The organism is Oceanococcus atlanticus (assembly GCF_002088235.1).
Classification (GTDB): domain Bacteria; phylum Pseudomonadota; class Gammaproteobacteria; order Nevskiales; family Oceanococcaceae; genus Oceanococcus; species Oceanococcus atlanticus.
Window position 1 is genome coordinate 344,852 of record NZ_AQQV01000001.1, and the last position, 228,399, is coordinate 573,250.

213 protein-coding genes (2 of these 213 only partly in view) are annotated in these 228,399 nt (G+C 61.4%); 60 read left to right on the forward strand and 153 right to left on the reverse strand.

Features of this window, described 5'->3' with window-relative positions:
• From ATO7_RS01605 to ATO7_RS01645, 9 genes are all read right to left on the reverse strand, one after another.
• Positions 1-746: the 5' portion of a thiolase C-terminal domain-containing protein gene (locus ATO7_RS01605; RefSeq protein ID WP_083559161.1), read on the reverse strand. It extends 427 nt beyond the left edge of the window; the window shows 746 of its 1,173 coding nt (coding positions 1-746); the start codon lies at positions 744-746; its stop codon lies beyond the left edge, outside the window.
• Positions 743-1,123, reverse strand: a complete 381-nt coding sequence (locus ATO7_RS01610) for a Zn-ribbon domain-containing OB-fold protein (RefSeq protein ID WP_206044754.1) — start codon at positions 1,121-1,123, stop codon at positions 743-745. Before ATO7_RS01610 ends, ATO7_RS01605 begins: the two co-directional genes overlap by 4 nt.
• Positions 1,124-1,447: 324 nt before the next feature.
• Complete coding sequence (locus ATO7_RS01615; RefSeq protein WP_083559163.1) at positions 1,448-3,877, reverse strand: CaiB/BaiF CoA transferase family protein; 2,430 nt, start codon at positions 3,875-3,877, stop codon at positions 1,448-1,450.
• A 121-nt stretch (positions 3,878-3,998) separates the two neighbouring features.
• Positions 3,999-4,553, reverse strand: a complete 555-nt coding sequence (locus ATO7_RS01620) for a diguanylate cyclase domain-containing protein (RefSeq protein ID WP_083559164.1) — start codon at positions 4,551-4,553, stop codon at positions 3,999-4,001.
• A gap of 73 nt (positions 4,554-4,626) precedes the next feature.
• Entirely contained in the window at positions 4,627-5,421 is a 795-nt protein-coding gene (locus ATO7_RS01625) for an SAM-dependent methyltransferase (RefSeq protein ID WP_083559165.1), read from the reverse strand.
• Positions 5,418-6,692 (reverse strand): FAD-dependent oxidoreductase, encoded by a 1,275-nt coding sequence (locus ATO7_RS01630; protein WP_083559166.1) that lies wholly within the window; start codon positions 6,690-6,692, stop codon positions 5,418-5,420. Before ATO7_RS01630 ends, ATO7_RS01625 begins: the two co-directional genes overlap by 4 nt.
• Positions 6,693-6,719: 27 nt before the next feature.
• Complete coding sequence (locus ATO7_RS01635; RefSeq protein ID WP_083559167.1) at positions 6,720-7,967, reverse strand: EAL domain-containing response regulator; 1,248 nt, start codon at positions 7,965-7,967, stop codon at positions 6,720-6,722.
• Positions 7,968-8,032: 65 nt separating this feature from the next.
• Positions 8,033-9,688, reverse strand: a complete 1,656-nt coding sequence (locus ATO7_RS01640; RefSeq protein ID WP_158522989.1) for a hypothetical protein — start codon at positions 9,686-9,688, stop codon at positions 8,033-8,035.
• Positions 9,685-12,774 carry a hypothetical protein gene (locus tag ATO7_RS01645; RefSeq protein WP_083559169.1) on the reverse strand — a complete coding sequence of 1,030 codons (3,090 nt, stop codon included), beginning with the start codon at positions 12,772-12,774 and terminating at the stop codon, positions 9,685-9,687. Before ATO7_RS01645 ends, ATO7_RS01640 begins: the two co-directional genes overlap by 4 nt.
• 300 nt (positions 12,775-13,074) lie before the next feature.
• Here ATO7_RS01645 and ATO7_RS01650 point away from each other — a divergent pair, with 300 nt between their 5' ends.
• From ATO7_RS01650 to mepA, 3 genes are all read left to right on the forward strand, one after another.
• On the forward strand, positions 13,075-14,856 hold the full coding sequence (locus tag ATO7_RS01650) for a hypothetical protein (RefSeq protein WP_146680102.1): 1,782 nt from the start codon (positions 13,075-13,077) through the stop codon (positions 14,854-14,856).
• A 6-nt stretch (positions 14,857-14,862) separates the two neighbouring features.
• Complete coding sequence (locus tag ATO7_RS01655; protein ID WP_146680103.1) at positions 14,863-17,151, forward strand: GH92 family glycosyl hydrolase; 2,289 nt, start codon at positions 14,863-14,865, stop codon at positions 17,149-17,151.
• 68 nt (positions 17,152-17,219) lie between these two features.
• Positions 17,220-18,098, forward strand: a complete 879-nt coding sequence (gene mepA / locus ATO7_RS01660; protein ID WP_083559172.1) for a penicillin-insensitive murein endopeptidase — start codon at positions 17,220-17,222, stop codon at positions 18,096-18,098.
• A 30-nt stretch (positions 18,099-18,128) separates the two neighbouring features.
• Here the strand turns inward: mepA and ATO7_RS01665 are convergent, their stop codons facing one another.
• From ATO7_RS01665 to ATO7_RS01685, 5 genes are all read right to left on the reverse strand, one after another.
• Positions 18,129-20,489, reverse strand: a complete 2,361-nt coding sequence (locus tag ATO7_RS01665; protein ID WP_083559173.1) for an efflux RND transporter permease subunit — start codon at positions 20,487-20,489, stop codon at positions 18,129-18,131.
• A gap of 12 nt (positions 20,490-20,501) precedes the next feature.
• Positions 20,502-21,641, reverse strand: coding sequence for a WD40/YVTN/BNR-like repeat-containing protein (locus tag ATO7_RS01670; RefSeq protein ID WP_083559174.1), 1,140 nt, complete (start codon positions 21,639-21,641; stop codon positions 20,502-20,504).
• 128 nt (positions 21,642-21,769) lie between these two features.
• Positions 21,770-22,978, reverse strand: a complete 1,209-nt coding sequence (locus ATO7_RS01675; RefSeq protein WP_083559175.1) for an acetyl-CoA C-acyltransferase — start codon at positions 22,976-22,978, stop codon at positions 21,770-21,772.
• A gap of 12 nt (positions 22,979-22,990) precedes the next feature.
• Positions 22,991-23,446: a MaoC family dehydratase gene (locus ATO7_RS01680; protein ID WP_083559176.1), complete on the reverse strand. Its 456-nt coding sequence runs from the start codon at positions 23,444-23,446 to the stop codon at positions 22,991-22,993.
• A gap of 77 nt (positions 23,447-23,523) precedes the next feature.
• Positions 23,524-23,973 carry an META domain-containing protein gene (locus ATO7_RS01685; protein WP_158522990.1) on the reverse strand — a complete coding sequence of 150 codons (450 nt, stop codon included), beginning with the start codon at positions 23,971-23,973 and terminating at the stop codon, positions 23,524-23,526.
• A 116-nt stretch (positions 23,974-24,089) separates the two neighbouring features.
• Here ATO7_RS01685 and ATO7_RS01690 point away from each other — a divergent pair, with 116 nt between their 5' ends.
• Positions 24,090-24,758, forward strand: a complete 669-nt coding sequence (locus ATO7_RS01690) for a glutathione S-transferase (RefSeq protein ID WP_083559178.1) — start codon at positions 24,090-24,092, stop codon at positions 24,756-24,758.
• 22 nt (positions 24,759-24,780) lie between these two features.
• On the opposite strand, the gene ATO7_RS01695 is transcribed toward ATO7_RS01690, so the two are convergent.
• A complete protein-coding gene (locus tag ATO7_RS01695; protein ID WP_083559179.1) occupies positions 24,781-25,710 on the reverse strand; it encodes a sterol desaturase family protein in 930 nt (309 codons plus the stop codon).
• A gap of 97 nt (positions 25,711-25,807) precedes the next feature.
• On the opposite strand from ATO7_RS01695, the gene ATO7_RS01700 reads away from it, so the two are divergent.
• On the forward strand, positions 25,808-26,824 hold the full coding sequence (locus tag ATO7_RS01700; RefSeq protein WP_083559180.1) for an AraC family transcriptional regulator: 1,017 nt from the start codon (positions 25,808-25,810) through the stop codon (positions 26,822-26,824).
• A 51-nt stretch (positions 26,825-26,875) separates the two neighbouring features.
• Here ATO7_RS01700 and ATO7_RS01705 read toward each other — a convergent pair whose 3' ends face one another.
• Entirely contained in the window at positions 26,876-27,514 is a 639-nt protein-coding gene (locus tag ATO7_RS01705; protein WP_083559181.1) for a TorF family putative porin, read from the reverse strand.
• A gap of 268 nt (positions 27,515-27,782) precedes the next feature.
• Positions 27,783-28,613 (reverse strand): SDR family oxidoreductase, encoded by an 831-nt coding sequence (locus ATO7_RS01710; RefSeq protein WP_083559182.1) that lies wholly within the window; start codon positions 28,611-28,613, stop codon positions 27,783-27,785.
• A gap of 67 nt (positions 28,614-28,680) precedes the next feature.
• Between ATO7_RS01710 and ATO7_RS01715 the strand changes: the two genes are divergently transcribed.
• Positions 28,681-30,405 (forward strand): potassium/proton antiporter, encoded by a 1,725-nt coding sequence (locus ATO7_RS01715; protein WP_083559183.1) that lies wholly within the window; start codon positions 28,681-28,683, stop codon positions 30,403-30,405.
• Positions 30,406-30,408: 3 nt separating this feature from the next.
• Here ATO7_RS01715 and ATO7_RS01720 read toward each other — a convergent pair whose 3' ends face one another.
• The 8 genes from ATO7_RS01720 to ATO7_RS01755 all read right to left on the reverse strand — a co-directional run bounded on the left by ATO7_RS01720 (position 30,409) and on the right by ATO7_RS01755 (position 39,134).
• The gene (locus ATO7_RS01720) at positions 30,409-31,197 is read right to left on the reverse strand and encodes an SDR family oxidoreductase (RefSeq protein WP_083559184.1); all 789 of its coding nucleotides are present in this window, start codon (positions 31,195-31,197) and stop codon (positions 30,409-30,411) included.
• A gap of 250 nt (positions 31,198-31,447) precedes the next feature.
• A complete protein-coding gene (locus ATO7_RS01725) occupies positions 31,448-32,632 on the reverse strand; it encodes an acyl-CoA dehydrogenase family protein (protein ID WP_083559185.1) in 1,185 nt (394 codons plus the stop codon).
• 4 nt (positions 32,633-32,636) lie between these two features.
• A complete protein-coding gene (locus ATO7_RS01730; protein ID WP_083559186.1) occupies positions 32,637-33,737 on the reverse strand; it encodes an acyl-CoA dehydrogenase family protein in 1,101 nt (366 codons plus the stop codon).
• Positions 33,738-33,881: 144 nt separating this feature from the next.
• A complete protein-coding gene (locus ATO7_RS01735) occupies positions 33,882-34,760 on the reverse strand; it encodes an SDR family oxidoreductase (RefSeq protein ID WP_083559187.1) in 879 nt (292 codons plus the stop codon).
• Between the two features lie 169 nt (positions 34,761-34,929).
• Positions 34,930-36,078 carry an acetyl-CoA C-acetyltransferase gene (locus ATO7_RS01740; protein ID WP_083559188.1) on the reverse strand — a complete coding sequence of 383 codons (1,149 nt, stop codon included), beginning with the start codon at positions 36,076-36,078 and terminating at the stop codon, positions 34,930-34,932.
• A 71-nt stretch (positions 36,079-36,149) separates the two neighbouring features.
• Positions 36,150-37,202, reverse strand: coding sequence for an acyl-CoA dehydrogenase family protein (locus ATO7_RS01745; RefSeq protein ID WP_083559189.1), 1,053 nt, complete (start codon positions 37,200-37,202; stop codon positions 36,150-36,152).
• Between the two features lie 10 nt (positions 37,203-37,212).
• The gene (locus tag ATO7_RS01750) at positions 37,213-38,379 is read right to left on the reverse strand and encodes an acyl-CoA dehydrogenase family protein (RefSeq protein WP_083559190.1); all 1,167 of its coding nucleotides are present in this window, start codon (positions 38,377-38,379) and stop codon (positions 37,213-37,215) included.
• On the reverse strand, positions 38,379-39,134 hold the full coding sequence (locus tag ATO7_RS01755) for an enoyl-CoA hydratase family protein (protein WP_083559191.1): 756 nt from the start codon (positions 39,132-39,134) through the stop codon (positions 38,379-38,381). Before ATO7_RS01755 ends, ATO7_RS01750 begins: the two co-directional genes overlap by 1 nt.
• 201 nt (positions 39,135-39,335) lie before the next feature.
• Here ATO7_RS01755 and ATO7_RS01760 point away from each other — a divergent pair, with 201 nt between their 5' ends.
• A complete protein-coding gene (locus ATO7_RS01760; RefSeq protein ID WP_083559192.1) occupies positions 39,336-39,953 on the forward strand; it encodes an OmpW/AlkL family protein in 618 nt (205 codons plus the stop codon).
• Positions 39,954-40,059: 106 nt separating this feature from the next.
• Here ATO7_RS01760 and ATO7_RS01765 read toward each other — a convergent pair whose 3' ends face one another.
• The 11 genes from ATO7_RS01765 to ATO7_RS01810 all read right to left on the reverse strand — a co-directional run bounded on the left by ATO7_RS01765 (position 40,060) and on the right by ATO7_RS01810 (position 50,056).
• Positions 40,060-40,284: a CsbD family protein gene (locus ATO7_RS01765; protein ID WP_083559193.1), complete on the reverse strand. Its 225-nt coding sequence runs from the start codon at positions 40,282-40,284 to the stop codon at positions 40,060-40,062.
• A gap of 33 nt (positions 40,285-40,317) precedes the next feature.
• Entirely contained in the window at positions 40,318-40,482 is a 165-nt protein-coding gene (locus ATO7_RS16890) for a hypothetical protein (protein WP_158522991.1), read from the reverse strand.
• A gap of 49 nt (positions 40,483-40,531) precedes the next feature.
• Entirely contained in the window at positions 40,532-40,708 is a 177-nt protein-coding gene (locus tag ATO7_RS01770; RefSeq protein ID WP_083559194.1) for a DUF1328 domain-containing protein, read from the reverse strand.
• 283 nt (positions 40,709-40,991) lie between these two features.
• The gene (gene cls, locus ATO7_RS01775) at positions 40,992-42,479 is read right to left on the reverse strand and encodes a cardiolipin synthase (RefSeq protein ID WP_083559195.1); all 1,488 of its coding nucleotides are present in this window, start codon (positions 42,477-42,479) and stop codon (positions 40,992-40,994) included.
• A 156-nt stretch (positions 42,480-42,635) separates the two neighbouring features.
• On the reverse strand, positions 42,636-44,414 hold the full coding sequence (locus ATO7_RS01780) for a S8/S53 family peptidase (RefSeq protein ID WP_158522992.1): 1,779 nt from the start codon (positions 44,412-44,414) through the stop codon (positions 42,636-42,638).
• Positions 44,415-44,542: 128 nt separating this feature from the next.
• A complete protein-coding gene (locus tag ATO7_RS01785) occupies positions 44,543-45,604 on the reverse strand; it encodes an NAD(P)H-dependent flavin oxidoreductase (protein WP_083559197.1) in 1,062 nt (353 codons plus the stop codon).
• On the reverse strand, positions 45,601-46,785 hold the full coding sequence (locus tag ATO7_RS01790) for a lipid-transfer protein (protein WP_083559198.1): 1,185 nt from the start codon (positions 46,783-46,785) through the stop codon (positions 45,601-45,603). The genes ATO7_RS01785 and ATO7_RS01790 overlap by 4 nt, the downstream gene beginning before the upstream one ends.
• Positions 46,785-47,210, reverse strand: a complete 426-nt coding sequence (locus ATO7_RS01795; RefSeq protein WP_083559199.1) for a Zn-ribbon domain-containing OB-fold protein — start codon at positions 47,208-47,210, stop codon at positions 46,785-46,787. Before ATO7_RS01795 ends, ATO7_RS01790 begins: the two co-directional genes overlap by 1 nt.
• Entirely contained in the window at positions 47,207-47,992 is a 786-nt protein-coding gene (locus tag ATO7_RS01800) for a CoA-transferase subunit beta (protein WP_083559200.1), read from the reverse strand. Before ATO7_RS01800 ends, ATO7_RS01795 begins: the two co-directional genes overlap by 4 nt.
• Positions 47,992-48,873, reverse strand: a complete 882-nt coding sequence (locus ATO7_RS01805; protein ID WP_206044755.1) for a CoA transferase subunit A — start codon at positions 48,871-48,873, stop codon at positions 47,992-47,994. The genes ATO7_RS01800 and ATO7_RS01805 overlap by 1 nt, the downstream gene beginning before the upstream one ends.
• Before the next feature lie 289 nt (positions 48,874-49,162).
• Positions 49,163-50,056: a VOC family protein gene (locus ATO7_RS01810; protein ID WP_083559201.1), complete on the reverse strand. Its 894-nt coding sequence runs from the start codon at positions 50,054-50,056 to the stop codon at positions 49,163-49,165.
• Positions 50,057-50,247: 191 nt separating this feature from the next.
• On the opposite strand from ATO7_RS01810, the gene ATO7_RS01815 reads away from it, so the two are divergent.
• From ATO7_RS01815 to ATO7_RS01825, 3 genes are read left to right on the forward strand one after another with little or no spacing between them, the layout of a single operon-like run.
• Complete coding sequence (locus ATO7_RS01815; protein WP_083560966.1) at positions 50,248-50,919, forward strand: lipase family alpha/beta hydrolase; 672 nt, start codon at positions 50,248-50,250, stop codon at positions 50,917-50,919.
• 56 nt (positions 50,920-50,975) lie between these two features.
• On the forward strand, positions 50,976-52,355 hold the full coding sequence (locus ATO7_RS01820; protein WP_083560967.1) for a leucyl aminopeptidase family protein: 1,380 nt from the start codon (positions 50,976-50,978) through the stop codon (positions 52,353-52,355).
• Positions 52,352-52,774: an acyl-CoA thioesterase gene (locus tag ATO7_RS01825; protein ID WP_206044756.1), complete on the forward strand. Its 423-nt coding sequence runs from the start codon at positions 52,352-52,354 to the stop codon at positions 52,772-52,774. Before ATO7_RS01820 ends, ATO7_RS01825 begins: the two co-directional genes overlap by 4 nt.
• Before the next feature lie 6 nt (positions 52,775-52,780).
• On the opposite strand, the gene ATO7_RS01830 is transcribed toward ATO7_RS01825, so the two are convergent.
• The 3 genes from ATO7_RS01830 to ATO7_RS01840 are packed head-to-tail and all read right to left on the reverse strand — an operon-like array spanning position 52,781 to position 55,210.
• The gene (locus ATO7_RS01830) at positions 52,781-53,344 is read right to left on the reverse strand and encodes a lipocalin family protein (protein WP_240499407.1); all 564 of its coding nucleotides are present in this window, start codon (positions 53,342-53,344) and stop codon (positions 52,781-52,783) included.
• A 51-nt stretch (positions 53,345-53,395) separates the two neighbouring features.
• Positions 53,396-53,797, reverse strand: coding sequence for a hypothetical protein (locus tag ATO7_RS01835; protein WP_083559203.1), 402 nt, complete (start codon positions 53,795-53,797; stop codon positions 53,396-53,398).
• A 54-nt stretch (positions 53,798-53,851) separates the two neighbouring features.
• The gene (locus ATO7_RS01840; protein ID WP_083559204.1) at positions 53,852-55,210 is read right to left on the reverse strand and encodes an alkaline phosphatase PhoX; all 1,359 of its coding nucleotides are present in this window, start codon (positions 55,208-55,210) and stop codon (positions 53,852-53,854) included.
• A gap of 169 nt (positions 55,211-55,379) precedes the next feature.
• Between ATO7_RS01840 and ATO7_RS01845 the strand changes: the two genes are divergently transcribed.
• From ATO7_RS01845 to ATO7_RS01855, 3 genes are all read left to right on the forward strand, one after another.
• Positions 55,380-56,384: a ferredoxin--NADP reductase gene (locus tag ATO7_RS01845; RefSeq protein WP_206044757.1), complete on the forward strand. Its 1,005-nt coding sequence runs from the start codon at positions 55,380-55,382 to the stop codon at positions 56,382-56,384.
• An 18-nt stretch (positions 56,385-56,402) separates the two neighbouring features.
• The gene (locus ATO7_RS01850; protein WP_083559206.1) at positions 56,403-57,965 is read left to right on the forward strand and encodes a FadD3 family acyl-CoA ligase; all 1,563 of its coding nucleotides are present in this window, start codon (positions 56,403-56,405) and stop codon (positions 57,963-57,965) included.
• A 239-nt stretch (positions 57,966-58,204) separates the two neighbouring features.
• The gene (locus ATO7_RS01855) at positions 58,205-59,071 is read left to right on the forward strand and encodes an SDR family NAD(P)-dependent oxidoreductase (RefSeq protein WP_083559207.1); all 867 of its coding nucleotides are present in this window, start codon (positions 58,205-58,207) and stop codon (positions 59,069-59,071) included.
• On the opposite strand, the gene ATO7_RS01860 is transcribed toward ATO7_RS01855, so the two are convergent.
• The gene (locus ATO7_RS01860; RefSeq protein WP_158522993.1) at positions 59,013-60,704 is read right to left on the reverse strand and encodes an ArnT family glycosyltransferase; all 1,692 of its coding nucleotides are present in this window, start codon (positions 60,702-60,704) and stop codon (positions 59,013-59,015) included. The genes ATO7_RS01855 and ATO7_RS01860 overlap by 59 nt on opposite strands.
• A 79-nt stretch (positions 60,705-60,783) precedes the next feature.
• Here ATO7_RS01860 and ATO7_RS01865 point away from each other — a divergent pair, with 79 nt between their 5' ends.
• Positions 60,784-61,125, forward strand: a complete 342-nt coding sequence (locus ATO7_RS01865) for a histidine triad nucleotide-binding protein (RefSeq protein ID WP_083560969.1) — start codon at positions 60,784-60,786, stop codon at positions 61,123-61,125.
• Positions 61,126-61,182: 57 nt separating this feature from the next.
• A complete protein-coding gene (locus ATO7_RS01870; RefSeq protein ID WP_083559209.1) occupies positions 61,183-62,115 on the forward strand; it encodes an FAD:protein FMN transferase in 933 nt (310 codons plus the stop codon).
• Positions 62,116-62,254: 139 nt separating this feature from the next.
• Here ATO7_RS01870 and ATO7_RS01875 read toward each other — a convergent pair whose 3' ends face one another.
• The 3 genes from ATO7_RS01875 to ATO7_RS01885 are packed head-to-tail and all read right to left on the reverse strand — an operon-like array spanning position 62,255 to position 65,536.
• A complete protein-coding gene (locus ATO7_RS01875) occupies positions 62,255-63,094 on the reverse strand; it encodes a M23 family metallopeptidase (RefSeq protein WP_083559210.1) in 840 nt (279 codons plus the stop codon).
• Entirely contained in the window at positions 63,091-64,497 is a 1,407-nt protein-coding gene (gene gltX, locus ATO7_RS01880; RefSeq protein ID WP_083559211.1) for a glutamate--tRNA ligase, read from the reverse strand. Before gltX ends, ATO7_RS01875 begins: the two co-directional genes overlap by 4 nt.
• A 31-nt stretch (positions 64,498-64,528) precedes the next feature.
• Entirely contained in the window at positions 64,529-65,536 is a 1,008-nt protein-coding gene (locus ATO7_RS01885; protein WP_083559212.1) for an AraC family transcriptional regulator, read from the reverse strand.
• 109 nt (positions 65,537-65,645) lie between these two features.
• On the opposite strand from ATO7_RS01885, the gene ATO7_RS01890 reads away from it, so the two are divergent.
• Positions 65,646-66,752 (forward strand): fatty acid desaturase, encoded by a 1,107-nt coding sequence (locus tag ATO7_RS01890; RefSeq protein ID WP_083559213.1) that lies wholly within the window; start codon positions 65,646-65,648, stop codon positions 66,750-66,752.
• Between the two features lie 49 nt (positions 66,753-66,801).
• Here the strand turns inward: ATO7_RS01890 and ATO7_RS01895 are convergent, their stop codons facing one another.
• Positions 66,802-67,029 carry a DUF2798 domain-containing protein gene (locus tag ATO7_RS01895; RefSeq protein ID WP_083560970.1) on the reverse strand — a complete coding sequence of 76 codons (228 nt, stop codon included), beginning with the start codon at positions 67,027-67,029 and terminating at the stop codon, positions 66,802-66,804.
• A complete protein-coding gene (locus tag ATO7_RS01900) occupies positions 67,026-68,141 on the reverse strand; it encodes an alpha/beta fold hydrolase (protein ID WP_158522994.1) in 1,116 nt (371 codons plus the stop codon). The genes ATO7_RS01895 and ATO7_RS01900 overlap by 4 nt, the downstream gene beginning before the upstream one ends.
• A 151-nt stretch (positions 68,142-68,292) precedes the next feature.
• Between ATO7_RS01900 and ATO7_RS01905 the strand changes: the two genes are divergently transcribed.
• From ATO7_RS01905 to ATO7_RS01915, 3 genes are all read left to right on the forward strand, one after another.
• A complete protein-coding gene (locus tag ATO7_RS01905) occupies positions 68,293-69,150 on the forward strand; it encodes a 6-pyruvoyl trahydropterin synthase family protein (RefSeq protein ID WP_158522995.1) in 858 nt (285 codons plus the stop codon).
• 10 nt (positions 69,151-69,160) lie between these two features.
• Positions 69,161-70,300 (forward strand): hypothetical protein, encoded by a 1,140-nt coding sequence (locus ATO7_RS01910; protein ID WP_083559216.1) that lies wholly within the window; start codon positions 69,161-69,163, stop codon positions 70,298-70,300.
• A 66-nt stretch (positions 70,301-70,366) separates the two neighbouring features.
• Positions 70,367-70,846 (forward strand): FKBP-type peptidyl-prolyl cis-trans isomerase, encoded by a 480-nt coding sequence (locus ATO7_RS01915; RefSeq protein ID WP_083559217.1) that lies wholly within the window; start codon positions 70,367-70,369, stop codon positions 70,844-70,846.
• A gap of 44 nt (positions 70,847-70,890) precedes the next feature.
• Here the strand turns inward: ATO7_RS01915 and ileS are convergent, their stop codons facing one another.
• Complete coding sequence (gene ileS / locus ATO7_RS01920) at positions 70,891-74,055, reverse strand: isoleucine--tRNA ligase (RefSeq protein WP_083559218.1); 3,165 nt, start codon at positions 74,053-74,055, stop codon at positions 70,891-70,893.
• 201 nt (positions 74,056-74,256) lie between these two features.
• Here ileS and ATO7_RS01925 point away from each other — a divergent pair, with 201 nt between their 5' ends.
• Positions 74,257-74,946 carry a murein L,D-transpeptidase catalytic domain family protein gene (locus ATO7_RS01925; RefSeq protein ID WP_206044758.1) on the forward strand — a complete coding sequence of 230 codons (690 nt, stop codon included), beginning with the start codon at positions 74,257-74,259 and terminating at the stop codon, positions 74,944-74,946.
• A 69-nt stretch (positions 74,947-75,015) separates the two neighbouring features.
• Positions 75,016-76,203: a sulfate adenylyltransferase gene (sat, locus tag ATO7_RS01930; protein ID WP_083559220.1), complete on the forward strand. Its 1,188-nt coding sequence runs from the start codon at positions 75,016-75,018 to the stop codon at positions 76,201-76,203.
• A 49-nt stretch (positions 76,204-76,252) separates the two neighbouring features.
• Here sat and ATO7_RS01935 read toward each other — a convergent pair whose 3' ends face one another.
• Positions 76,253-77,794: an AbgT family transporter gene (locus ATO7_RS01935; protein WP_083559221.1), complete on the reverse strand. Its 1,542-nt coding sequence runs from the start codon at positions 77,792-77,794 to the stop codon at positions 76,253-76,255.
• A 173-nt stretch (positions 77,795-77,967) separates the two neighbouring features.
• Between ATO7_RS01935 and ATO7_RS01940 the strand changes: the two genes are divergently transcribed.
• From ATO7_RS01940 to ATO7_RS01960, 5 genes are all read left to right on the forward strand, one after another.
• The gene (locus ATO7_RS01940) at positions 77,968-78,522 is read left to right on the forward strand and encodes an Mpo1 family 2-hydroxy fatty acid dioxygenase (protein ID WP_083559222.1); all 555 of its coding nucleotides are present in this window, start codon (positions 77,968-77,970) and stop codon (positions 78,520-78,522) included.
• 136 nt (positions 78,523-78,658) lie between these two features.
• Entirely contained in the window at positions 78,659-79,771 is a 1,113-nt protein-coding gene (locus ATO7_RS01945) for a gluconate 2-dehydrogenase subunit 3 family protein (protein ID WP_083559223.1), read from the forward strand.
• Positions 79,764-81,470, forward strand: coding sequence for a GMC family oxidoreductase (locus tag ATO7_RS01950; protein WP_083559224.1), 1,707 nt, complete (start codon positions 79,764-79,766; stop codon positions 81,468-81,470). Before ATO7_RS01945 ends, ATO7_RS01950 begins: the two co-directional genes overlap by 8 nt.
• 11 nt (positions 81,471-81,481) lie before the next feature.
• Positions 81,482-82,417: a ThuA domain-containing protein gene (locus ATO7_RS01955; RefSeq protein WP_083559225.1), complete on the forward strand. Its 936-nt coding sequence runs from the start codon at positions 81,482-81,484 to the stop codon at positions 82,415-82,417.
• Positions 82,418-82,449: 32 nt separating this feature from the next.
• Positions 82,450-82,878: an acyl-CoA thioesterase gene (locus ATO7_RS01960; protein WP_083559226.1), complete on the forward strand. Its 429-nt coding sequence runs from the start codon at positions 82,450-82,452 to the stop codon at positions 82,876-82,878.
• Here the strand turns inward: ATO7_RS01960 and ATO7_RS01965 are convergent.
• The 11 genes from ATO7_RS01965 to efp all read right to left on the reverse strand — a co-directional run bounded on the left by ATO7_RS01965 (position 82,865) and on the right by efp (position 93,314).
• Positions 82,865-83,686, reverse strand: coding sequence for a helical backbone metal receptor (locus tag ATO7_RS01965; RefSeq protein WP_083559227.1), 822 nt, complete (start codon positions 83,684-83,686; stop codon positions 82,865-82,867). The two genes, ATO7_RS01960 and ATO7_RS01965, sit on opposite strands and share 14 nt — an antisense overlap.
• 26 nt (positions 83,687-83,712) lie before the next feature.
• Complete coding sequence (locus ATO7_RS01970; RefSeq protein WP_083559228.1) at positions 83,713-84,741, reverse strand: hypothetical protein; 1,029 nt, start codon at positions 84,739-84,741, stop codon at positions 83,713-83,715.
• A gap of 2 nt (positions 84,742-84,743) precedes the next feature.
• Positions 84,744-85,763, reverse strand: coding sequence for a vWA domain-containing protein (locus ATO7_RS01975; protein WP_083559230.1), 1,020 nt, complete (start codon positions 85,761-85,763; stop codon positions 84,744-84,746).
• A complete protein-coding gene (locus tag ATO7_RS01980; protein ID WP_158522996.1) occupies positions 85,760-86,566 on the reverse strand; it encodes a MotA/TolQ/ExbB proton channel family protein in 807 nt (268 codons plus the stop codon). The genes ATO7_RS01975 and ATO7_RS01980 overlap by 4 nt, the downstream gene beginning before the upstream one ends.
• Before the next feature lie 30 nt (positions 86,567-86,596).
• Positions 86,597-87,940, reverse strand: coding sequence for a hypothetical protein (locus ATO7_RS01985; protein WP_083559232.1), 1,344 nt, complete (start codon positions 87,938-87,940; stop codon positions 86,597-86,599).
• Positions 87,930-88,481 (reverse strand): hypothetical protein, encoded by a 552-nt coding sequence (locus ATO7_RS01990; RefSeq protein WP_083559234.1) that lies wholly within the window; start codon positions 88,479-88,481, stop codon positions 87,930-87,932. The genes ATO7_RS01985 and ATO7_RS01990 overlap by 11 nt, the downstream gene beginning before the upstream one ends.
• A gap of 1 nt (position 88,482) precedes the next feature.
• Complete coding sequence (locus ATO7_RS01995) at positions 88,483-89,268, reverse strand: hypothetical protein (RefSeq protein ID WP_083559235.1); 786 nt, start codon at positions 89,266-89,268, stop codon at positions 88,483-88,485.
• Positions 89,265-89,909, reverse strand: coding sequence for a hypothetical protein (locus tag ATO7_RS02000; protein ID WP_083559236.1), 645 nt, complete (start codon positions 89,907-89,909; stop codon positions 89,265-89,267). Before ATO7_RS02000 ends, ATO7_RS01995 begins: the two co-directional genes overlap by 4 nt.
• 88 nt (positions 89,910-89,997) lie before the next feature.
• Complete coding sequence (locus tag ATO7_RS02005; RefSeq protein ID WP_206044759.1) at positions 89,998-91,722, reverse strand: permease; 1,725 nt, start codon at positions 91,720-91,722, stop codon at positions 89,998-90,000.
• 57 nt (positions 91,723-91,779) lie between these two features.
• A complete protein-coding gene (epmA, locus tag ATO7_RS02010) occupies positions 91,780-92,754 on the reverse strand; it encodes an EF-P lysine aminoacylase EpmA (RefSeq protein ID WP_083559238.1) in 975 nt (324 codons plus the stop codon).
• On the reverse strand, positions 92,751-93,314 hold the full coding sequence (gene efp / locus ATO7_RS02015; RefSeq protein WP_083559239.1) for an elongation factor P: 564 nt from the start codon (positions 93,312-93,314) through the stop codon (positions 92,751-92,753). Before efp ends, epmA begins: the two co-directional genes overlap by 4 nt.
• Positions 93,315-93,351: 37 nt before the next feature.
• Between efp and epmB the strand changes: the two genes are divergently transcribed.
• Positions 93,352-94,395, forward strand: a complete 1,044-nt coding sequence (epmB, locus tag ATO7_RS02020; protein ID WP_083559240.1) for an EF-P beta-lysylation protein EpmB — start codon at positions 93,352-93,354, stop codon at positions 94,393-94,395.
• Positions 94,396-94,432: 37 nt separating this feature from the next.
• Complete coding sequence (locus ATO7_RS02025) at positions 94,433-96,490, forward strand: EAL domain-containing response regulator (protein WP_083559241.1); 2,058 nt, start codon at positions 94,433-94,435, stop codon at positions 96,488-96,490.
• 58 nt (positions 96,491-96,548) lie between these two features.
• On the opposite strand, the gene ATO7_RS02030 is transcribed toward ATO7_RS02025, so the two are convergent.
• The 14 genes from ATO7_RS02030 to ATO7_RS02095 all read right to left on the reverse strand — a co-directional run bounded on the left by ATO7_RS02030 (position 96,549) and on the right by ATO7_RS02095 (position 108,303).
• Positions 96,549-98,273: an FAD-dependent oxidoreductase gene (locus tag ATO7_RS02030; RefSeq protein ID WP_083560971.1), complete on the reverse strand. Its 1,725-nt coding sequence runs from the start codon at positions 98,271-98,273 to the stop codon at positions 96,549-96,551.
• Positions 98,274-98,339: 66 nt separating this feature from the next.
• Positions 98,340-99,596 carry an acyl-CoA dehydrogenase family protein gene (locus tag ATO7_RS02035; RefSeq protein WP_206044760.1) on the reverse strand — a complete coding sequence of 419 codons (1,257 nt, stop codon included), beginning with the start codon at positions 99,594-99,596 and terminating at the stop codon, positions 98,340-98,342.
• A gap of 129 nt (positions 99,597-99,725) precedes the next feature.
• Positions 99,726-100,400: a DUF6901 family protein gene (locus ATO7_RS02040; protein WP_146680107.1), complete on the reverse strand. Its 675-nt coding sequence runs from the start codon at positions 100,398-100,400 to the stop codon at positions 99,726-99,728.
• A 44-nt stretch (positions 100,401-100,444) separates the two neighbouring features.
• Positions 100,445-101,575: a flagellar biosynthesis protein FlhB gene (gene flhB / locus ATO7_RS02045; protein ID WP_083559243.1), complete on the reverse strand. Its 1,131-nt coding sequence runs from the start codon at positions 101,573-101,575 to the stop codon at positions 100,445-100,447.
• Positions 101,568-102,335, reverse strand: a complete 768-nt coding sequence (gene fliR / locus ATO7_RS02050; RefSeq protein ID WP_158522997.1) for a flagellar biosynthetic protein FliR — start codon at positions 102,333-102,335, stop codon at positions 101,568-101,570. The genes flhB and fliR overlap by 8 nt, the downstream gene beginning before the upstream one ends.
• The gene (fliQ, locus tag ATO7_RS02055) at positions 102,335-102,604 is read right to left on the reverse strand and encodes a flagellar biosynthesis protein FliQ (RefSeq protein WP_083559245.1); all 270 of its coding nucleotides are present in this window, start codon (positions 102,602-102,604) and stop codon (positions 102,335-102,337) included. The genes fliR and fliQ overlap by 1 nt, the downstream gene beginning before the upstream one ends.
• Positions 102,601-103,335: a flagellar type III secretion system pore protein FliP gene (fliP, locus tag ATO7_RS02060; RefSeq protein WP_083559246.1), complete on the reverse strand. Its 735-nt coding sequence runs from the start codon at positions 103,333-103,335 to the stop codon at positions 102,601-102,603. Before fliP ends, fliQ begins: the two co-directional genes overlap by 4 nt.
• Positions 103,332-103,631, reverse strand: a complete 300-nt coding sequence (gene fliO, locus ATO7_RS02065; RefSeq protein WP_083559247.1) for a flagellar biosynthetic protein FliO — start codon at positions 103,629-103,631, stop codon at positions 103,332-103,334. The genes fliP and fliO overlap by 4 nt, the downstream gene beginning before the upstream one ends.
• Positions 103,631-104,047, reverse strand: coding sequence for a flagellar motor switch protein FliN (gene fliN, locus ATO7_RS02070; protein WP_083559248.1), 417 nt, complete (start codon positions 104,045-104,047; stop codon positions 103,631-103,633). Before fliN ends, fliO begins: the two co-directional genes overlap by 1 nt.
• A 15-nt stretch (positions 104,048-104,062) precedes the next feature.
• Positions 104,063-105,052, reverse strand: a complete 990-nt coding sequence (fliM, locus tag ATO7_RS02075) for a flagellar motor switch protein FliM (RefSeq protein WP_206044821.1) — start codon at positions 105,050-105,052, stop codon at positions 104,063-104,065.
• Positions 105,049-105,531, reverse strand: a complete 483-nt coding sequence (locus ATO7_RS02080) for a flagellar basal body-associated FliL family protein (RefSeq protein WP_083559250.1) — start codon at positions 105,529-105,531, stop codon at positions 105,049-105,051. Before ATO7_RS02080 ends, fliM begins: the two co-directional genes overlap by 4 nt.
• Before the next feature lie 86 nt (positions 105,532-105,617).
• Positions 105,618-106,760 carry a flagellar hook-length control protein FliK gene (locus ATO7_RS02085; protein WP_158522998.1) on the reverse strand — a complete coding sequence of 381 codons (1,143 nt, stop codon included), beginning with the start codon at positions 106,758-106,760 and terminating at the stop codon, positions 105,618-105,620.
• On the reverse strand, positions 106,753-107,193 hold the full coding sequence (fliJ, locus tag ATO7_RS02090) for a flagellar export protein FliJ (protein WP_158522999.1): 441 nt from the start codon (positions 107,191-107,193) through the stop codon (positions 106,753-106,755). Before fliJ ends, ATO7_RS02085 begins: the two co-directional genes overlap by 8 nt.
• Before the next feature lie 51 nt (positions 107,194-107,244).
• Positions 107,245-108,303 (reverse strand): MBL fold metallo-hydrolase, encoded by a 1,059-nt coding sequence (locus ATO7_RS02095; protein ID WP_083559253.1) that lies wholly within the window; start codon positions 108,301-108,303, stop codon positions 107,245-107,247.
• 134 nt (positions 108,304-108,437) lie between these two features.
• On the opposite strand from ATO7_RS02095, the gene ATO7_RS02100 reads away from it, so the two are divergent.
• Both ATO7_RS02100 and ATO7_RS02105 read left to right on the forward strand, forming a co-directional pair.
• Positions 108,438-109,268: a metal-dependent hydrolase gene (locus tag ATO7_RS02100; RefSeq protein WP_083559254.1), complete on the forward strand. Its 831-nt coding sequence runs from the start codon at positions 108,438-108,440 to the stop codon at positions 109,266-109,268.
• 97 nt (positions 109,269-109,365) lie between these two features.
• Positions 109,366-110,229: a hypothetical protein gene (locus ATO7_RS02105; protein ID WP_083559255.1), complete on the forward strand. Its 864-nt coding sequence runs from the start codon at positions 109,366-109,368 to the stop codon at positions 110,227-110,229.
• On the opposite strand, the gene ATO7_RS02110 is transcribed toward ATO7_RS02105, so the two are convergent.
• From ATO7_RS02110 to ATO7_RS02120, 3 genes are all read right to left on the reverse strand, one after another.
• A complete protein-coding gene (locus tag ATO7_RS02110) occupies positions 110,230-110,616 on the reverse strand; it encodes an MAPEG family protein (protein ID WP_158523000.1) in 387 nt (128 codons plus the stop codon).
• A 46-nt stretch (positions 110,617-110,662) separates the two neighbouring features.
• Positions 110,663-111,646, reverse strand: coding sequence for a glutathione S-transferase family protein (locus ATO7_RS02115; RefSeq protein ID WP_083559257.1), 984 nt, complete (start codon positions 111,644-111,646; stop codon positions 110,663-110,665).
• Positions 111,647-111,707: 61 nt separating this feature from the next.
• Positions 111,708-112,118 carry a DoxX family protein gene (locus ATO7_RS02120; RefSeq protein WP_083559258.1) on the reverse strand — a complete coding sequence of 137 codons (411 nt, stop codon included), beginning with the start codon at positions 112,116-112,118 and terminating at the stop codon, positions 111,708-111,710.
• A gap of 103 nt (positions 112,119-112,221) precedes the next feature.
• On the opposite strand from ATO7_RS02120, the gene ATO7_RS02125 reads away from it, so the two are divergent.
• On the forward strand, positions 112,222-113,148 hold the full coding sequence (locus ATO7_RS02125) for a LysR family transcriptional regulator (RefSeq protein ID WP_083559259.1): 927 nt from the start codon (positions 112,222-112,224) through the stop codon (positions 113,146-113,148).
• Between the two features lie 33 nt (positions 113,149-113,181).
• Entirely contained in the window at positions 113,182-113,583 is a 402-nt protein-coding gene (locus ATO7_RS02130) for a nuclear transport factor 2 family protein (protein WP_083559260.1), read from the forward strand.
• Between the two features lie 3 nt (positions 113,584-113,586).
• Here ATO7_RS02130 and fliI read toward each other — a convergent pair whose 3' ends face one another.
• The 18 genes from fliI to ATO7_RS02220 all read right to left on the reverse strand — a co-directional run bounded on the left by fliI (position 113,587) and on the right by ATO7_RS02220 (position 131,849).
• Positions 113,587-114,963: a flagellar protein export ATPase FliI gene (gene fliI / locus ATO7_RS02135; protein ID WP_083559261.1), complete on the reverse strand. Its 1,377-nt coding sequence runs from the start codon at positions 114,961-114,963 to the stop codon at positions 113,587-113,589.
• Complete coding sequence (locus ATO7_RS02140) at positions 114,956-115,588, reverse strand: FliH/SctL family protein (protein WP_083559262.1); 633 nt, start codon at positions 115,586-115,588, stop codon at positions 114,956-114,958. The genes fliI and ATO7_RS02140 overlap by 8 nt, the downstream gene beginning before the upstream one ends.
• Positions 115,585-116,592, reverse strand: a complete 1,008-nt coding sequence (fliG, locus tag ATO7_RS02145) for a flagellar motor switch protein FliG (RefSeq protein WP_083559263.1) — start codon at positions 116,590-116,592, stop codon at positions 115,585-115,587. The genes ATO7_RS02140 and fliG overlap by 4 nt, the downstream gene beginning before the upstream one ends.
• Entirely contained in the window at positions 116,585-118,204 is a 1,620-nt protein-coding gene (fliF, locus tag ATO7_RS02150; protein WP_083559264.1) for a flagellar basal-body MS-ring/collar protein FliF, read from the reverse strand. The genes fliG and fliF overlap by 8 nt, the downstream gene beginning before the upstream one ends.
• 21 nt (positions 118,205-118,225) lie before the next feature.
• Positions 118,226-118,549, reverse strand: a complete 324-nt coding sequence (gene fliE / locus ATO7_RS02155) for a flagellar hook-basal body complex protein FliE (RefSeq protein ID WP_083559265.1) — start codon at positions 118,547-118,549, stop codon at positions 118,226-118,228.
• 78 nt (positions 118,550-118,627) lie between these two features.
• Entirely contained in the window at positions 118,628-120,022 is a 1,395-nt protein-coding gene (locus ATO7_RS02160; RefSeq protein ID WP_083559266.1) for a sigma-54 dependent transcriptional regulator, read from the reverse strand.
• Positions 119,994-120,395: a response regulator gene (locus ATO7_RS02165; RefSeq protein WP_083559267.1), complete on the reverse strand. Its 402-nt coding sequence runs from the start codon at positions 120,393-120,395 to the stop codon at positions 119,994-119,996. The genes ATO7_RS02160 and ATO7_RS02165 overlap by 29 nt, the downstream gene beginning before the upstream one ends.
• A 16-nt stretch (positions 120,396-120,411) precedes the next feature.
• The gene (gene rpoN, locus ATO7_RS02170) at positions 120,412-121,860 is read right to left on the reverse strand and encodes an RNA polymerase factor sigma-54 (protein ID WP_083559268.1); all 1,449 of its coding nucleotides are present in this window, start codon (positions 121,858-121,860) and stop codon (positions 120,412-120,414) included.
• 144 nt (positions 121,861-122,004) lie between these two features.
• Complete coding sequence (fliS, locus tag ATO7_RS02175; RefSeq protein WP_083559269.1) at positions 122,005-122,391, reverse strand: flagellar export chaperone FliS; 387 nt, start codon at positions 122,389-122,391, stop codon at positions 122,005-122,007.
• Between the two features lie 79 nt (positions 122,392-122,470).
• Complete coding sequence (fliD, locus tag ATO7_RS02180; protein WP_083559270.1) at positions 122,471-123,832, reverse strand: flagellar filament capping protein FliD; 1,362 nt, start codon at positions 123,830-123,832, stop codon at positions 122,471-122,473.
• A 30-nt stretch (positions 123,833-123,862) separates the two neighbouring features.
• A complete protein-coding gene (locus ATO7_RS02185) occupies positions 123,863-124,192 on the reverse strand; it encodes a flagellar protein FlaG (protein WP_083559271.1) in 330 nt (109 codons plus the stop codon).
• A gap of 62 nt (positions 124,193-124,254) precedes the next feature.
• Positions 124,255-125,400 (reverse strand): flagellin, encoded by a 1,146-nt coding sequence (locus ATO7_RS02190; protein WP_083559272.1) that lies wholly within the window; start codon positions 125,398-125,400, stop codon positions 124,255-124,257.
• A 190-nt stretch (positions 125,401-125,590) separates the two neighbouring features.
• Complete coding sequence (locus tag ATO7_RS02195) at positions 125,591-126,499, reverse strand: metal-dependent hydrolase (protein ID WP_083559273.1); 909 nt, start codon at positions 126,497-126,499, stop codon at positions 125,591-125,593.
• Positions 126,500-126,588: 89 nt separating this feature from the next.
• Positions 126,589-127,395 carry an SDR family oxidoreductase gene (locus tag ATO7_RS02200; RefSeq protein ID WP_083559274.1) on the reverse strand — a complete coding sequence of 269 codons (807 nt, stop codon included), beginning with the start codon at positions 127,393-127,395 and terminating at the stop codon, positions 126,589-126,591.
• Positions 127,392-128,300 carry an enoyl-CoA hydratase-related protein gene (locus ATO7_RS02205; RefSeq protein ID WP_158523001.1) on the reverse strand — a complete coding sequence of 303 codons (909 nt, stop codon included), beginning with the start codon at positions 128,298-128,300 and terminating at the stop codon, positions 127,392-127,394. Before ATO7_RS02205 ends, ATO7_RS02200 begins: the two co-directional genes overlap by 4 nt.
• On the reverse strand, positions 128,290-129,861 hold the full coding sequence (locus ATO7_RS02210; protein ID WP_083559276.1) for a class I adenylate-forming enzyme family protein: 1,572 nt from the start codon (positions 129,859-129,861) through the stop codon (positions 128,290-128,292). Before ATO7_RS02210 ends, ATO7_RS02205 begins: the two co-directional genes overlap by 11 nt.
• Positions 129,862-129,864: 3 nt before the next feature.
• Positions 129,865-131,316, reverse strand: a complete 1,452-nt coding sequence (locus ATO7_RS02215; RefSeq protein ID WP_206044761.1) for a coniferyl aldehyde dehydrogenase — start codon at positions 131,314-131,316, stop codon at positions 129,865-129,867.
• A gap of 59 nt (positions 131,317-131,375) precedes the next feature.
• The gene (locus ATO7_RS02220) at positions 131,376-131,849 is read right to left on the reverse strand and encodes a hypothetical protein (protein ID WP_083559277.1); all 474 of its coding nucleotides are present in this window, start codon (positions 131,847-131,849) and stop codon (positions 131,376-131,378) included.
• Between the two features lie 195 nt (positions 131,850-132,044).
• Here ATO7_RS02220 and ATO7_RS02225 point away from each other — a divergent pair, with 195 nt between their 5' ends.
• A complete protein-coding gene (locus ATO7_RS02225) occupies positions 132,045-134,828 on the forward strand; it encodes a LuxR C-terminal-related transcriptional regulator (protein WP_158523002.1) in 2,784 nt (927 codons plus the stop codon).
• A gap of 20 nt (positions 134,829-134,848) precedes the next feature.
• Here the strand turns inward: ATO7_RS02225 and ATO7_RS02230 are convergent, their stop codons facing one another.
• On the reverse strand, positions 134,849-136,123 hold the full coding sequence (locus tag ATO7_RS02230; RefSeq protein ID WP_083559279.1) for an alpha/beta fold hydrolase: 1,275 nt from the start codon (positions 136,121-136,123) through the stop codon (positions 134,849-134,851).
• Between the two features lie 154 nt (positions 136,124-136,277).
• Here ATO7_RS02230 and ATO7_RS02235 point away from each other — a divergent pair, with 154 nt between their 5' ends.
• The 3 genes from ATO7_RS02235 (at position 136,278) to ATO7_RS02245 (ending at position 138,616) form a co-directional block, all read left to right on the forward strand.
• Positions 136,278-136,898, forward strand: a complete 621-nt coding sequence (locus ATO7_RS02235) for a TetR/AcrR family transcriptional regulator (RefSeq protein WP_083559280.1) — start codon at positions 136,278-136,280, stop codon at positions 136,896-136,898.
• The gene (locus ATO7_RS02240) at positions 136,891-137,769 is read left to right on the forward strand and encodes a haloalkane dehalogenase (protein WP_083559281.1); all 879 of its coding nucleotides are present in this window, start codon (positions 136,891-136,893) and stop codon (positions 137,767-137,769) included. The genes ATO7_RS02235 and ATO7_RS02240 overlap by 8 nt, the downstream gene beginning before the upstream one ends.
• 67 nt (positions 137,770-137,836) lie before the next feature.
• Positions 137,837-138,616 (forward strand): thioesterase family protein, encoded by a 780-nt coding sequence (locus ATO7_RS02245; RefSeq protein ID WP_083559282.1) that lies wholly within the window; start codon positions 137,837-137,839, stop codon positions 138,614-138,616.
• Between the two features lie 37 nt (positions 138,617-138,653).
• On the opposite strand, the gene ATO7_RS02250 is transcribed toward ATO7_RS02245, so the two are convergent.
• Both ATO7_RS02250 and ATO7_RS02255 read right to left on the reverse strand, forming a co-directional pair.
• The gene (locus tag ATO7_RS02250; protein WP_083559283.1) at positions 138,654-140,063 is read right to left on the reverse strand and encodes a cytochrome P450; all 1,410 of its coding nucleotides are present in this window, start codon (positions 140,061-140,063) and stop codon (positions 138,654-138,656) included.
• A gap of 17 nt (positions 140,064-140,080) precedes the next feature.
• Entirely contained in the window at positions 140,081-140,401 is a 321-nt protein-coding gene (locus ATO7_RS02255) for a 2Fe-2S iron-sulfur cluster-binding protein (protein WP_083559284.1), read from the reverse strand.
• 114 nt (positions 140,402-140,515) lie between these two features.
• Between ATO7_RS02255 and ATO7_RS02260 the strand changes: the two genes are divergently transcribed.
• On the forward strand, positions 140,516-141,556 hold the full coding sequence (locus ATO7_RS02260; RefSeq protein WP_083559285.1) for an AraC family transcriptional regulator: 1,041 nt from the start codon (positions 140,516-140,518) through the stop codon (positions 141,554-141,556).
• Between the two features lie 71 nt (positions 141,557-141,627).
• Here the strand turns inward: ATO7_RS02260 and ATO7_RS02265 are convergent, their stop codons facing one another.
• Positions 141,628-142,236: a TetR/AcrR family transcriptional regulator gene (locus ATO7_RS02265; RefSeq protein WP_083559286.1), complete on the reverse strand. Its 609-nt coding sequence runs from the start codon at positions 142,234-142,236 to the stop codon at positions 141,628-141,630.
• A gap of 192 nt (positions 142,237-142,428) precedes the next feature.
• Here ATO7_RS02265 and ATO7_RS02270 point away from each other — a divergent pair, with 192 nt between their 5' ends.
• The gene (locus ATO7_RS02270) at positions 142,429-143,841 is read left to right on the forward strand and encodes a cytochrome P450 (RefSeq protein WP_158523003.1); all 1,413 of its coding nucleotides are present in this window, start codon (positions 142,429-142,431) and stop codon (positions 143,839-143,841) included.
• Positions 143,842-143,864: 23 nt separating this feature from the next.
• Here ATO7_RS02270 and ATO7_RS02275 read toward each other — a convergent pair whose 3' ends face one another.
• From ATO7_RS02275 to ATO7_RS02345, 15 genes are all read right to left on the reverse strand, one after another.
• Positions 143,865-144,098: an ACT domain-containing protein gene (locus ATO7_RS02275; RefSeq protein ID WP_083559288.1), complete on the reverse strand. Its 234-nt coding sequence runs from the start codon at positions 144,096-144,098 to the stop codon at positions 143,865-143,867.
• Positions 144,098-145,795, reverse strand: coding sequence for an acetolactate synthase 2 catalytic subunit (gene ilvG, locus ATO7_RS02280; RefSeq protein ID WP_083559289.1), 1,698 nt, complete (start codon positions 145,793-145,795; stop codon positions 144,098-144,100). The genes ATO7_RS02275 and ilvG overlap by 1 nt, the downstream gene beginning before the upstream one ends.
• 245 nt (positions 145,796-146,040) lie before the next feature.
• The gene (locus ATO7_RS02285) at positions 146,041-146,547 is read right to left on the reverse strand and encodes a SpoIIAA family protein (RefSeq protein WP_083559290.1); all 507 of its coding nucleotides are present in this window, start codon (positions 146,545-146,547) and stop codon (positions 146,041-146,043) included.
• 119 nt (positions 146,548-146,666) lie between these two features.
• Positions 146,667-147,581, reverse strand: coding sequence for a flagellar hook-associated protein FlgL (flgL, locus tag ATO7_RS02290; protein ID WP_083559291.1), 915 nt, complete (start codon positions 147,579-147,581; stop codon positions 146,667-146,669).
• Positions 147,582-147,590: 9 nt separating this feature from the next.
• Positions 147,591-148,949, reverse strand: coding sequence for a flagellar hook-associated protein FlgK (gene flgK / locus ATO7_RS02295; RefSeq protein WP_083559292.1), 1,359 nt, complete (start codon positions 148,947-148,949; stop codon positions 147,591-147,593).
• Positions 148,946-149,821, reverse strand: coding sequence for a flagellar assembly peptidoglycan hydrolase FlgJ (flgJ, locus tag ATO7_RS02300; protein ID WP_083559293.1), 876 nt, complete (start codon positions 149,819-149,821; stop codon positions 148,946-148,948). The genes flgK and flgJ overlap by 4 nt, the downstream gene beginning before the upstream one ends.
• A gap of 3 nt (positions 149,822-149,824) precedes the next feature.
• Positions 149,825-150,922: a flagellar basal body P-ring protein FlgI gene (locus tag ATO7_RS02305; protein ID WP_083559294.1), complete on the reverse strand. Its 1,098-nt coding sequence runs from the start codon at positions 150,920-150,922 to the stop codon at positions 149,825-149,827.
• 9 nt (positions 150,923-150,931) lie between these two features.
• A complete protein-coding gene (locus ATO7_RS02310) occupies positions 150,932-151,597 on the reverse strand; it encodes a flagellar basal body L-ring protein FlgH (RefSeq protein ID WP_083559295.1) in 666 nt (221 codons plus the stop codon).
• 13 nt (positions 151,598-151,610) lie between these two features.
• A complete protein-coding gene (flgG, locus tag ATO7_RS02315; protein WP_083559296.1) occupies positions 151,611-152,396 on the reverse strand; it encodes a flagellar basal-body rod protein FlgG in 786 nt (261 codons plus the stop codon).
• 21 nt (positions 152,397-152,417) lie between these two features.
• The gene (locus ATO7_RS02320) at positions 152,418-153,158 is read right to left on the reverse strand and encodes a flagellar basal body rod protein FlgF (protein ID WP_083559297.1); all 741 of its coding nucleotides are present in this window, start codon (positions 153,156-153,158) and stop codon (positions 152,418-152,420) included.
• A gap of 15 nt (positions 153,159-153,173) precedes the next feature.
• Complete coding sequence (gene flgE / locus ATO7_RS02325; protein WP_083559298.1) at positions 153,174-154,391, reverse strand: flagellar hook protein FlgE; 1,218 nt, start codon at positions 154,389-154,391, stop codon at positions 153,174-153,176.
• 22 nt (positions 154,392-154,413) lie between these two features.
• On the reverse strand, positions 154,414-155,055 hold the full coding sequence (locus ATO7_RS02330; protein ID WP_083559299.1) for a flagellar hook assembly protein FlgD: 642 nt from the start codon (positions 155,053-155,055) through the stop codon (positions 154,414-154,416).
• Position 155,056: 1 nt separating this feature from the next.
• A complete protein-coding gene (flgC, locus tag ATO7_RS02335) occupies positions 155,057-155,449 on the reverse strand; it encodes a flagellar basal body rod protein FlgC (RefSeq protein ID WP_083559300.1) in 393 nt (130 codons plus the stop codon).
• An 8-nt stretch (positions 155,450-155,457) separates the two neighbouring features.
• Positions 155,458-155,862 carry a flagellar basal body rod protein FlgB gene (gene flgB, locus ATO7_RS02340; RefSeq protein ID WP_083559301.1) on the reverse strand — a complete coding sequence of 135 codons (405 nt, stop codon included), beginning with the start codon at positions 155,860-155,862 and terminating at the stop codon, positions 155,458-155,460.
• Positions 155,863-155,987: 125 nt separating this feature from the next.
• Positions 155,988-156,926, reverse strand: coding sequence for a chemotaxis protein CheV (locus ATO7_RS02345; protein ID WP_083559302.1), 939 nt, complete (start codon positions 156,924-156,926; stop codon positions 155,988-155,990).
• 99 nt (positions 156,927-157,025) lie between these two features.
• Between ATO7_RS02345 and ATO7_RS02350 the strand changes: the two genes are divergently transcribed.
• The 6 genes from ATO7_RS02350 (at position 157,026) to ATO7_RS02375 (ending at position 165,537) form a co-directional block, all read left to right on the forward strand.
• Positions 157,026-158,741, forward strand: a complete 1,716-nt coding sequence (locus ATO7_RS02350; protein WP_083559303.1) for a tetratricopeptide repeat protein — start codon at positions 157,026-157,028, stop codon at positions 158,739-158,741.
• Positions 158,742-158,868: 127 nt separating this feature from the next.
• Positions 158,869-159,738: a pirin family protein gene (locus ATO7_RS02355; RefSeq protein WP_083559304.1), complete on the forward strand. Its 870-nt coding sequence runs from the start codon at positions 158,869-158,871 to the stop codon at positions 159,736-159,738.
• Between the two features lie 42 nt (positions 159,739-159,780).
• Positions 159,781-160,701 (forward strand): pirin family protein, encoded by a 921-nt coding sequence (locus ATO7_RS02360; RefSeq protein ID WP_083559305.1) that lies wholly within the window; start codon positions 159,781-159,783, stop codon positions 160,699-160,701.
• A 25-nt stretch (positions 160,702-160,726) separates the two neighbouring features.
• A complete protein-coding gene (locus tag ATO7_RS02365) occupies positions 160,727-161,308 on the forward strand; it encodes an NADPH-dependent FMN reductase (RefSeq protein WP_146680108.1) in 582 nt (193 codons plus the stop codon).
• 124 nt (positions 161,309-161,432) lie between these two features.
• Positions 161,433-163,556, forward strand: coding sequence for a PQQ-dependent dehydrogenase, methanol/ethanol family (locus tag ATO7_RS02370; protein WP_083559307.1), 2,124 nt, complete (start codon positions 161,433-161,435; stop codon positions 163,554-163,556).
• Entirely contained in the window at positions 163,540-165,537 is a 1,998-nt protein-coding gene (locus ATO7_RS02375; RefSeq protein ID WP_146680109.1) for a TonB-dependent receptor family protein, read from the forward strand. The genes ATO7_RS02370 and ATO7_RS02375 overlap by 17 nt, the downstream gene beginning before the upstream one ends.
• An 18-nt stretch (positions 165,538-165,555) precedes the next feature.
• Here ATO7_RS02375 and ATO7_RS02380 read toward each other — a convergent pair whose 3' ends face one another.
• Positions 165,556-165,933 carry a hypothetical protein gene (locus ATO7_RS02380; protein ID WP_083559309.1) on the reverse strand — a complete coding sequence of 126 codons (378 nt, stop codon included), beginning with the start codon at positions 165,931-165,933 and terminating at the stop codon, positions 165,556-165,558.
• 152 nt (positions 165,934-166,085) lie between these two features.
• Here ATO7_RS02380 and flgA point away from each other — a divergent pair, with 152 nt between their 5' ends.
• The 3 genes from flgA to ATO7_RS02395 all read left to right on the forward strand — a co-directional run bounded on the left by flgA (position 166,086) and on the right by ATO7_RS02395 (position 167,609).
• The gene (gene flgA, locus ATO7_RS02385) at positions 166,086-166,799 is read left to right on the forward strand and encodes a flagellar basal body P-ring formation chaperone FlgA (RefSeq protein WP_158523004.1); all 714 of its coding nucleotides are present in this window, start codon (positions 166,086-166,088) and stop codon (positions 166,797-166,799) included.
• A 79-nt stretch (positions 166,800-166,878) separates the two neighbouring features.
• Positions 166,879-167,184 (forward strand): flagellar biosynthesis anti-sigma factor FlgM, encoded by a 306-nt coding sequence (gene flgM, locus ATO7_RS02390; protein ID WP_083559311.1) that lies wholly within the window; start codon positions 166,879-166,881, stop codon positions 167,182-167,184.
• Positions 167,185-167,186: 2 nt separating this feature from the next.
• Entirely contained in the window at positions 167,187-167,609 is a 423-nt protein-coding gene (locus ATO7_RS02395) for a flagella synthesis protein FlgN (protein WP_083559312.1), read from the forward strand.
• Position 167,610: 1 nt separating this feature from the next.
• On the opposite strand, the gene ATO7_RS02400 is transcribed toward ATO7_RS02395, so the two are convergent.
• From ATO7_RS02400 to ATO7_RS02455, 12 genes are all read right to left on the reverse strand, one after another.
• Positions 167,611-167,844, reverse strand: coding sequence for a DUF2970 domain-containing protein (locus ATO7_RS02400; RefSeq protein WP_083559313.1), 234 nt, complete (start codon positions 167,842-167,844; stop codon positions 167,611-167,613).
• 2 nt (positions 167,845-167,846) lie between these two features.
• Positions 167,847-168,335 (reverse strand): DUF2505 domain-containing protein, encoded by a 489-nt coding sequence (locus ATO7_RS02405; protein WP_083559314.1) that lies wholly within the window; start codon positions 168,333-168,335, stop codon positions 167,847-167,849.
• A 25-nt stretch (positions 168,336-168,360) separates the two neighbouring features.
• On the reverse strand, positions 168,361-169,725 hold the full coding sequence (locus ATO7_RS02410; protein WP_206044763.1) for a DUF1329 domain-containing protein: 1,365 nt from the start codon (positions 169,723-169,725) through the stop codon (positions 168,361-168,363).
• Positions 169,726-169,838: 113 nt separating this feature from the next.
• The gene (locus tag ATO7_RS02415; RefSeq protein ID WP_083559315.1) at positions 169,839-172,391 is read right to left on the reverse strand and encodes a DUF1329 domain-containing protein; all 2,553 of its coding nucleotides are present in this window, start codon (positions 172,389-172,391) and stop codon (positions 169,839-169,841) included.
• 5 nt (positions 172,392-172,396) lie between these two features.
• Positions 172,397-173,056, reverse strand: a complete 660-nt coding sequence (locus ATO7_RS02420) for an energy transducer TonB (RefSeq protein ID WP_083559316.1) — start codon at positions 173,054-173,056, stop codon at positions 172,397-172,399.
• 8 nt (positions 173,057-173,064) lie between these two features.
• Positions 173,065-173,469 carry an ExbD/TolR family protein gene (locus tag ATO7_RS02425; protein ID WP_083559317.1) on the reverse strand — a complete coding sequence of 135 codons (405 nt, stop codon included), beginning with the start codon at positions 173,467-173,469 and terminating at the stop codon, positions 173,065-173,067.
• Entirely contained in the window at positions 173,469-173,984 is a 516-nt protein-coding gene (locus ATO7_RS02430; RefSeq protein ID WP_083559318.1) for a MotA/TolQ/ExbB proton channel family protein, read from the reverse strand. The genes ATO7_RS02425 and ATO7_RS02430 overlap by 1 nt, the downstream gene beginning before the upstream one ends.
• Positions 173,977-175,329, reverse strand: a complete 1,353-nt coding sequence (locus tag ATO7_RS17065; RefSeq protein ID WP_083559319.1) for a MotA/TolQ/ExbB proton channel family protein — start codon at positions 175,327-175,329, stop codon at positions 173,977-173,979. The genes ATO7_RS02430 and ATO7_RS17065 overlap by 8 nt, the downstream gene beginning before the upstream one ends.
• Positions 175,329-176,084, reverse strand: a complete 756-nt coding sequence (locus tag ATO7_RS02440) for a DUF3450 domain-containing protein (protein ID WP_083559320.1) — start codon at positions 176,082-176,084, stop codon at positions 175,329-175,331. Before ATO7_RS02440 ends, ATO7_RS17065 begins: the two co-directional genes overlap by 1 nt.
• A complete protein-coding gene (locus ATO7_RS02445) occupies positions 176,081-178,807 on the reverse strand; it encodes an MMPL family transporter (protein WP_083559321.1) in 2,727 nt (908 codons plus the stop codon). Before ATO7_RS02445 ends, ATO7_RS02440 begins: the two co-directional genes overlap by 4 nt.
• A gap of 18 nt (positions 178,808-178,825) precedes the next feature.
• Positions 178,826-179,611 (reverse strand): outer membrane lipoprotein-sorting protein, encoded by a 786-nt coding sequence (locus ATO7_RS02450; RefSeq protein ID WP_146680110.1) that lies wholly within the window; start codon positions 179,609-179,611, stop codon positions 178,826-178,828.
• Between the two features lie 46 nt (positions 179,612-179,657).
• A complete protein-coding gene (locus ATO7_RS02455) occupies positions 179,658-182,786 on the reverse strand; it encodes an ATP-binding protein (protein ID WP_158523005.1) in 3,129 nt (1,042 codons plus the stop codon).
• A gap of 358 nt (positions 182,787-183,144) precedes the next feature.
• Here ATO7_RS02455 and ATO7_RS02460 point away from each other — a divergent pair, with 358 nt between their 5' ends.
• From ATO7_RS02460 to nhaD, 3 genes are all read left to right on the forward strand, one after another.
• On the forward strand, positions 183,145-183,534 hold the full coding sequence (locus ATO7_RS02460) for a DUF3307 domain-containing protein (protein ID WP_083559324.1): 390 nt from the start codon (positions 183,145-183,147) through the stop codon (positions 183,532-183,534).
• Between the two features lie 22 nt (positions 183,535-183,556).
• Positions 183,557-184,549, forward strand: a complete 993-nt coding sequence (locus ATO7_RS02465; protein ID WP_083559325.1) for a ketopantoate reductase family protein — start codon at positions 183,557-183,559, stop codon at positions 184,547-184,549.
• Positions 184,550-184,628: 79 nt separating this feature from the next.
• Positions 184,629-186,026 (forward strand): sodium:proton antiporter NhaD, encoded by a 1,398-nt coding sequence (nhaD, locus tag ATO7_RS02470; RefSeq protein WP_083559326.1) that lies wholly within the window; start codon positions 184,629-184,631, stop codon positions 186,024-186,026.
• On the opposite strand, the gene ATO7_RS02475 is transcribed toward nhaD, so the two are convergent.
• From ATO7_RS02475 to ATO7_RS02485, 3 genes are all read right to left on the reverse strand, one after another.
• Positions 186,016-186,924, reverse strand: a complete 909-nt coding sequence (locus ATO7_RS02475; protein WP_083559327.1) for a DMT family transporter — start codon at positions 186,922-186,924, stop codon at positions 186,016-186,018. The genes nhaD and ATO7_RS02475 overlap by 11 nt on opposite strands.
• A gap of 288 nt (positions 186,925-187,212) precedes the next feature.
• On the reverse strand, positions 187,213-188,688 hold the full coding sequence (locus tag ATO7_RS17170; protein ID WP_083559328.1) for an OmpA family protein: 1,476 nt from the start codon (positions 188,686-188,688) through the stop codon (positions 187,213-187,215).
• 48 nt (positions 188,689-188,736) lie between these two features.
• Complete coding sequence (locus ATO7_RS02485; RefSeq protein WP_083559329.1) at positions 188,737-190,716, reverse strand: hypothetical protein; 1,980 nt, start codon at positions 190,714-190,716, stop codon at positions 188,737-188,739.
• Between the two features lie 188 nt (positions 190,717-190,904).
• Between ATO7_RS02485 and ATO7_RS02490 the strand changes: the two genes are divergently transcribed.
• Positions 190,905-192,182 carry an MBL fold metallo-hydrolase gene (locus tag ATO7_RS02490; RefSeq protein ID WP_083559330.1) on the forward strand — a complete coding sequence of 426 codons (1,278 nt, stop codon included), beginning with the start codon at positions 190,905-190,907 and terminating at the stop codon, positions 192,180-192,182.
• A 252-nt stretch (positions 192,183-192,434) separates the two neighbouring features.
• The gene (locus ATO7_RS02495; protein WP_083559331.1) at positions 192,435-193,457 is read left to right on the forward strand and encodes a porin; all 1,023 of its coding nucleotides are present in this window, start codon (positions 192,435-192,437) and stop codon (positions 193,455-193,457) included.
• A gap of 72 nt (positions 193,458-193,529) precedes the next feature.
• On the opposite strand, the gene ATO7_RS02500 is transcribed toward ATO7_RS02495, so the two are convergent.
• Positions 193,530-194,084: a hypothetical protein gene (locus ATO7_RS02500; RefSeq protein WP_158523007.1), complete on the reverse strand. Its 555-nt coding sequence runs from the start codon at positions 194,082-194,084 to the stop codon at positions 193,530-193,532.
• 142 nt (positions 194,085-194,226) lie between these two features.
• Entirely contained in the window at positions 194,227-194,664 is a 438-nt protein-coding gene (locus tag ATO7_RS02505; RefSeq protein WP_083559333.1) for an Hsp20/alpha crystallin family protein, read from the reverse strand.
• 420 nt (positions 194,665-195,084) lie between these two features.
• On the opposite strand from ATO7_RS02505, the gene ATO7_RS02510 reads away from it, so the two are divergent.
• Entirely contained in the window at positions 195,085-195,318 is a 234-nt protein-coding gene (locus tag ATO7_RS02510; RefSeq protein ID WP_083559334.1) for a hypothetical protein, read from the forward strand.
• Between the two features lie 26 nt (positions 195,319-195,344).
• Here ATO7_RS02510 and ATO7_RS02515 read toward each other — a convergent pair whose 3' ends face one another.
• Positions 195,345-196,067, reverse strand: coding sequence for a DsbC family protein (locus tag ATO7_RS02515; RefSeq protein ID WP_083559335.1), 723 nt, complete (start codon positions 196,065-196,067; stop codon positions 195,345-195,347).
• A 56-nt stretch (positions 196,068-196,123) separates the two neighbouring features.
• Positions 196,124-197,035: a site-specific tyrosine recombinase XerD gene (gene xerD, locus ATO7_RS02520; protein ID WP_083559336.1), complete on the reverse strand. Its 912-nt coding sequence runs from the start codon at positions 197,033-197,035 to the stop codon at positions 196,124-196,126.
• Positions 197,036-197,089: 54 nt separating this feature from the next.
• Here xerD and ATO7_RS02525 point away from each other — a divergent pair, with 54 nt between their 5' ends.
• The 4 genes from ATO7_RS02525 to ATO7_RS02540 are packed head-to-tail and all read left to right on the forward strand — an operon-like array spanning position 197,090 to position 201,181.
• Positions 197,090-197,986 carry a hypothetical protein gene (locus ATO7_RS02525; RefSeq protein WP_083559337.1) on the forward strand — a complete coding sequence of 299 codons (897 nt, stop codon included), beginning with the start codon at positions 197,090-197,092 and terminating at the stop codon, positions 197,984-197,986.
• Positions 197,974-199,761, forward strand: coding sequence for a M14 family metallopeptidase (locus ATO7_RS02530; RefSeq protein ID WP_083559338.1), 1,788 nt, complete (start codon positions 197,974-197,976; stop codon positions 199,759-199,761). Before ATO7_RS02525 ends, ATO7_RS02530 begins: the two co-directional genes overlap by 13 nt.
• On the forward strand, positions 199,758-200,852 hold the full coding sequence (gene zapE / locus ATO7_RS02535; RefSeq protein ID WP_083559339.1) for a cell division protein ZapE: 1,095 nt from the start codon (positions 199,758-199,760) through the stop codon (positions 200,850-200,852). The genes ATO7_RS02530 and zapE overlap by 4 nt, the downstream gene beginning before the upstream one ends.
• Positions 200,849-201,181, forward strand: a complete 333-nt coding sequence (locus ATO7_RS02540; protein WP_083559340.1) for an Hpt domain-containing protein — start codon at positions 200,849-200,851, stop codon at positions 201,179-201,181. Before zapE ends, ATO7_RS02540 begins: the two co-directional genes overlap by 4 nt.
• Before the next feature lie 6 nt (positions 201,182-201,187).
• On the opposite strand, the gene ATO7_RS02545 is transcribed toward ATO7_RS02540, so the two are convergent.
• On the reverse strand, positions 201,188-202,087 hold the full coding sequence (locus tag ATO7_RS02545) for a helix-turn-helix transcriptional regulator (protein ID WP_206044764.1): 900 nt from the start codon (positions 202,085-202,087) through the stop codon (positions 201,188-201,190).
• A gap of 255 nt (positions 202,088-202,342) precedes the next feature.
• Here ATO7_RS02545 and ATO7_RS17175 point away from each other — a divergent pair, with 255 nt between their 5' ends.
• Positions 202,343-203,242 carry a DnaJ C-terminal domain-containing protein gene (locus tag ATO7_RS17175; RefSeq protein ID WP_083559342.1) on the forward strand — a complete coding sequence of 300 codons (900 nt, stop codon included), beginning with the start codon at positions 202,343-202,345 and terminating at the stop codon, positions 203,240-203,242.
• Between the two features lie 117 nt (positions 203,243-203,359).
• Positions 203,360-204,448 carry a rod shape-determining protein gene (mreB, locus tag ATO7_RS02555; protein WP_083559343.1) on the forward strand — a complete coding sequence of 363 codons (1,089 nt, stop codon included), beginning with the start codon at positions 203,360-203,362 and terminating at the stop codon, positions 204,446-204,448.
• Here the strand turns inward: mreB and ATO7_RS02560 are convergent.
• Positions 204,440-206,164, reverse strand: coding sequence for a potassium channel family protein (locus tag ATO7_RS02560; protein ID WP_083559344.1), 1,725 nt, complete (start codon positions 206,162-206,164; stop codon positions 204,440-204,442). The genes mreB and ATO7_RS02560 overlap by 9 nt on opposite strands.
• Before the next feature lie 27 nt (positions 206,165-206,191).
• On the reverse strand, positions 206,192-206,575 hold the full coding sequence (locus ATO7_RS02565) for a DUF6394 family protein (RefSeq protein ID WP_083559345.1): 384 nt from the start codon (positions 206,573-206,575) through the stop codon (positions 206,192-206,194).
• Between the two features lie 114 nt (positions 206,576-206,689).
• On the opposite strand from ATO7_RS02565, the gene ATO7_RS02570 reads away from it, so the two are divergent.
• Complete coding sequence (locus tag ATO7_RS02570; RefSeq protein ID WP_083559346.1) at positions 206,690-207,427, forward strand: hypothetical protein; 738 nt, start codon at positions 206,690-206,692, stop codon at positions 207,425-207,427.
• Here the strand turns inward: ATO7_RS02570 and ATO7_RS02575 are convergent.
• The 18 genes from ATO7_RS02575 to flhA form a co-directional block, all read right to left on the reverse strand.
• Positions 207,399-207,815, reverse strand: a complete 417-nt coding sequence (locus tag ATO7_RS02575; RefSeq protein WP_083559347.1) for a DUF4149 domain-containing protein — start codon at positions 207,813-207,815, stop codon at positions 207,399-207,401. The genes ATO7_RS02570 and ATO7_RS02575 overlap by 29 nt on opposite strands.
• On the reverse strand, positions 207,815-208,846 hold the full coding sequence (locus tag ATO7_RS02580; RefSeq protein ID WP_146680112.1) for a bifunctional nicotinamide-nucleotide adenylyltransferase/Nudix hydroxylase: 1,032 nt from the start codon (positions 208,844-208,846) through the stop codon (positions 207,815-207,817). Before ATO7_RS02580 ends, ATO7_RS02575 begins: the two co-directional genes overlap by 1 nt.
• Positions 208,843-212,676 (reverse strand): phosphoribosylformylglycinamidine synthase, encoded by a 3,834-nt coding sequence (purL, locus tag ATO7_RS02585; protein WP_206044823.1) that lies wholly within the window; start codon positions 212,674-212,676, stop codon positions 208,843-208,845. Before purL ends, ATO7_RS02580 begins: the two co-directional genes overlap by 4 nt.
• A gap of 8 nt (positions 212,677-212,684) precedes the next feature.
• Positions 212,685-213,449, reverse strand: a complete 765-nt coding sequence (locus tag ATO7_RS02590; protein ID WP_083559349.1) for an MBL fold metallo-hydrolase — start codon at positions 213,447-213,449, stop codon at positions 212,685-212,687.
• A 9-nt stretch (positions 213,450-213,458) separates the two neighbouring features.
• Positions 213,459-213,782 (reverse strand): DUF1820 family protein, encoded by a 324-nt coding sequence (locus ATO7_RS02595; protein WP_083559350.1) that lies wholly within the window; start codon positions 213,780-213,782, stop codon positions 213,459-213,461.
• 45 nt (positions 213,783-213,827) lie between these two features.
• A complete protein-coding gene (locus tag ATO7_RS02600) occupies positions 213,828-215,168 on the reverse strand; it encodes an adenosylmethionine--8-amino-7-oxononanoate transaminase (RefSeq protein ID WP_083559351.1) in 1,341 nt (446 codons plus the stop codon).
• A gap of 6 nt (positions 215,169-215,174) precedes the next feature.
• Positions 215,175-216,602 (reverse strand): sodium/proline symporter, encoded by a 1,428-nt coding sequence (locus ATO7_RS02605; RefSeq protein ID WP_083559352.1) that lies wholly within the window; start codon positions 216,600-216,602, stop codon positions 215,175-215,177.
• Positions 216,603-216,635: 33 nt separating this feature from the next.
• Positions 216,636-218,084 carry an aspartate kinase gene (locus ATO7_RS02610; RefSeq protein WP_240499408.1) on the reverse strand — a complete coding sequence of 483 codons (1,449 nt, stop codon included), beginning with the start codon at positions 218,082-218,084 and terminating at the stop codon, positions 216,636-216,638.
• 32 nt (positions 218,085-218,116) lie between these two features.
• Positions 218,117-218,518, reverse strand: a complete 402-nt coding sequence (locus ATO7_RS02615; RefSeq protein ID WP_083559353.1) for an ectoine synthase — start codon at positions 218,516-218,518, stop codon at positions 218,117-218,119.
• A 14-nt stretch (positions 218,519-218,532) separates the two neighbouring features.
• The gene (gene ectB / locus ATO7_RS02620; RefSeq protein WP_083559354.1) at positions 218,533-219,831 is read right to left on the reverse strand and encodes a diaminobutyrate--2-oxoglutarate transaminase; all 1,299 of its coding nucleotides are present in this window, start codon (positions 219,829-219,831) and stop codon (positions 218,533-218,535) included.
• Between the two features lie 2 nt (positions 219,832-219,833).
• Positions 219,834-220,382: a diaminobutyrate acetyltransferase gene (gene ectA / locus ATO7_RS02625; RefSeq protein ID WP_240499409.1), complete on the reverse strand. Its 549-nt coding sequence runs from the start codon at positions 220,380-220,382 to the stop codon at positions 219,834-219,836.
• 396 nt (positions 220,383-220,778) lie between these two features.
• A complete protein-coding gene (locus ATO7_RS02630) occupies positions 220,779-222,560 on the reverse strand; it encodes a chemotaxis protein CheA (protein WP_240499410.1) in 1,782 nt (593 codons plus the stop codon).
• Between the two features lie 2 nt (positions 222,561-222,562).
• On the reverse strand, positions 222,563-223,207 hold the full coding sequence (locus ATO7_RS02635; RefSeq protein WP_083559356.1) for a protein phosphatase CheZ: 645 nt from the start codon (positions 223,205-223,207) through the stop codon (positions 222,563-222,565).
• 2 nt (positions 223,208-223,209) lie between these two features.
• On the reverse strand, positions 223,210-223,602 hold the full coding sequence (locus tag ATO7_RS02640; RefSeq protein ID WP_083560978.1) for a chemotaxis response regulator CheY: 393 nt from the start codon (positions 223,600-223,602) through the stop codon (positions 223,210-223,212).
• A 2-nt stretch (positions 223,603-223,604) separates the two neighbouring features.
• Entirely contained in the window at positions 223,605-224,348 is a 744-nt protein-coding gene (locus tag ATO7_RS02645) for an RNA polymerase sigma factor FliA (protein WP_083559357.1), read from the reverse strand.
• Positions 224,345-225,217 carry a MinD/ParA family protein gene (locus ATO7_RS02650; protein ID WP_276206663.1) on the reverse strand — a complete coding sequence of 291 codons (873 nt, stop codon included), beginning with the start codon at positions 225,215-225,217 and terminating at the stop codon, positions 224,345-224,347. The genes ATO7_RS02645 and ATO7_RS02650 overlap by 4 nt, the downstream gene beginning before the upstream one ends.
• Positions 225,204-226,358 carry a flagellar biosynthesis protein FlhF gene (gene flhF / locus ATO7_RS02655; protein WP_083559358.1) on the reverse strand — a complete coding sequence of 385 codons (1,155 nt, stop codon included), beginning with the start codon at positions 226,356-226,358 and terminating at the stop codon, positions 225,204-225,206. The genes ATO7_RS02650 and flhF overlap by 14 nt, the downstream gene beginning before the upstream one ends.
• Positions 226,359-226,398: 40 nt before the next feature.
• Positions 226,399-228,399, reverse strand: partial view of a flagellar biosynthesis protein FlhA gene (gene flhA / locus ATO7_RS02660; protein ID WP_083559359.1) — the 3' portion only. Its footprint extends 66 nt past the window's final position; only the last 2,001 of its 2,067 coding nucleotides appear in the window; its start codon lies off the right edge, out of view — the gene reads right to left on this strand; the stop codon is at positions 226,399-226,401.

The window sequence follows — 228,399 nt, forward strand, 5'->3', positions numbered from 1 at the left end:
TGCACCGCATTGGGCAGACGCACCGCGGGTTTCTTGCCGTCACGAGCCCGATCCAGGCTGGTCACAACAATGGCCACACCGCCGTCGGACTCCTGACAGCAATCAAGCAGACGCAACACCGGCTCGACCACCCACTTTGAATTCTGGTGATCTTCCAGCGTGATCGGCCGTTGGTAGAACCAGGCATTGGGGTTATTGGCCGCGTGCTTGCGCTGCAGCACCGAAACCATGCCGAAGTCTTCATTGGTCACGCCGTACTGCTGCATGTAGCGTTGTGAGTTCAATGACTCCCAGGTGGCCGGGGTCTGCGCCCCGTAGGGCATGCACCACAGCAGCGACCCGGTACCGTTGCCCGGCTGAAACGCAGCCTGCTGGGTGTGCGGCTGTCCGAAGCGGTATTGCGAACGCTCATTCATGGCACGCCAGATCAGTACGGTTTTGCACAAACCGGCGTTGATCATGGCCATGGCCTGATACAGGGTCGCCACAGCCGCGGCGCCACCGCCCGGAATACGGGTGGTGTAGTTCAGTTCTTTCACGCCCAGACAACGCGCCAGATGAATTTCATCTGAACCGTCCAGGGTGAAGGTGATCATACCGTCCACTTCAGACGGATGAATCCCGGCATCATCCAGGGCGGATTTGGAGCACTCCGCGGCCAGTTGCAGCTCACTACGACCGGATTCCTTGGAAAACTCGGTCTGCCCGATCCCGGCAATGGCGGCCTGTGTGAACGCGCGGCTCATGCGCCACCTCCAAGCGGACGGAACACCGGGACCTTGGCTTTGCCCATGGTCTCGACAAAAGCCACTTCGACCTCAAGCCCCGCCGTGACATCTTCAAATGCGATGCCTTCCAGGTTGCTGACAAAACGGAAACCTTCTTCCAGCTCGACCACAACAACGGTCGGCAAGGCCTTGAATCCGAAAGGCATGGGGTGACGAGGGCGAATCCAGCTGACCACCTTGGCCTTGCCCGAAAGTTCCACCTCTTCGGTGTTCAGACTGTGGCATTTGGGGCACATCGGGCGCAGCGGGAAGCGGTAGTGTCCGCAATCACCACAGCGCTGGCCGACAAACCGGTCCTCTTTCGCGGCATCCCAGAAAAACTTGTTGTCGGGCATGACTATAGGGGCCAGCCGTGTCGGTTTTGGGGTCTGTTGTTCGGAATCTGTCATTTTGATTTCCAGTATCTGATGGTTCTGGTCGTGCGCTTTGCACAGCGCTCTCGCGCCAGCAAAAAACCAGTCAATGCGCTTTCACAAGCTCGAGCAAAGAGCAGATCAACGCAAAACTCCTCAGCGTCGATGGAGTGTTGTTCTTGATTGTTCAGGACTGTCAGAGGCCTGGATGGCCGATGACAAGCGATACATGGATGTACTGGAGCGTGTCCTGAACAATCAAGAACAACGCTCCGTACTCCACTCGCTTAATCCTGTTCCAGGCAATTACCCACCAAAGCCTGGCGGCATCCGCGGCATGCCTTCAAAGCCGACCGCGAATTGCTCTTCCATGGTGTTGATCTCCTCTTCGGAGTAACCCATGCCACTGAGGATCTCCTTGGTGTGTTCGCCAACCAGCAAGGGCCGCTCACCCGGTGCACCAGGGGTCTCCGACAAGTCCACGTTGAGGCCAATCTGGTCAAGCTTGCCAACATGCGGATGGTCGTAGCTCACACTCCAGCCACGCTGCTTGATCCAGTCCTGATCATGCAGCGTGGTGCCGAAGTCATCGGCTTCAACTTCGACCGGCACGCCTGCGCTGTCCAGGGCTTCAAACCAGTCCGCCGCTGACTTCTGCTTGAATTTGTCGCTGAGCTGCGCAGCCAGAGCATCATCGTCAGGCTGATCATCCACACCCACTACGGACAACAGGGCCGAGCGGTGCGCGTCACTGGCGCAGACCACACAAATCCAACCCTCAGCAGTTTCATACAAACGGTGTGTGGCGGAATAGCCGAACTGCTGCCCATCAATGTGCGGCCGTTCGAAGCCCGTGCCATCCGGTCGCGCCACCGCGTACGAGGTATTCAGCAAGCCGGCGTTGACGATGGAGGTATCAACAAACTGGCCCTCGCCGGTGCGATCACGGTGGTACAGCGCCTGAATGACCGCAATGGCAGACAAGAAGCCGTTGCCGGTGTCGCCCATCGAGGTCAGGCTCCACAACGGCTTGCCGCCGCGGTACATACCGCCATCCTCGTACTGCACACCGGTCAGGCAGGCGCCAGTCTGATCGTTACCGGGCAACGTCGAACGCTCACCGGTTTCAAAACCACGGGTGTGGCAGTAAATCAGCTTGGGATTGATCTGCTTGAGGCTTTCGTAATCGATCTTGAGCCGCTCAGCCGCGTCGTAACGCATGTTGTGATGAACTACATCGGCGTCCTTGACCAGGTCGAGAAAGACCTTCATCGAGCGCGGATCCTTGAGGTTCAGGGTGAGTGACTTCTTGCCTCGGTTGGACATGTAGGCAATGTGCACGCGATGCCAGAACATGTCGTACAGACCATTGATCTTGATCACCTCCGCGCCCAGATCGGAGAGCAGCTGGCACCCGAACGGGCCGGCAATAGCCAAACCCAGATCCAGCACCTTGATGCCTTCCAGCGGTTTTTTCATCTGCCCGGTGCCAGCTTGCGGCGCAGGTGCCGATTTGGCCGCCTCGGCCTCTGCCTTAACCTCATCAGTGTTGGCCCCCGGACTCACCGGAGCCGCGCCGACCTGGGTCGGGTTGGCACTCATTTTGTAGGTCAGACCAAGCTGACGCAGCGGCCCCAGTTCGGGGTCATTGACTTCGGCCACACAGCCGTCCTTGAGGAACAGCGGGTCAGCCAGCGACTCTTCTGTGGAGCGCACGGCCTGCATGGTCATCTGGGCGCGTGCAGCCGCATCCACCCACTGATCAGCCGGGAACTTCTTAACCCGCTCCATCAACTGCGGCTGGTATTCACACAGCACGAAGATCTCTTCCGGGCCGGTGCCGAAACGATCCGGATCATCCTTGGCCTTCAGATCCGGGTTGGCATTGAGCTCTTCGTTTTCCGAAGCCTGGATGATGAAACGCGGGTTCGGCACCCAGTTGTGAATCCACTTGCCGTCGGAGGCTTCATAGTGGCCCTTGGGCGACTTGCTGTTGAGAATCCAGGAATCAAAGCCGGGGAAATCAATGTTTTCCGCGCGCATCCAGACCCAACCGCCGCCTTGCATGGCGCCCTGCAGCAGCGAGGTTTCCACCCACTGCCCGCGACCTGTGGTTTCACGCGCGCGCAAGGCTGCATTGATACCCACTGAAGCCGAGTAAAACGCCCCCAGGCTGGGCCAGTACGAGGCTGGGAACAACGGCCCCTCGCGCTCGGCGCCTTGACGCCATTCGGCGGGCACATCGAAATCTTCGTAAGGATCCGGCCGCCCGGCCATGCGATTGAGGGCGCCTTCAGGACAACCGCGCTGCTCCCAGTGCAGGCCGGTGCGCGCCGCCACCAGAGCATCATAGGCGGGCCGTTGCTCCAGCGGCGTGCCACGCCCATAGCCGGTGATCGAACAGTACACCAGACGCGGATTGATCGCCTTGCAGCTTGCGTAATCGATGCCCAGACGCTCTGTCACGCCGGGGGTGTAGGACTCGACCAGCACATCGGCGGTCTTGACCAGAGCCAAAAAGGCATCCTTGTCGGCCGCATCCTTGAGATCCAGGATGGCGCTGCGTTTGCCGCGCTGCCACACCTTGTAGCCAAGCTGATTGCGGAACGGGTCACCGCCTGGCGGCTCGATCTTGGTCACCTCAGCGCCATGATCCGCCATCTGCATCGTGGTCATCGGACCAGCAACACCCCAGGACAAATCCAGAACCTTGAGGCCGGCGAGTACTCCTGCCATATCTTCACCTTGTGTCGAAATTTATGATTTCGGCCAATGTAGACGGCAGGTCAGCGTGTCTCCTGACACATTTGGATGAGTCCACAACGCGCGCCGCGCCGGGTGGACATAAGCGTGTGGCTTAATTGAGCCCGGACAGGACCACGATACGGCTCGAGGTGTCTTCAGCAGCTTGCTCAACCGCCTCGTTGGCGCGCATCCACAAAGCATTGGCGAAGTAAGACGGATTGGGCATCACCGACACGCCGCCAATCAGCAAACGTAAGTGCGACGGGATACCCTCATGAGCCTGCAGCGCGGTGTGAATACGCTCGGCCACCACCCGCGTGCCCTCTTCGTTGGCATCGGACAAAACCGCAGCAATCTCACCCACACGAACACGCGCCGCGAAATCCGCTCGGCGTTGACAGGACTGACTGACCGCGCTACCCAAGGTGCCCAGAAAGCTGCGCCAGTCCTGTTTGGAACATTCGCGGCGCAAGCTGGCCGCGTCATCAATCACCAGCAGCAAAAAACCGAGCGGCCGATGATTACGGCAGGACTGCTCCCACTGTTCTTCAAGGCGGAAACGGAAAAAGGGCCGCGAGGCCAGTCCCGTGAGCGGGTCGAACTCTTTCAGCTCGGTGGTTGGATCGACGGCGCGTCTGCCGCCTCTGACCTGACGCAAATTCTGCATGCCAGCGCCCCGTAAATATGATGCGTCCAGATTAGACCTGCGCGGGCGCAAGTCAACCGCTCACTGACCAGGTTCAGGGCCGCCGTGCCACAAACAGACCGTAGCGGAACAGATCGTCCATGGCTGCGCTTTCGACCACTTGGGCGGTCAGGTCGTATTTGAGGCGATGCCGGCGCGACAAGCGGTGCTGTACCTCACTGCAGCGCCACCACAAAGCGAACGGTGCCAATACCGCATCGCTGAGATCGTCCTGCTCGACCAGTTCAAGCCCGGCACGCTCCAGCATGGCGCTGTAGTCATCCAGGGTGACCAGGTTCTCACGCGGAATCTTGGCCGTGGCGCAGATCGCCGTCAGCTTGGCGCGTCGCCCCATGGTCAGCTCGCGTGGCGGCAGATACAGGTCGGTCCAGCCAATCAGGCCGCCGCTTGGAAGGCGCTGGGCGACCTCGGCAAAGACCTGCTCACGCTGAGGAAAATGATAGGCGCAATCCAGCGCCAGGGCCTTGCTCAGGGGCGGCGATATCTCAACCTGCGCCAGCGCTTCAGCCCCTAGGCAATGCAGCTTATAGTCCGCCGCAGGCAGGCGCGACTGGGCGAACTCGACCTGGCTGCGCGACGGGTTGAGCCCGGTCAGACGCGTCAGCGCATACTCGCGATGCCACAGGCGCAATTGCTCACCCATGCCAAAGCCAAGATCAAGCAGATGGTCGTCGGCGCCCAGCTCAATCGCATCGGCCACGATACGCGCCAGATCCGCGCCGGCATCGGCAAATTCTTCGGCCTCATTCCAGTAGCCGAAGTTGCCCCAGGCGGTGTCCTGCGGGGCATTAAGGGCAAGCTCCGCAGTATCGAAAAAATCCTTGCTCACGCCTGATGTATCCGTCGGCTGATACCCAGCGCCGAACGCGCAGCACTTTCCAGCAACGGCACGCCGGCGGCGGCATAAGAGCCACAGAACCACACGCGGCGGCCGTGCTCGCCATGCAGCGTGTCCAGCTCGATCAGTCCCTGCTCACTGTTGTGATCAACGCAGGGGCGTTCGAAACGCGCACGTGCCAGCACGCTCTCGGGGTCCGGTTGCATCAACGGATTCCAGGTCTGAAACGCATCCGCTGTGCCCTTGGCAACCGGCAAGACCCGGTTCAGCCAGATTGACGCCATGGGCCGCGACGCCCCGGTCTCGGTGAAGAAATTGACCGGCGACCAGTCCGCCCGACGTCTCGGCATCAGGCGCGTGTCGGTGTGCACGATCACTTCGCTGGGCTCATAGGAGAATCGCGCCAGGGCCTGCGCCTCATCGGCGCTGGCATCCTGCAGCAAACGCAGGGCCTGATTGCCTTGGGTGGCCAGCACCACATGATCAAACCGGTGCTGCTCGCCATGCTCGTCAATGATCACAACACCATCGTTATCCCGGCGCAGTTCGGCGATCCCGGTTCCGGTCAGCACCCGTTGGCAGCGCCGGCTTAACTGCCGAACCACGAAATCGGCGCCGCGCACGGTGCGCGAAACCCCCTCTAGCAGCACACCGCGGCGCAGATAATCAATGACCACCAGGGCCGGATAACGGCGCACCGCATCGATACTGCAGGTACCAATGGCGGCAAATGTGGGCAACAGAAAATCGTCCGCAAAACCTGCCGAATACCTCCCCTCATCAAGGTAGGCCTGCAAGGTGGTTTCGCTGTTTTTAAGTTTGCGCGCATCACAGGCCGCCCGCCGGTAAAGGCGAATCAGATCACGCACGATCGCGCGGCTGCGTGCGCCCCACGGCTGACCACCGGCGAGCATCGGAACAGACCAGCGCTGCAAGGGACGCCAGTTGCGGTAGCGAAAATACGCATCGCCACCAAGATCACTGAAGGAGGCGGAATAATCGGCCGAGGTCGTGGCGATATCGGCCTCGTCGTAAAGCGCGCTGAGAGTCGGGTAATAGCCCCGATAGAGCACCCGCAATGGCATGTCGACGCGTGCCCCGCCCCATTCGATACCGTGCGCGGCCATACCGATGTCAGGCTGCTTTTCGAACAGCGTTACCGTGTGGGTTTTACCGAGATACCAGCTGGCCGCAAGACCGGCGATGCCGGAGCCGACAACGGCAACACGCCCGGCGCGCGTGTGTTGTGTGGAGGTCACCATGCGCGCAGTTTAATCGCACTGGCGTGGCTAGTGGGACTCCTGTCCGGCCCTGCTCATGATGCTTTCGGCGTTCAAGCGCTTCCAGCTGTTGGCCCAGGCCGGCACATCGCCAGGCGGCAGAGGCGGACTGATCAGGTAGCCCTGCGCAATGTCGCAGCCGACCGCCCCAAGCACGTCCCATTCTTCCGGGCTTTGCACCCCTTCGGCCACGATCAGCATGCCCAGCTGATGACCGAGCTCGATACTGCTGTTGACGATCGACTGCTGTTCCTGCGAACGGGTACAACCACGCACGAATTCCTGATCAATCTTGAGCTCGGTAAACGGCATGCTGCGCAGGCGCGTCAAGCTGGAGTCGCCGGTGCCGAAATCATCAATCGACAGTCCAAAACCGCGCATCCGAAAACGCGTCATGACATCGTACAGTTCGGCCCCGACCTGAACCTGGGTCTCGGTCAATTCGATGTTGATGCGATCCGCACTCAGGCCATAGCTCTGGGCGATGGCCTCAATGTGCTCGGGCAGGTCAAGCTGGGTCATGCTCGCCGCGGACAGATTGACCGAGAGGGCGAAATCACGGCCCTGACGGCTCCACAGACTGAGCTGCTTCAGGCTGCGCTCGATGATCTGATGAGTCAGGCGATGGATATCGCCGTTGGATTCGGACATGGCGATGAACGCATCCGGCGAAACCAGTTCGCCGTCACGATCGCGCAGGCGCACCAGCGCCTCGAAGCCGACCAACTCGGCATCGATCATGCGCACCTGCGGCTGATAGTGAATCTCGATGCGGTTGGCATCCAGGGCATCGGCCAGATCATCAGCGCTGAACGCCGTGGCCGTGGTCGTACGCACTGCAGGCGCCTGCCCGAAATCGGCCAGCGCTCGCAGCAGATCCTCTTCCTTGAAAGGTTTGGCCAGCACACCCAGCACGTGCAGGCCGAGCTCACCCGCCATGCGCGACACGGCAAAACGCAGGCGTGCATCCAGTGAGGAAATCGGCAAAACGGCGATGCCCGGTGATGCACTGGCCAGTGTGCGCAGCAGTTCTACCCCATCCATGCCGGGCATGTTGAGGTCGCACAACACGATATCGGCGGCCCGCTGCTGCATCAGAGCCATGGCCGACAGGCCATTCTCCGCTTCGCGGATGTGCGCGATACCCAGACGCTGCAGCAACGCGACCAGCACGCTGCGAATCGCGGCGGAATCATCCACAACCAGCACGTCGCTGCCCTGCAGGCGTTTAAGTTGCGGTGCTGACAATATTTCCATGGCAGCCGTTGTTTTGAGACGACCAGCCCAGGCTAGCGAGTGCAGCGCAAAGGAAATGAGAACACTCAGTCCAGGGTCTTGCACCAGCTTTGCGGCGCGCCACGGGCCTCGCACTGCTCTTGGGTGATAGCCGGGTTTGCTGAAGACGCGGTTGATTCGGCTGGTGGAGCCAGCCCATCCAGTGCGGTCAGCGCAGCACAACGCGCGTCCGCCTCGGCCACATCAAAGCCCAGCTCAAGCGCAGCGCTGTGCAGCGTGCACACGATATGCTGACCAATGGTCGGCGACACCATCAGGCTCCAGTGGTCGGTGCAGGCCCCATCGTAGTCGAGGCCCAGCGGGTCATAGACCAGATCTTGCTCGGGGCAACCCAGCAGCCAGGTCGCACCGGTGGAAAAGGTCTGCCAGTAGGTCTCGTCACGAAAGGTCATGTAGCCGAAGAAATCATTCGCCGCACCGAGCAGAAAATGCGCCTGAGGGTCACGCACCCGCTCACGCAGCGCGGCTTCCAGTTCACCGAAGGGCTCGCCGGGAAAGGTCGAGAAAAACAGCTCACCAATCCGCACCGCCGTGACATAAGTGCCGAACAGGGCGCCCTGCAGAAATGGCGGCGTCAGCGCCCGGTCGATGCGGATGTCGTAGTGCTGCAGAGCTGATCCATCCTGATTGCTCGGCAGTCGCGGCTTGTAGTTGAGCAGCAAAACCGGCTGGGTGATCAACTCGCGGATGAACACCGACTCCAGCTGAATCCCCTGCCCGCGCACCGCTTGAAGCTGGTCTTGCGCCGCGCTCATGAGCAAACGCAACCGGGCGCGCGCCTCGGCTTCACGCTCGGCTGCGTCACCGCCGCTCTTGTTCCAGTCGGTGGCGCCGACGCTGCCCACCGCTGCAAGGCCAAACCCGCCAAACAGAGCTTGTGCCTCCTGGGGCGCCCAGGCCGCCCAGTCGCCACTAAGTTTGTCGGTGGCCACACCGTTGATCACCGTGGCATGTGGTGCGTAGTTGACCAAGGTCAGCAAACGCTCACCGCTGTCGGCATGGTCGGCCACCAGCATGCGGAATTGATTGCTCGGATTGCCCTGATCGGGGTCCAGACCCGGCGCACTGTTGTACGACGATTCCAGTCGCGGCACGCCATCCAGCGGGCTGTCGTTACTGTTGATCGCGGCCACGCGCAGAACCGCGGGCTGACGCGATTGCCAGGCCTGAATGCCGGCCGCAACCACGGCATCGGCGGTGATCGCCTTGTAATCCGGACTGACCCCGCCCCAGATGCCAACCGTATCCGGGCCATTGTGCGAATGGTCGCTGACCACCACGATGTGGCGCGAATCCATGCCGGTGGCCTCGGCGATGCGCAAGCGCATGTCATAAATGCCGTGCCCCGCACCCTCGCCCGCCTTGTAGGCCAGGAAATAACCGATATTGGTGGTGCTGATCAGCATGAAGTGGCGGTCCTGCGTATCGCTCACCACCATGGCTCGGGCCAGCAGCTCGTCGGCCACCGCGCCGGGCACCTCGGGATCGACCATTCGCCCGCAGAACGATGCCCCGCCGCCCACGCACACCGGACTTTGCGGATCATGGTTGGCGCTGCCCGTGCCAACCCACCATTGCACGCTGGCCGGCTCGCTGCGCTCGCCCAGGGTCTGCGCAGGTCCGCGCCCGCCATTGCAGGCCGCGACACAGGCCACGACCAGCACCAGCAGGCCGCGCATCACGGCGCTTGCAGGCTCAATGCGAAGCGCTCGGCATTGCCCTGACCCAGCGCATCACTCAGATCACCCGGCAACACGGCCACCTCATCCGCTGCATCCAGCGCAGTCTTGAACATGACCCGCCAGGTTGCAGCGCCCAGATTGCTGGCTTCGCAACTGCGCTCCAGCACCGCTCCATCGGCCAACAGGCTGGCGCACACCTGGGCAGGTTCGCCCACGTTCAGCCAGGGCCGGAAGGTGCAATGGTGGCAATACACCTGTTCGCTGTCCGGATAGCGATGCAGATTGCGCTCTTCGCGTATCCACGGGAACGCGGTCTCGTAGCTGTCGGGGTAGTCAATCGGCCCGAATTCATGCGGTGCTGCGGATTCGACTTGCGGCCGATCATGCCCGGCGCCGTCGGTAAAGCTGTTGTAAACGTTGACCGGGCCCAACTCGAACTCCAGCGCGCCACCGGCCACCCGCAGATTCTCCGCACGAATAGGTGCCGCATTGTCGATCACGAAATTCTCGCTGATCAGTTCGTAGTCGCCGTGGCCACGATGATGCCCTCGGATCACAAAACGGTAGGTGCCCGCGGGGGTGACATAGGGCGCCTGCGGGCGCTGGCTGTCACCCGGCTCGGGCAAAGGCAGTTCGGAGGCAAAGGCTTCGTAGTTGGCGGTCCATTGCCACTCGAAATTGCCCGCCGCCCAACTCAGAAGGTCCGGAATCTGCGGAATGTTGAAACCGCCCTCAGCCGGGATGATCTGGGTCGCACCGGGGAAACGCGCATGCAGCTGGATCTCGCCATCCAGCGTGCCCGCCAGCGCCCAGCCGTCGCCATCCTGACGTTCGACTACAACCTCGGGAAACCCTTCATAGGTTGAGCCACCGATCCAGCTCACCGCCGCCGCATCAAAGCGGTGCATACGGGCCTCAGGTTGAGCGGTGATCTGCGGCTCACCGCCATCATTGGGCAAGGCCGCTTCGTAGATCGGCGTGACCGTGGAAGCCAGCACGCCGAGCGCCTGGGCAATGATTTCGACCCGCGTGGATTCCAGCGCAAACACCGTGTCCAGCACATTCAGTGGCTGACCCGGATGACCATTGAGCGAGGCCGCCAGGCGGCTCAAGCGGGTGGCCAGAAAATCCGCACCGTGCGGCCCCAGGCCAGCCAGCGCTTTGCGGTAGTGGTCGTGCGCGCGGTACTCACGATACGCCGGCATGTAACCCCAGTAGTCATTCGCCATGCCCACGGGAATAACCAGGCCATAGCCGAATTCGGTCAGTTCCTCGTGCGTGAAGTTACCCTTGATCTCGGCCGGATCGGTGGGTTCGGACTCGGCCTGCAAGACGTAATCCAGGGCATCCCAGCCCGCCGCATCATTGTGAATCTGGGCTTTCATGCGCGCATACACTGCGCCCGACATGGTCAGCACCTCGTCGTTGTACTGATGCGGATGCGGGCAGCTCCATTCGTCCTCACCCGACTGCCAGCAACCATGATCCTGGCGGTTGTCCAGATCACCATTGAGCGCCGGATTGCGCAGGTCATCCGGGTAGCCCAGATCCCAGTCCCAGCCGGTATGAAAATCTTCCGCCACCCGGTTAAGCCGGCTGATGATGTTCAGCGCGGTGTCGGTGAACTGCTCGCAAGGGCAGAAGGTGATGGCCACATCGCCCAGTTTGAAAGACTGGATCGGCACCACATCCTGCTCTTCCAGGATCATCAGCGAAGGCCCGCTGAGCGAGGTCGGTAACGGCACGCCCAGTTCAAGCAGATTGTCGGTCAGCGCACCAACCAGATTCTGCGGTGCCAAGGGCCCCAGGGCCATGAATGGCTCAACCAGTTCTTCCAGCGGGAACTGACAATCCGGGAAGCCGATGATGGGAATGCCCGGGTTCAGGTTGTAATACAGCTGGTCCATGTTGCAGTTGGACACCCCGGGATAGGGGCGCGACGCTGGCGGCGCAAACCGCTGGTGGGCGTAATCGACCTCGAAATCAGCCTGCAGCGGGGCGAACTGGCTGGCATCCCACGGTGCCTCACCAACGATACCGGCCAACGCAGCGTGCACGTTGTCAGCGAACAGACGTGCAGCGCGGTCGGTACCGGCCAGGTTGGATTCCTGAAATTCGTGACGCTTGGCACCTTTGTGCGCACGTTCATCCTTGTGCGGCCCCGAGGTGCCGGTTTCGGATTGCGACATCACGGTGATCGCGCCGGTCTCGCGGTCGAGCAGACGCATCACCGCGTGACTGAGATCGCCGTTCATGATCTCCTCGCCCCAGACCCACTCCGGATGCACACCCAGCACCACCCAGTTGGCAAAGTTCTGGCCTGTGGTCGGATCATCGAACCGCAGCACATAGGCCTGACGCGTGGTGTAGTCGTGCGGCTGGCCAGCAGGGCTGCCGTCCGGAGAAATCTTGGGCCCGTAGGTGTGGGCACGCACGTCGTTGGCGTAGAACGCCGCGCCCCCCATCACCGCCGGACGCATGTTGGCGTGAGCCTGAATAATCGCCTCAGCCATGCGCTCGGCCATGTACTCGTAGAAGCGGATGTCCATGACATCCTGGAAAATCCACGGACCAATGGCGGGCGTCGAGTAAAACGGTGAGGTGTGGCTGTGTGACACCGTCATCGCCAGGTTTTCAATACCGATGCCGGTCGAACCCTCAGCGGCCAGTTTCTGCGCCACGCGGCGTCGCAGGATGTCGTTCGGCAGATACAGATCATTAGCCACGATGGCGATCAGTTTGTCGTTGGCACCCTCCACCACCAGCGCACGGGTGGTGATGCGAGAGGCCAAAATGTCCGACCCGACTTTGCGCACGGCGTGGGTGTAGGGATCGAAACCGCGGCCCTCGGCAATCCCCACACCTGTCGCCGAGAACTGCCCGGCGGAAGCTCCGAAATGCCAGCTGGCATCGACCACGGCCACGCCGGCGCGCGCAGCGCTTTCGTTACGTGGCTGTGACGGTGTAGGACTGGGGGTTGATGGCGCATCAGCACCGGAAGAGGTGGCATCACGGCCGCCCTGGCAGCCCATCATCAACAGCGCAGCCAGCAATACGCTGCCCGCGCGCAAGCGTGTCGCGTTCATCCTGAAAGTGTCTCCTGTCGCCCGTTTGCCGGGACTTTTATGTCTGAACGATGACACGCACGGCGCGACGCAAAGCATTGATTGCGTTCGGCGGGTCTCGCTCATGGGTAGTAAATTGTGACGAGAACACTACCGGATCAGTGAATTCGGTGATAGTAGTAAATATCCGCACAGGCTCCGAAGAGACCGGCGGACACAGGAGACAACACCATGATGATTCACCTGCCCGCTCGGCGGTTATGCCGTACCGTCGTGCTGGCTTTTGCTGTTTTGACCTTACCCGCCTGTAACGGCGGCCGCGTGACACACACATCAGGCCCCGGGCTCGACGAACCCACGACGCCACCCGGTGCGGTGCAAACGCCGTTTCGTGTCGGCGCCGCCAAAGTTCGGATTACGCCCACCGAGTCGCAGGTCGCGGGCGAAGAGGAAAACCGCCTGCTGGGGCAGACCACCCTGCAGCATTTCCATCTGGGCGGATACGGTTTCGGGCCTCTGCAAAGCTTCCCTGATCCGATCAATATGGATCTCACCGACCCGGCCGGCGCGACCCACTACACCACTGCCGAGGGTGTGGAAGAGCACACCTGGTTGCGCCTGATGTTGATCACTGACGAACGCGACAACACGCAGGTGGCCTTTGTCACAGTCGACGCCATTGGCGCTGGCAACGTCATCCAGGACGGCATCCGTCAGGCCGTTTCACAAGCCAGCGGGGTCCCGCCGGAGAATGTGTACTTTGGTCAGACCCACACCCACTCAGGCGCCGATTTGCAAGGTCTGTGGGGTGGCGTGCCGAAGAGCTGGATTGCCGACCTCTACACCGCCGCCGAACAAGCGGCCGAACAAGCTGCGGCTGAACTCACACCGGCCACGCTGAGCTTCAAGCAATTTGAGACCGACGCGTTCAATAACTACCGCCGCCCGCGCCTTTACCCTGACATCGATGCGGATACCACAGCCTCGCTATTGCGGGCCTACGCCGCAGACGGTGGTGAACTGGTCGCAACCCTGGCCCAGTACAATGCCCACCCGACCTCGGTGGGCAGCAGCAACGATCCGCGCCTGCCCCACCCTGACTATGTGCTCGGACTGACTGACACCTTGGAGGCCGAGGGCGGCACGGCGTTGTATTTCAATGGCCCGATCGCCGACGCTTCAGGCTCCGGCGGTAACTGCGAAGGCGATGATTACGTCCGCGTGCGCTGCCGTGGCCATGATCTGGCCCGCGCCATGCTCGACAGCGAGGCCGAAACCATCGCCATCACCGGCGCCCTGAGCGCGCGCAACACGCAGGTGCAAATCCCGGTCACCAACCCGGTGTTCCTGGCCGCGGCCCTGATCGGTGCCTTCAACGGCTATCTGGACTATTCCCTGGTGCCGCTGGATTCAATTCCGTTCCTGAGTGAGCAAATTGCCTTTCTGCCGCAGGCCATCCCGCTGGCCACCGTGGCCGTCAGTCGTATCAGCTTTTCCGAGCAGCTGGAGATCGTCACGATCCCCGGCGAAGCGACCAACACCGTGGGCGAGTACATCCAATCACTGGCGCCGGACACCCCCATGATGCTGTTCGGATTGACCCAGGATTCCATGGGTTATCTGTTGCCCGAAGAGGAATTCAATTACATCAGTCTGGCTGGCGAGACTGGCTTTCTGGTGCCGTTCACCAACTACGAAGAATGGATCTCCATGGGGCCACTGAGTGTGCCGCTGTTGCGCGTACTCGGCTACAACCGCCTGTTTGATCAGGATGCTCAAGCCAATATCCCACCCTCGGTTGCAGCCTGCTATGGCGCCGATACCCATGAGCGTTGCTTCATCGAGGATGTAGTGGCCCAACTCAACTACGCCATGGCGGCTTACGCCGACGCCTGCCGCGAACAACTTGGCGAAGACAATCCGATCTGCGGGCTACTGGCCATGGGCAGTCTGTTTCAGGCCGGCGGCGCTCTGGATCTGAGTGCCTTGTCCAGTGCGCTGCCAATCGATCTGAGCCAAGCCTTGGCCACGCCGGACGGCCAGACACTGCAGCAACGTTTGGCTGCTCTGCTGGCTCCTTTGCGCGCCACCTCAACACACTGATTGCGCATGCGCGCCGTACCCCTACTCCTGCTGGCGGCCGCCGTGGCCGCCTGTCAGGGCGGACGGGGTCAAACCGACGCCACGCCCCATGCGGAGGAGATCTCTCACACGGATTTGGCCACGTATGTCGATCCGCGTATCGGCAGCTTTCCGCCGGGCTTTACCAGCCCGGGCGCGGCCTTACCCCATGGCCTGGTCGCAGCAGGCCCAGACACTGAGGGCCCATTCAACTATGGCGGCTACTCGGTCAACAATCTGTTCATCACCGGCTTCTCCCAGACCCACATGTCGGCTGGGGTCTACCAGGGTGGCCAGATCCCGCTGATGCCGATCAGTGGCCAGCCCAGCGAAGCCGATCTGAGCGACTGGGGCTGGCCGTCGGCACTGCCGTTTTATGCCTCGAACTTCAACAAGCTGAGCGAACAGGCCGAGCCCGGTTACTACCGGGTTGATCTGCTGCGCTATGCCGCCCGCGCCGAAATCACAGCAACGCAGCGCGCCGCGCTGCACCGTTACACCTGGCAGCCGGCTGGGCAGCCCGGCGTGGTGCTGGAACCCAGCCGTGATCTCAAAGGTCATCATCCGGCCACTCTCCACTACCGCAGCGACGGGGTGATCAGCGGGCGGGTCGACACGCGCAGCCCCGACCACAGCGTCTACTTCGCCCTGCGCAGTGACACGCCCTACACCCTGCACACACCTGCGGGCGAAGCACTGGCAGCGGGCGCCCAGCTTGAAGGCGAGAATCTGATGGTCGTGCTGCGCCCACAGGCGTCGACGCTGCAGCTCAAGATCGGCCTCTCATACGTTGACGAGGCGGGCGCGCTGAACAATCTTGATCAAGAGATGCCGCACTGGGACTTTCAGCGCATCCGCGATCAGGCCCGCGCCACCTGGAATCAGGAACTCGCCCGCATCCAGGTCACAGGCGCGCCGAACGCGCGCTTGCGTAGCTTCTACACAGCTTTGTATCGCAGTCTGAAATTCCCCAATCTGCTCAGCGACGTGGATGGCCGCTACCGCCTGGAGGACGTCGTTCGCCAGGATCAGGACCACCCACGCTACACCCAGTTTTCGTTGTGGGACAGCTACCGCGGGCACAGTGCCCTGCTTGCCGAGATCGTGCCGCAGCGCTTCCGCGACATGGTCATGTCGATGGTCGAATACGCCGAGGTGGCCGGCCAGCTGCCACGCTGGCAACTGGCCAACCGCAACCCCGGCTACATGTCGGGTGATCCGGCGGTGATGTTCGTCGGCGAAGCCTGGTGCCGGGGGCTGCTGGATGCGGCACAGCGCGAAAAGGCTTGGGCTGCGCTGCTGGCGACCGTAACGCCGCGTGATGAGGCGCTGGCGCGCGGCTATCTACCCAGCGCGCAACCGAACAATCTGTTCGAGGCGATCTCTGGAAATGGCCGCGAGGCCGGCACCACGCTGGAATATGGGCTGGCCGATTTCGCCCTGGCCGCCATGGCCCGCGCCCGCGGCGACGACGCGGTGTATCAACAGCGCCTGGCCCAATCGCTCAACTATCGCAATCTGCTGGATCCGCAAAGCGGCTGGATACGCCCGCGCGACGACAACGGCGCCTGGGCCACACCGTTTCAGCCCGAATATGCCCATGGTTTTCAGGAAGGCACCTCCTGGCAATACTCGTGGCTGGCCCAGCACGACTACGCGGGGCTGTTCGCCGGCATGAATGCAGTGGGCAATGTGGAGCAACGCCTGGACACCTTCTTCGGCGCGCCACTCAATCAGTTGCCGCTGCTGTGGCCTGCGGTGCAGAACCAGATCACCCTGTTCGGCATCGTTTATCTGGGCAATCAATATGCACCCGGTAACGAGCACGACCTACAGGCCCCGTATGCCTACAACTATCTCGGTGCGCCTCACAAAACCCAAATCGCCGCGCGCGCCGCCGCTTCGCTCTACACCGACACCGCGTTGGGCATGCCCGGCAACGATGATTTGGGCGCCCTGTCCGGCTGGCTGGTGTGGACCATGCTCGGTGTATACCCAATCAACCCAGGGCTGCCACATTTCGTGATCGGCTCGCCCGAGTTCGCCAGCGCCGTGCTCAAAAGGCCGACTGGCGATTTTCTCATCGCGCGCGAACACGACGGCTACATCAGTGCTGCGCAGCTGGACGATGCAAGCCTTGTATCGGCATCGTTTGTGCTGCCACGCGGCGCCAGCACACTCAGCCTGCAGACGTCGCAGCAGGTTACACACGCATTCGATGCGCTCCCGCCCTCCATCAGCACACACCCGATCGAGGCGTTTGGCTGCATTCAGTAGAGCCTGGTGGCGACCACTTCATCGGCACCCTACACTGCGTCTAACAGTTCACTCAGCACGGGGTACCGATGAGCCGATTCGCCACACTCGGACTGCGCACATCACCGTGGTGGCTGGGCGCCTTGCTGCTCAGTCCCTGCTTGGCCAGCGCATCAACACCATGGGAATCATTTGAGCGCCCAACCGCCGGCAATGCCGAATCCATCGGCGAGTACAGCAATGGCTGTCTGCTCGGCGGTAGCGCCCTGCCGCACGCTGGACCTGGTTATCAGGTTGTACGGCTGGAGCGGCGACGCAATTTTGGCCATCCGGAATTGGTCGATTACCTCAAACGTCTGGGCGAACGTGTTGCCAACCGCAATATCGGAACCATGCTGGTCGCTGACATGGCGATGCCGCGTGGCGGTCGCTTCAGTCGCGGCCATCGCAGCCACCAATCCGGCCTGGACGCCGATATCTGGCTACGGCTAGATGTCCCACAGCTGCCGCCCGACCAACGCTGGGGCTACAGCGATGTCCCCGCCGAACTCTATGTCGACCGCAAGACCTGGGTGGCCACCGACAATTTTCGCTGGGCCCAGGCCGAGCTGATCCGCCTGGCCGCGATTGATGACCGGGTGGCGCGCATCTTCGTCAACCCGGCACTGAAGAAGAACCTGTGCCAGCGACGCTGGAGCGAAGACCGCAGCTGGCTGCGCAAAGTACGCCCCTGGTGGGGTCATGACGCCCACTTTCATGTGCGGCTACGCTGCCCGGACGGCGATGATTGCAAGGATCAACGCGAACCACCTGAGGGCGAAGGTTGTGATGCCGAAGTGGACGAGTGGTTGGCCGATTTCCGGCGCCCTCGCGAGCCTGCGCCACCACGTCAGACGCCGGCCACGCCAGCGCCCACACCCCCACCACCGCAACGTTGTCAGATCATCCTGGATATCGACAAAGGCTGAAGCCAAGGCTTCAGCCTTTGTCGGCCCTGATCAAGCGTTGCGCACACCGCGATTGCGGAAGAACCACGATCCCAGTGCCGGCAGCAGGCAGATTGCACCGAACATGTTGACCAGGAACAAAAAGCCCAGCAGCAGCCCCATATCCGCCTGATATTTCAGCGCGGACATCATCCAGGTCAACACGCCCACCGACATGGTCAGCGCGGTGAACACGATGGCGCTGCCGCGGTCACGCATGGAACGGGCGAAGGCTTCGCGGAAGCTCATCTCCGGATCATGCATGTAGTGCTGGATGCGCTCGAACAGATAGATGCCATAGTCCACACCAACCCCCACACCCAGCGCAATCACCGGCAAGGTTGCAACCTTGAGGCCGATGTCGAGCATGGCCATGAGAGCGTTGCCCATCACGGTCACACCAACCAGCGGCACCAGCACACAAATCAACGCCGTCCATGAGCGGAAGCTGATCAGACAGAACAGAATCAGTGCCGAGAACAAGGACAGCAGCATCTTGACCTCGGCGCGCTTGACCTCTTCGTTGGTCGCCGCCATGACCCCGACATTGCCGCTGGCCAGACGCATGGTCACACCGTCCACCGGGTTGTCGGCGATAAAGGTTTTGATGTCCTCGATGATGTGCGCGATGGTCGGACCTTCATGATCCTCGGTGAAAATCAGCACCTGAATGGCACGGCAGCCTTCGCTGTTCAGGCCCAGACGCGGGTCAAACGCTTTGGACCCGGTGGACAGCCCCGCCGAGGTGCGCGGCAGGGCCTGCCAGCGCGGGTTACCTTCATTGAACGCGGTAATCACCAGCTTGCCCACACTGGCCACACTGGTCACCGACTGCACACCGTCAACCCCGCGCATGTACAGCTCGAACTTATCGATCAGGCTGATCACCGGGTACTGCAGGCAGGAATCGGTTTCGAAGTCCGGTGCCTCAACAATCACCGTGAGCAAATCCACGCCGATATCATAGGACTCAGCAATCTTGCGGTTGTCGGTGTTGTAACGCGAATCCTCGTGCAGCTCGGGCACCCCGACACCGGAATCACCGATCACCAGATGACGTGACTGCCAGGTGGCCAGCGCCATCAGGGCCAGCGCGACGGCAAAGACCCAGACCGCGTTGCGCGGCTCGGCACAGGCCGCCACCTTGTCCCACATGGCTCCGCCGAAGCCCTGCTCAGCCTTGGCCGAGTGCTCGATGCTGGACTGCTCCAGGGTCAGATACGACAGGATGATCGGCTGCACCAGCTTGTTGGTAATGATCATCAGCAGCACGCCCAGGCATGCGGTGATGCCCAATTCGGTCACGATCGGGATGGCGATGAACATGATCACGCCGAAACCCAGCGCCTCGGTCAGCAAGGCGATCGCGCCAGGTATGAACAACTTGACGAACGACAGCTTGGCCGCCTCGACCGAATCCGCACCGTTGCCCACCTCCATACGCCAGGCACTGGTCATCTGCACCGCATGCGAAACCCCGATGGAGAAAATCAGGAACGGCACCAGAATCGACATTGGGTCGATACCCAGGCCGATGAGAGGCAAAAGGCCAATCAGCCACAGCACCGGCAGCATCGCCACCACTAAAGCAGTGATAGTGATCTTGATCGAGCGGGTGTACAGATACAACAGCAATACGGTGATGGCGAAAGCCAGACCGAAGAAGGCAAACACGCCAAGCAAGCCGTAGATCACATCACCCAGCAGCTTGGCGAAGCCAATGATGTTGATCTCGATGTTTTCGTTTTCGTACTTGTCGCGGATGTCCTCAAGCATTTGCTGGACTTTCCAGTAGTCCACCGCCTGCTCTTCGTCCGGATCCTTGTCGCGGTCGTACTCCTGCAGGCTGGCCCGGATCAGCGCGCCTTTCAGGTCGTTGGCGACCAGCAGACCGATCTGCCCACCGTTCTCAACATTGTTGCGAATCTGCTCCAGTTGCTCGGTCGATCCGCTGTACTCGGCCGGCACCACCGGGCGCCCCTGGAAGCCTTCCTCGGTGACTTCGATGTAATAGGTGTCCGGCGTGAACAGCGAGGACACCTTGGTTCTGTCGATCCCTGGAATGAAGAAAACATCGTTGGTGACCTTCTCCAGAACCTCGAAGAATTCCGGGTTGTACATGTCACCTTCGCCGGTCCAGCGGACATTGACCAGAAGCATGTTGGCGCCGGAAAACTCATCCATGTAATCCATCATCGTGACCATGTATTCATGCTCGATGGGGATGAGTTTGAGAAAGCCCGGATCAAGGCGAACATTGCTCGCACTCCAGGCAAAGAACAGCGTGGTCAACGCGAAAAACACCGCAAAGAACTTGCGATGGGCCAGCAGCTTGTCAGCGAAACCGGCAACGATACGATCAGTCGTCGTCATGATCCTTGCTCCTTATTTCGCCGCAACGGCATTGGGGCCCTGCAGCAGCACACCGGCTTCGCCGGCGGTCAGCCACTGGCCGGGCGCGATGACCAGCACAGCGGTCAGCGCTTTGGCTTTCTTGGGGGTTACGCGGGTAAAGGTCTTGCCCGCATCGCTGGACTTGATCACGCTGTTGCTGCCGCCGGCGAGCAGGATCTCACCATTGGCTTTGCGCACGCCGCCATACAGCGATTCACGCGTGTTGCTCTGACTGCGCGTCCAGTTTTCGCCCTGATCATCGCTGTAGAACACATTGCCACGCATACCGTGAACAATCATGCGGCCTTCGGCGGTTTCCAGCAGACCGTAAAATGAGCCGTTGTAGTCAATTTCGAACTGGGTCCAGCTTGCCCCCAGATTGTTCGAGCGTGCGACCAAACCGCGCTCGCCAGCCAGCCACAGCGCACCGTCCTCGGACTGGATAATGGCGTTGAGATGGCGCGTACTGAAATCATCAAAGCCACCGCCGCCATCGCCAAAGGCAGCAAACGGATCGTAGTTGTCGCTGAACGGATCCGAACTCGCGGCATTGTCTTGCTCTGCACTGTCCTCGCTCTGCTCCTTGACCAGTTCACTGCGTGTCCAGGTCTCACCAGCGTCGTGCGAAACCTGGATCTGGCCGAACGCACCGTAAGCTAGGAGCTCGCCATCAAAGGGCCCAGCAATGCCCAACAGCGGCTCGGCACGCTCCGGGTTGAACAGCACTTCGCGCCAGCTTTCACCGCGATCAGTGCTGCGCAAAATCCAGGAATCATGCCCCACTGCCACCACTGTGTTGTCATCGACAAACAGCACTCGGGTCAGATTGGAGCCACGATCCTGATCAACATCGGCCTGCGACCAGGGCCCCGTGGCCTCATCGGCATACAAAATGGTGCCCTGCTCGCCCACCGCCACGATGCGCGAACCCCGTTGCGCCAGATCGGTGACCAGCAGATCCTGTACATGCACTTCCGTTTTCGGGTAGTCCGGCTTGGGTCGTGGCGAGAACGAATAAATCGCCGCGCCGACAATCGCCACCGAAAGCAACATGGCCGGCCAGCCGCTCAACCATGAACCTTCTGCTTCATGCGTCTTGGTCTCGACATCCACATCGTTTTTGTCGGACATCGTCTCCCCCTCGTTGTTTATATCGTGTCGCGGCTGGTGACGAGGTGCCATCCCAGCCGCGCTTTCAACTGCTTATCGTGTAATCCGCATCACCGAAGCCAGGCCCCGGCGCGCGGATTATCCAAGTCTCAATTGGGTACTTCGAACAAGGCCGCGGCTCCCATGCCGCCACCAATGCACATGGTGACCACAGCGTATTTTTCGCTGCGACGTTTGGCCTCGAGCAAGGCATGACCCACCATGCGCGCCCCCGACATACCAAACGGATGACCGATCGAAATGGCTCCACCGTTGATGTTCAAACGCGCATTGGGGATGCCCAGCTTGTCGCGGCAGTACAGCACCTGCACAGCGAAGGCTTCGTTGAGTTCCCAAACGCCGATGTCGGCCACCGACAGACCGGCGTGATCAAGCAATTTGGGAATGGCAAACACCGGCCCAATGCCCATTTCATCCGGGGCACAGCCAGCCACTGCGGTGCCGCGGTAGATCCCGAGTATGGGCAGCCCGCGCTTTTCCGCTTCGGCGCGGCTCATGACCGTTACCACGGCGGCGCCGTCAGACAGCTGCGATGCATTGCCGGCGGTGATGTGCTGCCCCTGCTGGACCCAGCGCCCGTCCTTGAACACCGGCTTGAGTGCGCTGAGCGACTCTAAGGTGGTGTCTGCGCGGTTGCCTTCATCCTGGCTCAGGGTCACGCGCTCATGTCCGGACGGCTGCTTGGTCTCGCGATCGAACAGCTGCTTGTCCACGCTCAGCGGAACGATCTCGTCCTCGAATAGCCCGGCCTGTTGCGCAGCCGCCACGCGCTGCTGGCTTTGCAGGGCATATTCGTCCTGGGCCTGGCGTGAAATACCGTAACGCTCGGCCACGATTTCAGCCGTTTCGATCATCGGTATGTAGGCGGTCGGCTCGCTGGCGATGACCGCCTTGGACACGGCCTTGTAGGTGTTCTTGTGCTTGTTCTGGACCAGCGAGATCGACTCCAGACCGCCGGCCACGACAATCTTTTTCTCACCCACCATGATGTCCTTGGCACCGATGGCAATGCTCATCAGGCCGGAGGAACACTGGCGATCCAGGGTCATGCCCGCCACCGAGTGCGGCAGGCCTGCGGTGTACGCACACAGCCGGCCGAGGTTGTAAGCCTGGGTACCCTGCTGGGCGGCGGCGCCGAGAATGACGTCATCAACCTCTGCGGGCGCGACGCCGGCGCGCTCAAGCGCAGCCTTGATCACATGGCCACCGAGCACCGGTGCTTCGGTGTCGTTGAAAGCGCCGCGAAAAGCTTTGCCGATGGCGGTGCGTGCCACCGCCACAATCACTGCTTCATTCATAGTCAATCCCGCCTAGAAGTAGTAGCGCGAGATCGCATCGGCCACACAGGCCGGCTTGTCTTCGCCTTCGATTTCCACGGTTACGCGGATGGTTGCCTGGACACCGCCTTTGACCTCCTGCGCATCGATCATTTCGCCGTGCCCACGCACACGCGAGCCGACTTTGACCGCATTGGGGAAACGCACTTTGTCGGTGCCGTAGTTGACACCCATCTTGAGGTTGCGCAACTCGGCCAGCTCAGGCAGAAAACGGCTGACCAGAGACAGGGTCAGATAGCCGTGCGCGATGGTCGCGCCGAACGGACCCTGCGCGGCCTTGTCGGGGTCAACATGAATCCACTGGTGGTCATCTGTTGCATCCGCAAACTGATTGACCCGCTCTTGCGTGATTTCAACCCATTCACTCACGCCCAGGGTCTTGCCCTTGGCCGCCAGAACCGAGTCCACCGACTCAAACACGACTGACATCGCGCCTCCTCAAGATATCGAACTGTCCAGGAGTCTGGCAGATCGATCGCGGCGCGGGCTCGTCCGGGCAGATTAGGTCAGGGCGTCTGCGCCCGAGCCACGATGCGATGGCCTTGCGGGCCAAGCAGTATCAGAGCGCCGCTGGCATCGCGGCGGATTTCATCCACCTGCGACAACACCGCCGTGAAGCGTTGTTCCTGTTCCATCAGGGCTTTGGGGCACATTTTCTTGGTCGTGATCAGCTGGGAAAACGTCCACGCATCGCCGGCCTGCTTGTACTGACCGGAATAGCCATTGCAGGAGGCATTGCCATACACCCGGCCACTGGCGTCAAAGTTCAGGGTCACCCGGGAAGCGTCGATCATGCCCTGATCGGCAATGTCTTCCACCACCCATTGCGGGCCGACCAGCTCATCCGGGGAAAACCCACGCGCCATCTCATCCTCCCGTGCATTGCCGGTCAGAAACTGACATGCACTCAAGGGCAGTAGCACAGCAAGCAGGCACAGGGCATTGAGCAGTCGCATGAGCGGTCTCCGCAGCAGAATCATGGTAGCCCGATGATGCCAGCCCCCGCCGGGGTGCGCCAGCACCGCCGTCCGGGGCACTACAATGCAGGCTCACTTGCCCGCGGCGACTGCACATGCTCACTGTCCATCACCTGGAAAATTCGCGCTCACACCGGCTGCTCTGGCTGCTTGAAGAACTCGAGGTGCCCTACCAGGTCAAGCTCTACAAGCGGGATGCCAAAACCAGCCTGGCCCCGGCCGAACTCAAGAACATCCACCCGCTGGGCAAAGCGCCGGTGATCACCGATGGTGATCGGGTGATCGCCGAATCCGGCGCGATCATCGAATATCTGGTCGACACCTACGGCCAGGGTCGCCTGGTGCCGGCGGCCGGCAGCGAGGAATTTCTGCGTTACCGCTACTGGATGCACTACGCCGAAGGGACCCTGATGCCGCTGCTGGTCATGACCCTGCTGTTCAATCGTGTCGAGCGCGCACCCTTGATTGTGCGCCCCATCGCCAAGGCGATTTCAGCCCAGGTGCGCAAGGCCTATCTGGGTCCCAATCTGGAGGCCAACATCGGCTTTCTCGAAAGCGAACTGGCGCACAGCACCTGGCTGGCCGGCGACGAACTCAGCGCCGCCGACATCCAGATGAGCTTCCCGGTGGAGGCGCTGATGGTGAGGGCGAGCCAGAATGGTGCCGCACTGCCCAATCTGACGGCCTACATGGCGCGTATCCAGGCCCGCCCGGCCTATGCGCGCGCGGTCGAAAAAGGCGGCCCGCTGACCCTTCTGTCCTAGCCAGGGCCTTGCTCACACCGCGCTAGCTACCGCTCGACTGATCCGGTCGCTGCCATTCCGGCGGCCGGATCAAATGCTGTAGGCGCTGCCACCACGGTCCGGGCCTGAACACATCGCGCCACATGTCGGCGAACTCATGGAAGTTCAGGGTCAGAATGTTGTGACTGCGAACCTGGCGGGTGATGCCGTACTCCACCGGGTTGTCATCACGCTCTTCGGCATAAGTGCCGAACCAGCGATCGAAAATGATCAGCACACCACCATAGTTGTGGTCGATGTACTCCTCATTGCGACCGTGATGGACGCGATGGTTGGATGGCGTGTTGAACACGTATTCCACCCAGCGCGGCAGCTTGACCACCGCCTCGGTGTGCACGAAGTACTGGTAGGTCAGATCCACCGCGTAGAGGAAGAACACCGCCGCCGGATTAACCCCCAGCAACACCAGCGGCATGAAGAACAGCCACCAGCCGGTGATCGAATACAGCAGACTCTGGCGCATGGCCGTGGTCATGTTCATTTTTTCGCTGGAGTGATGCACCACATGGGCACTCCAGAACCAGCGCACCCGATGGCTGGTGCGATGAAACCAGTAGTAACAGAACTCCACGCCGACGAAAATCGGGATGACCGTCCAGGCATTGACCGGAATATCAAACAGGCGGAACTGATAAATCCACAGCACCGCGGCACCGGTCACCAGTGCATGCGCGATGCCTTCAAAGATCTGATAACTGCCCCCCAGGCCAAGGTTGGCCAGAATGTCGCGCCACTCGAACTGCGACCACATGCGGTCATCTGCACCGCGGCTCTTGCGCACTTGCCATTCAATGACAAATGCGAGCAAAAACACCGGGGTCATGACCGTCAGCAGGACCTGCTTCCAATCTATATGGGCACCAAAAACCGGCACCAGTAGCGCCTCGGTTTGAGTTATCAGGCTGTCCAGCATCGTTGTCTCCTCGCAGCGATGAGTCTACCTCAGCAGTGTGCCGCAGCGGGACACCGAAGGATTGACTCCACGCGTCTATTTTTTGACAATTCACGCCATGCGCGGTCACATTTCCACCCATTGGCTGGGCTTGCTGTTCGACTATCTGGCAAAGCGCGGCTGTGATGCCGCCGCTGTGACCGGGTTAAAACGCCCTCAACCCGGCGAACTCAGCCGTATGCCATCGCAGCGCTGGCGCGATGCGCTGGAGGCTGCCTCACAGGCCTTGAACGACCCGGCGCTGGGTCTGCACCTGGGAGCATCCGTGCAGCTACGTCAGCTGGGTGTTCTGGGCTATGCCATCAGCGTGGCCCCAACCATGGCCGCTGCACTCAATCGACTGCAGCAATTTGATCGTCTGGTTTATCAAATCGATCCGGTTCACGTGCATCTGGAAGGCCAAATGGCTGTTCTGGATTGGTACACCACTGTGGATGACCCCGGGCAGATCGTCGACGAAGCCGCCATTGCGGCGCTTGTTGCCTGCGCCCGGGAGGTCGTGGGGCCGGCAGCACAAGAGCTGCCCGTCCAGGTCAGCTTTGTGAATACGGCGCCCGCCAACACCGCGCCGTATGAGGAGTATTTTGGATGTGAGGTGCTATTCAACGCACCCACAACACGGGTGTCTTTTCCGGCCCGACTGCTGCCCCAAGCTCTGGCCACACCCGACCCTGCGCTGCTTGCCATTCTCGACCAGCAAGCCAGTCTGCTGCTCGATCAGATCCCCGGCCAGGATCCCTTTGAATCCGCCCTGCGGCGTGCCTTGGCAGAAGCTATCGCAGCGGGCGACCCGAGCCTGGTCCGCATATCCGAGCACATGCGCTGTGCCCCTCGCACACTCCAGCGTCGCCTCGATGAACGCGGCTTGAAGTTTCAGAAGTTGCTGGACGACAGTCGGCGCCAATTGGCCGAACAATATCTGCAGGACACCTCGATCCCGCTGAGCGAAGTGGCGCTGCTGCTGGGCTACTCCGAGCAAAGCGCGTTTACCCGCTCGTTCAAACGCTGGTGTGGCCTGACGCCGCGCTCGTGGCGTAGCCGCCTGCCCTCACAAAAAAGCCCCAACCACGCATGATGGTCGGGGCTTTTCGGCAGGCCTGAGATGGACCTGCGGGGGAGTTAAAACTTAGAGGATGTCGTCGAACGACCAGCCGTAGCCGACGGTGAAAGTCGGTTCCTGATCATCGATATCGGTATCCGAAACCATCACGTAGAGATCGCCGAAGCCAAAGGTGATGGCGTAGTCAACGTAGCTGGCATCATCAAACGCATCGTCCATGAATTCGGTCATACCGGCATGCAGGGTCATGCTGGCTTTGTCGCTCAGCGCGAAATCCAGACCCACGTTGGCGTACACGTAATCGTCGTCATCTACATTGCTGAAACCAGACGGCGCGTAGGCCACACCGAGACTGACAGGGCCAAAGGCAGCGCTGGCGTAAACCTCAGCGGCGTCCTGTGTACCCAGCGCATCCGGGAAGTAGTAGTACAGGTAGCCGATGTCGAAGGTGTCATTGGCCCAACCTGCATAGAAATCGACTTCCTGCTCGCCAGCGGCGCTGGAAATCCAGGTTCCGGCGTACAGACCACCCGCGCCTGACCAGTCAACACCACCGGAGACCTGCGGGTCGCCGAAAACAAGACCACGGAAGACGTACTGCGATGCAACGCCGATGTTGCCCGTCACTTCAGCAGCAGCCGGAGCACTAAACATGGCGCCGGAGCTCAAAGCCAGACCTGCAGCAAGACTCAAATACTTCTTCATTCGTAAAGTTCCCTGTTGGTTGTCAAATCTGCATGCACCCAACCCAAACCCGGGGGCATGCGACCTGTCAGGGCTTAAAGCAATAGCCTTGCCAACTTTACAATTATTTTATATTCAAATGCTTACATCATTTCCAGGCAGCAGCCGGGACGCCGAGCACCAATTGAGTGCAACGCACCACCACGGAACGCCCCGTTGCGCAGCACAGCACCACCCGGCAGCCTGAACTTCGCACCGCCCCGCGCTGTTCAATACACAGCGCGTGTTTTTACTTTGTCAGCTTGTCGAGGCCGAACTTCCCAGACAGCACACGGTCCAGACGCGCGCCGGGCAACCAGCGCTTGAGTGCCGGCAAGGTCCGGCTGCCATGCCCGATGCGGGTCTCCCGCGGTGCCCGTCCTGCACTGAGCTGGCGCACCAGCTCGTCAGCAAAGTCCTCGGCCGGCGTGGCATTGACTTGCGATGCGCCCGCGCGCGCCAGAATGCCATCGCGGATCGCGGCGTACAGGGAGTTATCAGCCAGCCAGGCAGTGACGTTGGCGGTCGCCGCTGCACCAAAATTGGACTGAATCGCACCCGGCTGAACGGTAGTCACCTGAAAACCAAATGGCGCCAGTTCCATGCGCATGGCATCGCTGATCGCATGCAGCGCCGCCTTGCTCGCGCAGTAGGCCCCGGCAAACGGGGTGGCCAGTATCCCGGATACGCTGCCGATGTTCACAATCAACGGCGCGCTGCTGCCGCGCATCAACGGGAACAGCGCACGGGTCAGCAGCACCGGCGCAATCACATTGGTTTCAAACTGTCCGCGCAGTTTGTCTTCCGGCAGTTCCAGCAGCGGGCCCATGGCTGAGATCCCGGCGTTGTGCACCAGAATGTCGATGGTCTGACCGGACAGCTGATCCGCCAGTTGCTGACGACTCTGCGCATCGTTCACATCCAGGGCCAGCGTTCGGCATCCCAGCGCGGCCAGATTGGCCATGGATTCGGGCTTGCGCGCCGTCGCGATCACGGCATCGCCCTGGTTGGCGAAGCCTTGCGCCAAAGCCTGGCCAATGCCGCTGGAACAGCCGGTAATCAATACATTTCGCTTGCTCATGGTGCCTGGTTACTCATAGATCGACCGTCATCGGGGATAATCGACGCACGGATAGAAAAAACAGCGTATGGATTTCAGCCACACAATTATCCTGGTAACCGCCGGGCTTGTCCTTATCTCGATCCTCAGCAGCGTGCTGTCGTACCGCCTTGGTGCACCGCTGTTGCTGGTGTTTCTGTTTGTGGGGCTGCTCGCCGGCGAGGATGGCATTGGTGGGATTGATTTCGATCATGCCGGTCTGGCCTATCTGATCGGTTCGCTGGCCCTGGCGGTGATTCTGTTCGACAGCGGCTTTGCCACGCCGATCAGCAGCTTCCGCCTGGCCGCAGCGCCGGCCATCACTCTGGCCACGTTGGGCGTGATCATGACCTCGGGCCTGGTCGGTGTCTTCGCCCACATCTTGTTGCCACTGAGCTGGCCGGAAAGCCTGCTGCTCGGTGCAGCGATAGGTTCCACCGATGCGGCGGCGGTGTTCTTTTTGCTGCGCACCGGCGGCATTCGTATCCGCGAGCGCGTGCGCGCCATCCTGGAGATTGAATCCGGTAGCAACGATCCGGCCGCCATCTTCCTGACCCTGACCTGCCTGCAGGTCGCCACCCTGGTGCGCAGCCCCGAAGACCTCGGCGGCGCCCTGCTGCTTGATGTGCTGCGCCAGTTTGGCCTCGGCGCCCTGATCGGCTTGAGTGGTGGCTGGCTGACCAAGCGCCTGATCAACGCCTTCACCATCGACACGGCGCTGTACGCGCTGGTCGCGCTGTCGGCTGCATTGTGCATTTTCGAAGGCACTAATCTGCTTGGTGGCAGCGGCTTTCTCGCGGTCTATCTGGCTGGTCTGTATGCCGGCAACCAGCCGCTCAAATCCAAGTACTCGCTGCGCCGCTTCCAGGCCGCCTCAACCTGGCTGGCCCAGATCCTGATGTTTCTGACCCTGGGTCTGTTCGCCACGCCATCGCAATTCCCGGCCGTGCTGCTGCCTGCGTTGATCCTGGCCGTGGTGCTGACCCTGTTCGCCCGCCCCCTGTCAGTGCTGATTTGCCTTGCGCCCTTCCGTTTGCCGTGGCGCGAGCAAGTGTTCGTGTCGTGGGTTGGATTGCGCGGAGCGGTGGCCATCCTGCTGGCACTCCTGCCGGTGATGGCAGAACTGGCCAATGCCCACATCATCTTCAACACCGTGTTTCTGATCGTGCTGTTTTCGCTGCTGTTCCAAGGCTGGACCATTGGCCCGGTGGCGAAGAAGCTGAAACTGATCGAAACCGAAAGCCAGGGTCTGATCGACCGCATTGAGCTGGAACTGCCCGGCCGGGCCCAGCATGATCTGGTCGCTTACCGCTTGAGCAAAGCCTCGCCGGTGCTCAGGGGTACGCGCATTCCGCGCTGGGCCACCCCGTCACTGGTGGTGCGCGGCGGCGAATCCCTGCGCCCCCATCAGGCCGGCGAGTTGCATGCCGGCGATCTGGTGTATCTGTTCTGTGCCGAGCGCAACCTGAAGCTGCTCGACAACATCTATGCCGGCAAGGACGTCCTCAACGACCGTGAGCTGCGCGGTGACTTCTCCCTGATGCCCGGCGCAACCATCAATTCCGTGGCTGACCGTTATGGCATCGCGGTACCGGCGGATCTGCACAACTGCACCCTGGAGCAAGCATTCCAGCGACGTCTGCGCGGTCGCGTAGAACTGGGCGACCGCCTGCCGCTGGGACCTTACGAGCTGATCGTGCGTGACATCAGCCGTGACGGCGACATCGTCGAAGTCGGCTTGCTGATCGACGACCCGGACGCCGCCTGGCGCTAATCCTCAAGCCCGCTGGCTGGATACCGAGACGACCTCACCGACCATGTAGGAGCTGTAGTCCGAGGCCAGGAACATCATCACGTTGGCCACTTCCCAGACCTCCGCAGCGCGCCCGAAGGCTTCACGGCTGGCCAGCTTTTCGAGCAACTCAGCCGGTGCGGTTTTCTTGAGAAAATCATGCAGTGCAATCGATGGCGAGACCGCGTTGATGCGCACCCCGTACTCGGCCGCCTCCAAAGCGGCGCAACGGGTCAGCGCCATCACCCCGGCCTTGGCCGCAGCGTAGTGCGCTTGTTCTTTCTGCGCCCGCCAGCCCAGCACCGACGCGTTATTGATGATCACCCCGGCCCCGCGCGGCTGCATCTTTTTGAGCATCGCCCGGATCATGCGGAAGGTGCCGGTCAGGGACACATCCAGCACCGAGTTCCACTCCTGATCGCTCATCTCCACAACCGTCTTACTACCGCCCAGCCCGGCATTGTTGATCAGGATATCGACCCCGCCAGTGAAGGCTTCCGCCTCGTCCACCAGACGCTGCACATCGGCCTCATCGGTGACATTGGCCAGCACGCCCGAAACCTTGGCCTGCGGCGCGGCTTGCTGCAGCTTGTCCACCGCTTCGGCCAGACGACGCTCGTGAATGTCCGAGATCACCAATGCAGAGGCACCTTCCTCCAACGCACGCAAAGCCGCGGAAAAGCCAATGCCACCACCTGCAGCTGCGGTGATCAAAACCGATTTTCCGGTCAGCAAATTGTGCCCGGGAACGTAATCTGGAACTTGTTTAGACATAGCTTTCTCTCAAAGTCATTTAATGCGACGCGTTCTACGGCTGTGTAATTGGCACAGGACTCATCAAGGAGGAGCGCTGGAGCCGGGCGTTGCGACTGAGGTCAATCCGCCAAGGATGGCGGATTGAGGTGTGCCACGACAGGACGTCGTGTCGCACCGACCTCACAAAGCAGCGCACGGCGGAAGGGACCGCGTAGCGGCGCGGGGGACAGAGCCCTGTGCCAATTTCACAGCCTTCATCCCAGCGTGCTCACCCGCGAGCCTCACGCGGCATCCCTAACCCCCGCTCGGCAATCAAATTCAGTTGAATCTCGTTGGTCCCGCCGTAAATCGTGTCTGCCCGCGAGAACAGATAGACCTGCTGCAGGCGCAGGACATCGATGTCATCCGATGGCACATCACCCAGCGGCCCCAACACATCCATCGCCAGTTCACCCAGATCGCGATGCCAGTTCGACCAGTAATATTTGTAGATCAGCGCCTCGCGCCCCAGGCTCATGCCGTGACTGTCACCAGCCAGCATGCGCAGCGCGTTGTAGCGCATCACCCGCAAACCTGACCAGGCCCGGGCAATGCGATCGCGGATCAACGCATCCCCGGCCAGCCCTGAAGCCTTGGCCGCCTTGATCACCAGCTCCAGCTCGTGGGCAAAGTGCATCTGCTGCCCCAGCGTCGAAACACCGCGCTCGACCGCCAGCAGGCCCATCGCCACCTTCCAACCGTCGCCCGGCGCGCCGACTACATCATCGGCTTTGGCCACCGCGGCATCGAAGAACACCTCGTTGAATTCACAACTGCCCGACAGCTGCCGGATCGGACGGATCTCAATACCGGGCTGATCCAGCGGCATCAGCAGAAAGGTCAGCCCGTGGCGCCCTACACTGCCCGGCTCGCTGCGTGCCAGCACGAAAATCCAGTCAGACTCATGGGCCAGCGAGGTCCACACCTTTTGCCCCTTGACCCGCCAGCTGCCATCCGCTTCCTGCCAGCATTTGGTCTGAACATTGGCCAGATCCGAGCCTGCGGACGGCTCCGAATAACCCTGCGCCCAATACGTGGTACCGGCCACAATGCCGGGCAGAAAACGCGCGCGCTGATCTGGCGTGCCGTAGGCGATCAGGGTTGGCCCAAGCAGCCCCTCACCGATGTGGCCCATACGACCAGGACCGCCGGCACGTGCGTACTCTTCATGGAAGATCACCTGCTGCTCAATGGACAGGCCGCGCCCACCATGCGCTTGCGGCCAACCCACACAGGTCCAGCCACCACGCGCCAGTTCCTGCTCCCAAGCTTTGCGCAGCTCCGGCCAGGCCTCTTCGTCGCCCGGTCCGCCACGGTATTTCAACGGCGCGAATTCGCCGCTCAGATGCCTGTGCATCCAGTCAGCGATTTCCGCGCGAAACGCTTCGTCTTGCGCTGTCGGTTTCAGGTCCATGGCATCAATCCAGCAAGGCCGAAGCAATCGCAGCGCGCTGCGCCTGCGGATTGCCCAACCAGTGCGCGGACGCCTGCCCACGCTTGAAAAACAACTGCGGGTCGTATTCCCAGGTGAAACCCACACCACCGTGCAGCTGGATCGCCTCACCGGCGCAGTACTGCAAAGCCTCGGTGGCCAGCGCGCGCGCAGCCGCCACGTCCAGCTTCAGCCCTGCCTCCTGACCGGCCGCCACCGCCGCCGCGCCGTACACGGCCGAACGCGCCGCTTCAATCTGAATCATCATCTGCGCGGCGCGATGCTTGACCGCCTGAAACGACCCCACCGGCCGCCCGAACTGCTTGCGCTCGGCCACATAGGCCACCGTCAGATCAAGGCAGCGCTGCGCACCGCCCAGCTGTTCAGCGGCGATGTACAGGCTGACCAGTGCATTGCAATGCGCCAGCTGAGCCGCCAGGTCTGCACCGTCACAACGGCGCGCCGGCACTGCAGACAAGCAGGCCTGCGAGAAACGCCGGCTGCTGTCCCAGGTGGTGTGCATCTCGAAACTCAGCGCCGTCGCCTCGACCACAAACAGACCCAGCTCATCACCCGCACGGGCCACGACCAGCAGCTGATCCACATCCTGGGCATCCGGCACACGCGCCAACGTGCCGCTGAGCAACCAACACTCACCATCGCTTTGCGCGCTGACCTCGCTGGCCAGAAAACCTTCAGCCACGCTCGGCAAAGCCATGCTCATGCGGCACTGTCCGGCAGCCAGCTGCGGCAACAGATCCTCGCGCACAGCATCGTCACCGCACTGTGCAAGCACCGTTGTGGCGACACACACCGACGAAAAGAACGGCGCACACAGCAAGCGGTAACCGGCCTGTTCCTGGACCAGCATCACCTCCACAGCACCCAGCCCAAGACCACCCCAGACTTCTGGCACCGCCAGACCGCACCAGCCCAGCTCCTCGGCCAGCGACTGCCAGACTTGCGCGTCATAGCCCTGCGCGCTGTCCATCGCAGCACGCACCGCTTCCGAGGTACAGGCATCGGCCAGAAACGTTTCGGCCGCCTCGCGGATCATGGCCTGCTCTTCCGTCAGCGCAAAATTCATTTCAACTCACCTCTTACCAGGCGCCGGAGTGCGCTGCGATGCTCTTGCTTCGGAACGTGAAAACAGGATGTTTTTCCCGTAGCCCCCATGGATGGGTTCACGGCGGTCCTAGGCAAGAGCATTGCAGCGCTCAACATCCAGCGCTTAGGTCCCGTAAACCTTCTGAGCCTGCGGCGACGTTTCAATCAACTCGCGCACCACATCGGTCAGCTCGGCCGGCTCCCAGCGCGCCTTCTTGTCTTTGATCGGCCCGGTCTTCCAACCACTGGCAATCGACAGCTGACCACCCTGGCTCTCGAACACCTTGCCGGTGCACTCCGCCGACAGCTCCGAACACAGCCACACCACAATCGGGGCCACATTGGCCGGGTCGAAGAAATCGAAGGATTCACCGTCCGGCTTCTTCATCATGTCGGCAAAGACTTCCTCGGTCATGCCGGTGCGCGCCGCCGGGGCCAACGCATTCGCGGTGATCCCGTAGCGTCGCAACTCCGCCGCCTGCACCAGCGTCATCGTCGCCACACCACCCTTGGCCGCCGCATAGTTGGTCTGCCCGACCGAACCCTGCAGCCCCGCACCGGATGAGGTGTTGATGATGCGACCACCCACGGTGACGCCATCCTTGTGCAGATCGCGCCAGCGATTGGCCAGGATGTTGGCCAGGCAGAAATGGCCGCGCAGATGCACACGGATCACATCATCCCAATCCTGCGCCGACATCTTCAGGAACATGCGATCACGCACGATGCCGGCGTTGTTGACCACCGCATGCACCTCACCAAAGGCCGCCAGCGCCGCATCAACAATGCTCTGCGCCCCCGCCATGTCGGTGATGTCGCCACTGTTGGCCAGCGCCTTGCCACCTTGCGCCGTGATCGCATCGACCACCGCCTGCGCGGCGTCCAGCCGAATATCGTTGACCACCACATTGGCGCCCTCAGAGGCCAGTGCCTCGGCATACGCCTTGCCCAAACCACCACCAGCGCCGGTGATGATCACCGTGCGGTTATTACAAATTCCCATAATTCCAAACCCCTGATATGTCGAGCGTCCCAACGCCGCGTCCCGAGCGAGGAAGTGCCTGGAGCTCCTGTTTCAGGACTGTCAGAGGCCTGGATGGCCGATGACAAGCGATACAAGGACGTACTTGAGCGAGTCCTGAAACAGGAGTTCCAGGCGCTCACTTCGGAAACTACAAACGTTCGATGATTGTCACGTTGGCCACGCCACCGCCTTCACACATGGTCTGCAGCCCATAACGGCCACCCGTGCGCTCCAGCTCATGCAGCAGTGTCGTCATCAACTTGGTGCCGGTCGCACCCAGCGGATGGCCCAGAGCAATCGCCCCGCCATTCACATTGGTTTTCTCATGCGGATAACCGGTTTCCTTGAGCCACGACAACGGCACCGGCGCGAAGGCCTCATTGATCTCGACCAGATCAATCTGATCCAGCGACATACCGCTGCGCTGCATCGCCCGCTCGGTCGCCGGGATCGGCGCCGTCAGCATGTAGATCGGATCGTCGCCCATCACTTCCATGTGCACGATGCGCGCACGCGGTGTCAGGTTGTAACGCTTGAGCGCGGCTTCGGACACCACCAGCACCGCCGATGCACCGTCACAGGTCTGGCTGGCCACCGCCGCCGTAAGCGTGCCGCCTTCGGCCAGCACATCCAGCTCAGCCATCTTCTCCAGCGAGGTTTCACGCGTGGTCTCGTCCATGGCGAAATCGCCAACCGGCACGATCTCACGATCAAAACGCCCCTCCTTGATCGCCTGGATGCCGCGACGATGCGACTCCAGCGCAAACTCCTCCATCTCGCGACGGTTCAGATTCCACTTCTTGACCATCTTCTCGGCGCCGTAGAACTGCGACACCGGCTCATCCCCGAAACGCTCGGTCCAGCCCGTGCTGCCCGAGAACGGATCAGAAAAGCCCAGCGGCTTGGCCGCCAGCATGGCCGAGCCGATCGGAATCTGGGTCATGGTCTGCACGCCACCGGCGATGACCACATCATTGACCCCGGCCATGATCGCCTGAGCGGCGAAATGCACCGCCTGCTGGGACGACCCGCATTGCCGATCCACCGTCACGCCGGGCACCGACAACGGGCCACCGGCGGTCAACCAGCAAGTCCGCCCGATGTTGCCGGCCAGCGGACCAATCGCATCGACGCAGCCGAACATCACGTCGTCGTAGTCGTCGGCCGGAATCGCATTGCGCTCAAGCAGCGCCTTGATCACATGCGCGCCGAGATCGGCGCCGTGCATGTGTGCCAGCGAACCTTTGCGACGTCCGGTCGGGGTCCGCACTGCGTCTACGATATAGGCATGTGCCATGGTTTTGATCCTGTGTTGCGAGGCGCGCAGCCGCCAGCCATGCGCCGGGTGAGTCGTGGTCGCGCCGCGACCTAGAACGTGGTGCCGGGGCCGATCTGTGCGTCAGCCGCAAACAAGGCCTGGGCCACACGCTGCTTGTGAAACAGGCGATCCCCCCAGAACGATTCCAGCGCCCAGGCGCGTTTCATGAACATCTGCAGATCGGCTTCCCAGGTGTAGCCCATGGCACCATGCGCCTGCATGGCATTGCGGGCGGCCAGCAGCGCCGCCTCTGCACAGGCCAAGCGGGCATGAGAGACCTTGGCTTCGAGCGTCGCATCGCCATGCTGCAAAGCATAGGCAGCCCGATGCAGCACCGGTCGCGCGAACTCGATCTTGACCGCGATATCGGCCATCTGATGCTTGATCGCCTGGAATGACCCGATCGGCTTGCCGAACTGCTTGCGCTGGGCCGAATAATCCACCCCCAGATCGAGCATGCGCTGGGCCAGCCCGACCATCTGCGCCCCGACCGCCACCGCCGCACGGTTGACCGCCTGGGCCCAGATCGCTTTGCCGCTGGCGGCATCGCACACCCGGGTGGCGTCACTGGGCGTCCAGTCGAGCTTGTACAGGCGACGCGACGCATCAATGCTGGGGTTCAATTCCAGTCCCACCTGATCCGGCGTGGCCGCATGCACTTCATCGTTGTGCCAGAGCAGAATCAGATCTGCGATCTGGGCGTCGTGCACCAGCGGGTTGAGCGGGTGCGAAATGGCCAGGCGCGCCTTGCCTTCACACATCCGCCCCAGCCATTCGCTCTTGAACGCCTCATCCTCCAGGGCCGCCACTATCCCGACCCCGACATAAGCGGCATCGGACAGCGAATCAGGAATGCCGTGATAACCCACTTCCTGCAGCAGCAGCACCCAGTCGAGGTCGCCCTGCTGAAGCCCGCCGTAGGCTTCGGGCACCGACAGTGCGGTCAGGCCCTGCTCGGTGATCTTCTGGCGCATCTCCGGCGAACGGCCCGAATCGGTGGTTTCCCAGTGCTCGCGCAGCACTTCGGGCGCGGCTTGCACAACGAGAAAACTGCGCACCGCATCGCGGAATTGAACCTGTTGATCATCAAAAGAAAAATTCATGGCCAGCTCCTTACGCGCGAGGCATGCCGAGCATGCGTTCGGCGATGATGTTGCGTTGAATTTCGTTGGTACCGGCGTAGATCGGCCCGGCCAGCGAGAACAGGAAGCCGTCCAGCCACTGAGCTATACCTTCGGCCTGCGGTGCATGCGGCATCAGCTCGGCGCGCGCGCCGAGTATGCTCATGGCCGTCTCGTGCATCTTGACGTCCAGCTCCGACCAGAAAATCTTGTTGGTGCTGGCCTCAGCACCGATCTTGGCGCCCTTGGCCAGACGCGACGCGGTGGCATAAGTGGCCAGGGTGTATGCCTCGGCATCCATCCAGCATTTCATCACCGCATCACGAATCGCGGGGTCGGCGTCGCAGCGTTCACGGTTGGCCTGATACAGGGCAACAAGATCAGCCGCGGTTTTCTGAAAACGCGCCGGCGAGCGCAGCATCAGGCCGCGCTCGAATCCGGCCGTGGCCATGGCAATGCGCCAACCTTCGCCCTCACCCCCAAGCAGATTGTTGGCCGGTACACGCACATTGTCGAAAAAGATTTCGGCAAAGCCCGGCAGGCCATTGAGCTGACGAATCGGACGCACCGTGATGCCCGGCAGATCCAGCGGCATGAGGATGAAGCTCAACCCATGATGGCGTGAGGAACCCGATTCGCTGCGGAACAGGCCGAACAACCAGTCGGCATACACCGCACGGGTTGACCAGATCTTCTGGCCATTGATGACAAACTCATCGCCCTCGCGCCGCGCCGTACTGCGAATGGCCGCCATGTCCGAACCGGCGCCCGGCTCAGACCAACCCTGCGCCCAGGTGTCTTCGCTGGTCGCCATGCGCGGCAGAAAACGGGCCTTCTGTTCGGCTGTGCCGTATTCCATCAGGGTCGGCGCAAGCAGGAAGATTCCGTTTTGGTTGACCCGCCCTGGCGCACCGGCGCGCCAGTATTCTTCCTCGAAGATCAGCCACTCGATCAGATCGGCGCCCAGACCGCCCAGGTCCTTGGGCCAGGTCACTGCGCTGTAACCCTGGCTGGCCAGCTTGGCCTCCCACTGACGGTGTGCGGCGAAGCCTTCTTCAGTGTCGAAGCTGGGCAACGGCGCGCTCGGCACATGGGTTTCAAGCCAGCAACGCACGGTGGCGCGAAACTGCTGTTGCTCTTGGGTGTAATTCAGATCCATCAGTCGAAACTCGCTTCCCGTTTTTCCACGAAGGCCTTGCGTGTCTCCGCTGAATCCTTGCTGGTGTAAGCCTGCAGCGTGAAACCCTGCTCCCAGCGGTACTTGTCTTCCAGGTTGCCGTCCTCAATGCCGTTGAGGGATTCCTTGGCCAGGCGAATCATGGTGGTGCTCTTGGCCGCGATCTGTCGGCCAATCTCTAGCGCGGTCTCACGCAGCGCCTCCGGCGCCACTACCTTTTCAACCGCACCCAGACGGTAGGCTTCGGCCGCATCAATCGGCTGGCCGGTGAAATACATCATGCGCACCTTCTGCACACCGAACAGGCGCTGCAAATGCGCCCCGCCGCCCATCGCGCCGCGGTCCACTTCCGGCACGCCGAAGCTGGCGTTGTCAGCCGCCACCACGATGTCAGCCGCGCCGGTGATGCCGATGCCACCACCGAGCACGAATCCGTGCACCGCAACGATCACCGGCACCGGATTGCGGTGCACCGCTTCAAAGCTGCGGTAATTGCCGGCGTTGACATCAACGATGCGCTCCGGATGCGCGTTGAGCTCCTTGATGTCGACACCGGCACAGAAGCCGCGCCCTTCGGCGCGGATCACGATCACGCGCACCCCATCGGTGGAACCCAGCCGCTCGATCTCGTCGGCCAGTGCATGCCAGCCCGCGCTGTCCAGCGCATTCACCGGCGGTTGATGGATGACCAGTTCGGCGATGCCCTGGTCTATGGAAGTCTGAAACGTTGAGCTCATCCGCTGCCTGTGTTGTCGGGCGCGGAACAGACCCGCACCGTTTGTTTTTGATCGGCAAGCAGTATCAAAGATCAGGGCCCAGGCAGCTTCATCCTTTAGGGTGAGTGGTGGCACTTGATGTAGATCAATCCCGGGCTGGCAACCAAGCCTTAACTTGGCAATGCAGTTTTAACAACAAGGACGCAAGTCAAGGGATAAATCATGAGCAGCAAAGCAAAACAACTGGCCTGTGCGGTTGGGCTGTCGTTAGCGATCGCTCCGGCATTTGCCGGTGAGGCCGGCGATATGATCATTCGTGCTGGTCTGGCCAGCGTAAACCCGGCCAGCGACAACGGGCCAACGGTGACGGTCGACAATGCCACCGGTCTGGGCATTTCGCTGACCTACATGGTCAGCCCATCGGTTGGCGTGGAACTGTTGGGCGCATCGCCTTTCGAGCACGACATCAAGCTGGCCAGTAACGACACCCGCATCGGCAAGACCAGCCACCTGCCTCCGACCCTGCTGCTGAACTACCACTTTCCGGTCAGCGGCCCCATTTCCGCCTACCTGGGTGCCGGCATCAATCACACCGTGTTCTTTGAGGAAGAGATCAACCCGGCTGTGGCCCAGAATATCGAACTGGATGCTTCTACCGGCTTGGCCCTGCAGTTCGGCACCAACTTCCAGCTCACCCAAGCATGGGGGGTCAGTCTGGCCTGGTGGCACATCGACATCGACACCGACGCCACACTTACAGCAGCCGATGGCAATCGTTCGAAAATCCCGGTCGAAATCGACCCTTGGGTCGTGATGGTGGGCGGCTCCTACCGCTTTTGAGCGCGCACGTGCGGCGCGCTAGCGGCGCTGCATGAGGCCCGCTGTTGTTTAAGCATAAAAAAGGGGCACCGCGTTGGTGCCCCTCGGCGTATTTAGCCGCAAGTGATCAAGCTGTGCTGTTGAGCTTGTCTTTGGCCTTGCGCATGAAGTTTGAAGCCTGTTCTTCGGCTTTGTCGCGGGCAATGCCGTACTTTTCCTGAATCTTGCCGACCAGGTTCTGCCAGTCGCCTTTCACACCTTCGACATCATCTTCGGTGAGTTCGGCCCAGTGGCTGCGGATATTGCCTTTCAACTGTTTCCAGTTGCCTTTCAAAGTGTCCGAGTTACTCATGCTTGCTCTCCTTGATTGAATGTGGATGGGGAATTACTGCGTGGTCGCGTCGTCAAACTCGTCCTGCACTTCCTCCACGCCCTCGTCAAACGAGTCGCCAATCTGCTCGCCGGTGGACGGTTCATCCATCAGGGCATAGAGGCCGGCGCCACCCAGTGCGATCAGGGCGCCAATGATCAGAGCCTTGGTTGTACTCATGAGATTTCTCCTTGCTTATGGTGAGAATTTCGAATTGATCGTGTGTGCGCTAAACCGGCGGCTTGCGCCCGCTCAAGGCATTGGTAATTGCGAACACAACAAACAGCGCAAGAAATACAAAGAACAGCAGTTGCGCAATGTCAGTCGCTGCCGTGGCAATTCCACCAAAGCCGAAAATGGCGGCAATGATGGCGATCACGAAAAACATGATTGCGAGTCGTAACATGCGATGTCCTTGGCTTGAACTCGACAGGATTGGCGCAATCGGCGTGCCAGAACATCCAGAGGTTTATATTTTTATATTTAAATCAATTGCTTAAAGGTCTGTTTTTCAAACAAGCTTCAGTTTTTGAAGACCAACAAAGCAAAAACGGATCGGGGAACAGCGAAACTGTTGGTGATCGCAGACAGTGCCGGTTTAGCCAACCAGGCAACCCAAACCAATTCAGAAAAACATCGTATTTTCAGCCACTTGAACCCTGTCGCAAATCACCGACACGGCAGCAGGACTAGAGATAGGGCTGAGCGAGACCGGCGATTGCGTTTCTGAGTCGCAGCGCCAGCGGCTGCGCCCGAAGCTGCTCAAGCGTGATCCGCTCAGCCTTGGCGAATTGCTCATCGGCATGCTGCTGAAGGCGTTTCACAACATCCGCATCGTAAATTTCAACCATGAGTTCGAAGTTCAGATGCAGACTTCTTGGGTCGATGTTGGTCGAACCGACCATCGCGTAATACTCATCGACCAGAAACAACTTGCTGTGCAGAAATGGCTCGCCGATGGCGTAGATCTCCAGCCCCGCCTGCACAAGGTCTGGCAGGTAATGGCGGCAGGCCCAGTCCACCACGCCATAGTTGCTGCGACTGGGAATTAACACACGCACCCGGACACCCCGCAGAGCGGCCACGCGCAAGGCGCCGATGAGCGGCTCGGTGGGTAGAAAATACGGACTGAACAGGGTCAGCGACGTTCTCGCCTGACTCGCGGCAGCGGTCATGAGTAGCAGTATCTGATCATCCGCGTGATCAGGCCCATCCGGAATGACACGGCACGCGGTCTGCCCATCCTGGCGCGGGGTCTCCATCAAGGTGATGTCATTTTTCTTCTGTGCCGTGAACGCCCAGTCCTCGGCAAACACGGCCAGAAGCTGATTCACCACCGCGCCGGTGAAGCGAAAATGATCATCGTTGGAGGGCTGATGATCAGTGCTGCGGCAGTTCTTCTGCGTGATGTTGATACCGCCCGCAAAACCCTGCGTTTTGTCGACGATCAGAATTTTTCTGTGATTGCGAAGATTGAGGTGAACAATGGGTGGCCACAGCGTTGGCGGCAGAAAGTGCAGCGCAGGTACGCCCTGCTGCTGCAAGGCCGTGATCACGCTCGACTGGCTGATGACCCGGTCGCCGATGCAATCGACCAGCACACGGACATCCACGCCACGCTCTTTTGCGGCGACCAACAAGGCCACGAACTCTTTGCCGATACCGCCAAGATCAAAGGTGTAGGAGGCGATGTAGATACTCTGCCTGGCGTTACGCAGCGCTTCCATCATCACCGGAAACAGCTGCTCTCCGGTGTGGAAATGCTCGACCGTGTTGCCCCCGGTCAGAGGCAGCCCACTCAGTTTTTTCCCCGCGCGGGCCATGCTTTGCCAGGCCTGTGGCAACGCCTGCACCAGCGCTTCATCATCCTGCTGGGTGAGGGCGTTGTGTTGCCTGGCATGACCGCGATTGAAGCGCTGGGCGCGACGGTGAATACGGTTCACACCGAAAATGCCGTACACAATGATGCCTAGCAACGGCACACCGGCGATCACCAGCAACCAGCCGAAGCTGGCCTGCGGCAAGCGCTTGGTCAGCAACACGTGCGCCATGGCAAGCGGCGCCAGCCCGAGGTGGATTAGCCACACCAGCGACCACGAAAAACGCAGCGCCGAGAGCGTGTCGATCAGCTCAGCCACCGTCGACACCATGCAACGGAAGCCGTTGCTTTGGCGCATCAAGGCGGCAGCAGATGGGCATCAGGCGGATGTTCACGATGGCTACTATAGCGCGTCGGATCGCCCGACACGGGGGCAAAAAAAAGCCGAAGGTGTTGCCACCTTCGGCCCGGGCTCCCACCCTCCCCCTTTAATTTTTCAGCGCTGCTCCCGTGCCTAGAACGGCAGCATCGACTCGCAGTAGATGAACGGGTCTTCATCCAGCGCCGGCGGCGGCGCATCGCCACCCAGCACGTCGGGCAGGGTTGCAGCGATGTTGTCCCAATAGAGTTTGCGCACCGCGATAACTTCCGTCTGGAACTCGCAGAAGCCGAGTGCTTTCTCACGCGCATCGCCGGGGTAACCCAGATGCGCCAGCGCGGCACTCACCACACCTTTTTCGGGATCGGCGGTCAAGTCGCCCCAACCCACCTGCAGCCACGGCGCCAACGGGTTGATCGGAATCCCAACGATGTCGGTCACCCCGGACACCGGGTCGTAGGCGAGTGAATCAGGTACGAATGCAGCCTGCTCCAACGCTCGGCGCAACAGCCAGTTGCTGATACTCAGGCCTTCACTTGCAACCATCACGGCCTGGCCTTGATGCTCGCGAATCCCACCTTTGTGGGCACTCAGGCGACGGGCATCAAGGAGCACACGCGAGGCCACACCGGCCGCACGCGGGGTGGAGAAACTGGTGCCACCGACGTTGCTGTAGCAGTCTTCGGCATCATGACAATACGGCAGGTCCTGGGTGAAATCCGACAGGAAATCCGGGAACAGCCCGGACAGGGCGGCGCGCCCCTCTGAGGTGCCTTCTTCAACCCCTGAGACACCGATACTCCACCACGGTCCGGCACCGGCACGCAGCGGCGTCAGGCCCGGGCCGTTACCACCTGAACTGAAATGCAGCTTGCCCATCTCAACCACAGCCGGATAGCTGTTGTGGAAGGTGCGCCATTCCGGCAACGGGAAACCGGTGTTGGGAATGGAAACGCCGTAGCTGGTCGTCAGGATGTCGACCGCCGGATGCAAGAAAGCGAAATCATGGGCCACATCGCTACCCAGCGCACCTTCGGTTTCGACGAACAGAATCACCGCCTCCGGGTTGGCCAACAACACGGCGGCCGAAGTTCCAACACCGTGCGCGGACTTGTCGGTCGAGGGCGCCAGCGGTGCCAGTTCGCCGCCGGCATAGGAGATGAACACCACATTGGTGCCCTTGACCCAGTAGGTCTCGCCCCGCTTGACCGAAGCCCAGATGGCCGCATCCGCTTCAACATCGGCCTGCAGGTTGCCACTGCGGGTCAGCTCCAGAATGTTCTCGTCACGCACACCGAGTTCCTGCAGCACCGCAGGGGTCACCGCGCTGGGGGCGGCATCTGCGTAAATCGCGCTGCCGGCATAGTAGAACTCGTGATACGGGTTGATGGCTGAATCGATCACGCTGACGATGACGCGGGTATCCGGCGCCAGCGCTGGACCGGGCACATCGTCATCGTTAGCCACGTTATCGCCGGCCAGACAGCCACCCGGTGTGGTGCACTCAAGCGTGGCCTTGCCTGTGAACGGGGTCTGCACGCCGGCAAAGTTGTTGACCCGGGCAATGTACTCGCCGCTCACCGGTGAGGCGATCACCGCGGTTTCGGAGGCATCGCCACTTTGCAGATTGAACGCACCCGAGGAGCCTTCCACCGCACCATCCGGATTGACGATTTCCAGATCCAGATCTTCAGCTGCAACATCCCACTCAACCCGGACGGTCAGCGTATCGAACTGACACCCCGGCGGCACCGCCACCGGCTGATCCGCAGCATCGCCCGGCAGGCCGGCAGAGCCTTCCCACTCGGCCAGCAGCATGCTTTCGCCTTCGCCAAGGCAGACATCACCAGCGCGGACAACAAAACCGGACGTCGCGTCAGGACCAACACGACCACCTTGCTGACATGCTGACAATACGACAGCGCTCGTCAGCACAACGAGAGGTAAACGGGGCATGGATTCTTCCAATCAGATAACAGCGTCTGGCTGCTATAACGATCAGACGGCGAAAAAGTTTCCCTGCCCGCGAATCTCGCGCTGAGTTACTCGCCGGTTAATGCCGCAAGTTGACGCTGGGCATCACGCACGATGCCATCGATCACGGCCTGCACGGGCGGCAGTTCGTCAATCACAGCGGCCACCTGCCCCGAAGGCAACACGCCCTCATCCGGTTTGCCCTGAACCATGGCGCGCTGGATGATCACCGGCGCGTTGGCAGCCATCATGGTCTGGATCGCCGAATCACCCTCGCGCAGTGCGCTGATGGCGGTCTTGAGCATGTGCGCGGTGCTCATGCCGGTGTAGGCCTTCCATTGCCAGGCCGACGACAGCGCAACGAACAGACGCCGCAGGAAACCGCCGCGCTCCAGACTGAGCAGAAACGGATTGTCGATCATGCGTTGCGGCATGCCATCCAGCGCCTTTGATGCGCGGATACGCGCCGGATCCTTGACCTCGACGTAGCGCTGCAGCGTGGACGCCGGCACGGGCGACTCAGCGGTCATCAGGAAACGCGTGCCCATGGCGATACCGGCAGCGCCGTAGGCCAACGCACCGGCCAGACCACGCCCGTTGGAGAAACCACCGGCCGCGACCACCGGCACATCGACCGCATCCAGCACCTGCGGCAACAGCAAGGTGGTGGGCACCGAGCCGGTGTGACCGCCGCCCTCGCCGCCCTGAATGGTGATGATGTCAGCACCCAGCTCAACGGCCTTGATCGCATGTTTGAGCGCACCCACGGTGGGCATGCACAGCACGCCGGCATCCTTGAAACTCTGGATGGTCGCGGCATCCGGGCCTCGCCCGTAACTCACCGCACGAACCCGGTCGCGGTTCTTCAGCACCACCTCAATGACCTCACGGGCATTGGGCTGAAACATGTGAAAGTTGACGCCGAACTGGCGTTCCGTACCGGCACGCACCTCGGCAATCGCCGCTTCCAGTTCCGGTGTCGACATGGTGGCTGCGGCCAGAAACCCGAAGCCACCGGCGTTGGAGGTGCCGATCACCAGCTTGGCATCGGCCACCCAGCCCATCGCGGTTTGCACGATCGGGTAGTCGCAACCGAGCAGCTCGGTCAGTCGGGTCTTGAGCGCATTCATGCTTTCACGATGACCGATGAACCATGACCGAACAGCCCCTGGTTGGCGGTGATGCCAACCTTGGCACCCGCCACCTGGCGCTCGCCGGCCTGCCCGCGCAACTGCCAGGTCAACTCGCACACCTGGGCCAGTGCCTGAGCCGGCACAGCCTCACCGAAACAGGCCAGACCGCCAGACGCATTGATCGGAATACGCCCGCCCACGCTGGTCTCATCAGCACGGGTCAACGCGGCGGCCTCACCACGCGCGCACAGCTGCAGATCTTCGATCCAATCCAGCTCCAGTGCGGTGGACAGGTCGTAGACTTCGGCCAGCGAAATGTCCTCAGGCCCGATACCGGCCTCCTCATAGGCCTTGGCCGGCAAAGCCGCACGGAACGGCCGCGCTTCGGCCGCCACCGCGGAATCGGTGGCGATGTCCGGCATTTCGACCAGCTCGGAAGCAAAGGTCGGGGTGACCGTGGAGATGGCAGCGATACGCGGCGCATCGCCCTTACCGATCTTGCGCGCGTAGTCGAGGCTGGAGACGATCATCGCCGCGCCGCCATCGGAGGTCGCGCAGATGTCCATCAAACGCAGCGGGTCGGCCACCATGGCCGATGCCGCCACATCCTCGGCGCTGAACTTCTTCTTGTAGCGGGCGTTCGGGTTGGTGAAGCCATGCGCCGCATTCTTGACCTTGACCGCGGCAAAGTCCGCTGGCGTGTCGCCATAGACTTCCATGCGCCGCCGCGCATACAAGGCGAAATAGGTCGGATTGGTGATGCCCAGGCGAAAACGCACCCAGTCCGGATCATCCGGTCGCTCACCGTCCGCCGGTTTGAGAAATCCCTTGGGTGTGGTGTCGGCACCGACCACCAGAGCCACATCACAAGCCCCGGACAGAATCTTGGCGCGCGCCGCCGCCAGGGCCTGCGAACCCGACGCACAGGCGGCATACGAGGTGTTCACCTCGGCGCCCTGCCAGCCCAGTGCCTGGGCAAACGTGGCACCCGCCACGTAACCGGGATAGCCGCAGCGCACCGTGCCGCCACCCGAAACAAAGCGCACATCACGCCACGGCACCCCGGCGTCTTGCAGCGCGCTGCGCGCAGCCGCCACGCCATATTCGACAAAGTTCTTGCCCCACTTGCCCCAGGGGTGCATACCCACACCGAGGATGGCGATCTCATTGTTGCTCATCACGCACCCTCCACCGGCTGCCACTTCCAGGTCACCCGTTCACCGTCCACACCGGGCACATCCTCCAGCACCAGTCGCATGGTCATGCCGGCGGCCAGATCATCGACCCCGACGCCCTTGACCACCTGGCCGAGCACGATCATTTGCTCGCGCTCCAGCTTCACCGCGGCAATCGCATACGGCTCGAACGGTTCCTCGGCCACATACGGTGCCGGCGGCTGATAACAGGCATTGGTGAACGACCACAGGGTGCCGCTGCGTGACAACGGCACCTCATCAAAACGTTCGCTGTCGCAATCCGGGTTGCGGCAGTAATTGCTCTGCTTGGGAAAGTAGTAGGTGCCGCAGGCGCTGCAGCGCGAGCCGAGCAACGCCGGCTCGGCCGCATCCACGCTGAACAGCCCTTCAATGATCGGTGCATTCATGCGCGAATACCCGGCGGATTGTCCTTGATCTGACGCGCTCGCACGTCACGCGGGTCAAGCTTGCGGATGATTGCCAGCTGGTCCTCACTGGGGTGCGCGGTCTCGATGCAATCGTCGGCCAGAATCAGCGGGAAGCTGGTGTTGTCCTGCACCTCGTCAAAGCTGACGCCCGGATGCAGGCTGATAACCCGCAGCGCATGGTTCGGACCACCAAAATCCATCACGCACAGATTGGTCACAATCCGTTCGACGCTGGCGAAATCACGGCGCACGCCGGGCTGCCAGTTGTCGTCCTTGTAACCCACGGAACACACCACATCGACCTCGCCCTCGACGAACACGCGGGTCGAGTGGTTGGGTACGAACATGGAGTTGGCGTGGTTGATGCTGTTGCCGGGAAAACCGCGCAATCCCAGCATCTGCCGTTTCGGCTTGTCGAAGTCACCGATGCAGGAAATGTTGGCCTGGCCCCAACGATCCACCTGCACCGGCCCGACCAGGGCATGACGCCGGCCATGCCACAAGGCATCGAACACCCGCGAATACGGCATATAACCGCCGTAACTGCGCCCCTCATGTGACTTGGCCCCGATCTCGACCGGCGTCTCGGTCAGATAGGCCTCGCCATCGGTGATCATCAGCGCCGGGCTGTGGGTCAATTTGGCCAGCCCCTGGGCAATACGCGGGATGATGCCGATACCGGTGGCCAGCACCTCGCCATCGTCTTTCCAGACATCGGCGCAGGCACAGATCAGCAGTTCGGAAAGTGTGAAATCAGACATCAAAGCACCTGTCGCGGCAGTGAAGTAATGGCGTCCAGACCGCCCACAGCGTTCTGATAGTCAGCCTCTGTGGCGCCGAGAAATTCATCGACATAGGCCTGCCAGCCGCCATCTTCGGCCGCCGCCTGGCAATAACGCTTGATGTGTGCGGCATCCCAGCCGTAGCCCGGCACATGCGAGGTCGGGTGCGCGCCACCGCGCTGCTCGACCACGCCGCTGACCAGCGAGCGCTCGAACAGATTGGCCTTGGCATCAGCTTCGTCCGAATCCAGGCGCTCGCAGACGTCCTCGGCCAGCACATAGGTCTTGTCGGCTGCACGGGCGAACCACTCATCGAAAAACGGATCCGGGCTGTACACCCGCACATTGCCCAGCTGATCGGCCTTGTGAACCTGCAACAACGCCGCATCCAGCTTGATCGCCGGCATGGCCAACAAGGTTTCGCCATCGTCATACGGCGAGTTGACGGTCTTGATCTCGGGGTTGTTGTGCATGAAGGCGGTGCCCAGACCTGCACGCATCGGCAGGAACGGCAAACGATAGCCGGCCGCACGCAGCCCCCAGTGCAGCATCCCTTCGTCCAGTTCCAGCGCCTCGATGCTGCCGGCCTCGCGCGCCTTGCGGAAGAACGGCTCCAGCGGAATGAAATCCAGCGAGACAAAGCCGTAGATCAGCTTTTTGACCTTGCCCGCCGCACACAACATGCCCATGTCCATGCCGCCGTAGCCGACGATGGTGAGGTCCTTGAGATCGGAACGCAGAATCTCCCGAATCAAGGCCATCGGCTTGCGTCGCGGCCCCCAGCCACCGACCCCGATGGTCATGCCATCTTGCAGTTGTGCCACCACGTCGGTGGTGGTCATTTGTTTGTTCAAACTCATTCCTCAGACATCCTAGAAAACGGTCCTGACAAAGCTGTTCAGGACCGGCCGTAAACCCGTCCATGGGGGCCTTCGGCAAAAACGTCCTGTTTTTGACGATCCTGAACAGCTTTGTCAGAACCTCTGCCACAGGCCGATGGGGCCCTCATCGTTGGGCGCCGCCAAGTCGTGCCGGGATATGGGGTTTTCAGACTGTCGCGAACACGATGTTCGCGCCAGAGCCCCCATGGATGGGTTTACGGCGTTCTGAAAACCCCATATCCCGGTGCGGCCACGCTTGAAACGATGCCTATTGAAAGCCCACCGAGAAATCATGCCCCCAGATCGACACCGCCTCAGAGCGCGTGGTCTGATGCTTGCCCGGCTCCACCGTGGCCCCACCCCAACCGTATTCCAGCGCAAAACCGCTGGGCGTTTTCATGTAGAAGCTGGTCATTTTGTCGTTGCAGTGCTGACCCAAAGTCGCCATCAGCTTCTCGCCACGCTGCTGCAGACGATCGTGCGCCTTGCCCACATCGGTCATCGAGGTGACCTCGACCATGGCGTGCACACATCCGGACGGATCCGGCATCTCGGCCAGCGCCAGCGAGTGGTGTCGCGGGTTGGTGTGCAGAAAACGAATCCGCACCATTGGCGCATCCGGCACCGGCGGTTGAAAATCAAACTCGTCCGAAACCCCGAAACCCAGCACTTCGGTGAAGAACGCCAGCGTGTCGTCCATGGCCAGGGCCGGCAACACGGTGTGCCCAAGCCCCTGCGCACCGGTCACGAATCCGGCCACACCAATGGGCGAGGAAAACGCATCCTGAGCGCCGCTGTAACCGCAGCTCACCTCATGGCGATTGCCTGACGGATCAGTGAAGGAAAACAACTGCGTCACCTTGCGTTTGGCGCACAGTGCAGCATCGGCCTCATCGCATGCCACTCCTGCGGCCTCGATTGCGGTGCGTATGGCGGCCAGAGCGGCTTCGTCGGCCACGCTCCAGCCGGACACCAGGTATTTGTCGTCGTCACCCGCCTCGACCTGGATGCGGAAGTCCCGCTCATCCATCTTGATATCCAGCGTCCCGGTGGCGCCTTGCGCCGTGGTCATGCCGAGCATGTTCTCGGCGTAGTCCTGCCACTTCGCCAGGTCGGTGCTTTGCGCGACGATATACGCCAGCGCGTCGATTTTTGATGCCATCGGAGGGAATCCCTTGTGCATTTGGAACGCCGGGATTATCGGCAGGCATAAGCTGCAGGGGCTTCACCCGTTGGGGTGAGTGATGCTGATGAGCGCCCATCGTGCAACACTGCAGGGCGTAATTGCACAGGTCTACGCTGGTGTTGAAATGCCATTTTGCCTTGGTCGCGCTCGCACTGATTTTCACGCCCATGGTTAGTGCTCAAGCTGAAGCTGCAAGCGTGGTCACCTTGCACGGATTGGCACGCAGCGCACAATCGATGGAGCGCATGGGTGAGAGCCTGCAAAGCCAAGGCTACAGGCTGTGCAATATCGGCTATCCATCACGCCATCACAGCATAGAAGTGCTGGCCACTGACCACGTACTGCCGCAGATTGAAGCGTGTCTGGCGCAACAGTCAGGCCCGCTGCACTTTGTCACCCACTCGTTGGGCGGCATCATCGTCCGCATGCTGGCAGCGCGAGGCCACCTACCCGAGATCGGCCGTGTGGTGATGCTGGGACCGCCCAATAACGGCAGTGAAGTGGTTGACAAACTTGCCGGCCTGGCGCCTTTTCGCTGGCTCAACGGCCCTGCCGGCTCGCAGCTCGGGACCACAGAACAATCGGTCCCCAAGCAACTTGGTCCGGCTCAGTTCGAGCTTGGTGTCATTGCAGGTTCATCAAGTATTAACTGGTTGCTCTCCATGCTCATTCCGGGCGATGACGATGGCAAGGTCTCACTGGCCAGCACTCGCCTTGAAGGCATGCGCGATCACCTTATCGTGCCGGTCAGCCATCCGTTTTTGATGAAGAACCGCACGGTCATGGACCAGACTGCACACTTCCTGCGCCACGGTCAGTTCAACCACGCCACGCGATAACCTATGCTGGCCATCAAATTTCTTTGCTGACGCTGAACGCGCAACTGAACCTCACCATGTTTGAATGTCTCAATCAGGACCTGACGGCTCACGCCATCCCGATCACGCCGATGCGCCGCGCAGCCTTGCAGGACTGGTTATCACAACAGGACACGTTTACCCAGCAATGGGTGCGAGGCAACGGATTTGACGCCGCCCCAGCGGCTTTTTGCGTCATCCCGGACCAGAACGGTAATCCCCGTCTGGTGCTACTGGGGGTTAGCGAGCAGCTTGACCTGTGGTCGTGCTCAGCACTGCCCAACGCCCTGCCTGCCGGGCTATACAAACTCGACGAGCACTGGCCCAAAGCGCAGATCACGGATGTGATGCTGGGCTGGCTGCTCGGCAGCTACCAGTACACGCGCTACCGCAAGGCCACGCGCACCCCGGCGCAGCTGCAAGTTCACCCGGATTGCAACACGCAGGAACTTGAAGCCCTGGTTGAAGGTATTGCACTGACCCGCGACTTGATCAACACCCCAGCCGGCGACATGATGCCGCAACATTTGGCCGAGGCCGCCGAGGATCTGGGCAAAGCTTTTGGCGCCCATGTCCAGCAACTGGTCGGCCATGAGCTTCTGCAGCAGAACTATCCGGTAATCCATGCCGTAGGCCGGGCTAGCGCGCATCCACCACGCCTGATCGACCTGCGCTGGGGCGACGATAAAAACCCGCGTGTGACCCTGGTCGGCAAAGGCGTGTGTTTTGACAGTGGTGGCCTCGACATCAAACCGGCCAACGGCATGCGCCTGATGAAAAAAGACATGGGCGGCGCAGCCCATGTGCTGGGGCTGGCCCGCATGATCATGGGCTGCAAGCTGCCGGTGCGACTGCGGGTGCTGATCCCCGCGGTGGAAAATGCCATCAGCGGCGATGCCTTCCGCCCCGGTGATGTGCTCACCTCACGCAGCGGAAAAACCATAGAAATCGACAACACCGATGCCGAAGGCCGCCTGGTGTTGTGTGATGCAATTTGCGAGGCTGTCAGCGAATCACCGGAGCTTTTGATCGACATGGCCACGCTTACCGGCGCGGCGCGGGTGGCGCTGGGCCCGGACGTTCCTGCGGTGTTCTCCAAACCGGCCGAGCTGGCCCAGGCCTTGCAAACGCGGTCTGCCGCCGTCAACGATCAGATCTGGCCCATGCCCTTGTACGCACCCTACAACCGCTGGCTGAACAGCGACATCGCTGACCTGGTCAACTCATCCGCCACACCGCTGGGCGGCGCCATTACCGCAGCATTGTTCCTGCAGCATTTCGTGCCAGAACAACAGCACTGGATGCACATGGACGTGATGGCCTGGAACAGCGAAAACCTGCCGGGGCGACCACGCGGTGGTGAAGCCATGGGCCTGCGTGCTTTCTTCGCGCTGCTGCGCGAGCGTTATCGTCCATGATGCTCGACGACTTTCCTGTGCATCACGCCATGCGTGTGCGTTATTCGGAAATCGACGCCCAGGGTGTGGTCTTTAACGCCCACTATCTGACCTACTTCGATACCGCGATCAACGAGGCATTTCGCGGCCGCGACATCAATTGGCTGGAACAGGTTGAGCGCAGCGGCTGCGATGTCCAACTGGTCAAATCGCTGGTCGAGTACAAAGCTCCTCTGCACTTCGACGAAGAGTTTGTTGTGGGTGCGGGTGTTTCGCGCCTGGGCACCAGCAGTATCACCTGGGCGCTGGGTGTTTTTGCTGCCAATGGCGAGCTCCGCGCGACGGGCGAAATTGTCTGGGTCTATGCTGACTTGAAGGCCAAGCGCGCCACAGCTTTGGCGCCGTGGCTACGAGAGGCCGTGGCCGAACTGCAGATTTAAGCCCGTTTACCATTCGATGGGCGGGCGTGGCTCATTTTCCGGCCAGCGTTGCGGCTGGCGCACAAAGGCTGATGTGTCGTAACCCAGGGCGCCGATTTTGTCGCGATAGCGGGCAAAGTCAGCATCCGACATATGTGGCTCACGCGCCATCAACCACACATAGTCTCGCTTACTGCGCGCGATGATCGTGGTCTGATAGTCGTCGTCGAGATAGGAAATGACGTATTCCGCTCGCAATGGCCACACAAACTGCATACCCCAGCGCGCGTTGCCCGTGCCCGGCTCAACCTTGGCATTGGGGGTATGCGTTTTTAGCGGGCCATCGAAGCCACCTTCAAGGTAGCGATACACCGTATCGATCTTGCCTTTGCGACCAATCCGGTAGCTTTCAATACCGTTATGGGCGTCCGCTTCAGCACCGATCGGGATAAAACCGATGACATACCAGTCGCCCATGAAACGCGGCAGATCGACGTAGTCCACGGCAGGTATGGGGTCTGGTTTAGAGGCCCACAACGAGCACCCGCTGAGAATTGCCGTCACCGTCATCACCATCAAAATTCTTTGCATAATCAAGCTCCTGTCGGGCCTACAACAATGCCATGGCTAACTGGCGCCCTTTCATCCCGGCACTCGCCGCAAGGTTTTCCACGCCACGAAGGCACCCGCAAGCTCAGTCACCACGAACAGCCACAGCACGACCGGCGCGGCTTTGACACACAGGTAAAACGCCAGCACTGCGGCCACCGCCACACGGCCCCACTGATCCATACGCACGATCAGGGGCTGCGGATGCAGCCAGCGCAGACCGTTCCAAAGAACACCCAGCACACCGGCCAGATTGCAGAACACCAGGGTCAGCGTCGAGAACGGCAGCCACTGTGACGGTGAGCCAAGCACGCCGAATCCGGACAACAACAAGGCGAGCACATGTTCGGACAGCAGCGGCACGGCCAAAAGGCCGGTGACGACAAGGTCGAACAATGCGAAAGCGCGGACACCGCGCCAACTCTCGTCGCGCATCGAATCACCTGAGCATTGTAAAAGCTCAGTCTAACGCGAGTTCAAGCGTGGCCATCAAGCTCCGGGATTCTGAAACCAGGGCCCACTCACGCAATAAGTCACCCCGGCGAAGCCGGTGGTGGCATTGGCGCCGGGACCACGCTGCGAACTGAAATAGAAATGCTGGCCATCGGGTGAAAACGCCGGCCCGGTCACCTCGCTGCCTTCCTGACCCGCCAGTTCGATCAGAGGCAGGATGCGCTCATCCGGCGTGATCGCAACCGCCTGCTGGTTAGCCTCGCTCTTGTCCTCAACCACGATCATGTCACCGCCCGGCGTGATCACGATGTTGTCGATCGAGTCTAGAATCGGGTTCTCGTACTCGTCATCGTCATACAGGCAGGCAAGCGTTTGCGCGACGGGGTCATGGGCCCAGATGCGGCGATCGCCCTTGGTCCCGAAGTAGATGATGCCGTCGTGATACCAAATGCCTTCGCCGCCCTTGAATGGCGTACTCTCTGGCGCCTGTGCGCGCGTCGGCGTGAACAGCTCCAAACTGCCGTCGATCGCCGCAAGCAGATCCGTCACCGGGGTCAACGGAATCAAGGACAAATCAACCGGATTGGGGTTGGGCACATCCAGCCAGTCCACCGCAACAGGGGCAAAACGACCCGGTTCAAAAACCACATCGTCTAGCACGCGCATGACCTGCAAACGCCCGGACGACAGATCGGGACGACCGCCGATATTGGGTGTATCCGGCACAAATCGGTAGAAGCGGCCATCGCCCTTGTCTTCCGTTTCGTAGACGATATTGGTGGCCGGATCGACCGCCGCCGCCTCATGCGAGAACATTCCCAGTGCCGGCAAGGGGCGCGCTGCCTCAACACCCCAGGGATCACACTCCCAGATCAACCCGAGGTCGTATTCCTCGCCCGACATCCAGGTCTTCCACGGGGTGACACCGCCACCACAGTTGATGCGGGTGAGTAGATCCGTGGTGATGCCATAGCCATCGACAATCTCGCCGGCCGCATCAAATCGCAGCGCGCTGACACCACCCGGCAAGAACTCACGGTTGGAGACGTAAATCCAGCCGCCGTCATCGGTTGCGTAGGTGGCACCACCATCCGGGTCGGTGTGCCAGCGCAAGCTGGTGCCGGCCACCATCTGACCGGCCTGCGCGATCACCCGCGCGGTAAAGCCCTGCGGAATTCGCAGGCCGATATCCAGCGGCTCGCCCAGCGGGCCAATATCGCCAAGACGACCATGCAGCCCCGGCGCCGGCCCGCCACCGCCCAGCGGACCACCGGAATTGCACCCGGTCAGGACACGCGCCAGCGCGAAATAGGCGGCGCCATGCGCGCCAGCCGCAAGAAAACCACGTCGCGACAGCGCGCGTGATCCACCGGAAGAAGTACGTTTGATAGTCATCTTTGCAAGCTTAAGTCTTGCGGGTTACGCCAACGTGACACTACGCCGGCCATCACCCCATTGGACGAAGCTTGCGGGTCTTGCGCCACCTAACCTGCCGGGCATAGCAAAACCCGCGACAACCGGTCAGGAGTGAGTCATCAGCCGTCTTGAGTATCACGCGCTGCGTGTGGCAGAAGTGATCGAGGAAACCGCCGACGCGCGCTCGGTGGTCTTCGATGTGCCCAGCGAACTGCGCGACAGCTTTGCCTACAAACCGGGCCAGTTCGTGACCCTGCATGTGCCGCACGGCGACAAGAATCTGCCGCGCTGCTATTCCGCATCAAGCTCGCCACATCTGGACGAACCGCTGCGCGTGACCATCAAGCGGGTGGTCGACGGCCGCGCCTCTAATTGGATCTGCGATCACCTCGCCGCCGGCGACACGCTTGAGGTGGCCGCGCCGGCCGGAATTTTCTGCCCGCGCGATCTGGACGGCGAATTTCTGCTGTTCGCAGGCGGTTCAGGCATCACCCCGGTGCTGTCGATCCTGCGCAGTGTGCTACTGGCCGGACGTGGACATGTTCGCTTGATCTACGCCAACCGTGACGAACGCTCGGTGATTTTCGCCGAGGAACTGGCCCGCCTGTCGCGCGAGCATCCGCAACGTTTGCAGATTGTGCACTGGCTGGACAGCGTGCAGGGCATTCCCTCGCAGGCCCAGTTGGCCAGCCAGACCCAGGGTTGGGAAAATGCGGACTGTTTTGTGTGCGGCCCGGCCATTTTCATGGATGCCACAGCAGCCGCCCTGCATGACGCGGGCTATGCGCGCAACAAGGTGCACATCGAACGCTTCGTGTCGTTGCCTGATGATGCCGACACGCCGCCTGCCGAAGCCCTCGGCAGCGCAGACGCGGCCAGCGTGACCATCAACGTCAAACTGGATGGCGAAACGCACACCGTCGAAGGCAAGCAGGGCGCGCTGTTGCTCGACACCCTGGAAGAGGCCGGGCTGGATGCGCCCTACTCCTGTCGCGCGGGGGCTTGCGCCGCATGCATGTGTCATCTGGATGCCGGCGAGGTCGAGTTGGCCCAGAACCAGGTGCTCGACCAGAACGATCTTGAGCAGGGCTGGGTGCTGGGCTGCCAGGCCATCCTGCGCTCGGACAAGATCAGCGTGTCCTACCCCGAATAATCCGGACGTTTTGTTGCCATGAGTTTTCGCCACCCCACATCTCCCGCGGCCTGGAACCACATCGTGGCCAGCCAGCCGCAGCACTGCGCCATGATTGCCGAAGACGGCCGGCGCTGGACCTTCGCCGAGCTGGATCTGGCGCGCATTGACGCCGCACGCGCGCTCATCGCCAGCGGTATCAAGGCCGGCGACCGGGTCTCGATCTGGGCCCAGAACAACGCCGAATGGGTCATCGCCGGGCTTGCCATTCACAGCATTGGCGCGGCTCTGGTGCCGATCAACACACGCATGAAAGGCGCCGAAGCCGGCTACATTCTGGACAAGAGCCAGGCCAAGCTGCTGCTGTGCACCGGGGATTTTCTGGGCCAGCATTATCCCAGCCTGCTTGGTGAGCACCGCCCGGCCAGCCTCACCGACATCATCGTGATGTGCAGTGCGCGCGAAGGCGACACCGACTGGGCCAGTTTCATCCAGCGCGGCGCCGCGATCAGCAGCGACGAGGTCGCACAGCGTAGCGCTGCGCTGTCCGCCGACAGCGTGATGGACATCATGTTTACCTCCGGGACCACCGGCAAACCCAAAGGGGTCATCACCCACCACGGCCAGAACCTCAAGGTGGTCGCCGAATGGTGTGATCGCATGGCCTTGTCGCCTCGCGACAACTATCTGATTGCCAACCCGTTTTTTCACGCCTTTGGGTACAAGGTCGGGTGGCTTGGGGGGCTGCTGTGCGGCTGTACCATCCTGCCGCACGCGATCTTCGATGCCGCCGGCATCATCGCCCGCATCGCCGAGCATCAGGTTTCGGTGCTGCCCGGCCCGCCGACCATCTTCATCAGCCTGCTGGATGACCCGGCGTTGTCTGGCGGCGATTTTTCATCCCTGCGCGCCACCATTACGGGTGCTGCGGCGGTTGCCCCCTCGCTGATCGAACGTGTACGCAAGGACCTGGGTTTCGACATCGTGCTGACCGGCTACGGCCTGACCGAAACCTGCGGCATCGTGTCCCTGTGTGATCCGGGCGATTCCGCCGAGACCATTGTCAGCACCTGCGGCAAACCGGTGCCCGAGACCGAGGTGCGCATTGTTGATAGCGACAACCAGCCGGTCGCGCAGGGCGAAACCGGCGAGATTGTGGTGCGCGGTTACAACGTCATGCAGGGCTACCTCGACAACCCTGCGGCCACCGCCGAGGCGATCGATCCCGACGGCTGGTTCCACACCGGCGATGTCGGTCTGCTCGATGCTTCCGGCTACATCCGTATCACCGACCGGCTCAAGGACATGTACATCTGCGGCGGCTTCAACTGCTACCCGGCAGAGATCGAAAACATCATGGCCGGCCACCCGGCGATCAGCCAGGTTGCCGTGGTCGGCGTGCCGGATGCGCGCATGGGTGAAGTCGGCAAAGCCTTCGTGGTGGCCAAACCGGGCCAGCGTATCGATGAAGCAGAACTGATCATTTGGTGCCGCGACAACATGGCTAACTACAAGGCCCCGCGGAGCATTGAGCAAATCGAGGCTTTGCCCATGAACGCTTCGGGCAAGGTTATGAAATTCGAACTGCGCACAGGGTCTTGAGCGCACTGTTGAGCTGGGTCTTTGAGGCTGTTTTAAAGCAACCATAAAGACGTTGCGCCGGCAGCACTCATGGCGACTGCGGGCAATCCGTCAGGACGACGGATTGAGACTCGCCAAGACAGGATGTCTTGTCGAGTCGACCGCACAAAGCCATGCGGGCTGGCGGGCACCGCGAAGCGGCGCAAGGTCAGGTGCTTTAAAACAGCCTCAAAGACCCACGCCCCACCCAGGAGACAAAAATGAATATTGAGCTGAACGATGTTGTGGCCGTGGTCACCGGCGCCTCACGTGGCGCCGGCAAGGGCATAGCCGAAGCGCTCGGCGCGCTGGGCGCGACGATCTACGTCACCGGGCGCAGCAAGCAGGAGGGCGATGCGCCCCTGCCCGGCACCATTTACGCCACCGCCGAAGCCATCGATGCGGCCGGCGGCACCGGCATACCGGTGGTCTGCGACCACGCTGATGATGCCCAGGTCGAGGCCTTGTTCGCGCAGATCAAACGCGATCATGGCCACATCGACATCCTGGTCAACAACGCCACCTTCCTGCACGACGAACTGATCGTCAAAGGCCCGTTCTGGGAAAAATCCGCAGCGCTGGTGGACATCCTCGACGTCGGTCTGCGTTCGTCCTACATCGCCACCCGACTGGCCGCCCCCTTGATGCTGGAACAGCGTCGTGGCCTGGTCGTGTTCACCTCATCCTTTGGCGCCAACTGCTACATGCATGGCGCCGCCTACGGCGCCCAGAAAGCCGGCACGGACAAATTCGCCCGCGATATGGCAGTGGACTTCAAGCCGTTTGACGTGGCCTGTGTCTCGATCTGGATGGGCATGCTGCGCACCGAGCGCTCACGCGCCGCGATGGACCAGGCGCCGGACGCCTATGCCGGGTTCTGGGAGATCGCCGAAACACCGCAATTCACCGGACAACTCATCGCCCACCTCTATCGCGACCCGGCCCGCATGGAGAAAACCGGCGGTGTTTACATCGGCGCCGAGCTAGCCCTGGAATATGACCTCAAAGACACGGATGGCAAACAGCCGGTCAGTCACCGTGAGATGCTGGGGGCACCGCCGGAGCATCATCCGGCAATTGTGGACTGAGCGGACGCGCCAGCACCCAGTCAACACGGTGACGACGACCCAGCGCATGACTTTGCCAGCTGCGCTTGTCTGTCGCCTGCACACGGGCCAGCTCCTGGGCATCAACCAGCAACCAGCGCTGGTCGGCCTGTGCAACCCAGTTCAGGGCCTGCTTGGGGTTGTCCAGCCTTTGTAGCTCGCGCGACTCACTGAACAGCTCAAGCTGCGGGCTCCAATTCCAGCTGCCGAACTCATCCCGTGGCCCGAGATGCTGCTCAGCTGCGGCAAAGATAACTTTGGGCGTGCGTACCGTGTTCAATGTCGGATACGCCCAGAAACCAAGCAACAACCAACCCAGGAAAAAGAACACCGGCAGGCCCAACGCGCGTGAACGACCACGCAAAACCAGGCTGATAACAATGCCCATAACCCCAAGGGTCAGCAGGAAATTCCACAGCAGGTTCGACACATCGTCCGGCCGCTCCAGCACATCGGCCAGCAGCTGCGGCTCGTGGCCAAGCACACCTATTGCAATCGCCAGTGCGCTGAACATCCACAAGCTCGCCACACTGAGTGTCTGCACACCCGGTCGCCACCACAAACCGCCCATATACGGGGCCATCAGCAATGCCGCAGCCGGCAACAAACTGAGCAGTTGCACACCGTGCTTACCCGGGACCACGCTGAACACCAGCAGACTGAGCAGAATATAGGCCAGCAACAGTCCGATCAGGGCATCACGGCTGCGCAACCGATCGCGCCAAATCCGCAGTTTCCAGGGCAACATCAAGGTGAGGGGCAACCACAGCACCAATGCCTGCAACGGCAGATACCACCACGGCCGGCGGTCGTTTACATCCAGCAGTTCAGAGCCACCGCTCAAGTTGAACAACAAATCCCGGCGAAACTGATCCAGCGCCGCATCATCCGCCCCGGAAACAAATCCCAGAGCTGGCAGCGCCCAGGCCAGGACCACGATCAAGCACCACACCGGCACCTGCCACAGCGCTCTGAGGCTGCGGTCCCGCGGCAACGATGACCAGCGCTGCCGGTACATCCAGATGTATGGCGCCAGCATCAGCAGCGGCAGATAGCCCAGCCCTTTGGTCAGCACCCCGAAGCCCATCGCGATACCGGCCAGGGTCAACCAGCGCCGGTTGTTCTCCAGCAGCATGTACTGCAGCAAGCTGTACAGCGCCAAAGTGGTCCAGAACATCAGCACCGCGTCGACATGGCCCCGGTGGGCCTGCACCATGAACTGGAAGCTGCACAACAGTGCAGTGGCGGCCAGACGTCCGGTGCGCGCCCCCCACAGTTTGCTGGCCAGGTCGTAAACCAGCCACAAGGTGCCAAACGAGGCCAGCAATGCCGGGATCAGAAAGCTCCAGCGCACCGAACCGATCACGTCGTAAAACGCAGCCTGCAACCAGATCGCAAAAGGGGGATGTTCAGCGAAGGGCTGGCCGGCGAGATAGGGAATCAGCCATTGACCACTCTCAGCCATGTGTTTGGCCATCAGGGCCAGCGCGGGCTCGTTGGGTGGCCAAGGGTCACGCAGGCCGAAACCGGCGCTCAGCACCACCAGGGCGATCAGCGCAATGCGCCACCCTTTACGCTCATCGTTTTCTTGCAGCCAGCGAAAAAATGCGTTCAAAACTCCCCTGCCCAACTTGCGCCGGAAGCCAAATGGCGACACCCTTCGCGCAGGTTCTATTCTGGCGAATGTAACAGCGATGAGCAAAACCCTGTTCGAGAAAATCATCGACGGAGAAATCCCCGGCGACATCGTGTTCGAAGACGATCAGTGCGTGGCTTTTCGTGACATCAACCCGACCGCCCCGATGCACATCCTGTTGGTCCCGCGCAAACCGATTCCGCGTCTGTGCGATGCCACCGACGAGGACGCGCCGGTGCTCGGACACATGCTGCGCGTGGCGCCGCAGATCGCCGAATCGCAAGGCCTGGGCGATGCCTTCCGGCTGGTCATCAACAACGGTGAGAAAGCCGGCCAGACCGTATTCCACCTGCACCTGCACATCATTGGTGGTCGTAGCCTGAGCTGGCCACCGGGCTAACCCGGGCACCGCGATCGTCAGGCTGCCGCATCCGGGCATCGCAGCACAGCAACGCTCATGCGTACCTTGCACGTTCACCGCTTCAGCGCCATGGCCGGTCCCTGCGCGCTGCATTTCTATTCCGATGGTGATGCTGCAGCAATCGCAGCCGCCGCCGAGCAGGAGGTGCGGCGCATCCAGGACAAGTACTCACGTTTTCAGCCCGACAGCGTGATCAGCCAGATCAACGCATGCGCGCCGGGCAGCAGCGCCGAGTTGGATCCGGAAACCTGTAGCTTGCTGGATTTCGCCGACGCCGCTTACGCTCAAAGCCAGGGCCTGTTTGATATCAGCGCCGGGGTTTTACGCCGCGCTTGGGATTTCAGGGCTGCGAAAATACCCAGCAGCAGCGATATCGCCAAGCTGCTGCCCCTGATCGGCTGGCATCAGATGCGCTGGCAAGCACCGCTGCTGAGTTTGCCACGCGATGGCATGGAGATCGATTTCGGCGGCTTTGGTAAAGAGTATGCGGCTGACTGCGCGGCCCGCTGCCTGCGCCAGGCTGGCGTTCAACATGGCCTGGTCGACCTCTCCGGTGACATCTGCGTGCTCGGCCCCCACCCTGATGGCCAACCCTGGCAGGTGGGCATCCAGCATCCACGCGCGGCTCAGGCCATCGCCCAGCTTCCGATAAGCGCGGGCGCCGTGGCCAGCAGCGGCGACTACGAACGCAGCTTCATCGCTAACGGCCAGCGTTATCACCACATTCTGGATCCGCGCACAGGCTGGCCCAGCCAAGGGCTGAGTGCTGTGAGCGTCATGGCCGAACAGTGCATCGTTGCCGGCATGGCCAGCACCACCGCCATGCTGATGGGACCAAGCGCGGGGCTGGACTGGCTACGCGCCCTGGGACTGCCATTCCTGGCCGTGGATGAGGCATTGCGCATCCATCGTCACGACGATCCACATGCGACACAAAAAAAGCCCGCGGGGGAAGCACCGCGGGCTTAAGGATGCGAGGCTGTTTTTTAGGCACCAGCCTCACTGGAGGAGACGCCTCCAGGATGCGTACAGTGCTGTAAAAGGTCTGTGAAGCGGCGCACAGTTCGCACCGGTGCCGCCGATTGCGCTCAGACAAGCGTGATTCGCATCACATTTCGCCCGCTGGCGGATTCGCCTGCGGCATGTCGGGCACCAGCAACGCCGGATCGATACGCTGCTTGAACCAGTTCATACGCCAGTCCAGGTGCGCGCCCGTCACCCGCCCTGTGGCACCGATTTCGGCGATCTTCTGGCCCTGCTCCACGCGCTGGCCAACCTCGACGTCTATACGGCTGAGATGCAGAAAACTGGACGACACCCCATGCCCATGATCCACGATCAGCGTGCCACCGGAGTAGTACATGTCCGGATGCGCCAGGGTCACCACACCGGCCGCAGGCGCCACCACTGGCGTGCCGGTAGGCGCGGCCACGTCCACACCGTAATGCGGGCGGCGCGGCTGACCGTTGAGGATGCGCTGACTGCCGTAAACGCCGGAAATCGGCCCGACCGACGGCCATACAAAATCCTGCAGAAAATCCACCCGGGCTGCGTCGGTCTTGCGTGCACCGGCCACCTGCGCGCCCTCGGCCCGTATGCGTTTGAGCGCCTCAGCATCCGGTGAGACTTTGCTTGGCGGCAAACCATCAATACGCTGGATCTGATAGCTGCGACTGGCGATGTTAAGACGACGCTGCCACTGTGCGCCGTCCGGCAGCACCACGCGCAGATCAATCTGGGCGGGGTGATCACGCCCCAGGCCGAACACGAAGTTCCCCTGTGGCGAGACTCGCAACGCCTGACCATCCAGACGCACCTGACTGCCGGCAGGCGCCTGACCTATGATCAGGCCGCCCTGCATCAGCGGCCCGCGCAGTTCGACAGGCTCAGCCGCCGCGGCCAGGCTTGCCAGCCACAACAAACACAGCGTGGCGAGACGCCAGATCATGCGATGTTGGCGCGAATCCACTCGATCGCGACCGCCAGGCGGGCCTCGGCCTGCTCGCGTCCGACCAGATCCAGCGTGACATCCAGCGACGGCGTGTTGCCCGCACCGGACAAGGCCACGCGTACCGGCTGACCAACCTTGCCCATGCCAACCTCGAATTGTTCGGCCACAGCCTGCACCACATCGTGCATGGCCTGCCCGCTCCACTGTGGCAGCGCGCGACTACGCTCCAGCAGGGCGGCCAGAATATCGGCGGTTTGTGTCTTGAAATGCTTCTTGGCGTCCTTGTCCTGATACTGGGTTGGCGCCTGGAAATAGAACTGCGTGCTCTGGGCCATTTCGAGCAGGGTTTTGGCCCGCTCCTGATGCGCGCGAATGACCTCGACCGCTGCCGGGCCGGCTGTCGTATCGGTACCGAGACGGCCCATGTGCCACAGATATTCATCAACCAGATCAGCAGGGTCACTGGCCTTGATGTAGTGCTGATTGATCCATTTCAGCTTGTCCGCATCAAAGCGCGCAGCGGCTTTCTGCACATGACGCAGGTCGAACTTCTCGATCATCTCGTCAAGCGAAAAGATCTCCTGATCGCCGTGCGACCAGCCCAGACGCACCAGGTAGTTGAGCATGGCCTGGGGCAGATAACCTTCCTCACGGTAGGCCATGACCGACACCGCGCCATGTCGCTTGGACAGGCGTGCACCGTCGCTGCCCAGAATCATCGGCACGTGCGCGTAGTGCGGCCGATCGGCTTCCAGGGCATCCAGAATGTTGAGCTGGCGCGGTGTGTTGTTGACATGATCATCGCCACGGATCACATGGGTAATGCCCATGTCCATGTCATCCACCACCACGGTCAGATTGTAGGTGGGGCTGCCATCGCTGCGCGCGATGATCAGATCATCGAGCTCATCGTTGGAGATCTCGATGCGCCCTTTGACCAGATCATCCCAGGCCACCGTACCGCTTTGCGGGTTCTTGAAGCGGATCACCGCATCAGCATCCATGTCGAAGGTTTCCAGCCCGCGACAATGTCCGTCATAACGGGGCTTGTCGCCGCGCTCCATCTGCTCCTCACGCAGCTTGTCGAGCCGTTCGCGCGAGCAGAAGCACGGGTAGGCTTCGCCCTGATCAAGCAGCTGCTGAATCACCTCTTTGTAACGCTCGAAACGCTGGGTCTGGAAGTACGGCCCTTCATCATGTTCAAGGCCGAGCCAGTTCATGCCATCGAATATGGCCTGAACCGATTCTTCGGTGGAACGCTCGCGGTCAGTGTCTTCGATGCGCAGGATCATCTTGCCCTGGCTCTGGCGCGCATAGAGGTAGTTGAACAGGGCGGTGCGTGCGCCACCAAGATGCAGATAACCGGTGGGGCTGGGCGGGAAACGGGTAATGACCGACATGCGAGTAAGGCTGGACAAACAGCCGCATAGTTTAGCAGTCGCGGCGCCGCCATACCCCTGGCGTCATGCCCTCCCAGCGCTTGAATGCGCGAGTAAAACTGGAAGTTTCGCCAAAGCCGAGCAGCCAGGTGATTTCGCTGAGACTGTAATGCTCGTCAGCGAGATAACGGCAGGCCAGTTCGTGGCGGGTGGCGTCGAGGATGTCACGAAAACTGGTGCCCTCCTCCTTGAGCTTGCGCTGCAACTGACGCAGGCTCAGATGCAGCTCGCCAGCAATCGCCTCGGGTGACGGCTCACCGTCCTTGAGCCGCTGGGCGATCAAGCCCTGCACCCGCGCGGGCACGCTTTCGCGCTGTTGTTGCGCCAGCAGACGGGTCAGGATTTCATCGTTGTGACGGGCCAGTTCGTCATTACCGTAGGGCAACGGGGCCAGCACCACAGCGTGATCGAAAACAATTTCGGTCTGTGCCTGCGCGAACGCCACCGGCCCGCGAAACAGACGCTCGTACGGTCCCGGATCGGCCGGAAGCGGACGCCGGAAGTGCACCGCCTTTGGCACCACATCACGCCCGGCCAGCGCCCGGCAGGTGCGCATGATCACCGCCATGAAGGCGTCCAACGACGCATCAGCGGGCTGCTGGCTGCCTGGCAGCGGTGAAATGCGGTAGCAATAACCCTGTTCACACGGCCCACAGGACAACTCACCGGCATCGGTAACCACGCGGAAGTAACGCACCATGCGCTCGAACGCGCCGGCCAGTGTGGCACTGGCCATCACCGCATAACCCAACGCATGAAAGGTGGTCTGACGCACATGCCGGGCCACGCTCAGACCCAGCGCTTCATCGCCAGTGGCTTCAATGGCCAAGGCCCACAGGCGGGTTGTCGCATCCAGCGGATAACGCGCCTTGGGGTCGGCCAACAAAGCCATGTCCAGGCCGGCCTGGGCGAACAGTGCGGTGCTGTCGAGCCCGCGCTCATCAAGGCAGGCCTTGATCGCCGCTGACCAACTGCTCAGAGAGGTGGCATGAGAAGTCATAACCGCGTGGTGTCGTCTCGGGACAATAATTTGGCGCGCACAGCCGCGCGACCGGTTTGTGGTTTGTCTACGCTTGTTTCCATTGCAAACCAATGTGGAGACAAACGCAATGTCGTCCAACAAACCCGTGGATCAAATGAGCGACGCGGAGAAAACCGCGCGCATCAAGCAGGTCGTGCTGCAAGCCGGTCAGGACCTGCGTGCCCGCAACCCGTGGCTGAAACATCAGGATGCCATCGGCGTGACCATCATGCTGCTCTCAGTGGCCGGCATGCTGGGCACCGCCTATGCCTACTACCTGGGTCTTGTGGCCTGGTGGTTGTGCATTCCGATGGTGGCGATCTTTGCCTCGTTCATTCATGAACTGGAGCATGATCTGATCCATCTGATGTATTTCCGTAAGCGCCCCCGGATCAATACGCTGATGCTGATCATCGGCTGGATCGCCCGGCCCAGCACGGTCAGCCCGCTGGTCCGTCGCCGCGTGCACCTGCACCACCACAAGCATTCCGGCACCGAATCGGATCTGGAAGAGCGCGGCATCACCAATGGCGAGCGCTGGGGCTTGAAGCGTCTGCTGATGACCGGCGACAACATGCTGGCGATCTACCTGCGGCCCAAAAGCACCTACAAAATGGTGCGCGCCTACATTGCCGCCCAAAACCCCAAGGACAAACGCGAACTCAATGCGCTGATCAAAGAGCAGCGCCGCGCTTACTTCCCGCTGGGCAACCTGTACTACCTGGCCTGGCACGGCTGGCTGGCGTATCACGCCGTGGCCCTGGGCGCCGTGGCGATCGGCCAGCCACTGCAACTGTCCGGCTGGGCCGCTTCCACCGTGGGCGTGCTCAACTTTCTGGCCGTAACCTGGATGCTGCCGAGCTTTCTGCGCACCTTCTGCCTGCATTTCGTCAGTTCCAACATGCACTACTACGGTGATGTGGAGGACGGCAACATCATGCAGCAGACCCAGGTGCTCAAGCCCTGGTGGATGCTGCCGTTCCAGCTGTTCTGCTTCAATTTCGGCAGCACCCACGCGATCCATCACTTCGTGGTCAAGGAACCGTTCTACATCCGCCAGTGGACAGCACCGGCGGCGCACAAGGTGATGCGTGAAATGGGTGTGCGTTTCAACGACACCGGCACCTTTGTGCGGGGCAACCGTTTCACCGGCAAGGCCACGGCGCAACAGACCGCCAGCACCGCCGCCGCCTGATCAGTACAGCAACGCTCCGGCCGCAGCGCGCGCCGGAGCGTTGGCTCGTTCAGTCGGGCCGCACCACCAGCGCAACCAGCTTGCGCACCAGCGGGGTCACCGCAATGATGGTCGGAAACGCGACCGCAAAAGCAAAGGCCCAGGCCTTGAGCCAGATCATGGCGATGCCGTCGACCCAGCCCACGTTGAACAACGAAATCACCAGCGACATGATCCCCGACATCAGCAGGGACATGAAAAACGAGAAGGCGTAGGCGCTGTAACGCTGGGGTATCACGCCGCGCGCCTGACCGTGCTGCGCCCACGCAGCCACGCCGCCGCGGGCGTCCAGATGGCGCGCGGCGCCTGACTACCACTGACAATGCTCATATGCCCGCCGGGCGCCTCCAGCAACTCGGCCTCGGCCTGCGGCATCAATCCGATCAGATGGCGACTCGCCGCCGGTGTGACGATCGGGTCCTTGTCACCAACCACAATCAGCACATTGGCCTTCACATCGGCCAGGCTGGCCTTGCACTGGGCAATCGGCAGACGCCCTGCGGCCAGCACATTGTCGGTCACCAGGTATTGCACGATGTCCTGCATGACACCGCCGGGATAGGCCACCATGTCATCCAGAAAAGCGCCATGGGTGGCGTGCTCGCTGACGTAGTCGCGGTCATCCAATCGTCCCAGCAAAGCGGTATAGCCCCGCAGGGTGCCGGCCGGACTGGCCAGCTTGAAGGCCATGGCATTGGCCCAGCCCGGCACGTGCCACAGGCCCGGGCGACTGGCATGGATGCGCCAGCCGGTCAGGCGGCGAATCTGCTTCATCTGGCGCGACACCAGACGATTCTGAAAACTTACCCCGCCGGGCGCGTGGTAGTCGCACGGCGGCCCCAGCAGTACCACGTTGCGGATATGCGGGTCACCCAGGGCTGCATAGGCGTAACTGAACATCGCGCCCAGACTCCAGCCGTGCAGGGAAAGCTCCTGCTGCCCACTGTGGCGGCGCACTTCATCCAGCATGCGCGGCAGGAAATCTTGCAGATAGTCGGCAAACCGCCAGTGCGCATGGGCACGCGTGGGACGCCCCCAGTCGATCAGATACAGCGGAAAGCCCTGATCGCGCAGATGCCGCACCAGCGAGCGCTGCGGAAACAGATCGTAGATCAGCATATTGACCGCCAGCGGCGGCACGATCACCAGCGGTGTCAGGGCCTTGTCGGCATCGCCGGGATAGTGGCGCAGGCTGATGATGTCGTGGCGCGCGATGACCTCGTAAGGGGTCTGCCCGGCCTGATTGAGCCGGGCGCTGTGACGTACACGATCGTGCGCATTGCGCAGCAGACGCAGGGAGCGCTGCAGTCGGTGCGGTCCGGCGCCTTGAAGTCGGGAAATCTGAGTCATGAGTGTCCTGCAGTAAACCACCCGGACAGTGAACATATGTGCACATCCGGTTATCGAGGCGGGCGATTTTACCCGTTTCGAGCACCGCGGTGCCCGCGCACCACCGCGGGTTCTGTGACCTGCGCGCGCAAGGCGGCGTAAAATGCCAGCGATGAAACTCGAAACCCGCCTATTCATTGCCGACTTCACCCACCTTGACTGCGCCTGGTTCGATCCGCTGCAGGGTCTGATCGGGGAAAGTTGGCGGGTCGACGCCGAACTGGCCGGCGAGCTGGCTGACAACGGCATGCTGTGTGATTTCGGGGTGGTCAAAAGTGTGCTCAAACAAGCCCTGGACGAGCAGATCGATCACCGCCTGCTGCTCAACGCCGCACAGGCCGCAGAGCTGCACAACCAAAGCGGACACAGCACCATCAGCCTGCGCAATGCCGCCAGCGAAGAGTGGCACTACCGGGCCCCGTCCAGCAGCTTCGCCCTGCTCGACACCCCGACGATTGATGCTGGGCATCTGGCTGCCACCCTGGCCGCCCCGCTACGCGCGCTGTTGCCAGACAACATCACACATCTGAACCTGACCCTCAGCCCGGCACACCACCAGGGCCCGTACCGCTACTGCCATGGTCTGCGCCAGCACAGCGGCAACTGCCAACGCATGGCACACGGCCACCGGGCACGGCTTGACATCCAGGTGGACGGCGAGCGCCATCACCAGCTGGAAACAGACTGGCAACAGCGTTTCGACGGCCGCTACATCGGCTCGGAGGAACATCTGAGCATCAGCGGCAGCCGCCACCGCTATGCCTATCAAGCCAGTCAGGGCGCATTCGAGCTGGAGCTGCCTCAAAACCGCAGCTGCCCGATTGAAGCCGAGCCCACGGTCGAGCACATCACCGCCCACATGGCCCGCGCCATCGCCCGCCAGCTCCCGGGCCGACGCATAGAATGTCGCGCCTTCGAAGGCATCGGTAAGGGCGCGCACAGCTGCGCCGAACTCAAACCAAGACCCTGATACCGAAGCCATGACCGGGTTGACGCCAAGTACGCTGACGCGCCGCCACCCGGCGCTGTGGCGCGCACTGGGGCTCAGCCTCACACTGCTTGCGATCACCCATGTGCTGGTCTGGCTGCTGGGCATCTGGTCGGTGGAAATCATCAACAACAGCCAGACCGGCTCGCTGTGGCAAAGCTTTGCCATGTGGAACCGCTGGGACACACCGCATTACCTTGATCTGGCCCGCCACGGCTACAGCAATCATGGCGAGCTGGGCCTGTTCATCGTGTTCTTTCCCGCCTACCCGGCCCTGGTCCGGGTGCTGACGCCGCTCACCGGCGATGCCTACATGAGCGCACTGCTGATCTCGCTGTTCAGTGCCCTGGCTGCGTGCGTCGCCCTGCACCAGCTGGTCCGCCACTATCGCGACGTCGAAACAGCCGATCGCGCGGTGTGGTACCTGCTGATCTTTCCCACCGCCTACTTCCTGCATATCGGCTATACCGAGGCGCTGTTCATGGCCACATTGCTATGGTTGTGGGTGGCCCTGATCCATCAACGCTGGCTGCTGGTTGGCGGTCTTGGCATGTTGCTGTGCGCCACCCGTATCAACGGCATGCTGATCGGCCTGGTTGTGGGCTGGGAGATCATGCGCCTGTGGCAGCAGCAGCGGCGCTTTGATCCGGCCTGGCTGTGGACCGCATTGATACCCTGCGGCCTGGCCGTATACCTGGCCATCAACTGGTGGCTGTACGACAACGCCCTGCACTTTCTGGAGGTGCAACGTGGTCACTGGCACAAGGCCCCGGGCACACCACTGACCGCACTGGCCGATCTGTGGCAACGCCTGGAGTGGGACAAAAGCCGCTACTGGACCATGGGCGTGTTCGAGCTCGCTGCGGTGGCACTGGGCCTGATCGCCAGCATCTTCGCCTTCTGGCGCCTTGGCGTTGGCCCGGGTCTGTGGTCAGCCAGCAACCTGCTGCTGATGACCAGCACCGGCTGGGCGCTGAGTCTGCCGCGCTACATTCTGGTGATCTTCCCGCTGTTCATCCTGATGGCCGAGCTGGCACGCACAGCCTGGCTGCGCGCCGCCATGGATGTGCTGTGTCTGGCCATCTTCACCACCATGGCGATCGAATTTGCCCACGGTCACTGGGCGTTCTAGCGACAGGTCAGTTTGGGCGCGAAGCGTCATCCGCGTTACCCTGACCCGCCGTAAACGGAATACACGATGCAAATTGCCGACAACACCGTCGTAAGCTTTGACTACACCTTGCGCAACGACGCCGGTGAAACCGTCGACACCTCCTCCGGTCGCGAACCCATGGCGTACCTGCATGGGCACAATCAGATCGTCGCGGGTCTGGAGAAGGAAATGACCGGTCGCAGTTCAGGCGACAGCTTCCAGGTCACGGTCAGCCCGGACGAGGGCTACGGCCCGCACCGCCCGGAACTGGTCCAGGTCGTGCCGCGTGAAGCATTCCAAGGCATCGACACTCTGGAAGTCGGCATGCGCTTTCAGGCCGACAGCGCCCAGGGCCCGATGCTGGTCCGGATCGCTGCGGTGGAAGACAGCCAGGTCACCGTGGATGGCAATCACGATCTGGCCGGCCAGAACCTGCATTTCGACATCGCCGTCACCGACGTGCGTGAAGCCACCGCGCAGGAACTCGAGCATGGCCATGTGCATGCCGACGGCCAGGATCACTAAAGCCTGAGCACTCACGCCGCAGCCGACCGGCTGCGGCGTTCGTTTTAGCCCTGCAGCGGTTTGAGCCCGAGGCTTAGCACCTCGCCACCGATATCGAAGGTCTCCACAAGCTGACCTTGCGGCTCGGCCACCGCGTCCCACTCCAGGCACAGGGTCTCGGCCATGATCAAAGCCTTGTGCGCCTGCATGGCCTGGGCCAGGGTGTCGCTGGCCGCAAACTCCACCCGGATACGGTCGATCACTTCGAAATCCGCCTGCTTGCGCAGATTCTGAATCCGGTTGATGACCTCGCGCGCCAGCCCTTTGGCCCGCAGCGCTTCGCTGATTTCGGTGTCCAGCGCAACCGTCACACCGGATTCACGCGCCACTGCCCAGCCTTCCAGCTCTTCGGTTTCAACCAGCACGTCGTCGGCTTCAAGCGCGACCGCGCCGGCATCACACTCCAGCGTGAACTGGCCGTGCTCCAGAAACGCGCTGATGTCGGCATTGCTCATCTGTGCAATCGCCGCAGCTACCACTTTCATCTGCTTGCCAACCTTCTTGCCAAGCACGCGGAAGTTGGCCTTGGCCCGGCGCTTGACCAGACCGGCATCGCCTTCCACCAGCTCCAGCGCCTCGACATTGATCTCATCCAGGATCAACGGCTGAACGGCTTCAACATCGGCCCGCGACACCCCAGGCTCAAGCACCACCAGCACCCGCGCCAGCGGCTGCCGCACGTTGATCTTGTGGGTGTTGCGCAACTGCAGGGCGATGCCCACAGCCGTGCGCGCCAGGTCCATGCGCCGCTCCAGCGCCGCATCAATCAAAGCCGCATCGCTGCGCGGGAACTCGGCCAGATGCACCGAGGCCGTGGCCGCATCGCTGCGCTTGAGGTTCTGGTACAGCCAGTCGGCGTAGAACGGCGCAATCGGCGCCATCATGCGGGCGATGCCATCCAGACATTCAAACGTGGTCTGGTAAGCGGCCAACTTGTCGGCGTCCGAAACACCGGTGTCTTTCTTGCCGGCCCAGAACACTGGGCGCTGGCGTCGCACGTACCAGTTGGACAGCTCGTCAACCAGCTTTTCCACCGCACGCGCGGCGCGGGTCGGGTTGTAAGCCTCCAGCGCTTCGGCAGCCACCGCCGCGGTGCTGTGCAGACGCGACAGCATCCAGCGATCCAGTTCCGGGCGTTGCGATGGCGCAATTGGTGCGGCCAGCGGATCGATCGAATCGATGTTGGCGTAGGTGGCGAAGAAGCTGTACACGTTGGTCAATGTGCCAAACAGCTTGCTCTTGACCTCCTTGACCCCGCGGTCGGCGTACTTGAGCGACTCCCACGGCGGCGATGACGCCATCATGTACCAGCGCAGGGCATCAGCGCCGTGCTCATCCAGCGCTTCGAACGGGTCCACCGTGTTGCCCTTGGACTTGGACATTTTCTCGCCCTTCTCGTCCAGCAGCAGACCGTTGACCACCACGTTTTTGTAGGCCACCGAACCCTTCACCAGGGTGGCAATGGCGTGCAAGGTGTAGAACCAGCCACGCGTCTGATCGAGACCTTCGGCGATGAAATCAGCCGGGAAGTTCTTCTCGAACAGATCCTGGTTTTCGAACGGGTAGTGCCACTGTGCAAACGGCATCGCACCGGAATCGAACCACACGTCGATGATCTCCGGTACGCGACGCATGGTGCCGCCGTTTTTCGCCGGCCAGGTCAGCTTGTCGACAAACGGACGATGCAGGTCGAGTTCTTCATCACCCGGCCAGCTGTCACCGCAGCGGGCTTTGAGCTGTTCGATGGAGCCGATCACTTCGATATCTTCGGGATCGCTGTCGTTGACCCAGATCGGCAGCGGCGTGCCCCAGAAACGATGACGTGACAGCGCCCAGTCCACATTGTTTTCCAGCCATTCGCCAAAGCGTCCGGCCCCGACATGCTTGGGCTGCCAGTTGATGGTCTTGTTGAGCGCGACCAGATCGTCTTTGAACTGGGTGGTGCGCACAAACCAGGAATCCACCGGGTAGGACATCAGCGGCGTGCCCTTGCGCCAGTCGTGCGGATAGTTGTGCAGGTACTGCTCGCGCTTGTACAGCAGGCCGCGCTCTTTCAGATCGCGGATAATCAGCTTGTCGGCATCCTTGAACCACAGCCCGCCAACCAGCGGCACATCGTCTTCGAAGCAGCCGTCGCGCTTGACCGGATTGACCATCTCCACCCCTTCGCGCTGCGCGGTGGCGTAGTCGTCGGCACCAAAGGCCGGCGCGGTGTGCACGATGCCGGTGCCGTCCTCGGTGGTGACGTAGTCCGCAGCGGCCACGCGGAAGGCACCAGGATGATCCTTGAACAGCTCGAACACTGGGCGATAACGCATACCGACCAGATCAGCCCCCTTGCAGCGCGCGATGATCTCGTAATCATCCGTCAGCACTGAGAGCAAGGCTTCTGCCAGGATCAGCTTTTCCTCACCGCACTGCACGGTGACGTAATCCAGGCTCGGCCCGACCGCCAAAAGCAGGTTCGACACCAGGGTCCACGGCGTGGTGGTCCAGGCCAGGAAATAGGTGTTGTCCTGGCCCTCCAGCGGGAAGCGCACGGTGACCGACGGATCTTCGACTTCCTTGTAGCCGAGGGAAACCTCGTGCGAGGACAGCACCGTGCCCGACCCCGGGCTGTACCAATGAATCTTGTGCCCGCGATAGAGCAGATCCTTGCCATGCAACTGCGACAGCAACCACCACACCGATTCGATGTAGTTGTTCTGGTAGGTCACATAGGGATGCTCCAGATCCACCCAGTACCCGCTGCGCCGGGTCAGCTGGTTCCACATCTCGGTGTACTTGTGCACCGAGGCCTTGCACGCGGCGTTGTATTTTTCGATGCCGTAGGCTTCGATTTCAGCCCGATTGGAGAGCCCCAGCTCCTTTTCGACCTGGATCTCCACCGGCAGACCATGGGTGTCCCAGCCGGCCTTGCGGTCGACCCGGTAGCCCTGCATCACCTTGTAGCGGCAGAACGTATCCTTGATCGTACGCGCCATGACGTGATGCACGCCGGGCCGCCCGTTGGCGGTCGGCGGGCCTTCATAGAAGGTAAAACGCGGCGCGTCTTCACGAAGCGTGGTACACAGACCGAAAATGTCCTGCTGCTCCCACCAGTTGAGCATGGACTTCTCCATCTCAATGACTGAGAACTGCTGAGGCTTCACTTCGGGAAATCGCGACATGGGACTGACTGGGCCTGACCGGGGGCAAAGCCCTCAATTGTAACGAATTAGCAGACCGTTCCGGCTCAGCGCAAATTTTTTGTGAACAAAGTCGGAACCTTTGCCGTATGCTTGAACGTGTTAGTGCACAAGCGATTCGCGTTTTCAATGCGCGAACGCCGCTTCACCGCGAAGTTGGACAGGGACACGTCGAGCACATCAATGACCAAGCCAATCAAACTCTGGATGGCCGCAACAGCGCTGATGATCAGCGCACAGGCCAGCGCTGCAGATAGCCTGCTGAGCGAATTACGCACAGCCGCACCAGCCTTGAACCCGGATGTCCTGGAAAACGCCCTGCAGGCCCTGAGCTGTGCCGCCCCCGAGCATCTTGAGGATGCCCGTCTGGCCGTCATTGATTACAGCCTGCCTTCAACCAGTCCGCGACTGTGGGTGTTTGATCTGGAACAGCGCGCCCTGCTGTTTAAGGAATTGGTGGCCCACGGCCGCGCTTCTGGTGACAAATACAGCCGCCACTTTTCCAACACACCGGGTTCGCATCAGTCCAGCATCGGCCTGTTCCGCACCCTGCACGCTTACGATGGACGCAACGGTTACTCACTGCGCATGCAGGGCCTGGAGCCGAGCTTCAATCACCGTGCTCTGGATCGAGCCATCGTGATCCACGGCGCCAAGTATGTCAGCAATGACTTCATCCACCGCACCGGCCGCATAGGCCGCAGCCATGGCTGCCCAGCCGTCGCGGTGGACAAGGCCAAGCCTCTGATCGATACGATCAAGGACGGCCACTACGTCTTCTCCTGGTATCCCGACCCGGACTACATTGCCGGCTCCAAGCTGCTGCAATGCCCACGCGAAGTGGCCATGAACGCAGCCACCTCATCCTTTTGAATCGTGACGGGTTGACCTGATTCCGGTACATTCGCGGCCCGAATCCCTCGAAAAACCGGAACATTCAGGATGATCAAGCCGCACGGTTCAGACCAGCTCAACCCCCGTTTTGTCTACGACTCCGAAAAGCACGATGCCCTGAGCCGCGAGGCCGAGAGCCTGCCTTCGCTGCTGCTCAATTCCGCTGCGGCGGCCAATGCCGTGATGCTCGGCGCGGGCTACTTCAACCCGCTCAACGGCTTCATGAACAAAGCCGACATGCTCGCCGTGGCCACCGACCTGAAAACCGCTGACGGCCTGTTCTGGCCGGTGCCGGTGGTCAACCTGAGCGACAACGCCGACGGCATCGAAGTCGGTCAGCGCATCGCCCTGCGCGACCCCAATGTGGAAGGCCATCCGGTGATCGCGGTGCAGACCGTGGAAGCCCTGGAAACGGTCAGCGAAGACGAAATCGAAACCGTGGTGCGCGAGGTCTTCGCCACCGACGATGCCGAACATCCTGGCGTGAAAACCTTCCGCGCTCTGGGGCGCACGCTGATTTCGGGCCCCATCGACGTGCTCAACTTCAGCTACTTCCAAACCGACTTCCCCGACACCTTCCGCACCGCGGTGGAAATTCGCAACGAGTTTGCCGAACGTGGCTGGAACAAGGTTGTGGCTTTCCAGACCCGCAATCCCATGCACCGCGCCCACGAAGAACTGTGCCGCATGGCACATGAAGAACTGGGCACCGACGGCATTCTGATCCACATGCTGCTGGGCAAGCTCAAGCCGGGCGACATTCCGGCCCCGGTGCGCGATGCCTGCATTCGCAAGATGGTCGAATGCTACTTCCCGCCCAACAGCGTGATGATCACCGGCTACGGCTTCGACATGCTCTACGCCGGCCCGCGTGAAGCCGTGTTGCACGCCGTGTTCCGCCAGAACGCCGGCTGCTCCTACCTCATCGTGGGCCGTGACCACGCCGGGGTTGGTGATTACTACGGCGCTTTCGACGCGCAGACCATCTTCGACGACAAGGTTCCGGCGGGCGCGCTCGACATCGAAATCTTCCGCGCCGACCACACCGCTTGGTCAAAGAAGCTCAACAAGGTGGTGATGATGCGCGACGCCCCGGATCACAGCAAAGAGGATTTCATCCTGCTGTCCGGGACCAAAGTGCGTCAGATGCTGTCTGAAGGCACGGCGCCGCCGCCGGAGTTCTCACGCCCGGAATGCGCCAAGATTCTGATGGACTACTATCAGAGCGAAGCCTGAACCCAGGCCTTGCGGACGCCGCCCACGCGGCGTCCGCAGCGCGGCCGGCCTAACCTGGGTAGGTGTAGCTGGCCTGCAAACCAAGCGGCATGCCAAGACTCCAGTAGAGCAGCAGGAAGGCGCTCCACAACACCAGCAGCGTGACCGAATACGGCAGCATCATCGCCGCCACCGTGCCAATGCCGGCATTCTTCACATAGCGCTGGCAGAACACCACCACCAATGGGAAGTACGGCATCAGCGGGGTGATGATATTGGTGGTCGAATCCCCCACCCGGTAAGCCGCCTGGGCCAGATCTGGTGAAATCCCCAGCTGCATCAGCATCGGCACGAAGATGGGTGCCAACAGCGCCCATTTGGCCGACGCCGAGCCCACGAACAGATTGATCACCCCGGTCAGCAGGATGATGCCGACGATGGTCACCGGCGCCGGCAAGGCCAGTGCCTTGAGCACTGCAGCCCCTTCCAGCGCCAGCAACACACCGAGATTGGACTGGGCGAAGGCGTAGACGAACTGGGCGATGAAAAACATGATGACCAGGTAATACGCCATGCCGGTCATGGCCTTGCTCATCCCCTCGATCACATCGCGCGAACTCTTCACCGTTCCGGCCATGATGCCGTAGACCACACCGGGCAGCAGGAACAGTAGAAAAATCAGCGGCACGATGGAGCGCATCAGCGGCGCACCGCCTTCGGCCAGACTGCCATTGGGCCCACGCCAGGCCGAGGATTCCGGCAAGGTGCTGAGAATCAGGCCGCCGATCCCCAACAGCATCGCCACCAGAGCCCCTCGCAAGGCCCGACGCTCGCCAGCTTCCAACGGCTGCATGCTGGGCAGATCACTCAGATCGCCATCCAGCGCAGTGGCGCGCAGACGCGGCTCTACAATCTTGTCGGTCAACCACCAGCCCACCGCAATAACCAGCACGGCTGAGCTGGCGGTAAAGAAGTAGTTGTTCAACGGATTGAGCTGCACGCTGCTGTCCAGGATGTGCGCGCCGGCCTGGGAGATGCCCTGCAGCATGGGGTCCAGTGCTGCCGGCACAAAGCTGGCTGAAAAGCCACCCGACACCCCGGCAAAGGCCGCCGCAATACCGGCCAGGGGATGACGCCCGGCCGCGTAGAAAATCACCCCACCCAGCGGAATGACCAGTACGTAACCCGCATCTGCTGCGGTGTGACTGAGAATACCCACCGCGATCAGCGTCGGCGTGAGCAGCACTTTGGCGGTCACCGACAGCAACGCGCGCAAGCCGGCATTGATGAAGCCGGTGTGCTCGGCCACGCCGATGCCCAGCATCGCCACCAGCACCACGCCCACTGGGTGAAAGTGCGCGAAGTTCTTGACCATGGCTGACAAAAACGCCGCCATGGCACTGCCTGACAGCTGATTGCTCACCCTCAGGGGCTCCCCGTTGCGCGGATCGGTCAGGCCAAAATCCAACCCCGAAAGCAGCGCCGACAACACCCACACCAGCACCAGCAGCCCCACGAACAGCATCGCCGGATCTGGCAGCCGGTTGCCGATACGTTCCACCGCGCCCAGTGTGCGTTCCAGCCGGCTGGCTGGTTTCGCCTGTTCGCTCATAGTGTTCTCCCTTTTATCCCCATGAATGCGCAACATCGCTGGCCCATGCAACGATGTCGGAAAATTTACGACAAGGTACTGAAATTTTTACGATGGTGAGCGGCCATAGCCAAAGTTATCGTGTCGAACATAGATGAAACAGGCGCACCCCCGACGCCGAGGATGAACAAAAGATGAGCAACTTTGCCCGCGAAATGGCTTTTTACACGGCCTACCATCAGGAGAACACCAACGTGTGGATTCACGTGTTTGGTGTACCGCTGATCACCTTCACCGCATTTGTGCCGCTGGCCTGGCTGGAGCTGTTCAGCGTTTCTGGCGTTCCGGTTACCGCAGCCACCCTGCTCTATCTCTACAGCGTGCAGTACTACCTGCGCACCGACCTGCTGTTCGGCTCGATTGCCACTGTGCTGTATGGCGCGCTGCTGTTTGCCGCCCACTTGGTCGCAGCCGAGGGCTATGTGCTGGGTGCGGTGGTCTTTGCTGCCGGCCAGATCATCGGCTGGACCTCACAGATCTATGGTCACCTGCATTACGAAGGCAACAAACCGGCCTTTTTCGAAAGCGTTTACCAGTCGTTCATTTCGGCCCCGCTGTTCATCATCGCCGACCTGTGCTTCCACTACGGCATCAAGTCCGAGGTGCAAGACAAGATCCACCAGGAGCTCATCGCCAGCGGCAAGCTGCGCAAAGAGCCTGGCAATTTCTACAAGGCACAGCGCGCCTGACGCACCCAAAAAATACTTAAAAAGCGGGCCTGGCGCCCGCTTTTTTTGTGCCGACCAACACGGCATACACAACAGCGCCCTGCCCGGCTAGACTCAGCAGCATAAATAAATAAACGCTCAACGATGGGGAGACACCATGAGCGATTCAGACACGCTGCGCATGCCGCAGCGTCGAGTGGTGCTGCAATCAGGCGGCGTAGCGCTGATGAGCGCCTGGTTGATGCCGTTAAGCGGATGTCAGCCCGGCAGCGGTGGGCGTCAGGCCACGCTGGCCGCGGCACAATCTTCGGATCAACCCGCCACGCCACATGCAGCCTTCCTGAGCGAGAACGAAAAACGCAGCCTGCGTGCCCTGTGCGACCGCCTGATTCCGGCCGGCCTGCAACCCGGCGCCGCGGCAGGCCACGCAGAAGAAGCCATCGATGCTTTACTGGCTGCCTTCAACACAGATCCACCACTCATTTACGCCGGCGGGCCTTTTTCTGATCGAGCCGGCGCGAGCAGCAACAATTTTGCTCGCTTCCTTGCCCTGGACGAATATGAAACGCTGGCTTGGAGGCTGGTCATTGAAGGTTCGCAAGGGCGTCCGGAACGTGAGTTCAATGGACCCGTGCAAGGCCTGCAACAGCGATACCGCGAAGGCTTGGCCCATCTGGACGCACGCGCCGCGCAGCTTGCCACCGGGGTGCTGCCGGCTGCCCTTGGTCAGATTCTGCAAGAACAACTCAGCGGCACACCGCTGTCAGCCGTCCTGGATCTGATCAATCAGCTCAGCGGCAGCGAGCACTTTGCCGACCTGCCCGCACTGTTGCGTGACGTGATCGTATTCGACCCCAGCGACGCGCAAACCCAGGCTCTGATCGATGTTGCATTTCCCAACACCCTGGATGGTCTGTACGGCGCCCCCGAGTACGGTGGCAACCGCGATCTCGTCGGCTGGACATCAACCGACTGGCCCGGCGATGTGCAACCGCGCGGCTACACCGACAGCGAAGTGATCAACCGCGACCAACCCGGGCTGTTCGACGCTTTTCTGCCTCCATCCTACGGTGGACAGGATCACGGCCCCGCGAACAAAGCCGTTTCTCAGGAGCCGCGCGCAGAACTGCCACCGTTGCTGATTGTTGCGGGTGAAAGTCTCGCCGCCAACATCATGGCCGCCGACGGCTCCCTCGCGGCGTTGCGCCAGCGCTTGTCCGCTGCTGCCAATCCGCGACCGGAATGGGTATGGAGGGCCGATCATGCCTGAGGCCGTCATCATCGGGTCCGGCCCCGCCGGCAGTATCGCCGCTCACGAGCTTGCCGCTCAGGGCTGGTCCGTCACAGTCCTCGAACGCGGCCGCAATCTGCGCCCTGGTTTTGGTGAAGTCGAAAGCCGCGACTTGGGCACCCTCTACGCCAACGACGAGGTCAAAACAGCACGCCATTTCGGCTTTCCTCATCCCCGCCTCGAGCCCGTCACCGGGCGCACCCAGGGTGAAGCGGCGGAGGGCATCTCACGCAGTGTGCAAGGCACGCACGTCTCCCTCGGCGCTGCGGTTGGCGGCACATCGTTGCACTACAACGCCAAATTCCCGCGCTTCTGGCGCGGCGATTTCAAACAGCTGTCCGAATTGGGCCCCGTTGACGGCACCCAGGTGGCTGACTGGCCCATCAGCTATGACGAGCTGGCCCCCTACTACGACGAAGTCGAGCGCACCATTGGTGTTCAGGGTGATGTGCATCTGATGCCCGAGCGTACGCTGCAACAAGCGCCACGCGCGGGTCAGTTCGTGATGCCGCCCAACCCCACCGGCTACGCTGCGCGCGCCCTTGCGCGAGGCGCCATGAATGTGGGCTGGGAACCCTACCCCTACCCGTCGGCTGTCAATTCGCAAAGCTTTGATGGTCGCCCAGCCTGCAATTCCTGCGGGCTGTGCTCTTCATTCGGCTGCCCGATCAATGCACGCGGCGATGCCCTGGTGACCTATCTCAATCCGGCCGTGTTAAGCGGTCGCGTCCGCGTCATAGAACGTGCCCTGGTTTATCGCATAGAAACCTCATCGGACGGCAAGCGTGCGACCGATGTCCGTTACTTCGACCGCGATGGCCAGGCTCGTCACATCAGCGCCGACAAGATCCTGCTCGCAGCAAGCCCAGTGCAAACGGCGCGACTGTTGCTGTTATCGGCCAACAGCGCTCACCCTTTGGGCCTGGGCAATCGCTCAGATCAGGTCGGGCGCAACATGATGTTCCACTGGTTCACGATCGGCGGCGCGGTTTTCGCGCGCGATGTACAACCCGGTCGCGCACAAAGCACCACAGTCGAAATCGATGACCTGGTTGGCCCGTTCAGCGGCCCGGCCGTTAGCGCACTGGGCGTGCCCTATATCAAAGGTGGCTTGATTCAGGTTGGCGGTTCGGTGCCGTTACTGCAGGAGGCTTACCAGTACGCCGGGCTGGGAGTGCCGGCAGGGGCGCCACACAAAGCACTGGTTCAACTGGGCCTGATACGCAAACGGGTGGCTGGCATTCAGCTGGTCGGCGAAGACCTGCCTCAGGCAGCCAATCGGGTCGACCTCGACCCCACAGTCAAGGATTGGCGCGGACTGCCAGCGCCACGCGTCACCTGGGCACCCCATGCCCACGAACGCGCCTCGGCGGCTTACACCGCACCGTTGTTGCTGGCCATGCTGCAGGCTACACCAGGCGCCAGCGGTGCCATGGTGTTGCCCGATCCGCTGATGTCGGATCAACCGACCCTGTCGGCACACCATGCCGGCACCGCGCGCTTCGGTGATGACCCGCAGAGCACCGTGTGCGACCGCTGGGGCCGTCTGCATGACTGCGACAACGTGCACGTGGTGGACGGTTCATTGTTCCCCACCTTCCCAGGCTTCAACCCCACCCTCACGATACTGGCCAACTCGCTGCGCATAGCGCGGGCGATTGGCCACAGCGTGACCTGACAGGCGTCATCATGCAGAGAACTTTCTCCCTAGCGCCGCTGCTCGTCGGCCTGCTGACCCTCTCACTGCTCACTGCATGTGGCTCTGAGAATGACGATCCCAGCGAACAGAGCAGCTTCCGCCTGCTGGTGTTTTCTCACACCGCCGGCTTTCGCCACGCCTCGATTGAAACGGGCGTGGATGCGGTGCGCCAACTCGGCTTGATGCACGGATTCGAGGTCGATCACAGCGAGGACCCCAGCCTCTTCAACGATGTCGAACTGGCCCGCTATGCCGCTGTCATGTGGCTGAGCACCACCGGCGACGTTCTGGATGAACAACAGCAAATGGCCTTTGAACGCTACATCCGCGGTGGCGGCGGTTACGTGGGGGTGCATTCGGCCTCGGATACCGAGTACGACTGGCCGTTCTACGCCGAGCTGGTCGGTGCCTATTTCCATAGCCATCCGGTTTTTCCGCTGGGCGCCGATGAAGGCCCCGGCGTGCAAAATGGCGAACTGCACGTCGAGGCCGAAGATCATCCTTCGACCGCGCACCTGCCCCGTCCTTGGGCCATCGAAGACGAGTTTTACAGCTTTCGCAGCAACCCCCGCGGTCAGGTCCGGGTGCTCCTCAACATCGACGAGCAAAGCTACAACCAGGACCCGAACACCACCAACATCGGCGCGGATGCTTTCCTGATCGGAGAAACAGGCAGCATGAATGACCATCCCATGAGCTGGTGCCACACCCGACTCGGCGGGCACGCCTGGTACACCGCGCTCGGTCATTCGATCAGCCTATACGAAGACGCCAACTTCCGCCGCCATTTGCTTGCCGGCATCTTCACCGCAAGTGGTCGCCAAAGCGCTGATTGCACGCCACGCGAAGACGGCCCATTGGCCGAGCCTGAGAGCGGCCCCGCCTTTCCCCCTCTGCTACCGTTGGCGGCCGAACTGGGCGGCTGAACCCAGCGCGTGACAGCGCTACACTGCGCGGCATGAGCTGGGACTATCCGAATCCGTTCGTCCATCGCGTGCGCGTCGGCGCCGACGCCATCGACCGCATGCAGCACGTCAACAACGTGCGCTATCTGGAATACCTGGAACAGACCGCCTGGGCCCACACCGAGCATCTGGGGCTTGGCTGGGAGGTTTACGAGCGACTCAACACCGGGGTGGTCGCGCACCGCACCGAGATCGACTATCTGCGCGCGGCGCTGCTCGGCGATGAATTGCACATCGCCACCTGGTGCACGGCCAACGACGGCAAACTGCGCCTGGAGCGCAGTTATCAGATTCGCCGCCCGGCGGACGATGCCACCATCGTGCGCGCGGTGACACAGTGGATCAGCGTGGATCTCAAAAGCGGTCGCCCCAAGCGCATGCCGGCCGAGTTTGCGGCGGCCTATCGGGTCACCGGCGGCTGATGCTAGGGTCCTGGCGCGCCTCATCCAGCGCCGTGACCAGTTCACCAAGATAGCGTGCCGCCATAAGCATGCGGGCGCCGTACCAGCTGAACATTTCGCCATCGACCAGCTGCATGTGCGTGCCCGGCATGAGTCGCGCCAACTCCTCGGCGTGCTTGTGCTCGAAGGGATAAGGCTCAGAGCTGAGCAAGCACACATCGGGCTTGAGTGCGGCCAGCTCGGCGGAATCAATTTGCGGATAGCGCCCCGGCAAACCCAGCGCCACATTGCTCATGCCGGCGCGCTGCAACACTGCGTTGATGTAGGTGTCCTGGCCTGCGGCCATCCAGGGCTTGCGCCAGATCAGATACAGCACGCGCAGCGGTTGCCGCAACTTCGCAATGCCTTGCCAGGCTTGCTCAATGCGCTGAACCAGTTGATCGGCCGTCATGTCCTGTCCCGTCAAGCGCCCCAGCACCCCGATGGCGTCCAAGGCCTGCTCAAGATTCTGGATGTCGCAGACATAGACCGGCCAGCGCTGCGCCAGTGCCTCGACATCCTCGCGCCGGTTCTCTTCCTTCTCGGCGATGATCAGATCCGGCGCGCAGGCGGTCATGCCATCAAAGTCGATTTTCTTGGTGCCCCCCACCACCGCCACGGCGTCAATCTGCGGCGCCGGGTGGATGCAGTAACGGGTTCGCCCAACCAGCCGCTCATCCAACCCCAGCTCAAACAGGGTTTCGGTCAGCGAGGGACACAGGCATACCACACGCTGCGGGCGCTCCGGCACGGCCACCACACGGCCACAGGCATCGGTCAATTCAGGCATGTGGCGAGTATACGAACTGCAGCGCCCTACTTGCGCTCCAGCGCCGCGATCAGAAAGTCGACGTACATGGTGGCAATGCTTTCACGGTAGGCATCCGGCTGTCCGGCACTGCGGGCGGTGTGCTGAAAAAGATCACGCGAGGCGCGGTGCTTGGCGCGCTGCCAGCCGTTGAGTTCATCAAGCCCCGAAAAATGCAGAATCAGCTTGCGCTGCTGTGGCGATGCCCGGGTCCACTGGCTGACCAGCGCGCTGAACTGGCGCGCCCGGGTCTGCCCCCAGGCGCCCATGTTGATGCCGCCGCGTGGGGTTTCGTAGGGCCCCACGTCACCCAGTACCATCAGAACCTGGCGCTTCTTGGGGTGCGCCGCGCTGAAGGTGCTGAGCGCCCACTGGGTTGCCTCTAGAATGGGCGCTGCACCGGCCTCGGCCTGTTGCGCTTGAAGAAACCCACGCAGTGCGTTGAGGCTGGCGCCACCATCATCCTGGTAAGGGCGTATCCAGCGACGCTGGAAATAGGCGCTGGCGTCATAGCCGGCACTGTTGTTGCGGTAGGCCACGATGCTGATGGTGACTTTCTCGGAGATCAGCGGCAGAAGCTGGGCCAGACGCAGCACAGCGTTCTCCAGATTGTCGATCTCGTGCGCCATGCTGTTGGACTTGTCCAGCGCGATAGCGATTTCTATCGGTGTGTCCTTGACCTCCGGGCGCGCCCGGCTGGCCCGCGCGCTCAAAGCCTGGGTTTCGCTGTTGAGTGCCTCAATATCGGCCTGCAGCTTTTGGATCTCCTGATTAAGTTCGGCGACCGCACGCGTCGCATTGGCTTCGCGCTCGCGCTGCTGCTCTTCGATCACAAACCGCTGGGCCACGCAGGCCGCAATGTCATCAGCGCCCTGTGACTGAATTTGCGGCTCAGCCTGCTGCGGCACATCGGACACCCGGACCACGACCAGAAAAATCGTCATCAGCAGGACGAAGATCGCCATGGTGGCGAAGATGATGTCGGAAAAGGCTTCGTAGAAGCCGTCGCTGGGTGACTTGTCCTTGCGGCGGAACATGCTCAGCCCAGCGTCGCCAGAAAAATTAGCGCGGTCATGTCGGAACTGTTTTCCGAATAAGCCTCGTCATGCAGCACCGCATCGCCCAGACGGCGGAAGAACGCCTGACTCTCAAGAAATTTCTGCTGTTGCTGACCGCTGGATTTGGCGATTTCATCCAGGCCGGAGAACAGCGCCAGCAGACGCCGTCCGGGCCCGGACTTCTGCCACTGCGCAACCTGCTCAACCAGCGCGCGAGCCTGCTCGCGGTTGGCTGCCGTGATCGACTGATCCTGCCAACCATCTTCAAACGGGCCAACATCACCCAGCACCATCAGGACTTGCTGGCCGTGGAATGTGCCGGCGGCATCAAACATGGCCAAGGCCCGTTTGAGCGCACTGCCCAGCGGTGCCGAACCGGCCTCGGCACGCAAGGCTTGGACCCAGCTGCGCAGATTTTTGGCGCTGCGGCCCTGATCCTGATGCGCCGGGCGTACCGGACTCAGCGGGTAGACGGCGCTGACATCACGATTTTGTGCATCACGCCGATAGGCTACAACCCCCACGGCCACGCTGTTGACCATGCGCGGCAAGGTTTCTCCAAGCAGCGCGATGGACTCGGCCAGTTCATCCAGCTCGCGCTGCATGCTGCCGGTCACATCAACGGCGATCACCAACTGCACATGATGGGCTTCACGTTCACCGCCTTGTTCGCGCCCGCCGAACGCTTCATTGGCGTTGCGATTCTCTTCCTGGGCGCTGGCCAACGACTGGCGCAGCTCATCAACCTGCGCCTGCAAGCCGCCCAGCTCAAGCTCATGCGGCGACGGCGTGGGATCGGGCACACACACCAGGGTTTCGATCTCTCCGTCGCTGGATTGCTGCTCCAGGGTGTCCGGTGGCGTGGCGGGCGCGCCTTCGCTCTTGCGGTTGAGCACCATGAAAATGCACATCAGCATGACCACGATGGCCATGGTGCCGAACATCAAATCGGACACGGTTTCGTAGAAACTCGTGCCGCTTGAGCGCGTGCGAAATTTCACAGCCGGCCGATAACGTGAATGTCCGTCAACTCGGCCACCTCGGCCACATAGTCCGTGATGTGCCGTTCCACTACCGCGGTGAGTACACGCAGCACCACGCCGCCCAGCACCGCGCCAATCAAGGTGGTCATGAACGCCACGCCAAGCCCCGAAAGCGGGCCATCAGTGGCCGCCAGCGCCTGCAGCAAACCGTCACCCGCGCCCTGCGCCTGCATCACATCGGTGAGGCTGCTCATCATCAGCATCAGGCCAAGAATGGTGCCGATCAGCCCCAGGGTCACCAACACGCTGGAGAACAGTTCGATAAAACGGTTTTCCGCACTCAGACGCTCGTGCAGAATCTCGATCAAGGTGTCCTGACTCACCGCCGCGGCAGGGCCATCGGCCTTGAGACTGCGGGTGCGCGACATCTCCAGCAGGTTTTTCAGGTGACGGGCGAAGTAATGGCGGTTCATGCCGCGCGGCACTGCGTCTTCCTCACCTTCAAAATGCAGCTGCTCGATACTGCGCCTGAGATGATGCGACGTGGCTGCACCGGCCTCATCGTCGGCGCGGATCGCCGGTGCGACAACCCGCTGGGCAATATCGATCGCCCGCTGGGTTTCGCGATCGAGCATCAACATGACCCGCGCCTGATTGACGATCAGGGTGGTCGCAATCACCCCCATGGCCAGATACATGGTGCGCTCAACCAGACCGTGAAAACGCGGATCGATCCAGCTCAACCAGAAGGCGATGCCAACCAGCAAGGCCGCACCGCCGATCAGTGCAAACCACAAAGCCCAGCTTTTCAGCCCTGACATAGGTACTCGCTCCTGCTGCACAGACAGCATTCAATCAATGATCAACTCACCTTCGGGCTGCTCATACGGCACATCCTCGGGCGCAACGGGCGGCTCGGGCGACGGCGCGCCCGAAGACCCGGACGTGGGGACTGCTGGCGCCGCCGATGGGGCGCCGGACTGTGCGTCCTCGGCCTGTTCAGCCGACTGATCGGACGCGCTTTGTGGCGGTGCCGGCGCGGGCAGCAAAGCCAGCTCGACCACGCCACGCGCATCCCCTTGCGACAAACCCACGAACACACCGGGGCGCAACGCATCACCGGGCACTGGGCCGGCTTCAAGCGCGCGTCCATCGGGGGCGTTGCCTGCATCCGTCTCAGCCGCCTCCAGCGCTGACCGGCCCTGGCCCTGCTCCTCGCCGCTCTCCAGCGGCCCGCCATTGGCCTGCTCATCCGCACGCGCCACATCTTGCCCCGCTTGCGTTGCATCCGTTGAGGACGATCCGTCGCCGTCTTTCTGCGCGCCCTCAAGCCCGGCCAGCTCGGCAATCTGCTCGGCAACGCGGTCTCCCTTGCGCGCCGCTTGGGTGAAAAAATAGGCGGCAACAGTGGCCCGGTCACGCCGGTCCTGCGCTGCATCAATGTGCAGGTCTTGCTCTAAAAACGCATCATCCATCGGCAACTTGGCCTGGCGGTCGCCCGCGTACAGGCGGCCCAGGGCGTAATCGGCGCTGGCCAACCCGTTCAGACTGTCCTGGCGAATGGCTGCCAGAGCCTCGCGCGAGCCTTCACGGGCCGCCAGCAGCTCCAGCAAGGTAATTTTCTCAGCCCGGCTGAGTGCTGCGACCTGCTCCGGGCGCCCGGTGACGGTTTCAAGCACGTCATTGGCCACGGCCTCCTGTGGATTGTTCTGGTAGTGCTGCGCAAACGCATGCAGGGCTTGTGCATCGGACTGCGCCGCCCGCTGCATCACGCTCTCAAGGGTCTGGGCAGCGGCATCGTTGTCCGCTGCAGTGGCCTCGGCCTGCACAGGCGTGCAATCCGGCGGCGCGGCGATCTTGAGATCGAAATCGTCCTCACGGTGCGCCCGCGCATGCATGACACGGATGTCCGAACCCGCCAGATACGCCTCCACACACAGGCTTTCGACCTTGAAGCAAGACAGCCACACAGCCGCATGGGCACGCCGCACCACGGCCTTAAGATCGCTGTTGTCGTAGCCCAGGTGCTGGTGCGCATCAGCAACCACCCGGATGCGCTGCTGCGCCGCGCAGGCCTGTTCTGGCAAGCTGACCCGGTACGGTGCGCGCTCGATCAGCACCTGCTCGGCCGCAGCCACGACGGGCAGCAGGTACAGCGCCAGCACAAGGCCACGCCGCCAGGTCTCAACCGCCATAACGCAGCGTCACTTCTGCCCTTTCGAGCAGATCGCGGTCGAGGTAATCCTGTATGTCCTGAATCGACTGCTGGGTCTGACGCAGCTTGTCGGCCAGCTGCTGAATTTCGTCGAGCCGGGCCTGCGATTGCGCCTGCTCCTGTGACAGTGTCTCCAGCTGGCGCATCTGCGCCTCTTCCTGGGTCATCAGTCGCTCAAGCTCGGCTGTCTTGGTCTGCATCTCCTGGCGTAGACGCGCCGCTTCCTGCCGCACCGTCGAGGTCGAGCGTGCCAGCTCATCCAGCCGCTGCTGGGCGCCATCGACACGCGGTTGCAACTCACGCGCACGCGCCTGATGACGTTTCAACTCCTCTTGCAGTGCCTGTGTCTGCGCCTCGATGTCTTCGATGTGAGCGTTGGCATTGGTCCGCACCCCCATGCCGTAAAGGCTGGCGCAATAGGCCGACATGCGGCTGGAGCGGGTGTCGCAGGTGTTGCTGGCACAACCACCGACAAGGCCCACCAGCAGCAGCGTCAATACGCCCGCGAGTAACCGCCGCATCTCAGCTGCGCGCCTTGATGCCGGCCGCCACACGGCGTTGCTCGGCTTCGATCTGGGTAATCAGGCCGTTGCTTTCCTCCAGAGCAATCTGGACCCGCTCACGCTCGCGTTGCAGATCAGCCCGCATCGCTTCCAGCTCGCGTTTGTTCGGCGCGTTTTTCATCTGCTGTTCGATGTCGTAAATGGCCTGTTCGATCAGGGTGATGGAGTCGCGCTGGGCTTGCGTGCGCTCACGTGCCTGCTGCAGCTGTTCATCGAGCTGGGCCTGAATGCGTGCCGCCTCGCTCAAAAATGCGCGGTCGTCACGCACGCTTTGCTGCATCAACTGGTATTCCTGCTGCAGGCGAGCCACATCGCGCTCGGCCTGCTGGTTGGCGCGAATCTGCGCATCAACATCACGACGCGCCGCAGACAAGCCTTGGTTGGCGCTGGAGACATCTTCACGGTAGGCCTGCAAACCGCGGTTGGCCATGGACGCGCCAATCGCACCCGCTGCGGCACAAATGCCGGCAGAGGCGGCAACATTCTTCTCCGAGCCTCCGGTCACTGCGGCAACCAGACCACACAGCGCGCCAGCTGACACGGCCGTCTTGCCGATGCTCCAGCCCGGTCGATCCGCCCCACACAGCTGTCGCGCCGGGCCCTGCAGGTTGCCGCCATCAACCCAGATACCGCAGAACAGCCACCATTCACGGTCGCCATAGCCGGCGGTATCGGGCGAACTTGCGCAGCCCTGCAGGCCGGCCAGCACAAGCACCAGGGTCAAAGCCACTGCAGTCTTGCTCACGTGTTTGATCCTCCTGACAGCTGTGCCGTGAAGTAGTCGGCCGGCGTGGACTCCTGTGGCACCGCCTGAATCCAGCTGAGGCTCTTTTGCAGCGCCTCACGGCTGCCCACCTGAGCCTCGTCCAGCGTTTCCAGTCGGTTAACGAAAGCGGCCTCGATGCGTTGACGCCGCAGCTGCCACTCATCATGCAAAACGACCAGAGCCTCGGCCCACACACGCTGATACGCGCGCTGATCCTGGGTGCTCTTCTCCAGCGACAAACGGAAGGTGTCGATCAGTACCTCATCGTCACGCTCCTGGGCATGCTTTAGCGCGACCTGATCTTGGTTGGCCTTGCGTTGACTCAGCTCCAGCAGGCGCGCACTGCTCACCACGGTGTCGAGCTGGCGTGACAACTCGGCATCGCTGATGCCCTGATCAAGCGACAGGCTGATGTCATTGGCAACCAGGTAATAGGCCGCAACAGCCAGCGCAAGAATGACTGTCACCGCGACGGCCAGCCCGAACACCGGACCTGACCGCTGTGGCTGTGCGGCTGCGCGAGCGCTGCGAGCCTGACGCTCTACCGGAGCATCGTCAGGTGCAGCCGGACGCGTCTCTTCGCCGCTGCGGTTCACCGGGATATGAATGCGCTTTTTCATCTGCGACAGCCACGCTGCTCGTCAACACCTTGGCCCGGAACTATCCCGCACAATTCTCCGGCGCACAAATGACCAACCCAGGCCTGGACTAATGGGCGTGAGCTTGCCCCAGCTGAAGCTCCGACATGAATCGACGTGCACCACGCCGTGCCACCGACGCCACCACCAGCAGTATCAATGCAACCAGCGCCGTCCAGCTCAGCCACAACGGGAAGGCATGCAGATTGGCTTCACTGAAATCCATGTTCAGCGCAATCTGATTGACCGCCAACCCCGCAGCCACGGCCAACCCACCGGTGGCCACACCGAAGGCCAATGCCACGCGGCGGCCATGCAAGTTGGCCAAAACCCCGAAGGTGGCAGGATTGGTCGCGGGTCCGGTGATCAAAAACGCCAGTGCCGCGCCGGGCGCCACGCCCGCAATGAGCATCACCGCCACGATCGGTGTCGAACCGGTCGCGCATACATACAACGGCAACCCCAGCAACGCGAACGCAAACACCTGCAAACTCGGAGGAATGTCTTGCAGCCAGGCTTGCTCCAGCATCGGCTGGGCTGCAGCCGCGACAACCAGACCGAACAACACCCACGGCGCGGTGGAATCAACCAGATCAGCAAAGCCGTAACGCAAGCCAGAACGCAGACGCTCTGCGGGTTTGCCGGAAAAACTTGGGCTGTGCGCATGACAGCATTGCTTGTGCTCGTTGTTGAGCGTGCCGGCCCAGCGGCCGACCCACCACCCAACCAGCAAGGCGATCACCGCGGCCGCCACCACACGCGCAATCGTCATGTCACCACCCAGCAGCGGAATGGAAACCAAAATGGCGTCGAGGCCAATCTCCGGGGTGGCTATCAAGAACGCCATGGCCGCAGACGGCGGCGCGCCGCGCTGAATCAGGCTTTGGTACAGCGGCACCACACCGCAGCTGCAAACCGGCAGCGGCAAGCCCACAGCCATGCCTCGCGTGGCTTGAGACAACCCTCCGCCGCGCGACAACCAAGCCACCGAGGATGCCGGCAGAAAGGCAGCAATCAGGCCGCCTGCGGCGTAGGCCAACAGCAAGGCCGGAGCGGCCGCCAACGAAAGCTCCAGCAAACGCTGCAATCCATCCGTGGGCGCATGGCCCAGAAGCATGTCGGCGCCCAGCATGAGCACGAAGACCAGCAATCCAAGCACGCTGCCGAGTCCTTCGGCCTGATCGGTTTTGATCAGAGGATCACGCGTTGCGTTCTCCATATGCGGCCGATTGAAGACCACATGCAGGATCGATCCCGCCACAAATGCCTGCAAGGCGGCGAACCCGGCTTCAGACTCATGCACATGCATCTCGCCGCCGAGCAGATAACCCGCCACAGTGCCACCCGCCATGGTGGCCAGCATGACCAGCGGCATCACTGGCCCCCAGGTCGGTCGCAACAGCCACCATACGGCCAGACTCACAGGAATGCGGTGAATGACAATCGCCAGCCCCAACGCGGGTGAGCCGCCGTGGGTCAGCGCCGCACCGTCAAACACGGTGTGCACCACCAGGCCCACAGCGCTGAGCAATACGGTCAGCATGTGCGTGCGGTGAGCCGCACGGTGGAACATTTTCTCCAGCCAGGTCGGCCCCCACAGCCCCAACGCGACCACGATCAACACCCACCAGCCCGCGTGCTCAACCACCTCCGGCAGGATTTCCAGAATCACCAGCCCGGCGATGGCCACAAACACGAACCCATCCAGCGCCCGGCTGAAATAGGAATGTGGCGCTGCACGGCTATAGATCAGCGGTCCGGCGCCCAGTGCGAGCAAACTTCCGATCAGTGCCAACACGGTTTAATCCTCGATCAATCTGATCACAGCATCACCCTGGAGCCAACTCCAGGGTCAAGCGCGATCAGCAGGAAATGCAATCACCGAGGACACATCCTCGGCATTCATCAGCAAAGCACACAGCCTGTCGACGCCAACGGCCACGCCGGCACAATCCGGCAAACCGCTGGTCAGCGCTGCAATCAGGCACTCATCGTGCGGCACATCGGTCTGCGCGCTGCGCTGTCGATGGGCTCGATCCGCCGCAAAACGACGTGCCTGCTCCTGCGCATCGGTCAGTTCGTGAAAGCCGTTGCCCAGCTCCTGACCACGCCAGAACCACTCAAAACGGCTTGCCCACGGCAATCCGTCCTGGCCTGTCTCCACCCGCGCCAAGGCCGCTTGATCGGCGGGAAAGTCATACACAAAACACGGCTGCTGGTGCCCCAGTGCTGGCCCCACCAGCAAGCTCATCGCCGCATCCAGCAGGCCAGCGGTATCCAGGTCAACCGGCAGAGGCCCCAGTTCGCGTTCCAGTGCTTTGCGCAGCTTTGACCCGTCGCAGGCTTCGGCCCAGCTCAACCCTGTTGCCTGTTCAATCAGTGCCGCATAACGGTAACGCGGCCACGCCTGAGCTTCAGTCTCACACAGCATGCACCACAGCGCTTCTATCTCATCCATCAACTGGTGGTGATCAAAGCCCGGGCGGTACCACTCCAGCATGCTGAACTCGGCGTTATGCCAGCGCCCCAATTCATCACCGCGAAACGCCGGCCCGATCTGATAGATCGCTCCACTGCCGGCAGCCAGCAGCCGTTTCATGTGAAATTCAGGCGAGGTCTGCAACCACCAACTTTGCCCGCGCGCATCCCGTAACGACAAACTGTCGATCTGCGGGTCGGTTGCCGCTGCTGCGGACAGGACCGGCGTTGTAACTTCAAGCACCTCACGCTGCGTGAAGAATGTACGCAGCTTGGACACCACAGCCGCCCGGAAGCGCAGCGCCTCAATACTGGCCGCCGGCTGCCAGGCGCGTGGAGCTGAGCTCATGCGCGGGAGACGTACTCTCCGCTGCGCGTATCCACTTTGAGCTTGTCGCCCACATCGATGAACAAAGGCACGCGCACCACCGCACCGGTTTCCAAGGTCGCCGGCTTGCCGCCACCACCGGAGGTATCGCCACGCACACCCGGATCGGTTTCGGTCACTTCCAGCTCAACGAAGTTCGGCGCCTCAACACTCAACGGCGCACCGTTGTAGAGCACCACCGTGCAATTGTCCTGTTCTTTGATCCAGTTCTTGGCTTCTGCCACAGCGTTTTCATCCGCCGTATACTGCTCGAACGACTTCGGCTCCATGAAGTGCCAGAATTCGCCGTCGTTGTAGAGGTACTGCAGCTCAAGCTCGTGAACATCAGCCGCTTCCACCGAATCACCGGATTTGAAGGTGCGCTCGACCACGCGGCCGTTCTTCAGATTGCGCACTTTGACGCGGTTGAAAGCCTGGCCTTTGCCCGGTTTGACGAACTCATTCTCAACGATGGTGTACGGGTCACCATCGAGCATGATTTTGAGACCGCCTTTGAATTGATTGGTGGAGTAGCTGCTCATGACAATTGCACTGGAAACAAACCACCAATAATAACGTATGCCTGAGCCCGCCATCGAACACGCCCGGCCGACGTGCACTGCGCAGCCCGCTCTTGAAGCGGACTGGCAGGCCGAACTGCGCCAAGCCTATCGCGACCCACAGTCCTTGCTGCGCGATCTGGGCATCGACGAGAGCGCGATTGACGGACTAACGCCGCCCAAGCACGGTTTTGCCATGCGCGTGCCGCGGGGCTTCGCACGGCGCATGCGCTACGGCGACGCGCGCGATCCCCTGCTGCTGCAAGTTCTGCCGCGGCAACTGGAACACAACAGCGTGCCCGGTTTTGGCAACGACCCGCTGATGGAAAGCCAATTCCAACCTCAGCCTGGGTTGATCCACAAGTATCACGGGCGCGCCTTGCTCATCACCACGGCGGCTTGCGGCGTGCACTGCCGCTACTGTTTTCGACGCAGCTTTCCCTACAACGAAGCGCGCGAGGGCGCGGATGGCTGGCAAAAAGCGGTGCAAGCACTGGCCGCTGACAGCACGATTGAAGAAGCCATTCTCTCCGGTGGCGACCCCTTGAGCCTGTCCGATGACAAGCTGACACGCCTGATCGATGCGCTTGAGGACATTCCCCATGTGCGTCGCCTGCGCATTCACAGCCGCCAGCCCATCGTGCTGCCGGAACGCATCACCGGCACATTACTTGCACGCTTGCGCGACTCGCGCTTACGTGTCGTGCTGGTGGTGCACAGTAACCATGCGCAGGAACTCGACGCGGCGGTTGCCAGCGCCTGCGATCAATTGCGCAGCGCTGGCCTCACCCTCTTGAATCAGGCCGTGATGCTGGCCAACGTGAATGATGACGCCGAGGCTCAAGCGCGGCTGAGCGAGCGCCTTTTCGAGATTGGTGTACTGCCGTACTACCTGCACCAGCTCGACCCTGTCGCCGGCGCCGCACATTTCGCGGTTGCAGACGATCGCGCGCGTGGCATTATGCGGGAGTTGAATGCCCGCTTACCGGGCTATCTGGTCCCGCGACTGGTGCGCGAGGTACCGGGAGAACAAGGCAAACTGCCAATGAACTGGGGACTGTAACGCCCGGTTCGCGAAACACAGAGGATCACACAAGCACATGCGGCAAAGAATTGTGATGAAGGGTGAAGTGCTGGTACTGGCCCACACCCCGAACGATGCCAAACAAATCGAAGCGCACCTTCGGACCAGCGGCCATAGCGTGCACGTGCTCGTTGCCCCTGGCCTCGACAGCTTTGCCGACATCATCGAAAAATCGAATATCTGCATTGCGATTCACGATGCCGAGTTTTCCGATTGCCGGCTGATTCAGCTGGTCGAAGCCGTCCACCGCCACAAGCCGCAGATCCCGGTACTCCAGCTCAATAACAACACCGATGCACGCAGCGTCACGGATGCCATGGCACAAGGCGCACGCGGCATCGTCTCGTTGGGCAATCTGCCGCACCTGGAAATGCTCTTCCAGCAGGAATACGAGCTCTACGCCATGCACGAGGAACTGCAAGGTTTGCGCGACAAGATCGCCGAACTCGAGCGGGTCCGCACGCAGGATCTTGGCAGCACCAGCGCACCGGGTATGCGCGTGCAGGAAGGCATTGTGGTTCACGCCAACATGGCCCTGGCTCAGGCGCTGCGTTTCTCCGACCCAGAAGATCTGATTGGCTATCCGCTGATGGATCTGGTCGCCAAGCAAGATCAGCAAACCGTCAAGGACGCGGTCAAAGCCGTCATGAAAGGTCGTCATGATGACGCACCGGTCGGGTTCACACTGAGCAGCGACAGCGGCGCCACCAAGCGCCTGGATGCGCGCTTCATCCGCATTGAACACGATGGCGAACCCGCCATCGAAATTCGCGGCCAGGAATCGCGAGGCCCGGTTGGCGACATCAGCAAAGATGCCGGTGTGGCCCGACAAGGTGTCATCGCAGCCATTCATGAGCAGGCCCTGACCAGCATAGGCGACGCCGTCGCCAGCCTGATTTTTGTCAGCCTGGACGATTACACCGGGCTGGAACAGCGCGCCGGTTATGACGGCGCCGAACAGGTTGCCGAGCAAGTCATCGAAATCATTCGCGAAACCAGCCGCGACAACGACAGAATCTTCCGTTTTTCTCTGTCCGAAATGGTCATCCTGGGGCATCGCGACTCGCTCGAGGATATGCGTGGCAACCTCGAACATTTCCAGCGCACGCTCACTCGCAGCGTGCTCAAAGCGGGCAAAAAAGAAGTTTCCTGCACAGCCAGCGTGGTCATCTATCCGTTGGCCAGCGATCCGGAAGACCCTCAGGCGCTGTTGAGCAAGTTGCATGGACAGGCGCTGGAACTGCAGAAGGACGGCGGCAATGCGATCACCATCGCCGGTGATACGGCGGAAGAACTCAAGCGCAAGGAACAGCAAGCGTTGTGGGCCGCCAAGGTCAAGAAAGCGCTCAACGACAATCGTTTTGAGCTGGCCTATCAGAACATCGCCAGCCTGGCCGGCGAAGAGCGTCAGTTCTCGGACATCCTACTGCGCATGATCGACGAGGACGGCGAAGAGGTGCTGGCACGCAACTTCATGCCCGCCGCCGAAGCCAACGGCCTGATGCCGCACATTGATCGCTGGGTTGTGCAACGGGCTGCACAGGTCATCGGCAAGCAGTTATCCGAGCACCGCGACCCCTGCTTCTTCGTCCGTGTTTCTGAAAACACGCTGGCCGATGCCGACAAATTCATCACCTGGCTGAAGCCGTTCATGGAGAAGAACAGCTTCCTCAAGGGCCACATGGTGCTGGTGATCCGCGAGCACCATTTGCAGGACCACATTTCGCGCGCCCAGAACCTGGTCAACACCGCCCAAGCCATCGGCCTGTCAACCGCGCTGGACCACTTCGGCACCAGCCGTCAGTCGCCGCAGATGCTGGAACGCCTCAAGGTCAACTACATCAAACTGCATTCCGATTTCACCGAATCGATCGGCAAAGCAGGCTCAGACATGCAGGCGCTGGAAGCGATCATGGAGTACGCCAAACAGCACAGTGTGAAAACCATCGCCGAGCGGGTCACCGACGCCAACGGTATGGCGCGACTGTGGCAGATGGGCGTCAACTACATCATGGGCAGCCATGTGCATGAACCTGATCGCGAGTTGCGCAGCACCAGTTTCGAGTTGAGCTAGGCTTCTTCTTGAACCGCGTCACCGCCGCTGGATGCGGCGGTGACATCAAACAGCACGCTCAGGCGGCGTGAGCGCGATTCGCACTGCTGGCGTTCTCGGCAATATCCTCAACTGCGAGATAGGCAAAGGCCATGGCCGGCCCCAGTGTTGAACCCGGTCCGGCATAGGTCTTGCCCATGACCGCGGCCGAGCAGTTACCCACCGCGTAGAGCCCATCGATAACGCTGCCGTCCTCACGCACAACACGGGCGCGGGCGTCAGCATCCAGACCGCCTTTGGTGCCCAGTTCACCCGGGGTCACGCGCAGCGCATAAAACGGCCCTTTTTCGATCTTCCCGAGGCACGGGTTCGGTTTGTGTGTGGGATCGCCATAGTAGCGATCAAAGACGTTTTCGCCCTTGTGGAATTCCTCATCCACGCCGCGCTCAGCCATCGCGTTAAGGCGCGCCGTCTGCGCCAGCAGGCCATCGGCATCCACGCCGATTTTGGCCGCCAGTTCGGGCAGGCTGTCGGCCTTGTAGTAAACCTCGTTTTCCCACTCCTTGGGAATCGCACGGTCCGGCTGCAACTGCGCCGGCATGATCGGACCCAAGGGGAATTTCTTGCGGAAACGCGCATCACAGATCAGCCAGCACGGCACGCTGCCGCCGGTTTTCTGGTGATCTTCGTAGATCGAATAGACCACCTCGGTGTAGGGCCCGGCCTCGTTAACAAAACGCTGACCCTGGCTGTTGACCATCATGCAGCCTGGTGCAGCACGTTCGACAAACATGCCGGTGGCTGGACCACCGCCCGTCAGCACGGCAGATGGGCAGCCCCAGGTCAGATGCATGAAACGAGTCGCCGCACCGAGCTTGAGCCCGGCATTGATCCCGTCACCATGATTGATGCCTGGCGCCACGCTCCAACGTGTATCGGTTGGTGCGGGCAAATATTTTTCACGCATGGCCTGATTGGCTTCGAAACCACCGCTGGCCAGCACAACCCCGTGACGGGCTTCGATGTTCATGGATTGTCCGTTGCGGCTAACCCGCACACCGGCAACGCGACCACCCTGCTCGATCAGATCCGTGAGCCCGGTGTTCAGCCACAGCGGCACATCGTGATCCAGCATGGCTTTACGCAGCGAACCCACCATGGCCTGGCCCAGGGTCATGCGCCGATCGATCTTGGATTTTCGCCGCCAGCTGAAGTCGGTCCAGTAATTCCACATGACTTTCAGGAACAGCCAGACCCAGCCCTTGTCCTTACACAGCAAGGCATGCGCATCGACCTGATTCATGGCCATCCGCCCCATCAGCAAGGTCGCCGGGTACGGCGGTCGCTGGTTGGCGTATTCCTCGCCGAGCTGGTCGGCGTAGAAGTTTTCCGGCTCCATGGTGCGGAAACCCGGCTTTCCTCCGGGTTTGTGTGGGAAGTAATCCGGGTAGATCGGGATCGAGCGGAAGCGGACATTGAAACGCTCACGCAGGAACGTGACCATCTCCTTGGCACGATGGATATAGGCATCAAGCCGCTCGGAATCAACCTCGCCCTCGGTCAGGATATCCAGGTACTGGCGCGCCTCGACGTAGGAGTCCGGACAGCCCAGACCTTCCATCTGGTCATTGCAGGGAATCCAGATGCCGCCGCCGGACACCGCACTGGTGCCGCCGTATTTGTCACTCTTCTCGACCACCAGCACCGACAGACCTTTGGCCTGTGCTGTCAGCGCTGCGGTCAAACCGCCGGCCCCGGAACCTACGACGACAACGTCGTAGCTCTGATCCCATTTCTCACTCATCGCCCACACCCCGCACGGCTGGGGCATCATGCCCCGCCGCTGTTGTCGTCTTGTTGCGCTCTTGCCTTACAGGAAGAAGTCGCCGTTCTCCATGCCCAGCGTCACCGCGCCATAGTTCTTGCCGAACTGATCCGGGTTGTTGGCGTAGTGACCGCGTGCGGCGAAGATGTCCATCATCTTCTGATTGAGCACGAAATCACTGAATATGCCGCGGCCACCGCAGGCCGAGAACAGCTGGTAGGCATGCTTGGCGCAACGCTCTACAACCTGAGCTGCCTGGAAGCGGTAATGCAAACGCTGATTGATATCGTCGAGCGGCTCGCCCGCACGAATCTTGCCCATCAGCACATCAAAGTTGCGCTGCAGAACCAGCTTCATTTCATCCACAGCAACGGCGGTTTCCGCCACCGCCATCTGGGCCGGACCCTGCTCTGCAGTCTTGTTGCCCATATTGCCAACCTGGACTTTGCCGAAGTTGACGAACTCGTTGAGCATACCTTGCAGACCGCCGATCGCAGCCGAAGACACCGCGCGCACGAAAATCTGCCCAAACGGCAATTTGTAAAGATCTGACGTGAAGGTGTCGCGACCAGGGTTGGTGCCCATGAAACCGTCGCTGGCCTTGTGCGTGCGGTATTCCGGAACAAACACGTCCTCAACAAGAATATCCTGCGAACCGGTGCCCTTCAGGCCGATCACATGCCAGGTGTCGATCACCTTGTAATCCGACTTGGGCAGCATAAACGTGCGGTATTCCGGCGGCTGGCCTTCGGTAAAGATCAAACCGCCCAGGAAGACCCAGTCGCAGTGCTCGATACCGCTGGAAAACGCCCAACGGCCGGAGAACTTGAAACCACCTTCAACCGGCGTCACCTGCCCTTTGGGCATATAGGTTGAAGCGATCAGCACATCGGTGTCACCAGCGCCCCACACATCTTCGGCGGCTTTGGGATCGAACAGGGCAATCTGCCAGTTGTGCACCCCGATCACGCCATAGATCCAGGCGGTGGACATGCAGCCTTCAGCGATGGTCATGCAGATGTCGTAGAACACCTGCGGGTCCATTTCGTAGCCGCCATACTTTTTCGGCTGCAGCACGCGGAAGAACCCCGCGGCCTTCATTTCCGCAACGGTTTCATCCGGCACGCGACGCATTTCCGCAGCCTTGGCCGCGCGTTCGGCCAGCACCGGAACCATGTCGCGGGCACGTTGAACCAGTACTTCAGGGGTTACTTCGGACACAGAGGACTCCTCAATCTTCGCGCCCGGGGTTACGCCGCCGGTGCGCAGGCTATCGATCATTTCAGGGGTGGCAACAGACATACTCGCCTCCTTGGTTCAGCAAATCCGGATACTTAAAAGCTCTACGCGCAAGACGCGCATCCGGATTACGAATAAGGAAGTTTTCTCAAAGTGCGCCCGAACGGGCTTCGTCCGAAATGACTAGCGCCCTCAAGACGCGGCTGGCTGAATCGCAAACTCGGCCAGTTCATCCTCGCAATCATCCAACGACAGCTGGGCACCCAGAGCATGCATGGCCAGGGCGCTGATCGCGTTCATCGCGGCATCCTGACGCGTTGCGGAATGAATCCGCGCCTTGAACGCCTTGTTGACCACCATGAGATCGTCAAACAGCGCATGCAGCCCGTCCAGGCTCCAGTCGGGCTGCCCGCCGCGCTTTTCTTCCAGCATCTGGCCCAGGTAATAGGCCCCGATGAAGCGGAACAGGGTTTCCTCCACGCTCTGAAACGGTGTGTGCGTGCGCGTCAGGCCGCGCAAGCGGCCCAGCACCGGGCAGGCGCTGTTGGCCATGATCAGGCCCATCAGCGCGCTCAGCCCGCTTTGCGCATCACCATCCTTGAGAATATGCCGCTCGTTGATATCGACGATGACAAACACATCTTCGTGGGAAATGACTTCGTTGAAGGCATCCACCACCTCTTCCAGATCCACCGCTGGTGGGCAGTGCGAGACCTGATCATCACGCAGCGTGCAATTGGCGCACTTGTTTCGACTCAAACGTGTCCATTCGCCCTTGCCCGGGCGCGGTGGCGCCGGCTTGGCAATATCGATTTCGAAATCCCGCAACGTCTTGTCGTTGTGGCGAAACTGATAACTGATTTTCATGTCCGGTCCCGGCGCGCGAAGGCGTTGGCGCGCCGACCGCAAGGCTACCGCGGATCGTCCGGTTTCCAGCGATAAACATCAGGAATATCCGGATCGGGCGGTTCCCCGGCCTGAGCGGGGCGCGTGTTCAGAGCAAAGATATAGCTGAGAACCTCGGCCACGGCAAGGTAAAGCCCGGCTGGGATTTCCGCTCCGACCTCAACATGGCGGTACAGCGCCCGGGCCAGCGGAGCGATGCGCAGCTGCGGTATGCGGTGCTCACGGGCCAGATCACGCACCACCTCGGCCATGTGGTCAGCACCCTTGGCCACCACCACCGGCGCCGCATCACCCTGCGGGTCGTAGTACAGCGCAACCGAGAAATGCGTCGGGTTGTTGATCACCACGTTGGCGCGTGCCATGTCCTGGGCCATACGCTTGCGTGACATCTCCTGCTGCATGCGCCGGATATGCTGTTTGACCTCGGGGCGCCCCTCGGTTTCTTTCATTTCATCGCGCACTTCCTGCAGGGTCATGCGCAGCTTCTTGCGGTGGCTGAAATACTGAAATGGCGCATCGATCGCAGCAATCAGGGCCAGTCCGATGCACAACGCCGCCAGGGTGTAGAAACACAGCTTCAGCCCCTGCGCCATCCCGGCGCTGAGATTCTGCATACCCAGTCCGAGCACATGCTCACGCCAGGTCCACAGCACCAGCACCGCCATCCCGCCGAGCAGAACAAACTTGGCCACTGCCTTGAGCAGTTCCATCAGCGCCTGGGCAGAGAAAATGCGCTTGATCCCGGCCAGCGGATTAAGCCGTTCAAATTTGGGCTGCAAGGCCTGGGTGGAGAAATTCCAGCCGCCCATCAACAAGGGTGCGACAAAGGCAAACACCACCCCACCGACCAGAAACGGCACGCTCCATTGCAGGCCCAGCAGCAGGGTGTCATGCAGGGCTGCGGTCATGGCTTCGGGATGCATCAACTGGCCCCGCTCCAGGCTCAGGCCGTCATGCATCAAGGCCTGAGCGCGGCGCGCAAACCATCCACCAAACATGGCTATCACCAGCACCGCCCCGGCCGTAGTGGCCAGCGTGCCGAGTTCACGCGAACGCGCGATCTCACCCTTCTCGCGCGTTTCACGCAAGCGTTTGGGGGTGGGTTCCTGGGTTTTCTCTGCAGCGCTATCAGCCATAGGTCTGGCTCAGGCGTAAAAAGGCGTCGGTGATGGCCGAGGTGAACAGCCTCTGCAAGGCCGGCAGACTGAGCAGCACCAGCACCAGACCCAGCATCAGCGAGGCCGGAAAACCGATGGCAAACAGGTTCAGCGCCGGGGCGGCCCGGCTGATCACGCCGAAAGCCAGATTGACCAGCAACAAGGCGATGATGGCCGGCAAGGCGATCTGCAGCGCGCCGGCAAACACCAGCGCGGCCCAGGCCACGGGTGCGAAAATCTGGCCCATTTCAAGCATGAGCAGGCCCGGCGGCTGATGAATCAGGCTCAGGCTGATCCACTGAATGATCTGGATATGCCCGCCGCCGGCCAGAAAAAGCAGGATGGCAAGTATCGAAAAATACTGCCCGAGCACCGGCGCACTGGAGCCATTGAGCGGATCGGTCATCTGGGCAAAACCCAGCCCCATTCCCAGTCCGATGATCTCTGCCGACAGGCGCACCATCTCGAACACCAGGGCCAGGGTAAACGCCATCAGCACACCCAGGGCAATTTCCTGCAGCACGGCCAGCCACCACGCGGCGCCCCACACTGCAGGCAAATCCAGCGGCGGCATCAGGGGTGCGATCACCACGGTGCAGGCCACCGCCAGAACCAGCCGAATGCGTCCGGCCAGCACCCCGCTGCCAAACACCGGCATGGCCATCCACAATGCGGCAATACGCAGGAATGCCCACAGATACGGGATCAGCGATTCGGCGATCTGATCCAGTGCGATCATCAGCCGATCAGGTTGGGCAGATCCATGATCAGCTGGCGGGTGAAGTCCACCAGCAGGCGCAGCATCCATGGTCCGGCGATCAGAAACGCCACGCCCATGCCCAACAGCTTGGGGATGAACGACAGGGTCATTTCCTGAATCTGCGTGGCGGCCTGGAACAGACCGACGACCAGCCCAACGCCAAGCGCGGTGAGCAGCAGCGGCGCCGACAACATGATAGTCAGCTCCAGGGCTTGGCGCCCCATGGTCATAACGGTTTCCGGTGTCATAGGGCAAAACTCGCGGTCAGCGAACCCACCACCAGCGTCCAGCCATCCACCATCACGAACAGCATGATCTTGAACGGCAGTGAGATCAGCATGGGTGAAAGCATCATCATGCCCATGGACATCAGCACTGAGGCGATGACCAGATCAATCACCACAAACGGAATGAACAACAGAAAGCCGATCTGGAAAGCGGTGGTCAGCTCACTGGTAACAAAAGCCGGGACCAGCACACGAAACGGAATGTCGGCCGGATCGGCGTAACCCTGGGTGTTGCCGTCCAGCTCGGAAAAACCGATCAGACTCGACTCGCGGGTTTGCGCCAGCATGAATTCACGCAACGGCACGGCAGCCGCCTGCAGCGCCGTGGGCATGTCGATCTCATCATCCAAATAGGGTTGCATGGCATCGGCGTAGACCCGCTCCAGCACCGGCCCCATGACGAAGAACGACAACATCAACGCCAACCCCACGAGGATCTGATTGGACGGCGTCTGCCCGGTGCCCAACGCGCTGCGCAACAGTCCGAGCACGATCACGATGCGCGGAAACGCGGTCATGCTGAGCAGAATCGCAGGCAGCAGCGTGATCGCGGTCATCGCGATCAGCACTTGCAGCGACAGACTGTAGGTTTGAGCGCCATCGGCGCCCGCATCGACCGTCACTGCAGGCAAACCCGCCGCCGCGGCAGGCAGCGGCAGCAACAGCAGCAGGAGTGCAAGCAGACGCGTCATGCCGGGTTCTCGTCGCGCTCGGCCAGCACCTCACGAAAGTTTTGCGGCGGCGCATCCAGCACGTGCAGGGTGCGCACCTGACCGGGCGCAACACCGAGCACCAGATAGGTGTCGGCGGCGCGCAGCATGACCACCCGCTCGCGCGTGCCCACCGCCACGCTGGCTTCAATCTTGAGCGCATCCGAACGCGCCATGCCGCCAATCGGCATACGCTTGGCCAGCCAGGCGCAGGCGAAGATCAGCAGCACCACGGCGATCAGGCTGCCCAGCATCTGGGCCACGCTGGCGGCGTCCATTATTTGAGCTTGCGGATGCGTTCGGCGGGGCTGACCACATCCAGCAGGCGCACGCCGAATTTGTCGTTGACCACCACCACCTCGCCATGCGCGATCAGGGTGCCGTTGACGAACACATCCAGCGGTTCGCCCGCCACCCGATCCAGTTCCACCACCGAACCCTGATTGAGTTGCAGCAGATTGCGGATCGGCACCTTGGCATGGCCAACTTCCATGGACAGGGTGATCGGCACATCCAGAATCAGATCCAGATTGACTTCCGACTCGCCCTCCTCGCTCTGCGCGAACGAGGGCGGCGTATAGCCCTCCATATCCTGGGCCGGCTGCGGGGTGTCGCTGGCCGCCTGCATGGCCTGCACCTGAGCCAGCTCTTCGGGCGACATCTGCGCCTCGGCTTGTTCGTTGCTATCGCTCATGAGAAATCCTTGTGGTTACTGAATCAGCGCGGGCTTGGGCCGCAGCAGCAAATCTTCGATACGCACCGCGTTGTTACCGCCGGACACACCAAACTCGCCGCGGTAGCTGGCGATGCCTTCGACTTCCAGCTCGGTCTGGCGCGGTACGCCAATCGGAATCACGTCACCCGGCTGCAGTGCCAGCAGCTCACGCAGGCTGACGCGCGGCCGCGCCAGCACACCGGCGACCGAAACCTCGGCCGATTCCAGCTGCTGCTTCATGGAGCGCGCCCAGCGATCGTCGTGATCGCCGCGGTCGCTCTGCACACCAGCGTTGAGCTGATCGCGCACTGGCTCGATCATGGAATACGGCAAGGTCACATGAACGTCGCCACCGCCACCTTCCAGCTCGACCCGGAAACGGCTCACCACCACCACCTCGGTGGGGCTCACGATGGTCGCCAGATGCGGGTTGACCTCGGACTGCAGGTATTCGAAATCGACTTTGAGTATCGGCCCCCAGGCTTCGGTCAAATCGGTGAAGGCTGCATTGAGCAGCAGCTGCACCACGCGCATCTCGGTGGGGGTAAATTCACGCCCTTCGATCTTGGCCCGGAAGCGCCCATCGCCACCGAAGAAATTGTCGACCACGGCAAACACCAGGCGCGGTTCGAACACGATCAGTGCGGTGCCGCGCAGCGGCTTAATCCGCACCAGATTGAGATTGGTCGGCACATACAGTTTGTGCATGTACTCGGAGAACTTGAGTGACTCGACCCCGACCACCGACAGCTCGGGCGAACGTCGCAGCATGTTGAACAGGCTGACCCGGAAATGCCGGGCAAACCGTTCGTTGATCATCTCCAGGGTTGGCAGACGACCGCGCACGATGCGGTCCTGCGAGGCCAGATCCAGCGGTACCACCTGGCCCGGCTGCGGTGGTGGATCGGTATCCACATCCCCGCTGTCCACACCGTCCAGCAGTGCGTCGATTTCGTCCTGGGAGAGTATCTCGGCCATGGCTATTGCATCACGAAACTGGAGAAGTAAATTTCTTCCACCGCCAGGCCCTGCTCACGTGCATCCAAAATGGCGTTGATGGCATCCAGCACCTGTTGCTGCAGCGTCACTTTGCCTTCCAGGCTCTGCAGATCAGACGGTTTCTGGCTGCCCAACAGCAGCAGCAGATCATTGCGGATGGCCGGGTTGTGGCGTTTGACCGCTTCGATCACCGCCGCATCGCGGGCCATCAGATCGATCTCCAGCTGCAGAAAGCGGTTGCCGGCCAGGTTCACCACAAAAGCCGGGCGCAGCTCCGAATACAGGGCCGGCGCAGGCGTGGGCTCGGCGGCTTCATCCTGACCCTGGGCCTGAGCCGGCTGCATGTACAGCATGTACCAGGCCCCGGCACCACCGCCGCCCAGCAGCAGGACCAGCAGCAGCATGATCCACAGCCAACGCGATTTCTTTTTTTTCGGCGGGGTTGCCGCTTGCTCGTCGGACATCAGACACAGGCTCGGAGAATGTATGGGCTCTAGGGCAATGCCCGTGCCACGCCCCGAAATACCTCAGCAGACGTCCTGATCCCTTGTCAGGCGTACAGATCCAGACCGTCGGCCGGCCCCACCAGATGCTGTGTTGTCGGAATTTTGACGTCGTCGTCGTGGCCCGTTTGCATTGCCCCCGACGGGGTGTCGGTATTCTGGCGCTGGGCCTGATCACGCACCGAGACATCCAGACGCGCCAGCTGCATACCGGCCTCGCCCAGGCGCTCACGCAGCTGCATGATCTGCTCGCCGACGGCACGCCGGGCGGCTTCATTGTCGACCGTGATGTTCAATTCCAGGCGCTTACCGTCCTGCTCCATCTGCAAATCCAGCGCACCCAGTTCGGCCGGGTGCAAAGAGATGCGCACCTCGGCCTGATCCGCGCCCTGATGGCGTATCGTCGCCACCGCATGCTGGGCCAGATCCTGGACCGGAACGCTGGGCGGCATGGCGGCTGCGGTCGGCGTTACAGCCTGGCCGGCCAATGCGCTTGGCGCCGCCGTGGGCGCAGTCGGCACCACATTGCTCGCACTGCCGCCGCTCAACGGCGACGGCGACACACGCTCAAGATCCTGGGCCTGAACCTGCAGCGGTTCAGGCATTGGCGCATCCTCCGGCACAGCCTCAGGCCGGAGCGCTGCTGTCGGCGCCAGCTCGGCTTGGGCATCGGCCGCGTTATCGGCAGCCCCACGCGCGCTGGCGCTGCTCAACGCCGCCGCGTCAGCACCCGACAACGGCTTGGATGGCCCCACGGCTGGTGAGGGATGCACGGCATCAACCTGCTCCGCCGGCAGACCCAGCGGCGACATCACGTCGACCGCGGTATCCGCGACGATGTCGGTCGCAGCTGGCTCCGGCAGTTGATCAAGCACCGGCGTCTTTGGCGCGTACCCCTGCCCGTTGTCAGCAGCCTCTGCAGGCAAGCTTGTTGCCGCGCCGACCTGCTCCAGCAGCCAGCCCGGCAAGGGTGGCTGCGCAACATCGCTGTCGGTGGCTTCGGTTTCTGTGGCCGCTGCGTCCTGTGCAGCAGTCAGCTCGCCCAGATAGGCCTGCAAAGGCAGTTCCGGCAGGCTGACCAGCTGCATCAGTCCGGAGAACGCGTCAACGCCCTCGGCATCGCCCGCCGAGGTCACCTGTTCAGCGCTCCTGAGCGCCGGTCGCAAGGCATCCAGCATACCCTCAAGCATCGGCCAGCCTCGGCCCCAGACTGCGCAGAGCAAAATCATCCAGCGTGCGTTGTTCCAGGCGACGCACCTGGGTGTGCTGCGCCTTGATGCGCTTATCTTTCAGTGCACCGAGCGCCTCAAGCCGCTGACGTTTGTGCTGCCAGTGAGTGCACAGTTTCTCCGTGCTCTGGCGGGCCTCGCGTACGACTTGGCTCTGCTGCGCAATAGCCTCTCGCAGGCGCTCTGAAAACCGGCTGTGATTGAGCAGCACGCTGGCTGCGACACCGCCGCCCAGGCGCGCCGGACCATAGTCATTCAGGTAGTTCTGCAACTCGCTGAGTTGCTGGCGATGACGCTCTAGCTGCTGCTGCGCCGCATGCCAACGGGACTGGGCCTGCTGTTCCTGCAACTGCGCATGGCGCAGCAGACTGTCGAGCTGTTCGGGACGGGCCACCGTGCACTCCACCGGGAAATTTGCCCGCTGTACTGCAAGTTCCGTGCACCGTCAGTCGGAAGCGCTTGGCACGGCCCAGGTTTCGCCAATCGCCAGGGTGCGTACACGCGCCTCATCCACCCCGCTGTGGGCCAGCGCCCGGCGCAGTGAAAACGGCGGCTCGGCAATCGGTTCACGGGTCAGTTTGAAGCTGCCCCAGTGCATCGGCAGCATGTATTGGGCACGCAGGTCCTGAAACGCCTGCAAGGCCTCGGGCGGCGACATGTGCTGATAGGCCAGAAAGCTTTCCGGGTAGTACGCGCCGATCGGCAGCATGGCCACATCAATCGACCCGAAGTGCGCACCGATCTGCTCAAACCCCTTGAAGTAACCGGTGTCACCGGCAAAGAAATAGCGCCGCGTGGGCGATTCCAGCATCCAGCCACACCACAGGGTGCTGTTGGTGGACTGACCAATCCGGCGCGACCAGTGCTGCACCGGCACGCAATGTGCCGTCCAGCCACCGACGCGGTGGCTTTGCCACCAGTTGAGCTCGACCACGTTGCCACGCCCGCGCTCGCGAAACCATTCAGCCAGCCCCATCGGCACCAGCCACAGGGTCTCTGCCGGAAGCGCCATGACGGTCTCCTCGTCAAGGTGGTCATAGTGATTGTGCGAGACCACGGCAAAGTGCAGCGGCGGAATCTGCGCAGCCCGCAAGGCTGGTGCGGTGCGCCGCTTAGCGGTCAGGGCCCAGTCACTCAGATGCGGGTCGGTCAGCACCACATCCTGGCCATCACGAATCATCATGGTGGCGTGGCCGATCCAGCTCACGCTGTCGGCGTTGAGGGCCTGATAAGCGGCTAGCGGATCATCCTCGCGCGGCACCTCACCGAAATCCTGGCCACGAAACCGGTTGCGCTTGAATAGCTCTTTGAGCAACGCGCCGTATTTGAGTGAAAACGGCGCCCACGGATTGTCATAGCGCCCGTCCTGATAGTTGTCCTGATGCATGGCATCCTCGATGTCGGTCGCGGTGGCAGCAAAGCTCAGCGCGCTGGCCAGCACAGCGGCCACAAACCCGCGACTGTAGCCACGCCTGGCGCCGCGCTCAATCAGGAAAGATTTCATGTTGGTTTTCACGTGCTTGGAGATTTTTCCACCCTGACAGTGACTTACAGTTGCCCAAGGTAAACTCAATTACCTATTTACTGTGCCATTAATCACTGGTAATGATGTAGCTCTTCAATTCAGGAGAGTCTGCGATGCTACCTGTTCGCCGCGACATACAGTTCGATTTCCCCGCTGAACGCATCGGCAACTGGCATGCCGATGGCGTGGCCATCACCCAGTTCTTCAACGCCCTGTCGGTGACCTTCCCCGACGGCGAACGTTTTTTCATCCATGCCGTGCGTCAGTTCCGCGATCAGATCAGCGATCCGCAACTCAAAGCCGCTGTCACCGCATTTATCGGCCAGGAAGCCATGCATGGCCGCGAGCACGAACACTGGAATGCGCTGTATTTCGAGCGCGTGCCCGCAGCTCGCAAGATCAACGCTTTCGCCAGCAAACGCCTGCAGCGCTGGAAACGCTGGTTGCCCAAAACCACCCAGCTGGCCATGACCATCGGCGCCGAGCACGTCACCGCGGTGCTCGGTGATTACATCCTGCGCCACCCGGAAGTGCTCAACGGTCGCCAGGGCGGCAGCGAGCCGGTGTTTGTGGCCATGCTGCGCTGGCATGCAATGGAGGAAACCGAGCACAAGGCGGTGGCCTACGACGTGTGGAAAAGCGTCATGCGGCGCAATCCGCGTGCTTACCTGGAACGCAGCCTGGGCCTGGCCTTCATGCTGGTGGCCTACTGGCCGGTGATGAACAAACTGATCATCGAAGGCATCAAGGCGGAAACCGGCAGCGCACCGGATGGCACCGACATCGCCCGTCTGAAAGCGTTTCTCTACGGCCCGCAAGGCCTCATGCGCAATCTCGCCATCCCCATGTTGAGCTACTTCCGGCCGGGTTTTCACCCCTGGGATGACGACAACCGAGAACTGCTCGCCGAGATGGACAACATCGAAGCCGCCTACGCGGCCTGAGTACGAATCGGTTATGGTGGCGCCCCGCTCTGCCCCACAGCGCGGCGCCACGGCGTAGCCTGTGCACGCAGATCCCTCCACTTGGTGTGATCGACTCGTGACCAACGCTCTGACCTACAAGCACAATCTGGCTCATGTTCTCAAAGCCACGGACAGCGTGGTCGACCTGGGGTTCGACTGGCGACCGGATCTGTGGCCATGGCTGGCCCTGCCGCCAGCCCATCCGGTTGTGGTGGAAAAGTACCAGTACTTCGCGACCATGACGGCGAGCTGGGCAATGGGCACCTTCAGCCCGGAAACCTACACCGCTTTGACCATGTTCGAATGGCATTGCGGCGAGGCGGCGCTGGGTCGCAATTATCCATCACGCGCCCGCTGCGAGAACTGGACTGAAACCGGCGCCATGGGTTTCAAGCTCAGTGTCAGCGACGATCAGGGCCGCAATATGTTCCACAGTCGCGGGCAGGGGTTTGCCTTCCGCGACCGTGACTTCCAGCAATGGCGTGAAAAGAGCCGTCGCTCGGCGCTGCAGGCCAGACATGTGCTGGAGGTCGACACCATAGACCCGCAGCTGGCCGGACTGGGCCCCGACGGCTGCAGTTTTGTCACTGCGGTGATCGACCGGGTGGGCAAACCGGCGGTGCATGCACGCGTCCCTAGCCAGGGCGGTTTCTATCCACAACATCCGTTCCACACCGGCTCCGGCGATCACGTCAACGCGGCCCAGTTGCTGGATTGCGCACTGCAAGCCGTACACGTGTTCAGTGGCGACGCTCAGCCCTGGTCGCAACCGCGCCTGTGCATCGGCGGCCAAGCCCAGTTTCAACGCTATGTCGAGCTCGACGTGCCGTTCGAAATCACCCTGGATGAAGCGCTGAGCGACCAGGCCCAGCTGCGCTTTTCCCAGGCCGGGCGCGACAACGTCTTACTGCGTCTGGATCTGCAGCCGCAGGCAGACTGATCAGCCCAGCAGACTCGGCACAATGGCCAGTGCGCCGACGATCTGACAGGCGTACGTCAGCCCGGCACCAAGCCGGCGAAAGTTGAAATACGGGGTCAGCATGCCCACCGCATGAGCCAGGCGCGCGGCACAAAACACCAGCACCAGGCCGGCAAGCAAACCGGTCGAGGCCTGCGCAAATTCCAGCGCCAGCAACACCAGCGCAAAGATCGGCACATTCTCCACCCCGTTCACATGGGTGCGTATGGCGGCTTTGATCGCCACATCACCGCCGTCGCCATGAGCCACTTTGCGAACGATGCGCAAACGCGACACATTGATCGCCAGCGCCGTCAGCAACAGCACGTTGAACACCACATAAAAGCCAAACCACAGCGACACACTCATGCTCATTTCTCCGCCGGAACCCCGCCCGCAGTGTCCGCCGCGGCGCTTATGCGGTCAAATGCTCACGCCCGTGTGGCGAGGAAAAATCCAGTGATGGCCCCAGCGGTATAACGCCACTGGGATTCACCGTCGGCTGGCTGCGATAGTAATGTTCCTTGATGTAGTCGATATCCACCGTGTCGGCGATGCCCGGCTGCTGATACAGATCGCGCAGATACGCCGACAGGGCCGGATAGTCACGGATCTCGCGCAGGTTGCACTTGAAGTGCCCCACATACACCGCATCGAAGCGGATCAGCGTAGTGAACAGACGCCAGTCCGCCTCGCTGAAGTGCGCGCCGGTGAGATAACGCTGCCCTGACAGGCGCTGCTCAAGCGTATCCAGCGCGGCGAACAGATCGCTCACCGCTTCACTGTGGGCCGCCTGGCTGGTGGCAAAGCCAGCCCGATAGACGCCGTTGTTGATGCGCGGATAAATCCATGCATTGAGCTCATCAATGGTGGCCTGTTGCTCGGTCGGATACAGATCCAGGGCGTTGCCACCCACCCCATCAAAGGCCGAATTGAGCATGCGGATGATGTCTGCCGATTCGTTGTTGACGATGGTGCCGCGCTGCTTGTCCCACAGCACCGGTACGGTCACCCGACCGCCGTAGTGCGGATCGACGCGGGTGTAAATCTGGTGCAGATACTGCGCCTGATTGACCTCATCGGGAACCACACCTCGGCCCGCTTCGAACGTCCAGCCTTGTTCGCCCATGTGGGCGTTGACCACCGACATCGAAATCAGCGCTTCAAGCCCTTTGAGCTTGCGGTAGATGATGGCCCGGTGAGCCCAGGGACAGGCCCATGAAACATACAGGTGATAGCGTCCGGGCTGCGCCTCAAACCCGCCCTCACCGGTCGGTCCGGGGCTGCCGTCGGCCGTCACCCAGTTGCGAAACTGCGATTCCGAGCGGACGAACTTGCCACCGGTGCTTTTGGTGTCGTACCACTGATCGTGCCACTCACCGTCAATCAACAAACCCATGATTGCTCCCGTTTTGTGTGCATGACGCCGGTGGCGAAGCAACGCCACCGGCTTGCGAAGCTTACGCGTAGCGCGGCGTGCTTACGGCCGGCTTGCGCCATGCGTCCAGCGACCACGGCCCGGCGCCGTGCAAGCTCAGCATGAGCAGACCACCGGCCAGAGCAAGGTTCTTCCAGAACAAAATGGCCTGCATCTGGTCGGCCAGATTGAAGTGGAAAAGCAGCCCGGCAAGCAGCGAGAAGCCCGCTAGCAGCAAAGCCGCAATGCGGGTCTGAAAACCTGCGATCAAGGCAGCACCACCGGCAATTTCCAGGATGATCACCAGCGGCAGCAGCATGCCGGGCACGCCCATGGCCTGCATGTAACCCTGGGTGGCTTCAAAGCCACTGATCTTGCCCAGGCCGGAGATGACGAATATCGCGGCGAGCAGCACCCGCGCCACCAGATCGGTGATGGGGACAAATTGTTTCATGTGTGAATCCTCGGCTGATGTGTAAGCGTGGACACATCTTCAACCAAGCCAATAACGCAATAAACAGCACATCTATGAATTTATTGTTCCTATAATCGCAACAATGGACACCTTGAATGCCATGCGCATCTTCGTGCGCGTCGTCGACGCCGGCAGCATCACCGCGGCCGCAGACCAGCTCGATCTGGCCAAATCAGCGGTGTCGCGTCGCCTCGCCGAGCTGGAAGAACATCTGCAGGTACGCTTGCTCAACCGCACCACCCGGCGCATGACCCTGACCGACCCCGGGCGCAGCTTTTATCAGCGCGCCCAGCGCATGCTTGATGACCTGGCCGAAGCCGAAGCCGAAGCCCGCGGCACTGCCAGCCAGGTTTCCGGGCGCCTGCGCGTGGCAGCACCTTTGTCGTTCGGCCTGCGCCAGCTGGCACCGGCGATCACCGATTTCGCTCAGCGCTACCCGCAAGTGGACATCGATATCGACCTGAACGACCGGCCGGTGGACCTGATCGGTGAAGGTTTCGATCTGGCCATCCGGATTGCCGATCTGGAAAACTCTGGCCTGGTGGCGCGCAAGCTCACCACCATCCGTCATGTGTTGTGCGCCAGTCCGGCCTATTGGCAGACCCACGGCCGGCCGCAACATCCGGATGAACTGGCCGAGCACGTGATGCTGCGTTACGCCAACACCGCCAGCCACAGCTGGCACTGGAGCGGCCCCGACGGCACGCGCGGCGAACTGCGGCTGAAGACACGTCTACAGGCCAACAATGGTGATTTTCTGCTGCAGGCGGCGGAGCGCGGTCTCGGTCTGCTGATCCAGCCTTGCTTCATCGCCAACGACGCCATCCTCGCCGGGCGCCTGCAAGCTGCGCTGCTCAACTACCAGTGGAAAGCCCTGCACGCCTACGCGGTATATCCGCCCCATCGCCACCTGCCAGCCCGGGTGCGTCATCTGATCGATTTTCTGGCGCAACGCTTCGGCGAAGCCCCGAGCTGGGATGCATGCTTGCGCAGCACAGCCGTGGCGTGATCAAGTGACGGCAAATCCCCTGAGTACCCTCGCATGACAAACCACCCCATCGACACTTGGCATCAGCTGGTGGAAAACACCGACCCGCGCGGACTCAGCACCCTGCTGGCCGATGACGCAGTGTTTCATTCGCCGGTGGTGCACACTCCGCAACGCGGCAAGGCCCTGACCCAGGCGTATCTGTCCGCCGCTTTTCTGGTCCTGTTCAACCAGCATTTCCGCTACGTGCGCGAGATTCGTGGCGACCACGATGCGCTGCTGGAATTCGAAACCCGGATCGACGATATCGTGATCAACGGCGTCGACATCATTCACTGGAACGACGCCGGCCAGATCGATGATTTCAAAGTCATGATCCGACCGCTCAAGGCGATCAACCTGATCCACGAGAAAATGGCCGCCATGCTCGCAGCCCGAGCGTCTGCCGGCAGCTGATCGTCAGGCCGCGGCGGGCAGCTCTCCGACCACCTCGGCAAGCTGCTCGACCGCGTGCTCGAAGCGGCAGGCTTGATCGGCCTCCTGACGCAGGTAACGGTTGATGCCCGGCCAATGCGCGATGGCGTCATCGACCTGCTGATCGCTGCCGCGGGCATACGCGCCCAGCCGGATCATGTCCTGATTGCGTCGATAGGCCGCATACAGGTGACGCAGACGCACCGCATCCTGGCGCTGCTGCAGGCTCTGCAGATCACGCGCCACCCGGCTGACCGAGGCTTCGATATCGATGGCCGGGTAATGGCCCAACTCGGCCAGATCGCGTGACAGCACGATATGGCCGTCGAGGATGGCACGCGCGGTGTCGCCCACCGGGTCCTGCATGTCATCACCTTCGACCAGCACGGTGTACACGCCGGTGATCGAGCCGCCACCGGGCTCGGCATTGCCGGCACGCTCGATCAGCTGGGGAATCTTGGTAAACACCGAGGGCGGAAAACCGCGGGTCGCCGGAGGCTCGCCAATGGCCAGGCCGATCTCACGCTGGGCCTGGGCAAAGCGGGTCAGCGAATCCATCAGCAGCAGGACATTCTTGCCCTCATCACGAAAACCCTCGGCCAGGGCCGTGGCCAGATACGCGGCGCGCAGACGCATCAACGGCGACTGGTCGGCCGGACTGGCCACCACCACAGCCTTGCGCATGCCGGCCTCGCCCAGCGTGTTCATCACGAAGTCGCGCACCTCACGACCACGCTCGCCGATCAGTCCCACCACGATCACATCTGCGGTGGTGTGTCGCGTCATCATGCCGAGCAGGCTGGATTTACCCACCCCAGAACCGGCAAACAGACCCACGCGCTGGCCTCGCCCCAGGGTCAGCACGCTGTTGATGGCGCGCACGCCCACATCGAGCACGCGGTCGACCGGCGCCCGGGTCAGCGGATTGAGTGGCGGCGCGTGCAAGCGCCCGAAACGTTCCGGGCGGATACGCCCTTTGCCGTCAATCGGGCGCCCTTCACCGTCGAGCACGCGGCCCAGCACCTGGGCGCCCAGCGGCACTTCGGCCTGACGCCCCAGCGGCACCACCCGTGCATTGGGCCGGATATTGATCATCGACGAAGCCGGCATCAGATAGATTTTGTCGCCGGAAAAACCCACCACCTCGGCTTCCACGCCCGGCCCGTCGTCATGTTCGATGCGGCAGCGCGTGCCGATCTCGGCATGGCAACCTTCCGCCACCAGGGTCAGCCCAACAACCTGACGCAGGCTGCCGGAGACCACCAGCCCGGACGACAGCCCGGTGCGCGCACCACGCGCAGCCAGCCGGTCGGCCAGTTGCAGCTGGCGCGCCTGGCGAAAGGCCTGGGCCGGATCAGACATTCAGCATATCCGCGGCGAGCCGGTCCAGACGCTGTTGCAGGCGCCCGTCGACCTCGGCCAGACCGCGTTTGACCCGCACATCACCAGACTGCAGCGCGTCGTCGTGGTGCAGGGTCCAGTGCGCTTCGGCCAAGCCGTGCTCGCGCAGAAAATTCAGATCGCGCGGATTGACCCACACGTCCACCGGTGATTCGACCTCGTGACCCAGCGCCGCAACGGTTTCGCGCACCAGAGACTGCATCGCCTGTGGGTCATCAAACACCGATTTGCCGACGATGCGTCGGGCCAGAATCAGCGCCAGATTGGTCAGGCTGTATTCCAGATCGCGGTCGAGCTCATCCAGTGGCGCGGCCAATGCGGCGGCTATCACATGCAGGCGCTCCACCCCCTCGGCGATCGCTTGCTCGCCCGCCGCCAGGCCTTCGGCATAACCCTTGGCCTGGCCTTCGGCCCAGGCTTCGTCATAGGCGCGCTTCTGCAGCGCATCCAGTTCTGCTGCCGTGGGCGGCGCATCAGGACGCTGTTCGTCCTGAACCGTCTGTGCATCGCTTTCGAACTGGGGCATGTCCCAGGCCCGTGCGCCGGCAATGTTGTGCCATACGCGGGCATCGTCGGCCGGGTTCATAGCATCTCTTCAGCGGCCGTACCCAGACTGATCTCACCTTCGTCGGCCAGCTTGCGGGCCAGGGTGAGGATTTCCTTCTGCGCCGCATCCACGTCAGACACCTTGGCCGGCCCGGCCGCTTCCAAATCTTCGGTGAGCATTTCCGCTGCACGCTTGGACATATTGGCCAGAATCTTTTCCTTGACCGTCTTGTTGGCACCCTTGAGCGCCAGCACCAGCCGGTCGTTCTCGACTTCGCGCAGCAGGCGCTGCATCGAGCGGTCATCCACATCGGCCAGATTGTCGAACACGAACATGAGGTCTTCGATGCGTTGACTGAGCACTTCGTCCTGCTCACGCAGCAGTTCGATGAGGGCCTGTTCGGTGGCCCCGTCCATCATATTGATGATGTTGGCGGCCACTTTGACACCGCCCACATTGGAGGCTTTGAGATTGCCCGCGCCGGAGAACTGGCGCTCCATGATCTCGTCCAGCTCCTTGAGCGCGGCGGGTTGTATGCCGTCCAGACTGGCGATGCGCAGCATCACGTCAACGCGCAGATTTTCCGGCAACAGATTGAGAATTTCGGCGGACTGATCGGAATCCAGATACGACAGCACGATGGCGATGATCTGCGGATGTTCGTGGCGGATCAGCTCGGCCACGGCTCGTGTTTCCATCCACTTGAGCGCCTCCAGCCCCTTGCTGTTACGCCCGATCAGAATACGGTCGATCAGGCTGCCGGCCTTGTCTTCACCCAGAGCTGAGACCAGCACATTGCGCACGTAATCGTCGCTGCCCACGCCAAGTGAGGTCTGCGACTCCAGCACCTCAACAAAATTGTCGATGACCAATTCCATGCGGTCGCGCGGCACATTGGTCAGTGAAGCCATGGCTGCACCGACTTTTTGAACGGCTTTGGCGCCCATGTGCTTGAGCACGTCCGCAGCGGTTTCCTCGCCCAGCGACATGAGCAAGATGGCGGCGCGCTCGTCGCCGGCTATGTCCTGAATCGTGTCAGTCATCACCCACCCACTGCTTCATCAACTGGGCCACCCGCTTGGGATCTTCACGCACCGCATCGCGGGCGATGCTGAGCTTGCGTTCCATCGGCGGCAGGGGCGCCGCACGCGGCGCTTCGTCCTGTCCCTCAACGGCCATTGCGCCTGCCGCAGCGGCCGGCGCACCGGCCAGAGCCGCCGGTTTGACCTCACTCACCGGATACGGTGGATTCAGCGCCGAACGCAGAGCCGGACGCAGAATCACGAATGCGATGATCAGCAGCACGGCCGCGCCGAGCAGCTGGCGCCCCAGGCTGCGCACCACCGGCTTGTCCCACAGCGGGACATCCATCGGCGCAAGCTCCTGCGGGGCGATGAAACTCAGATTGCTGACACTGACGGTGTCGCCGCGCTCGACATCAAAACCCACGGCATCCTTGACCAGGTTCTCGATCTGGGCCAGTTCGGCCGCATCCAGCGGTTTGGTCTTATCACCGCCGGCGGCCACATCAGGTATGTGATCAACCAGCACTGCAACACTGATCCGGCGCAGACGCCCCGGATCACTGCGTCGATGACTCAAAGTGCGATCGACTTCGTAATTGCGTGTCTGCTGCAGGCTGGTGGCGCGACTGCCCTCGCCTTGCTCAGCACTGTTCGGCACGCGATTGCTCAGCGCACCCGGCACGCCCACCGCCTCGTTGGTTACGTCGCGGTTTTCAGACCGTTGTTCGCTGCGCAAAACCTTGCCGTCCGGGGCATAACTTTCACGGGTTTCCTCCAGCGCGCTGAAGTCCAGATCAACGCTGACCTGAGCGCTGACCCGCCCCGGCCCGAGCACTGGCAACAGCAGTTGCTCGATACGTCCGCGGTAGGTGTCTTCCAGACGTGTGCGGTATTCCAGCTGGGTGGTGCTCAGCCCCAGCGCTGCATCGCCGGAGCGATTGAGCAGACGCCCGGACTCATCCACCACACTGACCTTGGAAGCCTGCAATTCAGGGATGCTTGAAGCCACCAGATGCACCACCGCATCGACCTGGCCATCCTCCAGGCGACGTCCCGGATACAGGGCCACCAGCACCGATGCACTGGGCTGCTGACGATTGCGCACAAAAGCGCTGCGTTGCGGTATGGCCAGATGCACGCGCGCACTGCGCACCGGCTGCAGCTGACTGATGGTGCGCGACAGTTCGGTTTCCAGAGCATGCTGATAGCGCGCGTTCTCGAGGAACTGGCTAACCCCGATGCCCTGCTCTTCGCGCATGGTTTCAAAGCCACCACCGGCGCTGCGCGGCAGGCCCTGGCTGGCCAGCTGCAAACGTGCCCGGTGAACATCTTCTGCGGCGACCTGTATGGCCCCGCCGCTGCTGTTCTGTTTGAAGGTGATCCCGGCCTGACGCAAGGCCTCGACCATTTCGGCTTCATCCTGGGTGTTGAGACCGCTGTACAGCGTCTGCATGCCCGGCTTCTGCGCCCACATGAAAATCGTGACACCCACGGCCACCGCCAGCGCCACACCGACCAGTGCGGCAATCTGACGCACACCCGGGCTGGCCCACACATCCTTGAGATTGAAATTCTGCAAGCTGCTGGCGGGCGTGCTGGGCGCGGCGGCCGATGTCTGTATGTCACTCACGAGGCGCTCTCTCTAGCTGCATCAGATCGGCATGTTCATGATGTCCTGGTAACTCGATACCAGGCGGTTGCGCACCTCGGCCATGGCCTTGAACGACACCTGGGCCTTGTTCAAGGACAGCATCACCTCAGCCAGTTCGGTGCCGGGTTCGCCGCGCGCGAAGGCGCCGGCGCTACTGGCGGCTTGCTGTTGATCGTTGTTGACCCGGTTCAGGGCGTCACTCATCAACTCACCAAAGGTGCCCGCGCCCTTCAGCTGAGGGCTGTCCTCGGCCGGAGACTGACGCTGCTGGAGCTGACGAATCTGGCTCAGCACGCTGTTGATGTCAGTGGATTGAATACTCATGCCTGGTCCTCGGTGTCACGCGCGCGGTGCCCCGCGCGATGCGGCTTTACGCCATCAAGGCAACTTGTGTGCCACGCCTTACGACGAGGCCTGCTGGCGGTTGAGGTCGTACTTGCGCAGCTTTTCGACCAGCGTGGTGCGGCGCAGATTGAGCAGCTGGGCAGCCTGCGACACCACGCCGCCGGTCTGCTCCAGCGCCTGCCGGATCAGGGTCTGCTCGATGTCTGCAATATGGCTTTTCAGGTCCAGCCCGGCCTCAGGCAGCTGACTCAGCGGCTGCGGCACAGCCGTGGCCACCGCGTCGAGCAGATCATCGTCATCAACCAGAGGCTTGCGCGCACCAGCCGGTTGATAACGCTCCGGCAGGTCCTGCGGCGCAATCGTGCTGTTGGGATGCAGTACAGCCAGGCGTTCGACCAGATTAGCCAACTCGCGCACATTGCCGGGCCAGGCATAGGAGCGCAGCAGATGAATCGACTCGGGGCTGAAGCGCACGTCGCCACGCCCGAACTCTCGCAGCTCATCTGAGATTTCCGAGATCAGCAGCGGCAGATCTTCCAGCCGGTCACGCAGGGCCGGCAACTCGATGGGAAACACGTTCAGACGATAGAGCAGATCTTCGCGGAACAGGCCTTCATCGATGCGCGACTCCAGATTGCGATGGGTGGCGGCTACGATGCGCACATCGCACTGCCGCGAGACATTGCTACCCACCCGCTCAAAGGTGCGCTCCTGCAAAACACGCAGAATCTTGACCTGCATCGGCAGACTCATGTCGCCGATTTCATCCAGGAACAGGGTGCCGCCCTCGGCCAGCTCAAAGCGACCCTGGCGGGCGCAGATCGCACCGGTGAAGGCGCCTTTTTCGTGTCCGAACAGTTCGCTCTCGAGCAGCTCCGACGGAATCGCACCGCAATTCACCGCCACGAACGGCTTGTCGCGACGCCCCGAGGAGTCGTGGATCGCCCGGGCGACCACTTCCTTGCCGGTACCGGACTCACCGGTGACCAGCACGGTGGTGTCGAAGGTCGAGACCTGTTGAATCATCTTGCGCACACGGCGGATCGCCAGCGTGTTGCCGGTGGGCCCGACGGCCTGCGGCTCGACCATGGCATCAAGCTGCTTGACGCTGATACGGCGCAGGATTTCGGTCAGCTGCGGCGCCCGGATCGGATAATCCAGCGACCACACATCAGCCGGGTCGAAACCCAGGGTTTCACCGTGCCAGGGTGGCAACAGCAGCAATGGTGCATGCTGGGGGTCCTTGCGCAGCCACTCGCACACGGCGCTGCACTGTGTCTCATCCAGCTGCCCGATGATGACCGCAAGAAACGCGCGCGGTTGCTCATCAGGGACGGCCTGTTCGTCCAGGTCGTGGACCAACGGGGAGTAGTCAACAAAGCCCAGAATCGCATGGACCTGAGCAGCGCGCTCAGCATCCGAATCAAGCAGCAGAATTCGCGAAGTGGACATTGCCGCCCTCCTGCAGGTTATCAATCAAACGGGCCACCGAGCCCAAAAAGTCGGCCTTATTGATAAAGGCGTCGGCACCTGCGCGCGACGCGTGTGCGCGGTGCTCGCTGTCGTCATAAATGCTCACGATGGCGATCAGGGGGGCGTCGTCCTGTGCCTTGATCAGACGCGTGGCCTGAATGCCGCCCATCCGCGGCATGGACAGATCCATCAGCAGCAAATCCGGCCTCAGCTCTTCGCACAGATGAATGGCTTCCTCGCCATCGGCGCCCAAGCCAACCAGCTCGACACCTTCGATCTCTTCGAGCAGCACCTGAGCCAGGCGGCGGAAGTCCACATGGTCATCAACAACCAAAGTTCTCAATACAGTCATGGCGGTTCTCCCGAACTCAGCGGGCCTTGGCGACCCGGCGCTGGATCAGCGCATCAAGGCGATAGCGCTCCAGTCGATCTTTTGACGAAGGAATATTCAGTGCTTCCCGGTACTTGGCGATGGTGCGACGTGCAATGCGTACACCGCGGCGCGCCAGGATGGCGGCCAGGTCGACGTCGCGCAGAGGCTGTTCAGGCGTTTCATGCGCGATCAACTTTTGAATGGTGGCCTTCACCGCCGAGCCGGACGCGGCCACGCCGTCGGCCACCACAAGCTGGCTGGGGAAGAAGGCTTTGAGCGGAAACACCCCATGTGGGGTCTGCACAAATTTGCTGGTCGTGATGCGCGAGATGGTGCTTTCGTGCACCCCAATGGCATCGGCAACAAACTTCAACGTCAGCGGTTTCAGCGCGGTCTCGCCACGTGCCAGAAAGGTCTGCTGATGTTCAAAAATAAACCGCGTTGCACGCAATAGCGTGTCGTTGCGCATTTCCACGCTGCGGATCAGCCAGCGCGCGTCCTGCAGCTGATCACGCAGGGCTTTGGCGCTCGCATCATTGGTTACGATGCGCTCATATTCCGCATTGATACGCAGGCTCGGAACCGTGCTGTTGTTCAAACGCACGGTCCATTCGCCCTGAACCTGTTCAACCGTCACGTCGGGAACAATCGCAACCGCCGTCTTTTCATCGGCAGCCGGTTTCGGGCTCAGGCTGCGAATCAACCGCACGGCGGCGGCCACTTCGTCCTCGCGACGGCCCAGCGCCGCGGCGATGGCCGGCAGATCCATACGCCCAAGGTCATTCAGGTGAAAGTCCACGACTTTCAACGCCAGGTCGATTTCCTCGCGTTCCTGGGGATCGCTGACATGCGCACGTGACTCAGACAATTCTTCCAGCTGAACGCGTAAACATTCGGCCAGGTTGCGTGCTGCAAAACCGATCGGGTCGAGACGCTGGATCACATGCAGCACTTCCTCGACTTCTGTCGGGCGAACCATCTTGACCTGCGAAAGACTGGCCACCAGATCTGCAACCGTGCCCGTCAGATAGCCGGAGTCATCGGTGGATTCGACAATTGCCAGCGCAATACGCTGCTCCTGCTCGTCCGGGAAATGCATGGGAATCTGTTCCACGATGCGCAGATGCACACCGGGCTCGTCATTGACCAGACGATCTTCGAAAGAGAACTCGCCAGAACCGCCTCGAGTCTGACGCGCGGCTTGGCCCCAACTCTCGGCACGTTCAGAGGCCGAGTCGGCCCAGTCGGCCTGATGGTTGTCAGGGCGGATGTCCTCTGCACCGTCGTCGGTGCCGACCTCCTCCAGCATCACGTTGCTGTCCAGCGCAGACTTCAGTTCATCTGCCAGTTCCGCGGCCGACAACTGCAGGAACCGGATCGACTCCGCAAGCTGCGGGGTCATGGCCACTTTCTGGCTGATGTTCAGACTCAAGCCTGGCTTCATTGCTCTCTCCTCGACTTATGAAGAGCCCCTGAACATCACACCGTGATTGTCGTGATTTCGTCGGGCTGAAGACAGCTTGCTCAGCGAGTCGTCAAGGAAATGTCATTTGACGTAAAGCGTGCACACTTAAGTACGAAAAACGCGTCACTGCATGTCGACCCAGGCGCTGTGCAGCTGCGACATCAGGTCCATCACTTCCAGCAAGGCATCCTGGTCGCGGTGCCGGTTGGCATGCATCAAGCGGCGCAAAGCGTAGTCGTAAAGCGCATCGAGCTGGGTCGCGATAGGCCCACCGTTGGTATGATCCAAGCAACCGCGCAGCTCGCTCACGATGGCCGCAGTGGCGCCGATTTTGCGACCGGCCAGTTCCGCGTCCTTGTTGATCAGGGCGACCCGCGCAGCGCCGGCTCGTTCGATGGCACCCGCCATCAACATGCGGATCAATCCGTGGGCATCGGCACTGGCCACGCCGCTATCCACAGCGACGGTGTTGTACTGATTGGAAGCGTAAGCATGGCTGCCAGCGTACATGGGGAATCTCCCTGTTAAGCGTACGTTGGTTATCGGCGCGGCGGCTTAAAACTTGAGCGTCAAAAGATCCGCAACAGGCCTACTCGTTGCTGTTGGCGACACCCGGCAGGCTGGCCAGTTGCTGGCTCAGATAGGAGCTGGTCTGCTGCAGCTGTGAGAGCATCACATCCAGAGCCGAGAACTGGGCCAGATAGCGGGCTTCGATGCGCTCCATGCGGGCATCCAGCGCTTCGTTGCGCTCTTCGATACGATCCAGACGCTGATTAAGACTGTCAACGCGGCCACCGATGATGCCGTCATCATCGACGTAGCCACCGGTAATACCCTGCAAGCTGGCTACGAAGCCGTCATCGCCAGAGAGAAAATCTCTGAGCTTGCTGAAGTCCGCATCGAGCACCGACGACAACTCCGTTTCGTCGAAACTCAGACGGCCGTCGACGTCCAGCCCAATGCCGAATGCGCTAAGAAACTCATCGCCCTCACCATAGCTGCCCGTCAACGCCTGACGCAGTTGATTGGTTGCGCCACGCAAAATCGAATCGCCATTGAGCGTGCCGGCCACCTCGGTATCGGCGTTGTAACCACCGAGACTCTTGGCCTGGTCAACAAAACTGTTGTAGGTGTTAACGAATTCCTTGATGACCTCGACCGCAGCGTTGTTGTCACGACTCACATTGAGATCGAAAACCTCGCCCGGGCGCGCCTCATTGAGATTGATCGTCACACCCTGCAACACACCGTCCAGGGAATTGCTTGAAGAGGTAACCTGATAACCATCGACGTAAACAATGGCGTCTTGCTGGGCCTGCGTCTGTCCAAGATTGGCGATGAAGGTATTCAACTCGCCATCGCCGCCGCTGCTGCTCAGCTGTATTTCGCTGTCTGCACCGGTGCGATCGGACGACAGCTGCAGTATCGCGCCGCTGTCGGTGTTGAGAATGGTTGCCCGCACACCCGGGTTGTCGGCGGCATTGTTAATGGCATCGCGCACTTCGGCCAGACTCTGAGCGGCGGGATCAATTTCAACCGAGAAGCTGTCGCTTCCCAGATCAAGCTGAAGGGTGCCATAGCCGACCGGATCATCAACCGAAGCGTACGGCGTTGTGCTGGCCATCCGGTGCGCCTGCGCAAGCTGCTCAACCTGGACGCTGAAACGACCAAGCGCCGCACCGCTTTGCACGCTGGCCGTGAAAACCTCTTCGTCGCTGGAGCTGGCGCCGCGTCCGTCCAGTGTGTCGGCATTACTGAGCTTTTCCAATGCGCTATCAAAGGCTGACAGTGCGTTGCGAAACTGACCAAAGGCCGACAGCTCGACACGGATCGTGCTTTCCTGGCGCGTCAGCCGGTTGGCCACGGGCGCGCGCTCGGCCGCCACTAGCTGGGCAACCAGAGAGTTTATGTCGAGTCCGGACCCAACGCCGGCAGAGGTTATCGTAGGCATGTCAGTGCACCTGCAAGGGCTGTGCCCAGGTCAAGCGAGGGCGTCCAAACCGAACTTGCCCTGCTCCTGGATCTCTTCGAGACGCTGGGCCAGGCGCAGTATCAGCTCGGAAGGCATTTGCCGAATCAGCTGGCCGTCGCTGTCGAGCAGCGAAACAATCAAGCGTTCGGAGTCCTGGTCGATGCGAAACTTGAGCGACGTGTCGCGACTGACCACCGTGTTGGCTTCAGCCAGATGGGGCATCTCGCCACGGGTTTTTTCACTGGCCTGTGTCGCCACCACGGGCTGAACCGCTCTCGGTGTCTCCACCGGAACGGTTTGGGTCTGGGCCAGTTGGGTTAATGATGAGACTTCAATCATCACGCACCTCCATGTTCAAAAGGCTCGGGGACACCGCGGCTGCGGTGCCCCCGGTCCGTGCTTTAGCCAAGCAGGCTGAGTACGTTCTGCGGCGCCGCGTTGGCCTGGGCCAGCATCGCAGTCCCGGCCTGCTGCAGAATCTGACCGCGGGTCAGAGCAGCGGTTTCGGCAGCGAAGTCGGCATCCTGGATGCGCGAGCGTGAAGCACTCAGGTTCTCAGAGGTGGTCTGCAGGTTGGCCACCACACTTTCGAAGCGACTCTGCAGTGCACCCAAGTCAGCGCGCGCGCTGTTGATCGTGGTCAGGGCACTGTCGACCAGCTGCATACCCAGCTGGGCACCGGCGTAGCTGCTGATGTCCAGAGTGTCGATACCGCTGGAGGTTGTGGTCGTGGCGACTGTGGCGTTGGCCCAGCCGGCGGTGGTCGCATCATTCTCGGTACCGGCAATGATGATGTCCTGGCTGCCGGTCAGGGTGATCTGACCAGTGGCAGAGTCATAGGAGGCACCGACATTGGTCTGCTGCGACACTTCATTGATCGCATCCACCAGCTGGCCGGCACGCTCAGCCGCACTGGAGGCCGAGCCAATCGCACCGATGTCGACACCGTTGACGGTGACACCACCAGCCGCGATGGCGGAGGCGAAGCCAGTCAGACCGCTGGCAGCCACCGAAGCGGAAGCCTGGGTCACGCTGCCCAGGGCAGCCGTGTTGGCGTCAGCCAGTGACGAGACGGTGATGTTCTCACCGGCGTTAGCGCCGATCTGGAACACCGCGCCGGAGAACGAACCATCCAGCAGGTTGACCCCATTGAAGGTGGTCTGGTCGGCCACACGGTTGATTTCCGACAGCAGCTGGGACACTTCAGCCTGCAACGCTGCACGGTCACTGTTGGAGTTGGTGGCGTTGGACGACTGCACCGACAGCTCACGAATGCGCTGCAGGTTGTTGGCCACTTCGCCCAGCGCACCTTCAGCGGTCTGGGCCAGCGAAATGCCATCGTTGGCATTGCGAACAGCCTGATTCAGACCTCGGATCTGCGAGGTGAAGCGCTCGGAAATGGCCAGACCGGCGGCGTCATCTTTGGCACTGTTGATACGCAGACCGGTCGACAGACGCTGGATGGAGGTGGCCAGATCATTGTTTGACTGGTACAGATTGCGCTGAGCATTCAGCGACATTACGTTGGTGTTGATCACTTGCATGATGTCATCCTCGTTGGGGAGAGAAGTCCTAACGGCTCAGTCCACCATCGGGCCTGTTGCCGGTTCGCTAGGGTTATCGCCCGGACTACGGATTTCTTTAATGCAAGTTGTCGATTAATTTCTCGGCAACCATCGCAGCAGGCTGAGCGCCTGCTGCTTAAGCCTTATCAGCAGCCTGATTACCAGCAACGTCTCAAGCCGCTGCGGCCTCGACCTGCAGGATCTTGGCCATCTTCTGGTGATCGATATCCAGCACTTCACCACCGGCGTGCTCATAGCGGCGCCAAGCGATCTGAATGGGATCCTGACGACTGGTCACCATGGGATGGTTTCTGGGGTGATAGCCACGTTTGAAGACCGGCAAAGCACTTTTCACGAAGCGCCCCAGCATGACCAGGCAATAACCGATTTTGCCGGCACCGCGTAGCGGGTTGCGCAACCAACCTTCACAGCGTGCCATGTGCATATAGGCTTTCAGGGTTTCCTTGGCAATGTGCAGCAAGGTGACCAGAATCATCCATTTGCGATACCACTCACGCTCGCCGTAGAGGTGCTTGTAAACCTCAAAAGCGACCGCGCCATGCTCCACTTCCTCAACCTGGTGCCAGATCCACAGCGCTTTCATGACCGGATCACTGTCTTTGAACCAATGTTCAAAGTTTTGCAGCACGATCATGCCGCTGAGAAAGGTGAAGGTCTCGTAGCCGGCGGTGTAACCGACCAGGCGGCGTAAGGAATCGGATTTGGCGTGATCGGCAAAGTAATCCTTGGCCTGCTGATCAAACTGCGCCACCTTGGGATAACGCTGACTCAGCCACTGGTTGAGGACCACAAAATTCTTGGCGTGGTGCGCCTCCTGACCAATGATGGCCGAGATGTCGCGGCGCAGGCGTTCATCGGTGATTTCGGCTTTGGCCGCGCGCATGCTCTTAACCAGATAGCGCTCGAAGTACGGCACGTGGATGCCCAACGCATTGATGAACATCGAGAATTCCGGCTTGGTCCGGCTCCACAGCGGATCCTGAAACTCGATTGCATCGAAAGAAAAGGTGAGCTGACGCACCGGAAAATCATCCATGGGGTGCTCAGGCAATGTGCTCATGCGCGTCTCCTTTTATGGCTCAGCTGAACCACACTATGCGCTCAAAATATGCGCTTGTGACCCATCTTTGGGATGGCCCTGGCCAGGTTCTACCCCGACCACGCGGCAGCGAAGCCCCCTCCTCCCAGGGTGGATTGCCCACCGTCGCAGACTAAAACCTCGCCGTTGAAGTTGCTCCCTGCGGGCGAACACAGAAAAGCCGCCGTGTCGGCAATCTCGTCGAGTTCGGCGTAGCGTCGCAGCGGGATGGCCTGTAAAAAGCGGGCTTTGTGCTTGGCGGTCGGCGTCAACCGCGCCATGCCTTCGGTGCCTTCCACCGGCCCTGGTGCAATGGCATTAACGCGAATGCCCTGCGGCCCCCATTCGATGGCCAGAACCTTGGTCAATGCTTCCACCCCGGCTTTGGCCGCACACACATGAGCCTGCCCGGGCACCGGCATGAATGCCTGAACCGCGGAGATATTGAGCATGCAGGCTTGGGGCTTGCGCACGTGGGCATAGGCCGCGCGGCACACATGAAAAGTGCCGTTGAGGTCGATATCGACCACGGTCTTGAAGCCGTTTGACGACAGCTCCGCAGCCGGCGCAACAAAGTTGCCCGCCGCACCGGAGACCACGATATCGAGCGGACCAAAGACCTCGACACAACGTTGCACGGCGGACTCGACCGCCGCGTAGTCACGCACGTCGGCCGCGCAGCCGGCCGCACTGATGCCAAATTCACGCAAGTCCTGAATCGCCGCATCAATCTTGTCCTGCGAGCGACTCATCAGGAAAACCTGCGCCCCAAGCACGCCAAGCTTCTTGGCGATTCCCAGATTGATCCCGCTGGAGCCACCGGCGATGAAGGCGTTCTTGCCCTTGAGCAAATCCGGGCGAAAGGTTTCGTTCCTCACGCCTGGGGCTCGCCGTTATCAAATGCCCCGAACACGAACTGATCATTGGGCAGCGGTTCAAAGCGCGGCGCACGACGCTCGGCCCGGGCCTGCATGGCCTCGGCAAAATCCGCCCCGGGGAAATAGCCCCCCTGCCAGGCGGCGACATGCTGCAGCCCCGCATCGACACCATGGGCCCGCGTGAAACGCATGGTGTCCTTGAGTCCGCGCAAAGCCAGCGGTGAGTTGGCGGCAATCTGATGCGCCACCTGCCAGCCCAGCGCGTGCAGTTGCTCTGGCGATTCCGCCACACGCGAGACATAACCGATGCGCAAAGCTTCGGCGCCGTCGATAACCCGCGCGGTGAACAGCCAGTCTGCAATCAGAGCGGGCGGCAGATACGCACTCAGGCGCTGCACGGTGCCAAGATCAGGCACAAACCCCAGATTGAGCTCCATCGGCGCAAACTGTGTCGCAGCCTCAGCCAGACGTACATCGGCGGCGCTGACCAGATCCAGCCCGCCGCCCAAACATGCGCCCTGGATGGCGGCCACAACCGGCAACGGGCAGCGCGCCAAGGCGTTCAGGGATTCCTGCAGGGACAACACCGTACGCCGGATATAGTCGGCCTTGCGCGCCGCCTCCATCTGCACGCCCTGGCCCTGCACGTACTGCAGAATGGCGATATCAATGCCTGCGGTGAACATCTCGCCATCGGCACTGAGCAGCACGCAGCGCGCTTGCGGGTCCTGCTCGGCCTGCGCCAGCGCCAACGGCAGTTCGCGCCAGAATTCACGCGTCAGACAATTGCGTTTGTCGGGCCGATTCAGCCGCAGATTGATGACTCCTGCATCGCGGGTGTAGGCGAAGCTGGAGAACGCCTGGGCGCTGGGATCTGATGAGATTGGCTGGTTTTCAGGACACACGACGGTCTTGCCCCTCCCAGAACTGCTGACGCAGCTGGTTCTTGAGAATTTTCCCCGCGGCATTGCGCGGAATCGCGGCCACCTGCTCGATGCGCTTGGGCACCTTGAAATGGCCAATGCGCTGCTTGCAGAAAGCCTGGATATCGTCGCTGCTCAGATCAGGATCAGCGCTCACGATCAGCGCCGTGACCGCCTCCCCCCATTGCGCATGCGGGGTGCCGATGACCGCAGCATCATCGATGGCCGGGTGCTGCAGCAGGGCCGATTCGACCTCCAGTGAAGAGACGTTCTCACCGCCGGTCACGATGATGTCTTTGAGGCGGTCAACAATAAACAGATAGCCGTTGTCATCCAGATAACCGGCGTCGCCGGTGCACAGCTGGCCCTCGCGGATGGCCTCCTCGGTAGCGCTCTGCTTATTCCAGTAACCGGCCATGACATGTTGCGAGCTGACCCGAATTTCGCCCACCTCACCGGTTGCCAGTTCATGGCCCAGCGGATCGCAGATGCTCAGTTCGGTGCCGGCCACCGCGCGCCCGGCCGATGCAACCAGCGGGCATTCCGGGGCGGACACGATCTGGCGATGATCCGCGCAGGTCAGCGCGGAGATCACGCTGTGGGTTTCGCTCATGCCGTAAACCTGCATGAAGTCGCAGGCATAACGCGCCACCGCATCGGTCAGGACCGGACGCGATATCGGCGAGGCCCCGTACATAATGGTTTTGAGCTTGCCGTAGCCGGCCGGGTTGGGCTGACTGACGGCCAGACAGGCCTGAATCATGGCCGGCACTAGAGCGGCATGCTGCACCGTCCCCGAGGCCATCATGTCGTCGGTCAGCTGCGGGTTGAATTCCTGTCGCAACACCAGGCTGACACCACGGTTCAAAGCCCACAGGCTCGCGAACACGCCGCCCACATGGAACAGCGGCAACGCCTCGTAGAGACTTTCGCCGGCGCGAAAATCCGCATCCACGCTGAGCAATATGGCGGTGAGTTGGCCCAGGCTGTTGCCATGGGTCAGCACCACGCCTTTGGGGCGTCCGCTGGTACCGGAGGTGTAAATCTGCAGATACGCTCGCTCAAGCGGCAGGACAGCCCGCGCCGAACAGCCCTGCTGGCCCTCAAGCCAGCGCGCAAAGCAGATCCATTGGGATTCCCCCTCATCCAGCGAGAAACGCAGGTTCTGGGGGATTTGGGCACTCAGCCCGGCATCCAGCGCTTGCGCGCACTGGGCGTCGGCAAACACCGCCACACATTGCGCGTCCTCAATAATCCACAGCATTTCGTCTGTCGACACGCGGCGATTGATGGGCACGCAAACCGGCCCGCCACGCAACGCGGCCAGCAGCAGCACGACCATCTCGTAGCGGTTCTTGGCGACCACCGCGATGCGGTCCTGAGCGCCCAGCCCGGCGCGCTTGAGCCCGGCCACCACGGCGTCGACGTGCTCATCCAGCTGCCGGAAGCTGATCTGATGCTTTTCGTCCATCACGGCCAGCGCCTGCGGCTGGGTTCTGACCTGATATTCAAAACCACTGTCTGGTTTCAACAATGCCTGCATGCTTTAGCCTCCCATCAAACTGATCAATCGCCGCGACAGCGGTCCGTACGGCGGATACAGCAGCTTCAGCCCGGTGAAACGTCCGAACCCACGCTGCACGAAAACCGCTTTCATGTGCGAGAAGGTTTCGAAGCCCTCGCGCCCGTGATAGCGCCCGAAGCCACTGGCGCCGACCCCGCCAAACGGTTGCGCAACCTGCAGGTACTGCAGCATCACATCGTTGATGGTGACGCCACCGGCGTGAGTGTTTTTCATGACCGCCTGCTGAATTTTTTCGCTATGGCTGAACAGATACAGCGCCAGCGGCCGTTCACCTGCGTTGATGCGTTGCACCGCGTGATCAACATCCGGCACCTCAAGCACCGGCAGCACCGGGCCGAAGATTTCCTCGCGCATCACCCGGCTGTCATCCGCGGGGTTGAGAATCAGGGTCAGTGGAAACTTGCGCGCCGCCGCCAGGGCCTCGGTGTGCGGCTCCAGCGGCACCACTTCAGCGCCGCCCGACTGAGCGGTTTCAACCAGCTGACCGAGCCGCTGGTAGTTGCGCTGGTCAATAATCGATGAGTAATCCTGGCCTTGAGCCCCGTCCGGGAAGCGCTGACGGTAATGGCGCGACATCCAGATCACGAAATCACGCGCACGGCCCTGCGGCACCAGCACGTAGTCCGGCGCCACACAGGTCTGCCCGGCATTGGTGGTCTTGCCCCACAGCACCCGGCTGGCCGCCTCTTCCATGGGGTAATCCGAGGCCACGATCACCGGACTTTTGCCACCCAGCTCCAACGTGAGTGGGGTCAGGTTGGCCGCAGCTGCCGCCATCACCTTGCGCCCCACCGCAGTCGAGCCGGTGAACAGCAGATGATCGAAAGGCAGCGCCGAGAAATGCTCGGATTCGGCCGGACCACCACCAAAAACAGCCACCTGGTCCTGATCAAATGCCTGGGCCAGCAGCTGCTTGAGCAACTGGCTCGATGCCGGGGTGTACTCCGACATCTTGATCATCGCGCGGTTACCGGCCGCCAACGCGCTGGCCAGCGGCGAGACGGCCAGATTGATCGGGTAATTCCACGGCGCCATGATGCCGACCACGCCCAGAGGCTGGGCCTGCACCCGGTTGGCACCGGGCAGGAACCACATGGAGGTGCTGCGCCGCCGCGGCCGCATCCACGCCGCCAGATGACGCCGTGCGAATTCGATATTGGCCACCGTGGCACCGATCTCGGCGATGCGTGTTTCATCGCTGGAGCGATGACCGAAATCACTGTGCAAAGCGGCCACGATGGCATCGCGATTGTCTTGCAGCAGCCGACTCAGCGTGCGCAAAGCTTTGCGCCGTTGAATCAGGGAAGGACTGCGCGCGCGTTCATAGGCGTTGCGTTGTTGGCGCAGAACGGCATCCAGTTCAGCGCTGTCGGCCGAGGGCGCATCCTGCGCCGCTGTGTCGTGCATGGACATCATGACTCCTGTTGCAGGCCGGATGAGATCACCACGACCCGGTTTTTTCAGAGGCGCGCTTAATCCGCCGGTTCGGCCCGAAACAGCACGCACAGGGCATAAATCAGGGTGACCGCGCCGAGCAGTGCCGGGAAGAACGCCAAGGCACCGGCGAAGCTGGCCTCACCCAGACGGTTGGCTTCCAGGGTGACCCCGTGGTTGGGCGCGAACATGCCGAAAATGTAGAAGCAGAAATTGCCCCACACGGCGATGCTGGTGCCCCACTGGATGCCACGTGAATGACCATCGCTGAGCACATATGCACGCATGGCCACACCGAGCACGATGGCCATGATCCCGTTCAGCAACATGCCCAGGTGCACAATCCGCCAACCTTCCGTGGTGCCGGGCATGTCAAATTCAAAAAGCACCGGCACCGGGCTGAGCGAAAGCCCACCGATCATGGAAAAAATCAATAGAAAGCCGGCCACCAGGGCCACCAGCATGGCGGCCACCCCGTTTTTGATCAGCAGATTGGAATAATGCGTCTGCATCGCGTGTTCTCCTCAGTCATCGGCGTATGCCCGATCCACGCATGCTAGGAGAGTTGGCGCGCAAACAACCCGATCAAAGGATGGGGAAAAAGATCAGCCTGCCCGTCTATGCTTACGCTCCCATACTTTTAGCTGGCCCATCAGCAAACTACCCGGCTCCTGCTTAGCGCTTTCATGCCCATCCGCCATGCACAAATGAGCTCGCCCACCAGCGTGATGGGCGGCGATGAACTGATCGAAACCAAGCTGCGCGCGCCGTTGATCCGGCACAAGGTGCTGTCACGCCATCAGCTGATCGACGGTCTGCTGAGCGAGGACAGCGAAGGCGTGGTGGTTACCGTGGTGGCGCCGGCCGGCTCGGGCAAATCAACCCTGTTGGTCGAACTGTCGAAACGCCTAGCACAGGACAAATACACCTGTTGCTGGTTGAGTGTGGATGCCGATGACAACGAACCTATCGTGTTCGCCAAATACCTGGTCTCGGCACTGCATCAGTTTGACCCCAAAGCGGCCGACAAGGAGCTGGCCTTCATCAAGGCCAACCCCACACGCAACTACGACGCCCTGTTCGATGCGCTGGTCGCCCGCATCAGTCGCACCGACCGCAAGCTGGCGATTTTCGTCGATGACTTCCAGCACCTCTCGCACAGCAGCATCCTGCGTTTCTGGAATCGCCTGATCGCCCATGCACCGCGCAACGTGCGCCTAATTCTGGCCAGCCGTACCCGCCCCGGCCTGGAGTTGGGGCGCAGGCGCATCTCCGGTGGGCTGCATGAAATCACGCAAGAGGCGCTCAACTTCAATGCCGCCCAGGTCAGCGAATTCATGCTGCAACTGCACGCCATCGAGCTTGAATCCGATGCGGTGGACAGCCTGCACGCAACCACCGAAGGCTGGGCCGCCGGCCTGCAACTCGCCGCGCTGGCCATCGGCCGCAGTCGCGGCAACGCCGGGGCCATGATCGCCTCGTTTTCCGGACGCAACAAAGACCTGACCGAATACCTGTTCCAGACCGTCCTCGGCGTTCAGTCGCTTGAGGTTCAGCGTTTTTTGCTGCGCACCTCGGCATTGACACGGCTCTCCCCCGGGCTGTGCAATGCGCTGATGCAGGATCAAAGCGGCGCCCTGCTGCTGGATAAAGTGGAGCGCAGCAATCTATTTCTGATTCCGCTTGACGATGAGGGGCGCTGGTACCGCTACCACCATCTGTTCGCCGACTTTCTGCAGGCCGAACTGCGCCGCACCGAGACCGACGCCTACCCGCAGCTGTGCGCCATCGCGGCCAGCTGGAGTGAAGAACAAGGCCGTCTGACCGAAGCCATCCAGTATTGCCTGAGCGGCGAGCATTACGAGCGTGCGGCGGACCTGATCGCAACCAAAGCGCCCGACATCGCGCAGTACCAGGGCGACCACTACACCATCCTGGACTGGATGCGACGCCTGCCGTCTTCGTACCACCAACAGCGCCCCGAGATCCTGCTCAACCACGCCTGGTCACGTGCGTTTTCATCTGACCTTGAACAGGCCATCAAACTGGCCGAACAGGCCGTGCAGGTGCTGGACGGTGACCACGGCGACAGCTGGGATCTGGAACCGCACAAGCGCAATCAATTGCGCTGGCTGGCCCAGGTCATTCAATCCATCGCCCATGTCTGCTCGGACAGAATTCCCGGCAGCCTTGATCAGTGCCACAGCATCCGCGCCGAGCTGCCCGCCTCGGAGCCCTTTTTGCTGGCCTCGATACTCAACGCAACCAGCTACTGCCATCTGAGCCGCGGCGAGATCAGCAAAGCGGCCGATTGCGCCGAAGAAGCCTACAGCTATGGTCGCCAGGCCGGTTCGGTCTACGCCATTGTCTGGGCTGACTTCCTCAATGCCCTGGCCAATGTCGAACGCGGCCGCATTCAGGCCGCCCATGACAGTGCCGAGCGTGCCAGCCGCCACGTTGGCGAACGCACCAATGCCAACCGATACATGTTCGCCATGGCCGCCATCATCAAGGCCGAAACCGAAACCCAGCGCGGCAACTTTGCCGCCGTCAACGTCTGCATGAGTGCCGGGCAGGATTTCACCGCTTTGTTCGGGCCGCAGGAACCGCTGTGGATTGCACTGCGCAACGAAGCGCGCATGAAAGCCTGGAGCGGCGAACTGGGCGCGGCCTGCGAAGTGCTCAAACAAGGGCGCGAGACGGCCCTGGGCGCTGCCCAGCTCATGCTCCACTTCAGTCTCGCCGCAGAAGAGATTGACCTGCGCCTGCGCCATGACGACGACACCGAAACCGCAGCCGAGTTGTTCATCAGCAGCGGGCTGGCGGATGATCGACGCAGCCAGCTGATTTGCGACGAGATGCGCAGTCGCATCAGCGTGCTGTCACGCTACACCGAAGCCAAGCTGTGCTTGGCCCAGGGTCAGCCCGACAGCGCCCTGAAGCTGCTCAAATCGCTGCAGGCCGCGACTCAGGCCGAGCAGATTCTTGTGCTCCAGCAGATCCGCTGCCTGCGTGCCATCGCCCTGTGGGCCAGCGAGCGTCAGGGCGACGCCGAGCGCGAACTGGACCGGGCTCTGAACCTGGCGGCTCCGCACAATCACGCCTACCCGTTCATTGCCGCCGGCGGCACCATGCTGGACATACTGGAGTCGATCCAGTGCAAGCGTGGCAGCGCCTACGCCGGTGAGGAACACCAGCTCAAACGCCAGTTCGAACAACGCCTGATTGCCCTGCTCAGAAACGAAAACCCGGACAACCACAACGCGATTCAACCGCTGACCGACGGGCGCGACGAGATCGAGCCGCTGACCGAGCGCGAAACCGAGATCCTCAAGCTGGTCGCCGCCGGCCTGACCAACCTGCAGCTGGCGGACGAGCTGCTGATCTCAGTGGCCACCGTCAAGTGGCACTTGCACAACATCTACGAAAAAATTGGCGTAGGCAGCAGAACAGCGGCTGCCGCCTACGCGCGCAAACTCCAGTTGATCTGAATCAGCAGGCCGCCTGTGGCCTAATCAAGCGTGAGTAAACCCGCGCCGCGATAGCTCTGCTCATGCCCGTTGATACGGGTCAGACTGTCATGCAGATAGGACAGATGCGGATGCCCGCCTTCCAGCACGGCCAGCGCCGAGGCGTCGCCACGCAGGTAATAGTCCATCCAGGCCAGTGAGAAGTCTTCGGCGATTTCACGCCCCCAGGTCGAGGTCGGAATCAGTGGGTAATTGGTGTGCATGCCATGGGTTGCAGCTTCGCCAACAATGAAGGCCCGGTCCGCGCTCAGGCTGTCATACAGCGGGCGCACCACCGCCGGATTCACGAACGGCAAAGGGGCAATCGGACCATCGTGATCACCGGTCTGAATCATCACCGGAATCGGGCTGGCTGACACCGACTCGAACACCGGCGCTGCCGCAATAACCGCCTTGACCGGCACAGGATTGGGTTCAGCAGCATCGCTGGCTTCCTGCTCTTGCACGCGCAAGGCTGCCGCCGCCCCCATGCTGTGCCCGATCACACCGAAGCGGTCGCGGTCGAGCACACTGGCCACCGGCGATGCTTCAAACAGATAGCGCATGGCGTCTTGCGCATCGTGCAGGTTGTTGCCCGGATCGCCGCTGACTTCGTCATCCGAACGCCCCTGCCCGCTGAAATCGAAGGCAAACACCAGATAGCCGTTGTCGGCAAACAAACGATGCCACCAGCGGTACATTGCGGTATTGGTGTTCAACCCTTCAAGCGCCAGAATCACCGGAAACGGCCCATCACTCGGCGGGATCGCTGCGCGCCCGGGCAGCACAATTTCACCATGCAGACGGGTGCCATATCGGTTCTCAAACTCGACCGGAACCAGCGCTACAGCCTGGTTTTCATAAGGGTGGCCGTACCAGTGATAAACCTGATCCAGGCGCGAGCCATCCTGCAATTGGGCCAGCGTTGAGCGCACCATATGCTCAACGATAATCGGGTCTGTGATGTCATTGATGGTGTAGCCGAAAGCCACCGGATCAAAAAGCCGTACAACCACATCCGTCGGCAGCAGATCCAGCAAGGCCGCGGTCGAACCGACCACCTGTGACACGGCATCCGGCGCGGCCGGCGGATCCTCGCCCTGCTGCGAAGGCGGCCATTGTTTAAGCGCTGAGCTGCCATTTCCGGCGGCGCTGTCATCGCCACAGCCCAGCATTGTCGCTGCAACCAATAGCGCAAAGCAGCTGCGCACCGCGGGCTGAATAAACCGACTCAAAGAGGCGCCTGAGGCGGGCCTGGGCTGATCACTGCTTGTCATGGTGGATGTCCCCTGTAATCACATTTTGTCCGCCTATTAGACGTCACGGTGGCACTCACGTATTGACACTTGACGCCACGGCCAGGCTCAAACCGATTGATTGCTATTTTTGTACCGATTGGTACAGTAACTCCGTAACCTCATTGAGACCGGCATGCCCCGCCCCCTCGAATTTGACCGCGATCGCGCAGTGGTACGCGCAATGAAACTGTTCTGGTCGCAAGGCTATAAAGCCACTTCGCTGGCGGCCTTGCTCGACACCATGGGCATACAACGCAGCAGTTTCTACGCAAGCTTTGGCGACAAGCGCAGCCTGTTCATCGAGTGTCTGAAACTGTTCGGGCAACGCACGGCGGATCTGGCTATCCAGCCTGTTGATACCGACACCCGGCCTGAACAACTGATCCACACGTTCTTCGCAGTCACGTTGATGAACGTGCCGGAAGATCGCCTCCACAACGGCTGTTTGCTGGTGAATTCCATACTTGAGCTTGCCGATACCGACGATGAACTGTCGAAACTGGCCACCCAGATGCTCGGCTATGTCGAAAAGGCCTTCGAACAAGCCCTGCAGGCGGCCCGCCAAGAGGGCCGCTGGCATTCGGATCTGAGCCCCAGGCAAGCCGCCCAGATTCTGATGCTGATCAATCAAGGCGTGCGCGTTCAAAGTCGCAAACGCACACCGCGCGAGGAAATCTGGAGCACCCTCGCAGACGCCCTCGCCCTCATCGGCTTGGGCTATCTCACGACCCAGGAGACCCACACCCATGGCTGAAGAATTTGCAAGCCGTAAGAAACGCATCAACGTCAATGGACGCGACATCGCCTATATCGATGAAGGTCAAGGTGACCCCATCGTACTGCTCCACGGCAACCCCACATCATCCTATCTGTGGCGTGACGTCATTCCGGAGCTGCGTAACTCAGGTCGCGTCATCGCACCTGACCTCATCGGTCAGGGCGATTCCGACAAGCTGCCGGTGGAGATGGGGCCGGAGCGCTACTCGTTTGAGAGTGCCTACAGCTATCTCGACGGCTTGCTGCAGGCCCTTGATCTGACCCACAACGTCACGCTGGTGATTCACGATTGGGGCAGCGGGCTGGGCTTTCATTGGGCACGCCTGCATCCGCAGTCCGTGCGTGGCATCGCCTACATGGAAGCGGTGGTCATGCCCGTGAGCTGGTCTGACTGGCCAGAATCCGCCGCCGGCATTTTCAAAGGCTTCCGCTCTGATAAGGGCGAAGACCTGATCCTCAAACGCAATATGTTCATCGAAGGCGTGCTGCCCAGCGCCATTTTGCGCACGCTGAGCGAGGAGGAGATGAACGAGTACCGTCGCCCCTTTCTCAACCCGGACGACCGCCAAGTCACCCTCAATTGGCCACGACAGATTCCTATTGACGGCGAACCGGCGCATATCTGCGCCCTGGTCGAGGCCTACGGCCAGTTCATGGCGCAATCGACCATACCCAAACTGTTCATCAACGCCGAGCCCGGCTCGATCCTGACCGGACGCGCACGCGAGTTTTGCCGCAGCTGGCCCAACCAGCAGGAAGTGAGTGTCAAAGGCGCCCATTTCATTCAGGAAGATTCCCCCACCGAGATCGGTCAAGCCGTTGCCAATTGGCTCAAAACCATCCCCTGACGCCGCTTCGCGCCGGACCATCTGGCCTCCGGCGCGGGCCGCTCAGTTTTCTCAAGAAGAGACCCACATGACCCTGACGCAGTTCCTCAATTCCGTTGCCACCACCACCGAAGGCCTTAAAGCCCGCATCCCCGATAGCTGGATGCAAGGACGCAGCACCTACGGCGGCCTTCAGGCCGTACTCGCTGCAAAGGCGATGCAGCCCCTGAGTGATGGCCTGCCCATCCGCACCTTGCAGGCCACCCTGATCGCCCCGGTTGAGGGCGAGGTCGAATGTCGGGCAGAGCTGATCCGCAGCAGCAAGAACACGCGCCAGATTCGGGTTGAGCTGATCAAGGATGAGCAGCTCCACGCCACCTTCATGGGCATTTTCGGGCGACCACGCGAATCCGTGGTCAACATGGTCCGCGCCCGTCAGGTCAGCGCCGATAAATCACTGGTATGGCCTTACATGGAAGGCATAAGCCCGGCTTTCCTGCAAAATCTTGAAGTCTGCATGCTCAAGGGCAACCCGGTGGGCTCCGGCCAGCATGACTGCGAACAGCTGTACCGGCTGGCCCTCAAAGATGAAGCACCGAGCACCGAACTCGAACATGTGCTGGCACTTGCCGACTTCCCCCCACCCATCGGATTGAGCTGGCCAAAGGGCTTCAAGCCGGGCAGCACCATGACCTGGATGCTCAATTTCACCAGCGAGCCGGTGTCCGGCCACGCACTCAATGACTGGGAGTGCGAAGTGGTGCTGGATGCAGCCAGCGACGGCTACACCCACCAGACCGTTTCCTTGTACGCCCCCAATGGCAATCTGCTGCTGCGCGGCACACAATGCATGGTGGTGTTCGGCTAGCCTGACTGCGGCGTGCCTCGCGGCACGCCGTCAACCTTCAGGCCTTGGCGCTGAGTTTGACCATCATTCTGGCGTAGCCACGCACGAAGTTGGACTGCACCCGTTCAGGCTCACCAACAACCTCGATACGGTCGAAACGCTGGAGCAGCTCCTCCCACAGAATGCGCAGCTGCATCTCGGCCAGACGATTGCCCATGCAGCGGTGAATACCGAAGCCGAACGACAGATGATTGCGTGCCCCCTTGCGGTCGATGAGAAACGCATCGGGGTTGTCGATCTTGCGTTCATCGCGGTTTCCCGAGGCGTACCACATGACCACGCGATCACCCTTTCTGATGGTCCGTCCACCCAGCTCCACATCCTGCTTGGCAACCCGTCGCATGTAGGCCAGCGGGGTCTGCCAGCGGATGATTTCCGACACCATGTTAGAAATCAGGCCGGGGGTTGCCTTGAGCTTTTCAAACTCGGCAGGATTCTCGTGCATGGCCAGCACACCGCCGGTCATGGAATTGCGTGTGGTGTCGTTGCCGCCAACAATCAGCAGCGAGAGATTACCCAGAAACACCAGCGGCTCATCGATCAAGTTCGCGGTGTCAGCATTGCTTTGCATCAGGCTGATCAGATCAAAGCCATGCGGCGTCCCGTCGGCGTGACGCGCTTTCTTGTCACGCCACAGCTGGGCAAAATGCAGGGCCATGTCGGCCGCGGCTGAAAAGACCTCCGACTTGTCAGAAAACGCGCCGCCGGTCATCTCCGGCGAGCCGGCGATCAGGTCCGACCAGTAGGTCAGCAGGTGGCGCTTTTCATAAGGAAAATCGAGCAGGGTTGCGAGCATCCGGCCGGTCAGTTCGATGGACACCGTCTCAACCCAGTCAAAGGGCTGATCAAGCGGCAAGTCATCCAGCACCTCCTGCGTGCGCTGGCGGATCAGGCCTTCCATCTCCTTGAGGTTTTTCGGCGCCACCACCGCCTGAACCGCCTGGCGTTCCACATCATGCCGCGGCGGATCCATGGCGATGAAGGTCTTTAGCGCCATGCCTTCCGGGCGGTCGCCGAGCACGATGATGGGCTCAGCCGAAAACAGTTCGTGGTGCTTGTCGACGAACAGAATGTCGTCATAGCGGGTCACCGACCAAAATGGCCCGAACGGGCTTTCGGCCTGGAAATGCACCGGGGCTTCATCCCGCAAGCGCTTGAAATACGATTGCCACTTGCCCTGTCGATAGAGAAACGGGTTGCTCACATCGATCTCGTGCAGTGGCACGGCCTCAACCTCGGGCAAGACCTCTTCAACGAAACGGGGCACCGGGCGTTCGCCCAGGGTCATGCGCTTGGCTTTGATCAGCTGTTCAATCGCCCGGATCTGCCAGTGCATGGGCACGAATCGCGAAGTGGTGTTGATCGCGCGGGTGTAGGCCGCATCCACGGCCCGGCTGTAAATCGACATTGTGTTGTGCTCCGCGTTCACATCTGAAATTCAGGCAGGCGCACGACCATGCCATCCATGTCTGGCGTCACCTGCACCTGACAGGCCAGACGCGAGGTCGAAGCCCGCTCCGGCGTCATGTCGAGCAGCTGCTGCTCATCGGCGGCCATGGCTCCGAGCTGGCTGGCCCAGGCCGCCTCCACGATGACATGGCAGGTGCCGCATGCGCAGGAGCCGCCACAGTCGGCGTCAATACCGGGAATGTCGTGATCCATGGCGATCTGCATCAGTGACGAACCGGCCTCGAGTGCGACGACATGTTCTGCGCCGTCATGCTCAATGAAAGTGATCTTGCCCATACACGAGAATCCAGGTGGTGGTTAAGCCACCAGATTAGGTCAGCCAAGCTGGACCTTTGAGGTCATTTTTTGCCATATTGGGGTCATTTCAAGACACGACCTGCGCCCGGCGCCATGCCTAAACCCGATGCCCACATCCCGGCCAATTACTCGCGCCTGATGGCCCGCGAGCTCGGCCTGTCGGCAAAACGCCTGCCCACATTACTGGCCGGAACAACGCTCAAGGTCGAGGAATTGCTGGACGAGCGCTGCCTGCTGACACCGGGCGAGCAGATCCGCTTGTTGGAAAATGCCCTGGCCCTGACTGCTGAGCCGGGGCTCGGCCTGAGGCTGGGTCAACGGCTGACCCCACTCAGTCATGGCGCCATGGGTTTCATGGCTTACAGCAGTCCGAATCTGCATATGGCCCTGCAGGCCATCTGCACGTTTGTGCCGACCCGACTGAGCTTTGCCCGGGCGCAACTCAGCGAGCAGCAAGATCAGCTGATCTGCGATGTCGGTTTTGCCCACACGCTCGATCCGGCCGTGCACCGCTGCCTGTGCGAGGCCATCGCCGGCATGTTCTGCTCGGTTGCCGAGATCATTGTTGGGCGGCGCGTGGATGAAGCCAGCTTTGCCTTTCCCTACCCGCCACCGACCTATCAGGCGCTGTATTTCGAGCACCTCACCGGCACAACAGAGTTTGCTGCCAACTGCCTGAGCATCAGCCTGCCAATGAGCGTTGCACGCATTCCCAATGCCTCGGCCAATCACCAGAACTACCTGCTCGCGTTGCAGCAATGCGAGGCCATGCTGGCCAACATGCAGGCGCAAACGCCGAGCTTCGAAACCCGCGTCAAACAGCTGATGCTGTCACGCCCACCGGGCCTGCTCAGCGAAGACGAAACCGCCGCAGAGTTGTTCATGAGCAAACGCAGCGTGGCACGTAAGCTGGACAAGGAAGGCACCAGTTTTCGCCGTATTCGCGATGCTGTGCTATCGCAGCAAGCGGCGGATTACCTGTGCCGGGATCAGCTCTCGGTGGAGGCGATAGCCAGCTTGCTCAACTATCACGACAGCGCCAACTTCCGGCGCGCCTTCAAGCGCTGGTTTGGGGTGCCACCGGAGACCTATCGGCGCAGCCATATGGCCACAGTGCAGCCGGCAAAAGCTTAGCTCAGAGCGGCTGCGCAGCGTTGCTCACGCCTTCACCCCGGCTAAAGTCGCAAACCTGCCGCGCCTCCGCCTCAATCCAGAATCACCGACACAACCATCTTGTTCAGATAGCTTTTCTGCTGCTGCGGGTCATCGCCAGGAATCCCAAGAAAGCCGTAGGAAATAATCTGGTGCATCAACCAGTCGACCGTTTCATGCATGTTGAGGCCTGGTTTCAACATGGGCTGCGCTGAATCGGCGACCAGAAACTTCTCCAACATGCGCGTGGTGATGTCCGAAAAATACTCACGCGACAAGCGGGCAAAGGTTTCGATGTTGTGCGCATCCATGACGATGGCATACCTAGGATGGGTGCGCAGCTTGATGACGATTTGGTAGAGCGATTCGGTGAAGCTCTCCCGGGTGACGTGGTTACCCGCAGTCTGGCGGATGATATCGGCGGTGATCTCCTGCATCAGCGCCATCATCACCGCGCTGGTTAAATCCCGTTTGCTGTCGAAGTAGCGGTAGATCGTGGCGCGGTTATAGCCAACTCTTTCGGCCAGCTGTTCGAAGCGAAACTTGCGAAACCCCTCGCCGGCCATCAGCTCAACAGCCGCCTCCACCATGACTTGTTTGACCTTGGCGTACTCACGTGTATCAGCCTTAGCTTTACGAACATTGCGTTGTTTTGCGGTCATGCGCGATTTACGGGATTTGGCGGTTCGAGCCGGACAGCTTAGCCAAACACGGCGCCTTGGGCGCGACAACACATGCGTATCAGGCCTCTTTGACAGCGCTGTGCCCGGCCCCGGCGATGATGCAACATTTTTTTGTTTTTGTTGTACTCTACAGAACACATGCCAGCCGCCATCTTCCGGAGGAACAAAAAGATGAGCCCTGAAACCACCTCAGATCCGCGCGCCCAAACCTGCCCTTATGCCGCTATGGCTTCAGGCCAGATCGCCCTTGGCGCAGGTACTGGTCGGCGCGCGCCACTGATCAAGTCAACACCGCTGATTGGCCCTATCCGTCAATTCACCGGTGATGTTGTGGGTTTTCTGAATCGCACACGTAAAACCTACGGTGACGTTTTTCGCTTGCGCATCCTGGGTGTCGACATGACGGTCTTAAGTGGACTCGACGCCATCAGCATGCTTGAGAACGACGAATTGCTCAGCACTACGGATTCGATGGAAGTGCTGATGAAGGCCGTGAAAAGTCGCCTGCCCGGCACTTTCGACGGCCCTCAGCACCGTTCTTTCCGCAAACTGCACAGCGGTTTCCTGAACCGCGGACTGGAACGCGATCGGCGTGATGAAGTCTTCGATTGTGTCAGCCGTCATGTGCAGGCCTGGGACGCGGGTTATGAGTTTGACCCTCTGCACGAGTCGCAATCACAAACCGTCGATATCCTGTCAAACGTCCTGAATGGCGAGCCGTTTCCCTTCTCCAGCAAAGATTTGTCGACTGTCGTTCACACTCTGATCATGGCCACCTACGGGCACGTGCCGCTGTGGCTGGCACTCAACAACCCGCGTTATCGAGCGGCCCAGAAGCGTATGAACAAGCACGCCCTGAAGCTGGTGGCGCGCGTGCGCAAAGATCCCGCATTACAGGCCAGCACGCTGGTGGGCCAATATCTCAGCCATGAACCACCAGCCGGCATGGACCAATGGGACGACGATGATCTCAAGATCGTCCCGCTGGCGGCGTATCTGGCCGGCTATGACACCGTCGCGTCGGCGGCGACATCCATGCTCTATCGGTTGCTAAGCAACCCAGATTGCCTGGCTCGGGTACGGCAGGAATACCAGCAACTGGCCCAGCAGGCCGATGGCCATGTTGACCCGATGAAGCAAAAGTACCTGCGCGCCGCATTTCTGGAAACCACGCGTATCAATCCGCCCGGCGCTATCGTTATGCGCTACGCCACGCAGGACTTTCAGTACAAGGGTTACACCTTGCGCAAAGGCGACCAGGTGCTCATTCAGATCTCCAGTGATCACATGAATGAGACCCTGTTCCCTGAACCCGAGCGTTTTGACCCCGAGCGTTTTCTGGGTGACAACGCCACCGAACTGAAGCGCGCCGTGCTGACCTTCGGTTCAGGCGCACACCGCTGCACCGGTGCCGCCATCGGCCCGTTGTTCTGCCAGGAAATGGTCTCCTACTGGGTCAATCATTTCGATCTTGAACTGGTGCCCGGAAAAGACAAACCCAAGATTGTGGCCATGCCATTCACCCAGCCAATGGGACTGCGCATTCGGGTAACCGGCCGGCGCCTGCCCGCACTGGCGGCGTAAGGCTGCAAACCTCGCAAGGCCGCTCATCTGCCGTCAACCTGGGTGGTCTTTACACCGTGCAGCTTGTCGATTTGGGACTGCAGCGTGGCCAGTGGACGGGTGCCATGCACGGTGAAACCAATAGACCAACCGCTTTCAGTGCGCTCGGCACTGAAAGCGCTGAGTTCAAAGCCGCGGATGCGAATAACCTGACATAGACGTTCCAGCGCCGCAGGCTCAGGCGCCATCTGCACCTGCAGCTGATAAGCGCTGACCATCACGCGGCCACCTGCGCGGGCTGCGCCAAGCTGGCGCCATCCAGCATGTGCTGATTGCTCTCCCCCGGTTTGACGATGGGCCAGACATTGTCTTCGCGGGCGATGGCCACATGCAGCAGCATCGGGCCTGGCTCGGTCAGCAAGGCATTCAACCCGGCATCCACCTCCTGCCAGCATTGAATGCGTCGTGCCGCAATACCAAACGCCTCGGCCAGGGCCACGAAATCCGGGTTGTCATCCAGATCAATCTGGCTTTCCCGGTTGGCGTAGAACAGCTCCTGCTGCTGGCGCACCATGCCCAGACACTGATTGTCGAGAATGATCAGCTTGACCGGCAAACGGTAACGCACCAGGGTGGCCAACTCCTGCGCGTTCATCATGAACGAGCCATCCCCGCTGATGTTGATGACCATGCCCCGAGGCGCGGCAAACTGAGCCCCGATGGCGGCCGGCAGACCAAAGCCCATGGTGCCCAAACCACCGCTGCTGAGGTGCTGGCGCGGATGATCGAAGCGGTAATGCTGGGCCACCCACATCTGATGCTGCCCCACATCACAGGTGATGCAGCTGTGCGGGTCGGCGCGACGCGACAGCGTGCGAATGAACTGAGGACCGCGGATAGGCGCCTCCGGCACGGTTTGGCTCGCCACCGAAAAACCACCGCTGGCGTGCCACTGGCGGCACTGCTTGCGCCACTCATCCACCCTCAGCGGCTGCTCCAGCAGGGCCTGGGTCAAAGCTTGCAGCAGCGCATTCAGATCACCGTTCAGACACACCTCGGCACGACGCAGCTTGTTGAACTCGGCGGCGTCGGTGTCCATGTGTACGAGCTTGGCGTGCGGCGCAAAACCGGACAGCGCGCCGGTTGCGCGGTCATCCAGACGAGCACCGACAACCAGCAGCAGATCAGCTTGCTGGACCGCCTGATTGGCCGCCCGCGAGCCATGCATACCCAGCATGCCGAGATGTAGAGCATCGTCCCGGCCATGGTTACCCAGGCCATGCAAACTGGCCACGCTGGGCAAGGCTGCGGCTTCGGCAAAACGGCGAAACGTTCGTTCAGCCCGCCCCAGGCGCACCCCGCCACCGCTGTAGATCAGCGGCTTGCGTGCCGCCCGCAGCAGGTTCAAGGCATCGCTCAGATCGGGCGTGCTCGATGGCGGGGCCGGCGCAGATGGGCGCGGCACCACATCGGCCAGCTCAGCCAGCAGCACATCTTTGGGCAGGTCCACCCAGACCGGGCCGGGGCGTCCGCTTTGAGCCAGTTCGATGGCCTCATGCATGATCGCCGGCAGGCTTTGTGGGTCGGTCACCAGATAGCTGTGCTTGACCAGCCCCAGGCTCATACCCAGCACATCGGTTTCCTGAAACGCATCGGTGCCGATCAGTGAGCGCGGCACCTGGCCGGTGATCACCAGCAGCGGGATCGAATCGCGCTGCGCATTGGCCACCCCGGTGACCAGGTTGGTCGCCCCAGGGCCGGAGGTTGCGATACACACACCCAGCCGACCGCTGGCCCGGGCATACCCATCAGCCGCCAGAGCGCAACCCTGCTCGTGCCGACACAACACATGCTGGACCTCTGGCGCGTCTACCAGGGCGTCGTAAAGCGGCATGATGCAGCCGCCCGGATAGCCGAACACGGTATCGATATGATGCTGTCGAAACGCCTGAAGGATGAATTGTGCGCCGTTCATGTTTAGGTCCTGTTTTCATCGGCAAAAAAAAACCCCCGGATCCTTGCGGAGCCGGGGGCTTGTAGTGTGTGGTGGTCGCTTATCTCATTCCGTTACCCACGCCAAAGCCCCCGGTTGGTACGACGACCACCAGGACCACATTGACGAGTACGGACACGAGGTTGAAACGCATGGGTTGCGGATTCAGTGAGATAAGGAACAGGCGGCGGACATTAACCCAGGCAACGGACATGGGCAAGCCAGGCTTACACGAACCAGTCGTCTTCTTCGCCCTTCTGGGTTTCCCCGGCCTCGAGCTCGAAAACACCTGTGGCCTGCATATCCACAGGTTCTTCGCTGATTTCAGGTGCGACTTCGGTGTCTATAGCGGGACTATCTGCGACCGGCCCGGAAGCCAACCAGGCCTCGGCACGACGCACATCATGTGGCGCGAAACGATCGATCTCAGCATTGGAGAAGTAATTGCCCAGTGCGGCCGCAAATACCGCCGGCGAAGCCTCGGTCAGCACCGCCACACGGGCAAAGTCGTCCTTTTGCTCACGCACTGCACGCAGATTGTCGAGAAACGATGACAAATCACGCCACGGCGGGAACTGCGCAGCACTGATCAACATGCCTTTGAAGGGAACGGCAGCGCGCTGTACCTCGGCACTGACATGATCGGACACCTGACGCACATTGACGGACGCCAACGGCGCATCAATGCTCAGATTCAGAATGCGCGTATGCGGATTCACCGTGAGCTGGATCATTCACGCTCTCCTGGTCGACTTTCGACAGTGATCAGTCTACTCCGGACGGCAGGTTGAGTTCATCGCCGCTGGTCACGTGAATTGATCCTCTCACACGATGAACGCGACAAAAACTGTCGTTACAGATAGTTGAACAGCGAAAGACTCTGGATACGCGTAAAGGTTTTCTGCGCCGCTTCCAGCGCCGTGAGCTCCTGGGCCAGCTGCGACAGGGTTTGCGCCACATCGGTGTCGCGCAGGCCGGATGAATCCGTTTGCACACTGATCTGAAGTGCAGAAATCCGCTCAGCGGCGGTGTCCAGCCGTTGCAGATCCACCCCCAGCCCGGTGCGCAAATCCAGCACATGGTTGAGCGCGTCATCAACCCGCGTCAGGCCTGCATCCATATCGGCATTGCGCTGAGCCGTGCTGGCCGCATCGGGCGTGGGCATCTCCAGGGTGTCTGCCAGCTCATCGAACATGGCAAACAGATCACCAGCCGGGCCGTTCAAAAAGACCGCATCACCGGTCAGCCCATTGGCCATGGTGGCGCTCTGATCAACCGCAATCTGACGTGCGCTGGTCGCGCCCTGGTAGTTCACCCCTGCGGCCTCAACAAACGGCGTGGTCGCATCATCCTGACCGGCGAACAGGTAACGGCCCTGTCCATCCTGACCATTGGCAATACGCAGCAAATCCTCGCCCAGGGCGCGCATTTCCAGCGCCAGCGTGCTGCGCGACTCCGCAGACTGGGTGGCATTGGCGCCGCTGATCATGAGTTCACGCGCACGGTGCATCAGATCGCTAACACTCCCCAGCTCAGCTTCGACAAAACTCAGCCGTGAGGACAGCGAGGCAATGTTGGCATCGTGTCGCTTCAGCGTCGTCAGCATGTCGTCATTGCGCATCACCCGTGACATGGCCACGGGATCATCCTTGGCCTGATTCAGCCGCGTGCCACTGGCGATCTGGTCCTGGGCGCGCATGATGTTGCCCTGACGCTCGTTCAGGGTCGCCAGCGTCTGGCGATAGAGCATGGATTGGGTGACCCGCATGATGCCCTCCTAGCGCGCCGCTGCAAGCAGCGATTCGAACATTTCGTTGGCCGTGGCAATGATCTGCGCGGCCGCCTGATAGGCCTGCTGGTAGCGCAGCATGTTGGCGGCCTCTTCATCCAGGTTGACACCGGATACGGCATCTCGCAGTTCCAGATTGTTGGCCATCAACGCCGCTTCGGCGGTTTCCGTGGCTTCCAGACGACGCGCCGAGCTGCCCACACCCGACACCAGCGCAACATGCGCATCCTGCAAGGACAAACCGTTCACCGCCGGGCTTCGCAAGGCATCGGCCAGGGCCAGCGCATTGCTGTTGTCTCCACTGCCCGCAGCGGCGCCTGCCGGCGCCGAGGCCAGGGCCTGTGGATCATCCAGCAGAACCTCCAGTCGCGCCGAGGGCGGACTGGTGGCAAACAGGGCGGTGCCGGCCACGCCGCTGGCATCAACACCAGCCGCCTGAGCCGCATTGACCGTATCCGCCAGCCCCTGGGCCAGCGCACTCAGATCTTGCTGAGCCGGTTCCAGCACATCGCGGCGAAAAGCCATCAGGCCACCCAGTTCGCCGCCGCTGATCTGCGCGCTGATGTCCGAACCCGCCACCGTCACGCTGACCGGATCAACCGGCGTCGCGCCGGGTTCAATGCCGATCAGGCTGGTTTGCTTGCCGACCACCAGCCCCTGGCCGTTGCCGACCATCACATTGAGGCTGCCGTCGTCCTGCGGCACCGTCTGCACATCAATCAGGCTGGCCAGTTCGTTGACCAGACGATCGCGTTCGTCGAGCAACCCGTTGGGTTGCTGCCCGCTACCCAGACCGCCATTCAGGGCAATCTGGTCGTTCAGCTCCGCAATGTTCTGGCTCAGGGTGTTGATGCGATCCACGGCGCCGCCGACGCGGGTGTTGATCTCCTGGGTGAAGCTGTCCAGACCGTCCTGAACCTGGCCAAAACGCTGGGCCATGGTCTCGGCCTGGCCGAGCAACTGAACCCGGGTTTCGGTGGCATTGGGATCAGCCGCCCAGGCATCCACCGCATCGACAAACGCGCGCAGCGGATCACTCAGGCCGGTGGCCGGGTCGGACAGCAGCAAATCCAGGCGCCCGGCCAGATCGGCACCACTGGCGACGCTGGCATGGCTGGAAACGCTCTGGGTCAGGCGCTGATTGGCAAAGCTGTCGGTGTAGCGTTCGATCAGGCCGGACTCAACCCCCTGCCCGAGCATCTGGCCCGGCACATGGCGGGCGGAAAAGTCCACGCGCTGACGGCTGTAACCTTCGGTATTGGCGTTTGCGATGTTATTGCCGGTGACGGCCAAAGCACGCTGGTTAGCCAGCAAAGCCGATGTGCCGATGCCAAGGAGTCCGCTCATATCGCATTCCAGTGTTTGCCCAGGGTTTCACCCCGCGCCACGTCAAAAATCTTTTCTACATACTGTGGATCGGTCGCATACCCACCGGACTTTAGGCCCTGGACAAAATTTTCATCGTTGCCGCCGTGCGCCAGCGCCTGCGCATAACGTGGCTGGCTGCGTATGAAATTGACGTAGTCCTGCACGCTCTGGGCATAGCTGTCATAGCGTCGGAAGCCATCTTCGGTGGCAACCATGCGCTGACCATCAAACTCACGCGTGGCGCCCGTCGCCACCGCGCCCTGCCATGAAGCATCGGCCTTGATACCGAACAGGTTGTAGGACGGCCGACCGCTGTCATCGACCGGCATGTGCTGCCCCCAACCGGTCTCCAGCGCGGCCTGGGCCAGCAGCACCTGCGGCGACACGCCGAGCTGGCTGGCGGCCTGCTGAATATGCGGCTTGACCGTGCGGACAAAATCCTCGGCGCGGGAAAACGCCGGCGGATCGGAAAGATAGTTTTGCGCCGCACTGAGCCCGAAACCGCTGCTGCCGCTGGCGCGCAGATCGACCAGCGGCCGGCTCGCGGCAAAGCGCCCGTCCTCACCACCACCGAGCTGGCGCGCAATCATGGCCGACAGGCCCAAACCCTGGCCGCTCTCGCTGATCTGGCGACTGATCTGGTCGCGCCACATCGAATCGAGCATGTCGCTGCGGGCATTGTCACCACCACCCAGACCACCACTGATCTTGACCTGAGAAAGCAGCTGCTTGACGAACAGCGCCTCAAACTGGCGCGCCGCCGCCTGGGCATCCGACGGCTTGTTCTGGTCGGCGGTTGCGGCGTTCAGCTGCGCACCCGCTGCGGCCAGCTTGGCGGCGTTGACGCTCATGCGCTAGATCACAACCAACTCGGCACGCAAGGCGCCAACCTGCTTGAGCGCTTCGAGGATCGCGACCAGGTCACCCGGCGCCGCACCGACCTGATTCACCGCCCGCACGATGGTGTCCAGATTGACCCCGGCCTCAAGCAGGAACATGCGGCTGCCGCCCTGCTCCACGGTGATCTCCGAATCCGGCACAGCCACAGTTTCACCGCGACCGAAGGCATTCGGCTGACTGACCTGGGCGCCTTCGCGAATGGTCACGCTGAGCGAGCCATGGGTCACCGCAGCAGGCATGACCCGTACATGTGAGCCGATCACCACGGTGCCGGTGCGAGCGTTGATAACCACCCGCGCCGGGGCATCACCGGGTTCGACTTCGATGTTTTCCAGCACCGAAATGAAGGCCACTTTCTGGTCCAGCGATTGCGGCGCACGCACCGCCACGCTGACCGCATCAACCGCATGGGCCAGACCTGGCCCGAGCATGCCATTGATGCTGTTGACGATACGTCGTGCGGTGGTGAAGTCACCCTGATGCAGATTCAGCACCAGTTCTTGTGCGCTGGCCAGACCACTGGCCACCACCCGCTCCACATTGGCCCCGTTGGGAATCCGCCCGCTGCTCGGCACATTGACCGAAACCCGCGAGCCGTCACGCCCGTCCACGCCAAAGCCGCCGACCACCAGACTGCCCTGAGCCACGGCATAGACCTGGCCGTCGACCCCCTTGAGCGGGGTCATGAGCAGGCTGCCACCACGCAGGCTGCCGGCATTGCCCAGCGAGGACACGGTGACGTCCAGCTTCTGGCCCGGCTTGGAAAAGGCCGGCAGTTCAGCGTGCACCGCCACCGCGGCCACATTCTTGAGTTGAGGATTCAAGCCCTCCGGCATGGCCACGCCGAGCTGACGCAGCATGGTGGCCAGACTCTGGGTGGTGAACGGCGTCTGGGTGGTGCGATCACCGGTGCCATCCAGCCCCACCACCAGGCCGTAGCCGATCAGCGGGTTGCTGCGCACGCCCTGGATCGAAACCAGATCCTTGAGCCGCTCTGCCGCGGCCATGCCGGGTAGCGTCAGCATCAGGATCACGATCAGAAATCTACGCATGGCGAGCTCCTAGAACGGCCACAAGGGGGAATTGAAGAACCGCGCCAGCCAACCCTGCGCGTTGGCCTGGGCCAACGCGCCGGATCCGCTGTAGGAAATCTCGGCCTGGGCGATGCGGGTTGAATACACCCGGTTTTCCGGGCTGATGTCTTCCGGGCGCACGATGCCGGTCAGACGGATGTACTCGCGGCCCTGGTTGAGCTGCAGCATCTTCTCGCCGGCCACACGCAGATGCCCGTTGGGCAGGCGTTCGGTCACCAACACGGTGATTTCGCCGCTGAGTGAATTGCTCTGGCTGGAATCACCCGAGCCTTCGAAACTGCGGGTGCTGGAAATATCGGTATCCACGCCCAGGTCATCGACCCGGCCACCCAACATGGGCAGCGACAAGGAGAAATCCTGGTCCTTGCCGGTGCTGGTGCGGGCCGATTTCTGTGCCTGGGTGCGCTCAGCCAGGATCACGGTCAAGGCATCGCCCGGCTGAGCTGCGAGCTGATCCTCGAACCAGAACAGACCACCGCCACGCATGGCAATCGAACCGTCCGCCGGTGCCGCCGCGCGGGCTGAGTAATCGGGTTGCGGCAGTGGCTCCGGGCGCACCGCCGACGAACTGGCGCAGCCACCCAGCGCCAGCAGCGCCACAGCGGCAACAGCGCGACAGGAGCTTGCAAACATGCCGTCCTCCGCCTTACAGGTTGTTGTTGACGTAGGCCAACATCTGATCCGCCGCGGCGATGGCTTTGGAATTCAGTTCGTAGGCACGCTGGGTTTCGATCATGTTGACCAGTTCCTCCACCACATTGACGTTGGAGGATTCCAGCGAGCCCTGAGTCAGCGAACCCAGACCACCCAGCCCCGGCGTGCCGGTCTGCGGCGGTCCGCTGGCGCCGGTTTCCAGATAGAGGTTTTCACCATGCCCCTGCAGCCCGGCCGGATTGATGAAATCGGCGACCTGCAAGCTACCGATAATCTGCGGCGTGGCCTGGCCCGGCAGCTGAACGCTGACCGTGCCATCGGAGGCCACACTGAGCGACTGGGCGTCGGCCGGCACGCTGATGCCGGGCTGAATTTCATAGCCGCTGGGGGTTACCAGCTGGCCTTCGGCGCTGAGCTGGAAAGCCCCGTTGCGGGTGTAGGCCTGGGTGCCATCCGGCAGCAGCACCTGGAAGAACCCGCGCCCGTTGATGGCCATGTCCAGCGGGTTTTCGGTCTGCAACAAATTGCCCTGGGCAAAATTGCGTTCGGTGGCCACAACCCGCACCCCGGTGCCCAGTTCAAGGCCGACCGCAGCCTGACTTTGCTGCGAGGTCTGGGCGCCGGTCTGACGCACGTTCTGGTACAGCAAATCCTCGAACGCAGCACGCCCCTTCTTGAAACCGACGGTGTTGGTGTTGGCCAGATTGTTGGAGATCACGGTCATGCGCGTCTGCTGCGCATCCAGCCCGGTCTTGGCAACCCACAAAGAAGAACTCATGTCTTACGCTCCTTGCCCGCCTCAGGCGAGCTTCATCAGTCCGGCGCTCTGCCGGGCGTTTTCATCGGCGGTTTTCATCGCCTGCACCTGCATCTCGAAACGACGCTGATGCTCGATCATCTGCACCAGTGACTCGGCCAGATTGACGTTGGACGCTTCCAGCGCCCCGCTGACCAGCACCTTGCCCGGCGCCGGCGTGGCCTCGGCGTCGCCTTTGAGGCGGAACAGGCCATCACTGCCACGATCCAGATCAGCACCTTCAATACGGCTGACCATGAGCCGGTCGAGCACCACCATCTGATTGGCGCCTGCGCCTTCCGGGATGATCGACAAGGTGCCGTCGCCGGCCACCTCAATGGCGCTGAACGGCGGCAGGGCCACGGCCCCGCCCTCACCCATGACCGGCTGCCCCGATGAGGTCAGCAACTGGCCCAGCGCATTGACCGACAGATCGCCGGCTCGCGTGTAGGCGGTTTCGCCATCGCTGCCGAGCACGGCCAGCCAGTGATCATCGGCCAGGGCCACGTCCAGCGCGCGGTCGGTGTGCATCAGATGACCGCTGCTGGCATCAAAGCCGGCCGCGCGCGCCTGGGCATGCACCCGGGTGTGAAAGCCATCACCGCTGACCTCACGCGATTCCACGTTGAGCAGCGCCGCCTTGAAACCCACGGTGGAGGCATTGGCGATGTTGTGGCTGACCGCGGTCTGGGCATCCCAGGCCTGACGAGCGCCAGTCATCGCAACGTAGAGGGACTTATCCATGATCTAGCGCCGTGCCTAGCGGATGTTCAGCGCGGCCTGGGTAACCTGATCCGCGGTGGTGATCATCTGCGCATTGGCCTGAAAGTTACGCTGCGCGGTGATCATGTTGACCAGCTGCTCGGTCAGATCCACGTTGGAGGCCTCCAGCGCACCCGACTGAATGCCGCCAAAGCCACTGCTGCCGGCCACGCCACGCTGCGCCGTGCCGGAATCAGAGGTTTCCGCCCAGGCCGTGTCACCCAGGGCCTGCAAACCCTCGGCATTGGCGAAGCGGGTCATGGCAATCTGCCCCAGTGCGGTGGTCTGCCCGTTGGTGAAGCGCGCCTGCACGATACCTTCGTCGTTGACTTCAATGCCCACCAGACGCCCGCTGGCGTAGCCATCCTGACGGATGCTGTTGACCGAGAAGGTGTCGCCGAACTGGGTCACACCATCCAGATCGATATCCAGATCAAGGTCGGCCGCGCCATTGCTCAGGGCGATCGGCGGCAGACTCAGGTCGCCGTTGGCCGGAGCCGTGAGCTGCCCGCTGCTGTCGAAGGTCACCGGTGTGGCGGCACCGACGCTGGCGCCATCCAGGGTCACCTGCAGCTCCCATTCGTTGGCGTTGGCGGTTTTCACATAAAAGGTGTTGAGGGTGTGCGAATCACCCAGCGAGTCGAACACCGTCACCGCGCTGGAATGGTTGAAACTGTCCGCATCGGTGGGATCAAACGGCGCCACCGTGGGCTGGGCCGCATTGGCCGGCAGATTCAGGGTGGTGGTGAGCAGCGAGGTCGCCTGCGGCGAGCTGCTGGCCGTCGAGAGCTGGATATCCGACAGCGAGGCGGTGTTGAAATTGCCGCCCGGCGTCGGCGCAAAACCCTGCAGGCGCAAGCCTTCCTTGCTGACCAGGAAACCGTCACTGTCGACGCTGAAAGCGCCGTCGCGGGTGTAGCTCAGCGCACCCTCATTGGACAGGGTGAAAAAGCCGTCACCGTTGATCGCCATATCCAGCGCGTTCGACGTGAAATTGACATTGCCCTGGGTGAACAACTGCTGCACCCCGGCCAGGCGTGAACCGCCCCCCACCTGGGTGTCGGACAAACCCACCGCGCTGGAATTGAACAGATCAGCAAACTGCGCCCGCGATTCCTTGAAACCGGTGGTGTTGGCATTGGCGATGTTGTTGGCGGTGACCGACAACTCGGATGCGGCCGCATTCAGGCCACTCAGTGCGATACGAAACGTCATGATGATTCTCCTTCGCGCGTATTCAGTACAGTGCCCGCACGGCACTCATGCTCACTTCGCCCAGTTGCTCGGTGCGCAACCGGGTGCCGTCACTGCCGCCCAGACCGACAGAGTCGACCCGGCCAGCCAGCAGCACGCCGATGGCGTCACCGCCATTCATGCGGGCTTCAAATTGGTACAGGCCAGCCTCTACCGGCTCGCCCTGGGTGTTCTGGCCATCCCAGCTCAAGCGCTGATTGCCGGCGGCATCGGCCTGCAGCGACAGCGTGCGAACCAGCTGACCGCTGTCGTCTTTGACGTCGACGATGACCTCGCCGGCGCCCTGGGTAACCACGGCGAGATCCACGCTCTGGCCCTCGGCATCCAGACTGACCACATCACCCGAAACCAGAATTTCGCGACCGATCAGACTGGCTGCCTGCAGAGCCTGGTCACCGCTGATGCTGGCGGCCAGGGTGTCGAAACGGTCATTCAGTTCCTGCAAACCACTGACCGTCGAGAACTGCGCCATCTGCGCCAGAAAGTCGCCGTTCTCCATCGGTTTGAACGGATCCTGATTCTGGAACTGGGTGATCATCAGGGTCAGGAAATCCTCCTGGCCCAGCTGTGAGCTTTTCGGCGTGGCGGCCAGCGCCGCGCTGCTGGTGCTATCGGTAACCTGCATATCAGCGGCCCATGTTGAGGGTGTGGAGCATCAGCGATTTGGCGGTGTTCACCGCTTCGAGATTGCTCTGGTAGGAACGCGCGGCCGAGATCATGTTGGCCATCTCTTCAACCACGCTGACATTGGGGGCGTAGACATAACCCTGCTCATCGGCCAGCGGATGTCCGGGCTGATAGCGCTTCAGCGGTGCGTCGGTGGACTCGGCCACCTCCTTCACCCCAACGCCCTGCCCGTTGGCACGTGCCTCGAACACCGGCACGCGGGCTTTGTAGGTGTCTTCCGGTTTGGCCGCCACCACATCGGCGTTGGCCAGATTGCTGCTGACACTGTTGAGCCGCACCGACTGCGCCGCCATGGCGGAACCGGCAACCTGAAAAATACTGAAGCTGGACATGGCGCCTCCTACTGGCCGGTGATCGCGGTGAGCATGGATTTGACCCGCCCATCAACGAAGCGCAGCGTGGCTTCGTAGCGCATCGCGGCCTCACCAAAGCGCGCCTGTTCCAGATCGGAATCGACCGTATTGCCATCGGCCGCGGGCTGGCTGGGAATGCGCCAGCGCAGGCTGGCTTGCACATCGCTGGTGCCGCCGAGATGCCCGCTGTGCGTGGTCGCTAGAGCCGCGTTATCGCCGCGCGCGGACTGGGCCGAACTGAGCGCAGCACGAAAATCGATGTCGCGCGCCTTGAAACCGGGCGTGTCCGCATTGGCCAGGTTGTTTGCCAGCACATCGAGCCGCTGGCTGTGCACTTTCAGGGCTTTGCCAAAATCGCCGTACAGCGCGCTGTTGAGAATATCGCCGGCCATGCCATGGCTCCTGCGTCGAACTTGCGCACAGCGAGGCAAGGCCCGTGCCACGGAATCATGCGGCGGGAAACCGTCAGTCGCCCACCTCTAAATTTTTCTTATTCGCAACAATGCGTTGCGTGTTTTCAGGCCGCGTGCTCCTGAGTCGCACCAAGCCCGCGAACACGTTCCATCACATGTTGGCCCAGCTCATCCGCATTAAATTTGGCGATAAACCGGTCGGCCCCGACCTGTTTGACCAGCGTGTTGTTGAAGACCCCGGACAACGAGGTGTGCAAAATCACGTACAGCTCGGCAAAACGCGTATCAGCGCGCAGTTCGGTGGTCAGGCGGTATCCGTCCATGCCCGGCATCTCGACATCGGAGATGAGCATCAGTAACTGATCGTTGATCGGCCCCTGCGAGGCCAGCGAGTTGAGCATGCGCCAGGCTTCCTGCCCGTCGTTGACCAGAATGCACTCCAGCCCGAGGCTTTCCAGCGTGCGCGCGATCTGCGAGCGTGCCACCCGCGAATCGTCCGCCACCAGCACCTTACGCCCGGCGGCCAGGGTACTCAGAGACACCCCATCCACCGCTTCGGCCGAGCGTTGCTCACCGATCACATCGCACAGGATGCGTTCGACATCGACGATCTCGATCAGCTGCTCACCCCAGCGCGTGATCGCGGTCAGATAACTGTCTGCTTCGCCAGCGCGCGGCGGCGGGTGCACCGCTGCAACATCGACATTGATGATGCGATCCACAGCCGACACCGCAAAGCCCTGAACCGAGCGATTGAATTCGGTCACGATCACGTAACGCGGTTGTTCCAGTGGTCCATTGCCTATGGCTGCGGCCATATCCAGCACCGGTATGTTGCGCGCCCGAATACGTGCCAGACCCAGAACCTGGGCACTGGCACCAGGCACGGCAACCAGCGGGGGCAAAGGCACAACTTCCTGCACCTTGAACACGTTGATGCCGTGGAGTTGCTTCTCACCCAACTGAAACAGCAGCAATGCCAAGCGGTTGTAACCGGCCAGGCGTGTGCTTTCGTTGATATTGCTGAACAGATTGCTTGTCATGCAGGGTTCATCGGCTGGCTCGCCGCAAACTTGAGGGCGCTTGCCAACCGAACAGCACGAGGGCCAAGCTACAATGGCGCAAACCTTCGCAGTGCGATCATGGATAGATTCGTCCGCCTGAGCCAATTCCTGTCGGCCCTGATAGTAGGGCTTGGACTGCTGCTGCCCATCCAGACCGTGAGCGCGCGCGATGATGGGCGCGCTCCGCCCGAGGTCAGCCAGGCAGAGACCTTGCGGCTGTTCCGCCAGCAGCGCTTCGATGAAGCCTTTCGCCACGCACTGCACCGCTTTCAATGGGGTGACGACGGTCTGCATTACCCGCTCGGTTATATGTACCAGCAGGGCAAAGGCACGCCGCTGAACTTCCGTCTGGCGCGCGAACACTACAGCGCCGCCGCCGAACGCGGCCATGTCGAATCGATGTATCAACTCGGCAACATGAACCTGTTTGGTGATGGCGCCGCATCCAATCGGCGTGAAGCCTGCCGCTGGTACAAACGCGCCGCCGAACGCCGCCATCTGGATGCGACCTATCAGCTCGCCTTGTGCTACCTGAATGGCCAAGGCATGAGCAAGAACAGTGAACTAGGCCTTTCGCTGCTCCACCGCAACGCGCTGCGCCTGGATGAAAAAGCCGTGCGCAGCCTGCGCATGCACTATGCCCGTGAAGGCATCAACGACAGCGCCAAGCGCGCCGCCTACAAAACATCCGAGCGTCTGACTCTGGCCGGCCAGCCCAAAGCCGCCCAAAAAGCTGCCGAACAAGCGGTTGAGCAAGGCGACTATCGTGGCTATGCCAGCCTTGCAGACAGCTTGCGCCAGCAACAGGCAGCGCCGCCCACATTGATCCAGGACATGTACACCCTGGGCGAAATGTTTGGTAGCCCGCTGGCCGTTTATAACGTTGGTCAGCGCTTGTTGCGCCAGGGCAAAACCACCGCAGCCTGCAAGCAGTTCGAAATCGCGTTCAATCACAGCCTGCCGCAGGCCGGCGTGCAAGTCGCCGAGTGCTATCGGGCGGGTGATCTGGCCTCGCGCAAGCCGGAATTTGATGCCTGCAAAACCTTTGAGAGGGCCAGCAAACAAGGCAGCGCTGAGGCCTCGATGAGTTGGGCCCGCTGTCTGACCAGCGACCTTTTCAAGCCGCTGGATGCCGAACAGGTCATGCTGGCCTATACCCGTGCTGTGATCATAGAACCCAGTCTGGTCGATGCCAGCTTCGCCCAGACCTTGTGCCCCGAGGGCCCGTTCAAGCTGATCGCGCGGGATGCAACACTGACCCTGTTCAATTCCGAAAGCCGCGCGTTGGACGCTTTTGAGCAAGCCTGTCTGGTTCGGGCTGAGGACGACGGCAACAGCAGCCGCATTTTTCTACCCGCCCAGGGTCTTTACGGTGTCATCGACAGCGCCAAGTTGTTGCCCATCATTGATGTGGACGGTTTTGCGCTGGCCAAGCTCACACGCAAGCTGGTGCGTGATCAGCTGTACAAAAATGAAAAATACATGGCCCAGAAGCTGTCCGACCGCCGCGACGAGCTGAAAGTGAATTTTCTCCAGGACACCACTTTGATCATCACCTACGACAGTGATGGCAATGCCACCTCGCTGACCCGCGTGATTGACGATGTCAGCGACAAAGCCCGCTTTCATGGCCGGGTGACTTGGCTGTCGAGCATGCTCGAGGCTCAGGCAGAACAGAGCACAGACGACAAGTTTCTCAGTGCACGCTGGGATCTGGCGGCCTGGAACATCCTCTTGATGCAGGATCTTGGTCAGCAACAGATACGCGAGCGCTACAGCTTCAGCGACGAATAAGCCGCCACATCGTTGCACCAGAAGAACGATAAGTCTTTTTTATCCATCTACCGCAAACATCGTCTCGCCAACATAATCGCTCATAGTCTTGCGAGGTGCCCGTCACCCGCCCGTACAGGAGTTGATCATGAAGACAATCAGTGGTGTTTACCGCGCCCCCGGCCAGCACTGGGTGGGCGATGGCTTTCCAGTGCGTTCACTGTTCTCCTACAACGACCATGGCCGCCTGCTCAGCCCGTTTCTGCTGCTGGACCATGCCGGCCCGGCCCACTTTGAGCCGGCCGAAAAACCGCGTGGCGTGGGTGAACATCCGCATCGCGGATTTGAAACCGTCACCCTGGTCTATGCCGGTGAAGTCGATCACCGTGATTCGTCCGGTGGTGGCGGCCACATCGGCCCTGGGGATGTGCAGTGGATGACCGCTGCCGCTGGCGTGGTGCACGAAGAGTTTCACTCACCAGCCTTCACCCGGCGAGGTGGCGAACTGGAGATGGTTCAGCTGTGGGTCAATCTGCCGGCCCGCGACAAGATGAACCCGCCGCGCTACCAGACCCTGCTCAAGACGCAGATCCCCGAGCTGACCCTGGCCGATGGGCAGGCCACGCTGCGCGTCATTGCCGGCGAATACGCCGGCGCCACAGGACCGGCAATGACCCATACGCCGCTGAATGTTTGGGATCTGCGCATGCAGACAGGCGGCGAGCTGAGCCTTGACGTCAGCGCCGGACACACCCTGGCTGTGGTGGTGCTGCATGGTGATATCACCCTCAACGATGAGGAGGCCGTGCACGACTCGGAAATGGCTGTCTTTCGACGTGAGGGCGAGAGCTTCCGGGTGCGTGCGGACAGCGACAGCACCCTGCTGATCCTCAGCGGCGAGCCGATTGATGAGCCGGTGGTCGGCTATGGCCCGTTTGTGATGAACACGCGCGAGGACATCATGCAGGCCATCAGCGACTTCAACAATGGCGACTTCGGCCGCCTGCCCGCCCAGTAAACCCAAGCGGGGCGCGCCATACGCGCCCCGCCAGGAGCGACCATGAGCACCACCAGCAAAAATCCGATTGAGCGCTGCGAGGCCTCGCAGGCCTGCGGCGCCATTGACCGCATCATTCACCCGCGCGACAAGGACCTGGGCGGTTTCTCGGTACGTCGCGCATTGCCCACAATTCAGGCACGCATGGTCGGGCCGTGGATCTTTTTCGATCACATGGGACCGGCCGATTTTGCGGCCGGCGATGGCATTGACGTGCGCCCTCATCCGCATATCGGCATCGCCACCGTGACCTACCTGTTCGAGGGCGAAATCCTGCACCGCGATTCGCTGGGCAGCGAGGCGGTGATTCGCCCCGGCGACATCAACCTTATGGTGGCCGGGCGCGGCATCGTGCACTCCGAACGCGAACGCGCCGCCACGCGCGGCCAGCCACACCGCCTGCACGCCCTGCAGCTGTGGCTGGCTTTGCCACAGGACGATGAGGAAACCGAACCCGCCTTCCATCACTACCCGACCGCTGATATTCCGGCCCTAAAGGTCGATGGCGTGGCGGTGCGGGTCATGATGGGGCAGGCCTACGGGGTGCATTCGCCGGTTCGTACCTTTGCCGACACCCTGTATATCGAGGCCGAACTCAAAGCCGGGCAGCAACTGACCCTGCCCGCCGCCCGCGAACGTGCAGTGTATGTTGCGCAGGGGCGTTTGCAGGCCCAGGACAGTGTTATCGAGCAATACGAAATGGCGATATTGCAAGCCGGCGTCAGCGATGAGATCGTGGTCCAAGCCAGCCAAGACACACGTCTGGCCATCATCGGTGGCGAGCCGGTCGGGCCGCGCTACATCGAGTGGAACTTCGTATCCAGTCGCAAGGCCCGTATCGAACAGGCCAAAGCGGACTGGACGCAGGGCCGCTTCCCCAAGGTGGCGGGCGATGAAGACGACTTCATCCCACTGCCGCGCTGAACCTCGCAACCCGGAGTCCCTGCACATGACAAATACGCATCACCTACTGATTCTGGTCGGCAGTTCGCGCCGTGGTTCGCTCAACCGCCAGTTGGCTGAGAACGTGGCCAGCATCGCCAGCGCGCAGGGGCTACGCACCACGCTACCCGACATTCGCGCTCTCGATATTCCGATCATGGATCAGGATCTGGAAGCCACCGAGGGGATCCCGGCCGGCGCCCGCCAGCTGCGCCAGGTACTCGAAGACGCCGACGCGCTGATTGTGTGTTCGCCCGAGTACAACGGCTTCCCCACCCCATTGCTCAAGAACGCGCTGGACTGGATGTCGCGTCCGGATGGCGACATTGCCGGGCTTGACGCCTTTCGCGGCAAACCGGCGCTTGCGCTCTCAGCCTCGCCCGGTGCCTTGGGCGGCCTGCGCAGCTTGGCCCTGACCCGTCAGTTGCTCGACAACCTGGGCATGCTGGTGATGCCGGAAAAGCTCAGCGTTGGCAGCGCGGGCAAAGCCTTTAATGCCGATGGCAGCCTCGCCAACGAGCGTCAGCAGCACACGCTGAGCCAGGCCATCAGCACGCTGACGGATCGGCTGCGGCGACTTCAGAGCTAAAAAAACACGCCCAACGTGCGCTGAAAACAGCACGCTGCGCGAATGAAGTGACAGGTGTATCCTTTGCTCACAGCGGACGACACTCAGCGTCCGCTGATAACTACAGCAGGAGGAGAGAAACCCTATGCACCGCGCCCTCGTCGCGTCGGTGGTCACCGTGGCTGGCCTGATGGCCGCTTGCGGACAGTCCACCGACTCCACCACCCCGTCATCCCCATCCTCGTCGAAACCCGCCGCAGCCGTTGACGGCAAGCGGCTGGTCAATGCAGACGCACGCACCGACCAATGGGTCAGTCACGGTCGCACCTACGCCGAGGAGCGCTTTGTGCCGCTCGACCAGATCAACGCCGAAAACGTCGATCAACTGGGTCTGGCCTGGAGTTTCGAACTGGACATCCCGCGCGGCACAGAAGCCACGCCCCTGCTGATCGACGGGGTGATGTACGCCACCGGCGCCTTCAGCATCGTCTACGCGCTGGACGCACGCAGCGGCAAGCTGTTGTGGTCGTACGACCCCAAAGTGCCGAAAGCGGCCGCCGGGCGCGGCTGTTGCGGCCCGGTTAACCGTGGCGTCGCGGCCTGGCAGGGCAAGCTGTTTGTCGGCGCCTACGACGGTCGCCTGATTGCCCTGGATGCCAAAGACGGCAAGGAGCTGTGGTCCGTGATGACCGTCGATCCTGACCGCAACTACACCGTCACCGGCGCGCCGCGCGTGATCGACGGCAAGGTGATCATTGGCAACGGCGGTGCCGAGCTGGGCGTGCGTGGTTATGTCAGTGCCTATGACGCCGACAGCGGCGAGCAGCTGTGGCGTTTCTACACCGTACCCGGCAATCCGGCGGATGGCCCCGAGTCCGAAGCCCTGGAGATGGCGCGCAAAACCTGGCATGGCGACACCTATTTCGAGCAGGGCGGCGGTGGCACGGTATGGGATTCCATGGCCTATGACCCCGAACTGGACCTGCTCTACATCGGTGTGGGCAACGGTTCGCCCTGGAACATCAAGTACCGCTCCGAGGGCAAGGGCGACAACCTGTTCCTGTCCTCTATCGTGGCGCTCAGACCCGACACCGGTGAATACGTCTGGCACTTCCAGACCACGCCCGGCGATTCCTGGGACTACACTGCCACCCAGCACATCATCCTGGCTGACCTTGAGATCGAGGGGCAGCCACGCAAAGTGCTGATGCAGGCGCCCAAGAACGGCTTTTTCTTTGTCATCGACCGCGAAACGGGCGAGTTCATCTCCGGCAACAATTATGTTCCGGTCAACTGGGCCTCGGGCCTGGACCCTGAAACCGGCCGTCCGCAGGTCACCGAAACGGCCGATTACAGCACCGAACCCAAGCTGATCACCCCGGGACCGGTGGGCGGGCACAACTGGCATCCGATGTCATTCAATCCGCAGACCGGGCTGGTCTACATACCCGCGCTAGTGACGGCCAATCTGTATGCTGACGGCCCCACCCCGCAGGTGGCGCTGAACCTGTGGAACGTGGGCACCGCGCCGATTGACCTTCCGGATGATCCCGATGCTCTGGGTGCCATCGGCCAGACCACCAAAGGCATGCTGCTGGCCTGGGACCCGGTCAAGCAGGAAGCGGCCTGGTCGCAGGATCTGGTTTCGCCGTGGAACGGCGGCACTCTGAGCACCGCCGGCAACCTGGTGTTCCAGGGCGCAGCAGATGGCCGTTTTGCAGCCTATGCGGCCGACACCGGCGAACTGCTGTGGCAGAGCCCGACCAACTCCGGCGTGGTCGCTGCCCCAATCAGCTATGAGCTGGATGGCGAGCAGTATGTGACCGTGCTGTCCGGCTGGGGCGGCGTCTATGCCCTCGCCTTCTCGGCCCTGCAACCGCAGGTGCGGGTGCCGGCCGAGGCCCGCGTGCTGACCTACAAGCTCGGTGGCAAGGCCAAGCTGCCCGAAGCCAAGCTCGAGCCACTGCCCCTACCACAACCTCCAAAGGTAACTGCCACGACTGAGCAGCTGGCCATGGGACGCGAGCTGTATCACGGCGTGTGCGCGGTGTGTCATGGGGTCGCGGCCATTTCCAGCCCGCTGGTGCCGGACCTGCGTTACATGTCGGCGCAAACCCATGAAGACTTCCACAACATCGTGTCTGGCGCACGTGCGGTGCAAGGCATGCCGCCATTCGGTCATTTGCTGCCGCCAGAACAGATTGAGCTGATCCGTCAGTATCTGGCCAAGCTGAGCCACGATCTGGTTGCTCGTGACGCGGCGCAGTAAGCGCGTCGCGGCAGGACCGGCATGGCTGTGCGCCATGCTGGTCGGCCCGGCGCTGGCGCAACCGGCGCGCCTGGATACCCTGACCGTCAACGCCCCGGAGGCGCCGCCGTTGGCTATCAGCCATATCGCCGCGGACGATCTCATCGCACCCGACCACCGCAGTCTGGCGCAATGGCTGAACCTCAGCCCCGGCGTCTTCGCCCTGAACAATGACAACGCCGCCCAGGGCGTGCGGGTGTCGATTCGCGGTTTCGGTGCACAGGCCGCATTCGGCGTACGCGGCATCCGTGTGAGTCTTGATGGCGTGCCGCTGACTCTGCCTGACGGGCAAAGTGATTTGGATTTGCTGGATCTCAAGCTGATTGACCGCATGAGCGTGGTCCGCGGGCCCAGCTCCAGCTTGTTTGGCAACGCCAGTGGCGGTGTCGTGGCATTGAACAGCCGCCCGATCGTAGCCGGTGAGGCACGCTTGCAAGCGGAAAGTCGCGGGGACGGCGGGCGCAGCGCGCGCGCTGAATACAGTACCGCCATCGGAAGCACGGCACTCAGGGCGTCACTGGCGCAGTCCCACTTTGACGGCCCGCGCGACCACAGTCATGTCGATGCCCGTTGGTCGCACCTCAATGGGCACTACGCTGGCGCGGACTCACAGTTCAGCTTTGGCGTCAGTGATCTGCAGGTCGATGCGCTGGATCCGGGTGCGCTTAATGCCAGCGACATGCGAAGTGATCGTGAGGCCGCCCGCGCCGCCAATGTCGAATTCAATGCCGGCGAAACGATCCGGCAACAACGCCTGCATGCACGCTGGGACAAAACGCTGGACAACAGGTGGCATATCGACAGCGTGGCCTATCTGGGCCAGCGCGACTTCGCCAACCGGCTGCCGTTCAGCAATGGTGGACAAAGCACCTTTGAGCGTAGCTTTGCAGGTCTCGGCCTGACACTGTCAGCGCCGCACCAGGCTGTGTTTGATCGGCCACAACGTTTCAGCGTCGGCATCGATAGCCAATGGCAAGCCGACGACCGTCAGCGCTACGACAACAATCCCGGCGGTCAACGCGGCGATTTGACCCTGGAGCAACGTGAGCGGGCCCAGGTTCTCGGCCTGTTCCTGCGCAACAGCCTGGCCATCAGCCAGCGCTGGGAAATCAGCACCGGGGTCCGTCAGGACTGGCTCACACTCAGGACCAGCGACCGCTTCCTGAGCGACGGCAATGACAGCGGCGAACGCCAGCTCAACGACCTCAGTGGCGATCTTAATTTGCGCCACAAAAACGCCGCACATACGACCTACCTACGCCTGTCAACGGCCTACCAGACACCAACCATCAGTGAGCTGGCCAACCCTGCTGGGGGCGGCTTCAATCCCGACCTGAATTCCAGTCGCTCACACGGGCTCGAGCTTGGCTGGCTCGGCCAGACAGCATCACTGAGTTATGAACTCGTGACCTTCCTGATCGGCAGCGATGACGAGTTGCAATCCTTCGAGCTCGAAGACCAGCCTGGGCGCAGCTTTTACCGCAACGGCGGACGCAGCCAGCGCTACGGTGCTGACCTTGCACTGCAATGGTCCGTCAATGATTGGCAAGCCAATCTGGCCTACAGTCTACTGATCGCCGAATATGCTGACGGCGAGCTGGATGGCAAACGCCTGCCCGGATTGCCGCGGCAAACCCTCAACCTCAGCGGTGCATACCACTGGACGCAACAGCTGACCCTTGCGTTGCATCTCATCGCGCGGGATGCGCTTTACGCCGACGATCTCAATACAGTGAACGTTGCAGGCCATCTGCGCGCCAATCTGACCGCTGCCTGGACGCTGTTACGCAGCGCCCGGCAACAGCTCAGGCTGGAGATGGCAATCGACAATGTGCTGGACACCGAATACGCCGACAACATTCGCATCAACGCATTCGGCGGCCGCGCCTTTGAGCCGGCCTCAGGCCGGCTCGCCAGAGCCAGCCTTAGCTGGCACTTTTAATAGTGGCGCTATGACGGCCTACTGCTGCCGCTCCTGCCATTTCTGGCGCGCTTCATCGCATTGCTCGGGGTTTTCCTGACACCAGGCTTTGCGCTGAGCGCGCTTGTCTTTGAAGCGCTGCTTGGCGTCTTCGCATTCGGCCGGGTTGTCCTGACACCATTGCTTACGCTCAGCCGCCTTGTCTTTGAAACGCTGTTTGGCCTCGCTGCAATCCTCAGGATTGTCCTGACACCAGGCTTTGGCCTGCTTGGCCTTTTCCCGGAAATTGCTCTTGGCCGCTTCGCAGTCCTGCGGATGAGCCTGACACCACGCTTTGAACTCTTCGCCTTTTGGTGCGGCATTGGCCACACCACCCAATACGCCTGCGGCCAGGGCCACATAGATCAGATACTTCATATTAAAACCTCCGGTTAATTGCGCCTGTACAACGCCGTAAACGCACACAGGTTGACCTGACCCTTCCTCACCCCGGCTCTCAGCCTACGCCACAAGCCATGCCAAGAAAATGACAGGCACGGCCAGGGCACGCCAATTGCATGGCTGCGAGCATGACAATGCGAGAAATCTCCATACGCTGCCTCCACTGGATATCCCTGCTGTGCTGGATTGTCTTTGTGTGGCTGTTCCTGGGTGATCTCGCCTATGCCGCAGAGCAGGAAAAGCGTCAGCGAATCGAGCAAGTCGCCAGCGACTATGCGCGCAGCCAGGCCGGCGAAGGCAAACTGGATATCCGTGCGCGGCTACCTGATTCACGTCTCAGCCTGCCACGTTGTAAAGACACCCCGGTCGCATCCGCCGCGCGTTATAGCCAGCGTATGCAAGTGCGGGTGAGCTGCCCTGGCTCGTGGGCCCTGTATGTTCCGGTCACCATCAGCCAGCAAAAACAACTGGTGGTGCTCAACCGCAGTTTGGCCAGTGGAGAGATCGTCAGCGCCTCCGACATCAGCCTGCGCTGGCAAGCCGTCAGCGATGTCGGTTACGGCCACTTTGAAGATACCGAGGCCGTCATCGGCCGCAGGCTGGCCCGCCCTGTTCGAGCCGGCCAGATTTTGCGTCCGAACCAGCTTCGGCAAGCCTTCAGCGTGCGAAAGGGCGACACCGTAACGCTCATTTCCCGCATCGCCGGCGTGGAAATTCGTAGCCGCGGAACCGCTGAGCACGATGCCGTGGAAAATGCTCGGGTGAATGTGCGCAACCTGTCGTCTGGCAAGCGGGTTCAGGGTTACGCGCGCGGCAGTGGTATTGTTGAGGTGCAGGGTTAATGAGAAAGCACACTAAAGTATTGCGCGAATCGGCCGATACGGCTTTCAAACCGGCAGTCTGCTGCTCAGGACAACGCGCATGAACAAAATTCAACAACACAGCCTGCAATATCTGGCCACTCGACCGCTCAGTAAGGAATCAACTCCGGGAGCGGCCAGCGCGCCCGCCCAGGGCCGCGAGGGTGGTGACCGGCTTAGCCTGAGCAATCAGGCCGATCGTCTGGCTGCCCTCAGTCAGATCGCAGCCAACAGTCCCGACATTGACGCCGGGCGTGTGGAAAGTCTGCGGCAAGCCATCGCCAATGGTGAATACACCGTCGACCCGGACGCTTTGGCCAGTCGCATGCTGGGCAACGCCCGCGAACTCGACATCGTCAAATCCTGACAATGAGCAGCCTGTCCGACACGCTTAACGACCAATGCCGCAATGCAGAGATTCTGCTGGATGTGCTGGAGCGTGAGAGCGTAGCGGTGATCCGCGGCGACATCGATGCGTTGCAGCAGATTGGTGCCGAAAAAGAGGCCTGCTGCGAGCGCATTGGCAACCTGCAGAACAGCTGGCCTTCACCACTGCTGTCCGCGCAAGCGCGGCGCTGGGCTGACACACAAGGCCCTGAGGTCGCACAAGCCTGGGCATCGCTGATGGGGTGCCTACGTCAATGCCGCAGAAAAAATGATGCCAACGGGCTGCTGATCGCCGAGCGCCAGAACGTCATCGCCCAGAAACTCGCGCCGCGACCGGCCCCGGTTTACGGCGCTCAAGGTCAAGCCGGCACCATGACCGACTCGACCTGGAACGCCAGCGTCTGAATCAGACGCCGGCTTGGCGGAGGGCGAATTTCACCGCCAGCACAACAATGGCGATGAACACCACCGTCATCACCAGCCCCAGAATGATGAAATGGCTGGCCTTGCCCCGGCTGAAATCGCGCTCCCGATTGCTCCGGCTCTGCACGCCGAAAAAAGCAGCCAGAACGCTGAATGCGGTCTGCCACAGCGTGGGAGGCCGCTCATCCTTGAGCGGCTTGTCAGACTCCTCGGCCATGCTCAGTACTGCGCCAGCAATTCGTTGGTCAGCTTCTGATCTTCCGGCGATTTGGCCTTGATATCCTCGGCCACCAGCTTGGACACCTTGCCGCCGATCAGCGGGATGCTGCTGTCGATGTTCCAGTGAACGTGGTTCTCGGCGCCATTGGCACCCTGCTTGAGCTCCATTTCAGCCGTGATGTTGACCGGCGCACCGACCAGCTCGATGTTGATACGCCCGCGCCGCGTGGATTTGTCCCAGATATCTTCCTGAATCACGGTCATGCCACCACCGCCCAGGACTTTCTTGGCGAATCCCGGCACCGGCACATTGACCGGCATGCTGCGCTTGACCTTGATCTGGAACTGGCTGTCATCACTGCTGTGTTCGAGGATGTCGTAACTGTCCGCGGCTCTTTCGTATTTCTTCTCGAAATAGGCACGGTCGGTGAACATGGTCATCACCGTGTCGGCGTCGCGTTCGTAGCAATACACTTCTTCGAATTTCATCAAGTGGTCCCGGATAGATTGTCAATCAGCGCCGCGCCTTCTTGCGCAGGCTTCGCGGCATGAAGTACTTGTCGTCATAGCTGACCGAAAAATCGTTGGGTTTGTCTTCGTTGGCCAACGCGGTCATGAAATAACGGCCCGACTGGAAATCATAAATGACCTCGGGCACGCCGCCCACAGCCTGCACGTTCTGGGTGAACACCTGATGCGCTTCCTGGAACTTGTAGAGCACCCCGCGACGGTCATAGCAGTCGACCGAATTGATCGCCCAGGAATCCTCTTCGACATAGAAAGTCCGCCGCCCGAAGGTGTGACTGGTGCCCTCGCGCAATTCGCTGTCGACCACCCACACCCGGCGCAACTCGAAACGCGGAAGCTCGGGGTTCAGGTGGTGTGCAGCAACAATCTTGTCGTAGGTGATACGCGGGCTACCGATGCGGTAGGAGTTGTACGGCAGGTACATGTCCTTCTTGCCGACCAGCTTCCAGCGGTAACGATCCAGCGCGCCGTTGTACATATCGACCTGATCGTTGAACTGATTGCCGTCAGTGCCCTCGTAGGGATTGTCATAGGCCACATTGGGGGCACGCCGAACGCGCCGCAAGCCGGGGTTGTAGAGCCAGGCGTTACGAATCTCCGCAGATTGATCTGCTGTTTCGTGAACCAGCAACAACTGCCCTGCGTTGCGCGGCGGTGACAGGATTTCCGACAGGTAATAGAGCAGGAAATCACTGGACGTGCCGTTGTGATCAACATTGGTGTAGGGGAACTTCACGTCCTCGATCAGCTTGGAAATCTGATAGCCACCATCAGGCTGCACGATGAGCTGATTGTTGTAACGCCGCACCGAATAGCCGCGCCAGCGGGTCTTGTGATTCCAGATCACCTCGGCCCCGCCTGTGGGTATCGGAAACGGAATGCCATGAACGGCGTTTTTGACCGAATCCGTGCCAATCAAGGACGCTTCCACCGCATTGCGCTGGGTCGCCTCAAGTATGTGCTCGGGCCACGACACAGTACGGTGCGTCTTGTACACGTTCATGCGGTAGCTTTCGGGGAAGCGCCGCAGCAGTTCCTTGTGGCCTTCGGTCAGCTGATCCGCGTACTCGCCCATATTGGCCGCACTGATCGTGAATAGCGGTTTCTCGGCCTCGATTTCCGGGTGAACCGGATATTCACCGGCAACCTGGCCCTGGCGAGGCAAGCCGCCGTCATAAGCCGGTATGCGACCATCTGGTGTTGCGGCCTGCTCAGCCCCGAAGGCTGTCAGATCCTGCCCCAGGCGGGCCGCTTCCTCGGTGCTGACCTTGGCCGACACCAACGGCGCCATAAACAAAAGCCATACGGCGGCCATGGCAAAACCACCGTTGATACGCGTCAGGGTACTCACGTCGTCTCCTCCCCCTTGATGACCGGAAACGTTGTCCGGCATGTCGTTATGGGCTCAAGAGTAGCCCGCATGCACGATTTTGCAAACTGGCGCTGCTTGCAGTGACAGGGGACCTAACGACTGTACTTGTTCTTGACGGCTGCGGGGTTGAATTCGCGTTCGTCCATGCGTTCGGGGTCGACCTTAGGCCACGCATCATCGTTGGTCATACGATTGATGAAGTAGCGTCCGTCTTTCAGATCGTAGGTCACCACCGGCATGGTGTTGGTCCACTTGCGATCGTACATCGGGGTCAGATGGCCCTCCTGGAAACGCCACAACTGGCCTTTGCGGTCGTAATTCTCGACCAGCACGATGTTCCAGGAATCCTCATCCAGGTAGAAACGGCGCGCCCCAAAGCTGTGACGTTTGCCACCACGTTCATTGGCCTCAACCAACCACACCCGATGCAGTTCGTAACGCGCATTGTCCGGGGTCATGAACTTGGGCTGAAGCAGATCAGCATTGGCCATCTTGCCATCGTTCAGACGGTAGGCGTTGTAGGGCAGCAACACGTTGCGCTTGCCCAGAATTTTCCAGTCGTAGCGATCAAACGCCCCGTTGTACATGTCGACCATGTCGACAAAGGCGACCCCACCTGAGCCCGGGAAGGGGTTGTCGTAGCCGACCGGCGGAATCCGGAACATCTTGCTGACACCCGGCGGAATCACCCAGATCGAGCGCTCACGCTCCATCTGATTGGCCGATTCATGCACCAGCGCGGTAAAACCCATATTGCCGCTGCCGGAAAAATTGGTCAGGTAATACAGCAGCACATTGTCGCGCGACAGATCAATCGGATCCGCGATATTGGCGTAGCGGTACAGCACGCGCTCGGTCTGGCGGAACTGCTCGCTCATCGTGCCGTCCTGAAGCACCAGCACCTGACGGGTGTTGAACACCATGGCATCGCCACGATAACGCACACGATGATTCCACATCACCTCAACCCCGTTGCCCGGACTCGGGAACGGGAAGCCCAGCTTGGCACCGGTCAGCGCATCCGAACCCAGCAGCTTAGCCCGCCCGCGATTGGCCTGGGTGGCGTCGTAGATCGCCTGTGGATAGGCCACGCTGCGGCGGCTTTCGAAGACCGGCATACGGTAGTCCGGGTACTTCTGGAACATGGCGCGATGGCCCATGCTCAGATCGGCTTCGTGCTCACGCCAGTTGTCTGCGGTGATCTCATACAAAGGCCGGTCGCCAGGAAACGGATCGCTCAGGCGTTGGCCCACGGCAAAACCGGCTGGCCAGTCGTCTTCATCCAGCCCGCCCGTCCAGGCCGGAATACGCCCATCGGCATTGCCGGGACGCTCTGCCCCCACCGGGGTGAAGCCAGAGCTGGCACGCGGCCCCCGCGTAGCCGCTGCATCGCCACGCCCGGCCTGAACGCGTGCCCCTTGAAAGCGCCCACTGATCTCGCCGGCATCCTGTGGCCGTGCAGCCGCCATGCGCACCGCGTTTTCACGAGCCAGGCCACTGTCCAGATAGGCGATCCACTGCGCCGCGCTGTCGGCGCTGGATTTGAATTCGGAGGCCGCTGAAAAAGCCTGCCGCGCACCGCTGAAATCCTGTTGCTGGTACAGGGTCACGCCGAGCATCATGTGCGCTGCACCTGCATGTCGACCGGCCCCCTTGCGCAGCGCAATCTTGAGGGCCCGCGAGGCGCCATCCCAGTCGCCACGATCGAACTGCAGCTGGCCGAGCTGCAAATACAGACTGGCTTTGCCGGTCGCCGCAGCGGCATCCTCAAGCGCGGGAATCGCAAGCAGATGTTCGCGCGCCGCCACCCACGCCGCAGCCAGCATTTCCAGGGTGTCTGGCGAGCGTGTCAGGGCCCCGCTTTGCAAGCCGTCCTGAAGCAGCGACGCAGCCTCGAACGGCACCCCATTGGCAAAAAATAACTGGGCAAAGCGCATGCGGTCCTCGGCGCCTTCCAGCAAGCCCATACGGAAGGCCAGATCCATAGCGGCCAGTGCACCAGCCGGATCCTTGCGCGCGATCTGATAAGAAGCCAACTGCTGCCAATAGGCCAGCTGCTGCGGCGCGGCAGCCAGGGCCTTTTCTATGTAACGCACCGCGTCCGCATGACGCTTCAACCCCGCCGCAGCGGCGGCAGCCAGCGCATACCAGTCATGTGGCGGATCGCGGGTTTCTTTCAGCGCCGCCTCGATCAGCGGCAGAGCTTCGCGAAACCGGCCGGTCTGGGCATAAGCGCCCCCCAGTACCAGCTGCAGGGCCGGTGAAGGCTCTTTTTCCGAGGCCAGAATCGGCGCCAGCTCTCGAATCACCGCCGGATAGTCTTCGGCTGCGGCCAGCATCACGGCCAGCTCCTTCTGCATTTCCTTGGCGGCAAAGCCAGACAGGGCTTTCTTGCTCAGCGCCTGTTTCAGGAACTGGGCGGCCGCCTTGTCGTTGCCTTCGGACTGCGCCTTGGCCGCAAGATCACGCAGAATCATCGCTTCAGCGTAAGGATTGCCCTTGGCTTGCTTGAGAGCGATTTCAGCATCGTAGGTCTGGGCCGACTGCGCCTCACCACCAGATATCACACGTGATTCGCTTTCATACTGCTGCGCCAAGGCGGGCACGGCGGTGGCAAGACAGGCAAACAGAACAAGGCGGCGCATGCGGATCAGTTCCAGTTGTACTGATAATCGCCGAGCTTGAACTCGAACTTCTGTTTGACCTCGCGGGTTTGCTTGGAGGCCGGATAGATCCAGTTCTGAATGCTCTCGATCATGGCCGTTTCAAACACACCGCGCGGATTGGCATCAATGATCCGGATGTTCTCGACCCGCCCGTTGGGGCGCACGTAAAAGACCACCTCGACCCAACCTTCTATGCCCTGCTCGTAGGCGTACTGCGGAATCTGCGGACGTGCGGTCGACAACGGCACCAAACGCTCGCCCTTGAACCCCTTGCCCTGGCCGTAGCCGCTGCCACCATTCCCGGCAAAGCCACCAAAATTGCTGCCCGAAAGTCCGCCCCCGCCAGGTTTCACCTTGGGCACGCTGAAGGCCACCGACTGGGTTTGAGCGGCCGGCATCGGCACGCTGGCATTGAGGCTTAAGCTGACGCTCGGCACTGACGGCGGTGATGGCGGCGCCTCGCTCAGCGACGCGGCGGCCGAGGACTCGGTTTCTTCCGGCTCAGGTGCTTTAGCCACCACCACCGGCTGTTGGTCCAGGCGCTCTGCGACCTGCCCTTCCGGCGGCGTGACCAGCCACTGCATCAACCAGAACAGGCCCAGGGAAATCAGCACGGCCGCACAGAACGCAATCGCGAAACGCATCGCCTGACTCAGTTCTGGGTGGCCGCGACAGAAATGGTTTCGACTCCGCCAAGACGCAGTTGATCCATCACTTTCACCACCAGTCCATGGCGTGCATCGGTATCGGCCTGCACCACGGCAGCCGCTTCAGGGTTCTCCAGACGCAGGCGTTCAACCTGCGTTCGCAAGGCGCGCAGATCGACCATCTGGCGGTCGATCCAGATCTCGCCGTCGGGCGTGATCGCGACATAGATGCTGCTCGCTTCCTGGCGCTGCGCGGTGCTCGCATCGGGGCGCTTCACATCCACCCCGGCCTCTTTGATGAACGAGGTGGTGACGATAAAGAAGATCAACATGATGAAGACGATGTCGAGCATCGGCGTCATGTCGATCTCGGTATCGTTGACCTGTCCGGTGTGACGTTTGACCCGCATCAACCAAACCTCATGCTATCGGCCAGCTGTTGCACCAGCCGGCGGGAAAAAGAACGGCAACGGGAGACGTAGAACAGTCCCGGCAAGGCCAGCACCATGCCAGCCATGGTCGGAATGGTCGCGCGCGACACGCCGGCCGCCATCGCTTTGGCATCCGAACTGCCATTGAGTGCCATCACATCAAACACCTGGATCATCCCGGTCACCGTGCCCAGCAAACCGACCAGCGGACAGATCGCAACCAGAGTGGCGATGATGCCGATGCCGCCCTCCAGATCGATCCGCGCTTCGGAAATGGTGGCTTCGCGGATGCGGTGCGCACGTACCGACGAGCGATCAGCACGCGCGCGCCATTCCTGCCGCCAGCGCCGCGCCTGACGTGGGAACTGAAAGCGGAAGTACCAGATGCGCTCCACTACCAGCGTCCACAACACTACGGCCACAAGCAGCAGCACGTAGAGCATGGGCCCACCACGCTCAAAAAACTCCAGCAGGGGCTGCAAGCCCTCAGGCATGAAGCCCAACCTCGCCGGCCTGCTGCTCCTGGCGTCGCGCAATCATGCCGGCGCTCTGCTCGTCCAGCATCTGGATCAGCACGCGTGAGCGCGAGGCGACCAGGCTATGCAGGAACAGCAGCGGGATCGCAACCACCAAGCCCAGCACCGTGGTCATCAGGGCCTGAGAAATGCCCCCGGCCATCAGCTTGGGATCGCCGGTGCCGAACAGGGTGATCGCCTGAAAGGTCTCGATCATCCCGGTCACGGTGCCCAGCAGACCAAGCAACGGTGCCACCGCCGCGAGCAGTTTGATACCGCCCTGCAGCCGTTCCAGCTTGGGGGTCTCCTTGAGTATGGCCTCATCGATAGCCAGCTCCAGGGTTTCCATGTCCTGCTGTCCGGCATCACGCGCGGCGAGCAGTATCCGGCCCAGGGCATTGTTGTCCTGTGGCCGATCCAGCTTGTCGCGCTGGGCAAAGATCTTGCCGCCCTGACGCAGCAGATAAAGCACCTGGAACACGGCCATCAACACACCGATCAAACCCAAGCCCAGAATGATCACCCCGACGATACCGCCCTGGGCAATGCGTTCCTTGAGGCTCGGGCTGACCACCAGCAGGCTGAACAGGCTGCCGCGGGTCGGGTCGATGAGCACGGTGCTGTCATCACGCGTGATGCGCTCCAGCCAGCTGCCGGGCTGACGCGGCAGCACTTCAACCCGGCGACTTTGCGGCTGGTATTGCAGATATTGCTCGTCAGCCTGCGCAGCAAACACCCCATAGCGGGTGATGGTGCTGCGCACCGGCTCGCCATCGGCGTCGATGTATTCCCCTTCAAAACGCGCAATGCGTCCGTTCTCGGTCATCTCGCGCTGCAGTTCGTACCACAGCGACTCGATGTCTTCCGGCGCCGGAATGCCTTCGGTGCGCGAAAGGCTGGTCAGCACCTGCAGGCGCTCCGGCAACTCGGCCGAGACCAGCGAATCCGCCAGCAAGGCCTGGGTATCCCCGGCGGCCTGGCGGAACACCGTGCCCAGTTGCTCGAGATCACCGCTGCGTTCCTTGAGCGTGGTCTTGAGCTTGTCGATGTCCTTTTCATTGGCGCTGAAGCGCGCGCGCAGGGCCTCGGCACGTTTGTCCAGCTCTGCCGCTTCGGCCCGGGCCTTGCGGTACAGGGTTTCCTGCTCGTTCTTGTAGTTGATGAAACGACGTTCGCGTTCGGCGTTGACGGTACGGCCTTCAGCCTGGCCACGTTTCACGCTTTCGAGCAATTCATTCAGAGTCTGCTGATTGGATGACTGCGCCCAGGCGCTGCCGCCGGCCACCAGCATCACAATCAGGCCCACAAAACCATGACGCAGCATCAGGAGGCACCTCCAACCGGCAACGGCAGCAATTCGGGTGCGGCCTGTTCGCTGGCCACACGCAGCCCCTTGCGAATGGCCGAAACCTGCCCCGAGGGCACGGCATCCCAGCGTGCCTGACCACGGTTGTATTGCCATGCGGACTGGCCGTCGAGACTCAGGTAATACCAGGCCATGCGTCCGATACGCAGGTAGTCAACAATCTGCGAGCCGCCACTGAGCGGCCCGCGCCAGGCTTCCAGACGGCGTCCGTAGTCGGCCTCGACCTGGTAGGCCTCGAACACGCGGCGATATTGCTCCGACACCGGCACTTCAGGATCCGACAAGGTGCGGCGCAAGCGCTCGATCCGCTCGGCGCGCTCCTGCGGCAGAAACGGCATGTCCAGTTCAACGAACTGCTCCAGCCCGTCAACCATGCGCACCAGCATGGGAATCAGCTCCTCACGCGTACGTTCCAGCCGTTCCAGCTGCTCGGCCAGCAGTTCCTTGCGCTCGATCTGCTGATCGATGGTGGCTTCCAGCTGGCGCACATACAGCTGCAGCTGCTGTGCCTTCCACAACTGCGCGCGGTACTTCTCGAGCAGCGCGCGTGCCTCGTCGCTGAGACGATCAATGCGGTCCTGGGATACCCGCGCCTCGCGCGTGGTTTCGCGCGAAATCTGCTGCGAGCGGTCAAGCGTGTTCTGCTGAGCCTGCGCAGCGCTGCCCAATATCAGCGCGACGAGGCCTGCAGCCACGATTGTGTGTCTTCTCATTGCACCATCCTGGTTGTGTTGACCAGCCGCTGAGCCTGAATCAGGTTCAGGTTGCGGTAGATCGTTGCGGCAATACGTGGATAACGCTGCCGCATGTTTTCCAGATCACTGCCATTGAATTTCAGCAATCTGGCCGGCGTCAAGGCATCAACATTAGCGGTTCGTTTGCTTCCAAACAATCCAACCTCGCCGGTCACCGCACCGCGGCGCATGGTGGCCAGATCGCGACGCTCACCGTCACGCTCGACCCAGGCCTTGAGTTCGCCATCCACAATCACGTAAACATCATCCGCATCATCACCTTCGGTAATCACCCGGGTGCCCGCATCAACCTCCTGCAGGTCCGACAGCAAAGCAAAGGTGCGGGCCTGACGACTGGTCAGATCCTTGAGCAGCGGGATCGACAGCTGGGGGTCCTCACCCAGGTCCAAACGCAGTACATCCCACAAGGTGACGATGCGCACACCGGAGCTCAGCGCCGGGGTGAACATCACATCGGTAAACCACGCCACCGCCAGGGTGAAGGCGGCCAGCGCGCCAAACTGGACTTGATTCTGCAACTCGGAAAAGCACAGCACCAGAAAGCCAGAGCACAGGGCGATGGTGGTGAATGTCACCGGGCGAATGACACTGCGCAGCGCGGCCGCCACCGCGCCTTTCTCATCGGCGCGGGCCCGCGCTTCGGCGTTGAAGCGGACCAGAAAATGAATGGTGTCATCGACCGCAACGCCGAGCACGATACAGGCGATCAGGCTGGTGGTCGGATTGAGGCTGATATCGAACAGACCCAGGGTGCCGAAATACACCGCCACCGGCAGCAGATTGGGCATCAACGCCATCGCCCCAACCCGCCACGAGGTGAACAGCATGGACAGGATGATGTAGACGATGATGGCCGCCACGCCGACACTCAGCCATTGGCCGGAGGCGATGTCTTCAACCGTGTTGGTGACCAGCACGGTGTTGCCGGTAACAGTCGCTTCCAGACGCCGCGGCAGGCGCGCCAGGCGTTCGTCTATGCGATCGATCAGCTGTTTGATCGCGGCCGAATCCTCGACCCGTGCACGCACCACGATCTGGGTTGTGGCGAAACGTTTGTCGACCAGGCCATTGAGCGCATTACCACCGCCAAACAGCAGCAATTGCTTGATCTCGGACCGCGACTCGGGAATGCGGTCGAAGCGCGGATCGCCATCATTGAAGCTGCGATTGATGAGCTTGAGGTGATCGACCAGCGATTGCGTGGTGCCGACCTCGGGCTGCATGTCCAGCCAGGCCTGCAAGGCCTCCAGCGCGGTCAGTATGTCCGGCTCTACAAAAGTATCCGGCACGAAGCCTTCGAGCACGATGGAAAACGGATTGGCGCCGCCCAGCTGTTGATTGATGGCCTCGTAATCCAGCCGCACGGGATGGTCGGGCGCAAAACCGCTGACATAGCCGGTGCCAACACGAATACCGGTGGCGGAAATCAGGCCGAACAGCAGGCACGCCACACCGGCGAAGATGATCGGATGACGAAAACGCAGGCTGAACGCCGCCAACTGCTCGGCAGCCCAGCGGAACAGGCGCGCGCCCGGCGCATCCGGACTGGGCCCGGCGCAGTCCACCATGCTCAGCATCGCCGGCAGAAAGGTCAGCGTTAGAACCAGCGTGACGGCAACGCCGGTGGCCGCGAACACGGCGAACTCACGCACTGCCGGCAGCGGGTTGAGCAACAGGGCGAGAAAGCCCGCCGCGGTGGTGACTGAAGTCAGGATCAACGGCAAGCCGATGTTCTGCAGTGCCTGCCGGGTGGCACTCAGCTTGTCATCGACCCGGCGCCGCACCACATGGAATTCGGACACCACATGCATGCATGCGGCCAGCCCCAGGGTGATCACCACCGGCGGCACGATCGACGAGACCAGATTGAGGGAGATGCCCGAGGCGGCAACGATGCCCAGAGTCCACAACAAGGCCACCATGATGGTCAGCGTGGGCATGATTACCGAACGCAGATTGTGAAACGCCAGCAGCAAAATGCCAGCCACCAGGGCGAAGATCACCGGTGTGGTGAAGCGCAGCTGTTCCACCACCGCCTGGGTCAGGGCTGACTTGACCAACGGCGCGCCGGTCATCAGCACCCGCGCCTGCGGGGCTGCATCAGCCGCCAGCTGACGAATCTGGCGCTCGAATTCACCGTCAGCGAACAAGGTCGAAGGGTCTTCTCGAGCACTCAGCACAAAGGCCGCCAGACGCCCGTCCGCGGAGACCAGGTGACGGTTGACCAGGGCGTTGTTGCTCAGGTCCGCCCTGAGTTGATGGCGCGCCTGTTCGCTGTCCACCGGCATGCGCGTGAACACGTCCACGTCAAGAAAGCCGTCACGGTTGCGCGCATTCGACACCGTGGCCAGCGACTGAACCTGGCGCAGCTGGGGCAAGGCGCGCAGCGCGTGAGTCAGGTTTTCGATGGTCTGGAGGCCCTGCTCGGAGACCACGTCAATGCCGGACAGCGCCAGGATGACCACGTCATCGCCGCCGAAAAGCCGACGGGTCTGCTCGTAAAAGTCCCGGTCCGGATGCGAGGCTGGCAGCAAGCGGTCAACGGAGGCATCAATGTCCAAATGCCAGGCCCGTTCCACCGGGTTGTAGATCGAGACCGCGGCCAGCGCGCTCAACACCAGCACAAGCACAAGAATCTGCCGCGTATGCGTGGACACCCAGTAGCTCAGCGCCTTGATCATCTGCGTGGGTCCGGAATCCTAGTTGACCAGGTGAAAGGTCTGCGGGTTGAAACGATTCCGCGAGAAGGATTCGTCGTAGACGACCTCGCTCAGGCTCATGGTGGACTGGGTTTCCGTGCTGAAGTCGTACATCGTGACGAAACCGGCCACCCAGCTTTCACCGACCTGCGAAAACTGTGTCGGATCGCTGGTCATGCGCTTGCTCAAACCCGCCGCATCGAAAAACCGTGCCTCCAGCAACAAACAGGTGCGCTGATCAAGATCGATTTCGATCGACTGATAGGCACTCTGCGCCGCGGCATCCGGTTCGATACGCAGATGATGCACGGCGCGACCAGCACTCTGGCCGTTGCCCAGATGCTCGGTGTTGTGACCGCCGAAACCGTCCTGCAGATATTTCAGGTCCTCGTAACTGAAATCCGTACCCCACAACGGCTGGCCGCGCATCGCCCCCATCACCCGCCGGGTTTTGCGCACCGCCGGCAGATACACGTAGATGTCGTCGAAGTCAGCCTTTTCGACCAGAAGATAGCGGGCCCCGGCCAGATCCGGCGGCGACTGCACGGTGAGCATCAGATTGAGCCGCTGACGGGCATCCTGCAGGGCGTAAAGGTAGGCACCGAGTTCACGTCGGCCGCCCGCCGGATCGGTCGATTTCAACTCAACCTTCTGACGCAAGCTGGTACTCGGGAGATTGTTCTGCACGCAGGCTTGAATATCCTGCAAGGTCCGTGTGGCCGGTTCCGCCGCCAGCGCATCAGACACACCCCATGCGATGCCGACCGCAACAATCAGAATCTTCACCACGCCCTCCCCCAGGTTACATTCGGAGTGTAGCAATACGCGCAGATCAGATCAGGGTGCTGACCGGCGGCATCGCCAGGCCCATGTCGGCGACCAGCGTGCGCACCTGGCGTTCCAGTTCTTCGGCCTGCTGATGCTCATCACGCAGACGCAACCAGCGTGCATGCAACCACAGAAACTCGGGCATCAGCACGCGTGCATGGCATTCCTGTATGGCCTGGCGCAGCTGATCCAGCGCCGAACGGTAGCGTTTGAGAAAACCCAGCGGACGACTGGAATACAAGCCGGCCCGCACCTGCGCCAGTTGCGCCTCGATCTGAATCAGCCGGGCGCCGCTGCGCTCAGCCCGCTCCACCGCCCGTGCAGCAGCCTCTCTGGCCTTGCGGTTTTCACCCGCCCCCAGATAAGCCAGCGACAAATCCATCTCCAGTCGCGCAGCTTCACCCAAACCGAAACTCTGTTGCCCGATGCGGGACAGCGCATCTTCCAGACCAGTCACAGCCTCGGCCCACAGCATGCTGCGCAGTTGCCCGCGCCCCAGCGCGACCATACCCATCATTTCCGCTGCTGCATTTTCCATACTGGCGGCCATGCTGACCGCCTGCTCGGCACTGCTCAGTCCTGCTTCCACCTCGCCACGTTCGATCTGGACATAGGCGGTTGCGGCCAGAGCAATGACAATCTGTTCACCGTGCTTGCCACGCTGAGCCCGCGACAAAGCATCTTGCAACAGCGCGCTGGCCGCAGCGGCGCGCCCCAACCACAGGTTGATCCAGGCTTTGAGGACCAACAGCGACTGCAAAGGCGAGTACCCCAACCATTGGTCGCTAGCATTCACAGTCGCAGCCTCAGCGTCGAGTTGCGCCGCCATAGTCAATGCCGCATCGACTTGCCGCGCAGCCTCATCCAGCTGGCCACTGATCTGCAAGCCGTGAACCAATGGCACCTGAGCGGCCAGCGTAAGACTGGCATCCCCAGTCTGCTCGGCCAAAGCCATCGCCTGATGATAGGCCTGCAAGCCCTTGGAGGATTCACCGCGGCCAAGCTGCCAGGTGCCACAGGCAATATGAAACATTGCCTGACTGGGTTTATCACAGCCCTCTTCAATCAGAGATTCTGCCTGCGAGACCAGACCGCCCAGACCTTCTGCATCGGCCGCCAAACGAACGCCATACTGCAGGCGCCGCGCCAGCACCAGCAGCCTGAAGCTGCGCAACGCTTCGGTTTCGGGTGCGGTGTCAAGCGCGTTAAGGGCCAGGTCCAGCCGGCGCACCGCCTCGGGCAGATCCGAACGCGAACTGCGCTGAGCCGCATGCATGTACCACTCGGCCGCCTGGCGCCCCTCACCGGCCGCGGCCAAATGTCGTGCCAGATGAACACACATGCCACTGCCCACCACCGGCTGGCGTTGAATAACCTCCGCGATACGCCGATTGATCTCGCGTCTTTGCTCCGACAGCAAGGCATCATGGGTGACCGTCTGGAACAATGACTGCGTGAACAACAGCGCCGCACGCGAATCCGGCCCGCTGTCGCGGTACAAAAACCCCTGATCCATGAGTTCGCTTAGCGCGGCATCAAAATCCTCTTCCGCGTAAACATCACGCAGCAACTGCAAGGGCACGCGGCGCCCGATAACCGCGGCGATCTGCACCAAGCGCTTGCAGCTTTCAGGCAACGCATCCACCCGAGCAGCCACCACCGCCTGGACCGATGGCGGCAGAGAAATCCCGCGTGGCGTTCGTTTCAATCGGTATCCACGGCTATCACGACTCAGCACACCGGTATTGGTGAGCTGACGAACCAGCTCTTCCATGAACATCGGGTTGCCATCCGCACGCGTGGCTATTTCCAACTTGAGCTCTTCAAGCTCCTCGCTGGAACCCAACATCTGTCCAAGCAAGGACATCGAATCCGCCATGTTCAACGGGCGCAACAGCATGTTGCGAACATACGGCCGATCAGCCCAACGCACAACGTAATCGGGCCGCGAGGTCATCACAATCAGAACGGGGATGTGCGGCACCATCGAGAACACTGCATCGAAAAAATCGTGCGTTCTGGGGTCATCCAGCCAATGAATGTTCTCGATCACGATGACGGTGTGTTCGCGCAAAGCGCCTTCGTGCAACAGACGCAGCACCAACTCCAGGGCTTGCTCAACACGACGCTGCACGTCATCACTGGCGGCCTGACCATCACCGACCCCGAGCAGATTGAAGACACTTTCTTGCAGCGCTTCGGGCAGTGGCTGATACGGCGTGAGCGCTTGCTCGATAGCCATGCGGCTTGCTGCTTGATCCTCACCCAGCGGTGGCAGAGCCAGAAATTCACGCAAAAACGCACGCAGCGGCTGCTCCGGCTCAACCCGGTGATGGGATGAGCCTCGAATCGAGTAAGTGGGCACACCCTGAGCGACGCAGCTGCGAATAAATTCATGGCACAAGCGGCTTTTGCCCAGCCCTGTTTCAGCACTGATCGTAATCAGCAGGCCACGCGCTTTGTCGCAGGCCCGAACGCGGTAGGCCTCGAGCAAATTCAGCTCGCGCTCACGCCCCACCAAGGGATAGGCTGCCCGCTCCTGCGGCTCGGTTGCGGCAATTCCCATCAGTTCGAAGGTGCGAATTTTCTCGCTGTAGCCCTTCACCGAAAGAACCGAGCGCTCCTTCAGGGTAAAACCCTCTTCGACCAGATCATGGGTGTAACGGCTGATCAAAATGCTGTTGCCTGAAGCAAGCTGCTCCATGCGCGCGGCCAGCCCGACAGTCTGCCCCTGTGCGGTGTAGTCCATGCGCAGGTCGTCACCAATCCGGCCGACCACGACCTGACCACTGTTCAACCCCATGCGTGCCGCGAAATCCAGGCCGTGCTGGCGCTTGAGATCGGCGGCGAGCAACAACAGCTTGTCACGAATCAGCAGGGCAGCCCGACAGGCTCGCGCCGCGTGATCTTCATGCGCGATGGGCGCGCCGAACAGGGCCATGACGCCATCACCCGTGTATTGATTGATGGTGCCTTCGTAATCATGGACACATTCGGTCAGGATGCCGAAAAAACGGTCCATGATCTGATGCCAGCGTTCCGCCTCCACCTGGCGCGACATGGCCACCGAGCCCTTGATATCAACAAAAAGAACCGTGACCTGCTTACGCTCGCCCTCCAGGGCGGAACGCATGCGCAGTATCTTTTCGCTCAGATGACGCGGCGTGTAATGCTCAGGCTCATGCCCTGTCTGAGCAATGGATTTGCCACATTGATTGCAGAAACGCGCATCCGGCGGATTCAAGTGAGTGCACTGTGAACACACGCGCAAGCCGGCAGTCGTCATGCCAGCCTTCCCGAAGAGGTCTGGGCAGAACAATCCGCTGCCCAGATGACCTGAGCAGCGTCGATGCAACGCCTCAAAGCGCAACCTGGGTAAGAAATGGCTTGCATTGCTGCGACACGCGCCATGCGGGGGGATCTGCTGATTCTGGCCCGACATTGCAGCACAAAATCGTTCAAATTGCTTGAGTCCATCGTGGTGAACTGCCATGCTCGCCAGCGGGGGAATCGATGGAAACAACGCGACCATGTTGGAAACGCTGTTCTGGCTTCTGGTAGGACATGCCGTCGGAGATTTCGGTCTGCAATCGGACTGGATGGCGGTACACAAAAATCGCCACTATGCCCGCGAAGCCAAGGAAGGCAGTCGCAAACCGGAACTGATCTGGATAGAGGTGCTGGGCTGTCACTGCCTGATTCATGCCGGCGCGGTGGCGCTGGCGACCGGGAGTGTGTTTTTGGGCATTTGCGAGTTCATCAGCCACTGGATTATCGATTATTGCAAGAACGACCAGATGTTCGGCTTTCATACCGATCAAGCCTTGCACATCCTGTCCAAGTTCGTCTGGCTGGGTTTCATCGCCCTGGGCTGGGCCTGATCTCACACCAAAATGATGTGGCATGGCCAATAACCTGATCATCGGCGCTGGTGCGATCGGCACCGTCTTCGCCGGTTACCTGACTGCCGCGCGACGGCCTCTGCGTGTGGCCGAGCGCAGCGAATGCATAGATGCCATCGCGCGGCAGGAGCACCTGCAAATCGACCGGATTACCGGTCGCCCGCCTCTGCGCGTACCCAAGCCCACGTTGACCACCGATTCGGTGCCTCGTGAAGGCGACACGGTGTTCATCTGCATCAAACATCGCGACCTGCAAGCCCTGATGGACAGCTGGCCCGAACATTTGCCGGGCGGCGTGACCTTAATCCCCTGCCTCAATGGCATTGGTGCCAGCCGTGAGCTGCAATTGCGTTTTCCTGGCACCCACATCGTAACCCTGACGATCATGTTCAACGCGCAGCTGCTTGAGCCGCTGCACGCTCGGGTCACGGCGCGACCGCAAATTCTGCTCAACACGGACAACAAGCATCTGCTAGGCCTGTTCGGCAACAGTGGCGTCGACGTGCGTCGCGCCGATGGCACCGCCGCAGCCTGGGGCAAACTGCTGATCAATCTGGCCAACGGGATTTGTGCGCTGACCAACACCACATTCAAGGATCTGCTAACCCAGCCGTTGCTGGGCCGGTGTTTCGTTGCCTTGCTCGACGAAGCCACCGAGATTCTCAACCAGGCTGGTATCTCCTTCCAGCTCCCGGTCGCGCTGCCCTATCCTGTTTATCGGTTGTTCCTGCTGCATGGCGGACCATTGCCATGGTGGGTGGGTAAGCTCCGCAACAATATGTCCGCGGGTTCATACCCCTCCATGGTTGCCGACCTGCGCCGCGGCCATACCACGGAAGTGCGCCAGCTCAATGGCGAGATCACCCATCTGGCCGCTAGTCTGGGCAGCCAAGCGCCTCGCAATCAACTTATTGTCGAGCTGATCGAACAGCGACACGGCCAGGCACAGCACGACTTCCTCAGCCCCAGCGAGCTCGCCGCCCTGCTTCTGTAAGCCACCAAAAACGCAATTGCTTTGCTGCATCGCAGCAAACGGCGTAAAATTTTGCGGTTTTTTTACAGCACGGCGAACAATGAAAATCCTCCTCTCCCTGATTCTGGGCCTGCTGCCATTTGCAGCCATGGCATCAGACGGCTTGGGCCCCGATCTGAGCCGGTCCGCGGTCGGCATCATCGCAATTCTGATTTTTGTGGCGGCCTACGTACTGGTCATGCTGGAGGATGTGATTCATCTCCAGAAATCCAAGCCGGTTGTGCTAGCGGCTGGCTTGATCTGGGCCATGATCGCGTTTGCCTACCGCGATTCGAATCCGGAAGCGGTAGAGCACGCTTTACGCCACAACATGCTTGAGTTCGCCGAGCTGTTCTTGTTCCTGCTGGTCGCGATGACCTATATTAACGCCCTGCAGGAACGTAACGTTTTTGACCGCCTCCGCGCCACGCTGTCCGGGCTCGGGCTCAGCTATCGCCAGATGTTCTGGCTGACCGGTTTCATTTCGTTTTTCCTCTCTGGCATCGCAGACAACCTGACCACCGCACTGGTCATGGTGACCATCGTTCTGGCGGTGGGTGGCGGCAACCGCAAGTTCATCGCCCCCACCTGCGTCAACATCGTGGTTGCGGCCAATGCCGGCGGGGCCTTCTCGCCGTTTGGTGACATCACCACACTGATGGTCTGGCAAGCCGGCCAAGTCGAGTTTGTAGAGTTTTTCGTGCTGTTTATTCCCTCGGTCGTCAACGCGCTAGTTCCTGCCCTGATCATGCATCCGTTTTTGCCCAAGGGCATTCTCGATCGCAATGACGAGAAGGTTCAGATGAAAAAGGGCGCTCGACGGATCATTTTTCTGTTCATTTGCACCATTGCAACGGCCGTCGGCTTTCACAGCGTCCTGAGCCTGCCGCCCGCAGCTGGCATGATGACCGGGCTGGCCTATCTCAAGCTGTTTGGCTACTACCTGCACCAGCGTGAACTGCACCAGCTCAAGAACGCCGAAGACCATATCGGCGACATCGTGCCCTTCGACGTGTTCCGAAAAATCGCCCAGGCCGAGTGGGACACCCTGCTGTTTTTCTACGGCATCATCCTTGCGGTTGGCGGCCTCGGCTTTATCGGCTACCTGGAAATGACCTCTGCATATTTCTACGGCGAACTGGGCCCAACCACCGCCAACATCCTGGTCGGACTCATGTCCGCAGTGGTCGATAACATCCCCGTGATGTTCGCCGTGCTGAGCATGGAACCGCTGATGTCACACGGCCAGTGGTTGCTGGTCACGCTGACGGCTGGCGTAGGCGGCAGCCTGCTCGCCATAGGATCGGCGGCAGGCGTTGCCCTGCTCGGCCAGGCGCGCGGCTACTACAGCTTCTTCAGCCATCTGCGCTGGACACCGGCCATCGCCCTGGGCCTGGCCGCGAGCATCTGGTGCCACTTCTGGCTGAATGCTGAAAGCTTCCAGGTTTTCAACCCGTAACCGATGGCCCCCGGGTCTGCGAGCGCATCCGCGCTCGCAGACCGTCACCCAGCTGGTACAAGGCCAGCGCGACAAGAATCAACACGCCCCCAGCAATTGTTGCCGGCGCAATGACCTCGTCAGCCAACACATGACCGAGCGCCAGCGCCAATACCGGCGTAATCAGCGGTATCAACGCCACCTGGGTCGGCCCCAAGGCTTGCAGCGCATAGAAGTACAGCATGAAGCCAAAGACAGATCCGAACACCGACAAATACGCGACCGAGCTGACGCTCTTGGTGGAAAACTCGGTCGGAAGTTGACCGTCGAGCACCAACCAACTGAATACAAACAGCGGCACGCTCAGCACCAGCGAGCCGGTGGTGTGCTCCAGAGCATCCAGATGCCCCGCTTGACGCTTGACCAACACGCCGCTGAGCGCGAACAAGGCCACTGCACCCAGGCTCGCCAATAGTCCCGGTAAGGCGTCTGGCCGCCATGAAACGGCACCGCGAAAAACCAGAAACAAACCGCCCAGCGCAACCAACAGGGCAAGATTTCGCACCCACGACAAGCGCTCATCATCCAGCAACCAACGGGCAAAAACGCCGGACAACAGCGGGGCCATGCCGAACATGACGGACAACAAACCTGAAGGGATGAAGCCAACGGCCAGGTAGGACAGGCTCATAGCCCCGAACACGCCCAGATTACTCGCCCCGTAGGCCTTCAGGGACGCCCGGTCCCATCGCGGAAATCGCCCAAGCACGGCCATGATCGCCAGACACAACAAGGCTGCGCTGCTCATGCGCAATCCCACCGCCACAATAAACGACAAGCTATCGGTGCTGAACTTGATCGCCAGCGGCGTGGTACTCCAGATCAAAATCACGCCGATGTAGGCCGCCGTGACTTTCATTGTTGATTGTCCATGGTCGTTTCCATTTGCGCCCGCATCCTGCAGGCAAAAAAAAACCGCCGGTCCGGAAAGGACGGGCGGTTTCTTGGCAGTGCGGATGAATCAGGTCATCCGCCCACGCGTGCACGCCCTCCCTGGCCGAAACCAGCGAAGTTTGGATACCGCAATGTGGCGTACACAATTTGTCATGGCGGGCATTATAGGCCGCTCCGAATGGGCTGCAAGCACAGCACAAAAAAAGCCCCGCATTTGCGGGGCTTTTTATGCAATGCAGCGTGCGTGCTGAAATCAGTCGCGCAGGTGGATTTCCACGCGACGATTCCGTGCCCGGCCTTCTTCGGTCACATTGTCTGCAACCGGCTCGGACTCGCCGTAGCCTTTCGAGGTGATGTTCTCACCGGCAACACCCTGACTGACCAGATACTGACGTACTGCAGCCGCGCGCCGATCCGACAGACGCTGGTTGTAGTCATCGCTACCCTTCGAATCGGTGTGGCCAGCGACTTCGATCTGCAGGTCAGGCTGGTCAATCAGCGATTTCGCAACCCGCTCCAGCAAGGTTCGGGAATCAGGCTGGAGCACCGCCTTGTCGAACTCGAAGTGCACGTTATGCAAGGTGATCACCTGATCACGCAACGGACAGCCTACTTTGTCCACCGCCAGGCCCGGGAAGGTATTGGGGCACTGGTCGATGTCGTTGGGCACGCCATCGCCGTCGTTGTCATTCGAGCAACCACGTGCATCAACCGGCGTACCGTACGGCGTGTTGGGGCAATCGTCGCGGAAATCAGGCACGCCGTCCTGGTCGGTATCAAACGGGCAACCGTTCACATCAACCTCGGCCCCGAAAGGTGTGTTGGGGCACAGGTCTTTGCTGTCCGCTACGCCGTCCTGATCGGAATCCAGCGGGCAACCTTCCGCATCAACAGCAACACCACGCGGTGTATCCGGGCATTTGTCCAGCGGGTCAATAACACCGTCACCATCCGAGTCCAGCGGACAGCCGTGCTCATCAACCAGCATGCCCTCAGGCGTGTTCGGGCAGCGGTCACGGTAGTCCGGCACACCATCACCATCCGTATCGATGGGGCAACCGGTGGCATTGACGTTGACACCCTGCGGGGTGTTCGGACACTGGTCAGCAGAATCCGGCACGCCGTCGCCGTCCGAGTCCGGGGCAGGAGGCGGCCACTGACCGATGTTGTAGCGAATCCCGGCTGTCAACGTCCACGTGTAATACGTGTCTTCTTCAACCAAGCCGTCGTTGTCTACCGGATCGAGGGTGTACCGACCATCGACCAGGAACTCAAAATTGCTGTCCAGCGTTTTGCGGAAATTGGCGCCGACGAAGCCCCCAAACCCGGTCTGACTGTCTGACAGCCAGTCAATCTCACGCACCGATGCCCCGGCGGTCAATCCCACTGCGGCCTGCTCGAACTGGAGCACATCAAAAATGGCCTTGACCCCCGCACCAAAACGCGTGAAATCAAGCGAAACACCGCTACCACCGACATCGGAAACGGAAATATCGAGGTACTCGATCTCCCCTTCGATCGACAGCCGCGGCGCGATGGTTTTACCGATGGCCGCATACAGCCCATAACCCGCATCAAAATCGGAACTGTCTGTCAGGGCCGCGCCACCCGATGCTGAGACAAACCAGCGATCATCAAACGCAAAATAACTCTGATCGTCTGATGAAGCGGCGTAGGCGCTCCCCACACCGGCAACAGCCATCAAAGCTGCGAATTTCAAGCGTCCCATAGAGTTTTCCCCAAAGTCGTGGGCACGTAATAGCGTAGTTTTAGCGCGTTACCAGCGAGGCAGCGACAGCACCTTGCCGGCACCGCTCAGAGTTTCCCCAGGGCACAGGTTAACCTGCGGTGGCACACTGGCCAGCAAGGCCTCGCAAACCGGCTGCAATTCCGTGGCAACCAGGACAGAGGCCGAAGCCACGCGCTGCTCTTCACCTTCACCGAGCCCCGCGTAGACACAGGCGCCACCGGCGAGGGTGAAGTTGTCAGGATTGGGCGCCACTTTGCCCTTGGGCACCGTATTGGTGACGCTGATCGGGGAGCCAAGCGGATCTTCACCAATCGTCAGCGGCAGCCCGGGCACCAGCAAGCCTGCGTCCTCGCAGTCGCCAACCAAGGTCGTCAAGATTTCACTTAGCAGTTCGCCAATGAGATTCAGGCCCGGGATCGGGGCAAGCAAATTGCCGAGCAAACCGGACGTCACGTTGGCGCCGCCAGCGACCCAGTCGGCACTGTCCGTGGCATTAACGGAACATGACTGCGCGGCACCAGTTGAATCGGTGTATTCCAACTCGGCGAAAGCACTCAACTGGATTGGAGTGTCGCCCAGCAGTTCAAGCGAAAGTGCGTCGCCAATGCATGCCACGTCGGGAACGATCGTCAAATTCTTGACCGCCGCCTGAGTCAGCACCTGGGTGTCGACACTGCCCTGCTCTTCACCATAGGTTGCGGTCACAGTGACCACCTGGGGCTCTGCGTCGGCATCCAGGGTCGCCACGCCACCGTTACCCGGCGTGAAGACGATGACATCCGCAACCGAGGTGCTCCAGAGCACTTCGTCAGAAACGTCTCGCTCCTCAATCACCTCTTGCGACTCCGGATCTACCAGTACCGCGACAGCGGAATAAGTCAGCGTCGTCTGCACACCCGCAACGGCCAGTTGCGGGCCGCTGACCTCAAGCCGATCGACATCAGCAACCGAGACAGACACCGACAGAGGGTCCGACGTAACGCCACGGAAAGTGCCTGTGATATCGGCAAGACCACCACTGTCACCCGTGGTAACAAAGCCACCGGGGCTGGTCACGGCAACTACGTCAGGCGCGGTCGATGCCCAAGTTGCGGCGGAGGTCACGTCAACCAGTACTTCGCTGCCGTCATCCGCTGTGCAATCCGTATAGGTTGCCATCAGTTGCAGCTGGCGCTCACCACCAACAGCCAGGGTCAGAACGGTGGCCGGGTCCGTTGACGGCGGGATTCGGATCTCGACAGCGCTGATTGAACTGTCCGGGCAAACCGTGAGATTGGCATCCGGCTCGGATTCCAAACCGTCTTGCCCACATGAGATGGTAGACGTACCTTCGCTCAGGGCCTGACCTACGCCAAAGTCTGCATCCGCAGCAAAGGCAAACACGCCCTGATTGGAACTATTGAACGTAGCGGTATCCGAGATATCGCAGGTGCTGCTGCCCGAGGTGGAGCACGCGCCAGAAAAGCTTCCGATGCACTGGAACTGGACATCCAGATCAACCAGCGTGGTCACATCCCCGTTGGGATTGATTTCGACACTTTCCAGCTCTGGCGCGGTAACACGCAAGTAACTGGTCGACTCGAAACCTTCGAAAGACGCGGTAATCGGCACAGCCGCGGGCGTCTGGGCTACACCTGTGGCCAAGCCATCAGCCGTGATATTTACAAAGGCGCTGCCATCGATGCCTGCAACCCACGTCACCTGCGTGGTCAGATCACGCCATTGATCGCTCAGCAAAACATCGCCATTGGCGTCTGATAGTGCCTCGTAACGCCCTAAAGCACAGTACTGAAGGGTGCGGTTGAGCGGAATCACCGAGGGGTTGGGCTGTGATTGTGCTACACAGTTGGCCCCGTTGACCGGGCAGCTGCCGTCCGTCAACTCCGGACAAACCTTGAGTTCTTCCAGGGGCGGGAGGTAGGTCGGACTCTTGACGTCCCCACAACCGGCCATACCAATCAAGGCCACCACACCCGCAATGGGGGCCAGAAATTTGCGCGCGTTCATCTAATCGGTGCCCTCACTCATAGGCTGTTCGTGTCCACCATGACACGCATTATGCATCGAAACAGGGGCATTACAAGCCTATTTGATTGAAAATCCGCAGCTTAGACGCACATTCTGAGAAATCGGCTAACCTCTTCTCCGACATCCCGGCGGTGGCCGAATTGGACAGGTCTCGGCACAATCCGGGCATGACTTCGGCTTCCCACATCACGCTGCTGCTACAGGTCGACAACGACCTGCTGCTGGAACAGGTTTGTGTCGATGCAAAGCTGGATGCGGGTCAATGGCGGCTCCCCATAGCAGACGCTGCGGATGAGCTCATTGCACCGTCAGCCGTGTTTTGCGGTGTAGACCTTAATATTGCGGCTGGGCTCACCGCATGGCTAGAGCCACGTGGGCTCAGTACCTCTGATATTCAGAGTTGTGGTGCGCTAGGCCACCACAAAAGCCCGCCCTGGCATCCGGCCCGGCAAGCGACGACGCTGGTTCATGCCCTACTGGCACACCGCCCGCAGCCCATCAATGGGGACGTCTGGCGCTGGGCGTCAGCCACCGATTGGCTGCATGCATGGCAGCACGATGCGCTGCTGCTTAACCCTTTCACACAGCTTCTGCTTGATGCGCAGCTGACCGAGCGCACCGTTGCCTGGGAACACACATCCATGGAGCAGGCGCTCTCCGACTTGCGTGTGTTGCCGGTGCGCTCGCGCACCCTGCCTCCGGCCACCCACACCAATGCTTTTATGCTCGGTGATCAGACCTCCGGCAGCCCGACGGTCCTGGTTGATCCTTCCCCCGCAGATGAGCGCGCGTTTGAGGATTTGCTGGAGCGTCTGGCCACGCAGTACATCGACGCCTTGTTCTTGACCCATCATCATCCTGATCATCACCAGCAGGCACCACGCCTGGCCCAGCACTTCAACTGCCCGATCCTTTGCAGCGCCGACACCCGCGAACGGATACCCGCGCGCTTCGGTTCTGATTACTGGAGTGACATTGAAGTCCGCACCGTGGGCGATGGCGCCTCAATCACCACGTGGAAAAACCAGCCGGTCCACGCACATGCCGTACCCGGCCATGACGCAGGACAGCTGGCTCTGATGCCCGAAGGGCGGCAATGGATGATCGTTGGCGACCTCATACAAGGCGTTGGCACCGTCGTCATCGCCGAACCTGAAGGCGATATGGCCGCCTATTTTCGGACCTTGCAATGGGTGATCGATCAGAACCCGGGGGTGATCATCCCTTCGCATGGTCAGGCCATGGGCACAACATTCCGAATCGCAGAAACCCTGCGACACCGAAAGCAACGCGAAGAACAAGTCCTGACCCTGCATCGTGAAGGTCATGCAGCGCCGGAGATGGTGGAAATGATCTACGCCAATGTCGACAAGCGCCTGTGGGGGCTGGCCCGGATGAACATCGACTGCCACCTGAAAAAACTGCGTGACGAAGGCCGCGTGTAAACCTTGCGGAGGCACCGCACAAACCGCCTTTAAGGACCAAATTCGCGCAACAACAGCTCCCCTCGCACAGCAGCTGGACCACTTCTCAAACAACACAAAACACCACGCACCAAAACCGTGCGTAGCAATTTCTTGCCAGATGCTTGTGCTCGATTTCCATTCTCGGCTCAGGCCATTACAATGGCGGAGGTTGAGTCCGCAGGACGCTGCGGCCTCTCGTCATGGGGAATTCGAATTTTTTAGAGGACATCGATGAAACATCATCTGACAGGCGCGTTTGTACTCGCCGCCATCGCCGCACCGCTGGCTGCTCAAGCGGAAGGCAAAATTTACGGCCAGTTCAACATCAGCGTGAACGAAGTCGACGGCGTATTTAACTCCGTTTCCGGCAATGACTTCGCTGATCCGAACACGCAGGCTGCACAAGACGGCCAGAGCGGCGACAACAACGCTTCGCGCCTGGGCTTCCAGGGTGAAAACGGCCAGTTCTTCTACGCCGTAGAGTTGGGCCTGGATGTCGACGACGCCGCTGGTGGCTTGGCTCACACCCGCCACGCCTTCGTTGGCTTCAACAGCTCGGTCGGTACCTTCACCTTCGGTCGTACCAACACCGCTTACAAGCTGGCTGCTCAGCGTCTGGACCCGTTCTACGACACCTCGGCTGTCAACTTCCAGGGTATCGCCTCCAACCAGGGTGGCGGCTACGGTCTGTCCAACTTGGCTAACGGCTGGACCAACAACTCCATCGCCTACATCTCGCCGGAATTCGGCGGCCTGACCGTGAATGCTGGGATCTACCTGCAGGAGCAGTCGGACGAAAGCCACGACTACGGCATCGGTGTTGACTACCGTCTGGGCGATCTGAGCCTGGGCGTGCAGTACCTCACCGTTGGTGCTGACAACGTCGATGGCGTTGTTGCCGGCTCTGGCCAGATTGTTGACACCGCTCTGCAGGGCACCGTCAGCTACAGCACCGAGCGCTTCAGCGTCGGCCTGTCGGCTGAGCAGGTTGAACTGCGCGGCAGCGGCGACGATCGCATCTATCTGTTCCTGGGTGGTGAGTTCGCTCTGAACGAACACCTGACGCTGGCCGCTTCGGTTGGTGACGTTGATCAGGGTGCAGGCGAAGGCATGGGCTTCACCGTGGGTGCTTACCTCGACCTGATCGAGAACTTCACTCTGTATGGCCTGTACTCGCAGTCGGACCTGGACAACGCACCGGCTTCCGAAACCGACGTGATCAGCGTTGGCGTGCGTTACGGCTTCGAAATCTAAGCACTTTCAGTGCTAACAAAAACGGCGTCTTCGGACGCCGTTTTTTTTTGCCTGTCTTACTCGTATCCAACGCTACCTTGCGAGTTCCTCAAGGCGTGCTCGCACTGCATCCACAGCAACACCCTCGCGCACGGGAATCAGCACAGCCTGTGCATCCTTGCCAAGCTCTTCAGCCAACTTACGCTGATCACGCTCAGACAGTGCATCCTGACCAAGCTGGTAGTCCTTCTCCAACAATGGGCTGCCAACCCGCACTTCGTTGCTGCCCCAGAACACCACCTTGCGGCTCGCCTCCAGCACCTTGAGGCCTTGCAAACCGATTTTGTAATGGGCCACGCCACATGCGCTTTTACGCTGTTCCGCATAATTGGGGCGATCGTACTTGACGCACAAATCACGGCTGAAGGCGAGCACATCCTCGCCCAGACTCAAATCATGGCCATCGACGGCATCACGCAGGAACCGCAGATGCTCACCGCGCACATGAGCCTGCTCCAGGGTTGGCGCTGAAGATGACCCCGCTTGTCCGCGACACAGCTCCAAGACTTGCTGCGGCGTGAAGCCGCGATCCAGATAATGATCTATATCTTCGCGCCCGCAGTCAGCAGCGAAGCCAGGCGATGCCATTCCCAGCAAGACAACAGGCATAGCGCGCAAAACAAATCTCATAGCGTGTCCGGTAAATCCTTATAAAGGCCGCAAGCTACGGGATTCGACACAAAAAAGACAGGGGGCATTTCAGCCCCCTGCCCGTCCAGCATTGTCGCCCTCAGGCCGCCACACTGATCTTTACGGCCTGCGTCTTGGCCCGCTTGGGAATGCTGATATGAATCACCCCATGCGCGCTGCGCGCGTTGATGTTCTCAACATCCGCTGTGTCCGGCAGGCTGAACCGACGTGAGAAACGACCACTGACACGCTCCAGCCTCTGGTGCTGTACCTGCTCGTCGCTTGCCGGCGCCGCTCGTTCACCCGCCAGAGTGAGCTGGCCATCATCCAGGGTGATGTCAACATCAGCCGGATCCACGCCCGGCAGATCTGCACGTAACTCGTAGCGGTCATTGAATTCAACCACGTCCACGCGTGGCTGCCACGCTGGCCCACTTTTGCCATCGACATTGGCCGGGCTCACCACATTGAAAAAATCAAGAACTTCATCCGGCCAGCGGTTCAGGTTCGGCCAGGGTTGGTAACGAATCAAGCTCATAGCATCATCTCCTAGTCTATTCAGGGCACCTGTGTGCGTGACTGAAATATAGGATCCAGACGTCAACTTTCAACCAATGAATTCAATATTTTTCCTTTGTTTTCATGGCCTTGAATTTATTATCAGAAACCCCATGCTGAATATTTTTGGCTCTTTCAAGGCGCCTAGGAACACTCCGCAACGTCAACCACCGAAAAACCTGAACGTTGATTCATCGCCCCCTTATCCCGGAGCCGTTCTGAATGAATCCCAAGACGTTTGCTATCACCCTACTAGGCACTTGCTGCGGGCTGCTCGTCAGCCTGCCCGGTTATACCCATACCACCACCAGCCCCAGCCTACGCATCGGCCATACCCAACTTCCCGGCACTTACGGAAGCGGTCGTTGGTTCAATCCGGCACCAGCCGCAGCTCACAGGCATGATGCGCAGTGCTATCGACGACATGAGCGGCACGATCAGCACTGGACCCGCAGCGCTAGCACCCCGCATGTACGCCGCGAACATGAGCAACGGCATTCAGACCGGAACCGTTATCAGCGCAACAAACCAAGCTTCCACTCGTATCATCATGGTCACACCAACAACCACCATGGCCGGAGGCGCTATGGCCATCACCGCGGGGATTAGAGCAGATACAAAAAAGCCCGGTTAAAACCGGGCTTTTTTATGCTTGAGCGTTTAATTCTGCTGAGCAAACAACTGGGCAAGCCGTTTGGCTGGGACATAACCTGGCTGCATCGTTCCATCATCCAGAACCAAAGCGGGCGTGCCACGCACGCCAATTTCTTGGCCCGCGCGGAAATGTTCCATAACCGGGGTGCTGCATGCTTTGGCGCTGACATCTCGACCATCCTTGGCTTCCGTCATGGCCTTGTTCTGGTCCTTTGAGCACCACACCTCTTCGGCCTTCTTGAACGACGGCGTATTCGGTCCGCTGCGGGGGTAGAACACATAGTGCACGGTGATACCGGCGTCGTTGTACTCGGCCATTTCGCGGTGAAGCTTGCGGCAATAACCACAATCGATGTCAGTGAACACGGTCATCTCGTGTTTCTGGTTTTTGGCGGCAAAGGTGATCATCTTGTCTTCACCGATCTTGTCCAGAACCTCCAGGCGCAGAGATTTGCGGCTACCTTCGGTTAGCGACACCGCGTTCTTCAGATCGATCAGGTCACCATCAAAGAAATACTTGGCGTCCTCGGTCACATAGCCGAACGACACGCCACGATTGACCTGATAAATGCCTTTGACCGGAGTGGTCGAAATGTCTTCGGTCTTCAGCGTGGGGAACGAATTGCTCAGGTTGTCGCGCAGGGTTTTGATCTTGCCGGACGCGTCATCGGCGGCATGCAGGGTTGCGGCGGTACTTGCCAACAGCAAGCCCATGATCAGTCGTTTCATAACTACTCCGGTTTTCAATATCCGCTGAGACCATCTCAACGCCGATTAATTCGCAATCAGGCACGCGGATGGTTGCGGGCGTGCAACTGCTCCAGCCTGGCGCTGGCGACGTGGGTGTATATCTGGGTCGTCGACAAATCACTGTGACCAAGCAGCATTTGAACCACCCGCAGGTCGGCGCCGTGGTTGAGCAAATGGGTGGCGAAGGCGTGCCGCAGCGTGTGCGGCGAGATGACTCCGCTGATCCCGGCCATCAATGCATAACGCTTAATGATATGCCAGAAGTTCTGACGCGTCATGGCGCGCCCATCGCGAGCCGGAAAGACCACGTCCGAAACCACACCGTCGAGCAATTCCGGTCGTCCCTGACGCAGATAGCGCTGCAGCCAGACCATCGCTTCCTCACCAACCGGGACCAGGCGCTCCTTGCTGCCCTTGCCCATGATGCGCACGACACCGCCATCCAGCCCAAGTCTCGACATGTCCAAGCTGACCAGTTCGGTCACCCGCAAACCGGCGGCATACATCAGTTCCAGCATGGTGCGATCACGCAGACCGCGCGCGCTGCCCACATCAGGCGCATCCAGCAAACGTTCGATCTCGCTCTCGCTGAGCGCTTTGGGCAACGGCCGGCCAATCCTAGGGCGGGCCAGTCGCGCACTGGGGTCATCGCCGCGCAAGCATTCCCGCAGCGCCCAGCGGTAAAACCGTTTCAGCGCGGAATACAGGCGCGCCAAACTGCGCGCCGCCAGCTCCTGACACGCTGCCATCACCGCGGCCAGATCGGCCGGCGTAGCATCGAGCAAAGACGCCCCCTGACGGGCAAGCTCGGCGCCGACCCGCCTCAAATCCGAGCGATAGGCCTGCACACTGCTGTCGGCCAGGCCATCTTCCAGCCACAGGGAATCACAGAATCGCGCGATCAAAGTCACGTCGGCAGGCGAAGGGTTAAACTGCACGCTCGGCATAGCGCGGATTATGAACCAGTGTCGGCAGCCCCGGACAGCTTGAAACCCTTTGTCATGGCTCTCGCCATCGCGGGCCTGTGCCTTGGCGCGACCGGCGCCGCTCACGGCAGCACCGCTGCCGACGACGCCCGCATCGCAGCGCAGCTCAGCCGCCTGGAAGATGGCCAGGACAGCCCCGCCGCGCGTGACTGGCTCAGCCAGCTCCTCAACTATGCAGAGCAGTCTCGCCACCCCCACCCCGAAGGACGCGGACAGACCCTACCGCGCTACGCCATCGCCGCGCGCGCTCAACACCTGCTGCGCAAGTGGGACCAGCAACACAGGCTGGAGCAGTTGCGCCAGCAACCGGCGCTGCGCGGCAAGGCGCTTGGTCAGGCGCAGAACCACGACGCACTGCTGAACTGGCTGGGCGAAGCCAGCATGCCGGAGCTTGACGCCTTTCGCGCCGAGCAAGGCGTGCACAGCTGGAGCGAAGACATACTCGCCGTGATGATCCAGCGCCAGGCCCGCTGGACAGACTGGCTGGCCCTGGCCGAGCGCGCTCAACACGCCCGCAGCTGGCGTTTGATCAACAGCCAAGCGCCGCTGGATCACCCCCAATTCGCACGCCTGCTCGAAAATCTGGAGGCCAATCCAGCACTGCGCGGCGCCGCACCGGCGTTGCGCGCACGCTGGGTCCAGCGTGACCCACAGCGCCTGGCCGAGCTGGCCGCGCGCATAAACAGCAGAAACTGGGACTTAAACCTGATCGAGACTGCGCTGCTCGCCCAGCCGCCCGGCCTCACCACGGCCCTGATCCAGGGTTTGCAGCATCCGGACCAGGCTGCACTGGCCGCCTGGGCATTGTGGCGTTTGCGCAGCCCCGAGGCGCTGAACGCGCTTTCGGCCTATACCCACTCGGATGTGGCCGCCCCCCATCTGGCCCGGGAGATTGCCGCATGGCTACGCTGACACGCATCACCGGCATGCTGATGTTGTGCGCCGCCCTGCCGGCATCAGCTGTGGTCGCGGAGTACGTCGAACAAGCCCCGGCTGGCGCTGCTGACAATGTCATCGAGCTGGGCCTTGCAGTCCCCGAACCGGTGACCAGCTCAGTACCGGTTGCCGGCTTTCGCAGCTACGCCAGCTTGATGGCAGGCCTGGATTTGCTCGCCCTCGAACACGCCTATGTCCACCGCTACCGTCTCGGGCAAAGCCTGGAAGGCGAAGCCATTTACGCCTGGCAGTTTGGTGGCAACACCAACGCACCGGTGATGCTGCAAAGTGGCGGCATTCACGCCCGCGAATGGGCCAGCCCGGAGGCTGTCAGCGGTATTCTTGAAAACCTGGTCGCGGCCGCCGAGGACGGCGGCGTGGTCAGCTGGCTTCGCGATAATGCCAACATCCTGCTGGTCCCCGTTCTCAATCCCGACGGCTTTCTGACCACCCAGCGGGCGCCCCGCACCACCCGCATCGACGAAGACCCGCAGAACTCGCCATCAGACCCGCTGTACCCGCGTGACGGACGCATGCGCAGAAAGAACCTGCGCAACAGCGACGGCCAGCTGCAGAGTGCCGACGACACGCTCCAGGGCGTCGACCTGAACCGCAATCTGGGCCCCTACTGGAACTCCGGACGCGGCTCCAGCCGCACACCAAGCTCAATTGTTTACAACGGCGCCAGCCTTGAGTCAGAACCGGAAACCCAGGCGCTGCTGGCCGCCGGGGCATTACTTGGCGCAGACACGCTACGGCTGTACATCGACACCCACAGCTTCGGCCGCGTGTTCTTCTACAACAACACCGGCAACAGCCGCCTGTTTCAGATCAGTCAGGATCTGGTCAATCTGATTCGCCAGGTGCCTGCTCGGGCCTATGCCGAGGATGCCGTCTCACCAGGCCTTGGCATCGGCGCCAGCGACGAATATTTCTCCTACACGCTGAACGTGCCTGCCTACACTCTGGAGCTGGAACCTGGAACCAGCCAGCTGGCTGAGTACGGCGGCAAACCCGGCGTGTCGCATTCCGGCTTTATCCTGCCCGAGAGCGAAATCACCCGGGTGCGTGAGGAGGTCTACCAGATGGCCTTGCTGGCCTACTATCACCAGATGGGGCCGGCCATCGTCCGCGAAGTGCGCCTGACTCAGACCGGTGGCGAGATGATCTACCGCCACAGCTGGCAGGATCAGAACACCACCACGCGCACCCTGCAAGCTGCGCCGAACACAGCGCTGCAAGGTGGCCAGCACTACACTCTCAATCTGATCTTCAACAAGCCGATGCGCTGGGTTGACGCGCAAGGCCAGGCCGTCAACTATCCGGCCCAGAACGTTAGCCTGCATCCTAACCTAAGCCTGTTCAGCTCACGCAGCGAAGAGTTGCCCGCCGGTCAATGGTCAAAAACCCGCTACGCGGCCGACACCTACAGCGTGGATTTCACCCTGCCCACCGACATGAGCAGCCCGGTGAATCTGCATATTGCAGTGCGTGATATGGCCGGGCGGGCCCTCGACAGCGATCCTGCCAGCGTGACCCGCTGGCAGGGCGGCCACTGGTTGGGCTTCGAGAACGAAAACGGCCAAAGTGGTGATGTCGGCGGTGAAGACCACAACACGCTACTGCAGATTGCCGGCGCCCCCAGCGCAACGCCGGCACCGGCGAGCACCGGCGGCTCCGGTGCCCCCAGCCTGCTTTTTCTGATCACGCTGAGCGCATTTGCGCGACGCGCCCGCCACGGTATTGCATGACCCCGAACAGCCCGCTGCAACGTTACCTTGCCGACCTCAAACGCCCCGGTTTTGTCGAAGACCCCGCCCAGCGCCGCGCGGTCGAGGCGCTGGAGCGCATTCACGCCGAGCTGATCAGCCGCCCGGCGCGGACCCGCCTGCTGGCGCGCCTGCGCCGCAGCACCAGCTGGCCGCCGGTCAACGGCGCCTATTTCTGGGGCGGCGTGGGCCGGGGCAAGACGTATCTGATGGACTGCTTCTACGAAACGCTGGAGACCCCGCACAAGCAGCGTCTGCACTTTCATCGTTTCATGCGCGAGGTGCACCTGCGCATCCGCGCCCTGGGGCACGCCAGCGACCCGCTGGCACTGATCGCCGACGAGCTGGCACGCGAGGTTCGCGTGCTGTGCTTCGACGAATTCTTCGTCTCCGATGTGGCCGACGCGATGATACTCGGGCGCCTGATGAACAAGCTGTTCGAGCATGGCATCACCCTGATCGCGACCTCGAATATTCCGCCGGATCTGCTCTACCAGCATGGCCTGCAGCGCGAGGCCTTCCTGCCGGCCATCGCCAGCCTGAAAAACCACTGCGCCGTGATTGAAGTTGATGGTGGCACCGACTATCGCTTGCGCCTGCTGGAACAGGCCCACATGTATCACCTGAGCAGCGAACCGCGCACCGAGGGCATACTCGACCAGACCTTTCGCGACATCGCCCCCGACGCCGCCCATCCCGAGCACAGCATCGAAATCAATGGCCGCGACATCCGGGTGCGCAAGCACGCCGACGGCATCGCCTGGTTAGAGTTTGACGCCGTCTGCCGCGGCCCGCGTGCGGCGGCCGATTACATCGAGCTGGCCCAGCTGTTCAGCACGGTCATGCTGTCCGGCGTGCCGCAGATGACCTGGGAAACCGAGAATGAAGCCCGCCGTTTCCTGCATCTGGTGGACGAGTTTTATGATCGGCGGGTGAAACTGATGATTGCCGCCGACGTGCCCATGCAGCAGCTGTATGCCGGGCAGAAACTGACCTTTGAATACGCCCGGGTGCTCAGCCGTCTGCAGGAAATGCAATCCCACGACTACCTTGCGGAGCCACACAAGCCATGAGCCGACCCTTATCCCCTGCCCTGCAAAAGCTGATGGCCCAGTTCGGCGAGGCCTTGCCCAACAAGCTGGCCGAGATTCGCAAGCTGCACTGCGCCCAAGCCAATCCCGCCGATGAAGCCCTACAGGCTTACTACACCGCGGTTCATCGTCTGGCCGGCTCAGCCGGAAGCTACGGGTTTCGACCGGTCAGCGAGGCTGCGCGTGTCCTCGACCGCTATCTCTCTGATGTGATCGCGGGTGAGAAAACCTACACCCCAGCTCAGGCCGAAGCCCTGCTGCAGGATCTCGCCCAGAGCATCGATACGCGCAATACATCGCCCGAGGGCTGAGCGGCGTCAGTCGCGCAACGACTTGACCAGCTTGGCCAGATTGGTGCGACTTTCCACGCCCAGCTTGCGATAGGCCCGATACAGGTGGGTCGACACCGTCGACGGCGCAAGATCCAGATTGCGCCCGATCGCCTTGGCCGAAAGCCCCTCGCAAACCTGCAGCACCACATCCCGCTCGCGCTGGGTCAGCTCATCCAGGGGACCGGACTCGCGTAGGTGCAGCAAGAAAACATCGCCCAGCGGTTCAACACGTAGACACAGGCCACCACCGATTTCCCCGGAGAAGTCCACCGGCGGCATGTCGAAGGGCAGACGTTGCCCGGACCAGTTCGGAAAGGCCTGTTCCAGCAGATCCATAAATTTGAGTTCAACTTCATGGAAGACACCAGTGCGATCGCACACCGCATTCCACTCACGTCGCACACCACTTTTGGGCCGACTGATGGTCAGGAAGAACGCGTGCGAGGCCGAGGCGATCAGGTGGTACAGAACCTGCCCCTGGATCGCCTTCTCCTGCTCGGTGAAGTCACGTTCGCGATCAAAACGATAAATCGACAGCAAGGTCTGAAGGCCGCTGCGCTGTTCCATGTTGCCGGATGACAGGATGCGTTCAACGCCGTAAGGCTTGAACGCACGCTGATACAAATCTGATTTGTAGAACTTGCGGTCCGACAGCACATCGGACATCGCCACCGGCTCACCCCAGTGATCCTGCACTTCACGGAACAAGGGGTTATCCCGCGCGGTGGATTCCAGTGCCCGCGCGAAATCCGGCGGCAGGCCATCCACGGTGACGTTTTGAAAACGAGCAATCTGCCGATTGCCACTTCCCCAGATCGCCGCATCGAACGGAATCAGGGCCCGAAGCTGCTGCAGAGCCCAGCGCCTGAAGTTTTCCGGCGCCACTTCTGAGCCTTCACAATATAAATTGCTAATAAACCGGTGCAGATTCTGCATGCCGACCTCGCGCGTGTTTTACCATCCTGGTACGCGCATGCGACCCCCCGCATCGCCGCTACCGATGGATCAGCCTATTGTTCCGGGACGCGATTGTCCAGATCGGCATGGCATGCAAGTTGCTCCCGCAGCATATTGAATTTGCACCAATTCGCCCCCAACTTGGGCGCAGTTGATGGACCACAGCGCCACACGGCTGAAACGATGGAATACAAGGATTACTACAAAATTCTCGGTGTCGAGCGCGGCGCCGATAGCGCAGCGATCAAGCAGGCGTACCGCCGTCTTGCGCGCAAATACCATCCTGATGTGAATCATGAAGCCGGCGCCGAAGACCAGTTCAAGGATGTGCAGGAAGCTTACGAGGTCCTGCGCGACGATGAAAAACGCCAGGCCTACGATCAGCTGGGTGCCAATTGGAAAGCCGGCCAGCAGTTCCGCCCGCCGCCCGGTTGGGGTGGCAGCGGCTTTAACCACGGCGGCTTTCAGGGCTTTTCCGGTGATGCCGACGGCTTCTCCGATTTTTTCCGCAACCTTTTCGGTGGCGGCGCTGCCGGCTTCGGTTTCGAACAGAACATGGGCGGCGGGTTTTCCTCGGCACCACCGCCGCAAACCGCCGAGCTGCGTATCAGCCTCCAAGAAGCCTACTCCGGTGCACAGAAAACTCTGAGCATTGGCCGTCAGGCCAAGCAGCTCAAGGTGCGCATTCCCAAGGGTGTGAATCAAGGGCAGCAGATTCGTCTGGCCGGCCAGGCCGATGGCGCCGATCTGTACCTGCGCATCGACATCGCCCCGCACCCCGTCTTCCGGCTGGACGGCAAGGATGTGCATCTCGACCTGCCAGTCAGCCCATGGGAAGCTGCGCTGGGCGGCAAGATCCAGGTGCCAACCCTCGGCGGCACGATACAAATGTCGGTGCCCGCCGGCGCGCGTAGCGGCCAGAAAATGCGTCTGCGCGGACGCGGTCTGAATGGCGGGGATCAGATTTTGCATCTGCAAATCGTCAACCCGGACACGCCATCACGTGAAGACAAAGCCGCATTTGAAGCGCTGGCCGAGCATTTCGATTTCGACCCGCGAGAAGAGCTGCAACGCCGCGTCTGAGGCGACTTCCCTGAGCTTTAGGGGCAGTTTCCTGCGCCAGGAAATTGCGTATGATGCAATCAGACTCCGACTCTGCGTTGATGCATGTCGACTCAATCCCGCGATAAGCACAGCCCTATGGTGACGCCACTAGCAACGTCACCCACCTCGCCTGCCATACCCTCGGCACGGCGTGAGGGTGGCTGGCGAAGTTGGCTGGACAGCCCATTTCAGGTCGATATCGGCATTGATCTGGGCACCGCAAACACTCTGGTCTATCTGCGCGGGCACGGTATCGTCATGGACGAGCCCTCTGTGGTGGCAGTCACCCGCGGCAGCCATACGGTTCTCAATGACGGCGCTGCGGTGGGCCTTGAAGCCAAGAAAATGCTGGGCAAGACGTCCTATTCGGTGGATGTCATACGACCTCTGCGCGAAGGTGTAATCGCCAATTTCCCGATCACCGAAGCCATGCTGCGCTACTTCATATCGCGCGTGAAAGCCCGCCGCATGTTCTCGCAAACTCGCGTGGTGATCGCCATCCCCTTCGGGATTACGCACGCCGAAATGAAGGCGGTCTACAACTCCACCATGCGGGCCGGCGCCGACAAAGTCCATCTGATTGAGGAAACCCTGGCTGCGGGTCTGGGCTCTGGGCTTCGCATTGATGATCCGACAGCCAATCTGGTTGTCGACATCGGCGGCGGAACCACCGGCATCTCAGTGATTTCGGTCGCCGACATCGCCTTTGGCGCCACCGTTCGTTGTGCCGGTGACCACATGACGGACGCGGTTAGCGACTTCATCCGTGAACGCTACAAGCTGCAGATCGGGCAACAGACGGCAGAGCAACTGAAAATTGAGCTGGGCAGCGCCTTGCCTCAGAACGAACATGCCGCCATGCAGATTCGCGGTCAGGGTGAAAACGGCAGGCCAGCCACGATAGAAGTCAGCGCAGATGATGTCCGCGAAGCGCTGAGAGCGCCCCTGCACAAGATTTTGCGCGGTATTGACTGGGTCCTGGAAAACACGCCGCCGGAGTTGTCTGCTGACCTGGTCGATCGCGGCATTCTGGTCACCGGCGGTGGCGCGCTGTTGCCGCGCATTGACGATCTGATCAGCGACCACACCGGTCTCAATGTGACCGTAGCCGATGATCCACTGACCTGTGTCGCGCGCGGGGCCGGGGCCTATCTCGACACCATCAACTGGCAGCGTTCAAGCTGATTTGCGTGCCCGACGCTGTTTGAACCACCAGCGCCCAATGGCGCCAACGGGACGTTCCTGCCCATCCATGGCAAAAGCCAGCTGATCTGGATTGTGCAGCAACCAGGCCAGCTGATCGCGCAAGCCTTCACGCGCCGTCCACAGCACGCGATCGCCCAGCTGCAAGGCGAAATCATCGTCTGGTAACAAGGTGTGCTGACCATGGCGAACATGCATCAGCGCAACCATGGGCAATTTGCGCTCCCGCCGCCGGGGATCCTGACGCAAATGCCCCACACGAATCTCACTGCCGCGCTCAAACAACTGGGCCGCACCCGGCGCATCCTGCCGATTCAGGCGCGTCATCCAGGTTTGCGGTGTGAGCCCGCCGGTGGCCTCACGGATGCGCTCCAGCAGCGCCAGGGCCCAGGCCTCATCCTGGCGCCGCGCCTCGGCCAGAAACGCGGCCAGATAGTGCACCGTGATCAGTGACAGCACCTGCCACACCGTGACCCGGCTGGGTTCCATGACCAGATCCAGGCGTGCGGCCCGGAAGATGTCATCGTCATCACGCTTGTTCTGGCGCGCGATACGGAACAGGCGCGGGTTGATCTGCTGCGCCGTCATCACCATCGACAGGTTGTTGGCGTCATCATCGGTGCCGGCGACCACCCCCGCAGCGCTCTCAATACCCGCCTCATGCAGAGGCTCGGGATCGGTCGCACTGCCCACCACCAGCCGATCCGGCAGATTGCCACGCATCGCATCAACCCGGGCGCGATCTGATTCAATCACCGAAACGTCGATGCCTTCTGCATTGAGGTAACGCGTCATGGCCTGACCAAAGCGACCATAACCACAGATCACCCAGTGCCCACGCGGCGGACACACGCTGGCATCCAGCGGATTGCCGGGCAGGCTGACCAGCCAGCGGTGCAGCAGGTGAATGCTCGGTGCCCGCACCGCCAGCCCGGTATGCTCCGCAAAGCTCTCGAACGGGTTGATGATGACATCAGTGTTGAAAGATTCGAGATTGTTGGCTGCCTCGCGCGAGGCCACCCGTGCGATGACCTGCAGCTCCGGACGCAACAGTTTGCTGGTGACCGCGATCTTGACGTTGGCCCGGTCCGAACCGGTCAGGGCCAGCACACCCACGCAATGCGGCAGACGCAAACCGGCCTCGCGCAGATGCCGGGTCACCGATGCATCACCGCACATGCACGGCACATCCAGGGCCAGCTCTTCCAGGTGCAAATCGGCAACATGCTCCGGGTCACGCTCGATCACCACACACCGAATCTGGCGATTGACCAGCGAACGTACCAGGCGGCTGCCGGTTTCACCGTAGCCACAGACGATATAAAACGGCTCGCGAATGGCCCGCACGGCGCGAATGAAGCGCGCCTCGCTCATCGCCCGGGTAAAGGCCGGATCCTGCACCAGCGCGAAAATCTTACCGATGGCGAACAGCCAGCTGATCACCGTTAAATACACGGTGAACACCACCCACATGCGCTGTGCCGGCGTCAACGGATACGGAATCTCGCCAAAGCCGATGGTCGGGCCGGTAAAACTGACGAAGTAGAAGGCGTGGAAAAAATCGTAGTGCCAGACCTGGCCCTGATCATCGCGCCCCGGAATCAGGACCAGACCGCCAATCGATATGGCATAGGCCACGATCAGCAGGATGAGCGGCACACGCATCTGCCGCAGGAACAGGAAGATGACCTTTTCCATGCTTGCCCTCGCCCGGCTCGAAAACGCCTAGCGACGCAGCGTCAGGGTTTCCACCACCAGCAAGACCACCGATGCAAGATTGGCCACCAGGGCGCCCCCGGCCAGCGACACGACGCTGGCCACGACCACCGGCGACTCGCCCGAGGCATAGAGCTGACTGGACACGCCCCAGACCACCGCTGCGGCGATCAGGTGCAGATCCGCCACCAACGACGAGGCCAACAGCACGGCGCCCAGATGCGAGCGATCACCAAACTTCAACACGGTCGCAATCAAGCTGACAACGAGCGCAGCGAACAACTCGAATACGTGGTGATGTTCGGCTTTCTCCATGTCACCCATGACAAAGCCAAAGTTCAGCGTTAATGCCAGCAGCACAAAAAACCCGAACAGCACTTTTTCCATATTCATGAGCGGTCCGTCTCCCGTATTCGTGCCCGTGCGCTGGATACTGAGGGGTGCAGCCTATGCGTGCAAGTTGTCTGTGAGGGTGTACGATGCAAGCACCCACTGATGGACCGATCCATGCGATACCTGAGCCTTGTAACCTGCCTGCTGCTGGCGACCAGCCTCAACCTTCAGGCCAGCGAGCGCCTGACCACGCTGCGCGGTGAAGCGTACGACCTGAAGACCGATACCGCGTTGTACACCGAGCACCATCAGTTCGAGTACGACGACAACAACACGCTGGTTGCGGCCCAAGTTGAATACCGCAGCACCGACGATGAAATCATCGGACGAAAAACGCTGGATTTCCGGCGCAGCCTGAGTGTCCCGGGTTACGAAACGCGCCTGCACGACGGACGCTACATTGAGGGCCTGCGCTACACCGAGGACGGAGTGGAGATTTACCGCAGCCGCGATGGCGGCGAGAGCATGGACACCAAAACGCTCAAGCTGGACGGTCTGATGGCCGCCGATGCGGGCTTTAACAATCTGGTCCACGCCCGTTTTGATCAGCTGATCGAGGGCGACACGGTCAAATTCCGTTTTATCGCACCCAACCAGCAAACATCGGTGCGCTTCAAAGCCGAACATGTCGGCGAGCGCAGCATAGAAGGCATGCCGGTGGTGGATTTCAAGATCGCGGTGGCCTCCCTGATCGGACTGTTCGTCGACCCGCTGCGCCTGAGCTATGACGCCGAAACACGCCGCCTGATCGAATACCGCGGCCTGTCCAATGTGCGCTCAGCCGATGGCGAGCTTTATGAAGTGCGCATCCGCTACCCGGCGCTTATCCGCAAACCTGAAACGTCTGAATAAAGACCGCCGTGGTCACCGCCCATTGCGCGGTGTTGAGCACCTGGATGGCCCGATCCAGGCGCTGTACGGCATCGCCATCATGGCGGTCGCTGAACATGACCAGACGCGGTACCAGTTGCAGCCAGGCCATCAGATAGCCGACGCAGCACAGGCTCATGACCAGGCGCGCCATCATGCTCACGCAGGGCAGATTGAACAGCAGCGCCAGCGACACCCCGCTCAGCGCCGCACCAAACAGGTAGTACAGGCTGAACATGTGGGCAATGAAGCTGCGCGCCGAGGTCTGCGGCAGCAGGCGGATCAGCACCGGCTTGAGCACCGCAGCGAACAGCACATTGGCACCCGCCAGCATGCCCATCATCATCAAGGCGGCGGGCACCCCCAGCATCAGTACAGATCCAGCGCGTGCTGCAGCACGCAATAGTGGTCGTCGAACATCTGCTCGCGTTCAATCTCGGCCACCGGCCACCAGCGCGCATGCGCCGCATCATCACCACCACGCACGGCCGGTAGCGACGCTTCATCGAGCCGATAGTGGAACACGTGGGTGATCACCCGCCCACGGTCGGAACGCTCGGGCGCATCGTAGGCGCGATTGCCCAGGCGTTGCGTGGCCAGCATCCCCAGATCAAGGCCGGTTTCCTCCTGTAGCTCGCGTTCCGCACCACGCTGCAGACGTTCCTGCTGGTCCACAAAACCACCTGGCAAGGCCCACAGACCTTTGCCCGGACGATGGCCGCGCTGGATCAGCAGCACATGGCCCTTGCATTCGACCAAGGCATCAACGGTGACAAACACCGGCGGGTACGGCGACTGTGCCCAGGCTTTGCGGTGAGCGGCAATCACCTCGAACTCGGCGCACATATCAACGAACGCTGGCGCCTGCAGCAGCGCCCGCAAAGGCGCATCACCACAGGCCGGCATGGCCCAGGCCCAACTGGCAAGGGTGGCGTCGAGATCTGCCGGGCCGGCGCCCAGCAGGGCCTCGCGCAGGGGCGTAGCGCTGAGATCCTGGAAGTTGGGCAGCTCTTCGTAGCCCCACTGGGGAAACAGCGCCAGGTAGTAGGAACTGGAGTCCTTGGTGTGACCGAACAGGCACACGCCACGGTCGTCGGCATGCCGATGCACGGCGCGGTCGACGTAGTCCAGCCACACCTGCTCGTTGTAGAACACATCCGGCACCGATTCGAACAACAGACGTTCCGGAGCCACATCGGGCAGGCTGTTACGGATCAGCTGCTCACGCTCAGCATCGGTCCACGGATTGCGCACGCTGCGGGCCTGCTGGCCCGACCCCAGAATGATGAGCAAACGCTCACTATGTTCCAGCGCGTGCCGGCAAATCACCTCATGACCACGGTGAAACGGCTGGAAACGGCCGATCACCAGACCCAGGGCATGGCGCACAGCTTGGCTCAACTGTCCCCGACCCAGGCGCGCGCGTTGTTGAACATCGACAACCACGGTGACGGCCCGCGCCAGTCATCCGGCCGCCACGAAAAGCTGGCCGCGCGGGTCAGGCGCTCGGGATGCGGCATCATGATGGTGATGCGACCGTCCGCGTTGCTCAAACCGGTCACCCCTTGCGGCGAGCCATTCGGGTTGAAGGGGAAGACCTCGGTCGGCTGGGCATGGTGATCGACATAGCGCATGGCGATCTGCGCCCCGTCACGCAGGGCCTGAATCTGGCTCTGGGCATCGTCGAAGCGAGCCTGCCCCTCGCCGTGTGCAGCGGCAATCGGCAGACGTGATCCGGCCATGCCGGACAGCATCACCGAGTTGTTTTCGGGGATATCGACCAGCACCAAACGCGCCTCGAACTGCTCCGAACGATTACCCACAAATTGAGGCCAGTTGTGCGTGCCCGGAATCAGCTCACGCAGCGCCGACAGCATCTGACAGCCGTTGCAAACGCCCAGAGCAAAGCGCGCCGGATCGGCGAAGAAGGCGCTGAACTGCGCGCGCGCTTCATCGTGCAGAAGAATGCTGCGCGCCCAGCCCCGCCCGGCCCCGAGCACGTCGCCGTAGGAAAAGCCACCGCATGCGGCCAAACCGACGAAGTCACCCAGCTGGCGCTGTCCGCTGAGAATGTCGCTCATGTGTACATCGACCGGCGCAAACCCGGCCTGTTCAAACATCCAGGCCATTTCGACCTGGCCATTGACGCCCTGCTCGCGCAGGATCGCCACTGGTGGACGCCGCGTGACCACGGCCGGTGCAGCTTGCTGAGTCAGCTGCACGTTGAGGCCCGGATCACTGGCGTCGGCGATGGCATCAAACTCCTGCCGCGCACAATCCGGCTCATCGCGCAGCGACTGCATGCGGTAACTGGTTTCCGCCCAGACCTGCTCCAGCGCGCGGGAGTCTCCGCGGTAAATCACCTCGCCGCGGGCATCACGCACATTGATGCGCTGGTCGTCGCGCGGGCTGGCCACAACGGATGCCGCCAGACCGGCCTGTGCGGCCTGCCCCAGCACATCAGCCACGGCATCGGCCGGAACCTGTATCAGGGCCCCGACCTCTTCGTTGAACAGGCGCGCTATGACGGCATCATCAAGCACATCGATATCCAGGCCACAGCGCGCTGCAAAGGCCATTTCCAGCAGCGCGGCGATCAGCCCACCGTCGCTGCGGTCGTGGTAGGCCAGCACATGCCCCTGCTGACGCAGGGTCTGGACCGTGGTGAACAGGGCGCGCAAGGCCTGCGCGTCAGCCACATCCGGGGTTTCACCCAGACCCTGTTGCCAGGCCTGAGCCAATGCCGAGCCGCCCAGACGGGCATGACCACCGGGCAGTTCCAGCAACACCACGTGGCTGTTGGCCGCACGCAGCTGCGGGGTTGAGACCTGTTCCACATCGGTGACCGGGGCAAAGCCGGTCACGATCAGCGACACCGGCGAGATCACATCGTGTTCACCTCGCTCATCCGACCAGCGGGTCTGCATCGACAGCGAGTCCTTGCCCACCGGGATCGCAATACCCAGCGCGGTGCAGAAATCCTTGCCCACGGTTTCCACCGTGGCGAGCAACGCAGACGATTGCCCGGCATCACCGGCTGCCGCCATCCAGTTGGCCGACAGACGCACGTCCGATAAATCGGCGATTGGCGCCGCGGCCAGGTTGGTCACAGCCTCAGCCACAGCCATACGCCCGGATGCCGCCGCATTGCTGATCGCCAGCGGTGCACGCTCGCCCATGGCCATGGCCTCGCCCACCGGACCGGCGTAACCCGCGGCGGTGACCGCCACATCCGCCACCGGCACTTGCCACGGGCCAACCATCTGGTCGCGACAGGTCAGGCCACCAACCGTGCGATCACCGATGGTGATGAGGAAATTCTTGGACGCCACGGCCGGCACCCGCAGGACCCGCTCGATCGCCTCATCCAGGGCCAGATCAGCGCTCCATGCCGCATCGCCACTCTGCGCCGTCGGGGTGGTGGCCTCACGCTGCATCGGCGGCTGCTTGCCGAGCAACACATCCATGGGCATATCGACCACGTCCACATCACCGGCAAACACATGCAGGCGACGTTCGGCCGTGCCGGTACCGATCACCGCGAAGGGGCAGCGCTCGCGTGCGCACAAGGCGGTGAAGTCATCCAGCGCGTCGGGCGCGATGGCAATTACGTAACGTTCCTGCGACTCGTTGCACCAAATTTCCATTGGCGACAGCCCCGCATCGGCGATCAGCACCGAGGACAGGTCAATTTCACCACCCAGATCATTGTCGTTGAGAATTTCCGGCACGGCGTTGGACAAACCACCGGCACCGACATCATGAATCGACAGGATCGGGTTGGCCTCACCTTGTTGCCAGCAGGCATCAATGACTTCCTGACAGCGCCGCTCCAGTTCCGGGTTGGCCCGTTGCACCGACGCAAAGTCGAGTGCTTCGCTGCTGGCCCCGGCATGCATCGAAGATGCAGCCCCACCGCCCAGACCGATGAGCATGCCCGGGCCACCCAGCACGATGACCAGACTGCCCGGCGGAACCGGCAGCTTTTCGGCGTGCTGCGGGCGCACGTTGCCCATGCCACCGGCGATCATGATCGGCTTGGCATAGCCCCAGCGACGTCCGTCCAGCTTGGCATCCAGGGTGCGGAAATAGCCGCCCAGATTGGGCCGGCCGAATTCGTTGTTGTAACGCGCCGCGCCGATCGGCGCATCCAGCATGATGTCCAGCGCGCTGGCCAACCGTGCGGGCAACGCGTCATCGTCTTCCCAGGCCTGGGTGAAGCCGGGAATGCGCAGATTGCCAACCGAATAACCGGCCAGACCGGCCTTGGGTTTGCCGCCACGCCCGGTGGCCGCCTCGTCACGAATTTCACCACCTGCGCCGGTGGCCGCGCCCGGGTCCGGAGCAATCGCCGTCGGGTGGTTGTGCGTTTCCACCTTGATCGCAATCGCGGCCGCCTCCTCCAGCCGCTGATAGTGGCCTTGCTCGTCGACAATGAACCGCGTGGTCAGCGCCGCGTCGAGGATTGCCGCGTTGTCCTTGTAGGCCGACAGAACCCCTTCAGGGGTTTTCGCATGGGTCATGCGGATCATGTCGAACAGGCTGTGCTCGAACGCCTGTCCGTCACGGGTCCAGCAGGCGTTGAAAATCTTGTGGCGGCAGTGCTCGGAGTTGATCTGCGCGAACATCATCAGTTCCGCGTCACTGGGATCACGGCCGGCCTCGGCATAAAACCGCGCCAGATGGGCCATCTCGTCATCGCTCAGGGCCAGGCCCAGCTCGACATTGCAACGCTGCAGCGCCGCCAGCGGATCGTCGCCCAGGGCGATGGTCACCAGCGCGCCCGGTTGGCGTTCGCCAAAGCACTGGGCCAGCTCGTCGGCATGTCCAAGCACGGTTTCGGTCAGCGCATCGTGCAAATCCTTGAGCGCATTGCGCCGGGTCGCGGCATCGGCCTGATCCCAGCCGCGCACGATCAGGCGACGCCCCTGCTCCAGCCGTGCCAGCTGGGTCAGCCCGCAGACCCGGGCAATGTCGGTGGCCTTGCTCGACCACGGCGACACCGTGCCCAGACGGGGCGCGATCAGTACCTGGTCGGCCTCATCCTCCAAGCGGGCGTCGGTTTCAATCAGCAGCGCCAGCTTGCGTGCATCATCCGTCGCAGCATCACGCCATGCAGCCAGATAAATCCATTCGGCACGCAGCAATTCCAGGCCCAGCGGCTGCAAACCGCGGTTAACCGCCTGCAGGCGAAAATCCGACAGCGCCGCAGCGCCGAGGTATGTGGTCACGTTCAAAATCAAAGTTCCAGTTGTCGCCAGCCCAGACCGTCATCCTGACCGGCGACAGCCAGCCATTGCGGATGTTCACCGAGCACGCCAACAAGCGCCTGGGTGGCCCGGTCCGGGCAGTTGTTCTTCTCGCTCAGATGGGTCACTGCGAGATGCTGCAAACGGCTGCGGTCGAGCTGCCCCAGCAGGGCTGCCGACTGTTCATTGCTGAGGTGGCCCAGCCGCGAAGCCACCCGGTTTTTCAGGGCCGCCGGATACGGGCCGTTGGCCAGCATCTCGGGGCAGTGATTGCACTCCAGCAGCAACGCATCGCAACCGGACAGGACATCCTGCATGTGTGCGGTGACTGCGCCGGCATCCGACAGAATGCCGATACGCTGCCCACCGTGCGCGACCACGAACTGCACCGGCTCGCGCGCATCGTGTGGCACCGGATACGGCTGAACCTCGAGATCTCCCACATCAAAGCGCTGATGCGGTGAGATCAGATGCAGATGGGCCAGTTCGCCCAGCCCGGCCGCGCTGGCCGTACCGTAGGTGGCGTAGACCGCAAGCCCGAAACGCCGGGACAGGCGCACCACGCCAGAGGCGTGATCCGAGTGCTCGTGGGTCACCAGCACGCCGTCTATGTCCGCTGGCGTGAGCCCGACCCGAGCCAGCCGCGCTTCGGTTTCCTTGACCGAAAACCCGCAATCCACCAGTACCCGCGATTGCCCACTGCACACCACGGTGGCGTTGCCTTTGCTGCCACTGCCGAGGATCGCGAACTGCATGCGGCCGGCCTAGCGTTCGGTCGGCGTGTAGATCGGGAAGGGCGTCACGTTGCTGCCGCCTTCGGCCTTGCTGATCTTGGCCTTGCCCTGCTTGTTGACCACGTCCACGCGCAGCACCGAATGCATCGGCAGAAAAAAGCTGTCGACGTCCTTGAACTGCTCCTTGAGTCGCTCTTCAGCGGGATCGACCACCACGCTGGAGCGCTCGCCAAAGACCAGTTCGCCGATCTCGATGAAGCCGAACAGACCACCCTGGGAGACCTGGCGCGCGAAGATTTCGATCACCTCGCCCTGGGCCTGATAAACGACGCGATACAAATGCTGCTTGCTCATCCGCGCATTATACGTTTTCAGGGCGCGCAGCAGGGTGTGTTTTGCCTACTCCGCAGTTGCCAGGGCGATGCCCTCACGGGTGATCTGGCCGATCCAGTCGATCTGCTCTTCGCTGATCACGTACGGCGGCATCCAGTACACCACATTGCCCAGCGGGCGCAGCAACGCGCCCTGACTCAGACCGTGCTGATAAACCCGCAAGCCACGTCGCTCTTTCCAGTCGTAAGGTGTGCGTGTGGCCTTGTCAGCCACCATTTCGATCGCCAGGGTCATGCCGTGCTGGCGTATGTCGCCCACATGCGGGTGATCAGCCAGCGGCGCTGCAGCCGCGGCCATGCGCTGGGCCAGGGCCTGATTGGCGCGAATGGTGTCGTTCTGCTCGAACAGATCCAGGGTGGCGTTGGCCACCGCACAAGCCAGCGGATTGCCGGTGTAGGAATGCGAGTGCAGAAAGGCACGCAGGGTCTGGTACTCGTCGTAGAACGCGTCGTAGACATTGTCGTCGGTGAGGACCACGGCAAGCGGCAGCCAGCCGCCGGTCAGCCCCTTGGACAAACACATGAAATCCGGGCGAATCTGCGCTTGCTCGCAGGCAAACAGGGTGCCGGTGCGGCCGAACCCGACCGCAATCTCATCTGCGATGAGATGGATATTGAACTCATCACACAGCGCTCGCAGCCCGCGCAGATATTCGGGGTCGTACATGCGCATGTTGCCGGCGCACTGGATCAGCGGCTCGACGATCACGGCGCAGACTTCACCGGCGTGGCGCTCGAACGCAGCGCGCATGTCCTCAAGCTTGCGCCTGGCATGTTCCACCGGCGTTTCGCCCGACTCGCACTGGTAGTTGTCGGGACCCGGCACGCAGATGGCATCGAGCAGCAGTGGCTCGTAGGTTTCCTTGTACAGGGCCACGTCGCCGACGCTCAAGGCCCCCAGGGTTTCACCGTGGTACGCATTGCTCAGGTGGATGAAACGGGTGCGCTGCTCGCCTCGATTACGCCAGTAGTGAAAGCTCATCTTGAGCGCCACTTCGACCGCCGCCGAGCCATTATCGGCGAAGAACATCTTATCGAAGCCGGCCGGTGCCAGCTTGAGCACACGTTCGGCCAGCTCCACCGCCGGCTCATGGGTGTGACCAGCAAAGATCACATGCTCCAGCTTGGCGGCCTGTCGACTGATCGCCTCGACGATATGCGGATGGCAGTGGCCAAAAATATTCACCCACCAGGAGCTGATGATGTCGAGGTAACGCTTGCCCGCGGTGTCGTACAGCCACACACCCTCACCCCGATCGACCTCGATCAGGGGCAGGGTTTCGTGGTCCTTCATCTGCGTGCACGGGTGCCAGATGCGCTTGAGATCACGCTGCGCCAGTGTGCTCATTCCACTTTATCCGGAAGATTTAGCCCCATGCAGGGCCGTGGCCTGCGGGACCCAACGTTGAAAAATCAGATACGCCAGCACACCGACCATAATCCCCGGCATGCCCTCATAAACCGCATCGTGCCAGCCCAGGCCGCGCCAGGCCAGCGCCGTGGCCAGGCCGCTCAGCGTCATCAGCACAGCAATCCCCTGGCGTGGTCGCCCGCCGAAGGCCCAGACCAGCAGGATCGGCCCAAACGCCGACGCCAACCCCGACCAGGCGAAGATCACCAGCGAAAACACCGACTGCTTGTTGGCCAGCGCCCAGGCCAGTGCCAGAGCCGTCAAGGCCACCGTGGTGAGCTTGAGCAAGGCCGGACGCTCGATCTGGCGCGGCAGCAAATCATGCGTCACCGCTGCCGAACAGCCCAGCACCAGCGAATCTGCGGTCGACAATGTGGCCGCAAAAATGCCCGCCAGAATCAGCCCCACCAACACCGGTGGCATCAAAGCCTGTGCCATCAGCGGCAGGGCAAGTTCAGCATCAAAGCTGCCGCTGTCGGACAGGTACACGCGAGAGAGCAAACCCACCGCGGTGGCCATGGCGTAAAACACGCTGAACCACAGGTAGTACCACACCCGCATGCGCATCATCTGACCAGCCGACTGCAAGGTCATGAAGCGCACCATCACGTGCGGCTGACCAATTACCGAGAGCCCCGCAAACAGCCAGCTCAGGGCAAACAGCAGCCCGCCGGCCAGACCCGGCACAACCAGATCCTTGGGAAACCAGTCGAGATAACCATCGACCTGATCCATCGCCGCAACTGCAGCCTGCGGGCCGCCCAGCGCCGACACCGCCATGATCAGCAGCAAGCCCATGGACACAATCATCACCATGGACTGCGCGGCATCGGTCCAGATCGAGGCGCGAATACCACCGGCCACGCAGTACACCGCAACCATCACCGCACCGATCACCGCGCCTGTCCATATCGGCCACTCGAACAGCACGTGCAAGGCTTTGCTGCCGGCGACCAGTTGAGCCCCGGTGTAGGCGAGCAGGAACACCGCCGAAATTGCCCCGGCCAGACGCTGCCAATGCGGCCAACTCTCTCCACCCCACTGACTCAGCACGCCGGCGAAGCTAACCTCACCGGTGCGCTCGGCCGCCTCACGCAACTTGCGATGGACCAGGAAGGAGGCAATCAGATCACCAGTGATCCAGCCCAGCATCAGCCAGATCGAGGCCAGACCGGTGGCGTAGGTGTAACCGATCACCCCGATGAACATGTAGCCACTGTTGTTAGTGGCAACCGCTGACAGCCCGACTAGCCAGGGCTGAATACTGCTGCTGGCCAGGTAGTAGTCGTGCTTGGTCCCACGCGCGCGCCGCGCAGAACTGATGCCGACCGCGACGATCGCCGCAAGAAACACAAGAAAACTGGCGACCACGTGCGGCCCTCCCCCAGAGTCAGTTGGTGAACCTTAGGCGGCGCAGATGGCCTCACCGTGATCGTGAACCTCGACCAGATGCTTATGCAGACTGCGCACCGCATTCTCGTAGTCCGCGATATCCAGAATGAACTGCATATCCACCTGGCGCATGGACTGGTGCATAGCCAGAATGCTGATGCCCGATTCAGCCAGGGCACCGACCGCACGCGACAGCATCCCAGGAATCTTCATGTCGCTGCCGATGGCTGACACCACCGCCACCTTGCGCACCTGAATTTCGCATTCCGGAAAACGCTCTTCGATCACCGCCCGAATACGCTTGACCGTCTTCAGGTTGGTCGAGAGATAGTGGGTGATGGTGTTGGCGTTGATGTCCTTGGTCACAATGCCGGCCTTGAAACGCTGCGTGGCCTTGAGCAGTTCGGAATCGTAGGTGGCGATGAAACCGCTCATTTCCTGATCGAAACACTCCACCGCATAAACATCGCGACGCCCGGCGATGATCTCCACCCGCGGCGTCTCGCTGACGTAATCACGGGTGATCAGGGTGCCGCTGTGCTCCGGCTCAAAGGTGTTCTTCACCCTCAGGGGAATATCGCTCTGGCGCAAACCCTTGGCGGCACGCGGGTGGATGGCTTCCATGCCCAGATTGGACAGCTGATCGGCCACGTCATAATTGGTACGCCCAATCGGCACCACATTGTCCGCACCGGCCAGACGCGGATCCGCGCTGCTCAGGTGATATTCCTTGTGGATGATCGCCTCGCGCGCATGCGTCAGCACCGCAATACGGCTAAAGGTAATTTCCGAATAACCGCGGTCGTAGCTCGACATCAGCCCGTCCTGGCTGTGCGCATAACCGGTCGCGATGGGCAACTCGCAGCTCAGGTCGACATCGGCCAGCGCGCGTTTGATGTGCTCATCCAGGGAGTAATGCTTCTCGGCATTCCAGCCGGACAAATCCAGGAAACGGGCGTTGATGCCATCACGTTTGAGCAGTTCAGCGGTGTTCCAGGCGCTGTGCGCCTCACCCAGGCTGGCGAGCATTTCACGCACGGTCAGCAGGTGTGCATCGAGCTCGAAATGGCCATGCGCACACAGGCTTTGCAGATCCGACAAGCAACGTTCGGCGTCATCCAGACGCTCACCGATAAAGGTTTCTGCGCGCACCAGATCATTGCGATCGGCAAACAGATCGCGGTTGATCTCGGTCATCTTCTGACGCACTGCGGTGAGCGCGTCACGCCAGTCCTGATCTTCATCCGCATTGGCAAACAGGGCGTAAACGCCCGGTCGCCCGGTGTGTTTGCTCTCCAGCAGCAGATCGGTCATGCCGCCATAAGCGGAGACCACAAATACGCGCTGATACAGATCCTTGAGACGGCCCTGATGCAGGATCACGCTGTCGCGCACCGCCTCGTAATTGCTCATCGACGTTCCGCCGATTTTCTCTACCGTATGTTTATTCAGTTGGGACATGCCTTCCTCAGTCGAAACCGGTGGCGACGCGCTTACGCGTCAGCCACGGCCTCGGCTTCAAGTTCGTAAGCACCATCGGCGTTGTGCACTTCCTTGCCGTGCAGCGGCGGGTTGAACACACAAGCCATCTTCATTTCGCGGCGGGCGCGCAGAATGTGCTTGTCGTTCTTGTCGAGGATGTAGATGGTGCCCGGCTCGATCGGGTAAACCTTGCCATCGGCAATGGTTTCCACCTCGCCCTCACCGCTCATGCAGTACACCGACTCCAGATGGTTCTGGTAATGCAGGTGCAGCTCGGCGCCTTCATAAATCGTGGTGATGTGGAAGGAAAAGCCCATGTTGTCGTTCTTGAGCAGCAGACGGGTACTTTCCCAGCCCTCGGACACCACACGGCGGTCGCCTTTCTCGGCGTCTTTGAGATTACGTACGATCATGTTGGTGTCCCTGTTTATTCCGCAGCTTCAAAAAAATCGCGCTCTTCCGGCACTTCGTCGACCTTGGCCAGAACCTCGGCCACGCTGTCTTCGACAATCTTGAGACCGGCACGCAGGTTGTCTTCGCTGATGATCAGCGGGCACAGGGTTTTAACCACATGGTCATCGGCACCACTGGTTTCGATGATCAGCCCACGGCGGAACGCCGCCTTGGTGATCTTGCCGGCGATCTCGCCGTTCACGCAGTTGAGGCCCTGCATCATGCCGCGACCACGGCAGGTGAAGTTGCCCTCGCCGTACTTGTCGGCAATGCGGCCCAGATGCTCTTCGATGATCTGACCCTTGGCACGCACCTGCGCGGCAAACGTGTCATCCGACCAGAATTCGTTGATCGCCGTGGTGGCGGTCACAAAAGCCATATTGTTGCCACGGAAGGTGCCGTTGTGCTCACCCGGGCGCCACTGGTCCAGCTCCGGACGCAGCAACACCACCGCCAACGGCAGACCGTAGCCACTGAGCGACTTGGACAGGGTCACGATGTCCGGCTTGATACCGGCTTCCTCGAAGCTGAAGAAACGGCCGGTGCGGCCACAGCCGGCCTGAATGTCATCAACGATGAGCAGCACATCGTGCTGTTTGCACACGGCATCCAGGTTGCGCAGCCATTCCATGCTGGCGGCGTTGATACCACCTTCACCCTGCACGGTCTCAACAATGACCGCAGCCGGATGATCAACACCGCTGCTCGAATCGCTGAGCAATTTGTCGAGGTAAGCGGTGGTGTCGATGTCCTCGCCAAGATAACCGTCGTAGGGCACGCGTGACACGCCGTTGAGGCTGACACCGGCCGCACCTCGGTGATGCGAGTTACCGGTCAGTGCCAGGGACCCCAGCGACACCCCATGAAAACCGTTGGTGAAGGCGATGATGTTCTCGCGCCCAGTGCAGTTGCGCGCCACCTTGATCGCCGCTTCCACGGCGTTGGTGCCGGTTGGCCCGGTGAACTGGACCATGTACTCCAGATCACGCGGCTTGAGGATTTTCTCGTTCAGGGTTTCGAGAAACTCGCGCTTGGCATCAGTGTGGAGATCAAGACCGTGGGTAATGCCGTTGTCTTCGATATACGCCATCAAGGCTTTCTTAAGAATCGGGTTGTTATGCCCGTAATTCAGGGTGCCCGCACCACCGAGAAAGTCGAGATATTGGTTGCCATCCGTGTCATACAAAAACTCACCTTCGGCTTTGTGAAAAAGACGCGGAAAGGCACGTGCATAACTTTGAACTTCGGATTCGATTTCTTCGAAGATTTTCATGATTATTTTTCGCTCTGAATGGAAAAGGGACCGATGCGCAGCAGATGTTCGTCATCGTGCGCACCATGGAAATGCGTATCGCGCGTGAAATGAACCGCAGAATCCAGCGCGGCACCGCGGCGCCGGGCAAACGCCCGAAACAAAGCCCATGAGGCCTCGTTGTCCGGCGTAATGGTGGTTTCCAGGTAACGCAATGCGCTGAGTTCGGGGCGCTCGAGAATCGCGTTGATCATGCGGCCCGCCAGGCCACAACCACGCGCCTCTTCACCCACCGCCACCTGCCACAAGAAGAAGGTGTCAGGTCGCTCGGGGACGACATAGCCGGACACGAATCCGACCAGTTGCCCATCCCGTTCAGCGGCCACACCGGTGGCGGCAAAATGGCTGCACTGCAGGAGATTGCAGTAGATTGAGTTTTCGTCCAGCGGTTTGCACCGCGCCACCAGCTTGTGCAGGTGGGGACCATCCTGCGCCGTGGGTTTACGCAGAACGATGTTGGAGGTCTCAGACTCCGGGCCTTTTGGGCTCATGTATTTTTCGAGTGTCTGCATCAGAACCACTCCGCCACACCATGGCATCACGCGATGGGCATACGTCGGAATCTGCGAGAGATCTCGTGAGGGTCAAAGAAGCCGAGGCTTCTCAACTGCAAGGGCAGTTATACGGGGAGACACATCTCCACCCGCAAATCGGAGCAAGGTCCGACGTCTGTACTGGCGCTTTGAGCGTAGCCAAACACCGCAGCCCACAGGGCTATCACATCACGATTCAGTATCTGAATCCGGTGTTTGATTGGTTCGAATACAGAGTAACTTTTTCAAGTAGGTGGCCAAGCATGGCATACAAGACGAAAAAAGTCCAGAAAACCAAGATTTTACGCCGTCATGATAGCGCCATATAAGGCCTTTAAAATGGCCGATTAAGGGGTATTTAATCGGGTTGAATGGTCAGCATTTTATAGCCCCGGAACGCAGGCTTTTGAGCATGCCAACAGGGTCGAGAATCAACGCAACCCGTCCATCGCCGGTGACCGTTGCCCCCGAAAATCCAACAAGGTCGGTCAACGGTGGCCCCAGCGGCTTGATCACCACCTCTTCGCGCCCGATCACACTGTCCACAACCAGCCCAAAACGGTCACTACCGCTGCGCAACAGCACCATATGGGCTCGTTGCGGGACATCCTCATATTCGCCGCACCAGGGCCCCAGCAGCAGCACCGGCACCGGATCATCATCAAGCCTGTAGACCCAGCGCCCATCCACCCGGGTGTAGCGTTCCGGGTCAAACATCAGCACATCGTCCACATTGGATAACGGCACAGAGAAAATACGCTGCCCGGCGCGAACCATCAGACTGGCCATGATCGCCAATGTCAGTGGCAGGCGCAGCTCCATGGTGCTGCCCTCGCCCAGAGTCGAATCAATGTGGATACGCCCGTTGAGTTGGTCGATGCGGTTCTTGACCACATCCATACCGACCCCGCGCCCGGACACATCAGAAACCTCATCTCGGGTTGAGAAACCCGCCATGAAGATAATGCGGAAACAATCCGCGCTGTCCATGCGCGCCGCCTCGTCCTGATCCAGCACGCCACGCTCGACCGCTTTGGCACGCAAGCGATTGGGGTCCATGCCGGCGCCGTCATCAATAATGCGGATGACGATGTCGTCACCTTCCTGAGCCGCCGACAGCCTGACCGTGCCCTGCTCCGGCTTACCGACCGCACGGCGCTGCTCGGGCGACTCAATACCGTGGTCAACGGCATTACGAACCAGATGAATCAGCGGGTCGGCCAGAGCCTCGACCAGATTTTTGTCCAGTTCAGTGTCCTCGCCGTGTAACTCCAGCGACACCTGCTTGCCCAGCGAACGCGCCAGATCACGGACAATACGCGGAAAACGCGAGAACACCTTGCGTATGGCCTGCATGCGAATTTTCATCACCGCGCCCTGCAGCTCGGTGGTCACGCGATCAATGCGCGCAGAAACCCGGGTCGCTTCTTCGCCGAGTTGGCTGCCACGCCCCAGCGCCTTGAGTTGATTGCGCGCCAGCACCAACTCGCCTATGAGGTTCATCACCGCATCGAGCCGCACGGTGTCGACGCGAATCGAGGACTCGACCGCTTTGGCAGGTGGCGATGCCTTGCTCGCAACAGCCGCGGGCACGCTGTCCGCTGGCGCAACCGATGACGGAGACTCACCAGCCGGCGGCGACACCACTTCCGCCGCGGGCGGGCTTGGTGTCGAGGCTGGCACACCGTGCATCTGATCCAGCAGCGCATCCAGATCCACGTCGTCAGGAACATTGTCGAGATCGATCTGCGATGCCGCCGGCGCTGCACTTGATACCGCGGACGCACCGGCCAGATCACGCAGACGTTCGAGCAAAGCCGGATCCGCCGCAGCCGGCGCGTCGCCTGCCGCCAGGGCGGCATGCTGCGCCTGCAACTGATCCACCGCGGCTGACAGCGCATCCACCATATCCGCGCTCAAAGCGTATTTGTGGCTGCGCAGCCCGTTGCACAATTCTTCCGCCACATGGCACAAATTAACCAGCGGCTCCAGGTTGAGAAAACCGGCCCCGCCCTTGACGGTATGAAAACAGCGGAACACCGCGTTGAGCAGATCGGCATCCTCGGGGCTCGCCTCCAGATCGACGATCTGCTGCCCAAGGTTGGCGATCAGCTCTTCGCTTTCAACCAGAAAGTCCTGCAGGATTTCGTCATCCACACTCAGATTCCCAAATCCGCCAACAGGGCATCGGCATCATCCTGTGATGCTGCCGGGCGATTGTCAGTGCGACCGGCCGCCGGCCCAAGCAAGGCTTCATCTTCCGGCTCATCAAGCGTGGCCGGACTCAAGCCCGCCAGATCCAGCATATCCTTCAAGGTGGTGTCGAGATTGCCAACCATGGTCATGACCCGGCGAATGATCTGCCCGGACAGGTCCTGATAGGCCTGCGCTTCGTACAGCGACGACATGTTCTTGCGCAAGGTCGCGGTGCGCTCAACCAGCTGCTCGGCCGCTGCCCCTGGGGCCATCTCATCGGCCATGTCCTGCAGCGCCACAATATGCTCACGCGAATCCTCAACCAGATCCAGCGTGCGCGTGGCGGCCTGTTCGGTCAGCTCGATCACCGCATCCAGGCGTGAACAGGCATCAGGAATCTCAGCTGCCGCGCGAGCCAGTCGGCTGTCCAGCTGCAAGGCGCGCATTTCGGCGTACAGATCACTGGCCATCTTGCGTATACCCTGAGCAAAGGCCGCCGTTTTGGCCGCATCCAGCTCTTGTAGACCGTGCTCGACCTCACCCCAATCGCCACCGAGCGCCGCCTGATGCAGGCTCTCAAGACGCCGGGCCAATTGTTCGCGATCCATCGCTACGCTGCGGTCTGCAAACGCTGATTGATGCGGTCAAGCTTCTCCTTGAGCGTCTCGGCGGTGAACGGCTTGATGATGTAACCGCTGACGCCGGCCTGCGCCGCCTCCACAATCTGCGACTTGTCCGCTTCGGCAGTCACCATCAACACCGGCAAATGGGCCAGCTCCGCGTCGGCCCGTATGGCCTTGAGCAGCTCGATGCCAGTCATGCCCGGCATGTTCCAGTCGGTCACGACGAACTGAATGCCGCCAGCCTTGAGCACAGGCAGCGCCGTCGAGCCGTCGTCGGCTTCCACCGTATTGGTAAAACCCAGATCGCCGAGCAGATTTTTGACGATACGACGCATGGTCGGGAAATCGTCAACGATGAGAAATTTGGTGTTCTTGTCCATGGTCATGGTCCTTGTTGATGGGCATTCCAGTCCTGAAGCTTGCCGCGCAGGCGCAGATGAGCGCGCCCCTGGAGTTGGCAGACACGTGATTCACTCACCCCCAGAACAGCGCCAATTTCCTTGAGATTGAGGCCCTGGTCGTAATACAACGACAGGACCAGCTGATCGCGTTCGGGCAACTCAGCGATGGCCGAAGCCAGATCTTTCTCGAACGCGCCATGCTCATAGTGAGCCGCCGGCGAGTCGCCGGAACTGGGCAAGTCGGCGCGCAGGTGATCGCCTTCGTCGTCGGAGTACTCCAGCGGCAGCGCCTGACAACGACTCGCGTCGGCCAACAAACTGCGCAGCGCTGGCATGTCGATCTCCAGCCGTTCGGCCACCTCACTTTCACGTGCCGGACGACCCAGCATCTGCTCCAGTTGGCGCATCGCTTCGGCCGCGTCGCGCATACCACGATGCACTGAGCGCGGTGCCCAATCGCCGCGACGCAGCTCATCAATCATGGCGCCACGAATACGAAATCCGGCGAAAGTCTCGAAGCTGGCGCCAGCCGACGGATCAAAGTGACTGGATGCTTCAAGCAGTCCAATCATGCCCGCCTGGATCAAATCATCCAGCTCGACGCAATCGGGCAGTCGGGCAGAAAGATGCAGCGCAATACGCTTGACCAGCGGGGCATGCTGTTCGACCAGCGTATCCGCGCTGGGCAGCTGGGCCGTGCTGAGGTACTCCGCCGCAACACTCATGAGGCCACGGCCACGGCGGGGCTGATCATGCGATCAACAAAGAATTCCACATGGCCGCGCGGCCGCTTGACTTCACGCCAGGTCGAGACGGTTTTGGCCACATCGCGAAAAGCCAGTGCCGCGGGGCTGCCCGGCCAGATCTGCGTCACCAGCTGCTGACGCTGGATCGACTGACGCAAGCGCTCATCGAACGGAACGTGCCCCAAGTATTCGAGATTGACGTTGAGAAACCGATCTGTCACGCGCAATAACTTGGCAAACAGTTGCTGGCCATGCCCAGCATCTCGGCTCATGTTGGCCAAGACCTGAAAGCGGCTGAGCTGCCGGTCACGCGACAGCACCTTGATCAGCGCATACGCGTCGGTGATCGAAGCGGGCTCATCGCACACCACGACCAGTACATGATCAGCGGCCTGCGCGAACGTCAGCACGTTGCCGGCAATGCCAGCCGCACTGTCTACGATCAGCGTATCGACCGGCATGTCCAGATCGCTGAACGCATGGATCAGGCCCGCTTGCTCGGTTGCACACATTTCAGCCAGACGTGTGTTGCCCGATGCTGCCGGGACGATCAGCAAACCTTGCGGCCCGGTTACGATGCTGTCGGCCAGATCGCAGCGTCCTTCCAGAACATGCCCAAGATGGAAGCGCGGCTGCAAACCCATCAACACATCCAGATTGGCCAGGCCGAAGTCAGCATCCAGCAGCAGTACGCGCCGCCCTGAGGCTTGCAAGGCGAAGGCCAGATTGGCCGACACACTGCTCTTGCCTACCCCGCCCTTACCGCTGGCCACTGTGATGACCTGAGGGCGGGACGATTCATGGCGCCGGTCCATGCTGGAAGCCTGGTGATAATCAAGCACAGGCACGCAGATTCTCCGGCTGGCCGGCACGCCGGCATTGATCCAGTGCCCGCGCAACCAGGTCATGCCCGCGCGCCACATGCAAATCTTCAGGTACCTGCTGACCATCCGTGGCGTAGGCCAGCGGCAAAGCTTGACCCGCGATGAAGCTAAGCGCCTGACCCAGCTGCCGCGTCTCATCCAGCTTGGTCAGAATCAGGCAATTCGGTCGTGCTGCGTCAAAGCGCCGGGCCTGCATCAGCAGGTCCATGGGCGCGGTCGATGCCGACAAGCACAGCGCCCGGTGTATACGCTGCTGTGGCAGCAAGCAGGCAAATTGTTGATGCAGCTTGAGATCACGCCCGCCTACGCCGGCGGTGTCAATGACGATCAATTCCTGTGATTGACGCGCAGCGAGAATGTCGCCCAGCTCGTCAGCGGCCTGGATGCGGTGCAGCGGCGCCCCCAGAATGCGGGAGAAGGCGGCGAGTTGCTCCTGCGCCCCGATACGGAATTCGTCAGTGCCCACAAACTGCACGCTGCCCTGCCCAAAACGCAGGATGTGGCGCGCTGCAAGCTTGGCCGCGGTGGTGGTTTTGCCAACACCCGTAGGGCCCATCAAAGCCACCGCGCCGCCATCATGGAGCAATTCCTGACGACCAATTGGCAAAGCCGATGCCAGCGCCTGCAGACCGGCCTGTCGGGCCGCATCCACATTCAGGCCACTGGGCAGCGTCTTGAGCAGCTCATCGACGCGCGAAGCGGCGATCCCCATACGGGTTAACAAGGCATAGGCCGCCTGATGTCCCGGGCAATTCGAACGGCACGTGCCGGCCACCGCATCAAGACGGTTTTGCAGCAACTCCTGCATGGCTTCCAAACGCTGCTCCATAAGCGCCATGGCATCACCGCCCGCGGCGCTTGCAGCGACGCCGGACACATCGAACCCGCTGGCCGTGGTGGCCGCATCGTCGGCGTCTTGAGAGACTCCGGGTTTTCTGCCCGAAGCATGTCGAATCAGGGATTCGTCGTAATCGACGGCGGCAACCAGCTCAATACCCTCGCGGGTTTCATGAGTCGACAAAATGACGGCGTCCGGGCCCTGCTCCTGCTGCACCGCGCGCAGTGCGCTGCGCATGTCGCGCGCGCTGTAACGTTTGATTTTCATTGCTGATTTGCCTCGTGTATTGCCTTCATGGCGCTATCCGTCAGGCCAGTGAACCGACAACGCGGATGCGCTGCTGCTCCGGCATCTCGCTGTAGGAGAGGATGTGCAGATCCGGCAAGCTGGGACGCAACAGCCGCGACATCCAGCCGCGCAAGCCTTCCGGAACCAGCAATACGGCTGGCTCGCCGGCTTGCTGACGTGCTTTCAGATTGCTGCTCGCTGATTCATGCATACGCTCAACCACTCCCGGCTCCATCACGTCGTTCCTGGCTGCGTCGTGCAACATCCGTTCCAGAGACGGCTCCAGGGTCATCACCGGCAGTTCTTCAATCTGCGGCGCAATGCTTTCAAGGATTTGTCGCCGCAGTGCGCGACGGGCTGCGGCCGTCAGACTGTCGACACTGGCCTCACCTCCGGCCACGTCGGCAAGCGCTTCCAGCACTCCACGCGTGTTCTTGACCGGAATGCCCTCGCTGAGCAGGTTCTGGATGACCCGCACCAGGCTCGCCAGCGGCAGCTTCTTGGGCACCAGATCCTCAACCAGACGCGGTGAGTTCTCAGCCAAGCGATCAAGCAACTGCTGCGCATCGTCATGCCCGAACAACTCCGAGGCATGCTGCTGAATAAGATGTGACAGATGCGTGGCAACCACGCTGGCCGGATCGACCACGGTGTACCCCTGGGCCTGTGCGGCGCTGCGCTGTGCCGGCTCGATCCACCATGCATCCAGACCAAACACCGGGTCGGTGGTCTTGATGCCGTCCAGATCGCCGAATGCCTGCCCCGACGACAGCGCCAACTCGCGCCCTTGGTGCAAGGTCACACGCGCCAGCGTGCTGCCATACAAGGTCACGCGATACTCGGTCGGGGCCAGATCAAGACGATCGCGGATGTGCACAGCCGGAACCAGAAAACCCAGGTCCTTGGTCAGCTTGCGGCGCACCGCCTTGATGCGGTTCATAAGGTCACCACCCTGACGGGTGTCGACCAGCGGGATCAGGCGGTAGCCCAACTCCAGACCCAGCGGGTCTTCGGCCTCAACATCGTGCCAGCCAACCTCGCTTGGCGCTGCAGGTTCATTGCGCTGCGCCTCTTCAACCTCATCTTCGCCGTCACCCGGCAGATTCTGACGCGCCCGCCACCAGGCCAACCCGGCGCAGACAGCGGCCAGCAACAGGAAGGGCATATTCGGCATGCCCGGAATCAGTCCCATCACACCGAGCATGGCTGCACTGATCGCCAGCGCGCGGGGAGAGCCGAACAGCTGCCCCATCACCTGCTCGCCCACATCCTGCGCCTGCGACATGCGGGTGACCAGGATCGCGACGGCCGTCGACAACATCAGGCCCGGCAGCTGAGCCACCAAACCATCACCAATGGTGAGCAGGCTGTACGTGCGCCCAGCGTCCGCCAAACTCAAATCGTGCTGGGCCAGACCGATGATCAGACCGCCGATCAGATTGATGAACAGAATGAGCAACCCGGCCAGCGCGTCTCCACGAACGAATTTTGATGCACCGTCCATTGAGCCGTAAAAGTCAGCCTCGTCGCGGACCTCCTCGCGCCGCGCGCGAGCTTCGTCGTTGCTCAGGAGCCCGGCGTTCAGATCAGCATCAATGGCCATCTGCTTGCCCGGCATAGCATCCAGGGTGAAGCGTGCCGATACTTCAGAAATACGTTCCGCGCCCTTGGTCACCACAACAAAGTTGATGATGGTGAGGATCGCAAACACCACCAGGCCCACGGCGTAGTTGCCACCAATCACGAACTCGCCAAAGGCCTCGATCACACGACCGGCCGCACCCGATCCTTCGTGTCCGTGCAAAAGTACAACCCGGGTCGACGCCACATTGAGCGACAGGCGCAGCAGGGTGACGATCAGCAGGATAGTCGGGAATACCGAGAATTCCAGCGGACGCCGGACGTACACCACGGCCAGCAAGATGGTGATCGACAACGCAATATTGAAGCTGAACAACAAGTCCAGCAGCAGGGGCGGCATCGGGATAACCATCATCCCGAGCAAGGTCATCAGCAGGGC

What these genes read in the sequence shown, in the direction of transcription:
- ATO7_RS02275 (WP_083559288.1), bottom strand. Translation starts at nt 144,098, where the DNA reads ATGGTCAGCGCTTATCAGCTGCAGGTGCAGATGGCGCCTGAGCCTGCG.
- ATO7_RS01755 (WP_083559191.1), bottom strand. Translation starts at nt 39,134, where the DNA reads ATGAGCTCAACGTTTCAGACTTCCATAGACCAGGGCATCGCCGAACTG.
- ATO7_RS01800 (WP_083559200.1), bottom strand. Translation starts at nt 47,992, where the DNA reads ATGTCTGATTTCACACTTTCCGAACTGCTGATCTGTGCCTGCGCCGAT.
- ATO7_RS01965 (WP_083559227.1), bottom strand. Translation starts at nt 83,686, where the DNA reads ATGCCTGAATTGACCGATGCCTGTGGCCGTGTGGTGGCCGTGCCGGAG.
- ATO7_RS01770 (WP_083559194.1), bottom strand. Translation starts at nt 40,708, where the DNA reads ATGTTACGACTCGCAATCATGTTTTTCGTGATCGCCATCATTGCCGCC.
- ATO7_RS01790 (WP_083559198.1), bottom strand. Translation starts at nt 46,785, where the DNA reads ATGAGCAACAATGAGATCGCCATCCTCGGTGTGGGTATGCACCCCTGG.
- ATO7_RS01655 (WP_146680103.1), top strand. Translation starts at nt 14,863, where the DNA reads ATGCGCGCCGTACCCCTACTCCTGCTGGCGGCCGCCGTGGCCGCCTGT.
- ATO7_RS02515 (WP_083559335.1), bottom strand. Translation starts at nt 196,067, where the DNA reads ATGAAACGACTGATCATGGGCTTGCTGTTGGCAAGTACCGCCGCAACC.
- flgC (WP_083559300.1), bottom strand. Translation starts at nt 155,449, where the DNA reads ATGTCCAGCTTCAGTATTTTTCAGGTTGCCGGTTCCGCCATGGCGGCG.
- ATO7_RS01760 (WP_083559192.1), top strand. Translation starts at nt 39,336, where the DNA reads ATGAGCAGCAAAGCAAAACAACTGGCCTGTGCGGTTGGGCTGTCGTTA.
- ATO7_RS01900 (WP_158522994.1), bottom strand. Translation starts at nt 68,141, where the DNA reads ATGACTCAGATTTCCCGACTTCAAGGCGCCGGACCGCACCGACTGCAG.
- ATO7_RS01635 (WP_083559167.1), bottom strand. Translation starts at nt 7,967, where the DNA reads ATGGAAATATTGTCAGCACCGCAACTTAAACGCCTGCAGGGCAGCGAC.
- ATO7_RS02350 (WP_083559303.1), top strand. Translation starts at nt 157,026, where the DNA reads ATGGATAGATTCGTCCGCCTGAGCCAATTCCTGTCGGCCCTGATAGTA.
- fliI (WP_083559261.1), bottom strand. Translation starts at nt 114,963, where the DNA reads ATGTCTGATCCGGCCCAGGCCTTTCGCCAGGCGCGCCAGCTGCAACTG.
- ATO7_RS02235 (WP_083559280.1), top strand. Translation starts at nt 136,278, where the DNA reads ATGCCCCGCCCCCTCGAATTTGACCGCGATCGCGCAGTGGTACGCGCA.
- ATO7_RS02380 (WP_083559309.1), bottom strand. Translation starts at nt 165,933, where the DNA reads ATGAAGTATCTGATCTATGTGGCCCTGGCCGCAGGCGTATTGGGTGGT.
- ATO7_RS02185 (WP_083559271.1), bottom strand. Translation starts at nt 124,192, where the DNA reads ATGATTGAAGTCTCATCATTAACCCAACTGGCCCAGACCCAAACCGTT.
- flgL (WP_083559291.1), bottom strand. Translation starts at nt 147,581, where the DNA reads ATGCGGGTCACCCAATCCATGCTCTATCGCCAGACGCTGGCGACCCTG.
- ATO7_RS01620 (WP_083559164.1), bottom strand. Translation starts at nt 4,553, where the DNA reads ATGCAGAATTTGCGTCAGGTCAGAGGCGGCAGACGCGCCGTCGATCCA.
- ATO7_RS01960 (WP_083559226.1), top strand. Translation starts at nt 82,450, where the DNA reads ATGAGCTGGGACTATCCGAATCCGTTCGTCCATCGCGTGCGCGTCGGC.
- ATO7_RS02405 (WP_083559314.1), bottom strand. Translation starts at nt 168,335, where the DNA reads ATGAAATTCGAAGAAGTGTATTGCTACGAACGCGACGCCGACACGGTG.
- ATO7_RS02330 (WP_083559299.1), bottom strand. Translation starts at nt 155,055, where the DNA reads ATGCAGGTTACCGATAGCACCAGCAGCGCGGCGCTGGCCGCCACGCCG.
- ATO7_RS01680 (WP_083559176.1), bottom strand. Translation starts at nt 23,446, where the DNA reads ATGTCAGTCGTGTTTGAGTCGGTGGACTCGGTTCTGGCGGCCAAGGGC.
- gltX (WP_083559211.1), bottom strand. Translation starts at nt 64,497, where the DNA reads ATGTCGGTCATTACCCGTTTCCCGCCCAGCCCCACCGGTTATCTGCAT.
- ATO7_RS02370 (WP_083559307.1), top strand. Translation starts at nt 161,433, where the DNA reads ATGCACCGCGCCCTCGTCGCGTCGGTGGTCACCGTGGCTGGCCTGATG.
- ATO7_RS01745 (WP_083559189.1), bottom strand. Translation starts at nt 37,202, where the DNA reads ATGAATTTTTCTTTTGATGATCAACAGGTTCAATTCCGCGATGCGGTG.
- ATO7_RS01785 (WP_083559197.1), bottom strand. Translation starts at nt 45,604, where the DNA reads ATGAATGCGCTCAAGACCCGACTGACCGAGCTGCTCGGTTGCGACTAC.
- mreB (WP_083559343.1), top strand. Translation starts at nt 203,360, where the DNA reads ATGGTGACGCCACTAGCAACGTCACCCACCTCGCCTGCCATACCCTCG.
- ATO7_RS02030 (WP_083560971.1), bottom strand. Translation starts at nt 98,273, where the DNA reads ATGAGTGAGAAATGGGATCAGAGCTACGACGTTGTCGTCGTAGGTTCC.
- fliS (WP_083559269.1), bottom strand. Translation starts at nt 122,391, where the DNA reads ATGTACGCTGGCAGCCATGCTTACGCTTCCAATCAGTACAACACCGTC.
- ATO7_RS02485 (WP_083559329.1), bottom strand. Translation starts at nt 190,716, where the DNA reads ATGAACGCGCGCAAATTTCTGGCCCCCATTGCGGGTGTGGTGGCCTTG.
- ATO7_RS02320 (WP_083559297.1), bottom strand. Translation starts at nt 153,158, where the DNA reads ATGGATAAGTCCCTCTACGTTGCGATGACTGGCGCTCGTCAGGCCTGG.
- flgE (WP_083559298.1), bottom strand. Translation starts at nt 154,391, where the DNA reads ATGACGTTTCGTATCGCACTGAGTGGCCTGAATGCGGCCGCATCCGAG.
- ATO7_RS01700 (WP_083559180.1), top strand. Translation starts at nt 25,808, where the DNA reads ATGCGCGGTCACATTTCCACCCATTGGCTGGGCTTGCTGTTCGACTAT.
- ATO7_RS02600 (WP_083559351.1), bottom strand. Translation starts at nt 215,168, where the DNA reads ATGAGCACACTGGCGCAGCGTGATCTCAAGCGCATCTGGCACCCGTGC.
- ATO7_RS02455 (WP_158523005.1), bottom strand. Translation starts at nt 182,786, where the DNA reads ATGCGTTCCGCCCTGGAGGGCGAGCGTAAGCAGGTCACGGTTCTTTTT.
- fliE (WP_083559265.1), bottom strand. Translation starts at nt 118,549, where the DNA reads ATGAGTATTCAATCCACTGACATCAACAGCGTGCTGAGCCAGATTCGT.
- ATO7_RS01870 (WP_083559209.1), top strand. Translation starts at nt 61,183, where the DNA reads ATGCGTACCTTGCACGTTCACCGCTTCAGCGCCATGGCCGGTCCCTGC.
- ATO7_RS02120 (WP_083559258.1), bottom strand. Translation starts at nt 112,118, where the DNA reads ATGAAACAATTTGTCCCCATCACCGATCTGGTGGCGCGGGTGCTGCTC.
- ATO7_RS17065 (WP_083559319.1), bottom strand. Translation starts at nt 175,329, where the DNA reads ATGCTGCGTCATGGTTTTGTGGGCCTGATTGTGATGCTGGTGGCCGGC.
- fliO (WP_083559247.1), bottom strand. Translation starts at nt 103,631, where the DNA reads ATGGACGCCGCCAGCGTGGCCCAGATGCTGGGCAGCCTGATCGCCGTG.
- ATO7_RS16890 (WP_158522991.1), bottom strand. Translation starts at nt 40,482, where the DNA reads ATGAGTACAACCAAGGCTCTGATCATTGGCGCCCTGATCGCACTGGGT.
- ATO7_RS02430 (WP_083559318.1), bottom strand. Translation starts at nt 173,984, where the DNA reads ATGCCTGAGGGCTTGCAGCCCCTGCTGGAGTTTTTTGAGCGTGGTGGG.
- ATO7_RS02640 (WP_083560978.1), bottom strand. Translation starts at nt 223,602, where the DNA reads ATGGACAAGAACACCAAATTTCTCATCGTTGACGATTTCCCGACCATG.
- ATO7_RS02560 (WP_083559344.1), bottom strand. Translation starts at nt 206,164, where the DNA reads ATGGAAAAGGTCATCTTCCTGTTCCTGCGGCAGATGCGTGTGCCGCTC.
- ilvG (WP_083559289.1), bottom strand. Translation starts at nt 145,795, where the DNA reads ATGAACGGCGCACAATTCATCCTTCAGGCGTTTCGACAGCATCATATC.
- fliP (WP_083559246.1), bottom strand. Translation starts at nt 103,335, where the DNA reads ATGACGCGTCTGCTTGCACTCCTGCTGCTGTTGCTGCCGCTGCCTGCC.
- ATO7_RS01720 (WP_083559184.1), bottom strand. Translation starts at nt 31,197, where the DNA reads ATGTCTAAACAAGTTCCAGATTACGTTCCCGGGCACAATTTGCTGACC.
- ATO7_RS02100 (WP_083559254.1), top strand. Translation starts at nt 108,438, where the DNA reads ATGCTACCTGTTCGCCGCGACATACAGTTCGATTTCCCCGCTGAACGC.
- ATO7_RS01610 (WP_206044754.1), bottom strand. Translation starts at nt 1,123, where the DNA reads ATGCCCGACAACAAGTTTTTCTGGGATGCCGCGAAAGAGGACCGGTTT.
- ATO7_RS01890 (WP_083559213.1), top strand. Translation starts at nt 65,646, where the DNA reads ATGTCGTCCAACAAACCCGTGGATCAAATGAGCGACGCGGAGAAAACC.
- ATO7_RS02215 (WP_206044761.1), bottom strand. Translation starts at nt 131,316, where the DNA reads ATGTCCATGCACGACACAGCGGCGCAGGATGCGCCCTCGGCCGACAGC.
- ATO7_RS02400 (WP_083559313.1), bottom strand. Translation starts at nt 167,844, where the DNA reads ATGGCCGAGGAGTCTGACAAGCCGCTCAAGGATGAGCGGCCTCCCACG.
- cls (WP_083559195.1), bottom strand. Translation starts at nt 42,479, where the DNA reads ATGCGCCAAAGCAACGGCTTCCGTTGCATGGTGTCGACGGTGGCTGAG.
- epmB (WP_083559240.1), top strand. Translation starts at nt 93,352, where the DNA reads ATGCCTGAGCCCGCCATCGAACACGCCCGGCCGACGTGCACTGCGCAG.
- ATO7_RS02225 (WP_158523002.1), top strand. Translation starts at nt 132,045, where the DNA reads ATGAGCTCGCCCACCAGCGTGATGGGCGGCGATGAACTGATCGAAACC.
- sat (WP_083559220.1), top strand. Translation starts at nt 75,016, where the DNA reads ATGATCAAGCCGCACGGTTCAGACCAGCTCAACCCCCGTTTTGTCTAC.
- flhF (WP_083559358.1), bottom strand. Translation starts at nt 226,358, where the DNA reads ATGAAAATCAAACGTTACAGCGCGCGCGACATGCGCAGCGCACTGCGC.
- ATO7_RS01740 (WP_083559188.1), bottom strand. Translation starts at nt 36,078, where the DNA reads ATGGCACATGCCTATATCGTAGACGCAGTGCGGACCCCGACCGGACGT.
- ATO7_RS01835 (WP_083559203.1), bottom strand. Translation starts at nt 53,797, where the DNA reads ATGCGCGACGAGAGTTGGCGCGGTGTCCGCGCTTTCGCATTGTTCGAC.
- ATO7_RS02260 (WP_083559285.1), top strand. Translation starts at nt 140,516, where the DNA reads ATGCCTAAACCCGATGCCCACATCCCGGCCAATTACTCGCGCCTGATG.
- flgB (WP_083559301.1), bottom strand. Translation starts at nt 155,862, where the DNA reads ATGGCCGGCGATATTCTCAACAGCGCGCTGTACGGCGATTTTGGCAAA.
- efp (WP_083559239.1), bottom strand. Translation starts at nt 93,314, where the DNA reads ATGAGCAGCTACTCCACCAATCAATTCAAAGGCGGTCTCAAAATCATG.
- ATO7_RS02395 (WP_083559312.1), top strand. Translation starts at nt 167,187, where the DNA reads ATGAGCAGCCTGTCCGACACGCTTAACGACCAATGCCGCAATGCAGAG.
- ATO7_RS01820 (WP_083560967.1), top strand. Translation starts at nt 50,976, where the DNA reads ATGTTTGAATGTCTCAATCAGGACCTGACGGCTCACGCCATCCCGATC.
- ATO7_RS01865 (WP_083560969.1), top strand. Translation starts at nt 60,784, where the DNA reads ATGAGCAAAACCCTGTTCGAGAAAATCATCGACGGAGAAATCCCCGGC.
- ATO7_RS02590 (WP_083559349.1), bottom strand. Translation starts at nt 213,449, where the DNA reads ATGCAGTTCGCGATCCTCGGCAGTGGCAGCAAAGGCAACGCCACCGTG.
- ATO7_RS02305 (WP_083559294.1), bottom strand. Translation starts at nt 150,922, where the DNA reads ATGCGTAGATTTCTGATCGTGATCCTGATGCTGACGCTACCCGGCATG.
- ATO7_RS02460 (WP_083559324.1), top strand. Translation starts at nt 183,145, where the DNA reads ATGCTCGCCAGCGGGGGAATCGATGGAAACAACGCGACCATGTTGGAA.
- ATO7_RS02425 (WP_083559317.1), bottom strand. Translation starts at nt 173,469, where the DNA reads ATGCGGGTCAAACGTCACACCGGACAGGTCAACGATACCGAGATCGAC.
- flhB (WP_083559243.1), bottom strand. Translation starts at nt 101,575, where the DNA reads ATGGCTGATAGCGCTGCAGAGAAAACCCAGGAACCCACCCCCAAACGC.
- ATO7_RS01810 (WP_083559201.1), bottom strand. Translation starts at nt 50,056, where the DNA reads ATGGCATCAAAAATCGACGCGCTGGCGTATATCGTCGCGCAAAGCACC.
- ATO7_RS02115 (WP_083559257.1), bottom strand. Translation starts at nt 111,646, where the DNA reads ATGGGTTTGTTGATTGACGGTGAGTGGCACGATCAGTGGTACGACACC.
- nhaD (WP_083559326.1), top strand. Translation starts at nt 184,629, where the DNA reads ATGAAAATCCTCCTCTCCCTGATTCTGGGCCTGCTGCCATTTGCAGCC.
- ATO7_RS02465 (WP_083559325.1), top strand. Translation starts at nt 183,557, where the DNA reads ATGGCCAATAACCTGATCATCGGCGCTGGTGCGATCGGCACCGTCTTC.
- ATO7_RS02310 (WP_083559295.1), bottom strand. Translation starts at nt 151,597, where the DNA reads ATGTTTGCAAGCTCCTGTCGCGCTGTTGCCGCTGTGGCGCTGCTGGCG.
- ATO7_RS17175 (WP_083559342.1), top strand. Translation starts at nt 202,343, where the DNA reads ATGGAATACAAGGATTACTACAAAATTCTCGGTGTCGAGCGCGGCGCC.
- ATO7_RS02035 (WP_206044760.1), bottom strand. Translation starts at nt 99,596, where the DNA reads ATGTCTGTTGCCACCCCTGAAATGATCGATAGCCTGCGCACCGGCGGC.
- ATO7_RS01750 (WP_083559190.1), bottom strand. Translation starts at nt 38,379, where the DNA reads ATGGATCTGAATTACACCCAAGAGCAACAGCAGTTTCGCGCCACCGTG.
- ATO7_RS02230 (WP_083559279.1), bottom strand. Translation starts at nt 136,123, where the DNA reads ATGACAAGCAGTGATCAGCCCAGGCCCGCCTCAGGCGCCTCTTTGAGT.
- ATO7_RS02265 (WP_083559286.1), bottom strand. Translation starts at nt 142,236, where the DNA reads ATGACCGCAAAACAACGCAATGTTCGTAAAGCTAAGGCTGATACACGT.
- flgG (WP_083559296.1), bottom strand. Translation starts at nt 152,396, where the DNA reads ATGAGTTCTTCTTTGTGGGTTGCCAAGACCGGGCTGGATGCGCAGCAG.
- ATO7_RS02110 (WP_158523000.1), bottom strand. Translation starts at nt 110,616, where the DNA reads ATGAGTGTGTCGCTGTGGTTTGGCTTTTATGTGGTGTTCAACGTGCTG.
- ATO7_RS02645 (WP_083559357.1), bottom strand. Translation starts at nt 224,348, where the DNA reads ATGAGTGTTGCGGCGGAGTACCTCAGCACGGCCCAGCTGCCCAGCGCG.
- ATO7_RS01935 (WP_083559221.1), bottom strand. Translation starts at nt 77,794, where the DNA reads ATGAGCGAACAGGCGAAACCAGCCAGCCGGCTGGAACGCACACTGGGC.
- ATO7_RS01630 (WP_083559166.1), bottom strand. Translation starts at nt 6,692, where the DNA reads ATGGTGACCTCCACACAACACACGCGCGCCGGGCGTGTTGCCGTTGTC.
- ATO7_RS02595 (WP_083559350.1), bottom strand. Translation starts at nt 213,782, where the DNA reads ATGAGCAAGCAGCATTTGTATCGCGTCGTTTATCAGGCCCAGGGCGAG.
- ATO7_RS01675 (WP_083559175.1), bottom strand. Translation starts at nt 22,978, where the DNA reads ATGAATGAAGCAGTGATTGTGGCGGTGGCACGCACCGCCATCGGCAAA.
- ATO7_RS01950 (WP_083559224.1), top strand. Translation starts at nt 79,764, where the DNA reads ATGCCTGAGGCCGTCATCATCGGGTCCGGCCCCGCCGGCAGTATCGCC.
- ATO7_RS02125 (WP_083559259.1), top strand. Translation starts at nt 112,222, where the DNA reads ATGGACACCTTGAATGCCATGCGCATCTTCGTGCGCGTCGTCGACGCC.
- ATO7_RS02345 (WP_083559302.1), bottom strand. Translation starts at nt 156,926, where the DNA reads ATGACAAGCAATCTGTTCAGCAATATCAACGAAAGCACACGCCTGGCC.
- ATO7_RS01765 (WP_083559193.1), bottom strand. Translation starts at nt 40,284, where the DNA reads ATGAGTAACTCGGACACTTTGAAAGGCAACTGGAAACAGTTGAAAGGC.
- ATO7_RS02420 (WP_083559316.1), bottom strand. Translation starts at nt 173,056, where the DNA reads ATGCGTTTCGCGATTGCGTTCTGTGCGGCCGTGCTGATTTCCCTGGGC.
- ATO7_RS02525 (WP_083559337.1), top strand. Translation starts at nt 197,090, where the DNA reads ATGGCTCTCGCCATCGCGGGCCTGTGCCTTGGCGCGACCGGCGCCGCT.
- ATO7_RS01910 (WP_083559216.1), top strand. Translation starts at nt 69,161, where the DNA reads ATGACCGGGTTGACGCCAAGTACGCTGACGCGCCGCCACCCGGCGCTG.
- ATO7_RS01840 (WP_083559204.1), bottom strand. Translation starts at nt 55,210, where the DNA reads ATGACTATCAAACGTACTTCTTCCGGTGGATCACGCGCGCTGTCGCGA.
- ATO7_RS02040 (WP_146680107.1), bottom strand. Translation starts at nt 100,400, where the DNA reads ATGAAAATCAGTTATCAGTTTCGCCACAACGACAAGACGTTGCGGGAT.
- xerD (WP_083559336.1), bottom strand. Translation starts at nt 197,035, where the DNA reads ATGCCGAGCGTGCAGTTTAACCCTTCGCCTGCCGACGTGACTTTGATC.
- ATO7_RS01855 (WP_083559207.1), top strand. Translation starts at nt 58,205, where the DNA reads ATGAATATTGAGCTGAACGATGTTGTGGCCGTGGTCACCGGCGCCTCA.
- ATO7_RS01685 (WP_158522990.1), bottom strand. Translation starts at nt 23,973, where the DNA reads ATGCGACTGCTCAATGCCCTGTGCCTGCTTGCTGTGCTACTGCCCTTG.
- fliQ (WP_083559245.1), bottom strand. Translation starts at nt 102,604, where the DNA reads ATGACACCGGAAACCGTTATGACCATGGGGCGCCAAGCCCTGGAGCTG.
- ATO7_RS01970 (WP_083559228.1), bottom strand. Translation starts at nt 84,741, where the DNA reads ATGTTCCGCCGCAAGGACAAGTCACCCAGCGACGGCTTCTACGAAGCC.
- mepA (WP_083559172.1), top strand. Translation starts at nt 17,220, where the DNA reads ATGAGCCGATTCGCCACACTCGGACTGCGCACATCACCGTGGTGGCTG.
- ectB (WP_083559354.1), bottom strand. Translation starts at nt 219,831, where the DNA reads ATGAAAATCTTCGAAGAAATCGAATCCGAAGTTCAAAGTTATGCACGT.
- ATO7_RS02095 (WP_083559253.1), bottom strand. Translation starts at nt 108,303, where the DNA reads ATGAAATCTTTCCTGATTGAGCGCGGCGCCAGGCGTGGCTACAGTCGC.
- ATO7_RS02500 (WP_158523007.1), bottom strand. Translation starts at nt 194,084, where the DNA reads ATGGCATCGCCTGGCTTCGCTGCTGACTGCGGGCGCGAAGATATAGAT.
- ATO7_RS02000 (WP_083559236.1), bottom strand. Translation starts at nt 89,909, where the DNA reads ATGAAAAAGCGCATTCATATCCCGGTGAACCGCAGCGGCGAAGAGACG.
- ATO7_RS01980 (WP_158522996.1), bottom strand. Translation starts at nt 86,566, where the DNA reads ATGTCAGGGCTGAAAAGCTGGGCTTTGTGGTTTGCACTGATCGGCGGT.
- ATO7_RS01725 (WP_083559185.1), bottom strand. Translation starts at nt 32,632, where the DNA reads ATGGACCTGAAACCGACAGCGCAAGACGAAGCGTTTCGCGCGGAAATC.
- ATO7_RS02415 (WP_083559315.1), bottom strand. Translation starts at nt 172,391, where the DNA reads ATGCGCCGCCTTGTTCTGTTTGCCTGTCTTGCCACCGCCGTGCCCGCC.
- rpoN (WP_083559268.1), bottom strand. Translation starts at nt 121,860, where the DNA reads ATGAAGCCAGGCTTGAGTCTGAACATCAGCCAGAAAGTGGCCATGACC.
- ATO7_RS02255 (WP_083559284.1), bottom strand. Translation starts at nt 140,401, where the DNA reads ATGGGCAAGATCACTTTCATTGAGCATGACGGCGCAGAACATGTCGTC.
- ATO7_RS02475 (WP_083559327.1), bottom strand. Translation starts at nt 186,924, where the DNA reads ATGAAAGTCACGGCGGCCTACATCGGCGTGATTTTGATCTGGAGTACC.
- ATO7_RS02445 (WP_083559321.1), bottom strand. Translation starts at nt 178,807, where the DNA reads ATGATCAAGGCGCTGAGCTACTGGGTGTCCACGCATACGCGGCAGATT.
- ATO7_RS02195 (WP_083559273.1), bottom strand. Translation starts at nt 126,499, where the DNA reads ATGAGCACATTGCCTGAGCACCCCATGGATGATTTTCCGGTGCGTCAG.
- flgK (WP_083559292.1), bottom strand. Translation starts at nt 148,949, where the DNA reads ATGAGCGGACTCCTTGGCATCGGCACATCGGCTTTGCTGGCTAACCAG.
- ATO7_RS02635 (WP_083559356.1), bottom strand. Translation starts at nt 223,207, where the DNA reads ATGGATCGCGAACAATTGGCCCGGCGTCTTGAGAGCCTGCATCAGGCG.
- ATO7_RS02165 (WP_083559267.1), bottom strand. Translation starts at nt 120,395, where the DNA reads ATGACTGTATTGAGAACTTTGGTTGTTGATGACCATGTGGACTTCCGC.
- ATO7_RS02610 (WP_240499408.1), bottom strand. Translation starts at nt 218,084, where the DNA reads ATGTCCCAACTGAATAAACATACGGTAGAGAAAATCGGCGGAACGTCG.
- ATO7_RS02505 (WP_083559333.1), bottom strand. Translation starts at nt 194,664, where the DNA reads ATGAGCTTGATTCGTTACCAACCCTGGCCGAACCTGAACCGCTGGCCG.
- ATO7_RS01990 (WP_083559234.1), bottom strand. Translation starts at nt 88,481, where the DNA reads ATGCGGCGGTTACTCGCGGGCGTATTGACGCTGCTGCTGGTGGGCCTT.
- ATO7_RS02360 (WP_083559305.1), top strand. Translation starts at nt 159,781, where the DNA reads ATGAGCACCACCAGCAAAAATCCGATTGAGCGCTGCGAGGCCTCGCAG.
- ATO7_RS01710 (WP_083559182.1), bottom strand. Translation starts at nt 28,613, where the DNA reads ATGAGCAAGCGAAATGTATTGATTACCGGCTGTTCCAGCGGCATTGGC.
- ATO7_RS02440 (WP_083559320.1), bottom strand. Translation starts at nt 176,084, where the DNA reads ATGAGAAGACACACAATCGTGGCTGCAGGCCTCGTCGCGCTGATATTG.
- ATO7_RS02245 (WP_083559282.1), top strand. Translation starts at nt 137,837, where the DNA reads ATGACCCTGACGCAGTTCCTCAATTCCGTTGCCACCACCACCGAAGGC.
- ATO7_RS02575 (WP_083559347.1), bottom strand. Translation starts at nt 207,815, where the DNA reads ATGCTGGGGGTGCCCGCCGCCTTGATGATGATGGGCATGCTGGCGGGT.
- ATO7_RS01715 (WP_083559183.1), top strand. Translation starts at nt 28,681, where the DNA reads ATGGATTTCAGCCACACAATTATCCTGGTAACCGCCGGGCTTGTCCTT.
- ATO7_RS01955 (WP_083559225.1), top strand. Translation starts at nt 81,482, where the DNA reads ATGCAGAGAACTTTCTCCCTAGCGCCGCTGCTCGTCGGCCTGCTGACC.
- ATO7_RS01690 (WP_083559178.1), top strand. Translation starts at nt 24,090, where the DNA reads ATGCTCACTGTCCATCACCTGGAAAATTCGCGCTCACACCGGCTGCTC.
- ATO7_RS01735 (WP_083559187.1), bottom strand. Translation starts at nt 34,760, where the DNA reads ATGGGAATTTGTAATAACCGCACGGTGATCATCACCGGCGCTGGTGGT.
- flgJ (WP_083559293.1), bottom strand. Translation starts at nt 149,821, where the DNA reads ATGAGCGTCAACGCCGCCAAGCTGGCCGCAGCGGGTGCGCAGCTGAAC.
- ATO7_RS01875 (WP_083559210.1), bottom strand. Translation starts at nt 63,094, where the DNA reads ATGATCTGGCGTCTCGCCACGCTGTGTTTGTTGTGGCTGGCAAGCCTG.
- ATO7_RS02085 (WP_158522998.1), bottom strand. Translation starts at nt 106,760, where the DNA reads ATGCTTGAGGGTATGCTGGATGCCTTGCGACCGGCGCTCAGGAGCGCT.
- ATO7_RS02570 (WP_083559346.1), top strand. Translation starts at nt 206,690, where the DNA reads ATGCGATACCTGAGCCTTGTAACCTGCCTGCTGCTGGCGACCAGCCTC.
- ATO7_RS01945 (WP_083559223.1), top strand. Translation starts at nt 78,659, where the DNA reads ATGAGCGATTCAGACACGCTGCGCATGCCGCAGCGTCGAGTGGTGCTG.
- ATO7_RS02365 (WP_146680108.1), top strand. Translation starts at nt 160,727, where the DNA reads ATGACAAATACGCATCACCTACTGATTCTGGTCGGCAGTTCGCGCCGT.
- ATO7_RS02510 (WP_083559334.1), top strand. Translation starts at nt 195,085, where the DNA reads ATGATGCGCAGTGCTATCGACGACATGAGCGGCACGATCAGCACTGGA.
- ATO7_RS02160 (WP_083559266.1), bottom strand. Translation starts at nt 120,022, where the DNA reads ATGTCCACTTCGCGAATTCTGCTGCTTGATTCGGATGCTGAGCGCGCT.
- ATO7_RS01885 (WP_083559212.1), bottom strand. Translation starts at nt 65,536, where the DNA reads ATGACTTCTCATGCCACCTCTCTGAGCAGTTGGTCAGCGGCGATCAAG.
- zapE (WP_083559339.1), top strand. Translation starts at nt 199,758, where the DNA reads ATGACCCCGAACAGCCCGCTGCAACGTTACCTTGCCGACCTCAAACGC.
- ATO7_RS01940 (WP_083559222.1), top strand. Translation starts at nt 77,968, where the DNA reads ATGAGCAACTTTGCCCGCGAAATGGCTTTTTACACGGCCTACCATCAG.
- ATO7_RS02140 (WP_083559262.1), bottom strand. Translation starts at nt 115,588, where the DNA reads ATGAACCCGGCCGACGATGCCCGCGTATGGCACAACATTGCCGGCGCA.
- fliR (WP_158522997.1), bottom strand. Translation starts at nt 102,335, where the DNA reads ATGATCGCACTGGATCAGATCGCCGAATCGCTGATCCCGTATCTGTGG.
- ATO7_RS01985 (WP_083559232.1), bottom strand. Translation starts at nt 87,940, where the DNA reads ATGGCGGTTGAGACCTGGCGGCGTGGCCTTGTGCTGGCGCTGTACCTG.
- fliN (WP_083559248.1), bottom strand. Translation starts at nt 104,047, where the DNA reads ATGAGCGATAGCAACGAACAAGCCGAGGCGCAGATGTCGCCCGAAGAG.
- ATO7_RS01850 (WP_083559206.1), top strand. Translation starts at nt 56,403, where the DNA reads ATGAGTTTTCGCCACCCCACATCTCCCGCGGCCTGGAACCACATCGTG.
- ATO7_RS01905 (WP_158522995.1), top strand. Translation starts at nt 68,293, where the DNA reads ATGAAACTCGAAACCCGCCTATTCATTGCCGACTTCACCCACCTTGAC.
- ATO7_RS02565 (WP_083559345.1), bottom strand. Translation starts at nt 206,575, where the DNA reads ATGAATATGGAAAAAGTGCTGTTCGGGTTTTTTGTGCTGCTGGCATTA.
- ATO7_RS01915 (WP_083559217.1), top strand. Translation starts at nt 70,367, where the DNA reads ATGCAAATTGCCGACAACACCGTCGTAAGCTTTGACTACACCTTGCGC.
- ATO7_RS02355 (WP_083559304.1), top strand. Translation starts at nt 158,869, where the DNA reads ATGAAGACAATCAGTGGTGTTTACCGCGCCCCCGGCCAGCACTGGGTG.
- ATO7_RS01670 (WP_083559174.1), bottom strand. Translation starts at nt 21,641, where the DNA reads ATGTCCGACAAAAACGATGTGGATGTCGAGACCAAGACGCATGAAGCA.
- ATO7_RS01645 (WP_083559169.1), bottom strand. Translation starts at nt 12,774, where the DNA reads ATGAACGCGACACGCTTGCGCGCGGGCAGCGTATTGCTGGCTGCGCTG.
- ATO7_RS02285 (WP_083559290.1), bottom strand. Translation starts at nt 146,547, where the DNA reads ATGATCCAGCTCACGGTGAATCCGCATACGCGCATTCTGAATCTGAGC.
- ATO7_RS02240 (WP_083559281.1), top strand. Translation starts at nt 136,891, where the DNA reads ATGGCTGAAGAATTTGCAAGCCGTAAGAAACGCATCAACGTCAATGGA.
- ATO7_RS02270 (WP_158523003.1), top strand. Translation starts at nt 142,429, where the DNA reads ATGAGCCCTGAAACCACCTCAGATCCGCGCGCCCAAACCTGCCCTTAT.
- ATO7_RS01925 (WP_206044758.1), top strand. Translation starts at nt 74,257, where the DNA reads ATGACCAAGCCAATCAAACTCTGGATGGCCGCAACAGCGCTGATGATC.
- flgA (WP_158523004.1), top strand. Translation starts at nt 166,086, where the DNA reads ATGACAATGCGAGAAATCTCCATACGCTGCCTCCACTGGATATCCCTG.
- ATO7_RS02540 (WP_083559340.1), top strand. Translation starts at nt 200,849, where the DNA reads ATGAGCCGACCCTTATCCCCTGCCCTGCAAAAGCTGATGGCCCAGTTC.
- ATO7_RS02210 (WP_083559276.1), bottom strand. Translation starts at nt 129,861, where the DNA reads ATGCAGGCATTGTTGAAACCAGACAGTGGTTTTGAATATCAGGTCAGA.
- ATO7_RS02250 (WP_083559283.1), bottom strand. Translation starts at nt 140,063, where the DNA reads ATGTCGATTTACAGCCGGGCCGTGGATGCGGCCTACACCCGCGCGATC.
- ATO7_RS02130 (WP_083559260.1), top strand. Translation starts at nt 113,182, where the DNA reads ATGACAAACCACCCCATCGACACTTGGCATCAGCTGGTGGAAAACACC.
- ATO7_RS01815 (WP_083560966.1), top strand. Translation starts at nt 50,248, where the DNA reads ATGGTTAGTGCTCAAGCTGAAGCTGCAAGCGTGGTCACCTTGCACGGA.
- ATO7_RS02025 (WP_083559241.1), top strand. Translation starts at nt 94,433, where the DNA reads ATGCGGCAAAGAATTGTGATGAAGGGTGAAGTGCTGGTACTGGCCCAC.
- ileS (WP_083559218.1), bottom strand. Translation starts at nt 74,055, where the DNA reads ATGTCGCGATTTCCCGAAGTGAAGCCTCAGCAGTTCTCAGTCATTGAG.
- ATO7_RS02080 (WP_083559250.1), bottom strand. Translation starts at nt 105,531, where the DNA reads ATGTCCGACGAGCAAGCGGCAACCCCGCCGAAAAAAAAGAAATCGCGT.
- ATO7_RS01665 (WP_083559173.1), bottom strand. Translation starts at nt 20,489, where the DNA reads ATGACGACGACTGATCGTATCGTTGCCGGTTTCGCTGACAAGCTGCTG.
- ATO7_RS01705 (WP_083559181.1), bottom strand. Translation starts at nt 27,514, where the DNA reads ATGAAGAAGTATTTGAGTCTTGCTGCAGGTCTGGCTTTGAGCTCCGGC.
- ATO7_RS01795 (WP_083559199.1), bottom strand. Translation starts at nt 47,210, where the DNA reads ATGAATGCACCGATCATTGAAGGGCTGTTCAGCGTGGATGCGGCCGAG.
- ATO7_RS02615 (WP_083559353.1), bottom strand. Translation starts at nt 218,518, where the DNA reads ATGATCGTACGTAATCTCAAAGACGCCGAGAAAGGCGACCGCCGTGTG.
- ATO7_RS02530 (WP_083559338.1), top strand. Translation starts at nt 197,974, where the DNA reads ATGGCTACGCTGACACGCATCACCGGCATGCTGATGTTGTGCGCCGCC.
- ATO7_RS01830 (WP_240499407.1), bottom strand. Translation starts at nt 53,344, where the DNA reads ATGCAAAGAATTTTGATGGTGATGACGGTGACGGCAATTCTCAGCGGG.
- ATO7_RS01695 (WP_083559179.1), bottom strand. Translation starts at nt 25,710, where the DNA reads ATGCTGGACAGCCTGATAACTCAAACCGAGGCGCTACTGGTGCCGGTT.
- fliG (WP_083559263.1), bottom strand. Translation starts at nt 116,592, where the DNA reads ATGACTGACACGATTCAGGACATAGCCGGCGACGAGCGCGCCGCCATC.
- ATO7_RS02220 (WP_083559277.1), bottom strand. Translation starts at nt 131,849, where the DNA reads ATGCAGACGCATTATTCCAATCTGCTGATCAAAAACGGGGTGGCCGCC.
- ATO7_RS01805 (WP_206044755.1), bottom strand. Translation starts at nt 48,873, where the DNA reads ATGAGTTTGAACAAACAAATGACCACCACCGACGTGGTGGCACAACTG.
- ATO7_RS02490 (WP_083559330.1), top strand. Translation starts at nt 190,905, where the DNA reads ATGACTTCGGCTTCCCACATCACGCTGCTGCTACAGGTCGACAACGAC.
- flgM (WP_083559311.1), top strand. Translation starts at nt 166,879, where the DNA reads ATGAACAAAATTCAACAACACAGCCTGCAATATCTGGCCACTCGACCG.
- ATO7_RS01615 (WP_083559163.1), bottom strand. Translation starts at nt 3,877, where the DNA reads ATGGCAGGAGTACTCGCCGGCCTCAAGGTTCTGGATTTGTCCTGGGGT.
- ATO7_RS02495 (WP_083559331.1), top strand. Translation starts at nt 192,435, where the DNA reads ATGAAACATCATCTGACAGGCGCGTTTGTACTCGCCGCCATCGCCGCA.
- epmA (WP_083559238.1), bottom strand. Translation starts at nt 92,754, where the DNA reads ATGAGCTCAGCTCCACGCGCCTGGCAGCCGGCGGCCAGTATTGAGGCG.
- fliD (WP_083559270.1), bottom strand. Translation starts at nt 123,832, where the DNA reads ATGCCTACGATAACCTCTGCCGGCGTTGGGTCCGGACTCGACATAAAC.
- ATO7_RS01730 (WP_083559186.1), bottom strand. Translation starts at nt 33,737, where the DNA reads ATGAATTTTGCGCTGACGGAAGAGCAGGCCATGATCCGCGAGGCGGCC.
- ectA (WP_240499409.1), bottom strand. Translation starts at nt 220,382, where the DNA reads ATGCAGACACTCGAAAAATACATGAGCCCAAAAGGCCCGGAGTCTGAG.
- ATO7_RS01825 (WP_206044756.1), top strand. Translation starts at nt 52,352, where the DNA reads ATGATGCTCGACGACTTTCCTGTGCATCACGCCATGCGTGTGCGTTAT.
- ATO7_RS17170 (WP_083559328.1), bottom strand. Translation starts at nt 188,688, where the DNA reads ATGGGACGCTTGAAATTCGCAGCTTTGATGGCTGTTGCCGGTGTGGGG.